The following is a 230,686-nucleotide window of genomic DNA, read 5'->3' as shown; positions in this document are numbered from 1 at the left end:
CTGGTATGCGTGGTTTGATGGCGAAGCCAGATGGTTCGATCATTGAGACCCCAATTAAAGCAAACTTCCGTGAAGGTTTGACAGTACTTCAGTACTTCATCTCGACACACGGTGCGCGTAAAGGTTTGGCCGATACTGCATTGAAAACTGCGAACTCTGGTTATTTAACGCGTCGTCTTGTAGACGTTGCACAAGATTTAGTAATTACTGAGCCTGACTGTGGTACAGCGGGTGGCTTAGTGATGACTCCATTCATTCAAGGTGGTGATGTCATCGAGCCATTACGTGATCGTGTATTAGGTCGTGTAACTGCTGAAGATGTACGTCGTGCATCTGATGATGAAGTGGTATTACCTCGTGGTACGTTGATTGACGAGAAAATTGCTGCTCAGCTTGAAGAAGCGGGTGTTGATGAAGTTAAAGTACGTTCAGTGATTGCGTGTGAATCTACATTTGGTGTATGTGCGAAATGTTATGGTCGTGACCTTGCACGTGGCCACTTGGTGAACCCAGGTGAGTCTGTCGGTGTTATGGCTGCACAGTCAATTGGTGAGCCAGGTACACAGTTAACGATGCGTACCTTCCACGTCGGTGGTGCTGCGAGCCGAACTTCGGCTGCAAACAGCGTTCAAGTCCGTAATAAAGGTACTGTACGTTTCCATAACGTGAAAACTGTACAACATGCCAAAGGCCATTTGGTGTCAGTTTCTCGTTCAGGTGAAATTGGTATTGCCGATGACTTAGGTCGTGAGCGTGAGCGTTATAAACTTCCTTACGGTGCAAGCATCTTAATTAAAGATGGTGAGACTGTAGAAGCGGGTGGTATCGTGGCGACTTGGGATCCACATACGCATCCACTCGTTACGGAAGTTGCAGGTAAAGCACGTTTCAGCCAGATTGCTGATGGTGTAACGGCGACATCGAAAACTGATGATGCAACAGGTATGACAACTGTTGAAATCTTGCCTGTAACAGCACGTCCTGCTTCTGGTAAAGATTTACGTCCTGCAATCGTGTTGGATACAACCGATGGCGGCGAACAGTTCTACTTCTTGCCACAAAACACAATTGTGACCGTTCGTGATGGTGAAACAATTGGTGTGGGTGATGTCATTGGTCGTGTACCACAAGAATCTTCACGTACTCGTGATATTACCGGTGGTCTTCCACGTGTAGCTGACTTGTTTGAAGCTCGTAAGCCTAAAGAACATGCGATCTTGGCAGAAGTGTCTGGTATCGTAAGCTTCGGTAAAGAGACTAAAGGTAAGAACCGTTTAGTGATTACTCCTGATGACGGTTCAGAGATCTACGAAGAATTGATTCCAAAATGGCGTCAAATCAACGTATTCGAAGGCGAGCATGTGAACCGTGGTGAAACCATTTCTGATGGTCCACAAAACCCACATGACATCTTGCGTTTGAAAGGCGAAGTAGCATTAACCAACTACATCGTGAACGAAGTTCAAGACGTTTACCGTCTCCAAGGTGTAAAAATCAACGATAAGCACATTGAAGTTGTTGTACGTCAAATGTTGCGTAAAGTTGATATCACTGATGGTGGTGATACAAGCTTCATCAAAGGTGAGCAAGTGGATTACATCCGTGTTGTTCAAGAGAACCAAGCTGTATTGGCTCAGAACAAGTTCCCTGCGAAGTTTGAGCGTCAATTGATGGGTATTACCAAAGCATCGCTTTCTACTGACTCGTTCATCTCTGCTGCATCGTTCCAGGAAACCACACGTGTGTTAACTGAAGCGGCTGTAACAGGTAAAGAAGATGACTTACGTGGTCTGAAAGAAAACGTTGTTGTGGGTCGTTTGATCCCAGCGGGTACAGGTCTTGCGTATCACTTAGAGCGTCGTCGTCAAGAAGCGGAAGCTGCTGAATTTGAACTTCACAATGACTTTAGTGAAGTTGACCAAGCATTTAGTCAAGCATTGAATTCAGACCAGTTCTAAATTCAAGTTGATTAAAAAAAGGCATCTTCGGGTGCCTTTTTTTAATGGAGAAAATACGAGCAAAATATTACAAAAACAAGGTATAGCACTCGCATTTGGTTACTTGATCTGATTAAAAACTTCATTAAAGCGTATTATTCTAGCGACATATGAGAGCGGAGTAATTCAAATGAAAAAAATGATGATGCTAATGGGTGCAGTATTGATGTCATCGACAATCTTGGCTGGTTGTCAACATGCAAGTCCAGAAAGTAAACGTATTGGTGCTGCTGCAATTGGTGGTGGTGCAGGTGGTGCTGTAGGTAAAAATCTTGGTGGTAATATAGGTGCTGGTCTTGGTGCTGCAGTGGGAGCTGGTGTAGCTGCAAATGCAAAAGGTGCGAACAGTAAAAATACACGCAATAGTGCGATTGGTGCTGGTGTAGGTGCGTGGCTGGGTGGTGCAGTATTAGGCGGTGAAGCTGGTGCGGCAACTGGTGGTGCACTTGGTGGTAGTGCTGGTGCGGCTTATGGCGAAAAGAAAGGCAAGTACTAAAATACGCGCAATATAGAAGAAAATGAAAAAAGCTCTTTAAATAAGAGCTTTTTTTTTATGCTTGTTAGTTGGAGAATAAGTATAAAGCTAGGGGTTACAAAATATCAATCGATTGGGACAGAGTGATAACACAATGTGATCAAATTCCTCATAAAAGAAGATTATGCTTTTTAGTAGAGCATAAAGGAGTGAGTACGATCATGAAAAGAGCAATTGGTTTAGTGTCTACTTTAGTGTTATCGGCGGTGATGTTTACAGGCTGTCAGAACATGAGTGCATCTGATCAGCGTATTGGTGCAGCTGCATTAGGCGGTGCTGTTGGTGGCGGTGTCGGTAATCATGTTGGTGGTGGGCTTGGTGCAGGTATTGGTGCCGCAGCTGGCGCAGGTGTTGGTGCTAATGCCAAAGGTGGTAGTAGCAGTACAACAACCAGTAGTGCAATTGGTGCAGGTATCGGTTCAGTAGTCGGAAAAGCAATTTTGGGTGGTGATTCGGGTGCCGCGATTGGTGGTGCAATCGGTGGCGGTGCTGGTGCTGCTATCCAAGAGAAGAAATAGCACGACACATTTTAACCTCTTTTCCAATATATCAAGAATGCCTGAAATTTATTTTGCAGGCATTCTAGTCTTTTGGCCGTATTATTTTAAACTGGCTTTGGATTTTTTACGTCGAATATAAAGTACTTTTTCTACTCCTGCGATTCGTGTTCCTGCATCATCAACGATATTTAAAGTGTAATGCCTATATACAGGTTCATGCTTTTCGGCCAAGTGTTTAATTTCCGCAATTTCATTCGCACTAAGTTGAATGTCTGCGTAGACTGTATTGCGGCCAGGGGAGAGGAAATTGATCGAAGCACTTTTGTCCCAGACAATATACTTGTGACCTAGATGGTGCATCAAAATAAGCATATAAAATGGGTCAACCATTGAATAGAGGCTGCCTCCGAAGTGAGTACCGACGATATTACGATTCTTTCGGGTGAGTGGCATTTTGACGCGAATAAAATAGTTCTCTAGATCAATGGTATCTATAGCGATACCTGCACCACGATACGGTGAGTAATGGTTGATGATAAATTTAGACACAACCGGAATGGTGCGAATTTTTTTGAAAAAGGCTTTCATGGTCAATTTTTTTTCTTGCAACTCTATTCATACTCCATAAGTATCATTTTTATTGCATTGCTGGCAATGGCTGTTTTATGACCAGGCCACTTAAAAACAAAATGGGAAAGAGTTATGCAAGTACAAGTAAAAACAGTGACCACATCTGACCAACAAACCTTGTGTGTGAAAACATGGGGAGATCAGAAAAAGACACCATTGGTTTTGGTGCATGGATATCCAGATAACCAAGAAGTTTGGGAACCAATTATTGAAAAATTAGTAAATGATTACTTTGTTGTAACTTATGATGTGCGTGGTGCGGGCTTATCATCGATTCCAAAACGCATTAAAGATTATCGTTTGCCGCGCTTATCTTTGGATCTACAGGAAGTAGTTGATCAAGTCTTACCGAATCGTAATTTCCATATGGCTGCACATGACTGGGGATCTTTACAGTCATGGGAATCAGCGACTGAGCCGAAACTTAAAGGTCGCTTGTTGTCTTATACAACGATTTCAGGGCCTTGTTTGGATCATGCATCTTTATATTTACGTGAAAAATTCAAATCTGCACCGAGCAATGTTTTGAAAATGTTAACGAAATCTTGGTATATCGGTGCATTCCATTTACCTTTGCTGGCTCCGACTGTATGGACATTCTTTAGCCCAGAAAGATGGGGCAAAATTTTGAGCGGTCTAGAGAAGAAGCAAGATTTACCATTAAATGCAAATATTGTTGCTGATGGTAAATATGGAATTAATTTGTATCGTGCTAACTTTATTCCATCTTTAACTCAACCACGTCAGCGCTATGCACAATGTCCTGTTCAGGCAATCGTATTACGTCGTGATGCCTTTGTAAGTCCAGAATACATTACTGAATCGATGCCAAAATGGGTTGAAAATTTTGAGTATGTAGAGTTGGATGCAAATCACTGGGCGGTACTCAGCCAACCTGAAAAAATTGCGGATTATATTCGTCAATTTATCGTGAAAAATGCATAAATAAAAACTATCAGATAGCAATCGCTCAATTTAAACTCTGCTAAAATGGCGCCCTCGTTTCATATAGTTCAGAGTTATGTTTGCAATTATTGCAGCGGTTGCTGTCATGTTCGGCCTCTCCTTAGGGCGTGTTCCCGTCGTATTTGCATTGGTCATTGGTGCTTTGACTGGTGGTTTATTGGCTGGTTTAGGGCTACAAGGCACTTTAGATGCATTCAACAACGGTTTAGGTGGTGGTGCAAAAATTGCACTGGCTTATGGTGTTTTGGGTGCGTTTGCCTTAGCTTTGGCACGTTCAGGTTTACCTGATCTTTTAGCCTATAAACTGGTTAAAAGTCTTAAAAATGATGCAGATATTCGTGCTCAAAAGCAGGTGAAATTTCTCATTTTTAGTACCATCGGACTCGCTGCTATTGCATCGCAGAATGTCATTCCTGTGCATATCGCTTTTATTCCTGTACTCATTCCGCCATTACTCATCGTGTTTAATCATTTACGTTTAGACCGTAGAGCGGTGGCTTGCGTGCTTACATTTGGTTTAGTCGCAACTTATATGTTCTTACCCATGGGGTTTGGCGCAATATTTTTGAATGATATTCTTGCACATAACATTAATCATTTTGGTCAGAGTTATGGTTTACAGATCAGTAATGATCAAATTCCTCGCGCTATGATTATTCCTGTGGGGGGAATGTTTCTTGGAATGCTGACAGCTTTATTTGTGAGTTATCGTAAGCCACGAATATATGAAGATAAGGCTTTGCATAATGTAACACGAAGTATCGTGGGGGAAATGGCCCAGGAGCAACAAGCACCACAAATTGCACGATTTACCTTATTTATGGCCGCTTTTGCTGTGATTGCGACCATTATTGTTCAGCTTTACTCTGACTCTATGATTGTTGCGGGATTAGTGGGGGTTGCGATTCTAAGTTGCGCTGGGATTTTTAAATGGAAAGAAGCTGACGATGTTATCGTGAGTGGAATGAGAATGATGGCATTGGTTGGCTTTACCATGATCGCAGCCCAAGGTTTTGCTGCGGTGATTGAGGCAACGCATCAAGTTCCTGAGTTGGTAAAAGCGACAGCAGGATGGATTGGGGACAGTAAAGCACTTGCCGCTTTTGTGATGTTATTGGTTGGATTATTGATTACTCTTGGGATAGGTTCTTCATTTTCCACGGTACCGATTTTAGCCATAATGTACGTACCATTGTGCTTGCAATTCGGTTTTAGTCCTATGGCAACAATTGCGCTTATTGGAACGGCTGCTGCTTTGGGAGATGCAGGCTCACCTGCATCCGATTCAACTTTAGGACCGACTTCAGGTTTAAATATCGACGGGCAACACGATCATATGCGAGATACGGTTGTACCGACGTTTTTACATTTTAATCTGCCGCTATTGATCTTTGGTTGGATTGCTGCGATGGTCCTATAGTATGAAATAAAAATGACTCTCTTAGAGTCATTTTTTATATTAAGAAATAATAAAGTATAAGCGTTAAATAAAATATATTTTATTAATAAGAATCTTCTCGAGAAGTTTTAATATTAAAAAAATGAATAGTATTTTTTTTTAAAGGTATTAAAGTGACGTTTTTTGACTATTTTTTTTATTTATATCTGATTGTTTTGTTAAATTAAACTGAAAAATATATTTTTGAGCTACTTTTGATCCTTATTTTTATCTGTTAAATCCTTACTAAAGTGCTTGGTTTTCATGTATTTAATGTTGACTCGTGTGCTGGGTTTTAGTCTTGTTACATATATTTACAATTATATATCTTTGTGAATCATACGCTTGAAAATATGATTAAAATGCTAGGAATTAATATGTATTGCATAATATAAAAACTCATGATTATTATAAGTACGTAGGTTTTAAATTTTATTAAAGAGGTTTTGAAAATGTTAAAAAAAATATTGGTTCTTGGTTTATTGGGGATGTCTTCAACTGTTTTTGCAGGAGGTTTGCAGGTTAAAGTTGGGGCCAGTGTTATTGCACCAACAGATAAAACAACAATCGCTGATGTTGGCACTTTAAAAGCTGATTATGAGTATGCATTTACACCATCAGTTGAGTACTTTTTTGGGGATACACCATTTTCAGCTGAGTTATTATTGGCTACACCAATAGCACATGATGTTTCTCTAGATGGAACTAAAGTGGTAAAGCTCAAACACTTACCACCAACCATTACTGCTAAATATAATTTTAAGAACTCAACAGCTTTCACACCTTATATTGGTGTAGGAGGAACTGCATTTATTGCATGGGATGAGAAAACAGTTGGTCCATTATCAGGTGAAAAAATTAAAGTGAAAGACGACTTTGGTTTTGCGGGGCAATTAGGTTTTACATTCCAGCCTGCTGATGCAAAAAATTGGGGCGTATTCTTTGATGCACGTTATGCGCAAATTAAACCTGAAGTAAGATTGAATGGTACAAAACTGACTGACCTCGATATCAATCCGATGGTGTATACATTAGGTTATAGTTATAAATTTTAAAATAAAAACAGATAAAGAAACCTCACATCTAGTGAGGTTTCTTTGCGATATCAGTATGAAATAAATACAGTTGAAAGATATTCGGTGTTATATGCTACATGAGTCACTTATACCAGCGTAGAAGTAGAGAGAAAGATGAAAAGGTTACTTATAGCTGTATTTTTGGGGATATCATTTACATTATTTTCCCAAACCCACGCAGCGAGTTTCTCCTGTAAGGCTGTTCAGTTAAAAGCCGAGCATCAAATCTGTGCTGATCGTGAACTCAATGATGCTGATGTAAAGTTAGCAACAACTTATCAGATCATTTTACATGCATTACCAATGGGGGGACGAGATGCGGAAAAAGGTCTGCAAGTTAAGTGGTTAAAGCAGCGTAATGCCTGTGGAGCAAACAAGGCTTGTATTAAACGGGCATATATGCAACGGCAACAACAGCTTGACCAGCTTTTACAAGAACGTGTACTGAGCCAAGTTCCATTCTAATTTCGATTTTGAATGGATTTGATATAAAAAATTAGAAAATAAGCATTGAAAAATTGGAGTTATCCACCATTCATAAATCATTCCAAATAGATAAGCCTCACAAATAAGGAGTGATGTATGAGTGAACAAGCCTCACAGAATTATAGTTTCCAAGCTGAAGTTGCTCAGTTATTGCATTTAGTGACGCATTCTCTCTATTCCAACCCTGAAATTTTCTTACGCGAACTCATTTCGAATGCTTCTGATGCCTGCGATAAATTACGCTTCGAAGGAATCAATCATCCTGAATATTATGAAAATGATCCAGATTTGCGTGTACGTGTTAGCTTAGACAAAGATAATAAGACGTTGACAATTTCTGATAATGGTATTGGTTTAAGCCAACAAGAAGCGATTGATAATTTAGGGACGATTGCAAAATCAGGTACCAAAGATTTTATGTCTAGACTTACAGGTGATCAAAAAGCAGATGCGCAGTTGATTGGTCAGTTTGGTGTAGGCTTTTATTCAGGTTTTATTGTTGCTGATAAAATTACCGTTGAATCTCGTCGTGCGGGTTTAGATGTAGCAGAAGGTGTACGCTGGATCAGTGCTGGAACAGGTGAGTTTGAAGTTCAAAGCATCGATAAAGAAACCCGTGGTACCGATATTATTTTACATTTACGTGATGATGCACTTGAATACTTAGAATCTTGGAAAGTTAAGCAAATCGTCAACAAGTATTCAGACCACATTAGCTTGCCGATTGAAATGCAAAAAGAAGTTTGGCAAGAGGAGGAGGTCGCTGAAGGTGAAGAACCAAAAGGCGGTCAAATGGTCAAAACTGATGAATGGGAAGCAATTAACTCTGCAAGTGCTTTGTGGACCCGTAGTAAAAATGAAATCACTGAAGAACAGTATATCGAATTCTATAAAAACCTCAGTCATGATTTTGCTGAACCACTCGCTTGGGCACATAATCGAGTAGAAGGAAGTACTGAATATACGCAATTGCTATACATCCCAAGTCAGGCAAAACAGGATTTATTTACTCGTGAAGCCAAAGCCGGCATTAAGTTGTATGTAAAACGTGTATTCATCATGGATGAAGCAGACAACTTGATTCCAAACTATTTACGCTTTGTGCAGGGGATAGTCGATAGTGCTGATTTACCATTGAATGTCAGCCGTGAATTACTACAAGAAAGTCGTGATGTGAAAACCATTCGTGAAGGGAATGCACGTCGTGTATTAACCTTGTTAGATGGTTTAGCAAAATCTGAAGATGAAAAAGACCAAGAGAAATTTAAAAAATTCTATTCAGAATTTGGCTCTGTTTTGAAAGAAGGTTTAGGTGAAGATTTTGGTAATCGTGAACGTATTTTGAAACTATTGTGTTATGCAACTTCAACCAATGATGAGATTTCGACTTCTTTTGCTGACTATAAAGCACGTATGAAAGAAGGGCAGAAAGCGATTTATTACGTGACTGCCGATAGCTTAACTGCTGCAAAAAATTCACCGCAGCTTGAGTTGTTTAAGAAAAAAGGCATTGAAGTATTGTTAATGGCGGATCGCGTTGACGACTGGGCAATGAATTTTGTGCATGAGTTCGATGGTACACCATTACAGAATGTCTCTAAAGGTGCTGTGGACCTAGGTGATCTACAAGATGCTGAAGAGAAAAAAGCACTCGAAGAAGCTGCTGAGCAATTTAAACCAGTCGTTGAGCGTTTAAGTAGCTCATTAAAAGACAAAACAAAAGAGGTTCGTGTCACTACACGTTTAGTTGATTCCCCTGCATGTTTAGTCACCAGTGAGGGTGAACTTTCTCCACAATTGATTCGTATGCTGAAACAAGCAGGGCAAGCTGTACCTGAGGTCAAACCGACTTTGGAAATTAATCCAGAGCATCCACTGGTGAAGAAACTTGAGAGCTCAGCGCAGTTTGATGATCTTGCGAATGTAATCTTTGATCAAGCGGTGATTGCAGAAGGTGGTTTACCTGAAGATCCTGCTGCTTATGTGAAGCGTATTAATGAGTTGTTGTTGAAATAAAAGAAATCATATAAAAAACCTCTGCTTTGGCAGAGGTTTTTTTATATGTATGGATAAGTCTAAAGTTATCCACAGTAATGTTTAAAAATTCATCTTATTTAAAATAAGGTTTCAAGACGTAGGAAGGTACTCACATAATGATTACGATCTTCACGATGATCATTAAAATAGTTAAGATCACCTTGTACGTAGAACCATTCACGCCATAGCGGTTGCCGCCATGATACAAATGGACCCCAGCTATTTAAACGCAGATCATTATCGTTGTAGTAACCCCCCGTATAGATGCCATAATTAAATCGGTTATGTGCAAAGAATTGATGTTCACGGAAAGTCCGGTTGTCCCATCTTAAGTCATCATCTTGCTTATCCGCATATGTGAGACTGAATTGATTAGAAATGAATGGTTGATTGGGGCGAGCGTGGATAAGTTCTAAATTGGTACGAAGATAGTTTTCACTTTTACTGCCATAACGATAAATTTGTTCAGCATTAAAGCTAAAATCCTGTTCCAATTCCCAATTCTTTTTTGCTCTTAAGCGAAGATAAATGTCACTGCCTGAACGGAGACCAATATCAGCATTGGTTTCAAAAGGAAGTCTTTTTGACAAATCAGAAAAGCGCAAAGCAACAGAGCCATTACTATCACGGGTTTGTTTTGAGCTAAATCTTTTATCGGGATCTTGATTAGGTTGCTGATTGATATTGCCTATATGATTATCGAACTCATCATCTAAGGAATCATCACCAAAAACTAAACTTAGTCGTTTTTCCAGTGTTGGTAATTTGATCTTACCGCGAATACGAGGTTTAACTTCATAGTTGTCATATTCATTCCAGTAATTATCGAGCATGACGCGAATCGTTGCTGAAGCGGGTTTATCTGGATCAATTTCACCAAACCAATCATCAATTTTAACTGAAGTGCGATCAGCCCATTCGCGTATATGGCGTTGTTGTTTATCTACCCAAGTCTTATCTTCAGTTTCCTTGACGGGGGGTACGACGGGTTGACTCGATTGCTCAGGGAATACGGTTGGTGTTGCATCTACCCACTTGGGAATATAGCCTAGCCAGCTTTCTGTAAGTGTTGTTTTCGGTGCAGATGTTAGTGGTTGTTGCTGAACAACTGTATCTAGATCTGTTTCTGCATAACAGTAGGTATTGATCGCAGCAAAAGAAAGTGTTGCGAAGCAATAAAATAAAGGTGTTGATACCGTTTTGATAGAAATCGTCATGATGCATGCTTTATATATTGTTCTTACTTTCACTTTTGATGATTCGTCTTCCAAAAGCAAGTTAAAGACACAAAAAACAGCAATTTAATTATATAAAACAAGAGTAAAGAGAAGCATTATCGCATTTCTCTTCCTCATTAAAGATGATGATCTTGAGATTTCAAATGTTCTGCTGAAATAGCTGAATGAGTATTCCTTATTATGAGGATTCGGAGACAGCACTATTTTCCAAAGCTTGATATAAATCATGTACAGAGATCGGTTGTGGCAAACGACTGATTGCTTGGCGGATTAATTGCCACGTATAACCATCGGTTCGATCCAATAACAAATAAGGATATGCTTGATCTTCGCTTGAAAGTTTCACACGTTCAGAACCATGAATAACACGAATTTTATTACGCTCTCTTAATAAGATTACGGGTGTAAAAAAAGTTGCTGCAGTTTCCTCAAATGGAATAAATTTTTGTGTATTAATAAATGATGCTGGAATATAGGGATAGGCTCGTTGATCACGTTGCCAAATTAAAGTTCCATTCATGATACATTCATTAAATAAGTTTTCATGTTGATGGTAATGCTGTTTGAAATTATTCCAGCTAGTTTGATGGATTGAACTAGTGTGCGTATGCTGCTGACTGGTATAGGATTGTAAAACGGAGGTTGCATATTCAGTGTTATGTGTCCCCACCAACACGACATAATGTGAAAATTGTCCTTGAGCATATAGTTGTTCAGCAATGAATATCTGCGCAGACTCCCAAACTGGTTGGGCTTCATTTTCTGCTTTGAGGTATAACCAATCAATTTTGATGTTTTGATCAATCTCATTGTGCATGTCAACACGATATAATGATGGAAAATGGCGAGCATTGACACGCTCTAGACGACAGAGAAAACCGTCTAGATTAAAATCATTTAATGCAACAGGTTTAGCCTTATTTAGATTGTTCAAGCTTCTGCTAGCTGATTTGGTTTCTTGTTGCGAGGTATTCTTTTTTACTGGAATTGGTTGAATCTTTTCCTGAATAATTGCATCAAGCTGTGATTGGAATTGTGCAGTTTCATTCCGAATTACTGATAATACATCGCTGTGAGGATGTTGACTTAAACTTGGTGATGCCGAGGTTTGAATGGGTTCTAAAACAGGGATCAGTGCTTCAAGTTCGCGATCTGTTTTAATATATTCACCCGCATGATTTTTTAGCCATAATAATGCATCTTGGGATGAATTCATCCATGGGCTTTTTAAAAATGATAATGTTGGGCGAATCACCCATACTTGCCAAAGTTGGGCCTGGCGTAAGGCAGCCCAACCCATATCACCAGATGCAAATAACGCATTCTCAACGCGTCCCATAAAATTATAAGTACCACGATAGGTCATGGCATAGCCATGATCGCTTAGCTCCTGAGTGGAAAACTCTTCATTTTGAATAAATGCTTTAAATGGTATCAATTGATCCTGAAAACTAGGATCATCGCATGATGCACAAATATCTTTAATTCGTTGTTTTGCTTTTGCAATTTGAAACAGCGATGCCTTATCATCATTGAGCCCCTCAATGAGACTTTTGAGCTCATCGACCAAAAGTGCTTTCTCTAATACGTCCATCTATTGTTTCCTTAGAGATAGGCTTGAGCCTGTTTAAATAATAAAATTAACTGTATTACTCACAATGGATATACATTTTTTAAGTCAAGTTGGTTCTTTTTCCATGTGAAAAGTAATTCACGATACAGAGACATTATCCAGTTCTAACTCTTTAAGAGATTGTATAAACTTGTATTTTCATCACAAAAGATGTCACTTTATGACAATTATAGAAGAAAAAAAGGCAAAATCTATAGTGCTATAGTTAGTAAATGCTCTCATTTATGCAGTATAAATCGAGATGCTGTTCATGCTTTATTATTGAAAATAAAAACATTTTAAAAGAATAGATCGGAGAAATAGATGATGAAGTAAAAATATATCTGTAAATTTATAGTTGAGTTGTGAATAATCTCACATATCTATGCTAAAAAATTAGCAATATGAATGAATTGATACGTCAAAAGGATAGGATAAGTATTTAAAATATAGGCATAAAAATAATTCAGGTTTGTATGAGTACAAGCAGCAATTTTAAAATCACTGCTTGTCTATCAAGATTGAATGGCTATGGCTTTATTTCACATTGATCATCTTGGCACTGGGCAGTATTGTCTGAATCTACTTTCTGTGGTGTAGAGGATAGAGCTTGCTGTAAGACCTGTAAGAAGATTTCACGTGGTTGTGCGCCAGAAAGTGCGAGTTTCTGATCAAATACGAAAAAAGGTACACCTGTGACATTTAATTGTTCACTTGCGATTTTTTCATCATGACGAACGAAATCAGCCAGTTCATCAGAATCGAGTACGTATTCGACTTCTGCATTGTCTAGACCAATGCGTGATGCGATTTCTTCGACTACTTCTCGCTCACCAATTGCCAAACCTTCAGTCATATAGGCATGGAAAAAGGCTTCTTTTGCTTCACTACCCAAACCCTTGCTTTGGGCCAAGTGAATAATACGATGTGCATTAAAGCTATTGCCAGAATTGGCTTTTTGCCATTGGAAATCGATACCTTCGGCTGCTGCCATCGTCGCTATATTACGTTCCATTTCTTTTATTTCAGCATGGCTACGATCATACTTCTTGGCTAAACGTTCCGTGTTCGACGTATCGTGTTTTGCTGGAGCATCTGGATCAAGCTCAAAGCTATGCCAATGAATATCTAGTTCAATTCCTGCTTCTTCTGCAACATGTTCAAGACGTTTTTTCCCAATATAGCAAAAAGGGCAAACTACATCTGACCAGATATCTACGCGCATAGTGTTATCTCAAAAATGATTATTACATCTGATAATAAGGGTGATCATGTTGAATTTAAAGCGAACATTATGTAATGCTGCATTACAAGGATTGAAATAAAAACATCTAAAGAGAAGTTGTTAATAAGATTAACATTGGCTTTAGAACAAAAAATATAATTAGATTTGGAGATGATATGCGTCGTTTTTTGATATTTTTATTCATCATTACTGTTTGTATTGGTTCATTTTTTTTCTATCAGGATTATATAAAACAACGACAACTGAATAATCAAAAAATGTTCGATGTTGTGATGACTGAGAAAATGCGTGAACTATATGATCAAGCCCAAGATTGGTCAACGCCTGTAGAGTTTGATGTGCATGACGATCGTCTATCGGGTGATTATCAAAAAATGTCTGTGTTTTTACTCGACTATTGGATGCAAAATGTTGAAGCTCGTAACCATTATTTACGTGAGTTAAAAGCAGCGAAATGGGATACCTTCCTAGATGTTGAACGGTTAGATCGGGATCGTACCGTGGATTATAAAGAAACGACACAGATGTTTGTCGATGTACGGCAAGCCTCTGCACAATATGAACAGCAACGCCTACAAATTCATTTGAACGCGCTAGAACAAGTCAAAAAAATGTCAATTCAACAGGATTTACGTCAATCATTACAAGCTAAACTCGAAGCCAACCTAGAGATTAATCCTGATGAAGATATTTTCGCAATTGAGCAAGAAATTATAGAAAGGGCACAAGCGATGTTTGATTTATTGAAGGCACATACATGGCAAAGAAAGAATAGGATGATTCTTTTTCATGAAAATGCACCTGTGAAAAAATTTAATGTGCTTTATCAAGAGGTACTTAAATTGAACAGTCAGATGAATAAAATTAAGAAAAATAATGTAGAAGTATTGGAAGAGGAACTATGAGCCATAGCTGGGCAATTATTGGAATTGGCAATAATTGCCCTTAGTAGCAAAATACTTGGCTAATCAAAAATCTTTTCAGCAGCTTGGAACGGCAGGCTGACCACATCAATTGCAACAGCAAAAGGCAATAACACTAATTTCTCTAATGGGTTCAGACTAGATCGAGATTTATAACTTTCTTGTTTTTGCGTATAAATGGTGACTTGATAAGGCTTGCTTAATGCTTTTAATGAACTGAGGTTATTTGCGGTAGGATAGACGACACCAGCAAGTTTTATATCAAAACAAAAACGTTGTGCTTGCATACGTGTATCACTTGAAGATGAACACTCTTTTGCACCATTTTCAATAAAAAATTCTAAGTCTTTTTTACTTAAATCCTCTTTGAGTTTGACATAAGAAATGGGCAATGTTCCTGAAAAATGACCGTCATTTTTTTCAGAAAAGAAATTTAGATCACGAGTGATTTGAATATTTTTAGGGTCCAGCTTATTGATAATGGTCACAAATTGATTACCACCTTGGGTCAAAATATAACTATTTTTTTGACCTGCAATTACAATACTATCTCTTGGTAAATTGGCAGTTGCTTGTGCTGGTCGTCCAAACGCCACTACATTGTCTTCAACCAAAGTAACTTTTGCTGTCCGTGTATAAGTTTTACTGTCTTTAGTGATGAGGGTTTTGGTGGCGCAGCCTGATAATAGTATTCCTGTGGTAGCGAGTACCAGCATTGTTTTAGTGTGTATTGGGAACATCCATCTCTCCTAGCAATATAAAAAATAATTTACACAAGTGATCATCAGTATAGTAAGAATGAACGCGTTATATGTTGCTATTTCCATACTTCATTTGTTAGCCCTATTGCTTGAAACGGTAACATAACCACATCGAATGCAATGGCAAGAGGGAGTATCGGTAACTGCTGCAATATCTCTTTCTTGGATCGTTTCACAGTTTCACTTTTATAGTAAAGGTACTGAATCTTGACATGGTAGGGTTTGGATAAGGGAGTTAATGTATCAATATTTTTTGCAACTGGGTAAACCTTACCTCTTAGTTTGAGATCAAAGGTGGCAGGCCGTATTTTTTCTATACAACTACAAGGTTGGACACCGTATTTTTTAAATAATGTTGCTTCTTTTTCGTTTAATTTTCCATTTGGGGGAGTATAAGAAAATCTAAAATTTCCATAAAAATGTGGGCTATTTTGTTCGGGAGCATTGAAATTTAAGTCACGGTCAATTTGAATATGCTTTGGATCAAGTTGGCTGATCAGTTGGATAAGTTCAGTGCCACCTTGAGTAATCACATAACTATACTGCTTTCCTGCAATGACAATACTATCAGCGGGTTCATTCGGTAATGCAATAGAAGGCTTACCAAAAGCGACTACATCATCTTCAAGAATCGTGATCCATTCATGTCCAGATTCATATTTTGTAAAGAAGTCTCTTGTTGAGTCACCCACTCTATTTGATGCACAAGCTGTAAGAAAGAGGGTTGAGCATAGGGTACAAGTTAAAATATTTTGATTTAAGGATTTTAAATTCATTCTTATTTTACGCTTCTGATCATTATAAAAAAGAATAAATAAAAAAATGCATGAAAGCCAGCAATTGTTTTATATGCATTAATCAACTGAATTAGTTTTATGGAAAATTCTGATCCGAGTTGTTATTTATCGATAAGTGATTTCTTTCTAAAGAAACACAATACCCCTCAAACTAGACTTAATGTATTTAATTTAAGGGGAAATTCGTTTCTTCGATATAGATTTATTTGCTTGCCACTTCAAATAAAGGATTTAAAATAGCTTTAGCTTCAATGGAGTGATTCTTCCTAGAGTACGGTTTACCCATGAGCATTCCACCTTTTGTCCACATGATCGTCTTACTATTTAAGTCGACAATGTGCACAACATATTGTTGACCTTCCTGTGGGATATAAGCGGTTACGAAACCACTACCAGCGCCGACTGTAGCTAGGCTCACACCGACACTTAATGCCCCAGCAGCAAACTTTTTACCAAATGAAGCATCTGTACCTGTAACAGATGCTATAAATACATAATCAGATTGAGTTAGATTTTTAAGTGCAGTTATATCCTGATCACTTAGTTCAAGTAGATTGCTTACAGGCTTTTTTTCTTTTGCATTTTTAAGTGCTAGGACCGCTTGTTTATTAAAGCTTTGTGTAAGATTTAATAATGCTTGCTGTTGTTGTTCTGACAACGTTTTGTTTTCTAGAGAAACGAGTGGATAGTTTTTAATTTCAGCACGTTTAGCTTCATTATCTAATCTATAGTCATATTTTTTAACTTGCTCTTCGGGCATGAAACCACATACAAAAGGCATGATTTTATGTCCGACCTTTACACCTTGTTCATTCAGTTGACTGGAGAGCAATTCGGCAAATTTCTGTGCAGTTAAACGAGATTGTTCACCTTCAATTAGACTAGTTCCTAACTCACTTCGAATTAAACATCCATCTGAGATGACAGCAACTGGATTAGTTTTAAGCAATGCTTGAGTTTGGTTCAACTTATTGCGTTCTTCTGTAGAGATTTTTGTGGTTGCACAGCCCGTGATAGAAAGCCCAAGTGTTAAACATAGTAGGAAATTTTTCATGCGTACTTTAGTTGAGTAAATTTTTGTAAAATTATGGATAAATAATGTATTTAAGTAAATAGCTATCATTAATTTTTACTACATTTTGTTGGGTTATTAACTTGATATTTACCGTTTATCTGAGCCTTACTGAATCAAGTCGAACTTTGTTGTAGCCTATTATTAGGTGCTTTCATTTAACTCATTATCTTTCTATTGAGTGACTGATTTTGGAGTGAGCCATGAACTTTCTAAAACGATCAGCTTGTATCGCCGTATTGATTGCTATGGGCTTATCAACGGTTCAAGCAAATGACGTTGTGACATTACCAACCATTAAAATTATGGCTGAATCTGAGCTACGTGAAGAAGTGGGCTTTATTCCGTTTCAAGAAGATGAAAAAGTACGTGAAGCATTGCAGCATCATATTTATAAAGTACATAGTGATATGCAGAATGCTGGTGTAAATGAGGGGATAACTACAGTTAATTATCAGCCTAAAACGGCTGAACCAGATTTATCTCAGCTATCACCGATATTACAGCAATATATTTTAGCTGTGGCGAGAGGATTTCAATCGTCTGATCCAACCACAGGTGTATTCAAAATGTTGGAACCTTTGAATATTGATCGTAATAATATCATGGGTATCCGAGATGGAACGATTAAGATCAATATGGATGATATCTTGAAATTGCAAAAGCAAATTGAAGATGGATTGAGAGGACAACAAAACCAGTTTTTCACACCCTAAGATTTGAAATTAGCTTTAAAAAAGAAACCCCGCATTAAGCGGGGTTCTTTTTCTCACGTATTTAAGAATTAAACACGTTCGATAATCGTCGCGATACCTTGACCAAGACCGATACACATGGTCGCAAGACCGATTTGTGTATCTTGTTGTTCCATCACGTTCAACAATGTAGTTGTGATACGAGCACCAGAACAGCCCAATGGGTGACCCAATGCAATCGCACCACCATTCAAGTTGATGATGTCTTGTTTTTCATAGATACCTAAACCTTTCATGACTGATAAGCCTTGAGCAGCAAACGCTTCGTTTAACTCGATAGTTTGGATATCCGCCATCGTCAAACCAGCACGTTTAAGCGCTTTTTGAGTTGCTGGAACTGGACCGTAACCCATGATCGCAGCATCACAACCTGCAATCGCCATAGAGCGAATCACAGCACGTGGTTTCAAACCAAGCGCTTGAGCACGTTCAGCAGACATCAACAACATTGCAGATGCGCCGTCAGAAAGAGCAGATGAAGTTGCTGCTGTGACTGAACCACCTTTAGGATCGAAAACTGGTTTCAATGCTTGGAACGCTTCAAGGTTTGCATCTGGACGAATTACTTCATCGATGTCGCAAAGGATTTTGAAACCATTTGCATCATGACCTTCAACACCAACGATTTCGTTTTTAAAACGACCTTCTTGTGTTGCAGCCCAAGCACGACGGTGAGATTCAACACCGAAAGCATCTTGCTCTTCACGAGAGATGCCGTTCATGCGACCTAACATCTCAGCCGTTAAGCCCATCATGTTCGATGCTTTAGCATAGTGTTTAGATGCTTCTGGGTTTAGGTCGATGCCGTGCATCATACCTACATGGCCCATGTGCTCAACACCACCGATGATGAATACATCACCTTGGTTCGTTGCAATCTGAGCTGCCGCAGTATGGATTGCTTGCATTGAAGAACCGCAAAGACGGTTAACAGTTTGACCTCCAGCAGTTTTAGGAATATCAGCCAATAAACCAATATTACGAGCAATGTTCATACCTTGCTCTAAAGTCTGGTTTACACAACCCCAGATTACATCTTCAACTTCGTTGGTATCAAACTGGTTACGAGCAACAAGTGCACGTACTAACTCAGCAGATAAACTATCGGCACGTACATTGCGGAACATACCGTTACGTGATTTGCCCATAGCAGAACGAACGCCATCAACAATCACAACGTCACGTGGATTTAAAGTAGCCATTCACGTCGCTCCTTAACCGTAGAATTTTGTGTTATTAGCAGCCATGTCACGCAACATCTGTGGCGCTTCATAAGCCTTACCTAAGTGTGCATATTTGTCGCAAAGCGCAACGTATTCAGCAACACCTGTTTGGTCGATATAACGGCATGGACCACCACGGAATGGAGGGAAACCTACACCCATGATCATCGCCATATCTGCTTCAGAAGCAGTTGCAACGATGTTGTCTTCTAAGCAACGAACTGTTTCGTTACAGAAAGCAAGCATCATACGGTCAATGATTTCTTGTGGATCAAATTCGCGTTTTTCGCTAGTCACGAAAGGCGCAATGATTTCGTAAGCTGTTGGATCAACAGTTTTCGCTTTTTTACCTTTCTTGTCTAACACATATTTGTAGAAACCAACATCGTTCTTTTGACCAAGACGTTTTGCTTCGTACATCGCTTGGATAGAACCTTTGTAATCTGGCTTCATACGGTCAGGGAAACCTTCAGCCATCACTTCTGCGCCATGTACACCTGTATCGATACCAACAACGTCGATCAAGTATGCAGGACCCATTGGCCAGCCAAATTTCGCCATCACATTATCAACTTGCTGGAAGTCAGCACCGTCTTTAACGAGTAAGTCGAATGCACCGAAGTAAGGGAACAATACGCGGTTTACCAAGAAACCTGGGCAGTCGTTTACCACGATTGGTGTTTTACCCATTTTCTGAGCAAGAACAACAGTTGTCGCGATTGCTTCATCAGAAGTTTTCTCACCACGAATCACTTCAACCAGTGGCATCATATGTACTGGGTTGAAGAAGTGCATACCAACGAAATTTTCAGGGCGTTGTAATGCTTTTGCTAAACGCGTAATCGAGATCGTAGATGTATTCGATGCGATGATCGTGTTTTCACGAACATTCTTTTCAGTGTCTGCAAGTACGATTTCTTTTACTTTAGGATTTTCAGTTACCGCTTCGATCACGATATCTACTTCTTTAAACTCATCGTAGCTTAAAGTAGGACGGATACGAGCAAGAGTTTCACCCATTTGCGCAGGTTTCATTTTCTTGCGTTCAACTTGCTTTGTTAGCAAGCCATTCGCTTCTTTCATACCTAATGCAAGTTGTGGGTTACCAATATCTTTCATGATGATTGGAGTGCCTTTGCTTGCCGCTTGGTAAGCAATACCACCACCCATAATACCAGCACCTAATACAGCTGCTTGGTTTACAGGATGAGCACCTTTTTCATATTTTTTCGCAGTTTTCTTCACAACTTGATCGTTGATGAATAAACCGATAAGTGCGCCAGCTTGTGGTGTGATCGCCGCTTTAGCGAAACCTTGAGCTTCTGCTTTTAATGCGTCATCACGAGTTGAGCTTGCACCTGCTTGTAATGAATCAAGCAATAATTTAGGAGCAGGGTATTGTGCAGGGTTTGCTTTAGCAAGGACCGCACCTTTCGCTGTATTGAACGCCATCATTTGTTCAAGCGGGTTCAATTTAATTGCGTCTAATTTTTCTTGACGCTTTGCTTTCCAGTTTAAACGACCAGCAATGGCTTGTTTAACTAAATCAACAGCAGCTTCTTGAAGCTTGTCAGCAGCAACAACTGCATCTACAGCACCATCTTTAAGTGCAGCAGCTGGCTTCTTCGGATTCGCCATTGCCATCCATTCAACGGCATTGTCGATACCGATCAAACGGCTTAAACGAACGCTACCACCAAAACCAGGATAGATACCGAGTTTGATTTCTGGTAAGCCAACTTGTGCTTGCTCAGACATGACACGATAGTCACATACTAAGCACATTTCAAAACCACCACCAAGCGCCATGCCATTGATAGCAGCAACTTTAGGGATGTCTAAATCTTCAAAGCTATTGAAGATCTCATGTACAGGCATAAGCCAGTCAACAATTGCTTGTTCACCAGCAGCGAAGTTTTCGCCAAATTCAGTAATATCTGCACCAACGATAAATGTTGATTTTCCAGAAGTAACAACTAAGCCTTTAATATCGTTATTGGCTTTAACCGCAGCAATTGCTGCTTGGAAGTCTTCAATGGTCGCACGGTTAAATTTATTAACCGACTCACCTTGTAAGTCAAAGCGGAATTCTGCAATTCCGTCCGCAAGCATTTGGACGGTAATGGCATTGCCAGCGTGGATCATGCCTGATCTCCTTGTTGTGGAGGATTCTAAGTTGATGTCATAAAGCTTATGCGCCTGTTAGGTCGCAAAAACGCTTCGGTAATCTTACGATAACTATATCTAAAAAGGGCATAACAAAGTTGTATCAAGCCGTGACGCAGTGGTCATCAAATTTTTATGTGGAAATATAAGTTATATTTGTAGATTCCAAATTTTAATTTTATGTTTTTGAAAAAATTATTAAAAATATAGAGATACGATATTTTTGCTATGTATTGTAGTCATGATGTGATGTGGCTTATTTACTTTAAAAACGGTGAGTTTTTTGGATCAAGATAAAGGTAATCTAAGTGATTAAGTATTTTTGAACTCGTAATAAAAAAACAAGAATTTTTTATGTGTTGTTGGACAGAAGGTATTGTCTATATTTTTATCTATAGGTAGTATTTGTGTTATAAAAATGTTTAAGAAAGTAGTCTTATGTTAAAAAATAAATTTGTTGTTTTGGCAATGCTTCCATTCATGCTAAGCGCGTGTGGAGGAGGTGGTGGTGATAGTTCAAGTAATAACAAATCAGGTGGAGATGGGACACAGGACCTCACTTCCAATGGTACACGTTATTATTTTATGGATCATGAAATTTCCATATATGAAGATGATGATATAAGTATTGAAGTAGGGGATTCTTTATCTTTTGGCGCATTCGAAATTTTTAATAAGCAAGTTAAGGACCCAGAATCAAATCAACCATTAAACTCATATTTATTAACTGAGAAAAAGCTTTATTTACCGACTGATATCGCAACTAAAGTGATGAATATTCATTCAATGACCGATTGGACATATAATGTCATTGGTGATGTCAAAGAAGATTGGAAACTTGAGCGTGTTGATCTCACAAACAAAAATATGTTCGATACTGTATTGCCTAATTACCGAACTTTGGGCTTTGATGAGTTTGCTTTGGGAAATGCTGAGATATTCTTAAATGTTCATGGGAATAAGGTATTTCCTGCTGGAAGCGCGTGCTATCGTTTGGTATCGAGAAAATCGAATCAAGATACGTTTGCTTTCAGTCAAAAAACGATGATTGAACAGAGTTTTGAGGATTTTAATCTAGAGAATGAATGGTATTTATTTGATCTGATTGAAAAAAACCCATTTGTTTTTACGTATAGAGCAGCTAATGGGGGATGGCAAGGCGTATCTTGGACAACCATTTACAATACAAGTTTAGGCTTTGCAGCTAATAATAGTGTGGCTGTTGAATATCAAGGTCAAACTTATGGAGCTGATTATACCAGTAGCATTGAATGGACTGCGAAGAAAGAAATTGGACATTGGGAAACTTATTTAAAAAATGTGAATGAACCAGAGCAGATCCGTAAAGCAAAATTGAAAATTGCTCAATTAAAATCAGGTTGTTATGTGTATAATGAAAAAGCAGCTGAAGCTCTCTACGCTTTATCGTCTTTAGATTGGCAGCCTTATAAAAACTAAAACATATTCAGTATATGGATATCTTAAAATTAATGTTTTGAGATATCCATGGTTGTTATATTAACTTGATCTGATTTTTTTTTTTGAATTTGCTAATATCACCTCACTTCTAAAGTTTAAAATTCTATTGCGATATTTTAATTAATATCCAAAAGTGAGTAACTATATGATTAAGTGGATCATATTAGCGATTTTTATCATTTCTGCGTTGTATATTCAGCGCCGTGGTAAAGTAAAGCATTCGTTTTATCGTCAGTTTTTTGACCATTCTACGATTCTCGCGCCAATCAATTTTTTAATGTACATGTTTTCCAAAGTGCCGAATCAGCCGTATATCGACACGCAGCATTTCAAGGACTTAAAAGTTCTTGATGAAAACTGGGAAATGATTCGTGATGAAGCAAAAGCATTGTATGACAAAGGCGGTATTAAAGCGTCCAGTACCTATGATGACTTGGGTTTTAACTCCTTCTTTAAAACAGGTTGGAAACGTTTCTACTTGAAATGGTATGATTCGGCGCATCCATCGGCAGCAGAACTTTGCCCGAAAACAACTGCATTATTAAAGACTTTACCAACCATCAAAGCCGCAATGTTTACTGAGCTTGCGCCTGATAGTCGTTTGGTACGACATCGTGATCCTTATGCGGGTTCGTTGCGTTATCATTTAGGTTTAATTACACCAAATGATGATCGTTGTTTTATTGATGTGGATGGTGAGCGTTACTCATGGCGAGATGGTGAAAGTGTAGTATTTGATGAAACTTATATTCACTACGCTGAAAATACCACAGACCAAAACCGTATTATCTTTTTCGCAGATGTTGAACGTCCGCTCAAAACACGTTTTATGGAAAAGTTTAATCATTGGTTTGGCAAAAAAGTCATGACTGCGGCAAGTTCTCCAAATGAAGCTGGAGATCAAACCGGTGGTTTAAATAAAGCTTTTGGTTATGTTTACCAAATTCGTATTAAAGCCAAAGCTTTGAAGAAGTCCAATCGTCAGTTGTACTACTTTTTGAAGTGGTTCATCATGTTGGGCTTGTTCTTCCTTATCTTTATTCGCCCCTATGTGTTTTAAGACGTAGTCGAATCATTCATCGCTAATTTTTTCATATTTAGCCCTGAGACCTTATCGGTTTTCAGGGCTTTTTTATTGTTTAAGTTACAGTTCATCGGGACTTGAAATTCATCGATACAAACGACATCATCAAAAGCATTACTGATCATGAAAGTCTGCCGTGAATCCAAACGCACATGAACACATTGAAAAAATACTTGCTCATATGACCCAATTGCCGGGCGTTTATAAAATGTTGGGCAAAGATGGAGAGTTGCTTTACGTCGGTAAAGCGAAGAATCTTAAAAATCGTGTATCGAGTTATTTTGTCAAAACCATTGAGCATCCAAAAACTCAAGCACTGGTTGCGCGTATATATGACATCGAAACTTTAGTGGTCCGCTCCGAAACCGAAGCACTATTACTCGAACAGAACCTGATTAAATTGCATCGCCCACCGTATAACATCATGCTGCGGGATGATAAGTCGTATGTATATATCTTTGTTTCAGCAGATAAACCTTATCCACGTATTGCGAGTGGACGGGGAAAAGGCAAACATCAAATCGGTAAATTTTTTGGGCCCTATCCAAGTGCTTATAGTGCTCGCGATACTTTATTAACACTACAAAAATTGTTTAATGTCCGTCAGTGTGAAAATAGCTATTTTTCCCAACGTAAGCGCCCTTGTTTGCAATATCAAATCAAGCGTTGTACTGCACCCTGTGTTGGTTTGATTAGCCCAGAAGACTATAAGGAAGATGTAAATAATTCGATTCGTTTTCTACAAGGCGATACCAAAGAGCTGAATCAGGAACTGATTGGCAAAATGGAACAAGCGGCTGAAGCCTTAGAGTTTGAGAAAGCAGTTTTTTACAGAGATCGTTTGTCCTTATTGCGCGAAGTTCAAGCCCAGCAAGCCGTTTTTAAAATTAAAGGTGAAGCCGATATTTTAGCGATCGCACACCAAGCGGGTGTTACGTGTGTTCAGATCATGTATGTGCGTAATGGTCAGATGTTGGGTGGAAAAAGCTATTTTCCAGATATGCTTGGGGATGACCTCGGTCAAATGTTGAGTGATTTTATCGCGAATTTTTACTTTCAAGTCGCGGATGAAATTCCAGTTGAGCTGATCGTAAATTTAGAGGTTCCTGATAAAAAGCAATTGGAAGAAGCCTTGCAACAGACCTTTAATAAAAAAATCCAGATCAAACATAAGGTGCGTGAAACACGGGCTGAATGGCAGGAACTTGCACAAATGAATGTGCAACATGCCATAAAAGGGAAACTCAGCAATCATCTCGAATTAAATGAGCGTTTTCATCAATTAGAGCAGGTGGTTGGTCGCCCAATTGATCGTATTGAATGTTTTGATATTAGCCATACCATGGGGGAGGCACCGATTGCTTCATGTGTGGTCTTTGATCAGGGTGGCGCAAGAAAACGCGATTATCGACAATTCGCAATTCAGGATATTACGGGCGGGGATGACTATGCGGCAATGCGGCAAGCCCTGATTCGACGGTATAAGAAGAATATGTTGCCTGATTTACTCCTGATTGATGGGGGCAAAGGGCAGCTACATATGGCAATGGAGGTCATGCAAGAGCTTGAGTTGGATGCTTTTATGATTGGTGTATCTAAAGGTGAGGGACGTAAGCCTGGGCTAGAAACCTTGCATTTTACCGATGGAACCAAGATTCAACTTGCTGAAGACCATAAGGCTTTGCATTTAATCCAACAAGTGCGGGATGAGGCGCATCGTTTTGCCATTACTCGACATCGTGCAAAGCGTGATAAACGCCGTAGTAGTTCAGTTTTAGAAGCCATTCCCGGATTGGGACCAAAACGCCGTCGAGATTTGTTAACCCATTTTGGCGGTATTCAAGGTGTGCTGAGTGCCTCTGAAAAAGAGCTGACCTTAGTCCCTGGTTTGGGTGAGGTTATGGCAAGGACCATTTATAAAATTTTGCATGAGTGATTTGACCAATTGACCAAATCTTTCAATGATTGATTGATCAATGACCATTCACAAATTGCTAAAAACATTCAAAGATAGAATGTATTGAAGATAAAAGGAAAAATGATGTCATTGCTTCCACTGTATCAACAAGTTAAGCAACAAGAAACGATTGATATTCCATCAGGATGGTTACAAGGTCGCACCGTATTTGGCGGACTCATTGCAGGACTGATGATCCAAAAAGCAATCGGAGTGGTCAACGATCCTGCAAAGCAGCTTCTCAGCTGTAATGTGACCTTCATTGGTCCCGTACAACATGGAGTTGCAAAGCTCACGGCTGAAATACTCCGTGAAGGTAAGTCTGTAACGAGCTTAGAGGTTCGTTTGTGGCAAGATGATGCGGTGCAAAGCATTTTGGTTGCGAGCTTTGGATCGCAACGTGAGTCCCGAATTCATGTCAATCATCTACCACATGAGCCAGATTATCCATTGCCAGAAACCTTGGATAAAACGTTGTATATCGAAGGTTTAATGCCAGAATGTATGCAGCAATTTGAATTATGTTGGGCTGAAGGTCATTATCCGATGGCAGGAAGTAAAGCGCCTGATTTTGGTGGTTGGAGTCGTTTTGCACCAAATCTACATGCTGATCGGGAAATGCAGCTTGCAGATTTATTTGCATTGATGGATGTGTGGCCGCCAGGCGTGTTACCCATGTTTAAGACACCTGCACCAGCCAGTTCATTAACTTGGCAAATTACATATGTGCATCCGATTGCTCATCATATTCATGATTGGTTTAAATATAAGGTAACAACAGAGTATGCTGAACATGGTTATTCTACTGAATATGCCTATGTTTGGGACCGTGATCATCGGCTGATTGCGATCTTAAGGCAGACGGTTGCTGTGTTTGCCTAATCGACATTAGGCGGTATTTCGTATAAAGTTGCTTACAGATAGATACAATCTCGGTACATCCTTTGCGCAATATGCAAATTTGATGCGAACAACATGGCGGTGTTTATGAGTACAGGGCGAATCCTGAACATTCCAAATATTCTAACTTTGGCGCGTATTGCTCTCATACCTGTTTTTTTGGTGATCGCATATTGGCCACCAGCGATTGGTGCTGAACATCACGGGGGCATGCTGCGTCATATTGTCCTGACAGCCATCTTTGTGCTTGCTGCACTGACGGATTGGTTTGATGGCTATTTGGCACGAACTTTAAACCAAACGTCTGCTTTTGGGCGTTTCTTAGATCCTGTTGCAGATAAGTTAATGGTTGCGGCGGCTCTGATTGTACTTGTGCAATGGCAACCTACGATTTCGATGGCATTCGCAGCGATCGTGATTATTTCTCGTGAGATTACAGTTTCTGCTTTACGTGAGTGGATGGCAGAGCTTGGGGCGCGAACCAGTGTTGCGGTTTCCACTGTTGGTAAATATAAAACAGCATTTCAGATGATTGCGATTAGCGTATTTTTATTGAATTGGCAACCATTGGAAATGTGGGCTTATGCATTGTTATATGCGGCAGTGATCTTGACGTTATGGTCAATGTTTATTTATCTGAAAGCTGCATGGCCATATTTAAAACAACCTTAAAACTAAGGATTGAGTAGACAATTCTAGATAATTAAAGCATTCACTTTTAGAGGATATAAGATGGTGAATGCTAAAAATGATAAGTTAGGAATATAGTTAAATGTCATCTTTATTATATTTATCAAATCAAGAACTGTATCAATTACAAGATCAGAAAACACAAACAATAGATTGCCATGCTGTAAGTCAATATAAGAAAAATGTGCAAGAAATTAAGCAGCGTAAACAATGGAAAACGATGGGAGCAGGTGCTCAATTTATGGGGGCAGTAACCCATGATGACCCATATGAATTGGCACATGTTTTTCCTGTAGATGCTGTATTGACCGAAGATCAACAAATGATTTATGCCGCTAGACTACAAGATGGTTGTGCGATTTATATCAAATCATTGTTGGATCTGCAGCAACCAGAAACTCTTGTTCTTAGAAACAATGAGTTTATTGCTCATCATTTTGATTATGATGCTCAGAAGAAACGACTCATTATATCTGCAAGCCAGGGTCATGGTCTTGAACGACATCTTTGTATTCTAGGATTAGATTCTAGTCGTATTCAATATGTTACAGAGGGTGAGTGTCAAGATGAGCATGCATGCTTTGATCCTCAGAATTCTGATATTGTTTATTATGATAGTTGTGGATTTGCGAGTGATCATCAAGGAAATGTCACGATTGGACCTAAAGAGATTTGTCGCTTAAATCTAAAAACTGGTGAGCTTGAAACAATCATAAGTGATCCCCGTTATGATTATTATAAGCCAAGGGTGAATAAGTCTGGTCAGCTTTATTTCTTAAAACGTCCTTATAAAAGTCAGTATCAACGTAGTAATCCAATCAAAGATATTGTATTGGCCCCATTTAGAATTATTCGTGCAGTGATCAGTTGGTTAGATTTTTTTACTCAGCGTTATACAGGAGAATCTCTAAAGTCAACTTCAGGTACTAATCCTGCCAAAGCGAGACGGAAATCGGAAGAAGAATTATTTGTTGAAGGTAATTTGATTAAAGTAGAGAAAGCATTAAAGCAAAATCAAAGTGCTGGTGAAAAATTTGCAGGCGTTATTCCTCGTAACTGGGAGTTGATCCAATATTCGACTAGTGGCGAGCAGAAAGTTCTAAAACGCGGTGTATTGGGGTATGCCTTGGATAAGCAAGGAGTGGTTTATTATTCAAATGGTAAATATCTGTTGGCTGTCATGTCTGATCATACTGAACAGATGTTGGTGGAAGCAAAATTAATTCATAAAATTATTTGTTAATCTAAATTTATTGTTGTTCGACTTTTTGATGTATAGACGTTTGGGGATATCAAGAAAATCTAAGCAAGAAAAAAGCCCATGACAGGATGAGCTTAGTTCTCTGAGGAAACATGCTCTTTGGGAGAGTATGCTGAAGAACAATAATCATAATATGAGAATTCTTTTGGTTTTTCAATCTTAGGAAATGTAAAAATTTTTTAAATTCTCACCAATAATTTCATGGGTTTTCAGAAAGTAAGGCAAACTTATGTTCAATCTGTGTCGCATTACTTTGCAAAATCTCAATTAATTTTTGAATATTTAAAAAATCAAAACGATTTTTGGAAGCAACTAAAGTAAGTGCAATGGGAGCTTCCTTGCTGGAAAAGCGAATAGGTACTGATAGCCCGCAAACAAGTGGGTCAATTTCACCCTGTGATAAATAAAACCCTTGTTTCTTAATTTTTCGCATGTGTTGAGCAAATTCATCTAAATTCTGTGCAAAACCCACTTGAGCAAGTTCTTGATTGAACTGTTGGTAATAGGCTTGGATACGTTGTTTGCTTAAATGCGCAATCACAATTTTGGGAGATGCGCCAATATAAACAGGTCGAGGACAACCCCGCCCAAAAGAGAGAAGCTCCGCATCTTTAAAGGTTTCATGATGTAAATCAATACAATAATCATGATTTAAATAAGTGAGTAAACAACATAGCTCAGTTTTATCAACAATATCGCGCATAAATGGAATACTGATCTGAACCAATGGGTCGGTGCTATGCGAAATATAATCTAAAACAGCGATTTTGGAGCCTAAAGTATAATCTCCTGAAGTTCCGCTAATGCGTTTAAGCATATCGGCAGAAACCAATTCTTTAAGATAACGGTAGGCAGTCGGCTTGGACAATCCAAGTTCATCACAAATGATATCGACATTGATGATTGGGCGTGTAACCGAAAATAAATCCAGCACAGTGAGAATCTTACCAAAACTCGAACTTGCCATGATGATGTGCCTACTCCTTAAAAAGAACGTGAAAATCAAACTTTTATTGTTTTATAACAGAAAAGCGTTGAGTCTGATATGGGCCTTAGAATTTGTTGGGCTCACCTGAATAAATCTAAAGCTGTCTGAGAAAGTTTAGTGAATTCAATAAAAATACGGTTATTAATCACATTAAATTATCAAATTATGATAATTATGTTGACTAATTTATCATTTTTTGGAAAAATTATCCATGCAATGTCTTCATTGGATAATTATTGTGCTAAGCAGTGATTTCCATAACGCTGTCCACATTGTGCCTCATTTCAAATTAATCAGCTTAGTGTTCATCGGCTGTTTTGGGTTAATCCTAAAATAGGCTGGATGTGTTGTCTCTTGATTTATATAGACCGCAATATGATGAGCAAAAACTGACCTAGCATTGAGATATATACATGTTACTTAAACAGTTGTTGGCTTTTAGACCAAGCCGACTAGACATCATTTTTGCCTGCAAAACCTTTGTGGCAGGTATGTTGGCACTGTTTGTTTCATTTGAACTGGATTTGATTAATCCGATGTGGTCGATTGGAACCGTTTTGATTATTGCTAATCCATACTCAGGAATGGTGTCATCAAAATGTGTTTATCGACTGGTGGGTACTGTTGTCGGAGCAATTATTGCTTTGATGTTAACCCCTCATTTTATTAATACACCGTGGTTATTCACGATTATTTTGTCACTTTGGGTTGGCTTTGCTTTGTACGTTTCTTTATTGGATCGTACACCTCGTAGCTATGTCTTTATGTTGGCAGGGTATTCAACTGCGATGATTGTATATAACGCCATTACTTATATTGATAGCTACAATATTTTTGATATTGCTTTAGCGCGAGTATTAGAGATTTCGATCGGTGTCATTGCAACTGCTGTTGTCTCTGCAACGTTCTTTCCAGTACATGTTGGGGCGATGATTAAACAAAGAGTAAACAAGGCATTGCATGATCTAGAAAGCACATTTGAGAATTTGGTGACCGTTCAGGAGACGCCTCAAGATTATACTCAGATTTTATCAGTGATTACCCGAGATGCCTCAGATATTCATGCGCTTGCTGTGCATTTAAATTATGAAAAAGGTGAGCTTAAAGGGATGACGAAACCGTTGCAGGAAATGTTGCATCAGGTTTCCCTCGTGGTGGCCAATCTAGTAGCGCTTTCTCAACGTGTGAAACAGCTTGAACAGATGCAAATGGCTGAGCTTGCACCACATCTAGATCGAATTAGACAGCGTACTTTACTATTTTTAAAGCAAGAAAAAGCATTGCTCCCATTGGATTTACAAACGTTGCCGACAGGGTTTGAACAAGATTTTTCCGAATTAATTGCAATGGCAACATCCGAGCAGCAAGTTGTTTTGGGTGCTCTAAAAATGGATATCCGCCATTTTATTGCCAATATTTTGGCTGTGAAACTCATTTGGCAACACATTCAGCAAGGGAAAAAAGATATTCCAGCGGAAATTACCGCTATTAGTACCACCTATCCGAGTTTACATCGTGACCATGGTATTGCAGTTCGTGGTGGGATCAGTGCTGTATTAATTACTTTTATCGTCACTGGTGCGTGGATTATTTCAGGTTGGAAAGCTGGGTTTATGATGGCGCAGATGGGGGCAGTAACGGCATGTATTCTGACTGCCTTGGATAATCCAGTGCCTGTGTTGCGAATTTTTATTTGGGGCAGCTTGTTTTCAGCAGTCTTGGTCTTTTTGTATGCATTTGGAATTTTTCCACATGTGACACATTTTTGGCAATTGGCTTTGGTTCTTTTTCCTGTGTTTTTGGTTGCTGTGAGTATGATGGCAAATCAAATGTTGATGCCCGTTGGAATGGTGCTCGGTATCAACACAATGATGGGTTTGAATCTACATAATCAATACACCATGGATGCTGTGTCTTATTTAGACAGCTCCTTTGCGATGGTATTGGGTGTTTTGGTTTCATTGATTGTCATCGATCTGGTGAGAGCTGTTTCTCCAGATACCAGTGCAACACGTATTTTGGCTTTACATTATCAAGCCATGCGTCAAGCAATTCATATGGCTTACGGAAGTGACTTCAAGATCCACCTGCGCAGTATGCTAGATCGAGTGGGCGTATTGAATACCAAGATGGTACAAGATCTTGAGATAAAAACTTCGATTCAACATGCTTTGGTTGAGAGTAGTTCAATTGTTGATTTGGTTCGTTTGCAAGAAATTAGTCAGAAACTCCCTCAGTTTGAAACTTTGCAGAACCAAGTGAAGAGATTACAGCAACAATTGACTGATTATTTCAAAACCCAAGAAAAACGGTTGTCAGTGAATCACTTTCCAACAGAAATTGTTCAGCAAATAGAGCAATTGCAATTCATTTCCTCCGAAATTGAGGACGAGCAATTACGTCAACGTATGCGGATTTCATTGAACAATATTCGTGTCAGCATTGGACATATGCCTGCTGAAGAGATGTTCTCAACAATAAATGCTGTAGGTGTATCGCATGGGTGAAATAAATCTATATGGAATTTATATTCCGATTTTGTTGGTACAAGCCAGTATTGCCTATTTGTTATTTAAGTTCTCTAGTCCGCTCACAGATCGTTTAATTGCAAAAGGTTGGATTGTATTACCTAGCATTTTTAATCTGTGTTTTTACTTGGGATTATTGTTATTCGTACATGGATTGTTTGTTTGGTTGTGGGTTTAGTGGCTTTCACAAGTGCTCATTTTTGAAAATTGAATCAGTTAAGAATATGTACGAAAGGTGATGAACATGAATGCATTTGATGTGCGAAAAGTTATACGTCCCGTGGTTTTACTTCTCGCGATTTTGATCGCTGTCTATACGGTTGTGCATTTATGGAATTATTACAATGCATCGCCATGGACACGTGATGGACGTGTCCGTGGTGATGTGATTCAGGTCGCTTCGGATGTGAATGGTTTGGTTACTGAGGTTTTAGTTCAAGATAACCAAACGGTGAAGAAGGGGCAGGTGCTTTTCACCATCGATGTGGCACGCCAAGCTTTGGATGTTGAGCAAGCAAAATCTGATTTGGCCAAAGCCAATGCAGGATTGGCACAAGCGCAGGCGAATCTAGCTGGTGCAAAGGCAAGCTTGGTCAAAACTGAGGCCAATATGAAATTGGCTGAAAAGAATGCGGCACGTTATGCGAGTTTGATGGATGGTGCTATCTCAAAGCAAGAGCAAGATCAAGTTTTTGCCGCGCGTGATCAGGCACTTGCAGAACGTGAGCAATTGACTGCAACGATCGAGCAGGCGAATGCTGCGATTCAACAACAACATGCGTTGATTGAAGTTGCTCAGAGTAATTTACATTTAGCACAATTGAATTTGCAGCGCTCAGAAGTGGTTGCACCTGCGGATGGGACTTTGTCTAACTTTGACTTGAAAGTTGGTAATTACGTGAAGGTTGGGCAGCCTGTTGCGGCACTGTTGGATCGTCACCAGCTGTACGTGGTCGGATATTTTGAAGAAACCAAACTTAATCGGATTCATGTTGGAGACCAAGCGACTGTACAGTTAATGGGGGATAAACAGAAGATCCAAGGGCATGTACAGGGGATCGCTACAGGGATTGAAGATCGCGAACGTTCAGGAAGCTCTAATTTATTAGCAAACGTAAATCCAACTTTTAGTTGGGTGCGTTTAGCGCAACGTGTGCCTGTGAAAATTGTTTTGGATGAGCAACCGCATAATCCATTGGCTTTTGTCTCAGGACGTACTGCGACGGTCAGAATTATTGAGAAATAAGCTAAGGTGTAATTCCAACAGGATTGCGATACCAACTTTGAATAAGCAGTGCAGCGGCAAAGCTGTCTGCTGATAAACGTTTTGCTTGTCCTTTGCTTTGATAAAACTCGAGTTCTTCTCGCGCTTCTCGTGTGGTTAGACGCTCATCCACCATCCAAGTGCTAATATTGGTTTGATGGCGTAGGCGTCTTGCAAACTTTCGAGCTCGGGCTGACAGTTCAGACTCACTGTCATCCATATTTAGGGGTAAGCCAACAATAAATAGATTGGGCTGCCATTCTTTGACGATTTTTAACAGTTGATTCCAGTCGGGAATACCATCTTTCATGCTGAACAGTGGGAGTGGATTGGCACTTTCAATACTTGATTGGCCAATTGCCATTCCCATTTTTTGTGTTCCAAAATCAAAAGCCATAATAGATTGAGGGGGATTTAACTCAGGCATGACCAATCTCTGAGGCAAGCCAAGTACGATCTACGCCGATTTTTTTATATGCCGCATCCCAACGATCGCCATAGGGTAGATTGAAAATCAAATCCATATCAGAATCACAAATCAACCAGTCGCCACGTGCCATTTCTTCTTCAAGTTGATTTTTTGCCCAACTCGCATAACCTAGCGCGATCTGATAACGGCCAACACCTTCATTGTGTGCAATCGCATCTAAAATATCTTTGCTGGTGGTAATACATACATTTTCACCAACGGCAATCGATGAATGCCATGTCGGCTGTCCAGTATGTAATACAAAGCCAGCTTCTGGACGCAATGGTCCACCTTGCAAAACTGCATGGGGTTGTACATTATCCGCATCAATTTCTAAATCATTCAGTAGCTCTTTGATCTGTAATTCAGATGGGCGATTGATAATGATGCCTTGTGCACCGTCTTCATCATGGCGTGCAACATAGATGACCGTATTTGCAAAGAATTCATCAGCCATGTCTGGTGGGGCAATGAGACAACGATGCGTTAAATATTGTTTCGTCACCTAGGCGGTTCTCCATCAAAAGATTGAGTTAATCTATGTATATAGGTTCTTTTTATCAACATACAAGAGTTAATCGGATTTCGCCAATCATTTTCTGATAATTTGTTGCAAAGTTCAGGTTGATTGGAATTTAAGTTGGCGTAATTGCTTGGCGTGTTGCAGGGTTGTTTCGCTAATTTCTACTCCACCAGACATACGCGCGAGCTCTAAAATACGATGCTCTTCATCCAACTCAATGATGGTGCTACTCGCAGGATCTGTTTGTTGTTTTTTCACCAATAAATGCTGATCAGATTGTGCTGCCACTTGGGCTTGATGCGTAATACAAAGTAATTGGACGTGTTGAGCCAAATCAGCCAATAACCGGCCAACAACTTCAGCTGTTCCACCACTAATCCCCACATCGATTTCATCAAAAACTAACACCTCGGCTTCGGTTTTCTCTGCATTCATCACTTGCATGACTAAGGCGATACGGGATAATTCTCCACCCGATGCAACGCGTGCCAGTGGTTGCGGTGGAATCCCTTTATTCGCAGTAAAGAGCAGTTGAATTGTGCTCAGTCCCTCGGCATTGGCTTGTTCCATCGGTTCAAATTTGAACTCAAAATGTGCTTCTGGTAGCGCAAGAGGTTTCACTTGTTCAGTCAGTTGTTTAGCTAAAGGAATGGCAGCTTCACGACGAATTTGATCTAGATGTTCGGCTTTTTGTATAAATGCTTGATGAGATAATTCAACCTGTTCTGCCAAAGTTTCAGGATCTTCAAGTTGATGTAGTTGTTCTAGTTCTTGTTGCCACGTTTCATATTCTTGTTTTAATAATTCAGGTTGGGTGCGGTATTTTCGTGCTAAACGATGAAAGACTTCTAAAGTGGTATTTAGTTGTTCCATACGTTCAGGATCAAAACTTTGGCGGTCAATAAACTGACGTAGACTTGCAGTCGCATCGTCAATTTCACTTTGAGCATTTAATAATGAATTATAAATATTAGAAAGATGCTCACTACGTCCAGCATGAGATTCTAAACGGCGGATAATCGATGCAATTTCTTGGGTAATATTTTGCTCGGCTTCATCTAAGACATTTAAGCTATAGCCACAGTCTTGCATGATATGTTCGTGATGGCTTAGGCGATCAAACTCTTGTTCTGTTTCTCGATAATCCGTTTGAATGACTTCTTCGAGTTCTTCAATTTGTAATTCCAAACTTTGAATTTTTTGGATGCGTGTGGCTTGAGCATCTAAAGCTGCTTGATGTTGGCGAATATTATTTTGCCATGTTACATAGGCATCACGCACTGCTTGGGCAGGTTCTGCAAAGTTATTGTAGCGATCTAACCAATGTTTAGGATAGGGTGGTTCGAGCAACTGTTGTTGACTATGCTGACTATAAAGCTGAACCAGTAAACGTCCGATTTCTTTAAGTTCGGCTAAACTGCTAGGTCGACCATTGATCCACGCTTTACTGCGTCCAGTAGCAAAAATAACTCGTCTTAAATGAATTTCCCCAGTGTCATCTTCAAGTTCATGTTCAGTCAACCAATGAGCTTCAGCACTGTCTGGTTGATAACTGAACACGGCGGTGACATCTGCCTTGTCAGCACCATAGCGAACATAGTTGGTATCGGTGCGTTCACCCAAACATGCAGACAAAGCATCTAACAATAATGACTTGCCGGCACCTGTTTCACCTGTTAAGACATTGAAGCCTTGTTCAATGTCTAAAGCCAAATGGTCAGCTAGTGCAAAATTAATTAAAGTTAAATGGGTCAGCATGAATGCATCCAATGCATGAAATCTTTTGCTTAAAGATAGAGAAATTTTCCCGAGGCGACAAGAGTATCTTGTGTACCCTGAAGAAAAGATGTCTGAATTTATTCGAATTGATGATTAGTGGAATATTGTTGTAAATAAATAACTTGACTATTTGAAAACCATCTTCTGATTTTATTTATTGATTGAGGAGGTTGTGTGGTCCGTTTATTTTAGCTCAGCGCTGAGAAAATTGCGGAGAAAGCATGATAAAAATGGATTGATTCGTGGCGCTGGCACAATTAAACTACCCCCATCATAACCTAATATAAATGCTGCATTATTTGGAGAGTAGGCATGAGTTCAGTGCAGTTTGATCATGTTACGGTCATTAAAAAATCAAATGTGTATTTTGGCGGAGCATGTATCAGTCATACCGTACAGTTTGAAGATGGAACGAAAAAGACGTTAGGTGTGATTTTACCCACTGAACAACCTTTAACTTTCGAAACACATGTACCTGAACGTATGGAAATTATTTCAGGTGAGTGTCGCGTGAAAATTGCTGATAGCGCTGAAAGCGAATTATTTCGTGCGGGGCAGTCTTTCTATGTGCCTGGAAATAGCATGTTTCATATCGAAGCAGATGAAGTCCTTGATTATGTTTGCCATTTAGAAGGCTAACCTATTTGGACCTAAATCGAGTACACTATATCTAAAGAGAATCCTGTAAAGTTACTTTGCAGGATTTTTTATTTTTCTAAATTCCCCCTTAAGTTAAAAGAGGTTGTTCATGGCAAAACCTGAATATTATTATGGCGTTCATTCGGTTGAGACGTTGTTAGAGTTAGAGCCTGAACGTGTTTTGACCTTATTTACCTTAAAAGGGCGTGATGATCAGCGTTTACAAAAGATTTTGCAGTTGGCTGAGCCATTTGGTATCAGTGTGCAAAAGGCGAGTCGCGACAGTCTAGAAAAATTGGCAGGTCAGCCCTTCCATCAGGGCGTTGTTGCAGCCGTGCGTCCACATCCGACCTTGAACGAAAAAGATCTTGATCAACTGATGCAACATTCACCGAATGCTTTGCTATTAGCATTAGATCAGGTGACGGATCCACATAATTTAGGTGCTTGTATTCGTACGGCAGCTGCAATGGGAGCCCAGGCTGTGATTGTGCCTCGAGATCGTGCTGCCAGTTTGACACCGACGGCACGCAAAGTTGCTGCAGGTGGTGCTGAGAAAGTTAAATTTATCCAAGTGACTAATTTAGCGCGCACTTTGGCACATTTGAAAGACTCCACACATACACGTGTGATTGGTACGATGTTGGATGAAAAGGCTATGCCAATTCACCAATGTGACTTTACTGGGCCTGTGGTGATTGTTATGGGGGCTGAAGACACAGGTTTAAGACCAATTACACAGTCGCAATGTGATCAAACGGTTTATATACCAATGTCAGGTGACTTGCAGAGCTTAAATGTGAGTGTTGCGACAGGAATGGCACTCTATGAGGCGTGTCGTCAGCGTAATCAATAAACATGATTGATTACTTCGCCGTTGTTTCAGTGAACTTAATATGACTTCGCGTACCCAAGGCTATATATTTATCTTGATCACGATGTGTATTTGGGGCGGGTTTACTATTTTTTCTCGTCTCAATGCGCATTGGCATATAAATGCTTGGGATTTGGTTGCCATGCGCTTTGCGATTGCATCGATGATCTTAATGCCAATCTTAATTTATAAAAAAGATTTGGCTTTTTTATGGCAACCTCGTGCCGTGATTTTGGCATTGATTGGTGGGTTGGCGTATTGTTTTACGGTCTATATTGCTTTTTTACATGCACCAGCAGCACATGCTGCCATTTTTCTTAATGGTTGTATCCCTCTGTGTACCGCCGTGGCGGCCTATCTCATCTTTAAGCAACCTTTTGATAAACATACTTGGGTGAGTTTAGTCATCATGTTGAGTGCATTAGCGCTGATGAGTTATTTGATGTTGCATGAACAAACCACTGTATTTGGGGTGGGGGATGTACTTTTGTTCATGAGTGCAGTCTGGTGGGGTATTTTTACCGTACTTCTCAAACAATGGAAAATGTCGGCGTGGCATTCTACGGCGAGTGTAGTGATTTGGTCGGCATTGATTTATCTACCAATTTATTGGTTATTTATTCCGAAGCATTTCCACGAGGCAGAACCCTTACATTTAGTTATACAAGGACTGTTCCATGGCGTATTAGTCGTCATTATTGCAACCTTAACCTATGTTGCTGCAATTGAACGTTTAGGCGCATTTAAAACTGGAAGTATTGTCACTTTAGCGCCATTTATTGCCGCCGTGATTGCAGTTCCGTTGTTAAATGAGCCTTTAAGTATTGCTGTTGCGTGTGGCTTAGTCGGGATGGCAATTGGTGCATTACAGCCTTGGAGATGGCGGAGACAAGATAGCTTAAGCCGGCAACTTTCCCAGCAAAATAAAAATTAGCTGTGTTTTTCAGCACGTTGCAAATAAGTAAGATGCAAGGGTCTCAGTTGTTCATGTAAATGTTCTAATAAACCATCATTCAGCACAATATCATTTGCTAGTTGCTGTTTTTGATTTCTTGGCATTTGTGCTGCGATAATTTTTCTAATTTGTTCTTGGTTTTGTCCATCTCGCTGGCTAGCACGTTGCAATTGCGTTTGTTCATCTGCATCAACCAATAGCGTATGATGAACCAACTCATGTTGATTTGTTTCAAATAAGAGCGGTGAAACCAAAATGACATAAGGGCTTTCAGCATGCTGTAGTTGTTGGATAATAGACTGACGAATCGCTGGATGGGTAATCTGCTCTAAAGTTTGACGGGCTTCAGGAGATTTGAAAATATGCTCTCTAAGCGCACGTCGATTGAGATGACCATCTTCAAGTAAGACCCAGTCACCGAAAGCTTGATGGATGTCTTGCAACGCCTTTTGACCTGGCTCGACGACTTCTCTCGCTACAACATCTGCATCAACGACTGTAATACCTTGGGACTCAAACCATTGAGTCGCAGCTGATTTACCGCTGCCAATACCACCTGTAATCCCCAAGATAAATTGCATGTTAGCCACCTAAATAAACTTTCATAATTTGATCACCCCATAAAAATGCGATCCAGCCTGCAATTGCAATATAGGGGCCAAAAGCAAAGGGCTGATTTTCACCCCGCATTTTCAATAAGATGATACCAATAATTGCACCAACAACAGAAGAAAGTAAAACAATTAAAGGTAAGAGCATTGGACCCATCCAAGCCCCTAATGCGGCCAGTAATTTAAAATCGCCATAGCCCATACCTTCTTTGCCAGTAAAGATTTTAAAAAGATAATAAACAATCCAAAGGCAAAGGAAACCAATCACATAACCCCAAATTGCTGCGTCAGCCGTGGTGTAGATTGCAAAACTATTAATGACTAAACCGAGTGCTGCCAGTGGCAGTGTAAAGCGGTCTGGAAGCAGTTGTGTATCAAAATCAATAAAAGTAAGGGTAATTAACACCCAAGTCAGAACTAAACCGAATAGCATTTGTAGAGTAGGCCCAAAAACAGCAACGACCACTAGAGAGCATCCCATGGTCAATAACTCGATCAATGGGTAACGAATACTAATCGGATTTTGACAGGCACCGCATTTACCACGGAGTACTAACCAACTGATCACTGGGATATTTTGATACCAGCAGATAGGGGTGTGGCACTTTGGGCAAGTTGATGCGGGTTGACTTAAAGTCAGCTTTTCTTCTTCAATGATAGGTTGTTTTGGATGGAGTAGCATTTGGCATTCTTGTTGCCATTCCTGTTCCATCATTCTTGGCGTTCGGAAAATAACAACATTCAGAAAGCTACCAATACATAAACTAAAAAGCCCAACAGCAAGATAAAGTGCTACTGGGTTTTCGATAAAATAAGTCAAGAATTGTTGCATTAGACCACAGAACCCATTTGGAAGATTGGAAGATACATTGCGATAACCAAACCACCCACAAGTACCCCTAGAATCGCCATAATTAAAGGCTCCATCATAGCCGTTAAGCCATCAACGGCATTATCAACTTCACTTTCATAATGGGTTGCCACTTTATCGAGCATACTATCTAAGGCTCCTGATTCTTCGCCAATAGCAACCATTTGAATTGCCATTGATGGGAAGCGGTTGGAAACGCGCATAGCAAACTGTAATTGTTGTCCTGTTGCAACATCTTCACGGATTTTCATCACAGCCTCTTCATAAACAACATTGTTGGTTGCGCCAGCTGTTGACTCGAGTGCATCAATTAAAGGTACACCTGCTGCAAACGTTGTTGCAAGCGTACGACTATAACGTGCAATAATTGCTTTATAAACTAAATCACCAAAAATCGGCAGCTTCAATGCAAGTTTATCAAGAGTATCTCGGAATTTTTTACTGCGTTTTTTTGCTTCAAGAAAACAGGCAATAATCGCACCGATAACAATAATTAAGATAAACCAATACTCTTGCATCCAAACTGACATATTCACCACCATTTTGGTGAAAGCAGGTAAATCCGCACCAAATGAGCTAAACAAATCTTGGAAAACAGGAACCACTTTCACCATCAAAATAATCGTAACGATTACTGCAACCACGATGACTGTCGCTGGATATTTCATGGCTTTTTTGATTTTTTGTTTGAGTATCTCACTTTTCTCTTTATAGATTGCGACACGATCAAGCATGGTTTCTAGTGCACCCGATTGCTCACCAGACTCGACTAAAGAGCAGAATAAATTATCAAAGTATTGTGGATATTTTCTTAATGCACCTGCAAAGGTGTTCCCCCCTTCAACTTCACCCTTGAGTCCCAATACAACTTCGCGCATGGATGGATTTTCTAATCCTTCAGCAACAATCTCAAAGCCTTGAACCAACGGAACACCAGCTTTCATCATGGTTGCCAATTGGCGTGTAAACACCGTTATATCAAGGGTAGTAACCTTCTTTTTCATTAAACCTTCAAGAATATTTTTCCGTTTTTCACGGATATTCTTGATAGTGACCCCTTGTTTACGTAGTGTGACTTTGGCTAAAGCCATATTACGTGCTGGTAATTCCCCTTTAATTCTTGCCCCTTTGCGGTCGACCCCTTCGTAAGCAAAAGTAGGCATCATTTGCGCTTTTTTAGCTGCCATGACTGATAATCCTTTTTATTAATTTTATTCACTTGTGACGCGGTTAATTTCTTGCAATGAGGTGATGCCTTGCATGACCTTTTTTAAACCTGATCGTCTTAAATTATTAAATCCTGCTTTTTCTGATGCTGCTGCGATTTGTAAAGCATTGCCATCCTCCATAATAATCTTAGAGATCTCAGGCGTGACTTTCATCACTTCATAAATACCCACACGGCCTTTATAACCTTCACGACACTCTGAACATCCTACAGGTTGGAATATCTGTAATTCAGGATTTGCTAAATCCTGTTCAGTAAAGCCGAGTTCTAACAGACTTTGTTTGGGAATTTCTATTGGGGTTTTACAGTGTGAGCATAAACGACGGGCTAAGCGTTGTGCAATCACAAGATTGACTGACGTTGCAATATTGAATGAGGGAACGCCCATATTACGTAAACGCGTGAGTGTTTCAGGTGCACTGTTGGTATGCAATGTGGACATTACCATGTGACCCGTTTGAGCTGCTTTGATCGCAATCTCGGCCGTTTCTAAGTCACGAATCTCACCGACCATGATAATGTCTGGATCTTGACGTAAGAATGCTTTCAGCGCGGCAGAGAAGGTGAGGCCTGTCTTAGTATTGACGTTAACCTGATTGATGCCTTCTAAGTTAATCTCCACTGGATCTTCAGCAGTAGAAATATTGGTGTCTTCGGTATTCAGAATGTTGAGACCAGTATATAACGATACTGTTTTACCTGAACCTGTTGGACCTGTGATTAAGAGCATGCCTTGAGGTTTTTCAAGTGCTTCAAGGAAGAGAGCCTTTTGCTCATCTTCGTAACCGAGTGCCTCAATTCCCAGCATGGCGCTGGAAGGATCAAGAATACGTAAAACAAGTTTCTCACCAAAAAGTGTTGGGAGAGAGTTAACACGAAAATCAATTGCTTTAGTTTTAGAAAGTTTTAACTTAATACGACCATCTTGTGGCATTCGTTTTTCAGAGATGTCCATTTGAGACATTACTTTTAAGCGTGAAGCAAGGCGTGTCGCAAGCTGTAAAGGCGGATTGGCGATTTGACGTAATACACCATCGACGCGATAACGAACCCGATACATTTTTTCATAGGGTTCGAAATGTAAATCAGAAGCACCCATGCGAATCGCGTCAATGAGCAGCTTATTGATATATTTTACAATTGGAGCCTCTTCGCCTTGAGGTGTGTCATCCTCATCTTTTTGAGACTCAGGGGTGACATCAAGGTCAATATCAAAATCTTCATTTTCACCGAAGTCAAAACTATCAGTATCTCCAAACTGTTGCTCAATCAGTTTTTCAAGTTTACTGTGCTCTACAATAACAGGCTCGATATTGAGCTTGGTGTTAAATCGAATGGCATCCAGTGCATCAATGTTGGTGGGATTACTTGTTGCAACATAAAGTATTTGCCCTCGTTGAATGAGAGGGGCAACACGATGCTTTTGAATTAATTTGCTATCTGCAAGTTCACGTGGCAGTAGTGCCGTATCAAACACAGATAAATCAAAAATAGGCTCACCAAACTCGACCGCAATTGATTCAGCAATTGTGAGCTGTGAGAGGCGATGATGTTCAATTAAATAGGCAACAATATCTTGTTGTGTTTTTTTTGCCGTATCGATTGCAGTTTGCATTGTCGATGCAGACATAAGACCATCTTCGACTAACCGTCGAATAAACCCCGAAAATTTTGGAGACGTATGTAATCCTGACATCTGTCCGCCTTATATCAAAATGTTTATAATATGTATCCTAAAAATTATACGTTTGTTATGCAAAAATACTACTACAGAAAGTGTCGTTTTTGACTTGATTCATGGATAAAACTTTGAACTAATCGAGTTTTTTGTCAATTAATTTTCGTTATATTGTTGAATGGTTCAGAACAAGATCAAAAGGGTCAAACTTAAAAGGAAGTATTTAATTTTGAATCCGGTGTTATAAATCAGGCCGATGAATTGTATGACTGTTTGGGTATACAGAAAAGGAATTTCGGTCTGATTTGGATTTAAACAATATAAAAAAACTGAATTTTATAAAAATCCGTGTAAAATATGCAGCATTTTTGAGAAATTAACATTAAGGTAGGCGAAGTATGTCGAATTCGACTATTACCCCATGGGTTGTCGGTAATTGGAAAATGAATCCAATGCATGCGAATGCTGTCCAATTAATACAAGAATTTAAGCAGTTATTACAACAGGAAGACATTGATGTTGCAAAATGTCACATTGGTGTTGCACCTATTTCAATTGCATTAACTCAGATTCAAACTCAGTTAAAAGATGCTTCTAGATCGATTTATACAGTAGCACAAGACGTTTCACGTGTTGCTGGAACAGGCGCTTATACAGGGGAAGTGAGTGCTGAACTTTTAAAGGATAGTGCGATTGAATTTGTGTTAGTTGGTCACTCCGAGCGTCGTGAATTGTTCGGTGATGATGTTGCAATTTTAAAAGCAAAGTTACAAAACGCCTTGAATGCGGGTTTAACCGTGATTTATTGTGTGGGTGAAAGTTTAGAGCAGCGTGAGCAAGGGCTTGCTGAGCAAGTTGTGTTACAACAAATCTGTGATATCGCGCCTGTTGTACAATCAGAACAGTGGAAAAATGTTGTGATTGCTTATGAGCCGATTTGGGCGATTGGTACAGGTAAGACTGCTTCACCAGCAGATGCGCAGGCCATGCATGCTAAAATTCGTGAAGGTTTGAAGCAAATCACATCGTCAGGCGCAAATATTGCAATCCTATATGGTGGTAGTGTAAAAGCTGAAAATGCGGTTGAGCTTGCTGCCTGCCCTGATATTGATGGTGCCTTGGTCGGTGGTGCGTCTTTGAATGCACAGTCTTTTTACCAAATTGCAAAAGCATTTGCACAAAGCAAATAACGAGGAATAGAGATGTATAGTTTTATACTCGTTGTACATATCATTTTAGCAATTTTGATTATTGCTTTGGTCTTAGTACAACAAGGTAAAGGTGCTGAAGCAGGAGCATCATTTGGTGGTGGCGGTGCGGCAACTGTATTTGGAGCTTCTGGTGCTGGAAACTTCTTGACGCGTTTGACTGCAATTTTTACGGCTATATTCTTTGTGACGAGTCTTTCTTTAGCGGTAATGGCGAAAAAAAGCACGACAGAGGCTTATAGCCTAAAAACTGTTCAAAGTTCTAGTTCAGTTCCAGCAACATCGCCTGAAACTTCATCAAATGCACCAAAAACGACTGAATAAGTCGAATTAGCACTTTCCTTTTTTGAATTAAAGGAATAGAATGCGTCCCACAAAGAAAGCTGCGGTGGTGGTGGAATTGGTAGACACGCTACCTTGAGGTGGTAGTGCTTTCGGGCGTGGGGGTTCAAGTCCCCCCTTCCGCACCAAACTTAATAACCAGTTAGTTTGGTGTAAGCAGTGATTTGTTGATGCGGGATGGAGCAGTCTGGTAGCTCGTCGGGCTCATAACCCGAAGGTCGTTGGTTCAAATCCAGCTCCCGCTACCATTTGATTAAGGTGCAACTTAATCAAGCAATAGTGAAGAAAACTCAAATTGACTTTTTTTCATAATTGTATATAATTTTGCACGTTGATGCGGGATGGAGCAGTCTGGTAGCTCGTCGGGCTCATAACCCGAAGGTCGTTGGTTCAAATCCAGCTCCCGCTACCAAGTTTCTAAAAAGAGGCTCACAATAAGGTGGGCCTTTTTGCACAGTGGACTTCAGTTTTCTGTGTAACATAGGGGCGGTTACGCCCTTTTTTATTGGTTGTTTAGCTATCGTGTAGTGTCGATATGAGCCGTGTACGGCGCAAGATCAAATTATCGTGTTCACTATACGGTTATTGATTGGCTCGCATGAGAGCAACGAGAGTAAATGAAACTATCAAATAAATCTCAAGCACTATTTGATCTAATCGCACCAGCGGTTGCTGCCTGTGATGTAGATTTGTGGGGGATTGAATTCCTGCCACAAGGTAAGCGCTCTTTACTACGCATTTATATCGATAAAGCAGTCGATGAGAATGCGGAACCTGTTCTCAATGAGGATGGTGAAGTTGAACAAGGTCGAGGTATTGGCGTTCAGGATTGTGTACTTGTAACTCAACAAGTCGGTGCAATGCTGGATGTTCATGACCCGATTTCGGGTGAATATGCTTTAGAGGTCTCTTCACCAGGTTGGGATCGTCCATTCTTTCAGTTGTCACAAATGTCTGGGTATATTGGGCAACAAGTTGCTTTACGATTAATTACTGCTGTCGAAAACCGTCGTAAATTCCAAGCAAAATTACTTTCTGTTGATCTGGAAAATGAAATGATTCAGGTCGAAGTAGAAGGTGGTCAAGTGCTTGAAATTGATAGTCATAATATTGATAAAGCAAATTTAATCTATCAAGACTAATATTAACTTAATTTTATAAGAAATCGGTAGGTGACTTATGGGCCGTGAAATTCTTACCGTTGCAGAGACGGTTAGTAATGAAAAAGGTGTTAGTCGTGAGGCGATCTTCCAAGCATTAGAGCAAGCCCTAGTTGCAGCGACGAAGAAAAAGTTTTACGAAGGCACACATTCTGAAGAAGCTCAACTTCGTGTTGAGATTGATCGTAAAACAGGCGATTATCGTACATTCCGTCAATGGACTGTTGTGGCAGATGAAGACCATGAAATGCCAGCATGTCAAGATGCGATTTCTGATGTAGACCCATCGAAGTGGTCAATTGGTGATGTTCGTGAGCTAGAAGTTGAATCGATTGAGTTCGGTCGTATTGCTGCACAGATTGCAAAACAGGTTATCGTACAAAAAATTCGTGAAGCAGAACGCGCATTAGTCGCTGATGCCTACGAGTCAAAAGTTGGTGAGCTGATTTACGGTGAAGTGAAAAAGCAAACTAAAGATGGCTTCATTATTGACTTGGGTGATAATGCTGAAGCTTATTTGGCTCGTGAAGAAACGATTCATAAAGAAATTTTACGTCCAAAGCAACGTATTAATGCCATTTTGTATAGTGTGAATCGTGAAGGTCGTGGTGCGCAGTTGTTATTGTCGCGTTCACGCCCTGAAATGCTGATTGCGTTGATGAAAAAAGAAATTCCTGAAATTTCTGAAGAAATTATTGAAATCAAAGCGGCAGCACGTCAACCGGGTGTACGCGCTAAAATTGCAGTAAAAACCAATGATCATCGTATTGATCCTGTAGGTGCATGTATTGGGATGCGTGGTACTCGTATTCAAGCTGTACAGCAAGAATTGAACGGTGAGCGCATTGATGTAGTGGTATGGTCGGATGATCCAGCACAATATATTGCAAGTGCTTTAGAGCCAGCAGATGTATCTGGTATCGTATTGGATGAAGATGCACGTAGTGCAGACATCATCTTCGCGACCAATGATCAATTAGCACGTGCAATTGGTTCGCAAGGACAAAATGTTCGTTTAGCATCTGAGTTGACGGGTTATAAACTCGACATGATGTTAGAAGAAGAGTATCGTGCTCGTCAGCAAAATGAAGCACAGCAATATTTAGATATGTTTGTATCACGTCTAGATATTGAAGAAGATTTAGCAATGGCATTGGTTGAAATGGGCTTTACTTCATTAGAAGAGATTGCTTATGTGCCAGCCGAAACATTTGATGAAATTGAGCTTGATGCCGATTTGGTTGAATTGTTGCAGAGTCGTGCGAAAGAAGCCGCTTTAACGGATGCGTTAAAACAGCAAGAAAATATTCAAGAGCCAAGTGCAGAACTTCTCGGTATGGATGGTATGACCACTGAGATTGCATATGCATTGGCGGCACGTGGTGTGATTACAGTTGATGACTTGGCTGACCAAGCAACTGACGATATTTCTGATATCGAAGGTTTAGGGCATGACAAAGCGGGTCAATTGATTATGAAAGCACGTGAATCATGGTTTAACTAGGAGATTATAGATGACGGACAAGTCGATTCAAGAGTTAGCACTCAGTGTAGAACGTCCTGTAGAGAAACTCCTAGAGCAGGTTCGCGAAGCAGGTCTACCACAGCGTAAAGCAGATGACATTATTACCACTGAACAGCAAGATACTTTGATCAACTATTTGAAAAAAGTTCATGGTCAAGAAAGTGGTAACACAGGAAAGATTGCGTTGAAACGTAAAACAACGAGTACTGCTAAAGTAACCAGTACATCGGGTAAGGCCAAAAGCATTAATGTTGAAGTTCGTAAGAAACAAGTTTTTGCTAAACCAAACCCAGAACTACTTGCTGCTGAAGCAAAAGCACGTGCTGAAGCTGAAGCAAAAGCACGTGTAGAACAAAAAGCGCGTGAAGAAGCTGAGCAAAAAGCACGTAATCAAGCTGAGCAGAAAGCCAATGCAACTTTAGAGGCAATGCGTGCGGCGCATACTTCTGATAGTGCTGGTCAAGCACCTGCTAAAACAGCAGTTGTCGTGAAAAAGCGTAACAGCGATAAAGTGATCAAAGCGCCTGTTGTAAAACCAACAGAAACTGCTGAGCAGAAGAAAGCACGTGAAGCACAAGCAGCTCAGTTAAAAGCGACTGAAGAAGCAGTGCGTCGTAAAGCTGCTGAAGAAGCGCAACAGCGTACACTTGAGCAGATGCGTAAAATGGCATCAAAATATTCAAGCGATGATTCGACTACGACTATTCGTGTGATTGATGATTCTCCATTGGCAGCAGGTCTTGTTGGTCAAGCTTATGAAGATTCATTTAATCAAGAAGACCGTGAAATCAAACGTGGTGGCGCGAGCAACACACGTGGTCAGAAGAAAGGTGGTCGTAATAACCAAGAAGAGCAAAGCTTCAACCGTACCCATCACAAACGTGGCTTGAAAACAAGTCAATCAAATAAACACGGTTTTGAAAAACCTGTTAAGAAGCAAGTTTATGATGTGGAAATTGGTTCAACGATTGTTGTAGCTGATTTAGCTCAAAAAATGGCAGTTAAAGTTCGCGAAGTTATCAAGATGCTCATGAAAATGGGTGAACTTGTTACTCAGAACCAGTCGATTGATCAAGATACTGCAGTATTAGTAGTGGAAGAGTTAGGTCATAATCCGATTCTTGTGTCTGATACTCAAGCTGAAGATAACTTACTTGAAGCAGCTGAAGAAGCTCGTGGTGAGCAAACAACTCGTCCACCTGTTGTTACGATCATGGGACACGTTGACCATGGTAAAACATCATTATTAGATCGTATTCGTCGTTCTAAAGTGGCTGCAGGTGAAGCTGGTGGTATCACTCAGCATATCGGTGCTTATCATGTTGAAACAGAGAAAGGGATTATTACTTTCTTAGATACTCCAGGACACGCAGCGTTTACGTCAATGCGTTCACGTGGTGCCAAAGCGACAGATATCGTTGTACTTGTTGTTGCTGCAGATGATGGTGTAATGCCACAAACTGCGGAAGCGATTGATCATGCGCGTGCTGCGGGTACGCCGATCATTGTTGCGATCAACAAGATGGATAAAGAGTCAGCTGATCCAGATCGCGTGTTAAATGAATTAACAACTAAAGAAATCGTACCTGAAGAGTGGGGCGGTGATGTGCCAGTTGCTAAGGTATCAGCGCATTCAGGCCAAGGTATTGATGAGTTACTGGACTTGATCTTAATCCAATCTGAATTGATGGAGCTTAAGGCTTCTGCAGAAGGTGCAGCTCAAGGTGTTGTCATCGAAGCACGTGTTGATAAAGGTCGCGGTGCAGTGACTTCTATTCTTGTACAAAACGGTACATTGAACATTGGTGATCTTGTCTTGGCTGGCTCATCTTATGGTCGTGTACGTGCGATGTCTGATGAAAATGGTCAACGTATCACTTCAGCTGGCCCATCTATTCCTGTTGAAATCTTAGGTTTACCTGAAGCGCCGATGGCGGGTGATGAAGTTCTTGTCGTGAATGATGAGAAGAAAGCACGTGAAGTTGCTGATGCGCGTGCAGATCGTGAACGTCAAAAACGTCTTGAGCGTGCAAGCGCAATGCGTTTAGAAAACATCATGGCATCGATGGGCAAAAAAGATGTTCCGACCGTGAATGTTGTGCTTAAAACTGATGTACGTGGTACTTTAGAAGCATTGCATGTTGCGCTTGATGAACTTTCTACTGATGAAGTGAAAGTACGTGTAATCGGTTCTGGTGTTGGTGCAATTACCGAGTCTGATGTGACACTTGCTGAGTCATCTGAAGCGGTATTATTGGGCTTTAACGTACGTGCAGATAACACAGCACGTCAAAAGTCGGATCAAGATGGTATAGATATTCGTTACTACAGCATCATCTATCAATTGATTGATGACGTAAAAGCAGCAATGAGCGGTAAACTTGCACCTGAACATCGTGAAACGATCTTGGGTGTTGCGCAAGTACGTGAAGTATTCCGTTCTAGTAAATTTGGTGCAGCAGCCGGCTGTATGGTGATGGAAGGTGTAATTCACCGTAATAAGCCAATCCGTGTCTTACGTGATGATGTGGTTATTTTCCAAGGTGAGCTTGAGTCATTACGTCGCTATAAAGATGTGGTTGAAGAAGTTCGTGCTGGTATGGAATGTGGTCTTGCTGTAAAAGGTTATAACGACATTAAAGAACTCGATAAGATCGAAGTTTATGATGTCCAATTGGTTAAACGGAGTCTTTAATGGCGGGTAGCCAACGCTTAAAGCGCATGGCGGATTCGGTACAGCGTGAGCTGTCTGACCTGATTCGTCAAGAGCTTAAAGATCCTCGTCTGGGTGGTCTTGTGACCATCTCAGCCGTGAAAGTTAGTGCTGATATGGGATATGCTGAAGTTTATGTTACTGTAATGGGACGTGAACTTGGTGATGAACAAAGTGAAGCTGCAAATAAAGAAACTTTAGATGTGTTGAATAAAGCATCTGGTTTCTTGCGTCATGAATTGAGTCGTCGTATTAAGACCCGTGTCACACCTCGCTTGCGTTTTCACTATGACAAAACCAATGCTTATGGCAACTATATGTTTGGTTTGATTGCTGAAGCTGTCAAGGATTTGCCGGAACAAGAGCAAGATAAAGAATAAGTTTAAAAAGCCACCTTCGGGTGGCTTTTTTATTATTTGTTTTTCGTAATAAAAAAGACCAACTAAAGTTGGTCTTTTTTGACTTAGATTCGTTTATAAAAGATTAATCTTTTTTGCGACGATAACGCTGCCAAGGAAGAGGGCGATCTAGGGCTTCTGGTACATCTCCACTATTTGAACGTAAACGTAGATGGATTGCTGCTTGTGCCATCAAATTTGCAGATACAGGTGCTGTGATAAATGCAAAGAAGGTAATCAGCAATTCAGCGGCACCAAAACGACCGTGAGCAGCACCGAATACCATTGCGGCAATCAAAAAGCTACCTAAGCCCAATGTACTTGCTTTAGTTGGCGCATGAAGACGCATAAATAAGTCGGGTAAACGGATCATACCAATTGATCCGACTAACATAAAAAATGCGCCAAATACCACAAAAAAAGAAATAATGATTTCTACGGTAAGTTGCATGATTTATCTCCTTAATCAATCACATGCCCAGTTGTGAAATAACGAGCAAGTGCAGCGGTAGAAACAAAACCAAGCATTGCGACCAAAAGAGCGCCTTCAAAGAAATTGGTACTGGCCCAGTAAATTCCCAATAATACAATAAGACATGTCGCATTGAGGAATAATGTGTCCAGTGCAAGCAAACGATCAATCACTGAAGGGCCTGCAATAAGGCGAATCAAACACATGAACATGGAAATGGTGATTGTAATCAAACCAATACCCAGTGCATACGGTAAAATAGTCATTTGCTCGCTCCCTCTGGTATCTTCGCGCTGAAGATTTCAATTAAAGGCATTTCATAGCGCTTTTTAATTTCTTGAACATCAACCTCTGTATCATCACAATTGAGTGCGTGAACAAGAATATCACCACGTTCTTGATCGATTCCTGCAGAAACCGTACCTGGTGTCGTGGTAATAATCATCGCAAGCAAAGTGTTGACTTGTTCATGTTCAGTGTCTAAAGGAACACGATACCATTTGGGCTGCAATTTTTTCATTGGACCCAACACCATTCTTGCGACACGGAAATTTGAAATAACAATATCCCATAGCACCACAAAGAACAGTTTGGTTGCTGCCCCAAACTGAATACGTGGGGTGTGGGCGATAAAAGGTCGCACCAATAATGGAATGATTACCGCTAATATGAATGCAAATGTAAGGCTTGATATATGCACGCTATTTGCCAGCATTAACCAACTGACAAAAACCAAGCACGAGACAAATGGATGTGGAAAACAACGATGAAGCAAATTAAGTTTTTGCATTAGTGTTCCTCCATTGGCTTGAGCTGGGCTTCATTTGGAATCGTAGGTGCTTCTAAAATCTGTTCAGCAATTTGACGTTGCTTATACTCAGAAATATGGCCACCTTGTAAGCTGGCTTTTGAAATCACATCTGGGATTAATACCGCGTTATGATCTTCAACTTCGCCGCCATATTTTGTTTCAGGAATATAGCTGGGATCAAAAGGTTGTACACTGATCGGACGTCCTTGTGAATCCTTTTTCAAAATGGCTTCATTATAGAGTGCGTGGTCCTGAATCTGTTGTGCTGTCGAAACGACATATTGCTGAATTGGCGAGGCAAATACCACATATGCCATTAACCCAGCGAGTAACAGATAAATGGCTTTATCATTACGGTTTGGTGCAACTTCTGGTAGTGCTAAATATTCAGCATGTGCTGGCTCTTTGGGATTCTCTTCAGGTGCGCTCGCACGCCAAAAAAGAATGAAACCAACACGGGTGAAGGCGATAATACTCAGTAAACTCACAATCAATACGATGGCAATAATCCACGCTTGATAAGGACTTCCTGCTGTTGCTTGTAATATAAAAACTTTACCTAAGAAGCCGCTAAATGGCGGTAGACCTGCCATCATCAGTGCAATTGTAAAGTATGTAAATGCAGCCGCTTTTTCCTGTTTCATTTTTGGTGCGACTTTTAAGTGATCTTTGAATGCACCACGTTGGGAGGTAATCCAACCACAAAACAGGTAGAATGCCGCAGCAATCAAGGTACTATGCACGATGTAGTACAATGCAGCTGACCATGCTTGCGTATTAAACATCGCAATTGCAATCAGAAGTGTACCAATTGATGACAGGACCATAAAGCCAACAAAGCGACGCAAACGATCTACCCCGAGCGCACCAATTACGCCATAAATTGAAGTAACAAGGCCGATTACGATTAAGCAATTCTTGAAAATATGCTGTGCTGTTGCATCATCAAAGACCGTACCATTTACACGTAAAATGGCATAAATTCCGACTTTGGTCATGATGGTAAAGATGGCTGCAACAGGCGTGCTGGCAACAGCATAGGTCTTAGGCAACCAAAAACCAACTGGTAGCATTGCGGCTTTAATCCCGAATACGACGAACAGAATCAAACTACCTGCGATCGCCAACTTGTGTTGATCGCTATCCAATGTTGACATGAGACGGCCAACGTCAGCCATGTTGAGACTACCTACGCTGCCGTAAATCATCCCCAGACCAATAAGGAAGAGGGCAGAGGCAAGTAAGTTAATGGTAACGTAATGAACACCAAGCTGGAAACGTTGACGACCTTGACCATGTAGCAGGAGTACATACGATGCCATCAATAAAATTTCAAAGAAGACAAATAGGTTAAACAAGTCGCCTGTTAAGAAAGCACCTGAAATCCCCATAAGCAAGAAATGGAACATGGCATGGAAATAACGGCCACGTGTATCCCAGTTCGCGCTAGCATACCACAGCACAGGCACAGCAAGTGCATAGGTCAATACCAGCATAAATGCGGATAAACGATCAAGAACCATGACAATACCAAATGGAGCAGACCATTCACCCATTTGATAAACGGTGATCTGCCCAGTATTGGCAATCATTAAATAACTGATTGCTGTGATCAATCCTAAAATAACGGAAATTAGGCTGATACCACGTCGCCAAGGTTGTCGCCAATCTTGTTTTAAAGATCCTGAACCGGGATTACCCAATATTAATAATAAAAAGCTCGTAAAAGCAGGAATTAAAATACTAAGAATTGGAGTATGAGTCTGCCAAAAGTGGTAGAAATCAAACATTATGGCTCATCCTCACGTGGTTCATAAGTCAAGGTAGTTTCTTCTTTGGAGTCAACATGATCAGATCCAGATTCATAGCGACTACGTAAAGCAAGCTGCACGATAAAAGCTGTTGTTGCAAAGCCAATTACGATTGCTGTAAGTACGAGTGCTTGTGGTAAAGGATCAGAAACTTTCGCTGTTTCGGTTAGTACGGCAGGCGCATTGACTTGAGTCCGTCCCATTGCGAATAGAAATAAGTTAACAGCATAGCCAATCATGACTAAACCAAGGACAACAGGAAATGTTCTTGCACGTAGAATCAAATAGATTCCAGTTGCAGTAAGTAAACCAATTCCAGAGGCGAGTAAAAATTCAATACTGAGCATATTATTTATCTCCACTTGGGATTGGTCCAGACATACTGGAGTGGCGCGAGTCACCTAAGACCGAAATCAACAGCATAGTAGCGCCCACGACTGTGATATAAACCCCTAAATCAAATGGTAATGCTGAAGCAAGGTGCATTTTTCCAATTAAAGGCGGTTCTACATAAAAATGTGCGCTGGTAAGGAATGGACGTGCCCAGAACCAAGCTCCAATACCTGTTAAGCCCGCAATCATTAAGCCAGAACCAATACAAATCTCGTATAAACGACCAGATTTGGCTTTAATCATGCGTTCCGTTTGATCTTGGCCTAAGGCAATATACTGAATGATGATTGCCATTGAGGTAACAAGACCTGCAATAAAGCCACCGCCTGGATAGTTATGCCCACGAAGGAAGATGTAAACACTGATGACCAATGCAAGCGGCAAGATCCATGATGCGGCGATACGCAACATAAGTGGAGATGGGTTAAAACGGTAGGTAAGACCTTGGGTCATGGTTGTACCATGCGCACGCATACCATCCATTAAACATAAGGCGCCAATCGCAGCAATACCGAGAACTGCAATTTCCCCAAAGGTATCGAAACCACGGAAATCGACGAGAATCACGTTGACGACGTTAGAACCGCCTCCTAGTGGGATGGATTGCTGTAAGAAGAACCATGAGATTGAATTATGTTCACGGGTAAGTAACAGCCATGTGATCCAACCAATGCCTAAACCACCAGCAATTGCTAGACTTGCATCTCTCCAACGACGTGGTCGAGTGGATTCATACGGCGTTAGTTGTGGTAATAAAGACAAACTCATTAATAATAAAATGGTGGTTACCACATCTACAGTAATTTGCGTTAAAGCAAGGTCAGGAGCGGAAAGGCCAATAAATGCCATGGTAACAACAAGGCCTACCGCACCACTAATGAGAATGGCTTTAATACGCTCATGGTGGAACCACAACATCATCCAACAAGCTGTAAATAATATGAGCCAAAGGATAATTGCTGGCCATGACGCATAATTAAGTTCACGGGTTCCAGTGGTTAAGCCCTGATTAAACAGTGGAATTGAAACCATAACGATGCTGAATAGCACAATTAGCAGCAGATAGAGCTGTAATGAACCAGTTTCAGTTTTCTGTTTGATTTTACGGCTAGTAAGCAGTAAGTGTTTTAAGAATAATTCAAATAAAACTTTTCCTTGCCACTTTCCTAGATGAGGATCTAAATCAATCTTGCGGATACGGCCATCTTTTGCAAGTGCAAAATAGAAGATCGTACCACCGACTAGAGCAATTAAACTCATAATTAACGGCGCATTCACACCATGCCAAATCGCCAGATGTGTGCCAGCAAACTCCGGTTGAGCTAAGCTTGCACGAGTAACGCTATTGACAAAGGTTTCTGCCAGCAATGCAGGGAAGATACCCACCAAAATACAAAGTACAGCAAGAATAATGGCAGGTAAACGCATACCAATATGAGGCTCGTGAGCATCTTTATGTGGAACTTGCTTACCAACCTCACCATCGAAAAATACGCCATGAACTAAACGGATGGAGTAACTGACCGCAAAAATACCCGCGAGTGTCGCAATGGCAGCAGATACCAACATGACTGGACCTGACAAGTTAGCCAACAACTCCGTAAAGAACATTTCTTTAGAAAGAAAGCCATTGGTCAGTGGAACGCCTGCCATAGATGCAGCCGTAATCATAGTCAGGGTTGCGGTAAATGGGAGTAGTTGCCAGATTCCACTGAGTTTACGTAAATCACGTGTTCCTGTTTCATGGTCAATGATGCCCGCAATCATGAACAATGCAGCCTTAAAGGTCGCATGGTTGATGATATGGAAAATGGCAGCCGCAACTGCAAGGGGCGAACCGATACCGAGTAGACACACGATCAGACCTAAATGACTGATGGTGGAGTATGCCAAGAGACCTTTTAAATCTTCTTTGAAAATGGCAAAACCAGCAGCCATACACAGGGTAAACAGACCGACAAAAGTTACGATATTGTGGTACAACGCTGCACCAATAAAAATAGGTGCTAAACGAGCGAGTAAGAAAATACCTGCTTTAACCATCGTGGCAGAGTGAAGATAGGCTGAAACAGGTGTTGGTGCAGCCATCGCATTAGGTAACCAAAAATGAAATGGGAACTGCGCGCTTTTGGTAAATGCACCAAGTAAAATCAGTAATAAGGTTGGTACGAAGAGTTCATGCTGTTGAATGACATCTTTCATCAATACCAATTGATCGATTTGATAAGTCCCTGTGATTTGTCCTAACAGAACAAAGCCGCCTAGCATCGCTAGACCACCCATACCTGTAATGGTAAGAGCCATACGTGCGCCACGCTGAGCTGCATCGTATTGACTCCAATAACCAACCAATAGGAAGGAAGATATACTGGTGAGTTCCCAGAAAACTAACAATAAAATTAGGTTATTGGAAAAGGATATTCCCAGCATTGCCGCCATAAACAGCATCAATAGTTGATAAAGTTTACTCAGGGAGTTTTTAGGGCTGAGATAATAATAAGCATAGATAAAAATTAGGGTGCCGATACCGCTAATCAGCAGACCAAACAATAAACCTAGAGCATCTAGGCGAAAACTTAAATTAATACCCAGCTGTGGTAGCCAATCCCAGCTTTGTAGTAAGGCGTTGCCTTGAAGAACGGTTGATGCCTGAGTTAACAGTAAGATAAAACAACTCAGACTGATGCCAATCGCCCCAAGCGCCGCTATGCCACGTGAAATACGGTGCAATTGTGGGATTAGGGTGGTGCCGAGTATGAGCGGTAATAAGATAATAATCGGTAGCACACTGGTATCCATGTCGATGATATAGGTCAAAACCTAAGGTGAAATTTATTCAAGATTTACAGGCGTTCAAAGAGAATGCCAAAGCTTTAAATCTTGAAGCCCAATCAAGTTAATAGAGCGGTAAGTTGTATTGCGCAACTTAGTAATAAAAAGCGCTTTATTTTACTATAAAACGAACAAAAAAGATTGGGTTATTACATGAAAACACAGATCAATAGGTCAAAAAAGTAGAGTGGTTTTTGTTTTAATTTTTAAGCTTAAGAGGAGCTTTGTTGGGGGGTGTCGTCAATTCTTAATAAATTGAGCAACTCGCTTCTTTCTTGGGGTTCTAATTCTTGAATTTGTGTAAATAATGCATCTACTTTGCTAGAGGATGCATCTGTTTCTAATAAATCTGAATTGAGGGGTTCAGTTGGTTCAATAGGTTGATACAACTCATTATAGAGTTGAGAGAATTGTTGTTGGGATTGTTCTAGATCAATGGTGAAGATTTCTTTCATGTCGAGCTGTAAACATTGGTAGTGTAAAGCGTGTTCGAGCAATTCATCACGATTACCTGTTGCAATAATCTGTAGACGAGGGAATGCTTGATGTAGTCGCTCCAAAATTTCAGCGCATAGGTTTTGATCGAGTTGCGTATCAATTTGATCAATCAACAAAATACCCTCACCTTCCAAACATGGTTCGAAACAGTTTTGGTTGAGTAAACAGAGACGGCGACTAATATCCCCGACAAGTGCGATCCATGTTTTTTGTGAGGCCGAAAGCTGCTGAAATGGCAGCACTTGATCATGATAACGAACCATCAGTTGTAACTTAGGAACATATTGAATATAAATATCTTTGAGTTCAGGGAAAACGGTGGTTAGGCTTTTTTTGAGCGCATATAAATTGGGAGCAGACAATTGTTTAGGATGATTGGCAAGCTCTTGTTGTAATTGTTCTAACATTTCAGATTGATTTTTTTGATTAAAATCATTGCCCATTAAACGTCTAACAATATGAGCTGAATGAGCATTTTCAACATCACTAATTTCCCTAAACCATTCGAAAAAACGTGAGAAGGTTGTGTAGGGAATTGCAGTCAAATCGTAGGCTGACATCTTTTGTAAGATGCCGGGTACATTTTTACTCTGCAAATTGACTTCTTGTACAAAACGTTCGGCGGGATAGTATGCAATCAAGGGTAAACCAAAGAGTGGGTCTTGTTGATTGGTCTTTTGGTATAGGCTGACCATTTGATCAAGTTGTTGTGTTTCAACCTGGCTAATACCAACACCTTGATTATTATATGTTTTAAAAAGTTTCCAAGTGCAACTCTGAGTGTTAATCAATTGTGCAGAGCTGCTCTCTGCTAAGCTACTGTTAAGTTCACTGCTGAGCCTAACTTGAACTTGAACTTTGGCTTGCAGACAAGTCAGCATAATATCTTGATCAGCGATGACGACCCCAGCAGTCCGAATGTCTTTATAGCGTGCAGAGAACCAAGAAAGTGCTTGATAGATATTTTTTAAAACGGTGGTTTTGCCCGTAGCTTGGTCACCCAAAATTAACGTTATGGGGTATTGTTCGGGGTGAAATTCGAGCTTTAAATCCCGAAACATACCAACATGTTTAAATTGAACCGATTCAAGTTGCATATGCCCACCTTAGGGTTGTTGCGATTTTAACCATGCATTACGTTATCGGCTAAAACAACATAATCAAGGCATGAAACGCAGATAATGGCAACAAACCTGAATCTAGTGCGCTTTAACCTGCGGACTTACGGAGAGTTGAAGGAGCGCATTGTTTTAGCTTTAATTGTTGTATTAAGTCATAAAGATGATGAATATTTAAACTTACTTTAGCACGAGTACAGGCCACGTAAAGTAATCTTAATTCTTCATCTGTAATTTTATGTTCTAGCCCATTTATTTTAAATTGATAGTCATCTTCGATATGGACGCGATTCCATTCCAATCCTTTGGCTTTATGTGCGGTTGAAATGACATAATCTGCTTGTTCAATCGGAGTGATTTTTGCCAAAGCTTTCTTGAGTGGTTCAGTCCCATGATCATCGACAAGTTTAACCAAAGGTTTGATATCACTGCCGTCATTGGTTTCACAGTATTCATGTACATCATGCCATGAGTTAAACCAAGCCAGTTCAGGGACATCCGTGATGCGTTTCCCTTGTTTAAGCAAACTGGCAGCATCAACAAAACGACTCAGCTTTTGATGATCTGCTTGTAGACTGACTTTATCACCATGTACTAAACCTGATAGCAATAATTCCATTGCCCGTGCATTGGTGCGACATAAAATCGCATCACGCATTTTGGTATGTGGCTTATTGACCACACTGGATTTCATGTTTGGATTGCCAAGCAATGGAACTGTTTCATTTAATGCGCCTAATAGGCAGTTTGCCACATCTGCAATCGCCTCACCAAAACGGAATGAAGTAGTCAAACGACTTTCATGTAAAGGCATTTGTTGCATTGCATTGATGGCACCACGCCATGCGTAGATTTGTTGATGTGCATCACCAACATAAATGACTTGCGTACTTTTTTGGCGTAATAAAATCCCCAGCATCAGTGGGTCAGCATCTTGAGCCTCGTCAAACAAGACATAGTCCGCAGGGATATTGGGTTCTGATAAAGCCCAAAGCTTTAGATAAATATCATGTCCAATGCCAGCTTGATGATTCTGATCAATTGACTCTAACCAACGACGTTCTACTGCAGGGTAAAGGTGTTGTTGTAATGTTTCAATATCATCTTGGTGTAACCAACTTGGTGCTTGGATATGCCGAGGTGCAGGATATTGAGAACTAGTTGAGCAAAAATAGCTGACGGCATTTGCGACAAGACTCGCAAGACGACTTGGCATCAACACGTATTTTTCATAACGTCCGCCCATAAGACGACGAAGAGTAATCGGCTCTAGGCGATATTCTTTGGCGATAAAACTTGGGCTTAGGCGTGGTAAACGTAATTTATCGGTTACGCCACGCGGTACACTGCGAAAAGCAAGTGAATGAAAGGTTCTACAGTTCACATTGCCATGAAATTTATTTTGTGCTTCGGTGGCAATAGCCTTGTTAAATGCCAAATACATACCACGCCGTTCAGGCATGGCTTCACTGATCATTTGTAAGGTAGTAGTTTTACCTGTGCCAGCATACGCAATCACTTTAAAGGATTGTCCTAGGCGGGCATTGTCTATGGCAATCGCTTGCTCATAGGTGGCTTTGGGTTTCTCGATAGTCGACACAGGTTCTCGTTACGCTTCTTTGCTACGGTTGGCTTTTTCAACAAGGCCTGATAGTCCCTGACGGCGAGCCAGTTCATCCAATACTTCTTGTGGTTCAAGGTCGAAATAACCAAGCATGACAATACTATGGAACCATAAGTCTGCAACCTCATAAATCAGGTCATGTTTATTTTCCAATGAGGCTTGGATGGCATAGTCTTTGGCTGCAATAATGCTTTCGACGCTTTCTTCACCGACTTTTTCTAATATTTTATTGATGCCTTTTTTATACAGGCTGGCGATATAGGAATTATCTGCTTCGGCTGTTTTACGCTGTTGCATCAAACGACCCAAATAAGCAAGTACATCGACTTGTTCATTTTGATTGTGCGTATGGGTTTCTGTTTTAGCAGATGCACCGTAAATAGCAGTTGGATCTTTCAGTTGAGTATCAACAACTTCCCAGCCTTGTGGCGTGAGCTTACGATAGAAACAAGACTCACGACCTGTGTGGCAGGCGATTCCACCATGTTGTTCAATCTGTAAAATGATCACATCCGCATCGCAATCCAAACGGATCTCATGCACGGTTTGAAAGTGTCCTGACTCTTCGCCTTTGTGCCAGAGCTTTTGACGTGAGCGTGAGTAATATACCGCCTGATTTTTTTCAGCAGTCAGTTGTAAAGCCTCACGATTCATCCATGCAACCATTAACACTCGACCAGTTTGATGATGTTGTGCAATGGCAGGAACAAGACCATTGGAATCAAATTTAACTTCATCTAACCAGTTTGACATGAGTGAAAAATCCATTTGGTGGAAAGCCGTTAGTGTAGCGTTTGTGGCTAGGGTTGGCTATGCTTATAGGGTAAAAAGTCGAAGATAGAACGTTAAAGATAGTTTGAGATTTCAATCAAATTTTGATCTGGGTCACGTAGGTAAATGGATAAAATTTTTCCCATTGCTCCAGTTCGTTCGATTGGACCTTCAATGATTTCAATATTCAGCTGTTGCAGATGTTCAATCACTTTTTCTAGTGGTGTTTCAGCAATAAAACATAAATCTGCAGAACCCGCAGTTGGTTGAAATGCCTTAGGTTCAAACGCTTTGCCCACTTGATGCAGATTGATTTTTTGACTACCAAATTGCAGCGCTTTACGGTTTTCGCCGAAAGTAATCACGTCAAAATTCAGTGCAGACTGATAAAACTGACAGGTGATTTCAATGTCAGCAACGGTCAAAACTAAGTGGTCTAAATGGCTAATTTTCATATTTAATTCAACTCTCTTTATTTCTTTATTCACATTCAGGTAAGGATTGATTGTTTGTAATCAAACGGTTTTCATGGCGTTGATACTCAGCGATTTGCTGATAACTCATTTGTTGAAGAGGTCCTTTTTTTAAGCCTGAAATAGTGATTGCCATTTCTTTACGAAAATAGGGGATTTGATACATCCACGGGAAAATCAAGTCACGTAAACCACCCGCCCACCAGTGATCTGACTGATATAGTGGTGTCAGTAAACGGCTGAGAAATTGATAGAACTGGGTCGATGAGCTGCGTTGTAGATGATAGTGTTGCCACAATATCGACCAGTCAATTTGCTGATTTTTCTTGGCAGTTTGCAGTGATTGCGAAAAAGCCCATGCATCTAACAGCGCCATATTGGCACCCTGTCCGAGTTGTGGACTCATGGCATGGGCTGCATCCCCAATCACACCAATTCGACCTTGTCCAAATTGTGACATCACTACATCACGATATTGAGCGGATAGCCATTGCGGTTGATTTTGTTCCTTCGATACAAGCTGCTTGAGCCATTCTGCGACTTCAGGCCAGCGTTCCTCAACTTGTCTTAACCATTGTTGCTCTGCTGCTTCATCATTTAAAAATGAGTGCAATTGTGAGGTTGATAGGCTCCAAAACACACTGGAAAGTCGTTGTTGTGGTGCTGATGGGATCGCACCAGTAGGAAGAATCCCCATCATAATTTTAGCGCGATCATAAAACTGATGTAGGATTTCAGGATTTAAGCTTAAACATTCAGGTACGATTGTCCATGCGGCACCCCACGGATAAGGCTGATCGATTTTAACCCATGCTTTGGGGCGAAGTTGGCTGCGTGCACCGTTGGCAATCAATACAGCGTCAAAACAATCATCAAAACGGTGCTGTTTGAATAAACCCAATACTCGAACCTCGTTTTGTTGCTCTTGGATTTTTTCAATACAATGGCTCATTCGCCAAGTCACTTGACTGGAATATTCAGCTAACTTTTCAGTTAAGACATGACATAAAGTGGCACGATGAATGCCGAGACCAAAACGGTGAGCTTCGGCTTGATGCTAATGGCTATTTACCAATAGACGCTTATCGGCAAGTTGTCCTTCTAAACCTGTGACTTTTGCACCGAGCTTTAAAGCTTGATCAAGGATGCCAAGATGTTCAAATACGGCTAAACCCGCAGGTTGTAGCAGTAAACCTGCGCCGACAGGAGAGAGTTGATCCACCTGTTCAAAAATGGTGACTCGATGACCTTCACGAGCCAGTAAAATGGCTGTCGCTAGTCCCGCAGTACCAGCACCAATAATGGCAAAATGAGCTGTGTGCATGTGTGTTTAAATCAACGTGTTGCGTCGTTATCTCTGTATTTCAATAATAATTTTGTCTTATGGTTGGTTAGGATGTCGTATTTGAATAGTACTGGTTTTAATAGAGAAGTCAAAGTTTCGCAATAGATAGATACAGCGCGCATTACAAAAAAGCCTGCATGGCACGTCTCATAAAGACGCATCATACAGGCATATCTAAATCAGTAGATACTAAGCGTCAGCATGTTTATGCTTATGATGTAAGAAAGCAAGTACTTCACCTCGATAATGATTGAATTGCGCATCTTCAGCTAATGCGAGACGATCACGTGGTCGGGGCAGATCAACTGTTAAAATACCACCGATGGTTGCCGCAGGACCATTGGTCATCATCACAATTCGATCAGATAGAAGCACTGCTTCATCCACATCATGTGTAATCATGATCATGGTGTTATTCAGCTCTGCCTGAATTTGCATGAGTGCATCTTGTAGGTTACTGCGCGTGAGAGAGTCCAATGCACCGAACGGCTCATCGAGCAATAACACCTTGGGTTTCATGGCGAGGGCACGCCCAATCCCGATACGTTGCTTCATGCCGCCTGAAATTTCATTAGGTAATTTATCTTTAGCATGCAACATATTGACTTGATTAAGATTGTGAATAATCCAGTCATGGCGTTCGGCTTTGGTCATCGTGGTTTTGAATACCGAATTCACTGCAAGCTCAATATTTTCATAGCAGCTTAACCAAGGCAGTAACGAGTGATTTTGAAAGACCACAGCGCGATCACTGCTTGGAGAGTTGACTTCTTTACCATCGAGTAGAACCACTCCTTGAGTGGCTTGGTATAATCCCGCAACGATATTTAAAACGGTTGATTTACCGCAACCTGAATGTCCAATTAATGAAACAAACTCGCCTTGATGAATGTCTAGGTGAATATCCTGTAAAGCGGTGAAGGTTCCACCACTGTCTTTTTCGAACACCATATCGAGATGTTGTAAAGAAAGATATGCTGTACTCATGAATGAACTCCTTAGCGCGTGGCAAGTGATTTGTCCCAGCTAAAACGGCGTTGTAGCATGAGCATAATGCGATCGAGGGCGAAGCCAATAAGACCAATGGTAATGACCGCGACAAAAATTCGTGAGGTAGAGAGACTGCTGCCATTTTGGAACTCATCCCAAACAAATTTACCTAAGCCTGGGTTTTGAGCGAGCATTTCCGCTGCAATCAGCACCATCCAACCAACACCGACAGATAAACGCAAGCCTGTAAACACCATCGGAATAATGGCTGGCAATACAATTTTGGTGAGATGGGTATACCACGATAAATTCAGCACTTTACTGACATTCATAAAATCTTGGCTAATTTGCCCCACGCCCACCATAGTGTTAATGAGGGTAGGCCAAATGGTGCACATGGCAACAGTGATGGCAGAAATGACAAATGATTTTGATAACCCTTCGATTGGGTGGACATATAAAGAGGCCACCAATAGGCTCACGATGGGTAGCCAAGCGAGTGGGCTAATGGGTTTAAAAATTTGAATCAGTGGATTTAAAGCGCGATAAAAATTAGGACTGAGCCCACAAAGTAAACCGATTGGGATCGCAATCATCGAAGAAATGAGACATGCAGTGAGAACTGTCTTTAAGCTCGTCAGAATTTGATCAATAAAGGTTGGTGGCGCGCTAAAGATCGCGGTTGATCCTTCTGGTAAATTGGCATAAAAAGTTTTAGCAGCTTCGCGCTGATTAGAAAACTCGGACATTAGCCCTTTAAAGGCATTCAACACTTCGACGGGACCGGGTAGATTACCGATATTGGTTTGGATTTGTTGAGATGCACCTTGCCACACCCCGAGAAATGCAAGAATTGCAATAATGGGAAGGACGATACTGAGAATAGAGTGACGTGCCTTTACTGATAATTTTTTCATGAAAATTCCCCCTATAACATCAATTTAGATTTGGCTAGATAAGTGCGCCTTCATGGCGACACTTATCTCGTGTTGGTAGAGAATTATTTCAGGCCAATTTTAAAGGATGCCAAGAATGCATTTGGCTGGTTGGCATCAAAGCTTACGCCATCCAGTGCACTGGTTTCAGGTGCTTTGATATAGCTCGCAGTGCTAAAGTCAGGGAAATCTTCAGCCTTCATTTTTCCTTCTGCAATGAGTTCTTTTGCTGCTTGTGCATAGATTTCTGGTTGATAGGCTTTCTTCGCCATATCTAAATACCATTGGTCAGGCTTGGTTTCTGGGATATGTCCCCAACGACGCATTTGGGTCAACCACCAGACAGCATCTGAATAATATGGAATGCCGTATTGACCTTTATAAAAGGTATTAAAATTGGGTACAGGGCGTTTATCACCTGCTTCAAATTCAAATGTTCCTGTCATACTGTTGGCAATCACCGCCTCATCCGCACCCACATAGTTGGGTCTTGAAATAATTTTGACGGCTTCGGAACGATTGGCATTGTTGTCTTGATCTAACCAATACGATGCACGGATTAATGCTTTGACAACTTTAACTGTGGTGGTTGGATTTTTCTCTGCAAAGTCTTTGGTCATACCAAATACTTTGTCTGCACCATCTTTCCACATTTGATCTGAGGTGGCGACAGGGACTCCAATTTTTCTAAACACGGCTTGCTGGTTCCACGGTTCACCCACGCAATAGCCCATAGTTGTACCCGCCTCCATCGTAGCAACCATTTGTGGTGGGGGAACCACTGAAAGCATGACATCTGCACCTTTATTGCCCGAGGTGTCGTTAGCATCATAAACACCAGGATTGACACCTCCAGCAGCTAACCAATAGCGCATCATGTAGTTATGTGTACCTACAGGAAAGGTCATCCCTAAATTAAATGGCTTCCCAGATGCTTTGGATTGGTCGGCCGCACCTTTTAGGGATGCAGCACTAATCGGGTGCTTAGGTTTGCCATTCTCCATACTCAATTGTGGTTTCATTTGTTGCCAAACAGTGTTGGAAACAGTGATTGCTGCGCCATTATAAGAAAGGGTAAATGGGGCAATGATTTCTTTATTACCTGTGATGCCTGTCATTGCACCAAGAGGCATCGCCGCGAGCATATGCGCACCATCTAACTCACCGCCTGCAACACGGTCATACAAGACTTTCCAGTTAGATTGTGCTTCAAGCTGTACATTTAATCCTTCATCTTGGAAATAGCCTTTTTCATGGGCAATTGCTAATGGCACCATATCTGTCAGCTTAATAAATCCAAGTTTAAGATTGGTTTTTTCAGCGCCAGTTGCTGTGTTTGAAACGGCATCCTTTGCTGTTTCTGGTTTTTTCCCACATCCGCTGAGCGATAAGACGGCAGCAGTCATACACATCATTAGACATGTTGATTTGACGAAATGTGACATAATCGTTAGACCCCTATTTTTGATATCTCTTGGTCATCAGCTTGGTGATCTATGCTGATTGATATTTTATTTTTGCTTGTGAGCAGTGAGATAGGGGCGTGCAAAAAAAAGACAATACAAAATCATGATGACGCCCTCACAGCTCAATCCATATGTATGGACAAGCAGTTCTACGGGCATCATTGGCCGTGAATTAAAAAATCACCTTTGATTTTTTATAATTATGAAGTAGCAACTTGTATGCCAAATCATCAAAGGTCTATCCATTATTGTTTTATAATTTAAGTATGAAATATCAAAACTACTATTTAGTCATACGCCAAAGCGCTAGTAGACTGCTTAAAACGATCAATACAATTGAGATAAACCAAGGGCTTATAATTGCAATCGTCAACATAATCAACATGATGCTACCAAACATCCAGCTGCGACGTTGTTGCTGTTGCATTTGTAGACGCATTTGTTGAATTTCTTTGAGCTGTTTGTCATGCCATGCAGATTGATTTTTTAAACCATTGAGACTATCAATCAGCAGACTCGGTAGATCCTGAGCGCCCAATAATAGATCAGGAATTTGTTGTCCAATCTCTTTGACATTTTTTACTGGGTTCATATTGGCTTTGACCCACTCAGTCAAAATAGGTTTTGCCAATTTCCAGATATCAAGCTGAGGGTAAAGGTCTGTGCCTAAGCCTTCAACATGAACCAACGTCTTTAACAACAACATCAGTTGTGGTGGAATTTCCAAATGGAATCGACGTGCAATATCCATCACCTGAATCAAAATGCCTGCGAAATCCAATTGATCCATTGGTTTTGACACCATTGGGCCGACAGTACGACGCATTTCTCTTGATAATGCATCTTGATCAGTGCCCGGTGGAATCCAGCCTGCTTGATGCACGATCTGAATCAACTGCATGAAGTTACTGTTCATGACGGCAAGTAGCATCCGCGCAACCGTCATTTGATCAGATTTGGATAATTCGCCCATGATGGCGCAATCTAGTGCAATAAAACGCGGATTGCTTGGGTTAATGGTTTCAACAAAGACATTACCTGGATGCATGTCTGCGTGGAAAAAGTTGTCACGGAACACCTGAGTAAAGAAAATGGTCAAGCCTTTTTCTGCCAAATCAGCGCGATCCATCCCAAGACGATCAAAGGTTGCAGTATCTGAAATTGGAACACCTGTGATACGTTCAGCCACCATCACATCTTTACTGTCCATATAGACTTCAGGCACATACATCATGCTTGAACCAGTAAAGTAGTGTCGCATACGACGGGTATTGTCTGCTTCTAAGCTTAGATCCAGTTCATTTAAGATAATTTGGCGATAATCTTGAATGATTTCAGATAAATGTAAGGCACGAGCAGCCTCTAAACGATTTTCTAGCCAATCACCAAGCCATGCTAAAATTTCAAAATCTTGTAGGATTTGACGACGAATATCGGGACGAGTAACTTTAACAATGACTTCACGCCCATCATGTAAAGCAGCCGTATGGACTTGAGCAATAGATGCTGCTGCGAGCGGCTGCTCATCAAAACGTAAGAATAGCGTGGAAATATCCGCTTTCAACGATTCTTGGATGCGTTGTTTTGCTAACTGTACATCATAGGGTTTTACGCGGTCTTGTAATAACACCAATTGAGATAAAATCTCAGGTGGAATCAAATCACGACGAGTCGAAAGAAGTTGCCCTAATTTAATGGCCAAAGGCCCCATCTCTTCTAGGGCTTCTTTAAGTTTAAGCGGATTCTTTTTCTCACGACTTGACCACGCAGCAGGGTGCATTTTGATGACATTTAATGCATGACGTGCCTTAACTGGTAATTCTTCCGCAGGGAACAAGGTATCAAGGCGGTAATGTGCTGCAATACGCCAGAGTTCAAGTAACCGTGTAATATGCGGAATCATATGAAATTTTACCTAGTCTTGTGTGGGATTAAACTGAGATTGTAACTGCTGAAATTTTGCTTCTAAGCGATCTAGCTCTTGATTGAGTTGGCGAGTCTCTCGATGAAGGTCGTCCATTTGCCAACGTGGAGCAAATAAACCACTATCTTCTTTGAGTGTATCTTCGACAAAGAATAAATGACTTTGCAACGAGCGTTTTATATGTTGAGGCGCAAGCTGAATTTTTCCTAACTCATGTGCAAGCTGTGGTCCAATCCAAGGGGATAAATGTGCTGCCAGATCTGGTTCGGCTTGTTGCATGATCCGTTGAATATCTTGCAATAAGTGATAATCACCTTCCAGCGGAATATTGCCAATTTGATCCATGTCGCTGAGTAGCAATTTGACTAAAGCCACCACGTTTTCAACATGTAAAGTTGCGGTCGCATCGACTATTTTATGTTGAGGATCAAAAGGACGTTGTTCAAAAATAGAAGCGGTTTGACTCTGTCCTGTGACAGTGGGTTCGAGACGAACTTTATTTTCATCAAAAAACACATCAACAGAAAGTTGCGGACTGTCGATCACAACTCTCAATAGTTGACCTTGTAGCTGATTGAGTTGAATACGTGTAATCGCATCCAAATCAATCATTTGATGAATGATACGTTCGACTGCACCAAGTGCTAAAATCGACCACATATCTTAAGCCTTACAATTTGAATCCGCGGTGAACTGCAACAATACCACCTGTTAAGTTGTGGTAGTCACAGCTTTGGAAGCCTGCATTTTCCATCATGCCTTTGAGGGTACGTTGGTCTGGGTGCATACGAATTGATTCTGCAAGATATTTATAGCTTTCAGAATCATTTGCCACTAATTTACCCATGATCGGAAGTGCGGTGAATGAGTAAAGATCATAGAGCTTCGAAAATGGTTCAAATACAGGTTTAGAAAACTCGAGAATGAGTAAACGACCACCTGGCTTAAGTACGCGGTACATCGCTTGTAAAGCCGCATCTTTGTCCGTCACGTTACGTAAACCAAAACTGATTGTCACTAAATCAAAACTATTGTCCGCAAATGGTTCTAAAGTTTCTGCATTGGCCAGTACGAAATCAACATTGGTACAACCTGCATCAATTAGACGATCACGACCGACATTCAGCATTGATTCATTGATATCTGAAAGTACGACATGCCCTTGAGGACCTACTTCACGACTAAATACTTTGGCTAAGTCACCCGTACCGCCAGCGATATCTAGCACGTGCTGACCACGGCGAACGCCTGACATATTGATCGCAAAGCGTTTCCATAAACGGTGAATACCAAATGACATCAAGTCATTCATGATGTCGTATTTGCTCGCCACGGAATGGAAGACTTCTGCAACTTTTTGTGCTTTTTCATCACTGCTTACGGTTTGGTAACCGAAGTGTGTGGTTTCACCGACATTGCCAGTATTGGCACCACGCGGTAAGTTGTACTTTGGTACAGAGCCACCTGTTGGAGTAGATGCAAGACCTTGTTGTAATGATTGTTGTTGACCTTGTGGTGTGCCTTGAGGCAGTGGCGAGCTTAGGAATGGACTGACTTTGTCTGAACTTGGTTTTTGCTCAACTTCTGGGGTAGGCTGTTGGTTTTCGTTAGACATTGTTTTCTCCTAAACTTTCGTTCTAGCGGCACGAATCAGCATGCATAATGACAGATTTTGTATTTTTTTACAGGCTTTGCTGCGTAATTGTTATGAATAATATACAGAAACTCATTTTCTCAAAAGGTTTTTCAATTTGAAGCGACTATAGACTAATCTCCCTCTACGTTGAGAGGGAGAAACATGTCACATTATGCTTGGAATGGAGTGGGATGCCCAGCATGAACTTTATCAATAATTTCACGTTCTTTTTCAGTAAAAGTTTTGATGAAGTTTGCCGCAGACTTCATTGGCTTCATTGCTGCAAAACCTTCTTGAATAAAAGCATACATGCGTTCAAATTGATATTTATTGGCGATCCCTTTACACATTTTAAACGCAGCATACATCATGGTCGAGCGCATATATTTGTCTAATGTTACGCCTAGCTCATCTAGTAACTGTAATTGTTCATATCGAGCTTCACCTTGATCCAATTTGATTAAGGTCTGACGCATGATTTCATCTGTGAGCGGTGTGTCCAAAGGATAATCTTGTAAGAGCTGAATCGCGACTTGTTCATCCAGTTGTGTTGCGAGGACTGCAAGACTGACCGATTTGGTTCCTGTCTTGATTGCATTTTCAGGCAATAAACTTTCTGCTTTATGCGCATATTTCAAGAGACGTTCGATTTGCTGAGCCATGGCATCAAAATCAGGCCCACCATATAAACGGTTCATAAAGTATTGTGCCATGAGTTGATTTTCAGATTGGGCAAAGAAGTCTCGATGCGTTTCAGCAATACGAGCTTTCATCCATGCTTGGACTTCATGCAAGCGTTGTGCAATCGCTGGATCTTGGTGGTAATTTAAATTTTGATATTTTAATAAAAGATCATCAAATGCAGCGAGTTTTGACATATTCGAACTCTATGAAAATAAAACCATGAAATCATAGGCTGCATCATACCCAAGAACTATGACAGCATAAACGCTAAATGTTTAACAATTGGTCACTGTAACCATGCACTGATGGTCTCTACAGAAATTGTACATTTGTGTTTTTAAACACCAAAGCAGTTATGACTATACTCGATGTTATTAAATCATGCACTTAGGGTGAAAAATGAATGCTCAACCCCCTGTATTTGAATTGCGAGATGAAGATGAACTGTCTTTAGATTTGATCGAAGCACAATATGCTTTAAGAGAGAGTCAGGACCAGAAGAATGCAAAAAGTGTTTTGGTCTTGGTGAGTGGGATTGAGTTGGCCGGAAAAGGTGAAGCCGTTAAACAATTACGAGAATGGCTGGACCCTCGTTATTTGCGAGTAAAAGCGGATGCTCCTCAGCGCTTATCAAGCGATCAGGCATTTTGGCAATCTTATACTCGATTCATCCCCGCAGAAGGACAAATTGTGGTGATGTTTGGCAATTGGTATAGCGATTTACTTGCAACCGCGATGCAGGATCCCAAAGCATTCAAAGATAGTGCCTTTGATCAATATGTTCAGAAGATGCGTGATTTTGAAAATGATTTGCGACAAAATCATGTCCATGTGATCAAAGTTTGGTTTGATCTCTCATGGAAATCCTTACAAAAGCGTCTAGATCAGGTTGATCCATCTGAACAGCATTGGCATAAATTGCATGGATTAGATTGGCGTAATAAAAAACAATACGATACTTTACAAAGCTATAGTCAGCGATTTACGGATGATTGGTTCATCATTGATGGTGAGGACGAAAAGCGCCGTGATCAATGTTTTGCTCAATATATATTACAAACCTTACAGGCCTTACCCGAGCATCCAACACAGGTCGAGCAGACATGGCAACAGACCAGTATTCCTCAAGAGTTATTAGTACCAGATCAGAACGTATTGGAAAAAGAGCAATATAAAGATCAGTTAAATGAACTCACCCGTAAAGTTGCTGAGGCGATGCGTTGTGATAAGCGGAATGTCATTATTGCCTTTGAAGGCATGGATGCTGCAGGTAAGGGCGGGGCTATTAAACGTATCGTCAAAAAACTTGATCCACGCGAATATGAAATTCATACCATTGCAGCACCAGAGCGTTATGAGTTACGTCGTCCATATTTATGGCGGTTTTGGAATAGATTGAATGATAGTGGCAAAATCACCATTTTTGACCGAACTTGGTATGGGCGTGTCTTGGTGGAGCGTATTGAAGGTTTTGCATCCACAGTGGCGTGGCAACGTGCCTATGATGAAATCAATCGGTTTGAACAGAATCTAACGGATTGTCAGACGGTGATTGTCAAAATCTGGTTAGCAATCAGTAAGGATGAGCAAGCGCGTCGTTTTAAAGAACGCGAACAGACCTTGCATAAGCGCTTTAAAATTACGGAAGAAGATTGGCGTAACCGAGATAAATGGGATCAATATTTAGAAGCCGCCGCAGATATGTTCGAACGAACGGATACTGCAAATGCACCTTGGCATGTGATTGCGACAGATGATAAATACACTGCAAGAATTGAGGTTTTGAAAGCGATATTAAAACAGCTGAACGTTGATTAATCGTTCAGCTGTAAAAGGTGCATACGCTTTTATTTATCAGAAATAAGTGCAGCGTGTTGATCAATTGAATGTTGATTGGTTGAGACGTTGCCACGAATCATTTGCTGTTGGCGGAAAATAATTAAGGTGGCAATCAAGCTAATGATTGCAGCAAGCATCAACCAAAAGGCTGGCATACTTTTGCTACCAGAACTTTGTACTAGATAGGTCGCAATCATTGGCGTTAGCCCACCAAATACCGAGGTTGCTAAACTATAAGCAATCGAGAAACCTGCGATTCGAACTGAGCTTGGCATGATTTCGGTGAGAGAAACCACCAATGCACCATTATAAAAACTATAAAGTAGTGATAACCACAGCAATGCGAGCAGCATATGAGCCAAACTGATGTCATGGGCTAACCAGTTCAATAAGGGATAAGCACTCAGAAAAATCAGTACCGAGGTGATAATCAGTAATGGTTTTCGACCAAATTTATCAGAAAGATGACCACCAATAGGGAGGAGCAAGAAGTTACTTGCGCCAACCATGACGGTTGCAATTAAACTTTCAGTGCTGCTGAGGTTGAGGACTTCTTTACCATAGGTCGGTGTGTAAACAGTAATGAAATAAAACATGGTGGTGGTGGTTGCAACCATGCACATTCCAAGCAACACAATTTTCCAGTTTGCTGCCAGCGTGCTCATGATTTGTCGCGTGGTTGGATGTTCCTTACGAGCACTAAATGCTTCGGTCTCTTGCAATGATTTTCGTAACCAAAAAATGAAAGGAATAATTGCACAACCGACGAAGAACGGAATGCGCCACGCCCACGCATCGACTTGTGCCTTGGTGAAAATGAGACTGACAATATAGCCCAAAGTGGCGGCAAAAATGACAGCGACTTGTTGGCTAGCGGATTGCCAACTGGTAATAAAACCACGATTATGAGGCGCTGCGATTTCTGATAAATATACTGAAACACCGCCAAGTTCTACGCCTGCTGAAAATCCTTGAGCGAGTCGACCGATGAAAATGAGAACGGTGGCTGCAAACCCAATGCTGGCATAACCAGGCGTCAGTGCAATCAATAATGAACCGGCTGCCATAATGCTTAAGGTGACCATTAAGCCTTTACGTCTTCCGATGCGATCAACGTATGGACCAAGGACCAAAGCACCAATTGGACGCATTAAAAAACTCACCGCAAAGATCAAAAAAGTTTTCATCAGTGCGGCATAGCTACTATCAGCGTGGAAAAAGGTTTCTCCTATGGCTTTTGCGTACAGCCCAAATAGAAAGAAATCATATTGTTCGAGGAAGTTCCCACTTGTGACATTAAAAATGGCACGTATTTTTGACGTTGTTTGTCCGTGTTGCACAACGACTCTCCATCATTTATTTGTCATCGTGGGATGGAGAATAAAAATACAATCTTGATCTAAACTTAAAAAATTAAGTGAATATTAACGTTTCTGTAGTTTTTGTGTATGCGGTCGCCTTCCTTTGAATCTGTCGTTTTAAAGGAAGGCATAGATGAATATTTTTATTAGGTCGAAGCAAAGTTAGTTCAGTGCAAGACTTTTCTGTTGGATTCTTTTCGCAAGGTTATAACAGTCTTGAATGTGTAATTCGGTAATTTTTTTCATCATAAAATAACCTAAACTTGCAGCAACGATTTGCCCGCCTAAAGGAATAAATTTGGTGACTTGCTTGGTTGCGATTTTTGCAAAAAAGCCGTTAAAGGATTTTTTCATGGCAGTACGTGCGACCAATAAGCCTGAAAACTCAAATCCACGCTTACGAAGTTCATTCCAATGAATTTTTTTAGTTTCAGGGTCATATACACTGATGTGTTCGGGCGCAAGGCCAAAACGAGCATTAATTTCTGGAATAATGTGAGTGAGCATGCTGAGATCGACCACCACATCAAAGAAAGGAATCGGAACAATCGCTGCTCCTGCTGAGTAGTAAGCCGTTTTTTTGGTACGTTCTAAGCATTCTTGGCGAATGTGTTCCAAATTTAAATTTGGGTCAATAAAGTCAGGCGCTTTTTCAATTTTCATAAAGTAATACCTAAGTTTGTCCCTTGAATATTGGATTTTGACGTGTATATATAACGAGTAAGTGATCCATTATTCAATCGTAATTAAAATAAATTTTATATTTCCATGTTGCCTAACGTGACATAGTTCGACAAGCTTGTATAGTAATGATTGTGTACGAATTTGTGCATAAATACAGTGGTCTTTATGAATGGGGTTCAGTTAAGCATGGGTATTCATGTTATTCAAAGTCAAAGCCTTGAGGTGCTATTAAAAGGCGTGATGACAGCAATTACCCAACCTTGTATTTCTCCATTCCATGTATTCAAAACGCAGCATTTTATTGTGCCAAGTCCTGCTCAAGAACAGTGGCTGACCCAGAAGATTGCTGAACAGCAGGGAATGACGGCAAACTATCAGTTTCATCATCGTATTCGCGGATTTCAATGGTTTGCCTATCAACAGGTCCTTGATAATAAAGAAAAAGTACGTAAAGCCAATATTCCACGTCTGATTTTAAAATGGCGTATTCATCAAGCTTTGCAACCTTTTATTCAGGCTGAACAGATCACTCTTGAGCCTGAACATCCTCTCTATTCGATTGTGCAACGAATTTATGATAGTGCGGATCAGTTGCAACAACGCACTGAAAAACAACTCAAAAAACAAAGTATGTTGTATTGGGTCGCTGAGCAAGTTTCGCATTTATTTAATAACTATATGATCTACAGAGGGCATTGCCAAAGAGGCTGTGGTGATGCTTGTACGTGCTCGACCAATTGGCTTTCGACTTGGGGGCAAAATAAAGCACTCGATATCGAAAATTTGATCTCAAAAACGGATCAGCAGATCTCAGCATTTAGCTTACAACAAACGCAACAATTAGAAGCATGGCAGCGTTGGTTATGGCAAAACCATTTTCATGATGACTATGTGGAAATGCAAACGATCGATGCGGAGTTTTGGCAGCTTTTAGACAACCAACAGAGCCGTGCACAAGCATTGGCGCAATTACCAGCACAAGTGATTGTGTTTACCTTATTAGATTTGCCTCCCAGTCAATTGCAGTTTTTACGTCGTTTGGGGCAATATCTGGATGTGGTGATTTTGCACTATAACCCTTCACAAGAGTATTGGGCGGATAGTGTTGACCCACTTTGGAAGCAGCGTTATGACTTGGGCGTAAAAGAGCGTTTTATTCGTAAGAATCCTCAAGCCACTGACGCAGAAATCTCAGCATTTTTTGAAAGTTTTAGTTTAGGTTTTAATGCGTTAAATCGTGAATCGCGACATCCGCTTTTGACGCGTTTGGGTAAACAAGCACGAGATCATTTCTCTTTGTTGTCACAATTGGCAACGGGAGAAGAAGGGAAGTGGGTCGATGCTTTTATTGATCATTTTCCTGAAACCTTACTCGGAAAAATTCAGTCTGATATTTTTTATTTAGCCGAACCTAAAGCTGAACAATATGAATTGGCTGCTGAAGATCATTCGGTCCAAATTCATGTGTGTCACTCCAGTTTAAGGCAGCTGGAAGTCCTCAAAGAGCAATTAATTCACTGGTTATCACAAACGGATGCAGTACCACGCCGTCCGAGTGATGTCTTGATTTTAACGCCAAATTTGGCGGAATTAGAACCTCTGATTCGCAGTGTATTCCCTGCGATTCCAAATGAACACGATGTATTTTTACCCGTCAAAATTGCAGGCGTGGCGCAACTGGATGCTTTAAATGCTTGGCGCGCAGTAGTGGGCCGGTTGCAACTGACGCAAGGTCGCTTTACACAAGATGATTTTGCCGATTGGCTCAATCTTGCTGCGACCCAACAACGCTATGGTTTGGATTACACACAAACCCAGCGGGTTTTAGATTTACTCAATGATGCAGGCTTTAAACGTGGTTTAGATGAAGCACATCTCAAACAAACACTTAGTGCTGAGGATAGGGATTACCGCTATAGCTTTAAGTTTGCTCTAGATCGCTTGGCATTAGGTATTGCTGTACCTGCACATGTGATGGTGCAGCAAACCTTGAGTTATGCGTTGGTGCAGCCCAGTGATTTTGAATTGATTGGTATTCTGATTCAGATTTATCAGGATCTGTCTGCGCGCCGAGATTGGTTGGTGGTGCATGAACAGGGACAGCGTTTACCTGTAGAAATATGGTTAAAACGACTTAAAGAAGATATACAAGAATTTGAGCAAGCTGACATTGTGGCATTAAAAACCGTTCGTGAGATTATTCAAAAACAAGAACGTATGCTGACTTTGGCAAGCTATTACGATGATGCTGAAACACAGCTTCGCCAAATATCTTTACCGTTGCCTTATATCCTCGAGGAAATCCAACGCACTTTAGAGAGTCAATCTGCGCAAGTGGAACCCACAGGACAAATCACGTTTAGCCAAATTGGACAGATCCGCCCGATTCCTTATCGCTTAATTGTGTTGTTAAATTTAGATACAGGTAAATTTCCAAATCGCGACAGCCATATTCCTTTTGATTTGATGGATGCACTGCGTCAGCAACTAGGGGATCGTTCTCGTTTAGAAGATGATCAGGGGGCTTTTCTGGATGCGGTGCTATTGGCTCAAGAGCAATTATGGTTGTTCTATAATGGCTTTGATATTAATGACGGTGAGGTTCGAGAACCTTCAAGTATTTTGCAAGGTTTCCGTGATCACTTGGCATTGGTTGTGAAAGCCCCTCTTTCTAAATCTCTCCCAGAGGGAGAGACTTCCTTTAATTCTTTTGGGGAAGACTATGAGAAACTCCAGATTCCACCACAGCTCTACCCACTTTATCATCTGCATCGCTTGCAACCTTTTGATCCACTCGGTTTTTTAGCAGAGCAAAGTTATACGCGTTTTCAAGATCATTGGTTTAAAGTGGCATCACAAATTCAGCAAGTCAAAGGTGAGCGCCAAGCTTGGGTCAATAGTACTTATCCAATTGAGCTGAATGAAATGGTGGTCTTGGACAGCCAGCAATGGATTCAAGATATCACCTTTCCAGCAAGACTATATCTAAAAACATTAGGGGTAGAGAATCTAAGTGCCACTGACTTGGTTGATCAAAACGAGCCTTTGCTATTAGATGGTTTAGGTAAATATGCAATTCGCCATTTTTTACAGCAACAGGATAATCAAGCGACGCCAGCAGTTTTGCAAGATCAGTTGCCTGTAGGGAAAGTGCAGCAAAGTGCTTGGCAACAAAGTTGTCTAGAGCAACAGCGTTTGTTGGAGCGACTACAACAATATGCAGTCGCACCGACTGAAACAACGCAGCGAGTTTGGCGCATTTCCAAACAACTTCAGATGAGTTGTGTAGTCCCAAAACAAAATACACAAGACTGGGTGAGCCTAGATGCATCGAGTGCACGTGCTAAACGCTTCGCTAAAGTGTGGCTGGAATATTTACTGTGGTTGGCGATATTGAATCATGATTCAGCAGTCTCGAAACGCCGTATCGTAGTGTTTAGCGATCAGACTGTGATTTGCGAAGGTTTAAGTGCTCAGCAAGCGCAGCAGTATTTACAAGCATGGTTACAACTTTGGCAAACTGGGCAACAACAACCAGTGGTGTTGCCAGCAGCTTTACTGCTTAAGCCGCTGGAAAAAGGCAAACACTATGATTGGGTTGAACAGGATAGCCAGCAGGTTTTAGTCGAAGACAGCCAAAAGCAGGTGTTGAAAGATTGGAATGATACCGGTGATTTTTCAGGTTTTGATATGACACAAAACGAAGCGTGTAAACTGCATCGAGATTGGCAATTTATTCTACAAGAACAAGATGCGAGCGCATTATTGCAATACGCCTGTGATCATTATAGCTATGCGCTGTATCAACCCATTTTTGAATTTTTACGCGTGGAGTAAGGCATGAGTTCAAAATTTCCTGTGTCTTATCAACCCATCTGTGATATTCAATTTGAAGGTTTGCATCTGATTGAAGCATCGGCTGGAACTGGTAAAACGTATACTTTATCGAGTTTGATGGTTCGCATTTTCTTGGAAAAATATTTACCTAATCAAGTGATTGCCACGACCTTTACCCGCGCTGCCGCCGCGGAGTTAAAGAGCCGTATCCGTGCTCGATTGATTGAAGTACAACAATATTTAGAACCATTACATACGGTATTGGAAAGTGATATTTACACTCGTGCAGCGCAAGAATCTGATCCGTTAAAGCAGCATTTACTTAAAACTTTTGCTCCGCGTATTGCCTATGCCTGTGAACGTTTAAAACTGGTGATCGACCAGTTAGATGAGCTGTTCGTGGGAACACTGGATAGCTTTAGCCAAAAGTTATTACGTGAGTTTGCGTTTGAAAGTGGCAAGATCGAACGTGCTCAAATCACTGAAGATGCGAAAGCTTATACACGTCAATTGATCCATGATGTATTACGAGAATGGATTCAATCACAACCCCAACATGTGATTGATGCACTTTATAGTGTGGGGGCACTTAAAAGTGTGGATCATTTTGTCGGGATGGTTGAGAGCTCTTTAAATTTTAGCTCTGCACACTTTAAATTACCTGACATGCCTGAAATTGAACTGGCTCAATTACAACAGTGGCAACAACAAGCACAGCAAATAGACCTCAGTGCTTTGGCTGAATATTTTAATTTAGATGGCGCATATTATTCTCATATTAATGGCACCTCTTTTCGTAACAATGCTTTTAATAAACTCTTTTGTGAGTCTTTACCGCAGCTATTAAAAGCGCTCGCAGATCCGCAAAATATACAGGTTTTTGATAGTTATTTTTCAGATGCACGAGAGACTGTTTTTAAATTTTTAGACAAGCTCGACAGTCAGAAGATTTTTAAAAAATGTCCCGCTGAAGTCTCGGATGGTTTTTATCAGCACCCTACGATTCTACACATTCAAAAACTTTGCCATTCTTTAAAAGAAACACAACAACAATTTGAACAACTTCAGGTGTATCTAAAAGCGTATTTGTGTATTGAAGTCAAACAACGTTTACCGCGAGTGTTACAGCAAAAGGGTGAAACCACATTTGCCCAACAAATCAAAACTTTGTCAGAAGCATTAAAAGGTGAGCAAGGTCAACGTTTTGCGGTATTTGTACAGACACGTTATCCTTTGATTTTGGTGGATGAGTTTCAAGATACCAACCAAGATCAGGATGATATGTTGGCGACCATTTGGCGACATCCACAACGTTACCAAAAAGGCTGCATGATCATGGTGGGCGACCGTAAGCAGGCAATTTATGGTTTCCGCGGTGGTGATATGCTGACCTTTTTAAATGCTTATCAAGACATTATGTCGAAGCAGGGTCGTGAATATAAGCTGATTCATAACCATCGTTCAGTCAAAGAGTTGGTTGAAGTTGTGGATGTGTTATTTCAACGGCAAATGGATTTTGGTGAGCAGGTACTTTATGACCCAATTCAAGCGGGTTCACGTCCGCATCCTGCATTGATTGAAAATGGGCAACTCAACCCTGCACCATTGCGTTGGTTACAACTACAAGATGGCAATGAACAAGCAACCCAAGTGGCTTGGAAGATTCAATGCTTACTCAATCAAGCCCATTTGCAACAGTTATATCTAGATGGAGACAATCACCAAGTCATCAGTGAAGATGACATTGCGGTTCTTTCACGTAGTCATCGTCAATTAGATGAAGTTCAATATGCTTTAGAGCGATTAGGCATTCGCGTCAATCGTCCATCAAAGCGCAGTGTGTTTGATTCAAAGATCGCGCAAGATGTTGGCGCATTACTCACCGCATTGTTGCATCCTTATGATGAAGCGAAGTTGAAGCGTGCTTTACTCAGCCGTTTATTTGGTTTTGATCTGTCACAACTAGTCGCACTTGAGCAAAGTGCAGAAGGGCTGAGTCATTATATTCAGCAGTTCGATGACATCCGCGAAATGTGGCGCAATCAAGGCTTCTTGGTGGCATGGCAACGTTGTTTAAATCAATTTGAAATTTGGCAGCAATTGGTCGCAACCCAAAGTAAAGATAATGAACGGGCAGTGGTCAACTTACGCCATCTCACTGATATTTTGAGTCAGCACAGTGAGCATGTACAAGGTATTCAAAACCTCTATCATTGGTATTTAAAACAACTCCATTCCCCAAGTGACCGAGAATGGGAGTTGGAGCATAAGCTATCCAGTGAAGCGGGTGTGCAGCTGATGACTATTCATCAATCCAAAGGACTAGAATTTAAAATTGTATTTTTACTTGGCGCGAACAAAGCATTTTCTGAAATGCAGAAGACCTTAAATTTCTCCACCACTGAAATTCAAATCCCTGAGACTGGACAGACTCGAACCCAGCGTGTTGTGGCAATCGCAGATAAAAACTTTCTACAACAAACTGAGTTGGATCAACATCAACAACGGGCACAAGCTGAACAAAACCGTTTATGGTATGTGGCGTTGACGCGGGCGAGTCATCGAGTCTACGCTGTATTTGAGCCTGAAAAAGGCGATAAAAATAAACGATCAGGTTTGGCATTTTGGAAAAACCAAGGGGATGTTTTTCAACATATTCACAGTATTGAAGACAGCTTAGTACTTGAACGACCACAGGCCTTACAGACAAAACAAGGGGCTGAACAACGATTATTAACCGCCCAACCCTTACCTGAGCAGCGCTTTTACGCGCGTGGAAAAACCAGCTTTAGTTATTTGGCACAGCATCTTAAGCATAAAGCCAATCGCCTTGATCGCTTAGCGAATGCGGATCAACAGTTTGATCAGGCTGAAGATGAGTTTGATCTTTTAACAGTTGAAAGTGTTGCGGTATCACAACCGATTGCTTGGATTAAACAATATTTTCCAAAAGGGACGTTGGCAGGAAATTTCCTGCATGAGATTTTTGAGCAGATTGACTTTCAGCATCCTGAAACATGGATTGAGGAAATTCGCCGCCGTTTTAAAAATACTTATCAAGGTTTATGGGTCGCATTATTAGAACAATATCAGCAACATTTTCCTGAGCAAGAGAATGCTGAACAGCAGCTATATCAATGGATTGCGTTGTGGTTAGCAGATGTACTGCAAACACCACTCAACCAAGGTTTTCAATTACAACAATTAGTCGTAGGACAGTATTTATCAGAGTGTCCGTTTTACTTGGCGTTATCCGATCGTGTGTTAGCGATGCAGCGCGTACAACAGTTATTTGAAGAATATGACATTCAAATGCCTGAGTTTATTGATGCGAAATCAGCACGTTATTTGAATGGTTCAATTGACTTAGTTTACTTTGATGGACAGCGATATCATATTGCTGATTATAAGAGTAATTATTTGGGTGAGAATCAAGCAGATTATCAATCTACACAAATTGCTGAAAGCATGTCTTTATCCAGTTATTGGCTTCAAGCCGCTTTATATTTGGTGGCATTGCACCGTTATTTAAGCGTGAAATTACAAAATTATCGTATTGATCAGCATTTAGGTGGCGCATCTTATTTGTATTTGCGAGGCATGAATGGGCAAGCGGATCAAGGTTATTTCTATTGGAAACCTGAGGATGAATTTATCTTGCGTTTAGACGCAATATTGGGATATTTCTCTGAGGATAAATTAGGGAAAATGGTGTAGATAAAGTGGCTGAATTTAAATTAAACAAAAGCTTATCATGTGGATAAGTGTGTTTATAACCTTGTGGACAAGCGTGTGGGTAAGTTTGAGGATAACTCTGTGGAAAAGCTAAGTAATGGTCAGGCAGAACAAATGACTTGGTTGAATATGTGGAGCAATTACCTCGCACAGCCTCCATTTTCTCAATCTGCTCAAACAGTTAGCGCAGCGCAAGTATTACAACAACTCATTGAAGCCAGTTTACAGGGCGATAGTTGTATTGATATCGATCTGCTTCAGCTCGATGCTCTAGGCGATTTAGTTGTTTCTAGCGAAATCGCAAATACCCAAGTTGCCCCATGCGTCTATGATCAGCAGGGCTTGGCATTATACCGATATTGGCAGCTAGAACAACGTCTCGCACAGCAGATTTGTCGATTAAAGCGACAAATGGCACAAGCAATCGATGTTTCTGAATATCAAAGCTTATTAGATGATGAGTTTCAGCAAGCAGCGATGAACATGGTACTTGAGCAGTGGTTCAGTATTATCACTGGAGGACCAGGGACTGGTAAAACTTATACCTTGGCACGGATCATTGCTGCACTAAACCAAATCATTCCCGATATTCGAATTGCTATGGCTGCACCCACAGGGAAAGCTGCACAGCGTATGCAAGAAGCACTGCAAAACTCATTTAACGATTCTAAATTAATTGCATCAGGTTTAGTGACCGATGAGTTACGTAATCAAACGACACAGACCTTGCATCGTTTATTGGGGATGGGAAATCGGCAAATTCCACGATTCAATACAAAACAGCCGCTACCGTATGATGTCATTGTGGTTGATGAAGCATCCATGCTGGATTTAAGTCTTGCCACTGCATTGTTTGAAGCTGTACCTGATTCTTGTCGAATCATATTGTTGGGGGATGCCAATCAGTTGGCGTCCGTCGATGTTGGGTCTGTTTTAGCAGACTTACAACAAGTCAGGGGGTTGGCAGAGAATCGAGTACAACTGAAAAATAGTCGTCGCTTTTCAGATGAAGCAAAAATTGGTCAATTGGCGCGCTTTATTCAGTCACAACAAGCTTTATCTGAATCGGTCTTAACTCAGCTTGAGCAGGAGATTGTAAAGCCTGCTCCTTTGCAAGAAATGAGCTTGAGTAAAGAAATGTCTGATGCGATCCAGTTGGAATATTTACCTGAGCAATTGGATATAGAGACTGAACAATATCAGCAGAGATTAATGTATGGATTTAAAGATTATGTTGAAATATTAAAAGCTTATTTACATGCAGAGCAACCAGAGCAATATATTCAAGATGTGATTCGAGTGTTTGATGATTATCGAATTTTGGCGGCTGTGAAACACGGAGCCTTTGGTATTGAACAACTTAATCACTATGCTGAGCGATGGTTGAATCAACAGCTCAAACAAATTGCCGTTGCAGAATGGTATGTCGGTCGTCCCGTGATGATGACGTATAACGACTATCAGCTTGGGATCTCAAATGGTGATATTGGGATTTGTTTTAAACATCGGACTCAACCACAGCAATTCGAAGTGTTTTTCCCTAGTTTAAATAAATGGATTGCAGCACATCGTTTACCAAGAAGTATGCAAACTGCATTTGCTTTAACCATTCATAAATCTCAAGGTTCTGAGTTTACGCATACTGCGATTGTTTTAGATGCAACTGCGGAAAAATTATTGAGTCAGGAACTGATTTATACAGCAGTTACACGTGCTAAAAAAGTGGTCACGTTGTTGGCAGATCGGAAAGCATTGTTACAAGCGCTTACAGTACATACAGTCCGTCGTAGTGGTTTAGTGCAAAAGATCAATTTTCAAGGATTGTAAACTTATTCTTCAGAATTCACATTTTTGTAAGAAAAAGCTTACAAGGATTCGAGATATTGTCGCTAGAGCAATTGGCTGGATTTTGAGATTATGAACACACAAAGAACCTAGCATGGAAAGTTAGGTAAATCGCAAAAAGAATAATAATAATGTCGTGATGACAGCGGGCTTACAGTGAGGTAAGTGATAAAAGAGGAAATTTACAGCCGCTAAGCCTTGTAGTTTTGGGAGAGACTACAGGGCTTTTTTATTTCTATCATTTTTTAATGCATTTATCTAACAAAATATCTTTTATCAAACTTCATAAAGAGTACAGATGATATGGTGTGTGGTTTTTGTACAAATAATTTTTTATGAGATTGCAATGCTTAAAAACAACAATTTAGGTGGTAATCCATTGTTAGACAGTTTTTTTTAATTATTAAGTTAATTGTTATACAGAATCGTACGTTTTTGCTTACACGTAGATAAGAAAAATGCTATTTTTCTCCACAATTGATTGTGACAGAATAGTCGGTATAAAGAGAAGAGTTTTTTGGTTAAATAAGAAAAATGATGTGTAAGTTGCATGCAGAGGGTATAAGGGCACGCGAATACAAAAAAGATAAATAATAAAAAGAAATTAAAATGAGAATAATAAAACTTCAGCGCAAAAGCCCGAGTATAACTTGGGCTTTTTTGTATGTGTGAATATTATAGCCTACACCAAATCATTTTCCGTACGATCAGTTGCAAACAATGAGCGACGTTGATCCTTTGGAATCTTTGGACAGTTGGTTGAGATTTGATAGAGCGTTTTGGCTAAGGCGGGTAAATGTGTCCCTACTACAGATTTTCCTGTCGTGAGTAATGACACACTGATGTCACGCTCAGGATCAGCCCAACATAAAATGTTAGAAAAACCAATATGACCGAATGCTTGTCCCGTCATTGGACCAAATAAGCCAATCGGGTTACTGCCTAACATTGGTCCAAGTGCATAACGCATCGGCGCGAGTAAACTGCGATCAATGCTAATTCCTGATGTCGGTAGCGTAGAACGGAAAACGGTCTTGGCACTCATAATTTGCTTACCTTGATACTCTCCACCACTCAGTAACATTTCAAAAAAGCGTCCTGCTTGCTCTGCACTGGTGTAAATATTTCCAGCAGGGCAAATGGTGTCCATGAAACGGCTATCATTGGTAATATCGACTGCCATCTGTAGTCCAGCGCCGAGTACGTGCTCCAAATAACGATCTGTGCCTAAACTTGGATGAATTCCTGTTGCATAGTTCATTGCAACATCAGCACGATATTCTGGTTTTAAACCATAGTTGAAATAGTCCAACCCCATTGGTTTTTCGATCTGTTCAGCTAAAAATTCACGTACAGTTTGCCCTGTCACACGATGAATGATTTCACCCAAAATATAACCAGCAGTAACTGCGTGATAGGCAAGGTGAGTACCCGAAGGAGAAACGGGTTTGGCTGCACATAGGCGTTTTAAAATTTCTTCTTGATCGAACAATAGTTCTGGTGTGACTTCACCTTCAACGCGAGGAATACCACCGCGGTGTGAAAGCAAATGAAATAGTGTCGCGCGGCGTTTGCCATTCACTCCATATTCAGGAATATAGTAACTAATCGGATCAAGTAAATTGAGATCACCACGCTCATCCAGCATATGGATCAGCATAGCAGTGACCATCTTTGAGGCTGAAAATAGGCAGATCGGGGTATCAGGCGTACCAATTTTGGCATCAGCAGCTAGGCCGTCAGGTGAGTTTCCTTGTGCATAGCCTATACTGCGATTAATTAAAATTTCCCCTTTGCGACGCAAACACAATGTAATTAGTGGATAGTTGCCTGTTCGATATAATGATTCGACACTGGTCCAAATTTTATCAACTTGAGCATGACTCATCCCTCCAAGTTCTGCCGAAACTTCATCCTTAGAGTGAGTGACTTGACTGAGATCATGTGGAACATAACAGGTATTAGCGGATAAAAGCTTCACGATTCCCTCGCATTTTTTCGTTTTCTTTCTTCTCTGTCATAAATTGAAAACAGAATTCGGCTAGTGTGCATCTTTTAATCTGGGTTGTCAGCTGCCGAATTGCCAGTGTGATTAAAACATTTTTGCAATATAACGATAGATCACTTAAAATAGGCGACTTGCTGTAGTGATGCACGGCAGTCAGTTCTTGTAACTGATCAATATCGTTTATTTTTTTAAGCATCTCGGAGAAATCGAATGGCTTTAACTAACGCAGATCGCGCAGAGATCATTGCTAAATTTGCTCGTGCTGAAAATGACACTGGTTCACCAGAAGTACAAGTTGCTTTATTGACTGCACAAATCAATGATTTGCAAGGTCACTTTAAAGAACACAAACACGACCACCATAGCCGTCGTGGTTTGATTCGTATGGTTAACCAACGTCGTAAATTACTTGACTACTTAAATGGTAAAGATCACGGTCGTTATGTTGCTTTGATCGGCGCATTAGGTTTACGTCGTTAATTCGATTTGGCTTTGTTTTCGGTATTTCGCATGTTGCAATGCTTTATCGCTGAAAAGAAAGTTTCATCTAATTTACATTAGATGATTTTTAGAAGGGGCGCTTGTTCGCTCCTTCTTTGCGTTTAACTTTTTTAAATTTTGGTCTAGTGTGATGGCTTCTAAGCTTTGTCATTTATCTATAATCGTTGTAGTCTGAATGCCAAACCTTAGGGGTCTCACTAGAATTAAAACTAGGAAAATACAATACATGTCAATGTTTAATATCGTTCGTAAAGAATTTCAATTTGGTCAACATCAAGTTGTTTTAGAAACGGGTCGTGTTGCACGTCAAGCGAATACAGTTTTAATCACAATGGGTGGTGTCACTGTTTTGGTGGCTGTTGTTGCTCAACCTACGGCTAAAGCTGGTCAAGACTTTTTCCCGTTGACTGTTAACTATCAAGAAAAACAATATGCGGCTGGTCGTATCCCTGGTGGTTATGGTAAGCGTGAAGGACGTGCATCTGAAGCGGAAACCTTAATTTCACGTTTAATTGATCGTCCGATTCGTCCATTGTTCCCAGAAGGATATGTGAACGAAGTCCAAGTAACAGCAACAGTTGTTTCTTCTGATAAAACAATGGAAGCTGATATTGCTGCGATGCTTGGTACCTCTGCTGCACTTGCAATTGCGGGTACACCTTTCCGTGGTCCAATTGGTGCTGCGCGTGTCGGTTTAATTAATGGTGAATATGTCTTAAACCCAAATTATGAGCAAATGGCTCAGTCTGATTTGGATTTAGTTGTTGCAGGTACAGATTCAGCTGTTCTCATGGTTGAGTCAGAAGCAAAAGAACTTTCTGAAGATCAAATGCTAGGTGCTGTGCTATTTGGCCATGATGAAATGCAGATCGCAGTACAAGCAATTAAAGAGTTTGCTTCTGCTGTAGGTGCAAAAGAGTCAGATTGGGTTGCTCCAACACACAACGAAGAATTACGTACTAAACTAAAAGAAGCATTTGAAGCGAAAATTTCAGAAGCTTATACCATTGCAGTAAAACAAGATCGTTATGCAGCATTAGATGCGCTTTATGCTGAAGCTGTTGCTCAATTTGTTCCTGAAGAAGATGTAGACGGTATTGCTGATGAAGTAGACTTCTTATTTGAAGATCTTAAATACCGTACTGTTCGTGACAACATTTTATCTGGTAAGCCACGTATTGATGGTCGTGACACCAAAACTGTTCGTGCGTTAGACGTACAAGTGGGCGTACTTGAACGTGCACACGGTTCTGCATTATTTACACGTGGTGAAACTCAAGCGTTGGTAACAACGACTTTGGGTAATACACGTGATGCGTTGATGGTTGATACTCTTGCTGGTACTAAAACTGATAACTTCATGTTGCATTACAACTTCCCTGCATATTCAGTAGGTGAAACTGGTCGTGAATCAGGTCCTAAGCGTCGTGAAATCGGTCACGGTCGTTTAGCGCGTCGTGGCGTTCAAGCAGTTCTTCCTGCGGCTGACCGCTTCCCGTATGTGATTCGTATCGTATCTGACATTACTGAATCAAACGGTTCATCTTCAATGGCTTCTGTATGTGGTGCATCATTATCACTTATGGATGCTGGTGTTCCATTAAAAGCACCAGTTGCAGGTATCGCAATGGGCTTAGTGAAAGAAGGTGAGCGTTTCGCAGTTCTTTCTGACATCTTAGGTGATGAAGATCACTTGGGTGATATGGACTTTAAAGTAGCAGGTTCTGCAAACGGTATTACTGCGCTTCAAATGGATATCAAGATCGAAGGGATCACTGAAGAGATTATGGAAGTTGCGTTAAACCAAGCATTTGCTGGTCGTATGCACATTCTTAATGAAATGAACAAAGTGATTTCACGTGCACGTGCAGAAATCAGCGCAAATGCGCCGACTTTTGAAGTGATTAATATTAATCCAGACAAGATTCGTGATGTGATTGGTAAAGGTGGTGCTACCATTCGTCAAATCACTGAAGAAACTAAAGCTGCGATTGATATTGAAGATAATGGTACCGTTCGTGTATTTGGTGAAACTAAAGCTGCTGCTCGTGCTGCGATTGCAAAAATCCAAGCACTTACTGCTGAAGTTGAACCAGGTAAGATCTATGACGGTAAAGTGATTCGTATCGTTGAGTTTGGTGCGTTTGTAAACATCATGCCAGGTACTGATGGTCTACTTCACATTTCGCAAATCTCGAATGAGCGTATTGCAAACGTGACTGACGTTTTGAAAGAAGGTCAGGAAGTGAAAGTACAAGTTGCAGATGTTGATAACCGTGGTCGTATCAAGTTGACAATGAAAGACATCGAACAAGTTTAATCACTGTTTGAAATACAAAAAGCCCGCTTCGTGCGGGCTTTTTTATGGCATGATATTTTTAATTCCAACCTAAATATGAGCGCTATGCAGCTTTATTACTTTTATCGCCACAATAGTGAAAATATAATTTTTATGAGCGTACAAGAACAACAAGAACATACGCTTGAATTTCTATGGGTGGATAGCTTAAGACAAGATTTAGTGAATCATTCAGAGTCTTGGCAGAACAATATTTACGAGCATACTGGACTTGTATTGAATGAATTTCATATGCGAGATTTGTTGAATATTGAGCATCCATGTGCTTTTGATACCGTCGAAGAATATGATTTATTGGTCTTTCGTAAGCTGATTAGTGAGGATGATCAGATTTATGAAAATGATCCTGGGTTAGATGTACATGAGAGTGTATTTGGTCTCGCCACAACGCCAATGAGTTTTATCTTGACGCCACGAGTGTTGGTGAGTGTTCGTGAACAGGGGAATATGGCAGTTGAAAACTATGTCCAACGTTTACAAATGGTCATGGAACGGGCAATTTTAGAACAAAACAAGCCTCGTAAATTACCGACTACCCCAGCAGATTTGTGTTTGCGATTGCTCAATAGCATGATTGATGGTTATTTGAATTTACGTACTCCTTTAACTCGTCGTGTGGAATATTGGCAGCAACAGTTATTACAGGGGAATCGCCGTTTTAAACAATGGCATCAATTGTTTCATGAAGATATGGCATTTCAGCAAATCGAAAATTTATGTGAAGAACAAATCGAAACTTTGCAGGAGTTTCGTGATGAGTTGATTGATAACTACCATCATGTTGTGGGTGAACGAAAATATAAAACACAAGATATTCTTTTGGTTCGTCTAAATGATTTGATGAGTCATATAGAACGAGTGCAAAAGCACACACTGCGGTTGCGAAATGCAGTTCAGTCAGCAATTGATTTGCATTTTTCTGCAACAGCAAATCAGACCAATGAAAATATGCGTATTTTGGCGATTATCACAGCTGTATTCGCACCATTAACCCTATTAACAGGGATTTATGGAATGAACTTTGAGTTTATTCCTGGATTAAAATCACCTGTTGGATTTTGGATTATGCTGGGCGTGATGCTGATGACCACCATATTGCTGTTGTACTATTTCTATCAACAGCATTTAGTTGGACGAGGCGAGCGTAGTGTGATTGATTTGCTGACGCAGCAGCACAAACAACGTAACATTAATTTATTGTGGTTCTTGGATTATGAACCTATTAAACAAACACTCAAAGAAGTGGAGAAAATGACTAAGCTGAAATAGCTTATCTAAGCTCAGTCATTTTCTTTTGTTCAATGAAAATGTTTGAGCTGTTTACGCAATTGTTGTACTTCATCAATCAAATCCAGCATGACAGCAACTGCTGATAAGCTCGCATCGAAATCACGTTGTAAGCGGTATGCTCGACGGGCACGGGCAACATCTTCACCGATGAATTGATAATTTTGCGGCTCAACTGTGATTTGCAAAATATCGTAATCAATCAATTTGAGTACCCATTCAGTACTTTGACCGCATGCTTCTGCGAAATGTTCAAGATCAAGTGCCAATTGTTCATCAACGATTTCAACTTGGCAATGACCGTCATATTGAATTTCTTTGTATTGAATAGTTGTCATGATCTTGCTCCTTATGAGGTACGAGCTTTGAATGAAGAGAACGCTTCAGCGAATTGTTGATAAGCCTGTTGTTCTTGTTCACTCTGTGCAGCTGGTAAAACAATATTAATGATCAAATAAAGGTTACCTGCGGTTTTGCTAGGAATTCCTTTGTCTTTTAGACGAAGTTGTTGACCATTTTTTGCATTTTTCGGTAAATTGACTTTGAGCTGACCCGCAGGGGTACTGACTTCAATGCTTTGACCTAAGCCCGCTTCCCAAGGTGCAACATCAATGGTTTGATAAACATCAGCTCCTTCGACGCGGATTCGGTCCGTATCTTTGTATTGAATCTCAATATATAAGTCGCCATTTTCACCGCCATTGATTCCACTTTGTCCTTGACCTGTGAGGCGAATTTGTTGACCTTCTTTCATCCCTTTAGGAATTTTGACTTCTAATGTCTTGCGCTGAATTTCAGGTTCGCCATAAACATTATAGGTTGGAATCTGTAAGGTAATTTGCTGTGTAGAACCTTGATAGGCGATACTTATATCCACTTGAATTGAGGCGTGTTGATCTTCACCCCGATAACTGCGTTGCTGACGTTGTGAACGTTGTTGACCGCCACCAAATCCAGCACCGAAGCGACCAAATAGATCTTCAAAACCGCTAAAGTCGGCACCATCGCCTGAGCTTTGACGATAAAATTGAGAGCCATCAAATCCACTGGCACCTTGGTTGAATCCACCTGTTCCTTGCCCAAAACCAGAAAAACCCTGTGGATGGTCAAGCATCTGGTCATATTCAGCTTTTTTATCAGCATTGCTTAGGGTGTCATAGGCGACATTGATTGCTTGCATCTTCTCTTCGGCATCTGCTTCTTTGCTGATGTCGGGATGATATTTGCGTGCGAGTTTGCGATAGGCTTTTTTGATTTCATCTGCTGAGGCATCGCGGGTCACGCCTAGTTCTTCGTAGTAATTCTTTGTCATTGCTTATCGTCATAATTTATTACTTTTCATTCTATTATTTGACGATTAAGGAGGAAAAAACAGAGGGGATGTGTGTTGATATTGTTTCAGCAAGAACCTTTATACTTCACAGCATAAAGGTTCTTCGAGCGATGTTAACTCAAATGCTCACCGAATAAGCCTAAAGCTTCTTCAGCAGTAAATTCATAACGTGTGTTACAGAATTGACAGTCCATTTGAATTGGGTTTTGTGCTTCAAGAGTTTCATGTACTGCATCAACCCCAATTTGAATCAATGCATTGGCACAACGTTCTTTTGAACAAGTACATCCAAACTTCAGAACTTCGGCTTCAGGTAAACGAACTTCCTCTTCATTGTACAAACGATAAAGAATTTCATTGGCTGACAGGTCGGTTAGCTCTTCAGGCTTTAAAGTCTCTGTGAGCATGGTTAAGCGAGGCCATAGATCTTCATCAACGAATTCTTGCTCTTCTTCATCATTGCGCGGAAGGAGTTGAATCAATAATCCACCTGAGCGTTTGCCGTTGGTTGCCAATACTAGATGAGTCGGAATTTGAGCTGACAAATCATAATATTGGGTCAAACAACCCGCCAAAGTTGGTTGGTCTAGAGGGACAATCCCTTGATAGCGTTCACCGTGTTCAGGCTCAATATTGATAAATAAAACAGGATTTGTTAATGCAGCGAGTACGGTACGGCTGTCTTGACCTTCTACAAATCGAGGATCATTTTCGTAATCTGCAAGTGCACGAACTTCGCCTAAATGGTTGCATTCAGCCATTGCCCATTTGAAAGTACCTGTTGCTTGAATTTGTAGACTGATACGCCCACGGATTTTCAAAGTACTCGCAAGTAATGCTGTTGCACTAAGCATTTCACCCAATAAGCTTTGTACAGCTGGCATATAGTTACGCTGGGCTAAAATGGTTTGAAGCGTTTCTTCTAAATGAACCACTTCACCACGAACAGGGCAGTCTTCGATATAAAAGCGTTGGCGTAAATCAGACATTTTTTTCTCCAGCTCCTCAAACGAGGAAAACAAAGCGATGCTTTGCTTTGAAAGCTTATAAGATGGTGAACGGTTATGCATTCAATAATGGTGTCATTTTATGAAAACTCAAGTTGTTCCATGCGATGAATTTGCATCACTTTGTTGATTTTGTTCATTGCTCATTCGATCAGTATTTAAAGTTTTTGTATTTTCAAATAAATATTCCAACTCTGCGATTACACTCGGATAAGCCTCAATTGAGTCAAAATCATCATCTGACTGATAGCGTAAATTAAATAATTGCTGATCTTGGTTTTGAAATTGCTCGATTTGGGCTTGAGCTTCTTCACTTGAAAGACCTGTCTCCGTCAAAGCCAGTTGCGCCATACTCAAGGATGATGCATAAGTTTCACGCCAAATATGTTGAATTCCCATGCCTTTTAATAAATGCGCATGATGACGGTCACGTGCCCGAACCAATAAGACTAAATCAGGATAGTTTAGACGGAGGTGACGTGCCAGATTCATGCTGTCTTCGACATCATCAATTGCAAGGATCAGCAATTTACAATATTCGATCCCTGCTGCTCGTAGGTTTTCGACCTGAGTGACATCTGCATCAAAAAAGCGATGTCCATATTGTTCAATAAAATCAGCATCGGGTTGATTGCTATCAATCACACTCAACTGTTGACCTTGTGCATGTAAGGCACGTGCAACCACTTGGCCAAAACGACCAAATCCAACAATCAAAATTGGATGCTGGGGAATATCTAGTGTCTGTGCTGCCATTTTCTTATGCAATATTGGTAGTCGTTTGTTATTCACCAACCAGAAAACTAGAGGCGTCAGAAGCATCGAACCCAAGATCACCCATAGCGCAGATTCAAAAATGGGTTGAGCAAGAATTTGTTCTGCAACAGCAATATTCAACAGGATAAAACTCAACTCGCCACTCTGAGCAAGGACGGTAGCAGAAAGGAGGCTAAGTTGTTGGCGACGATGTTGATAATAGCTGATTGCTGCGATGACCACAGTTTTGATCAACACCAAAACAAAGATTGATCCCAAAATCAAAAGTGGTGTTTCGAATAGGGGCTGTAATGAGAGATTTAAACCAATTGCAAGAAACAAGAGACCAAGCGCGGTATCTCGATACGGATAAACAATACGTTCAACTTCAGTGTTGAATTCAGTGTCTGCGAGTAATAATCCTGCTAAAAATACACCAATTAAGATATGAATATTTAAAATATCCATGATGACAATAATAGAAAGGATTGTTGTAAGCCCGAGTACAGGAATAAGTTCAATACTGTTGCGCTTGGCTAAATAGCGGAATGCAGGTCGTATCAGAAAACGGCTGGCTAAGAATAGCCCTGAAACTGTCGCAATGATGGCTGCAAAATATGCGATACCATGTCGTGTGGTCGCCGTATCGTCCCATAGAGGGAACAAGACAATAAATTGTATCGCTACAAATACTTGCATCTGTATAGCACTTAAAATGGATTGTCCAAGTGTGCTATTTGATTTTTGTTGGTAATGCAGTAATTGTTGAACCAAGGTTACAGCGGAAAGTGCTAGTGCTACACCAAGAACGATACTGCTGGCAAAATCATTAAAGAGGAAAAAACAAATACTGGTTAAAATCAAACTGATGGTCAGTAAACTTAAGCCACTGTTTTTTAAAATGGTATAGCGTTGTATCCACAGCTGGATTGGACGAAATGCTAAACCGAGAAAGAACATCAGCAATAGCATGCCTAATTCGGTAATTTGAGTAATAAATTGGGTATCTGTGATCAGTGCAAAGCCACTTGAGCCGAGTAAAAGCCCAGCAATTAGATAACCCAAAACAGTATTTGAGGTATATCGTTTTGTGAGTGGGACAATAATTAAAGCCGCAGTTAGTAAAAAAATGATGGATAGCAGTAAGGACATCTATTGCCTCAAATTTTTCTGTTTTGCATATGGAATTAGACTAACTAAACTCTTGTGGATCAACATCGATGGATAGCCTGAGTTGGTGCTGACGAGGTAAATGTACCACTTGTTGCCACCATTGGCGCAAATAAAAATGCAGTTTGGCGCGATCGGCCGACAAAATCACCATGTGGGCACGATAACGTCCAGCTTTACGTTCCATCGGTGCGGGAATTGGCCCCCAAATATCAACTAAATCGCCAGCCATTGTTCTCAGTTGTTGCGCAATATCCGCCAAAAAGTTCTGGCTATATTCTCGATCTTTCGATTCAACACGTACCAATACTGTATAACGATATGGAGGGAGCATTGCAAGTTTACGCTCAGCCAGCATTTGTTTAGCAACCGTACGATAGTCATGTTCAATTAATGTGGTGAGCATAGGATGATCAGGGCGAAGACTTTGTAAATAGACATTCCCTTTATGTTCGCCTCGTCCAGCGCGTCCGGCCACTTGTACTATTAATTGTGCGGTACGTTCAGGGGCGCGGATATCCACGCTCAGTAAACCAGCGTCAATATCTAAAATAGCCACCAAAGTTACATGTGGGAAATGATGTCCTTTAGCAAGCATTTGTGTGCCCAATAAAATACTCGGTTTATTTTGTTGGATACGGTCATAAATTTTCTGCCAACTTCCGACACGGCTGGTACTGTCACGATCAACTCGAATCACTTCATTGTGAGGAAATAACTCTTGTAAATGCTCTTCAAGCTTTGCCGTTCCAGCACCAATCGTTTTTAAACTTTGTTTTTGGCATGCCGGACAATGATCGGGGAGGCGATTGATGGTGCCGCAATGATGACAATGTAAATAGTGATAAGGCTGAGAATGAAGGGTGAAATGTGCATCACAATGGGGGCAATTGGCTTGCCAACCGCAACTTTCACACATCAGAATCGGTGCATAACCTCGACGGTTGAGAAAGATCAACACCTGTTCTTTGCGCTCTAAGGTGAGTTTGATCTGCTCAATTAAATTTTGGCTGATGCCATGCTTTTTCTTGGCAATTTTTAAATCAATCACATGCATTTTTGGCAGTACAGCAGCGCCTGCACGTTGATTGAGTTCCAGTAGATGTAGTTTGCCTGACTCGACCAGATGATAGCTATCGATACTCGGTGTTGCAGATCCAAGAATCACAGGACAATGTTGTAAGTATCCTCTGTAGAGTGCTACATCACGGGTATGATAACGAAAGCCTTCTTGCTGTTTATAAGAAAGATCATGTTCTTCATCGAGGATAATCAGTCCGAGATGAGGAAGCGGCGTGTAGATCGCAGAACGAGTCCCGATCACAATCGAAGCTTTTCCTGTTTGTGCGTGTTGCCATGCTTGTAAGCGCTTCGAGTCATTTAAACCTGAATGTAATAAAGCAATATCACAATGAAACCGTGATTTAAAGCGAGCGACAGTTTGAGGGGTAAGACCGATTTCCGGAACCAGTACCAACACCTGCTTACCCTGCTTTAATACTTCATGCATGACTTGCAGATAAACTTCAGTTTTGCCACTGCCTGTTAAGCCATCTAGTAAAAATGCTTGGTAATGATGTTGTGCCTTGAGAATTTGTTGAATCGCTGTTTTTTGATCCTCGTTGGCTGTGAGTGGTACCTGCGCCAATTGTACAGGCGAGGGGCTAAAATCATGCGGTTCAAGACAACATTCAACCAACCCTTTCTTTTCTAAAGCTTTGAGTGTTGCAGTTTCAACACCACTGAGGTTCAAGACATTTTCAGTTGTGCCATGAGGATGTATTTTTAAGATTTGATACGCATCATATTGTTTTTGAGAGCGCTTCAATAATGCATTCGGATCATCATTTGGCACGATTTTCCACAGATGAAATAAAATGTCTAATGCACGTCCTTGCCTGAGTAGTGTGGGGAGGGCACTTTGCATCACTTCGCCAATTGGGAATTGATAGTACTGGGCAGACCATGTCATCAAAGTTAAAACGTGTTGATCTAATATTGCTTCTTTATCAAGTAATTCAGTAATTGCTTTCAGTTTAAATTGACCTGTGAAAACTTGATTGGGATCAATTTTTTCAACAATGATGCCTACGAGATTTTGTCGTCCGAACGACACTGCAACACGCGCTCCAATCTGTGCTTGTTGATACTGTTCGGCACTGACCGTATAGTCAAACGTGTCATACACATATACAGGTATGGCAACTCGAATACGGTACAAAATGGCGTTAGAATTTTCGCTAGGCATATGGGTTTCATTCACGTGTAAAATGGCATGACTGTATGTCATATAATTATGCTAAAGTGCTGAGCGTTATGTATAAATGAATATGAATGATTCCAGCATATGGATGCAACAGTAACGACAACTATTTTGGGACAATTAGAACAGAACCATGCCAGCTTATCAATTTACTGCTATTGATGCTTCTGGAAAGCAACATAAAGGTGTGCTTGAAGGAGATTCTGCACGTCAAATTCGTCAACAGTTACGAGATAAAGCATGGACGCCAATCGCGGTCGATGCTGTTGAACAAAAAGACAAACAACAACAGCGCTCATGGTTTAGAAAAGGTTTTAGTGCTTATGATCTGGCTTTGATGACACGGCAACTTTCTGTTTTAGTGGCGGCGGGTATTCCATTAGAAGAGGCATTGCGTGCGGTTAGCAAACAGAGTGAAAAATCACATGTCCAAAATCTATTGATCTCAGTGCGCTCAAAGGTGTTAGAAGGGCATTCGCTGGCACAAGGGATGCAGCAATCAGGTCGTTTTCCTGAGCTGTATATTGCCACGGTCGCCGCTGGTGAGCGATCAGGGCATTTGGATCTGATTTTAGATCAGCTTTCAGATTACACTGAAAATCGTTTTGCCATGCAAAAGAAAATTCAGGGTGCAATGATTTACCCAATTATCTTGATGCTGATGTCCTTTGCAATTGTTATGGGACTGATGACCTATGTTGTACCCGAAATTGTGAAAACATTTGAGCAAAGTAAAGAAGCCTTGCCGTGGATTACCGTTGCCCTGATGAAAGCCAGTGCTTTTATTAAACAGACATGGGTGGCAATGTTGATCATTGGGTTTATTGCTGTGGTTCTATTTACCCGTTTCTTAAGAACGACAGCAGGTCATTATGCATTTGACCGATTAACGCTCAGATTGCCACTATTTGGTAAACTTTCACGTGGTATAAATGCAGCACGTTTTGCCAGTACTCTGTCTATTTTGACGCGTTCTGGTGTTCCTCTGGTTGAGGCTTTACGTATTGGCGCAGAGGTGAGTAATAACTGGGTAATTCGTGATGCAATTACTGTGGCGATGGAACGTGTCACCGAAGGGGGGAATCTAGCAACACAACTGGAGCGTTGCGGCTATTTCCCACCAATGATGGTACAAATGATTCGCAGTGGCGAAGCTTCTGGTGAATTAGACCGGATGTTAGATCGAGCATCGACCATGCAAGATCGAGAGGTCACCACATTTATCTCCACCTTGTTGGCATTACTTGAACCTTTAATGTTGATTTTTATGGCAGCAATTGTGTTGGTGATTGTGATCGCGGTAATGTTGCCAATTATTAATATGAACAATATGATCTAATGAGTGACATGAAAGAGATGAATATGAATAATTCAATGAATAAGCACAATGTTGAACAAAGCTTGAATACTTGCACTCAAAGCATAGAGGCGCGGTCGAGCGTTGTTCGAATGAAGCGTGCCCACTCCGAGCATAGCTCTCCATCTTGCACTCGGACAAAGTTGCACTTTGTTAACCCTCGTTCAGGATTTACGCTCATCGAAGTGATGGTTGTTATTGTCATTCTTGGTGTACTTGCTGCGTTGATCGTTCCGAATGTGATGGGGCGTGGTGAAAAAGCAAAAGTGGATACCACACAAATTACTTTAAAAGGCGTGGCTGGAGCATTAGATCAATATAAACTGGACAATGGTCGTTACCCATCAATGCAAGATGGTGGTTTAGATGCTTTAGTGAATCAGCCTGCATCTGCAAAAAATTGGTTGCCTGGTGGTTATGTGAAAGGTGGTTATCCAAAAGACAGTTGGGAAAATGATTTACAGTACGTCATTCCAGGTCGTGATGGTCGACCATTTGATTTATATTCATTTGGTGCAGATGGTAAAGAAGGTGGGGAAGGCAACGATGCCGATATTTATTATCAACCATAATTTTTGATTAAAAATATCACTTCATTCTTAATTTAAATTAATAAAGAGTGAAGTGATAATGTTTCTTAATAATAAAATTAACTTTAAGTTTTTGAAATAAAAAGAGTTGATAAAATATTTTAGATTTGAGATTTATAATAAGAATTGTTCCCATATTTAATGGTTACAAGAAAAAAGAAATAAGCATAAAAATAGACTTTTTCTTTAGATCAAAGCTTTGCATAATAAATTTAGATCATTGAATTGACGTGTGGAGATAACAGATGAAAGCATTTTTTGTGTTGGATGAACTGAATCAGTTTCATTGGGCAATGCTGAAATCTGTATTGCTTATTTTAACTTTATTACCGATTAGTCAAGGGGCTTTGACTTTATGGCAAACAACTGAAGGCAGTAGCCAAATTATGATTGGCTTTTTTGCACTGAGTATGTTGAGTGCATGGTTTGTCTTATGTTTTTTAAGTGCTTTGAAAACCAGTGTTTGGCATCATGCAGATTTGATTTCTAAATACGAGCAATTTTTATTTAAAACATATCGCTATGTTCCCATGCTATTTTTGTCTAGTTTAGTCGCGTATTTATCTTTGCAATTGTCGTTGGTACTTTAACTCTCATTCGAGCTTTTACATCGTCTATTTTTTCTGAGGCAAATACAAAAGCTATTCGTAATGATGTAAATATTTTTGGGTCAAAAAAAGAGCGTTTTATTGTAAAACGCTCTTTTTCATATTATCGACGTGATTTGAAAGAAACATCGACCTTACGTGGACGATACATCCAGCCTACAATTAATAAAAGTAATGAGAAGATAAGGATTGGATAATCACTTAAACGACTATATAAGGTTTGCCCTTGCATAGCAGGTAATTCCCCACGTAATACTGCCTCTTCATCGATAGGTGCTTGTTTAACAATATGTCCATGATGATCGATAAATGCAGTCACACCAGTATTGGTTGCACGAATAAACCAACGTCCATTTTCTTTGGCACGCATTTGAACCATTTGTAAATGCTGCCAAGGGCCTGCTGTACCTGTAAACCATGCATCATTCGAAACCGTAATGAGAAAGTCACTATTGAGTGCATTCCGACGGGTTAGATTTGGATAGGCAACTTCATAGCAAATCGCTGCTGCTAAAGCATGACCTTTAACCATCAATGGTTTTTGATTGGCTTCGCCACGAGAAAATCCTGCCATACTGACATCATTTTGCATGGCTGGCAGCACCCACTTCAACATTCCTGATAGTGGAATGTATTCGCCAAAAGGAACTAAACGTTGTTTCTTGTATAAACCAGAAGAGTCACTGCCAGAAGCCATAATACTGTTATAGTACAGTGGTTCACCAACTTGTTGTGATCTCTGAATATCCCAGTATGGTATGCCTGTAACCCAAGCCGTGTCGGTCTTTTTGGCTTGGACAGCCATCGCCTTTAGAAAATCAGGAATATCAGTTTGAAACAAAGGAATCGAGGATTCAGGCCAAACGATGAGGTCTTGTCCCCATTCTTTGCGTGATAAGTTTGCATAAATTTCGAGGGTTTTAATCTGATATTCAGTCAACCACTTGAGATCTTGGGGAATATTCCCTTGAAGTAAAGAAACCTTGAGTGGTTTTTCGTCTTTAGGTTGAACAAATTGAATAAGCCCTGCACCCCATGCACCGATCAATAAGAGTGCAGACGGAATCGCCCAAAACCAGCGTCGATTCAGAATTTCCACCAGCGCGCAAGCAAGTACAATCACCACAAATGAGACGGCATAGATACCAAATAATGGGGCATAGCCATCTAGGAAGCGTTCAGTGAAGGCATAACCAGTAAATAACCACGGAAAACCAGTGAACACCCAAGTTTTGGTCCATTCAAACAAAACCCAAAGTGGGGCAAAGGTCAGAGGTGTTTCTGGGAAAAAGCGACGATATAGCCATGTTTGCAGGGCAGTAAATAGCCCCATTAACAATGCCATGATGCTGATCATTAAGACACTGAGAACTGCATTGGTATCGCCGTAGACATGAATGGACGTATAGAGCCAAAAAGCGCCTACAAACCATAGCCCAAAACCATAGGCCCAGCCTAATATGAAGGCTTGTTTAGGGTTTCGTTGTCTCAAAGTCGCATATAACAATGCAGGCGATAGAATCGCAAGCCACCAAAAATAATAGGGTGCTAGTGCCAAACTAAAGATCGCACCTGAAATGAGAGCAATCAATAAAGGAATAATAAAAGGCAACTGTTTTTGATTGTTGGCAGGGCTTAACAGCTTGTCAAAAAAGTTTCTCATTGACGGACTGCTCGAATCAGGTGAATTGTACGTGCATCTGCTTCAATAATGGTAAATTGCCATGTTCCAAGCTCGATGGTTTGACCTTGTAAATCACTGACAAGACCAATTTCTTGGAGTAATAGTCCACCCATAGTTTCAACTTCATCATCAGAAAAGTCTGCATTGAGCACCGTATTGAAATGTTCAATTGGGGTTAATGCTTGCACAATCCATGTATTTGAAGTCGTAGGATCATTATCTGGAACGATAAATAATGCTTCTTCATCAGCAATATCATGCTCGTCTTCAATTTCACCCACAATTTCTTCGAGAATGTCTTCAAGCGTGACTAAACCAGAAGTTGATCCATACTCATCAATTACAATAGCGATATGCGTTTGTGTATTTTTAAGCATCCGCAAAACTTGATCGGAACGTGCACTCTCAGGAACAAATAAAGGTTGTCGCATTAAAGCACGAATATCTACTTTAGCATTACGATCTGTTAAGAACGGTAAAAGATCTTTAGCTAACAGAATTCCAACTACATTATCCCCTTGTTCCGATGAAAAAACTGGAAAGCGAGAATGCGCTGAGTCGATAAGAACATCTAAGATATCGAGTAACTGGTCATCTTCCTGCAAGCTAATAATCGCTGTACGAGGGGTCATGACTTCTCGAATCTTTGTTGCTGGCAGATCGAGAACACCCTCAAGCATAGCAACAGTATCTGGCTCTAAAAAGCGACGGGAGTCTTGAACTAACTTGAGTAATTCATCGCGGGTTTCGGGTGCGGTTCCTAACCATTTTCTTAAGCCACGCATACCCCACGACGGACTGGATTCCTCGATCATGATCTTTCCTAAAGACTCTCTATATCAATTAGATGATTTTCATCATACCGAAGATAAAGCCGATATGCATCAATAAAACGATGCAAGAAATGTACAGTTTTTCAAAATGCTGTTGATGATTTTTAGAAGTTCACTTTATGGTAAAATGTGAATATGAAAATATTTGAGCTTTATCATGTCTGAACAATCAAAACTTGCTACTGTTCAACTCAATACTAGAGGGTTACGTTGCCCTGAGCCTGTGATGATGTTGCATCAAGCGATCCGTAGAGCAAAGTCAGGTGATATTGTTGAGGTGTTTGCAACCGATCCTTCAACCTCATGGGATATTCCAAAGTTTTGTATGCATCTTGGACATGAATTATTACTCAAAGAAGAAAGTTTGGATGAAAATAGCAATACTGAATATCGTTATTTGGTGCAAAAGGGCTAATTCGCTTTTCAAGGATATCGAACGCCCTTGTTATGGGAGTTCGATGCGCAATAAGATTGGCAACAGAACTTATTGTTTACGATAAATTTTTTGTATCAGGTGATTCAACCAATAATCTAGACTGACATAGCGACCACCACCTAGAACGAGTAACGCAAGTAACATCACAAAATAGGTCACTGCAAACTCAATTCCGTTATTTAAAATCACAAATGAACCACTCGATGTGAGCCAGTCATAGTTGCCATAGGCACTTAAAATCTCTCTTGCTTTCTCTAATTTTTCTGCGGAATCCATCACTTGCATATTTGCAAAAGGAGCATTGGGATCAGCAATCGCTTGCCAGCCATTAGGTAAATGCACGGTAAATATCGCGACGAGCATAGTGATCATCAGTGGAATACTAATCAGCCGAGTTGCCAATCCAAGTGCTAATAAAATTGCACCACCCAGCTCAGCAGAGGTTGCTAGTGTCGCCATCAGTGTTGGAAAGGGTAATCCTAAGCCCCAGTCAGGATTGCCAAACCATTCAACGGTATCTGCAAAATGAGCAAGTTTATTTGAACCTGCCATCCAAAACACTGGAATCAGAAACAGTCTTAAGGAAAGTGCTGCAATTCCATCGAAATGTTTTAGATATGAACAAAAATTCTGATAGCGTAATAATAAAGGATAAATAAGTTTATTCATGAGGATTTCACACCGACTCGTATTGAATAATGTTTAGTCGTTTGAATTTTTGATTTCTTACACAAAAAAAACCTAAATTTGACTGTAATAATTTGATTGTTCGTACGTCTAATTTTATGTACCTAGTACAAAAGCAATATTTACTTAAAAGGAACTTCACAATGAATAAATTAAACTCAATGACTTCGGTTGCCGCTTTAGTTGCATTATCTATGGTTGGTGCAGCAACTCAAGTTTCGGCAGCATCGACGACGACTGAAACACATGTGACTAAAACTGCAGATGCAAAATGTGGTGAAGCGAAATGTGGTTCAGATAAAGCGAAAAAACAACACAAAACGACCGATGCAAAATGCGGTGCAGATAAAAAAGCTGCGGATGCTAAATGCGGTGCAGACAAAAAAATGGCAGATGCAAAATGTGGTGCAGACAAAAAAGTGGCTGATGGGAAGTGTGGCGCTCACTAAGCCTTATGCAGACGGTTGATGACAGCATCTAAAAAGATGGCTGTCATTCACCAAAAGGATTCTTTATGGATGCAATCACAAGTGTTGGTCTTGGTCTAAGACGAGATTTTATCGAGGCTTTTTTAGGTGCGACTCACCATCCTGATTTTATTGAAGTTGCTCCAGAAAATTGGATGGGCTTTGGTGGTCGACATGCCAAAATTCTAGCTCAGTGTGTAGAAAAATCTCCATTGATTTGTCACGGACTCTCTTTGTCCGTTGGTGGTCCTCATCCCTTAAATATTGATTTTATTCACCAAATCAAGAAATTCTTAGATGCTTATCAAGTCGAGATTTATTCGGAACATCTGAGTTATACCAATGATGGTGGTTATCTATACGATCTCTTGCCTATCCCAATGACTGAAGCTGCTGTGAAGTATGTAGTGGAACGGATTTCTCAAGTTCAAGATATTTTAGGGCGCAGATTAGTATTGGAAAATGTTTCTACTTATCTTATGCCGAATGCTGAAATGTCCGAGGCAGACTTTGTTCGTGAAGTAATCACCCAAGCAGATTGCGAATTGCTGTTGGACGTGAATAACGTTTATGTAAATAGTATCAACCACCAAGCAGATGCTTATGCTTTCATTGAAGCGATGCCGAAACAACGTATTCGTTATTTGCATATTGCAGGGCATGAACAGGTGAGTACAGATTTACTCATTGATACTCATGGTGCGGAAGTCTGTGATCCTGTTTGGGCATTGTTGGAATACACTTATCAAGTTTGTGGTGTGAAACCAACGTTATTAGAGCGCGATTTTAATATCCCTACATGGCAGCAACTTCAGAATGAATTGAATAAGATTCGGCAGTTACAGCATCAATATTCAAATCAACGCACACGAATCCCAATGAGCCCGAATTTGGTCGATGGGGTGAAAGTATGAATATGAATGAGCATAGTTTTCAGCAGACCCAACATGATTTTTGTGACTGGCTGCGTGATCCTAATTCAGCAAAATCAGTGCCTTTTGCTTTGGATCGTATGCAAGTTTATCGAGAACTGTTGTTCAACAATGTTTGCTCGTTCATCAATTTGGTTTATCCGGTGGCTCGATCTTTATTACCTGAGCAGCAATGGCAACAGTTACTGACGGTTTTTTTTAGAGAATCTCAGAATCAATCACCGTTCTATAATGATATTTCGCTGCAATTCAGAGAGTTTCTCACAGAAAAGCAGCATCCTATTTTAGTTGAATATCCGTGGCTTGCTGAGCTGTTGCAATACGAATGGCTTGAACTGTATTTAGATACACTTGAAATTGATGACGTCACTTTGAATGCTGAATTGAATTGGCAGCTGACTACACAAGTTTGGGTGTTAGTGTATCAATATCCTGTTTATCAATGGTCAATCAATCAAATAAACAAAGATCCTGCTCCAAGTGCCATTATGGTTTGGCGAAACAAACAGGATCGGGTTTGTGTTGAAATACTTACACCATTATCCGCTTATCTAATTGAGCAATTAGCACAACAACCATTGCCTCGAATAGCACTTGCTGAATTTATCCAGCAAATAATTCCAGATCTATCGGTCAGTGAAGTGAATACTCAACTGGATGAACTTGCAGAAGATTTGATCCGTTTAGAATTGTTATACAAACCAGACTAGCACAGTGAGAAACGCGATGCCTGAAATGACAACATCGAATGCTAATGCATCTCAGCAACTGTATAACGATGATTTTTTGTCGGAATTACGGCAACAAATGATGAAATTTGCAGTAGTGCAACTCTCTTCATTTCATCAAGCTGAGGATGTTGTGCAAGAAGCTTTAGTCAGTGCTTTACAACATTCAGGCTCTTTTTCTGGTCGATCAGCATTTAAAACATGGGTATTCGCTATTTTAAAAAATAAAATTGTTGATCTGATTCGTCAGAAGCAACGTTTAGTCAGTATGTCTGAATTGTTTGATACGGAAGAAAACGAGCGAAGCGTGGATGAGTTGTTTGATGCTTCAGGGCATTGGCAAAAATCAGAAAGACCAAAAGCATGGTTAAATCCTGAGGAAATGATGGAGCAGCAAGATTTTTGGATGATTTTTGACGCCTGTTTGAATCATCTACCAGCGAAGTATGCACAGGTGTTTATGTTGCGGGAAATGATTGAACTGAGTTCTGATGAAATCTGCGAAAAATTAGAATTAAGCATCTCAAACTTGAATGTTTTAATGTATCGCAGTCGAGTAAGACTACGTGAATGCTTAGAAAATAAATGGTTACTACAGGGGGATTGTTCATGTTGACGTGCCGACAAGCGACCCAATTGCTTTCAGAAAAACAAGATCGAACTCTGAACTTCAAAGAACTGAGTGCTTTACAGTTTCATGTGATGATGTGTAGTTCGTGTCGGCGTTTCGGTAAGCAAATGAACAACTTAAGTTTGTTATCGAAACAATATAAAAAGTTTGATGAAGGGCAGAAAGATTAAATTAAAAAAGCCTCATATTTTATGAGGCTTTCTTGGCTTAGTTTGCGCTAAAAACTCAATTTCAGCGCAAATTAAAAATTACATATTCGGGTAGTTTGGACCACCGCCACCTTCAGGTGTTACCCAAGTGATGTTTTGTGAAGGGTCTTTGATATCACAAGTCTTACAGTGAACACAGTTCGCTGCATTGATTTGGAAACGCTTCGAGCCGTCATCATTTTCCATGACTTCATAAACACCTGCAGGGCAGTAACGTTGAGCAGGTTCGTCCCACTTCGGTAAGTTAACCTGAATTGGCGTTTCAGGATTAGTTAACTTTAAGTGAGCAGGTTGGTTTTCTTCGTGTACTGTATTTGATACGAATACTGAAGATAAACGGTCAAACGTTAACTTACCATCTGGTTTTGGATAGTTTGGTTTGAACGTCGATGCATCAACAGTCTTCAGTGCAGCAAAGTCCTGTTTTAAATCATGCAATGTGAATGGTACTTTAAAGATATTTTGATCGATAAAGTTAAACGCACCGCCAATCCACGTACCAAATTTATGCATTGCAGGACCGAAGTTACGCGCTTTATATAACTCTTCTTTTAACCAAGAATTGTTATATTTTTCAGTATAAGCAACCAATTCTTTTTCGAAGTGGTCTTCACCCTCAGTAACGCGTGCAATCGCAAGGTCACCACCTTTTGCAACACCCGCAGCGATTGCTTCAAATACTGCTTCACCGCACAACATACCTGATTTCATTGCGGTATGTGAGCCTTTGATTTTTGAGAAATTCAAGAACCCAGCATCATCACCGATCAAGCAGCCGCCTGGGAAAGTGAGTTTAGGTAAAGAGTTGAAACCACCTTTTACAACCGCACGCGCGCCGTAAGAGATACGTTTACCACCTTCAAGGAATTGTTTAATCGTTGGGTGTGTTTTCCAACGTTGCATTTCCATGAATGGATACATATGTGGGTTTTCGTAAGATAAGTCTACGATCATACCCAAAGTCACTTGGTTGTTTTCAGCGTGATATAACCACCAACCACCTGCAGAACCTGTCTCAGACAATGGCCAACCTGCACCGTGCATCACAAGACCAGGTTTGTGTTTCGCTGGATCGATTTCCCAAAGCTCTTTGATCCCGATACCGTAATGTTGTGGATCAGCATCACGATCAAGTGCAAAGCCAGCAATCAAGCGTTTACCTAGATGTCCACGGCAACCTTCTGCAAATAAAGTATATTTAGCATGCAATTCGTAGCCTGGTGCAAAGTTATGCGTTGGTTGACCATCTTTACCAATACCCATATCACCAGTTTGAATCCCTTTTACAGTACCATCTTCATGGTAAAGGATTTCTGATGCGGCGAAGCCAGGGAAGATTGATACTTCTAATTCTTCTGCTTTTTGACCTAACCAACGAACCACGTTACCTAAAGAGATAACATAGTTGCCTTCGTTATGCATTGATTTTGGTACCATCCAATACGGCATTTTTTGTGCTTTCGTATCAGACAATAAGAAATAAGTTTCGTCTTCAGTAACAGGTACATTGAGCGGTGCACCTTCTTCTTTCCAATTCGGAAAGAGTTCATTCATGGCACGTGGTTCAAGTACAGCACCAGATAGGATATGCGCACCTACTTCAGAGCCTTTTTCAACAACACACACAGAAAGGTCAGGTAGGTTGTTTTCAATCGCTAGTTGACGAATTTTAATCGCAGCAGATAAACCCGCAGGGCCCGCGCCTACGATCACTACGTCAAACTCCATCGCTTCACGTTCGATGTGTTCCATGTAGGACTCCTCATATTTTATAGGGTGGCAACCGTAATGATGTAATTCGGTGCTGCCATGAGTATTCTCAATTACCAAACACAAATGCGACTAGTGTGCTTGCAAGTATTTGGGATAGTATAGTTTTAAACCTTGATCCCGCCAATTGGCTGAGCGGTCATATTTTTTCGTCAGCAAGGCATAAACTATGATAAATGAAAATGATTCTTCACAGAATACAGGAAAAATCGTGTTTTCTGATGATAAAAACTTAATGAACATTGCACAATACTTAAAAGATGTACAGCAAAGTCACAAAAGGTCAATTCCTCCGTTAGAGCAGTGGCATCCAAAGCATTGTGGCAAAATGGATTTGAAGATAAAAGCCAACGGTGAGTGGTGGCACGAAGGTCAATTGATCAAGCGACAGTCGCTACTTGACCTATTCAGTAGAGTACTCTGGAAAGAGGATGGAAAATTTTATTTAAAAACCCCTGTTGAGCAGATTGAAATTGAAGTTGAAGATGAGCCACTTTTGATTAACCAAGCTGATCAGGTCGAGATTGAAGGGAAGACCTATTTACAGCTTACAACAACCAATCAAGATGTGGTGATTGTGGATGAACAGCATCCTATTTTTATGCGTGAGTTTGCGGGTGAATTACGCCCTTATGTTCATGTGCGATTTGGAATGAATGCATTAATTCAACGGCAAAGTTTTTATCATCTCGTTAACTATGGCAACTTGTCTGAAAATCAGCAAGGCGACACAGTTTTGACATTAAAAAGTGGTGATTTGGTCTTGCATTTAAGCACCTGAGGTTTAAGCTTGAAAGAGCAAATAAACCAATGTTCGTGTGTATGACAGCAGTGCAATTCTTAACCCAATTACTTGACCCAATGCCGCAAGCATCTCCAGATGCACCGATTGGTATTTTTGATTCAGGGATCGGTGGTTTATCGATTGCACAAGAAATTGCTCTGCATCTACCCAATGAGCGTATTCTTTATTATGCAGATACAGCACATGTACCGTATGGGGCGCGTTCAGATCAAGAGATACGGAATTTAACCGCACAAGCAATCGAATGGCTTTATCGGCAGGGATGTAAAGTTGCTGTGGTCGCATGTAATACGGCATCTGCTTTTAGTTTGGATTATTTGCGTGATTATTATGGCGAACGCTTTCCTATTGTTGGGTTGGTTCCAGCATTAAAACCTGCCGTACTTCAGACGCAAACCAAGGTTGTTGCTGTATTGGCAACACCTGCGACTTTTCGTGGGCAGTTGATTAAAGATGTTATGTTGAAATTTGCTGAACCTGCGGGGGTGAAAGTACTCACGGTGACCAATTTGGCATTGGTGCCTTTTGTTGAAGCGGGTGAGCAAATGAGTGAGGCATGTAAAGCAGTCTTGCAAGAAATTTTACAACCTGTGATAGAGCAAGGCGCTGATTTTCTAGTCCTTGGATGTACTCATTATCCATTCCTTAAACCCGCAATTCGTCAGGTTTTTGATGAAAAGTTAAAATTAATTGATTCTGGACAAGCAGTTGCGAGACAAACAGCATATATTTTAATTAAAAATGGGTTATTATCTGACAAAATACGTCATGATGTTTCACGTATTGAATGTTTTGTTAGTGGTAACAATGCTGCACTACTAAAACCTGTACTTCAGCAACTTATACCTACACAATTAACATGGACGATTCATAATTTGGGCGATGAAATACGTGCATAAACGTAATTAATCGAACCCTCTTTCATAGTTTATCGGGGTTGTCTTTTAAATAAAAATCAAGATTAGAACTTGATACTATTTGATAAATAAATTGGGGCTTCGCCTATGCAAGATACTCGTTATCAGGTTTTTATTTCTACCTCTGGCAATGAAATGCAACCAGAGCGAGCGGTTTTAGCGCAAACTTTGGTTGGTATGGGCTTTTTCTCTTGGGGATTGGAACAGCGCACGCCTTTAAGTACATCGATTGCTCGCCGTCAGATTGATGATTGTGATTATGTGGTCATTTTATTAGGCAGTCAGTATGGTGAACAGTCTGTTTCAGGTGTCGGCTATATGCATCTGGAATATATTTATGCAATGACTAAACAAAAACCTGTGATTGTATTTATGCATGAAGATCCAGAATCTCGTGATGATAAATTACACGATCATAAACCAGAGCTTAAAGAAAAATTTAAAGAATTTAGAAAGCAGTTACAACACGAGGTGGATCAAGTTTTCTGTTATCGTACCTTGAGAGATTTAGAACTTGCAGTTCGTTCAAGTATGCCGCAGATGTTAGAACGGTATCCTGTGGTGGGTTGGGTGCGTCCCCAAAATACACAAGTGTTACGTGATGAGATAGATAACTTACGTGCCAAAGTTAAACAGCTTGAAGCAGAATTAGGGAGTCGAGAAGCTGACCCTCTGACCAGTACAGCTAAAGTTTCAATGTATGAACTTTATTCTTTTGAATATCGTATGCATGCTTATCAAGATGGCAACTTTAAAGAAGTTAAACCGCACCGCAAGATGACTTGGGCTCAGTTACTGCATGTACTTGGTTCGACTTTCGTGATACCTACACCAGAAGAATATTTTTCGAAGCGTATGAATGAATATTTGAATGAGACGGGTTTGGATGATGCACGCATAGAAATGCCAAGAGCTCATGCGGTATCTCGTGCACAAGTGAATATTCGTGCTTTACATGAAATCAAATTACAAATGCGTCAGAATGAATGGATCGTGCCTACAGGTCGTGATGATCGTCAACGTATGCTTTGGCAGCTGACAGCTAAAGGGCAGAAGCTTTTAGAAAGTAATGTTTTAGATAATCATCGGGTTTTTCAGTTTAAGACGATGCATTAATTCAATTTAAAAAAAGATACGAAAACTGCTAAAGTAATTGAATAAATTCAGTTAGAGCGGATGCGATCTATGTCAGTGACACCAAAACCAAAAGTGACTGTGGTTCTGGCAAATTTAGGTACGCCAGATCAAGCAACTGTGCCTGCGGTTCGTCGTTTTCTTAAGCAATTTTTATCTGATACACGTGTTATTGAAATTCCAAAATTGCTTTGGTGGGTGATTCTGAATTTATTTGTGTTGCCCTTCCGCCCGAAACGTGTTGCAGAAGCTTATGCTTCGGTTTGGTCAAATGACTCTCCAATGCGTGAAATCGTACTTGAACAAACGCGCTTGATCAAACAACGTTTAGAAGATGAAAATCATCATTTTGATCTGACCGTTGTTCCTGCGATGACTTATGGGCAACCCAGCATATATGGGGTTTTGTCCCAACTTGAAAAATCACCACAAGAACATGTGATTCTGTTACCTCTGTTTCCGCAATATTCCGCAACTTCTACGGCACCGCTTTATGATGCCTTTGCTAAATGGATTCCAACACAACGTCATTTACCTGGTATTACCATCATAAAGGACTATTACCAACATCCGATGTTCATTCAGGCGCTGGCAGATAGCGTTTTGAACTATCAATCACAGCACGGTAAGGCTGAGAAGTTGTTGATGTCTTTTCATGGGATTCCGCAACCTTACGCAGATAAAGGTGATCCTTATGCAGATCGTTGTCGGGTGACTGCACGTTTAGTCGCTGAGGCATTGCATTTAAATGAAGATGAATGGGCAATTAGTTTCCAATCCCGCTTTGGCAAGCAAGAATGGGTGAAACCATATACCGATGTACTGCTTGAGCAATGGGGGAAAGCTGGTGTGAAATCGGTGCAGGTATTAAGTCCTGCATTTTCAGCAGATTGCTTGGAAACGTTGGAAGAATTAGCGATACAAAACAAAGAAATCTTTCAACATGCGGGTGGGGGCGATTATGCTTACATACCTGCATTGAACACTGATCAAGCGCATATAGATTTGCTTGCGAGTTTGGTTCAGGCTAATCTTGATGGCTTAACTCATACCTTAGCCCACCGTTAACTGCGTTTTAGCCAGAGGTTTTTATGCTGCAAGTCAAAATTGTTCCTGTTACAGCCTTCGCCCAGAATTGTTCCATCTTATGGGATAGTGAGACCAAAGAAGCGATTTTGATTGATGCGGGCGGCGATGCGGCTGTACTTAAAAAAGAAGTCGAGGATCTAGGCTTAAAGGTAAAAGCTTTATGGCTTACGCATGGCCACCTTGATCATGCTGGTGCGGTGGGTGAGCTTGCTGAAACGTGGAAAATTCCAGTGATTGGCCCACACAAAGAAGATCAGTTCTGGTTAGACATGATTCAAGAAGTCTCAGCACGTTATGGTTTTCCAATTCCTCAGCCTGTCAAAGTCGATCAATGGTTAGAGGGGGGAGAGGTGTTGACGCTAGGTGACGATGAGTTTGAAGTCCGTTTTGCGCCAGGGCATACACCCGGTCATGTGATGTTCTATAACAAGAAACATGGTTTGCTTTGGACTGGAGATGTTCTGTTTAAAGGTTCAATCGGACGTACTGATTTTCCAAGAGGAAATCATCAACAACTCTTAGATTCGATTCAAGGTGAGTGCTTTAGCTTACCTGATGAGACTCAATTTATTTCAGGTCATGGTCCAATCAGTACCATTGGATATGAAAAACAATTCAACCCTTTTGTGGCGAGTAAAGCAGGTTAATGGGTTGAAATATGCTTCTGTACTGCTTGTATACAGAAGCACGTTGAGCCAATCAAATTGTTTCCAGCCATTTTTGGTTGGCGAGACTTAGATCGAAATTCAAACTATTACAAATGCTTTGTAAATCAAAAGAGGCTTTGTCTTCTGGAATTTGAATCACTATTGGTAAACGTGTAATGCCATTGTCACCTGTTGGGAAAGCATAGTGGCGCTCTTTATGATTGATTGAAATTAGTGATTCGAATTCTAGATAAACGATGAGTGATGGAAAACGTCGTTGCATCCGAATAATTTCTTGATGAGCATTTTTTTTAATCTGAACCGTTTTTTCTTTTAACTTGATAATATTATCTTTAATTTTCTGTGGCTTATTTAGGAGTTTGTTGAAAAATGAAACGCTTTGTTTTAACTGGCGTTGGTTTTCTTTAAGTTCAGAAAATGTCTCTTTGTATTCTTGAAGGGAATTAAGACTAAGATCCTTTAAAATATTGGTTGGTTCTAACGCTTCAGCATGATGTTGTTTCCAATCCTCATAAGAAAATACCGTGAAAATATCAGCATGTCTCTTTTGTAATAGCGCAGCATAAGATTTTAGTCTTGCGATGAATAAATGGACTTGTTTATTGAAGATAATGGAAGGTTGAGATTGAAATTCAATGAAATGTCGAATTAAATCATCCAGTATTTGTTTAATATTGATATATAAATAATGACACTCATCAGTGTGATGCACAGAATGTTTTAATGCATCTGCAATGGGTTCAAGTACATGATTAGATAGTTTTTGCTCAAAATCGATGAGTCTTTGTTCTACTAACTTTTCAATAAAAATGCCTCGTGGATTGAGCGGCGCCATAAGAAAAGGAATCAGTTCTTTGTGACAATATAATTCGATATTACTCACGATATCAGATACATATTGGTTCACTTGTGTATCAATAGTAATGATGTGATTGATCTGCCATTCAAATTGTTGCTGATGGATAGGATCATCTATTTGTTCAAGTACTAGGATTGCTGCATTGATATAGATATTTTCACAGGCTTCCAATTTTTCTTCTTGTAAGAATCGTCGAATTGAAAACGTATTTACCATCCCTTCTGAGCTTGGAGCAAGTGCAAAAATATATTTGGATGTTTTTACAATATCGAGCTGTCTAGTTTTCTGTTGTTTATAAAGGAAATATTTAAGGAGATGGTTCTTTTCTTCTCTGAGTTGTTGCGAACGTAGGATATTAAAACTGTATTTCAAAAGTTGTTGTTTTAAGAATACTTCAGTAATAAAAGTTTTGATTACATCATTATTAATGTGACGGTGATTATTCGGTAAGGCAATATGATCCTTTTCAAGAATGATTTGTGCTGCTGCATAAATAAACTCTTTTAGAATCTGTTGTTTTTGTGCTTGCAGCTCAAGATCATCCTCAGCATCAATTTGATTGATTTGGCTCAAAATATTTTCTAAATAATCAGATATTTGATAGATCTCATTATAGGTTTTCAATTTATCTAATGAGTCCGCAATTTGTTTGATTAAAATTTTGGTATAGGGAGAGAGCGTTTTTTCAATCAGTGAGTGAAAGTCATGTTGAGCAAGGTAGCAGAACGTATTCTCTTTTCTATTCCAGTGAATTTTTTTTTGCTGCAGAATATGTTGGCAAATTGTCTCACGCTGATGGGGCTGGATGCCTGCAAATAAGTGTTGCAAAGTGATTTGCCAATTTTGATCCAAATTTGGATCAACCTGAGTCACCAATAATTTGAGAGGGTATGGAATATCATTATTCATTTTAACATCCTGTTGAATTGAAATACTTTTTATTAAGGCTGATCGAAAATAATGATGATTGAATCAGCTAAGCCTTTTTTGGTTGTTATGCTTGATCTAAAGCGTACTTACAAAAATGATTGTTCGATTAAGGTTTGCACAACATCAAGGAAAAGTAAATTAGCGTGATGTAAGTCACATATTTTAAATGTGTAAATCTTTATTAAAATTGAGCTGTAATTGGTTTTTTTTGATGAATGCTAAAAGAGTGCTCTACGAAATACTAAAATTTAGACAAAAATCACAATTATCGAACAATATCTTCAGTGGATACGGTCTACAAAGCTGAGTTTTTTATTTAGAATGAATTTTTGAATGCTTTATTTAAGTTGAATCAGGCGTTTTATCTCAGAAGATAAATGCTGATTGGAGACGATTTTATGCAATGGACTAAACCCGCTTTTACTGATGTTCGGATTGGTTTTGAAGTGACAATGTACTTTGAAGCACGTTAATTCTTCATATCCTCATTTCGCATAAGCCCTAGTTATTTCTAGGGCTTATCTCTTTCTAATAAGAACTTCATTTTTATGCATATTTATATTTTAGGTTCAGCTGCTGGGGGAGGATTTCCTCAGTGGAATTGTAATTGTCCTAACTGTCATGGTGTACGTACAGGCACGATGAATGCCAAAGCTCGCACACAATCTTCGATTGCGATTTCTGAAAATGGAATGGATTGGGTTTTACTCAATGCTTCCCCAGATATTCGCCAGCAATTGTTTGATTTCAAGGCTGCACAACCTGCTCGACAGTTAAGAGATACAGGGATTCGCAGTGTTATCTTAATGGATAGCCAACTTGACCATACCACAGGGCTGTTGACTCTACGTGAAGGTTGCCCAATGGATGTCTGGTGTACTGACATGGTCTATCAAGATCTCACCACAGGTTTTCCAGTATTCAATATGCTGAAACACTGGAATGGTGGTCTTCAGTATCATCCTATTGATCCTAAAAAAGCGTTTAAAATTGATGGCTTTGGTCGTTTGGAGTTTATCCCTTTTATTATCCAAAGTGCTGCACCGCCATATTCACCTCATCGCCACGATCCGCATGAAGGTGACAACATTGCCTTAATCATCAAAGATCATAAAACACAGAAACAGTTGTTCTATGCACCAGGGCTTGGAAAGATTGATGATCACGTTATGCAGATTATGCAAAATTCTGACTGTGTCATGATTGATGGCACACTCTGGACAGATGATGAAATGCAGCAAACCGGTGTAGGTAAAAAAACTGGTCGTGAAATGGGGCATTTACATATTAGTGGTGAAGGTGGTTCGCTGTCTTATTTAAACCAACTCAGTACACTGAAGAAAGTACTGATTCATATTAACAACACCAATCCGATTTTAAATGAAGACTCTGCTCAATTTGCTGAACTAAAAGCAAATGGTATAGAGGTTGCCTATGATGGCATGCAGATTGAACTCTAAGGTGAAACATGACTCAAACACCTGAAGCTTTAACAACTGAGCAATTCAAACAGGCTATTATTGATAAAGGTCAGTACTATCATATCTATCATCCATTTCACGTGATGATGTATGAAGGGAAGGCCACTCAAAAACAAATTCAGGCTTGGGTTGCGAACCGCTACTATTATCAGATCAATATTCCGTTAAAAGATGCTGCGATCATGGCAAATTGTCCTGATCAGCGTGTGCGTCAGGAATGGATTCAACGCATGATTGATCAGGATGGTGAGTATCCTGATGGCGGTGGCCGAGAAGCATGGTTACGCTTGGCAGAAGCGGTTGGGCTTAGCCGTGAACAGGTTATCTCTGAAGAATTAGTTTTGCCGGGTGTGCGATTTGCCGTAGATGCTTATGTCAATTTTGCACGCCGTGCCTCATGGCGTGAAGCAGCAAGTAGTTCTCTAACCGAACTATTTGCACCTCAAATTCATCAGTCCCGTCTTGAATCATGGCCACAGCATTATCCTTGGATTGATGACAAAGGCTATGAATATTTCCGTTCTCGTTTAAGTCAGGCACGCCGAGATGTTGAACATGGTTTAACAATTACCCTTGATTCATTTACCACACATGAACAACAACAAAGAATGCTGGAAATATTACAGTTTAAACTGGATATTTTATGGAGCATTTTAGATGCGTTAACACTGGCATATGTACACAATCAAGCACCATATCACAGCGTGACCCAAGAACGTGTATGGCACAAAGGACTATTCAAATGAATAAAGAACAATTTGATGTAAATCTTGTGCCGACATGGCGACAAGGTTATCGCTTTCAATTTGAACCTGCTCAAAATGGTTTTGTGATTTTATATCCTGAAGGCATGATTACTTTGAATGAAAGTGCAGGAGCCATTGGACAGTATATTGATGGAAAAAATAATGTTTCCGACATTATTACCCAGCTGAAACAGCAATTTGGCGATATAGCTGAAATTGACAATGATGTCATTGATTACATGTTAGTTGCCCAGCAACAACATTGGATTGATTTTAGATGACCCATGGTGTTGGTTTGCCTCTATGGCTATTAGCGGAGCTAACGTATCGGTGTCCGCTACAATGTCCATATTGCTCAAATCCTTTAGACTACGCACAACACAAAAATGAACTGACCACGCAAGAGTGGTTTGAGGTTTTTGATCAGGCACGTCAAATGGGGGCTGTCCAACTAGGGTTCTCTGGCGGTGAACCTTTGGTGCGTCAGGATTTGGAACAACTGGTTGCACATGCACACCAACTTGGATTCTACACTAACTTGATTACCTCTGGCATGGGACTTACCGAGCAGCGTATTTCTCATTTAAAACACGTTGGTCTAGATCATATTCAAATTAGCTTTCAAGCGAGTGATCCAGTCGTCAATGATGCTTTGGCAGGTTCAAAGCATGCTTTTGAACAAAAGTATGAAATGTGCCAACTGGTTAAGAAATATGATTATCCAATGGTCCTTAATTTTGTGATTCATCGGCATAATATTGACCAGATTGATAAAATTATCGAACTTTGCCTTGAACTTAATGCAGATACAGTCGAGTTAGCAATTTGTCAGTTTTATGGATGGGCTTTTTTAAACCGCCAAGGTTTATTACCGACACAAGAGCAATTGATCCGTGCTGAACGTATTACCAATGAATATCGGGAAAAGTTAAAAGCGCAAAATCATCCTTGTAAACTTATTTTTGTGGTGCCTGATTATTACGAGGAAAGACCAAAAGCCTGTATGAATGGCTGGGGCAAAATCTTCTTTACAGTCGCTCCAGATGGTATGGCGCTGCCTTGTCATGCAGCAAGACAATTACCGATTTCTTTCCCAAATGTTCGTGAGCAGAGCCTTTCCAATATTTGGTATGAATCGACCGGTTTTAACCACTTCCGTGGCGATGCATGGATGCCAGAAGGTTGTCGTAATTGCCCTGATAAAGATCGTGATTTTGGTGGCTGTCGTTGCCAAGCCTATATGTTAACCGGCGATGCAAACAATGCAGACCCTGTCTGTGGCAAATCGCCGTATCATCAAGTGATTGAACAGGCACGTGCCGAGAGTGAACTCGATTCAACGCTAGAAAAACTGATGTTTCGTAATAGCCGGAATTCAAAACAATTTACGGTTCAACAAAACATTCCTGTTCAAAATATTGCAGATGAATAGCGGTGAGAACGTAAATATGAACCATGGCACGTTTCCTGTTTTTGATGGCCATAACGATGTACTCACGCGTTTGTGGTTAAGCGATCATAGCAATCCTGCTCAAGCTTTTATCCACGATCGTTTAGCAGGACATCTCGATTTAACACGTTGCCAACAAGCCGGTTTTGTTGGTGGCATGTTTGCTATTTTCTTACCTCCATACAGCTATGTTCAGCAGTACCATCCCAACAAACTTTTTGATCCAACTGCATCTGACTTTACACAACAACAAATTGAACAAATTTGTTTAGAACAACTCGATTTAGCAAAACAACTTGCTCAGTATTCTAACAATATCCAAATTTGCACAACGGTTCAGGATATTCAGCACTGCTTAACACAACAAAAGTTAGCGATTGTATTACACATGGAAGGTGCTGAAGCACTCCAGCTCAATCCAGATTTACTCGATGTATTTTATGAGGCTGGGCTTCGTAGTATCGGTCCACTTTGGAATAGGCCCAGTCGTTTTGGACATGGTTTAAATGCCAAGTTCCCTCATTCACCGGATACAGGAGCAGGTCTTACTCACGAGGGCAAAGCATTTATAAAACGCTGTGCTGATAAAAAAATGGTGGTTGATGTTTCTCACATGAACGAACGTGCTTTTGGGGATACAGTTGACATTCTCCAACAACCAATCGTCGCGACCCATTCGAATGTCCATGCTTTATGTCCACAAGCGAGAAACTTAACAGACGCTCAGCTCAGTGCAATTCGAGATTCTAAAGGCATCGTCGGTGTAAATTTTGACGTCGCATTTTTGCGTAAAGATGGGCAGCGTGAAGCGAACACGCCCATTGATGTACTTTTAGAGCATCTCGAATATTTAATAGATCGAATGGGTGAAGATCATGTTGGCTTCGGCTCTGATTTTGATGGCGCACTGATTAGCACTGAAATTGAAGATGTTACTGGTCTACACGGACTTATCGAGCGAATGCAGGAACGTCATTATTCAACAGAATTGATTACCAAAATTTGTTGGCATAACTGGTTGAATGTGTTGAATCGAATTTGGATGTAATCAAATGAGGACATTTAGTCCTCATAATCATCTTCACCACGCTTTAAATCCGCTTGAGGTGCATCTTGGGTTGGCAGTTTATATTCATCACTGGCCCAAGCACCTAGATCAATTAATTTGCAGCGTTCTGAGCAAAAAGGGCGAAATTCATTGCCTTCCCAAGTGCTGTTTTCGCCACAACGTGGGCAGGGGAATGTACGAGGCATAGAAAATTCCTAAAACATAAAACAAATAGATTAGGCAAAAGTAAGGTGAGTTGTTAGACTTATGCCGATTTAGAGATAGTTTGATGTGAATATGTCGATTCGTCAATTTCAAGCCCACCGAATGCAGGCACCTCGAGATTTTGCTGTGATTCCCAATACGCCGATTTGCGTTGAAATCGGTGCTGGAAAAGGTAAACATGCATTGTTGTTTACAGGGCAGAATCCACAAACAACACTATATGCAATTGAACGAACCAAAGAAAAATTTTTAGCGATGCAAAAACAGCATCAGCTCGAAGTACGTGAACACCTATATCCGATTCATGCGGATGCTTTACCTTGGATCGTACACGCATTATTCCCTGCTCAAGTAGAACAGTTTTTCATTCTTTATCCAAATCCAGAGCCGCATAACCCCGCACAGCGTTGGTTGAATATGCCTTTTTTTGAGTTTTTACTTTCGCGTCTTCGACCGAATGGTACGATTACCTTAGCGAGTAATATTCCTTCATATATTGATGAGGCGGAACAGCAGTTAATTCATGTATGGAAATTACCCTATGAGAAACAAAAAATTGCAGCGGATTCTGCAAGAACACATTTTGAAATTAAATATTTGGAACGGGGTGAGCTTTGCCAACAGTTAGTCATCACAAAACCTGTTGCCTACTCAACCCGATTTGATGATTTTGCACCCTTACAAGGGCAAAATGAGCAAGAGCAACATGAAGTCTAAGCGTATTGCCATTATTGGAGCTGGACCTGCAGGTTTAATGGCTGCGGAAGTTCTTAGTCAATATGGTTATGACGTTGATGTGTTTGAACAAAAACCTTCAGCTGCTCGAAAATTTTTAATGGCGGGTAAAACAGGACTTAATATTTCTCATGCTGAGCCTATACAGGCATTCATCCAACGTTATGACCGTGCTGAATGGTTAAGCCCTTGGATAACGCAATGGGATGCAAAGTGGATTCAAGACTGGATGAAAGGTTTGGGAATTGAATCTTATATCGGTAGTTCTGGGCGGGTATTTCCAATAGAGATGAAAGCAGCGCCGTTACTTCGCGCATGGTTAAAACGATTAGCTGCAGATGGGGTTAAATTTTATTACCGGCATTGCTGTGTGGGTTTATCTCAGAATCAATTGACCATCGAAAACCAAAGCCAACGCTTTACTGCAACTTATGATGCGATTGTACTGGCTTGTGGTGCTGTGTCGTGGTCGCAATTGGGGAGTGATGGAGCGTGGCAGCAATGGCTGTCGAAAGATGAGATTACCCCCTTCCAAGCAAGTAATGTTGGTGTATTGAAAACATGGTCGCCATTTATGCAGGATTGTTTGGGGCAAGCGCTTAAACGTGTTGATGCTTGGGTTGTACCTGAACGTAAGACACATGGCGATATTGTGATTACTCACTATGGTTTTGAAAGTGGCGTGATTTATAAATTAGGGCGTGATCTAAGATCACAGCTTGCTCAAGATCAAAACTTGCAGCTTCATTTAGACTTGTTACCTGATATCAGCCTTGATCAATTAACTAAAAAGTTACAAGGCAATAAGAAGCAGTCACTTACCAATCTTTGGCGCAAAGCAGGTTTGGATCATGTGAAAATTAATTTAATTCGCGAAGTGGTTGAGAAAAATTTATGGTCAGATGCGCATCAAATGGCTGAGCACATCAAAGGACTTATAATTCCTCTCAGTGGGTTTCGTCCAATCGAGGAGGCCATTAGTTGCGCTGGTGGAATTCAGCAAGCGGCATTGTCACCACGGTTACAATTGCAGTCAAATCCTTATGTGTTCTGTTGTGGTGAAATGTTGGACTGGGATGCACCAACTGGGGGGTATTTGTTGACCGCTTGTTTTGCAACAGGACGTGCCGTGGGTGAAGGGATACATCATCTATTGGCTTAGTTTTATTTAAGATGATGTTTTCTAAAGTATTGCTTATTTTTTATTTATTTTTCATGTTCTAAATATCCTTTATTTTTATTTGTTGGCGAGTTTTTTGCACTGTTGAGATTTATCTATTTATTGATGAATTTACAATGTGGCAAAAACTCAAATCCAGTTTATTTCTTCAGGTCGTTCTTGCATTAGTCCTTGGTATTATTATCGGGATTAGCTTTCATGATTTTTCTTTAGCATTGAAACCATTGGGTGATGGTTTTATTTCACTGATCAAGATGTTGATCGCACCGATTGTTTTCTGCGTGGTGGTACTTGGGCTGTATGGTGCCAATGACATCAAGAAAATGGGAAAGGTGGGGGCAAAAACAATTTTATACTTTGAGATAGTGACTAGTGTTGCGCTGATCTTGGGAATAATTGTTGCCTATGTATTCAAGCCTGGTGTGGGCATGAATATTGATATCACGAAACTAGACGGAAAGGATTTAAATGTCTATACGGAACGTGCCAACACAATGGGTTCAGGCTCAGATTTTCTTCTACATATTATTCCGAAAACTTTTGTAGATGCATTTGCTAGTGGGGACATTTTACAAGTTTTACTGATTGCAATCCTATTTGGCATTGCTTTATTGCTGATCCCAAAACATATGGGAGATTTGGTTTGTCAGGCACTTGAAGCATTTTCTGAAGTATTCTTTAAAATGATGGGATTAATCATACGGCTAGCACCGATTGGTGTCTTGGGGTCTGTTGCCTATACCACCGCAAAATTTGGTTTGGACTCATTGATTCAATTGGGTTACTTAGTTTTGCTGTTTTATGTGACTTGTATCTTATTTGTGTTGATTATTTTAGGTGGGATTCTTCAAATCTCCGGCTTAAACATTTTTAAATTCTTAAATTATTTTAAAGCAGAACTGTCCATTGTGTTGGGTACAGCATCTTCTGATTCTGTGTTACCTCAAATTATGAAAAAGCTTAAAAATTTAGGTATCAAAGATTCCACCGTTGGCTTAGTCATTCCCACAGGCTACTCGTTTAATTTAGATGGGTTTTCTATTTACTTAACACTCGGCGTTATTTTTATTGCTCAGGCCTGCAATATTGATTTATCGATGCATGATCTTCTCGCAATTTTATTGGTGTCATTAATCACCTCAAAAGGTGCTCATGGTATTCCAGGCTCTGCATTGGTCATCTTGGCGGCGACATTATCAGTTATCCCAAGCCTTCCAATGATTGGGCTGGTTTTACTATTGTCTGTCGATTGGTTTATTGGAATTGTACGTGCCTGTACCAATCTAATCGGAAACTGCGTGGCAACAGTTGCAATCGCACATTGGGAAAAAGATATTGATCATGAACGCGCACGTGCCGTATTGGATCAGCGGATTTAGAACGTTATTCTTCGTCGTGAAGGATTATTTTTGTAAATTGAGATGCATTATCTAAATGATATTCATCATTTGCAAGTTGTACTGATCTAGCCTATATTTTTATGTGAAAATTCATCAAAGGAAATAACAATGTCTCAGACTTCACCTGTATATCATGGTAGTTGTTTATGTGATGGAATTCATTATGAGATTCATGGTGAAATAGGCGAGATCATTCAATGTCATTGTCAACGCTGCCGTAAAGCAAATGGGAGCGCTTTTGCCACGAATGCGCCGATAAAAATAGCTGATTTTAAAATTACCAAAGGCGAGCATTTACTGAAAAAATTTCAGTCTACCGATACCACACAACGTTGTTTTTGTATGGAATGTGGCTCCCCAATTATGAGTATAAAAACCGATACGCCTGAGTATTATCGTTTGAGAATTGGAACTTTAGATACACAGTTACAGCAAAAACCAAGTCTGCACATTTTTACGGCGTCTAAAGCGGAATGGGACAGCATCACTGATGATTTACCACAATATGCAGAACGTCCTTAATATAGTGTTTGATTATGATTTTTGAGACAGCAAATTTAGAAGCAAATGAAATCTATCGTTTGTTAAATGGCGGGGTTACGCCTCGCCCGATTGCTTGGATTAGTACCTTATCTGTGGATGGTGTAGCGAATCTGGCACCTTATTCCTTTTTCAATGTGGCAAGCTGTAACCCGCCGATCCTTTGGTATTCACAAGTGAATCCGAGAACAGGGCAGGACAAAGACACTTTGCGGAATTTAATTGAAACCAAAGAGTGTGTAGTGCATATCGTGAATACTCAGTTACTTGAGAAAATGAACTTGTCATGCGCGGCACTGCCATCCGAACAAAGTGAATTTGATTTTGCTGAAATCGAATCTTGTCCAAGTCATGGCGTAAAACCTTTATCGGTTAAAGGTTCTATGATTCGGTATGAATGTCATTTGCGAGAGGTGATTCAACTCAGCTCCTTGCCATCTGGTGGAACGGTTGTCTTGTTAGATGTGAAATCTATTTATGTCGATGATCGATTGTGGCAAGCCGATACAGGCATGATTGATCAACAGCAATTGGATAGTGTGGGAAGAATGGGGGGAGAGTTTTATAGCTTCACCACGGAATTACAAGCCCTCAAGCGACCATAAAATCAGATAGAAACAATAGGAGGTAAAATACCTCCTATTTTGTGATGGGTAGTTCATCCTTAAGCTGTGTTTCATCCCAGTGATGGTTGATAAATTCGTGAATTGTATTTGATTGTTCGGGTGGACTAATACGTGAAATGATAATGGATTGACAGCGATTAAAGTGTACAAATCGGTGTAGTGTTTTTAGAAATGGTGCTAGCCATGAGCTGAGATCAATTTCTGTATTTTCAATATGTAGGTGCACTAATTCAAATACACCACTTTTACGATGAGCTTTGCAATCAACTCTACCAACAAAAACATCACCAAACAAAATGGGTAAACAGAAGTATCCATATTTTCTTTTTAGTTCAGGGGTGTAACATTCAAGACGGAAGTCAAACTCGAAACAGGCTTTTACGCGTTCTCGATGGATGATTGAATTATCAAAAGGAGAGAGTAAGTGAAGGTTGCTATGATTTGTGTTATACGTTTTTTCAAGTAAATCGATGCGCACATAGATTGTTTGTATTTCATTTCCTTCAAACTTTTGGATGATTTTATCCTCAAGCATTTGACTTAGAATTTTTTCAACATTTTGACGTAATATTTGTCCCTTTTTTAAATGTGTGATTTGCTTGATGGTGGTAAAACCGTACGCTCTAAGATAAGTCTTGACGAGATATTCTGCGTATTCTAATACGGTTGGTAGTGTTGTATTGATCGTGCTGGGCAGCACCCTTTCACTAAGATCATAAACTTTTTCTATACCATTTCGAGCGCTAATCATGAGATCCCCTTGCATAAAAAGCTGCTCAAGCGCGATTTTTGTTGGTTTCCAATTCCACCAACTACTATTACTTTTACTTAAGCTTTCAAAATCTCTAGCTTTTTGTGGTCCCTCAATACGGATTTTGTCGTACACATTGTGCATGATTTGAGAATCAGCTTTAAAATAACGAGATTCACCATTTTTAATGCTCAGCATTTGCGGTAAAGCATAACGAAAATCTTGCATGGGCAAATACGACGCAGCATGAAACCAATATTCAAATATTTGACGTTCTGCGACTAATTGATCAAGAAGTTTGGGCTGATAATCAGGGATTCGTGTCCAAAAAGTATGGTGATGTGCCCGAGAAACCACTGATAAAGTATCAATTTGTACATAGCCCAGCTGTTGTATGGCCGCAAGAACAGCCGCTTTTCCTGAGCCAAAAGGTTTTTTGTGATTCAGACCTTGCGCTTCTAATGTAATTAGTCGTAGTTTTTTTAATAGATCAGCTTGGTTAATCGTCATGATTTCCCTCAAGTATTTTTATTCAAACATTTGTTATTTCGCTGAATATTACATTTCTAAATTTCACACCTTCAGAAATCATTCAGGCGAAACTAAAAAAGTATTTCACGACGAGATGTGCGGTTGGTAAAGGCGTGCATTATTTTATCAAGTGATAAAATGAAACTTCTTTTTCTACGCGTCATTGGCTATTATTAGAACATAAAATATTTTAAATCAAATTATTAAGAGTATTTATGAGTACTGAATTATCTTTAGAGAAACAAGAGCAAAAAGAAATTTTACCATTTTCGCCCAAAAACTTATGGATGCTGTTCTTCCAACCGAAGACATTTTTTTCTTTGCCAGCAATCTATCATCATCGCAGTATTATGATAGCTGCCTATTTAATAGGTGTGTTTTCTGTCATGGATCGAGTCGATCAAAAGTTGCTTCAAGCAGAATTTGGAAATCGCACCTCGTTAATGCTTGATATTACAGATGCTTGGTGGAGTTATTGGTTACTCGTTTTAGGGCTGGGGACGATTTCTGCTGTAATTGTTTGGTTGATACACGGTTGGTGGTATAAAAAGCGTTTACAGTTTTCAGGCGCCAAAGACGCAGACCCACAACTGGCCCGACATATTTGGGCTTTACAATCTTTAGTTGCAGCTTTGCCTGTTATGATTGTCGTAATATTACAGACATTGATGTATAGTAGTTATCTTGATGCCTATCAAAACTCATCAATTTTGAACTTGGTGGTAATTCCTTTTATATTTTGGTCATGTTGGGTGAGTTATCGAGCAGCAACCTCAGTGTTTAATACCAACGGATGGGCGAAATTTTGGTTTCTGGCATTTCCGATCACGTTTTATGTGCTAGCAATGGGGCTTTTGACCGCTTTAATGGCAAATGCATGATCGGTATAGGATAGCAAGCAGGAAGGGAAACCTTCCTGTCTTTTCAATATCAACGGGCAGTTAGTGCCTCACCTTCAAATTTCACACCATCCCAACCATTTTGCATAAATTGACGAATGTTTTGGTGGTCCGTTCCTTCTGGTGTTGCAAGCACAGAAGCGTAATGCTCAGCAAATAAACTTAAGGTATCTTCAGCATTTAAGCCTTCAATTTTAGCAAAAGAAAAAACTTTGGCACTGCCTTGATTTTCCGTTGCAGCATTAAATTGTGCGCCATTTTGAAAAGCAGTTGGAGTGTGTTGATAGCGTGCTTCAATAAATGCCAACACATCTGCAAATTTTGCTGAGCCATCTTTTAATTGTGCGAGTAAGCTTTGTGCCATGAGGACTTTCCCTTGTTATTTCGTCAGCGGACAATAATAACATGATGTATCTGTGGATAACTTTGCCTTTATACACAGATTAAAAGATTCATTGAGTTGTTTAAAAATTATGTTATTTTAGGGCAAAGGAGATGGCATTCCTCCTGTAACAAACCGCCATTGTGGCTAATGATGCCTACGTTACCCTGAACAGGGGCGTAGGATCGTGCGTGCTCTGTTCTTTATTTAGAGGGCTCGCAGATGCATACTATCGATAAAAAAATTGATCACACCATGTCTTATCTTTGTTGTACTCCACATTTGGTTTTGGAGTAATTATGTATTATTCCTTGATTTCAATTGCATTAGGTTCTGTGCTCGGCGCATGGTTACGTTGGTTTATTGGCTTAAAACTCAATCCAATTTTTCCACATATTCCACTCGGGACCGTAAGTGTTAATTTGGTTGGTGGCTTTATTATTGGCTTTGCGATTTCATATTTTTCGCAAAGTGCTTTAAGTCCAAATTATAAACTATTTGTGATTACTGGATTTTGTGGGGCACTCACCACCTTCTCAACCTTTTCCGCTGAGATTATTACGCTGTTGCAAAGTGGTAAATTGGAATACGCAGCACTGACTATTTTGATCCATGTATTGGGATCATTGTTGTTTACGATTTTGGGTATGAGTCTACATCAATGGTTGAGTGCTGCTTAGTTTGGGAGTGTTAGATCGATGAATGGATTTTTAATTAGCTTTTATACTGCGCAAAGTCGTCAGTATGAAGGACAATCAATCGTTGATTGGTTGCTAGCGATCGCAAAGCAAATGGATTTACGTGGTGCGACAGTGATGAATGCCAGTCAAGGGTTGGATCATCGAGGGCAGTTTCATTCAGCGGGTTTCTTTGAGTTGGCAGATCAGCCCGTACAGATCCAGTTTGCAGTCACTGAACAACAGGCCACAGCCTTACTTGACTATCTAAAGACTCAAGATATTTCATTATTCTATGTCAAAAGCCCTATTGAATTTGGCTTTATTGGCACTGCTTCTGCTTCGGATTAAACAATAATAAGTTTCAGACATAAAAAAAGAAGTCTAAGAGGAGGAGATTAGAGCCTTAGACTTCGAATTTTTTTACTTTAATTGCTCAACCTTAAAATAAGATTAAGCCTTACGATTAAAACGCCCAAAGCGTTTATTAAAGCTTGCAACACGACCTTCATTGCTCGCCTGACGTTGCTCACCTGTATAAAACGGATGTGAAGCACTTGAAATATCAAGCGTCACATAAGGGTAAACTTGACCTTGATATTCTTTGGTCTGTTTGGTTTGAATGGTGCTACCAATCAAGAAATATGTATCTGCATTGGTGTCATGAAAAAGTACTTTTTGATAAGCAGGGTGGATATCTTTACGCATATTGAATACTCCTATGAATTATAGAAATGTTATAACATAACTATAATCGCGTCAATCAGAGTACATTATGTGTAGAGTTGTCAGGGCCTTTTCACGGCATGGGTACTAACTCTTCAAATAGATCATTTAGATTGTCATGCACCTTGAGATGGATAAGATTCCAGTAGTGACCAGAAATGGTACGGTTGACCATTAGGGTATCTGGCGATGGTTTAAAGACATCCCAGTATTTCAATGACTTTTTAACCAGACGCATCCCATCATGATGTGAGGAGTTTTCTTCAAAGTCATAGTGCGTACTTAAAGGACGGAGTAGAATTTCGATCCATTGTAGGTACAACTCACTTGGGAATTTCTGTTTTTCTGCAATTGAATGGAGTTCGACCAATAAATCTTCAACTTGATCAATGTCTTCTTGGCGAGCAGCATTCACCAGTGCTTTAAAGTGTTGAATAATTTCAGGTGAAAGGGTTTTGACGCTACCATAATCGTAGATGATGACACTTCCATCTTCACGGAAGGCAAAATTTCCAGGATGCGGATCGCAGTGGAAACGTTTTAGGAAGAACATTTCCTGCCCTAAAGCACGAATTAAGCGACGACCGATCTGATTGCGGATATCAACTGACCACGTACTTGCCGTTTCAATCGATTCACCTTGTTCAAGACTTAAGGTCAATACGCGCCGTGAAGAATATTCTTTATATACTGTTGGGATAATGATTTGGTCATCCAATTTTTCATGGAAGGTTTTAAAAACTTCGAGATTCTGTGCCTCGATTTCATAGTTTAATTCTGCTGATAAACTGTCTTGAATCTCTTGGAATAATTGGTCTTGTAGTTTTTTATCAATTTTGAGGACACCCATGAGGCGTAAGGCAAGACGGACTTGTTTAAGATCACTCTCACATGCGTCATCCACTCCAGGGTACTGAACTTTGACTACCACTGCTTGACCATTTGGAAGTACTGCACGGTGAACCTGTCCAATTGAGGCTGCTGCAAAAGGTTCTGCTTCAAATGAGCTAAAAATTTGATTTAAAGGCTTGCCGAGTTCTTTTTCAACTTGTTGTTGAATGGCTGAGAAAGGCATAGCGGGTGCTTGGCGTTGTAACTTGGCAATCGCTTTTGCAACTTCAGGCGGGAAAATGTCTTTGTATTGTGAGGCGATTTGCCCAACTTTCATGACTGCGCCTTTCATTTCTCCTAGTGTGTCAGCGATTTGCAAGCCAATGTCTTGGAACAGTTGGCTACGTGCTGCATTTTTTTGCTCTTCGTCAGCAGTGAAGTTGCGAATGGAGTTTGCTACACTTTTACTGGCAATGCTTGCGGTCATGCCAGCCAGTTTTAAAAAACGTTTACTGGGTGAGCTTGCATGTTTTGCCATTTTGCTTGACCTCGGGTGATCCGCTGTTATCGTGATACTTTGATCATAGGCGACAAAGCTTAAATTGCCTATAACAAAATGTTAAGTCCTGTAAGTATTAAACCTTACTGCCTTCATGATCATCATGAAACGTAATTTATGTGATCTCTGCTAAACGTTTATTATTTAAGTATAAGCGCCCAATTAAGAGTACACAGGCAATGCTTAAACCAATAATCAAACCGAGCCAAACGCCTGCGACGCCCCAAATGGTATAACGTGCTAAATATAAGCCAATCGGGAACGCAATGACCCAATAAGCCATGAGGGTAATCCACATCGGTGCTTGGGTGTCTTGCATGCCACGTAGACAACCTGCCGCACCGACTTGCCAAGCATCCATGAGCTGATAAGCCATCGCAAACCAGAGTAAATACATGGCTACAGGAATGACATGAGGGTCTGTTGTATAGATAGCAACGATATATGGGCGTGCAATTGCAATTAACAGCATGGTACAGATTGCAAAGAAAGTCGCACTCATTAGTCCGATTTTCTGAACTTGACGCATGGCATGCCAGTTTTTCTCACCATAGTACATTCCAACACGAATCGTGAGTGCAATCGCGAGAGATAACGGAATCATAAATAAGACAGAGGTTACAGAGATTGCAATTTGATGTGCGGCAATCGCATTTTCCCCTAATGGACTTAATACCAATGCACCTGTGCTGAAGATACTCACCTCAAAGAAAATCGCCAAACCAATCGGCAGACCTAGCATCAAGATGCGTTTTGCCCACATTGGATCAAGTTTTTCCCATGTCGTGAAGACCGGAGTTTTTTGATAGGCTTTGGCTTTAGAAATATAAATAGCTAAAGTGATAAACATCAACCATTGCAGAATTGCCGTTGCGAAACCACAGCCTGCACTCCCTAAAGCAGGAATCGGCCCCAAACCATACATGAAAATCAGGTTCAGTGGGATCAGTACTACAAGCGCGGCTAAACTAATGACGGTGACTGGACGAGGATGCCCCAATGCCTCTGAGTAACTGCGTAATGCGGCATACATCATCACTGCAGGCATCCCAAAACCAATTGCATGCAAGAATAAGCTTGCCTTGGGCAATAAGCTTTCAGGTACGCCAAACAATGGCAATAATAGTGGCATCGCTTGCAAAATGAGCATTGCGATTACACCGAGAATGGCGGCAACCCACAATGATTGGCGTGCAATGGTGGGAATTTTCTCAGGTGTCTTGGCGCCTCGTGCTTCGGCGACGAGTGGTGTTGTTGCAATCATAATCCCCGCAAAAAGCAGCATAATGGGCATCCACAATCCAACGCCAACAGCAATCGCTGCAAGATCACCTGCGGATAGATGCCCCGCCATAATGGTATCTATCAAGCCAAAACCAGCTTGAGCAAATTGGGTGATCAAAATAGGGAGCATTAAATGAGACAGTTGTTTGAGTTCAAACCGTGTGTTGGTAACGTGAGCCACTAAATATACTCTTCAAAATTAACGCTGTAGTGTGAGTAAAACACCAATAAAAATGACAATACTGCCGAGTAGGCGTTGCCAATTCACGGGGATTTTTTCTGTGCCTAACCAACCAAAATGATCTAATAAAATTGAGATGGTGAGCTGACCAAAAATTACAAGACCCGAAAAAGTCAGAAATCCGAGTTTAGGCGCAGTATAGATACTCATACTGATGGCATAAACCCCAAGAAAGCCGCCAATCCATAGAAACCATGGAATTTGTGAAAGTTCACCTAAAGTAGGTTTGGCTGTGCTTTGAAAGTAAACCAATAACGCCAAGATAATTGTACCAACTAAAAAAGATAAAAAGGCTGCTTGTAAGGGGGAATGAAGATGCTCTCTGAGTTGAGCGTTAATTGCAGTTTGAAATGCCATTGCCACGCCAACGCCGAGCGCTAGGGGAAGCATCAGAAGCAATTGGCTTGAAATTTTCATCATATGATTTGGTCTAATTGTTCTTTATTTTTACAGTCTAACTGAATCCAAGCATGATGATAAGCAATAGCATTGTTGCAACATGCAACCGACTTAAAGGGAGTCATGATAAAATAGAGGGGTTCTTTTATTGAGCCGCTATTTTGAGTCCGTTAAATCCAGCAAATATTCCTTTATCCCTATATATTCACATGCCTTGGTGTGTGCGTAAATGTCCTTACTGTGATTTTAATTCACATGCTGTTCCTGATGGGCATTTGTCTATGGATTTGGAACAGCAATATCTTGCAGCCTTAGTGGCTGATTTTGAGACGCAAATTGAAATGGCACAAGGGCGATCAATTCATAGCGTATTTATTGGTGGGGGAACACCATCGCTGATTTCGGCTCAAGGTTATCAGTGGTTATTTGAACAACTCAAAGCACGGTTAAGTTTTGAAGCTGATTGTGAAATTACCCTAGAAGCCAATCCCGGTACGGTTGAGCATGATCCATTTGCAGATTATCTTGCGGTTGGTATTAATCGGTTATCGCTTGGTGTGCAAAGTTTCGATACTGAGCATTTGCAGCGTTTGGGACGTATTCATACTGCCAGCAATGCACTGGATGCGATTCAACAAGCACGACAAGCCGGTTTTGAGCGTGTGAATGTCGATTTGATGCATGGTTTACCTCAGCAAACAGAGCAACAGGCATTAACTGATCTAAAATTGGCTGTAGGGCATGGTGCGACGCATATTAGCTGGTATCAATTGACCATTGAGCCGAATACGGTTTTTTTTAGAACTCAGCCTGTGTTGCCGCAAGATGAAGTCTTAGAAAACATCCAAGCGGAGGGTGAGGCATACTTAAAAGCCAATGGCTATGTAAATTATGAAGTTTCCGCATGGCGAAAGGAAAAGCCATCAGCACATAATTTGAATTATTGGCAATTTGGCGATTACCTCGCGATTGGAGCCGGCGCACATGGAAAGGTGACACGTCCTGAAGGCGTCTATCGGTTTCAAAAAACTCGCTTACCGAAAGATTATTTAGCTAAAGTTCCTGCTGAACATGTGCAAATGAAACGTATTGAAGCAGATGAGTTACCATTTGAATTTATGATGAATGCTCTACGTCTCAATCATGGCATTGATGCTGCATTGTATGCGCAGCGTACTGGATTGAATTTGGCGGAGTTAGCGCCTATTTTGAATACTTTGCGAGAGAAGAAGCTCTTGATAGCTGATGTAAATCGTATTGCATGTACTGAGCAGGGGCATATCTTTTTAAACTCAGTATTAGAGGCATTTTTATAACTTGATCATCATTTACGTTGAGCAAGGATGCTTAAAGTAAGTTAAAGATTATAGCTGTCATCTTTTGGAAAGATATTCCATACAAAATAAAAAACCTCATCATAAATGATGAGGTTTTTAGAATCTGGTGGGTCGTCCGCGACTCGAACGCGGGACCAACGGATTAAAAGTCCGCTGCTCTACCAACTGAGCTAACGACCCTGAAATAATTTTAGAGTAACACTCTAAAATTGTTGCAAGACAAGCGAAGCGCGTAGTCTTACAAATCTTGATAACTTTCGGTTATCAATCCTTTTCAGGAGTATCAAAACTTAAAGTGGTGGGTCGTCCGCGACTCGAACGCGGGACCAACGGATTAAAAGTCCGCTGCTCTACCAACTGAGCTAACGACCCATCTCGTTTTGATGTTGCGTATTCTAGCAACTTATTCAGCTAACACAAGAGGAAATTTAAAAACATGTGCATGATTGTTTATAAAAAGCACGATTTCCTCTTATTTAGCTAAAAAATAAACTAGAAACGGTATTGATAACTTTGAATATTATCAAATATCTCAGTGTTTACATCACAATAGCTTGATGCACCAGGTAATAAAACCAGTAAACGCTCAGAAGTTTTGCTTGGATCAAACGAATCTTCTTTCAGCTTGTTTTTCTGGTATTTGAACGTACCTGTAGTTTCAACTTTCTCTTGTACACGTAAGAACACTGGAATTGCATAGGACGGTAGGCATTTTTTAAATACATTGACCATTTCACTGAGGTCAGTCTTATCTAACGTCTGCCCATCAGCTAAGGTGATTGCCGCCATGCCTGCACGACCATTGGTATTTGGGATTTCAACACCATAAACAACTGCTTCTGCGATTTTTTCGTATTCAGAAACCATGTTTTCAACTTCAGTGGTTGATACGTTCTCACCTTTCCAACGGAAAGTGTCGCCTAAGCGATCGACAAACTGTGCATGACGGAAACCGATATCACGAACTAAATCACCTGTATTGAAGTATGAGTCGCCTTTTGTGAAGACATCTTTCAATATAACCGACTTGTTTTTTTCAGGATCAGTATAGCCATCAAAAGGAGAGCGGCTGGTAATCTTACCTACAAGTAGGCCAACTTCACCTGTTTTGACTTTCTTGCAATAGCCTTTACTATCACGTACCAGTTCATTTTTCTCTTTGTCATATTCAACGATTGCATATGGTGTTGGAGAAAAGCCAACGGTGTTGTCAAAGTTAAAGATATTACTAAAACCAACGTTACCTTCACTTGATGCATAAAGCTCGAGGACTTCTTGTACACCAAAGCGTTCTTTAAACTTGCCCCAAATATTTGGGCGCATACCGTTACCAATCATTTTGGTGACGCGGTGCGCGCGATCTAGTTCAGTTACTGGTGCATCCATGAGATAGCGGCACAACTCGCCAACATAACCGATTGCTGATGCATTGAACTTTTGTACATCTTTCCAGAACGCACTGGTTGAATATTTGCGACGTACTGCAAGTGTTGCACTACCTGCAATTACACCACACCAGCACACCACTACACCTGTAGCATGGTAAAGCGGTAAAGTCACATACATGACATCATCTTTACCTAGATTAAGGATGTGGCCATAGGTACCGTAAGCCAGCGTCCAGCGGCTATGTGTGAAGATCACAGCCTTTGGTAGACCAGTTGTACCCGATGTATAAATGTAGAATAAACCATCTTTGCCCGTTACTGTACGGGTGGTTGATGGATTAAATTTTGGAAATTGATCAATTTGTTGGGCTAGATTGACGTAGTCTTGAGGAGCAGTACCTGGATCTTTGCGTGTCTCTTGATCAGCAAACCAATGAAAACGGTCTGGCGCAACAGTTAAGTCTTGACGAATTTCATCAATTGCAGCACGAACTTCCTCACCTGCAATCACTGCAATTGGATTAACCAGATTAATACTGTGCGCAAGTACTTTACCAATTTGTGAGGTATTGACGAGCGCAATAGTTACCCCAATTTTTGCCAAAGCAACAATCGTAGCAATAAGCTCAGGGCGATTTTCTACCATTACGGCAATCACATCGCCCTTTTTCGCACCGATTGAAAGATAGTAATGGGCAATCTGGTTTGCCCATTCGTTGAGTGCTTGATAGCTGTAACTTTGATCTTCAAATAACAGGGCAATACCTTGTGGGTTGCGTTTTACTGCTTTTTCGAATGCAATGCCAAGACCCGCAGGGGATGAAGGCGTCCGCAAATATGCTTGTTTAAGCCCATTGAGGATATGAGGTACTTTGGTGATAAAGTTCGGTAGTCGAGTTGCGACATCACCAAGGGTAATAATATCGGTTTGTGTAGTTTGGCTCATATCAATCCTATTTATTTTTTGATCAATCCAAAATGGCTATCTATTGGAACACAACCATTTACATCACTGTTGTTGATGCTGTTTTTAATGGTAAGTTCCTAGAGCAATCAACCTAATTTTGACAAAATAACAAAAAAGCCCAGTCATCGAAATGACTAGGCTTTTGTTTATTGTGTGCAATTTAGCAAATTATTCATTGCTAGGCGTGGTTTTCTTTGGTGGTCGTCCACGTGGACGGCGAGGGCGACTTGATTTTTCTTTCTCGATTTTCGCTGCTTCATCCTCTTCTGAATCGGCAGTTTCAGTTTTCTCTGCTGATTCAGGTTTTTCCACAACTTTCTCAACTTTTGTAGTTTTCTCTACGGTCTCTACTACAGTTGTTGACTCTTCTGTTGTAGGTTGTTGAGGTTCTGGTTGAGTTTCCTCTGCAACAGGAACTATTTCTGCTTCAGATGCTACTTTTGCTTCTGCTGCTGCAAGTTCTAAAGGTTGCTGCTCTGGAGCAGGGGAAACCTCTGATGTCGGTGCTTCAACGGCTATAACTTCTTTTGTTTTAGTTTCAGAAGCTATTTCCGCATTTTCGACAACGGCTGGTGCAGCATTTGAAGCAAGATGTGCTTCTTTGGCTTGTTCTGCAGCAAGTTTAGCCAAACGACGTCGTTCACGAGGATCATTTGCGACACGTGCTGCCGGTGCTTTAGGTGGCGTTAAGTCTAGCACTGGCGCTGGCTCTGCTTCTGCAGCGATTTTCTGCGTTGGGAGTTCAGCATCGCGTGTTACAGGACGCTTTTCTTCAACAACAGTTTCTTCTGTCATTAAAGATGCAGCATGTTGTTCAGTGAACTTCTGTAACGCACGGTTGAATGTGGTAATTAAACCAAATTGCTCAATTAAGATCGTACAATCTTCACCGTACACATGACGGATTAAGCTGCCAAGCGTGTATTGTCCCAATGTTGGGATTTGCGATGGCGCAATTTTAGGTACAGCTGCTTTCTGAGCTGTTTGCGCACCACGTTGGCGACGACGTGAACGTGGATCATTGCTAGCACGTTTTACTGGCGCTTGTGCTGCTTCGATTGCTGGTGCCTCTTCAGCCACAACAGCTTCTGTTTCAGCAACTGGAGTCGTCTCTTTTTGTTCGACGACAGGAGTGGCTTCAACCTTTTTCGCAGGCGCTTGCTGTTGGTTGAGTGCAACAATTTCACTTTGTCCTTGATCAATATTCACAATCAAAGCAGTACTCATAGGCTCTGCACGAGGTGTATCGATCACATCCACTTTCACCTGTTGAGGGTTAACCACTGTTTCTGCTGGTGTTTCATTTAAAACACTTTGGTCACGATGGCGATTTGGGCGATTTGGACGTTGTTGATTATTGCGGTCACGACGTGGAACAGGCGCTGATTCATTTCCATTTGTAGCATCATGATGCTGTTGTTGATTTTGAGGTTCTTGTGACTGCTGACGTTTTTGTTGACGTTTTAGCTCACGTTGCTCATGGCGTTGTTCTTGACGTGATAATTGTACAACTTCTTCATGCACTTGGTTTTGTTGCTCATGAGCATGTGCATGTTGTTCACGCTGTTCTTTATGTTTGCGTTTCTTTTGATTTTGATTCGGACGATGTGGTTTTTCATCTTTATCAAATGATTCACGCGTTTCTTGTTTCACAGGGTTTTGTGAAATATATACATTGTTTGCAGCTGGTACCGTAGTCTCAGTGATGACTGGAGCATTTACTTGACCAAATTGACCGCGGCTCACCGCGCCATTGTTGATCATTTGCTCAATCGCTGCTGCCGCATTTTGTGCAGAACGAGATTGATCAATCGTTTGTGCTTGTTTTTGAACAAATAGGTTTTCTAACCAAGCACAAGGACTTGCTGATTTCTGCGCAGGCACTTGTGCTTGCTTCGGTTGAGCAGCAGACTGTGGTTGAGCATTTTTTTTCTGCGGAGCAGTAGTTTGAACTTGTGCAGGAGCAGCATGAACGTGTTCAGCATCTTCTAGATGCCATTCTGATGACTCATAGCCAAGTTCTTTTTCACTTGAACGGGTTGCTTCGGTACGTTCATAGCTAGAAGGGGCAAAGCCTGCTGGATTGTATTGGATTTGGTAATGTGGTGTTTCTAAATGCGGGTGAGGCAATACAGTGACACGTACATTTGAAGTTTGTTCAAGATAAACAAGGCTATGACGTTTTTCATTCAATAAGAAGGCTGCGATTTCTACAGGAACTTCAACTTGAACTTCACCTTGGCGCTCACGTAATGCAATTTCCTCGACCTTACGCATGATCGATAGTGAAAGTGAACGTAAGTCACGTACCATACCTGTACCATGGCAACGAGGGCAAACATAGCCAGTCGCTTCTTCTAACGAAGGACGTAAGCGTTGACGGCTCATTTCCATGAGACCAAAGCGTGACAGTTGACCGAACTGGATACGTGCGCGATCACTTTGTGTTGCTTCACGAAGTTTCGCTTCCACCATACGTTGATTGCGGTCTTTGGTCATGTCGATGAAATCGATCACAACCAAGCCACCAATATCACGTAAACGAAGTTGACGTGCAATTTCTTCAGCTGCTTCTAAGTTGGTATTTAAAGCTGTTTCTTCAACATCATGACCACGTGTTGATTTCGCTGAGTTGATATCGATTGAAACCAACGCTTCAGTTTGGTCAATCACGATAGAACCACCAGACGGAAGTTTTACTTCACGTTCATAAGCGGTCTGGATTTGGCTTTCAATACCAAAATGAGCGAATAGCGGCTCATTTAAAGTATAGGTTTTTAATTTGTCGAGTTGACGCGGCATTACTGCTTTAACAAAGTTATACGCTTCGTTATAAGCTTGTTCGCTATCAATCAAAATCTCGCCCACATCATCGCGTAAATAGTCACGAATCGCGCGCGTAACAACACCAGCTTCTTGATGAACGAGCATTGGTGAAGGACCAGTGCTTGCAGAGCTTTGGATTTGTGCCCAAAGGTCAAGCAAGTGTTGTAGATCGAGTTGTAATTCTTCTTGAGTGCGTCCGATACCTGCGGTACGAACGATGACGCTCATGCCACGAGGGATATTTAAGGTCGCTAAAATTTCTTTGAGTTCTTCACGAACTGAACCCGAAATTTGACGACTAATACCGCCACCTTTCGGATTGTTTGGCATGAGAACTAAATAACGACCAGCAAGTGAAATAAATGTCGAAAGCGCAGCACCTTTGTTGCCACGCTCTTCTTTTTCAACTTGGACCAATAATTCCGTGCCTTCAGTAATGAGTTCACGAATATTTGAGGTTTGACGAGGATCAGCCTTGAAATACGAGTTTGCAATTTCTCGCATAGACAAAAAGCCTTGACGCTGTGCGCCATACTCAACGAAAACCGCTTCTAAAGATGGCTCAACGCGAGTGACATGGCCTTTATAGATATTTGATTTTTTTTGTTCACGAGTACGATTTTCTAAATCGAAATCGTAAAGACGATTACCAGTGATAAGTGCAACGCGGACTTCTTCTGCGTGGGTTGCATTAATCAACATACGTTTCATGGGTGTGACACCTAATAGTGATGCACACAAACAACTGGCCCAATATTTTGAGCAAACATCAAATTGGCGCGATCAAGACTCAGAAGCAACAGTATTTTGGATGCTCTGAAACCACTGACTGTAAATCCAGCTTGGGCTTTGATACGGTTATTTCGATGTCAGCAATACTGCTTTAATCTTCGATCTATTGACATTTCATTCATGTCTTACATCTGTGAAATATCACTAGATCCGACATAATCAAAGTTTCCTGTACGCTTCACTGGCGGGTGAGCGGTGCATTGGATGGTGACTTTCACTGTCATTAAGCATTGAAGTCGATCCATCTGGAAGTTCTTGATACGGAATGATCATCGTATCTCTGCTTAGCAGTTCCAATGCATCAACGCTTTAGCCTGAATGCGACATCAGGGAGCAAATTGTCTGATGTGGATCAGTTTACGTTTAATAACCAACAAGAGTTGGCGACATATTTTTTCTGAACAAACTGTATGTGCAGATGCACAATTAAACGCAACAGTTTGTCATTTTGCCGATATAATAAGCCTTCGGCGTCGGCATAATTCTTTAGGACCTATCCGAGCTGTTGGTGAATATCTCATCGATTTAAAATTTTATCTAAATAAAATTTCTGATTTGATGCTCACTTACGGTGGTATCCGTGCGCTGAATATATCAAACCTTGCGGCATCTGCCTATGGGCTAAGTTTAGGTTTCTTGTGAAATAACTTAGCTAAATGATCATTTTTTAATCATATTTAGCAAATCTTGGATAAATCGAGCGTATGAATTCTACACAACAATGGCAAAGTGTCACTTGGTTTGACGTGGATGAGCATCAAGACGGGCAGCGAATAGACAACTTTTTATTTACCCGATTAAAAGGTGTTCCAAAAAGTCGAATCTATCGTTTGATTCGTGAAGGACAAGTACGTGTCAATAAAAAAAGAATAAAAGCAGAGACACGGTTGCAGATTGGTGATCAGATTCGTGTTGCACCGATTCGTTATGAGCAAAAAGATGAAACGGCTGCTCCTGTGAGTGATAGCGTTGCTCAAAGCTTATTGAGCCGTGTCGTCTATGAAGATGAAGGTTTATTGGTGGTTAATAAGCCTTCCGGCATTGCAGTACATGGCGGTAGTGGTGTCGCATATGGCTTGATTGAGGCTTTGCGTGCGGCGACAGGGAAAAAATATTTAGAATTGATTCATCGTATTGACCGAGATACTTCTGGCTTGGTGATGATCAGCAAAAAGCGTAGCACCTTAAAATTGTTACAAGACCTACTGCGTGAGCATAAAATTCAAAAAACCTATGCGGCGATTGTCAAAGGACAGGTCAGCTTGGATAAGCAGTTGATTGATGCACCTTTATTACGTTATGAACTGGCTAATGGTGAACGTCGTGTGCGTGTCACCAAAGAAGGTAAGCCTAGTAAAACAGAATGGAAGGTGGCTGAGCGTTTTAAAACAGCAACTCTGGTGCATGCTTCGCCTTTATCAGGTCGTACCCATCAAATTCGTGTACATGGTTTAAGTATTGGTCATCCACTGATTGGTGATGATAAATATGGACACAATACAGCGTATTCAGGACCTGAGGCGCGACGTTTGTGTTTACATGCCATGCGTTTAGAGATTCCAAACTATCCAACCATTGAAGCACCTATGCCTGAAGATATGCAGCAGTTAATTGATGAGTTGAGAAAGCAATCATGAATCAAATTGAGAACATCATCATGCGTCAAAATGTGGAATTGGTGATTTTTGATTGGGATGGAACCTTGTTTGATTCTGTTGGGCAAATTGTGGCAAGTTTGCAGCATGCTGCACAACAATTTGAACAGCCGCTGAGCAGTGACGCTGCGAAAAGTATTATTGGTTTGGGCTTGCCTGAGGTTATGCAAATCTTATTTCCACAGGTACCCCATTTACAGCAGGATATTTTGCAATGTTATGCGGATCATTATGTGGCGAACTCGAAGGGTGATGTCTGGTTTAATGGCGTTGCTGAACTGCTCACTGATTTAAAGCAACAAGGTTTGAAACTTGCTGTTGCCACTGGTAAAAGCCGTAAAGGCTTGGATCGAGTGCTTGGACAAACCAATAGCCATGACATTTTTGATATTACCCGTGCGGCGAGCGAAACCAGATCGAAACCAGATCCATTGATGTTACAAGAAATCATTTCAGAGATGGATGTGGCTGTGGATCGTGCCATTATGGTGGGAGATACTAGTTATGATCTTGAGATGGCACAAAATCTGAATATGCCAAGAATCGGCGTCAGTTATGGCGTGCATAGTGTTGAAACGTTACAACGTTATCAACCGCTTACGATTGCGGATAATGTGCAACAATTGCATGGTTATTTGCAAGGGATGATACAATCGACGGCACTCTCAGAGAGTTAAGTGGTTTAAGCATTACACCAAGGTGGGGGAGCATGCTCTCCCATCAAAAAAATAATAACAAAACAATAGGAAAGCCATGAGTCGTTCAATTCGTTTGCTCAATCTTTTGCAATTATTAAGAGAATATCGTTATCCAGTAACGGCAAAGGTGCTGGCGGAGCGTTTACGAATCAGTCAGCGTAGTGTTTATCGTGATATTGAGAGTTTGCGAGAGCAAGGTGTCAGTATTGATGCTGCTGCGGGTCTAGGTTTTCAACTTAAAGAAAACTTCTTACTTCCACCGATGACATTAAATGAAACCGAAATTGAAGCTATTTTCTTGGCATTAAACTGGTTAAGTGAGATTCCTGATCAAGCCCTAAAATCAGCATCAACTTCTGTATTGGCAAAACTGAATGCGGTACTACCTACGCATTGTCAGCATCTACTACAACAAACCACGCTAAGATCAATTCAAACATGGTTGCCTGTAGATGAGCAGTTAGTTGAGCAGGTTCGAATCGCGATTCGTCAACAAGTCAAAATCATGGTTGATTATGCCGATGAGCAGCAACGAGTCAGTTCAAGAGTATTGTGGCCATTTGCATTAGGATATTTTAATGATCGTATCGTTTTAGCAGCATGGTGTGAACTGCGTAATGGATTTCGACATTTCAGAATAGATCGAATACAGCAATTGAGTTTAAGCCAAGAGTTATATCCTCATTTTAAACAACAACTTTTCCAACAATGGTGGAGACAAGAAGTTTGCCACTCCACTACTGACAAAAACTGACAATCAAAAGTATTAAATTTAAATAAGACCAAATAAACAAGGAAATATCAAAATGGCTCTAAAACTATATACAAATTCTTTTTCACGTGGTGTTGTTGTCGATTGGTTGTTAATCGAACTGGGTATTGAATGTGAACGCATTGAAGTTGCTTTTGATACGGAAATGAAAACACCTGAATATTTAAAAATTAATCCTTTTGGGAAAGTACCTGTTCTAGTTGATGATGATGTGGTGATCTATGAGTTGGGGGCTATTTGCGCTTATTTGACCGATAAGTTTGCAGAGAAAGGCTTAGCGCCAGCGTTAAATGATCCGCAACGTGGTGTGTATTATCGTTGGTTATTCTTCATTTCTGGACCATGGGAAGCTGCTGCAACCGACCGTATGCTTGGTGTAGGGGTGAATCCTGAACAAAAGTCTTCAGTTGGCTATGGCGACTATGATGATGCTTATAATGCCTTTGTGATTGGCGTGGGTGAGGCTGCACCTTATTTATGTGGTGAGCAGTTTACAACGGCGGATGTGTTGGTGGCAGCTATGTTATTTTGGCAACTGAAAATGGAAGAAATACAACCTCATCCAGCAATAGCGCGTTATTTGGATCATGTGAGTAAGCGCCCTAGTTATGAGAAATTTGCTGAATTTTTTAGTCATGCTGGTTAAGGATATAGAATTGTTAGAAACAGTCGCTTGATGCGGCTGTTTTTTTATGTGGTGCGGAAACTAGAGGAAAAGCCAGTGCATATCATTTGGAATAAAATCAACCACCAATCCGTATGATAACGACGTGAAAATGGTATTGACTCGGTCAAAGAAAATCAGCATAACTAACAGCTTATGTTAGGATCAGGGCGTCATTAAATTTTCTAAGATTGATACATTTTGTATATGAGAAAAACTTGGATTGACTTGATACTTAAAGCCTAAAGATCGAAATATTCCTATCATCCCATGCGATTGGATTTCACCATAGAAGACGTACATGAAAGATAAGCCGACATTAACCTATCAATTGCCGACACAATCTTGCTTGAGCCATACATGGATGAAACCTCCATTTCCGCATGAGGCATCTGAGCATAGTGGTCTTGATCGTTTCTACAATCTAGAGCGTCCTTTGTCACCACTAGGCCGTAAAGGCTTGGTGAAATGGCTAGCCACACGGAAGTCCTTTACATGGCAGGTTGATCGGGCACATGAGTTGAATTTGCGTAATCAAATTTTGGAATTTCCCCAAAACCGTCCTCATGCGGATTTGAATGATTGGCAAATATGGTTTGTGGGGCATGCGACTGTTTTGATCCAAATAGGTCCGTATAACTTTTTAACAGATCCTGTTTGGAGTGAATATGCAAGTCCACGGCAAGGACGTGGTCCACAGCGTGCGTGTACAGCTGGAATTGCTTTAGAGCATCTGCCTTATATTCATGGTGTGCTATTGAGCCATAATCATTATGATCATCTTGATTTGGCGACTTTAGAATGGCTTCATCAGAAGTTTGAAATGCCGATCTATACGGGTTTAGGCAATGGTTATTATATGCCTGAACATTTGCATGTGATTGAAATGGATTGGTGGCAAGAAATTCCATTTCATGATGAATTGAAAATTGCTTATACGCCAGCACAGCATGCCTCTGGACGTGGATTTAGGGATCAAAATCGCGCGTTGTGGGGGGGATTTTCATTGCTTGCAAAAACAGGACATTGTTTTTTTGCAGGTGATACAGGCTATGCAGGACATTTTAAGCAGATCCATGAGCGTTATGGTGATGCGAGAGTAGCATTGCTACCTATAGGTGCTTATGAGCCGCGTCATTTGATGCGCCATGTGCATATGAATCCACAAGATGCGTTCCATGCACATCTAGATTTGCATGCACACCGATCGCTAGCGATACATTATCGGACTTTTCAGCTGACGGATGAAGATCGTGATGCGCCAGAACAAGAGCTGATGCATGAGATGAAAGCATCCTCAAAATTAGTGAGTCCATTTTATTGTATTCGTGAAGGGCATTTTATTCGAGCTTGATCTCTTGGAGGGTATCAATACACCACAAGGCAATAATTGAAAGGCTAATCAATCCGAGATTCATGACCACAGGATTAAATGCTTGATAGATTTTATTGGGGTAAATCAATAAAACGAAAATAAATAACCCAATCAGACTGATAATATTTAACTTATGTAAATATCGATGTGTAAATAATAAAAACATAAAACCGAAGCTAATTTCAGCGATCCCAGAAAGTGAAATCATCCAGAAGATATACTCTGAAGCTAAGCCCATGTATTGCCAAAAGTATTGTTCATCTTCTACTTTAAAAATTAATTTTGGAAATAAACCCTGATAAATCCATAGCGAGCCAATCATGACCTGACTTAACTTCAAAATACGTTGATAGGTTTGGATTAAGGTATTCATGAAACCATATCATCAGTTAAAAAATGAGCCGCGATTTCAGGTGTCATTCTGTAGCATTGTTCAGTCTTACCAAAAAGACGATAGCGGTTGAGGGCAACACGTCGGTATCCAAAATCTCGGATCACTTTGGGAATAAATTGGGTGTACTTAAGTGTTGAATATGGAAATGATAAATGCTTAATGATTCTGATAAATGCAGTTGATTCTGTATAGAGTTTTCCATGCTCTACTAATACCATTGTTTCAAAATGATCAGTAGGAAATTGATACATTGTTAAAATACGTTGACCTATTGGTGACTGAACTGATGCTAACTTGAACTGAAGTTGAGGATCATTTTTCACCATGAAATCCGCCCATGCAGAGCATAGTACACAATGAGCATCAAACAAGATGATGTTATTGTCCTGGATTATACGATCGAGTGAAGTCGTCATTGTTATTATTTTCCAGATTCATTGTTGTGATCATAGTTCAAAATCCAGCATAAAAAAATGAAGAACCATAAAAGGTTCTTCATTTCTCCACTTTAAGAGGATTTAAGCAAGATCAAAACGATCTGCATTCATCACTTTGACCCAAGCTTTCACAAAGTCTTTGACGAATTTCTCTTTGTTATCATCTTGAGCATATACTTCTGCATAAGCACGTAAAATTGAATTTGAACCAAAAACCAAATCCACACGGCTTGCTGTCCATTTAACTACACCGCTGTCACGTTCGACGATGTCATAACTATTGCGGCCTGTTGGCTTCCAGTTATATTTCATGTCAGTGAGATTCACAAAGAAATCGTTACTAAGTACGCCAACGCGATCCGTCAAGACACCTTGCGGGTTGTTACCATAGTTTGCACCGAGTACACGCAGGCCACCAACCAATACTGTCATTTCAGGTGCAGTAAGTCCCATGAGCTGTGCTCGATCCAATAGTAATTCCTCTGGCGTATTTACATAGTGTTGTTTCTGCCAGTTACGGAAACCATCATGTAATGGCTCTAGTGGTTCAAATGAGTATTCATCGGTTTGTTCAGCAGTTGCATCACCACGACCTGGTGCAAATGGTACAGTGATCTGTACACCTGCTTTATGAGCAGCTTGTTCAACGGCAGCTGTGCCACCGAGTACAATTAAATCAGCAATACTAACTTTTTTGCTTAGACTCGCTTGAATTGATTCCAATACGCTTAATACACGTTGTAAACGCTCAGGTTCATTGCCAATCCAGTCTTTTTGAGGTGCTAAACGGATACGGGCACCATTCGCTCCACCGCGAAAATCTGAACCACGATAAGTACGTGCACTGTCCCAAGCAGTTGTAATTAAATCTGAGCTAGATAAACCACTTGTAAGTAACTTCGCTTTAAGCTCTGCAATTTCGCTATCTGTCAAAGTATAGTCAACAGTTGGAATTGGATCTTGCCAAATTAAATCTTCTTGAGGAACATCTGGACCTAAATAGCGGCTCTTTGGTCCCATGTCACGATGAGTTAACTTAAACCATGCACGAGAGAACACTTCCGCTAAATAAGCTGGATCACGATAAAAACGTTCTGCAATTTTACGATATTCAGGATCGACTTTGAGTGCCATGTCGGCATCGGTCATGATCGGATTACGACGAACATTAGGATTGTGGGCATCTACAGGCTTGTCTTCTTCCTTAATGTTAATGGGTTCCCACTGATGAGCACCTGCAGGGCTCTTGCGCAGTTCCCAATCATAAGTGAAAAGTAGGTAGAAAAACTCATTATCCCATCGAGTTGGGTGAGTGGTCCAAGCACCTTCGATACCACTGACCATGGTGTTCCCAGCATTACCAGTCCCTTCAGAGTTATGCCAACCTAAACCTTGGAATTCAACATCGGCACCTTCAACGTCAGCACCTAAATTCTCTGCTTTACCATTTCCGTGAGCCTTACCTACGGTATGACCACCTGCGGTTAATGCGACAGTTTCTTCATCATCCATCCCCATGCGATCAAATGTGGTACGCATATCTTGAGCTGTGCGTAAAGGATCAGGTACACCATCAACGCCTTCAGGATTGACATAAATGAGACCCATTTGAACTGCTGCAAGTGGATTTTCTAATGAATTACGATCTTGATCATTTTCGTAGCGATTTTTGGTTGCATCTAACCATTTTTTCTCACTGCCCCAGTACACATCTTTTTCTGGCGCCCAAATATCGATGCGACCGCCAGCGAAACCGTAAGTTTTTAATCCTGCAACTTCATATGCAACTGTGCCAGCGAGAACAATTAAATCGCCCCATGAAATTTTATTGCCATATTTTTTCTTGATTGGCCAAAGCAAACGACGACCTTTATCTGTATTTACGTTATCAGGCCAACTGTTTAATGGCGCAAAACGTTGGTTACCCGTGTTGGCACCACCACGCCCGTCTTGCTTTCGGTAACTTCCTGCAAGGTGCCATGCCGTACGTACCATCATACCGACATAACTGCCCCAATCGGCTGGCCACCAGTCTTGGCTCGTATTGATGAGTTCACGTAAATCCTGTTTCACTGCTTCTAGGTCAAGTTCCGAAAATGCTTTAGCGTAATCAAAATCAGGGTCCATTGGATCCGTTTTCTTATCATGCTGATGTAAAATATCGAGATTTAAAGCATTGGGCCACCAAGCCATTGGACTTTCGCCAACTTCGGTATTACCGCCGTGAAGGACAGGACATTGTCCTGATGAAGTGGTATGTGTTTGTGATTTATCGTTCTGGCTCATGATTCTTCTCCATCGAAATGACTGCAGTGAAGTCATTTCGACTATTAGACCGTTCAAAGATATGAATGTGTAACCATCGCATTGACAAAATCGGTATCAAAATTTCAGATGCCTAAATCGATGTCCAATAACTAGGTCTGCATTCTTTGTATTTTTACTTTAGGTTGATGACGCTTTTTTTTCCAATGGATTAAAGTTGATGTCTTAAATGCTTTATTCGATTGAAACTGTTTAAAGCTTAAACATGAACATAAAGTTTGTGGATGTGAAAATTGTTAAAAAAATAAAAGGTGTTGAAAAATAAAAGCTTAATTTATTTTTTATTTTGAGCTGGAGAGGTATTGTGGCTGTTGATCATCCCACTAAAAATTGATGAGATCGACAAAAAAGCATGAAGTTAACCTGTTGCAGTTATGTAAAAATAGGGGAGTTCTAGCCAAAGAAAGGCAGCCCTTGAAATTAGATTGATTCGTTTGAGGAGGCGAGTTTAGGCGCTGACTAAACGATTCGATTTAACCATATCTGCTAAACCATGGGTTCTGAAATAGTGTTCTAACCAACTTTTAATGACCAAAGGATTATTCATTTGCAGAACGTCATCAAGTAGGCGTTTAGCATCACTCATTGGGACATGACAAATTGCTTTACGTACTCGAAGAATGTTACTTGAACTCATCGATAGTGTGTCAAAGCCCATCGCAATTAATAGAATAGCGGTTAGTGGGTCACCCGCCATTTCTCCACACACACTGACAGGTTTTTGATGTGCCTGACAATCGAGCGCTAAGCGTTTTAATGCTCTGAGTATCGAAGGGTGATAATGTGAATAGACATTGGCAACATGCGGATTGTTACGATCAACAGCGAGTAGGTATTGGGTTAAGTCATTTGAACCTACCGAGAAAAAATCAACTAGCTCTGCAAACTCATCAATTTGAAAGAGTACACTTGGGACTTCAACCATAATCCCAATTTTAGGTTTATTGATTTTGACTTGTTCTTCTTCTTGAACCGCAATCCAGTCACGCTCGAGTAAATAAAGAACTTCCTCAACCTCACTAACACTGGTCACCATTGGCAATAGAATGTGCAGATTATTTAAACCAATACTTGCCTTTAGCATCGCCCGAATTTGAGCTGAGAAAATCTCTGGATGGTCTAGTGTAAAACGCAAGCCACGCCAACCTAAAGCTGAGTTTTCTTCTTCAATACTAAAGTATGGCAGGTCTTTATCTGCACCGATGTCGAGAGTTCGCATGGTGACGGGTTTATTGGCAAAATGGCTGAGCTGTTGACGATATATTGCTCGTTGCTCTTCTTCACCAGGAAAGCGATCACGGAGCATGAACGGGATTTCGCTACGATATAAACCAACGCCCTTTGCACCACGTTGCACGCCACGAACCACATCAATCATTAAACCCGTATTTACAAATAATGGAATTGCTACGCCATCAGGGGTAATCGCATCTTTGGTTTCGTATTGTTTTAAATCTTTCGCAATCTGTTCTTCTTCTTTTTGGACTTCCTTATAACGTTGACGTAAACGTCGTGGTGGATTAACAAAGATACGTCCTTGATAAGCATCGACGATCATTTCAATGTCATCAAGTGTGGTAATCGGTAATTCTGTGACCCCGACCACAGTTGGAATACCCAGCGCACGTGCAACAATCACCATATGTGAATTGGCAGCACCTTCAGAGGTCACAATCGCTGCGATATTATCAACAGGAAGTTCAACCAGTGCAGCTGTACTAATTTCCTCACCGATTAGAATGCTATCTGGGCTGAGTTCTCGATGACTTGAATCGTTCTCTTGTAAACAAGCGAGAATACGACGTCCTAAATCTTTTAAGTCAGAGACACGTTCACGTAAATAGTCATCTTCCATTTGTGCAAACAAAGCAGTGTGCTTATCAATGACTTTGCGTACAGCACCTTGTGCCCAACTACCATCACGAATATGATCTTTGATCTCACTTGGAAGTGCATTTTCATCTAGCATTCGTAAGAAAACGCTAAATAGTGCACGTTCTTCTGACATTAATGAGTCTTGCATTTTCTCATCAAGTGATTGGATCTCGGCACGAACTGAGGCAATCGCTTGGTCTAAAATTTCTAGCTCTTCACTAATATCTTCAGCTTCGCGGTCTGGGATCGCAGTCAGATCCGCCGGTGGATATAGTACGATAGCTCGTCCTAAGGCAATCCCGCCTGCGCCAGATACGCCTTGAAAGGTTTTGTAGCTAGGTCCATTACTTGGTTTACGAAATACATCAATATTTCCCACCGCATGGGCATGGGCAATGACACCAGAGAGTTGTGCGCAAAGTGTAACGAGAAAAGATTCAGCAGCTTCACTAAAGTCTTGGGGTTCTTTCTTTTGTACAACGAGAACGCCCATTACTTTACGACGATACATAACAGGAACGCCGAGGAAGGAATTAAATAATTCCTCACCTGTTTCGGGTAAATAAGCAAAACGGTCATGCTTCGGCGCGTTGTCAAGGTTGACGATTTCTTCACGTTGACCGACCAAACCAACTAAGCCTTCGCCAATGTTTAAGGCAACTTGTCCAACGGATTCTGGGTTTAAACCTTTGGACGCCATGAGCACATAACGTTTATTGCGCTCATCTAGCAGATAAATCGAACAAACATCCACATCCATTGCTTCAGCAACATGATTGACCATAATGTCCAAAGAGTCATGCAAACTGACGGACGCATTAATTTCTTGGACAATGCGTCTGAGTGTCTCGAGTTGCATGTTTGACATGGATGTTTACTCCAATTTATAAATCGTTATTGCCTAGTTATAACAGCTCTCTTGTCAAAAATCATTGCTTAAAGTGATGATTTATTAACGTTTAACGCTGAGGTAATTGTAAACACAACTCCATCATGGCTTTACGGTAAACATCACGTTTGAAGTTGACCACTTGGCCCAAAGGATACCAATAACTCACCCATTGCCATTCATCGAATTCGGGTGGGTCAGAGAGGTTTAACTGAATATGATGTGGCGATGCCGTCAGTTTCAGTAAAAACCACTTTTGTTTTTGTCCAATACATACCGGATCTGAATCTGACCGAATGTACCGATGTGGCAAACGATAACGCAGCCAACCTTTTGTTTGCGCTATAATTTGGACGTGTTCGGGCAATAAGCCGACTTCTTCTCTCAGTTCACGATAAAGTGCCTGTTCAGGGGTTTCTCCAAACTGGATCCCTCCTTGTGGAAATTGCCAAGCATTGTGACCAATGCGCTTTGCCCATAAGACGTGTCCGTCATCGTTTGCCAAAATGATCCCGACGTTGGGTCGGAAACCTTCTGAGTCGATCATTTGGCTACCTAAATTTTGTCTATATCGTTGACTTTGATCTCGGGGACAGTCACGCTTGCACGTCCAACTCGTAAAAGATCAAAGTAAAATGTTTAAAATTGCTATGATCTTAACGAATTTTTAGTGACTTACGGAAATAGATTTACGTTTTTTTTCTTTAATTTGCATTTAAATGAGCATTTATATGAAATTGGCTTTGTTTGATTTAGATCACACCCTGTTAAATACCGATTCTGACCATTCGTGGGGTGAATTTTTGGTCAATGAAGGTTTAGTTGATCCAGTTCATCATCGTCAAATGAACAATAAATTTTATGAAGATTACAAAGCAGGACAACTGGATTCGATTGCTTATAATGAGTTTGTTTTTGAGTTTTTAACCAAGCACGACAATGACTACTTAACTGATCTTCACCAGTTGTTTATGCAAAAAGTTATTCGCCCTAAAATGCGTCCCAAAGGTTTTGATGCGATTAAAAAACATCAAGATCTGGGACATGCCATTGTGGGAATTACCGCGACTAGTGATTTTATTACAGCACCAATTTTCCGTGAATTTGGCATTACTGAAATTATTGCGACCAATGCAGAAATATCCGATGGCAAATACACCGGCAAGGTGACAGGGATTCCATGCTATCAAAAAGGCAAGCTTGCACGTTTAGATCAATGGTTAGCAGGGCGCACGGTGAGTGAGTCTTGGGCCTATTCCGATTCAATCAACGATCGGTTCTTACTTGAATATGCGACCCATGCCATTGCTGTAAATCCAGATGATCGTTTGGAAAAACTTGCACAAGAACAACAATGGGACATTCAAGACTGGTCAATTTAGGTCATCATTTGGATTAGTTCTTCAGCCGCTTTGGATTGGATTCGTGCTGGATGCCAGACCATGCCTAGCTGGCGATTCATGTTGAGGTTCAAATCTAAGCGGGTGAGTTCATGATTGAGTAAGGTTTTTGGCAAGACTGACCAGCCTAAACCGATCGAAACGAGCATTCTGATGGACTCTAAAGGATTATTACTCATGGTAATTCTGGGTTTTAATCCTTTTTTCTCAAATTCAGCCAAAGTGATTTGGCTGGTATAAGTGTGTGCCGCAGGTAATAGGCTCGAATAGGCAATCAAATCCTCAAGTTGAAGATTGTGTTGTTGGGCCAGTGGATGAAATGGTGCGGAGACGAAAACCAAAGGATCTTCCCAGATCGTGACATAATTAAGGCGATCATCACCGACAGGTGGTAAGGTCAGAAATGCCAGCTCTAATTCTCCAGCCAGTACTTGTTCATGAGCTTGTTCAGAATCCACGAAATGAACATCCAACGTAACTTTGGGAAAGTGTTGGACAAACTTTTTCAATGGCTCGGCGAGATGATGCAGGCCAATATGATGGCTGGTACCGATCTTGAGGCGACCTTGAACTTGGGCTTGTTCATGGCTCAATGTATGATGAATCTCACCGAGTTCATTTAACCATGTTTTGACTTTGGGTAATAATGAGTAGGCAGCATGGGTCGGTTGAATTCCTCGACCCGCTGATTCAAACAATTTGACGCCAAAATAATCTTCTAAATTATGAATCCGTTTGGTGACAGCAGGTTGAGTAATGAAAAGCTGTTCAGCAGCAATCGAAATTGAACTTGTTTCCATAACTTTAACAAACGCTTCAAAGGCGGCAAGATTCATAACTTAGGCTCGAAAATCATTAAGACTTAGATATTTGTTGTGATGGTAAAGCATATTCAGCTGACTATTTTAGGTAAAAGCGGTGAGCGAGGATAGTTTAAGCTGTATATGTATAATCAAAAGTTAGGCTTTTTGTTCTGTTTTATTCCAAATTTTTTCATGGAAGAAGTATGCAAATGCTTGTACGGTTGGTTCAAGCAAGCTCAAAGTTACTGCCATGAAGATATTTCCTGTGACTACATAAGCAACCAGCATCGCCACTGTAATATGCATGAAGTAATAACTTAGGGTCTTTTTCAAGGTTCGCTGATTTTTAATCACAAACTGTTGGATATTTGCCATGCTGTCACCGTCTTATCAAATTAGATTTACATAAATAATAATCATTATCATTAAAAATGTAAAAAAGAAATTTTGATTGCTAATGATTGGTTTTATGAATGATGAGTAAAATGAAGATCATCTTTGAAATAAATCATTCCAAAAAGTTTGTTAATTTATAAAAATGATAAATTAGATTTATGTGAAAGCATTGCTATAATCATTTTAAGATTTAGATACCCAGTCCTATGACAAGCACGATGGAGAGCGACGACATGGCAGGCAAGACATTGTATGACAAATTATGGGATGACCATTTAGTAACGCAACGTGATGATGGCTCATGTTTGATTTATATTGATCGTCATTTATTACATGAAGTGACTAGCCCACAAGCCTTTGAAGGTTTACAGCTTGCTGGACGTCAACCATGGCGCTTAAGTGCTAATGTCGCAACACCTGACCACAATGTACCGACTTCTAAGAAAGAGCGTGAACAAGGGATTGCTGGGATTGAAGATGATACGTCACGTATCCAAGTGCAAACCTTAGACGATAACTGTAAGACGTTTAACATTGTTGAATTTGGGATTAACGATATCCGTCAAGGGATCGCGCATGTGGTTGGACCAGAACAAGGTTTAACATTACCTGGGATGACGGTGGTATGTGGTGATTCGCATACGGCAACGCATGGTGCTTTTGGTTGTTTAGCGCATGGTATTGGGACATCTGAAGTTGAGCATGTATTGGCGACACAATGCTTGGTACAGAAGAAGTCGAAGAATATGCTTGTTCGTGTTGATGGTGTCTTAGGCAAAGGTGTCACACCAAAAGATGTGGTTTTAGCCATCATTGGTAAAATTGGTACAGCGGGTGGTACTGGCTATGCAATTGAGTTTGGCGGACAAGTGTTCCGTGATATGTCGATTGAAGGTCGTATGACGGTTTGTAATATGGCAATCGAAGCAGGCGCGCGCGTGGGTATGGTGGCTGTTGATGACAAAACCATTGCTTATGTGAAAGATCGTAATTATGCACCTAAAGGTGAACATTGGGATCAAGCTGTAGAATATTGGAATACTTTACATTCGGATGATGATGCTGAGTTTGATGCAGTTGTGGTGTTAAATGGTGCTGAGATTGAACCACAAGTATCATGGGGAACTTCTCCAGAAATGGTGATTCCTGTTTCACAGGCTGTTCCGACATTAGAACAAGCCAAAGATGATGTACAACGCAATGACTGGACACGCGCATACCAATATATGGGATTAAATGCAGGTCAAGCTTTGGCAGATATCCAATTAGATCGAGTGTTTATTGGTTCTTGTACAAACTCACGTATCGAAGATATTCGTGCGGCTGCTGAAGTTGTCAAAGGTCGTAAAGTTGCTGCTAGCATTAAACAGGCGATGATTGTTCCTGGATCCGGCTTAGTCAAACAACAAGCAGAACAAGAAGGTTTAGATCAGATTTTCTTGGAAGCAGGTTTTGAATGGCGTGAACCAGGTTGCTCAATGTGCTTAGCGATGAATGCTGATAAATTGCAACCAGGTGAGCATTGTGCATCGACTTCAAATCGTAATTTTGAAGGTCGTCAAGGTAATGGTGGTCGTACGCATTTGGTTAGTCCAGCAATGGCAGCAGCGGCAGCAATTGCAGGGCATTTTGTTGATGTTCGTTCATTCTAAAGGAGCTAAACCATGGAAAAATACACTGTAGAACAAGGTATTGTTGCACCTTTAGATCGTGCCAATGTCGATACAGACTTAATTATCCCAAAACAGTTTTTGAAATCAATTAAGCGTACTGGCTTTGGCGACAACTTATTTGATGAATTGCGTTATTTGGATGAAGGTTATTTAGGGCAGGATATTAGTAAGCGTCCGAAAAATCCAGATTTCGTTTTAAATAAACCACGTTATCAAGGTTCAACGATTTTATTGGCACGTACCAACTTCGGTTGTGGTTCAAGTCGGGAACATGCACCTTGGGCGTTAAACGAGTATGGTTTCCGTACTGTGATTGCGCCAAGCTTTGCAGATATTTTCTTTAACAACTGTTTTAAAAACGGTATGTTACCTGTGATCTTGTCTGAAGAGATTGTTGATCAATTATTTAAAGAATGTGCTGAAGTTGAAGGCTATCAACTCACCATTGATTTGGAAGCACAAGAAGTGCGTACGCCAAAAGGTGATGCATTCAAATTTGAAGTTGATCCATTCCGTAAACATTGTTTATTGAATGGTTTGGACGATATTGGTTTAACTTTGCAAGCTGCTGACGAGATTCATGCTTATGAAGCTAAGGCTAAACAGGCACGTCCTTGGGTATTTGCCGAAATCAAAGCCTAATTGTTTGAATACATTTTGAACATAGACATAGCATAGCGATACAACTCTTGCTAACATGCAAACAAAGATTATTTTGCTTGCATGTTGCTATGACATGAGGACTGGGCCTGAACAATGAGAAGGATATTGGCACGCAATATTTTGTTGTGTTTATCTGTTGGAACAATTTTAGCTGGATGTCAAAACACAACTAATGTGGTTGATCAAGTTCGTATTGCTCAAAATACACTAGAGCAAAAAGCGAATAATGCAACCTTACATTGTTCAGGCGTAGAGAATTGTGAGTTTGCTCGAATTAATGATGTTGAGGTCATTAATGCAACGTCACATCGTATAAGTCGACAGGCGATGGAACGTGGAATTGTCAGATTACAGGGTTCTGTATTCAGCCGAAAACAGCAAGTTTATCTCAGTGTTCCCGCGAAAGAATATGAGATCGTGATCCGCTTTTATCCGATTTCACCTGATCGTGCTGAAACTTTTCATGTTATTCATGAGTTTAAACCTTATCTACGCTATACCTTTAAAATGTATCGAGATCGCTCTTCTCGCTCAGGTAGTTTACTAACCGTTTCTGCACCTGATCCATTGTGTGTCGATTTACAGCAAGAGCAACAAACAATTCGCCGTTTTTGCCGATCTTATGATGTCAGCAAAGGCTTAGGTGAATTTATTGAAAAGAAGATTTAATTCGCTTGCAGTGAAAACTGCGTATATCAAACTGGAAAAATAGATGTCTAAACATATTTTAATTTTAGCGGGTGATGGCATTGGTCCTGAGATTGTTGGCGCTGCTGAAAAAGTACTAACCAAGGTCAATGATAAATTTAATTTAGGTTTGACATGGGAGCATGGTTTACTCGGTGGTTCTGCGATTGATGCACACGGTGAACCTTATCCAGCAGTCACAAGTGAGCAAGCAAAGAAAGCAGATGCAATTTTGTTAGGTGCAGTGGGTGGACCGAAGTGGGATAGCATTGAACGTTCTATTCGACCTGAGCGTGGGCTATTAAAAATTCGTAGTGAACTCAATCTATTTGCAAATCTACGCCCAGCAATTTTATATCCGCAATTGGCTGATGCTTCGAGTCTAAAACCAGAAATTGTTGCAGGTTTAGATATTCTGATTGTTCGTGAATTAACTGGTGGGATCTATTTTGGTCAACCACGTGGTATTCGTGAACTCGAAAATGGTGAGAAACAAGGCTATAACACCGACGTTTATTCAGAAAGTGAAATCAAGCGTATCGCAAAAGTAGCATTTGAACTTGCAGGATTGCGTGGCGGAAAAGTTTGCTCAGTGGATAAAGCCAATGTGCTCGAAGTGACTGAGTTGTGGAAGCAAACCGTTACTGATTTACAGCAAGCACAATATCCAAATATTCAGTTATCACACATGTATGTTGATAATGCAGCAATGCAATTGGTACGTGCGCCTAAACAGTTTGATGTGATTGTGACGGGTAATTTATTCGGTGATATTTTATCGGATGAGGCTGCAATGTTAACGGGTTCAATTGGCATGTTACCTTCTGCATCATTGGATGAGAATGGCAAGGGAATGTATGAACCTTGTCATGGTTCTGCGCCAGATATCGCAGGTCAAAATGTCGCAAACCCGCTTGCAACCATTCTCTCTGTAGCGATGATGTTGCGTTATACCTTCCGCGAAGAGACTGCTGCCAAAGCAATTGAAGATGCTGTTGGTCAAGTATTGGATCAAGGTTTCCGTACAGCTGACATTATGTCTGAAGGTATGAGCAAAGTAGGTACCGATGCGATGGGTGAGGCGGTAGTTTCTGCACTCAACTAAATGCTTATAAATAAAAAAACGCAGCTAAGGCTGCGTTTTTTTATTTGGGATATAGCTTTAGCAAGCTTTGCCCTCATAGCGAATTGAGCGTGCAATTTGTTGCTGATCGAGCTCAAAAATAATATGGCAATAAAAATTCACATCGTAGGATTGGTTGTAGGTGACTTTTGTAGATAAGCGTGAACCATCAAGAGAAGTTCCCATATCCGCTGGTATCGGAATATTAATTGGCCGCAAAACCGTATATGTCAAAGTGTTTGTCGACATTTGAGGATGTTTAAGCGTTTGAAAGCCTAAATCATTCAAGCTGAGATTTTGTTGAATGTTCTTGGCTGATTGTCCGATATAAGGTTGGAGATAGTCTTGTAATTGAATGGACCGCCATTTGGGGGTTGCACAGGCTTGCATGATTAATACAAAGCAAAGAATAAGAAACTTATAATGCATATGATTGTATCCAAAGCTTATGATTAATTATTAACTTATATTAATTATTTAGCTTTAAAAATAGTTGTCCGTTCCTCTTATTCAAGAGGATAAGAGAGAATATTTAAGTTTATAAAAAAAGCCACAACTCATGTGGCTTTTTTGCATTCACGAATTCTTAGCGGGCACGATAAGTAATACGACCTTTTGTTAAGTCATAAGGAGTCATTTCAACTTTTACGCTGTCGCCTGTCAAAATACGGATATAGTGTTTACGCATTTTGCCAGAAATGTGAGCAATAACTTCGTGACCGTTTTCTAAACGTACACGGAACATAGTATTAGGAAGCGTTTCGGTGACAACGCCTTCGAACTCGATGAGTTCCTCTTTATTGGCCATGGCCTACCTGATGATCAAATTGGAAAGGCGCAAATTATAGACAATTTATTTAAAATTTACAAGATGAAGTCGTGATAAGGCAGCCAGATATTAGCCGAAAGAAATTGTCTGACAATTTATAAATTTTTTTTACAAAAGAAGCAGAATAATGTTGTCAGTTTGGTCAATCAACGTTAATCTAAATTTATTGTTCATTGTCACAATAACGTATTTACAGGGAAGGGCACTGCGTGGGTCAGCTAACAGATGCATCAGTTGTATTACGCTTTGGTTATCAGGCAATTCGTAAAGCAGGATTACCGACGGAAGAAATTTTAACTAAGGCTGGAGTGGCTCTCAATCAAGTTGATACCAATGCGCGAACGCCATTAAGTGCACAAAATGCATTTTGGATCGCTGCACAAGAAGTAAGTAATGATCCAGATATTGGATTACATCTTGGTGAGCACTTACCTCTTTATCGCGGACAAGTGATTGAGCATTTGTTTATTAGTAGTGAAACTTTTGGTGAAGGTTTAAAACGTGCTTTGGCTTACCAACGTTTAATCAGTGATGCTTTTGATGCGAAATTGATTATTGAAGATGGTCGTTGTTATCTCAGCAATGGTGAGCAATACTGGCCTGATAACTTGGTGAATCGCCATTTTTCTGAATGTGCGATGTCGGGCATTCTGCGATTTTTTAAGTTTATTACCGAAGGTCAATTTCAGCCAATTTATATTGACTTCAATTTTAATGAAGGTGCTGATGACGATGAATATTTTAGAGTGTTTGGATGTCCTGTGAGCTTGGGTCAAAAAGAGACACGACTTTATTTTGATGCAACTGTACTAGATTATCCATTATGGCAAGCTGAACCTGAGTTATTACAGTTGCATGAACAATTAGCGATTGAAAAATTACAAGAGTTAGCTCGCTATGATTTAGTGGGTGAGGTACGTCGTGCCATTGGTTCAACTTTGGAAAGTGGTGAGACAACTTTAGAGACTGTTGCTGCGCAATTGAACATCACACCTCGCCGTTTAAGAACTCAATTGAGTGAGGCAAATACCAGTTTTCAGCAAATTCTCTCGGATTATCGCTGCCGTTTAGCCAAAAAGTTATTGGCAAATACCAGTGAAAGTGTAGAGCGTATTGTGTATTTAACGGGATTCTCTGAACCAAGTACTTTTTATCGTGCGTTTAAGCGCTGGACTAATGAAACCCCTGTTGAATATCGTAAAAGAAAACAACGTTAACGGTTTCCAAAAAACCTTATCGATCAGATAAGGTTTTTTTTATTCAGGAAGATTCAACCAATGTGGTCCCAATGGTGGTTGGGGGAGATCAAACTGTTCAGGGTATTCGGCTTGAATGAAGTACAGTCCATCAGCAGGTGCCGTAATACCAGCGGCTTTGCGGTCTTGTGCAGCGAACATGTGATCAATATGGTCGATCTCATACATCCCTTGTCCAATCTCAAGTAAGCAGCCCATGATATTTCGCACCATATGATGCAAAAAACCATCCGCTTGAATGTCTAGAACCAGATAGCGACCATGTTCAAACAAACGGCAATGTTTGACGTGACGTACAGGTTGATTGGATTGGCATGCTGCAGCGCGGAAGGTCTCAAAATTATGTGTGCCTTCAAACTTTGATGCTGCTGCAATCATTTTCTGTACATCAAGGGTTTGATAGAGATGAGTGACTTGCTTATACAATAACGCGGGACGAGTTGGGGCGTTATAAACAATATAGCGGTAGCGTCTTGCGCAAGCTTTAAAACGGGCATGGAAGCTTTCATCCATACGCTTGATCCACTGAAGTGAGATATCCTTCGGAAGTTGGCTGTTTGTCCCCATGAGCCAGCCACGATCTGGGCGGATTGCAGTTGTATCAAAATGTGCAACCATATTGGTTGCATGTACTCCTGCATCCGTACGCCCAGCACCATGCAAAATAATAGGATGATCGGCAATCGTGCTTAAGACTTTTTCAATGGTTTCTTGAACACTTGCAACGCCTGCTTGTTGTGTTTGCCAACCACGGTATTGAGTACCGCAAAATTCAATACCAATTGCATAACGTTGCATGTTTTAACCTCAGAATTAGTGTTGCTGCCAATGTTCGAACCATTGTTCGTGGGTTGGGTATTTTAAATACATTTGCAGGGCTTTTGCATATAAATCGGCATGACTATGGCAATCATTGACCAAAACTTTGGCAGAATGAATCCAAGAACTGACTGCATAACGTTGATCTAGTTGTCCGAAAGTGACTTGTGTACTAATAACGGTGAGGCACTGGCGCTGATAGAGTGCTTCAAATAACGATATTATTTCATCATTAACAGCAATATTGCCTGTCCCAAATCCTTGTAAGATTAAGAAGTGGGGTGGGTTTGCAAGAATATTCTTCAGTTGTAGGGTAAGTTGCTCTTGCGCTATAGGTTGTAGCATTAAGTTAAGCACGCTGAGTTGCATGGCTTGCTCAAGATGCTCATCTTGGATGATAAAATAATCAGCAACGGTATGACATTCTTGGGTTGCTGCAATACCAGCAAAGGCATCTAATTCAGTTGTGTGAACTTTTAATGCAGTCTGAGCATGGAATATTTGGTGATGAAAGGCAAGATATACACCTGCAGGGCGTTGGAGTACTTGTTCGCATGCAAGGGTTAAATTGCTCAATGCATCTGTAAATTCTCGAGTATCATTCCCTTCAATATTAAGGAGTGGATATTGGCTGCCGGTTATTACAACATGACAGGAATGACCTAGAAAACGGGCTAGTGTTGCTGCAGCATAGCTTAGGGTATCTGTACCATGAATAATGACAAAATGTTGAAAACCGTTAAGCTGTAGTTGTTGAACTTGTTGTGCAAGTTTGAGCCAGTCTATTGCAGTACAAGCGCTACTGTCTTTGATGCTTGGTGCAGCAAAACATTCTACCGATAAATGTGTTGGGATCACCTTTTTTAGTGTTGGCAAAAAGCTGTGTTCGGGCATTGGCATCAAAGGATCACCAACGCAGCCAAAGGTTCCACCCATATAAATTAAAGCGATTGTTTTCATAATAGAAATTTTTTCATCATAAAAAAAGCAGTCCTGAAGACTGCTTATTTTAGACCGATCTGCTTTATGACGCTATTTGATTCAGTAATTTTTGTGAACGTTGTTGTTGTTCAGCATTAAATTGAGACTGACTGTTTTGTAGCAATGCTTGGGCAGACTCGTAAGCACCAAGTTCAATGTATTGCTCAGCTAGATCTAAGTTAAGTTGAGCCTCATCGAGCTGTTGTAAATCTGGGAAAGACTGTATCAATGGATCAGTAAGAGTAACTGTTTCAGATACAGGTTCGGAGGGAGTGTTTGCTTCTAAATCTGCAATTTTTTCTGTTTTTTCAAAATTAAGTTCAGCTTTCTCTAGTGCAATTGAGCTGTCTTGGAGAGTTGTTTGTTCAGTTGATAGAGCTTCATTTTGAAGTGTTTCTGTGTGATTTTCACTAACTTCATTTTCTGGCTGATTGGGTGCTAGCTCTAAATTTCCGAAGTTAAAATCTAAGGAGGATTTTTCTTTAGCTTGTTGAGTTTCTTCAACCGCAGGTGTGGCATCTAAATTTGATGTAAATGTTAGGGGTTGCTTATCTCCAACTTCTGGTGAAGTTTTTGCTGGCTCAGGTGTTTCTTTTTGTTCAAATGAAAAATTAAAATCCAAAGGTTCGACAGTTGATTTTGAATCAGCAGCTTTTTCTGGCTCTGCTGGAGCAATATACTCAGATTGCAAATCATCAAAAGTTGGTGTCGCAGAAGCTTGTGTTAGTAAATCAAATTCAGATTGTTGTTCTTGTCTCGTGTGAGTTGCTGTAGACATAGCACGTTGATGGTCAAACTCAATGCTTTCAAATGAAGCTGCATTACTTAAGTTTTCTTTCTTTTTTAGTTCCGCTGCTTGAGCAATATCAACGAGTTTTAAAGCATGTAAATGTTTAATGAGTTGATCGATTGCAAACTCATCTTTTTGTGCCAAATGGATATCGAGTAAAAATAGATATAACTCATGCTGAGCATTATCTTGTTTTAAAGCTTGATTGATCTGTGCTTCCGCAGTTAGGTAATTACCATGTTGAATCTCATTGTTAAGTTTTTGGCGTAAACTTTCAGATATTGGTGTTGTAACTGCTGGGCTAGACTCTAATTCTTCCTGAACCAGTGTTGTACGTGAAGGAGCTTTTTTTACAGTCTTGCTTGCAGTTTTTTTCGCTGCGGACTGTTTTTGTTGCCCTTCACGTTTTTTAAGAATGATTGCAACGATCAGTACAATGACGAGCAATACAATTATTATAGTTGACATGATCTATACCCCTTAAAGACAGAACCGCTTTATACAAATCTATGAAGTCTTTGGTAACTCTAATGTGTTGAATTCCTTGCTTCCTGTTGCGCTTTCAACTGATCTTGTAATGCGGCGAGACGCGCATTGAGCAGTTGAATTCGCTGTTCCTTTTGACGTAAAGCGAGTTCTAATTGCGTTACGTTTTTTTGTAATGTAACGGTTTTTTCTCGTGCTGTCATAACTTTTAATGACAAGTCTGCATTGCTTTTCTGTTGTAATGTGTCTTTTTTGGCACTTCCCGTACTCGAATCCTGATTACTTTCAGCCACTAATGTCATTTCTGCTTGTTGTAAGCGATATTTGACTTTTTCAGCTGGTAGAGACGATTGTACAGTTAAGGCATTTGTTGCAGGTGCTGTTCGTGTAGGAATCGAATTAAGATTGAAATTCAAGTGTGAGCCTTGTCTTAGTCGATTGGCATTTCCACCGATAAACGCATGTTCATTTTGTTGTTTAATCTGTTTCATTACCTGATGTAGTGGCTGTTGAGTGTGCGTTGAAATACGTTGCGCAATACTCCATAGCGATTCATTTCGTTGCACAACATGTTGTTGAAATGCAGTTGATTGTTGCGTTTGTATTTTAGGCTTGGCTGTTGGTATTGTATCTTTGACTTGTGACTCTTGAATCTTTTCGGAGGTCTGTGTTGTTCTTGCTTCCGCTTGGGTGTTATCTAATTTATTTTCATTTGCTGTGGTATTAATCTGTGTAAGTGCGTCATCTACAGCAGTTTTAGTTGTTAACGTAGTGGTAGAGGCTATTGAATCTTTCGCTGTAGAATTGATTTGCTCTGGAACCTGAGCTTGCTCAACAGTTGCAGTTGCAGGGTGACGTGACTCTGAAATATTTAATACTGGCGGTAGAACAAAAGGTGCATTTAAGAGTTTTTCTTGTTTTAAGTTAGGTTGAGCTGTGGCGTTAAATTGAGTGCTTTCTGGTAAATTTAAAGCAATATCTTTCTCACTGACAATAAATTTAGGCGTAAGTGTTTTTTCATTGCTAGTTTTAGCGTGACTAGCAGTTTGGTTTTTTTGACGGACTGGTTGTCGAATATGTTTTAAATGTGAGGCATTGCCTTCTTGTATTTTTAGAATGATGTTCAATTCTGGATCAATCATTGGTCGTGATGAGGTGATCACGATGACCCCCTCTCCACGGTCATTACGGCGTGTAAAAAAATTAAGATGGGCAGGTGGCTGATGTGCTGTACCTAACATACGCAAATCTTCTGGGGTCGCTAACGAAACATCTAATCTCGAATTCGAATCTGCTTGATGGAAGCTCATTTCAGCATAAAGTAATTCACCTGGCGCAGATTGAATTTGCAGGGGATCAAAGGTAATCGCATAAAGAGGCTGCGAAGATAAAATGGCTAAAATGGCAATTTTTAATTTGTTATTAACAGTCATCTCGATCCATGAATAATAGTGTTGTTGTCAGGTCTAGGGCCCGTTGATATTTCAGCCATGGTGAAATGCCAACACAAGCTGAGTATACATTACCGTGATGTAAATGGATTGTAAATTCCTTATCTGCGACAATAAAAAAAGCCGATCAAATGTGATCGGCTTTTGTTTTTTATCAATTTTTGCTTACGCGTTCTTGAATTCTACAAGAATGCGTAACATACGGCGTAAAGGCTCAGCAGCACCCCAGAGTAGTTGATCACCTACAGTAAATGCACCTAAGTATTCTTTACCCATATTGAGCTTACGTAAGCGGCCAACTGGTACTGTCAATGTACCTGTAACTGCAACAGGGGTAAGGTCAGTCATCGATGCTTCACGAGTGTTCGGAACAACTTTGGCCCATTGACTTGAATTGCGGATCATGTCTTCGATTTCATCAAGCGCAACATCTTTTTTCAATTTCAAAGTGATAGCTTGAGAGTGACAACGCATCGCACCGATACGAACACAGTGACCATCAATTGGAACAATCTGTTGATTGCCTAAGATTTTATTGGTTTCAACTTGACCTTTCCATTCCTCTTTTGACTGGCCACTCTCGAGTTGTTTATCGATATATGGAATCAAAGAACCAGCGAGTGGTACGCCAAAGTTAGCTTTAGGGAAGCCTTCACCGCGTTGTAAATCTGCAATTTGACGATCAATATCAAGAATTGCAGACTTAGGGTCATCTAGTAATTCTTTGGTATTGTTGTACAAATAACCCATACCTGTGATCAGTTCACGCATGTTTTGTGCACCCGCACCAGACGCTGCTTGATAAGTCATTGAAGTTGCCCATTCCACTAAATTGTTTTGGAATAGTGAACCTAAGCCCATCAACATCAATGAAACGGTACAGTTACCGCCAACGAAGGTTTTAGTCCCATTGACCAAACCATCTTTGATCACATTTAAGTTTACCGGATCAAGCACAATGATTGCGTCATCTGCCATACGTAATGTAGATGCAGCATCAATCCAATAACCATTCCAACCTTCAGCTTTAAGTTTTGGGAACACTTCGGAAGTGTAGTCACCACCTTGACAGGTCAAAATAACATCCATTTGCTTCAGACTATTAATGTCTGTCGCATCCATAAGTGCTGGGGCAGTCTTACCACCAAATGAAGGTGCTTCGCCACCTGCATTACTGGTAGAGAAATAAAATGGCTCAATGTGAGCAAAATCATTCTCTTCAACCATACGTTGCATTAGGACGGAACCCACCATCCCACGCCAACCGACCAGACCTACTTTCATGTCATTTTGCCTCGGTATCTAAAAAACTTTAAGGGGCTTGAGTGTATCAAAAGTGAACACAACTGCAAGCGTTACATGAATAAAACAGTTGATTTATTGTGTGGAATTATTTGTTTGTGTTAGATGGAAAACTGATAAAGCCTCAACTTTATTAAAATTTATTACCTCCCAAGAGAAAATGAACATGATATGGATTCAGGTTGGTGCGGTACTGGTTATATGGCTTACATTTTGGTCACTCATCCCAAGAGATGAGTGGTGGTTTCGGGGAACGGATTTCCCTCGATTGCAAATCTTAGTCGTGGGGCTTTTTATTTTCTGTGCGATGTTGTTTGTGGTCGCAGATTGGACGATCTGGAGTGAGATGCTATTTGTTGCATTAGCTGCTGCAATTGCTTATCAATTAAAAATGGTTTTGCCATATACGCCATTGTGGAAAAAGCAAGTGCTTAAGGTGAAGACAGCCCAACTAAAGCCTGAACAGCAAATTTCATTATTGGTAGCCAACGTTCTAACACCCAATGATCAATATCATTTACTGTTAAAACAGATTGAAAAATTAAAACCTGATGTTGTATTGACACTTGAGTCGGATGCTGTATGGCAGCAAGCATTGAGTTCAATTGAAAAAGATTATCCCTATCGGGTTCCTGTACCTTTGGACAATTTGTATGGCATGCATTTATATAGTCGTTTGCCGCTTAGCTATACCGAAGTAAAGTTTATTTTAAGTGATGAAATTCCATCGATTCATACGGCTTTAACATTGCCTTCAGGTTTGCCTGTACAGCTATATTGTTTACATCCAAAACCGCCGAGTCCAACTGAAGCCAAAGATTCAACACTTCGAGATGCTGAATTACTTATTGTTGGTGATCAGATTAAAGATTTAGATCAATCTTGTATTGTGATGGGGGACTTGAATGATGTTGCATGGTCTAGAACAACACGATTGTTTCAAAGGATTAGTGGTTTACTTGACCCCCGCGTAGGTCGTTATTTTATGAATACTTTTCATGCTGATTATCCTTTACTCCGCTGGTCTCTCGATCATATTTTCCATAGTACTGATTTTGGTTTAGTCAAAATGAAAAGACTTCCTCATATTGGTTCAGATCATTTTCCAGTTTATGTGGTTCTACAAACGGATCGTATCTTTGAGCAACAGCATCAAGAATTAGAACAAACTGTGGAAGATGAACAAGATGCTAAACAAGCTATTCAGGATGGTATAGAAAAGGCTGAAAAAGAAGAGAAAATTGTTGTAGATGAGTTGGCTCAAACGCACAAACGCGAGATGGAGCGTGGAAATAGATAAGGCATGTTGTAAGCATTATCGTACAGTGATTTAGGTCTACAGCGAATAGTCCTACAAGATTAAAAGGTTTATTCTAAATACATCAGCACAAGGACGCAGGAATGGATTTCCGTTTAAGGATAGCGACGCTGAGATGGAAAAAGCATTATGGATATGATGCATGCGATGGACGCAAGAGAATAAAAAAAGATGTGAAAGCACAACCTCATTTGCCCGAGTTTTGCAGGATGCGAAACTCGGGTTTTAATTTTTTAGATGAATATCCTATGTGTTAATTAAAAAAGTATTTTTTCTGAAGACGTTTTTGGCTGAGTAGGCTGCTGTTGCTGGTTTTCTTCATTCATAAGTATTTGTAATTTTCTCTTCCGAATCGGGAAAGTAATTTCTAATGGTGTGCATTTGTCCCATTGGGCTTTAGGCGATGGCAGTTCCTTACCATATGAAACGAGATAACTCACCTCCCATTGCTGGGCTGCATTAATAAAATCAAGATTGAATGTATATATTTTCGTTTCGTAAGGCTGAAAAACCTGCACACTATGTTGATCTATACCACAGGTAGGAAAGGGTGATCTTGTGAAAGTGACATTATTTTTTTGAATTTTAAATGGTTTGCATTGATCTGCGCGCTCAAAAATGTAATTCGAAGTCGTATTTTTAACTTCAAATTGTAATCCAATGGAAGGAACATCTAGGATTACACCAACAGGTGCAGCTTGTTTACTGTCATTAAAAATAAAATGCACGTTACGTTGTATGCCTTCGCATTCATTGCTTTCCATTTTAGGGATTACAACTGTATAAATTTCATCTTTTTCATCATGAGATGGAATACTGTCACCACCGGTTGGATTTGGTGGTTTTTGATGCCCAGAACCGCTACCACCAAGACTTACATTTGATGCTGAAAAATTTTCGCCGCATGCAACCAAAAGCATTGCAAGAGAGCAAAAAAGTAAAGATAACATGGGTGTTTTCATTTTTATTTTTCCTTATAGGTATAAGGTACCTGTAGATTTATTTCTTTATCGTATTGATAAACCCCAAAACGGAACTGGAATTTTGCATTTTCTTGGTTTTGATCTTTTTCACAATGTTCGATTGCAGTGTGTAAAAGCTGCTTGGCCATTTCTTCCCAAAGCTCAAGGCTTTTTTGTTTAAGTGCTTCGACGGATTCAGCAGTTAACTGCTCAACGTGTAAGGCTTGTTCTAGATGGGTAAATGGCTTATCACTAATGAAATTATCAATTCCCGCAGCTAAATGATCACTTAGATTGGCAGAAAATAAAGCCTTGCTTTCTTGCATTTGGTTATCAGGAGTAAAGCTATTCTGTTGCAGAAGCACCTCTTGTCCATTTTGTTGAACGACGCCTAATCGTTGCAGTTCGAGCAAAATAGATTTTGGGTGTTTTTCAGTTGAGATATGTTTGACTAATGCTTCGAAGCTATTTTCACTGCCTGAAATTGGAATTTGATGTGGAAGATCAAGTGCGATCCAACGCGCAATAACACGGGCTGGAACACTAATCGCAAAATTAGGTACCTCGGTGAGTTGATTGGCTTGCTGTTTGAATGAGTTGACGTCTTTACGGTGTAAACCTGACAAGAGGCTGACCGCTGAGTCGGTTTTATTTTGTTTAATGCGTTCTAATTCTTTGATCGCTTGTTCGTAGAAAATAGGTTTGAGGGCTGCTGCAAAATCAGTATAACCAACACCTGAATGAATTAACCAACGTGCAATATGCTGCATCATTGGAAAAATACTTTCCAATGTTGTTTCTGCATTTTTGGTCATGGTGCTGCTGTTTAGCTTCACTTGATCCATATCATTGCAATCTCGCGGTGCTCTTTGCTTGGTCATTTTATCCTCAATAGGGTTTCGCCCTGAATAAAGTATATTCGTTTTATGTGTGAAATCTTAACAGAATAAGTGGAAAAATTAAAAAATCTTACAAATTGGCCTGTAATTCAATGGGCTCAAGTATGGAATCAACTTGAGGTTGATTCATTTTTGATCTATTATTATAAATGTTAAATTTTAACATTTATGGATAGGGTGACGAAAATGAATAAAATGAAAGGATTGCTAGTTATTGTGTTAGTAATGAGTCCAGTAGTAAGTTTTGCAGGATTTGCAGATACGCTTAGAGATCTTCGTAATACTTTGGGTCAAGTCAGTGAAACAACGAAGCAGGTTGCTGGTATTTCTCAAGATGTAAGGGGGGCTGCTGGGCAAAATCAACAAGCTGGAATGCAAACAAACTTAGCGGCAGGGCAGACATTGCGTCCAAAAGTGAATAATATCTCACTGTATCAATCACCAAACAAATCAAGTGCCGTTATACAAAAATTGTCAAAATCAACAGACTTGGTCTTTTCTGGCAATATGCAACAAGGACTCTATGAAGTTGCAACAGATCATGGTACAGGTTGGGTTGAAAGTCATTTGGTGCAATAAAATCTAAGTAACTATCGCAGATCATCGTGATTTGAATGAGATGTTTACTTTCAATTAGGGCGCTGACGGAAATGTTTCAGCGCCCCCATTATCAATATTGAAGTGCGTGAATGATACGCTGATCGAAATATCTAAACTTTCTACACAATGCCACCAACCCAGTGGAATAAACAGTGTTTCACCTTTTTCCAATATGCATTCTATCTTGCTGCATTGTTGAAATTGAGGAAATGATTCAACAGTATTTGGATCATTCGGGTCAACAATTTGGCTGAAAACAGCAATATCGTTATATAAATTTGGAACTTGGAGTGCTGGGATGAGAGTAACTTTTTTCTTTCCATAAATTTGAGCTAAAAAGTTATTGGTCAAATCATGGTGGAGTGGTGTAAACGCACCTTTAGGCCCGAACCAAATAAAGCTCCGTTTGGCCATTTGTGTATGGTCTGTATAACTATGAAAGTTTCCGATGTCTTCAAAAAGTTTTGTCAAACTGGATTGACTGGCTTTGGCATTGTTTGCAGTCATATAGAAATTATTAGAATGATGGGTTTGGGTGACTAATTTGACATAATCATCCATTTTCATTTTGGTCTTATGCTGGATCGAGTTTCGTTCAAATAAAGGATCTTGTTCTCGATTAAATTGGATCTCAATTTCTTGGTCTCCAACCATATCTTTAAAGTATTGAGGCGACCATTTCTCTAAAGCATCCCAATGTTCAATCGCATTCGTTAATACAACGGGAAGGTTTCGACTATAAAAATCTTGGACAAATTGTTCAAAATTTGGCGTAGGAATACGTTGAATCTCTCGATAGTTAGGATTTAAACGAGCAAAACGATCTAACGTTTTGAGTAACCAATCTCTTTTTCGGTTAAGAAAATGTTGTTGCTGTGCAATTTGGAAATACGGATGCTGTTTGAGTTGTGTGAGTTCGATTGCGATATCAATTTCATTGGCGCCTTGAGTTATCAACGTGTGGTAGATCTCTATTCTTGGTATTTGATCGAGTACAGCTTCAGCCAGCCATTTTTTTTGTGCATCATTTAAGGTCGTCGTAGATAGATTTTGTTTTTGCTGCACAATCTGTTCTAGCCAAGTGTAGTATTGTGGATGAATGTCCTGCTTTATCGTAGCTTCCTGTACCGAGGTGATGAGCCCTTCTTTAATGAGAATATGCATTAAATCAGTAGGAGCACAACCGCGTTCTAAATTCTCAACGATCCATATCTTCCATTCTTCTGATAAATTGTTGAATTGTCTAAATAAGTTTTCACTTTGGTTCATTTTTTTTGACCTTTTAATACAATATTTTTAACTTTTTGTTATTTATTTAAGCATAAATTTATTTGCATATGAAACCAATAGTGTTAAATTTTCACATATAAAATGTAGAAAAATTACACAGAGGGTAAATAGTAATGAAAAATACATGGACTCAATTGGCACTCAGCGTAGCGTGTATAGCATTGGTTGGATGTGGTGGAAGTTCATCTTCAGGCGGGCATAATTCTCCGACACCGACACCGACACCGACACCGACACCGACACCGACACCGACACCGACACCGACACCGACACCGACACCGACACCGACACCGACACCGACACCGACACCGACACCGACACCGACACCGACACCGACACCGACACCGACACCGACACCGACACCGACACCGACACCGACACCGACACCGACACCGACACCGACACCGACACCGACACCGACACCGACACCGACACCGACACCGACACCGACACCGACACCGACACCGACACCAACGCCGACCCCAACAGGATGTCAGCTAACTTATGAAAACTGGATAAAACTCAAACAGGGCAATAACCTACAGCAAGCAGAAACAACGCTAAATTGTCCAGGTGAAAAAATTAGTGAAACTCAAGTTGAACCAGGTGTGATTGAAACTGGATATAAATGGGGAGATATTACGAAAGGACCTTATGTTTCAATTAATTTCACTAATAATCAATTGAAAGGGAAGGCCTTTCAACCCATTAAACAACCAATACCAACTTGTTTCCCGACAGGTTCGGCATTGACAGCTTTAAAAGTTGGACAGACCAAAGCACAGGTTGAAACACAGATTGGCTGTGCTGGTGCGCATTTCCAGAGTCAAGCTGTGAGTGATACGGTTGTGACCTCAAGTTATACTTGGGGGGAAATTAAGACACAATTACTGATGTTGATTTTTGATAACAATATTTTAAAAGGATATAGCTTAGATTCACCTTTAGCAGCAGAGTCAAGTTGTACACCAACACAAGCTCAATGGTCCAATGTAAACATTGGGGATAATTATCAGACCATAAAAACTAAACTAGGCTGTGAAGGGCGTTTATCAAAAATGCTCAATGTAAGCGACGTAATGCAAATTACTTATGACTGGGGAGCTGTTGTTAATAAAGATTATTCTTTTGTTCAGTTTGAAAATGAAAAAGCAACGATGAAGGCATTTAAGCCGAAAGATGGAGCAGTGTCGAGTTGTAATGTCACCGCTGATAAATGGAAAACGATTGCCTTGAACAGTAGTTACCAACAAGTGAAAGCTGCGATTGGTTGTGATGGGGTTCCCTCTGGTCAAATCATTGTCACAGCTGACGGTGTGATTTCACCTGTAAAATACTCATGGGGGAGTGCGTTAACACAATTGAGTATCTTTGATTTTGACAATGTAGATAAACTGAAGTTGAAAGACTTTAATGACCTAATAGCAAAGTCGAGTTGTACACCTACACAGCAACAATTTGATCAAGTTCAAATTGGGCAGTCATTGAGTCAAGCATCTTCTTATTTCTCTTGTAGTGGTGCTTTATTTAATATGCGGGATATCGTTGGAGGAAGTTTGACAAAAGTTTATACATGGGGGCAAGCCGGATTAACCAATCACGTGCAGTTGCATTTGGATCATAATGATAAAGTAACAGCTCGTCATTTTAGCCCGAAACCATAGTGACTGAATTAAAAAAACAGACTTCAATTGTAAGTCTGTTTTTTTATGACGCTGAATATTAGTAAATCTTTTCATATCCTTCAGGGCGCGTTTTAAAACGACGGTGAAACCACATCCATTGTGTCGGTGCAATACGCAGTTGAGCTTCAATGATTTTATTCACACGAATCGCATCATCGACTTCATCTTCACTCGGCATATTTTCGACCATAGGTTCGATAAGGACTTTGTATTGAGGATTACGGATATCACCATAACGGTAGAAATACAGTGGAATCGCAATCGATTTAGAGATTTTTAATAAACGACGATGTGCTGTCACTGTGGCGGCTAGTACACCAAAGAAGGGTGCCATGACACCTTGTTTTAAACCAAAATCCTGATCTGGACTATACCAAATAGCACCACCATCTTTTAATCGTCTTACTAAGCCCCGCATATCATCATGATCAATTTGTTGTTGATAAATGGTTGCACGACAGCGATAGATCAACATATCGAGCATTGGATTGTTCTGTGGTCGATAGACCACATCAGGTTCGAAATATTGGGCACAAATATAACCGCCAGCATCAAGCAATGTACTGTGTGTGCCAAGTAGTAGGATCCCTTTACCTTGAGCCTTTGCGTTGGTGATATGTTCTAATCCTTCTACTGTATGGCGACCTTTGAACCAATTTGGACAGTACCATGCATTTAAGGTTTCAAACATGCCGATCATCATATCAATAAAGACTTGTTTGGCTTGAGCTTCAACTTCACTAGGAGACCATTCAGGAAAACAAAGTTCTAAATTTTTCAAGGTGGTTTTACGACGTGATCTCAATAGATGCCAACATAATGTGGCCAAGCCATGTGCCAAGCGCCATTGAACTGCCCAAGGCAAAATTGCTAATAGCATAAGAAAGGTTATGGCGATCCAAATTTTCCAATATCTTGGACGTAAAAATTCCCATCGAAACTCGCCAGGAATATAAGACTGTTGTTGGCTCATAGACTTAGATGCGTAAATGAATTGAATTTTTGTGAAGTGTAGCACGAAGTTGCTTTTGAAATAATTGTTCTAAGGGGTTTGTTATATTGCAAATAAAAAGCATAAACTGGTTTTTGAATTTTTGATCTATTTATATGCTAATGAAAGGAAATTATCTTAATTTGCCTATATTGTAGAAAGTTGAAAAACAAAAACTAAGGAAAAGAACAGATGAATATCCTAGAGCTGTTGCAAGGGAAGAAAATGGATTCTCAGGAGATGATAGATTTCTTTGATCATTTAGATGAGGTTGATTGCGAGTTTATGTATGGTCAATGGAAAGGTTTAGAAGTCTTTACTGAGCATCCAATGAATGGTGTACTGGATCAAGCGAACTGGTATGGAAAATTATTTGTAGACAATGAAACCGTCTTTCCTCTTGTTTTGTTTAATCTGAAAAGAACTGCATTATTTTCGATTGATCCGAAATGGTTGCCATTAAGCTTAGATTTTAATTTTCTAAAACGAAATAGCCAATACCTGGCTGGTGCTTTGCGACTGTTAAAAACTGATAAAAGTAGAGCAAGACTAAGAATAACAGAGTTTAGAGGTAAATCATCTGCAACCATGATTTATGATGAAAAACCGATTCATGATGTATTTAGACGTATTGACCAAGATACAGTGCTTGGTTGGATGGATTTAAAAGAACAATCTCAGCCATATTTTTTTATTCTTATACGAGATGATCAGTCTGCGTTGAGTCTTGAATAATGAAATCATCAACAGAGATTTACCTGCGGAGGGTTGGGTTTCAGATCAAGTTAAACGTACATTTTAAAAGCTACAAGAAAAAAACCATGCTTTTTTTCTATGAGAAAACATTATCTTGATTAGGAGGTCATGTTGAAAAATATAAGCATAATCAAAGGAGATATTACTCAGATAGCTGTCGATGCCATTGTGAATGCTGCTAATACGTCATTGCTTGGTGGCGGCGGTGTGGATGGTGCAATTCATCGAACAGGCGGTGCTGAAATTTTAGCTGAATGTCAAAAAATACGAGCAAAACAAGGCGGCTGTGCTATAGGTGAGGCGGTTGTTACGACTGCTGGAAAGCTCCCTGCTCAATATGTTATTCATACTGTTGGGCCCACGTGGATTGGTGGTCAAAACAATGAAGAAGAATTGTTGGCAAATGCTTACCGAAATAGTTTTAGACTCGCTGAAAATTTGAAACTCCAATCAATAGCATTCCCAAATATTTCTACTGGAATCTATCGTTTCCCAAAGATATTAGCAGCACAGATTGCTTTACAAAGTATTAGGGCAGAGTTAGATAAAAGTGAGAGTGTGCAAGAGGTAAGTTTTATTTGTTTTGATGATGAGAATTTTAATATTTATCAGGAGTTAAAAGATAATTTTACAATTTAATGGTCATTTTGATGTTTATAGAGCATCTATCATCAAACTGATAGATGCTCTATAAGATTTAATTACCTTTGCTGAGATTTTCCAATTCATCCCAACGTTCTAACTTTTCTAACAGCAACTCTTCAATTTCTGCCAAACGTTGACTGGCTAAGGTCGCAGCATTGGCATCGCTCACAAACCAAGAACCATCCGCTAGTTTGTCTGAAAGCTCTGTTTGTTCCGCTTCTAATTTTTCAATCTCAGCAGGAAGTTGCTCAAGCTCACGTTGATCTTTATAGCTTAACTTTACTTTTTTCGGCGCTGAGGCTAATGCAGTAGCTTCGGCTTTGGCCTGCGCTTTTTTTACATCGCTCTTTTGATCAACGACTTTTTGGTCTGGACGTTGTTCCAAGTAGTCTTGATAACCACCAATGTACTCATCAATATTGCCTTTGCCATCAAACACCCAGGTTGAAGTCACGACATTGTCCATAAATGCACGGTCATGTGAGATCAACAGGAGAGTACCTTTATACTCAGATAACATTTCTTCCAGCAACTCAAGTGTCACCATATCCAAGTCATTGGTTGGCTCATCCATCACAATTAAGTTCGATGGTTTGAGAAGAAGTTTTGCCAATAGAATTCGGTTACGCTCACCACCAGAAAGAGCTTTCACCGGTGTGCGTGCGCGTTCAGGTGAGAATAAAAAGTCCTGTAAATAACTATAGATATGACGACGATTACCATTCACATCGACAAAGTCTGAACCTTCTGACACGTTGGCCATGACGGTTTTCTCAAGATCCAGTGCATTGCGTAATTGATCAAAATAAGCAACTTCGAGTTGGGTCCCTGTTTTAACCGAACCGCCGTGTTGGATTTGACCTAAAATCGCTTTGATAAGTGTAGTTTTGCCGACGCCATTATCGCCGACTAAACCAATACGATCTCCACGTAACACGATTGCAGAGAAATCTTTAATCAGTGGTTTACTGTCATAGCTGACGCTTAAATTCTCAATCTCAAACACCAACTTACCTGAACGATTGGCCTCTTGGGTCGCCATGCTGACTTTGCCTTGTTGTGAGCGGCGTGCTTTGGACTCTTCACGTAATGCTTTTAAGGCACGAACCCGTCCTTCATTACGGGTACGACGTGCTTTAATACCTTGACGAATCCATGCTTCTTCTTCAGCAAGCTTTTTGTCAAATAAAGCATTTTGCTTTTCTTCGGCTTCCATTTGTTGTGCTTTGAGATCAAGGTAGCGTGAATAGTTACCTTCATAGCTGCGCAAAATGCCACGATCAAGTTCAACAATTCGTGTAGCGATGCTGTCTACAAATGAGCGGTCATGTGAGATAAATAAAAGCGTTAGATTATTTTGGTCCAGTAAGAATTTTTCTAGCCATTCAATACTTTCGACATCCAAGTGGTTGGTTGGTTCGTCGAGTAATAATACGTCTGGTTGGGTGAGCAGCGCGCGCGCGAGGAGCACACGACGTTTACGACCACCTGAAAGGTCAGCCAAATCTGCATTTGGGTCGAGTCCCATTTTGCCCAAAATAGTATTTACTTTGTTTTCTAAAGCCCAGCCATCTAGCTGATCTAGTTTGTGTTGTAGCATGCCCATACGATCACAGGCATCCATATCACCGAGTACACAGGCATCGCTTGCCTCATGGTATTCTTTTAATACACTGGCGGCTTCACCAGCACCATCGGCAACAATATCTGCCACTTTACCCGAATCCATAGGTACATCTTGGGCTAACATTGAAACAGTTAAACCATTTTGAATCGAAACTTCGCCACCATCAGGCAATAAGCTTCCCTCAATGAGTTTAAGTAAAGTAGACTTACCTTCACCATTACGACCGATTAGACACACTCGCTCACCTCGTTCAAGGTTAAAGTTCGCGCCGTCGAGTAGGGCTGGTCCGCCAAATGCGAGATGGACATCCCTTAAAGTAATATAGGCCATAATGTTTCCTAAAAGCTCAGATGAGGTCTGAAATGACTAAACAACAAAATTTCGATGATCACGCGTCATTGTCCGCACCCATTGAAGATTTGCAAGTGCGAATTGCATTTTTAGACGATTTAGTTGAACAACTCAATCAACAGCTCGCAATTCAGACACAAGAAATCGCAGTTTTAAAGAAACAGATGCAAATTTTGTATCAACGTGTTGAGGCTTCTGACTTGTCTGAAGGCATTGCACCTTTTGATCCGATGAGTAACAAACCACCGCATTATTAATTCATGGTAAGTGATCGACCTACCATGAAACGAATTTATATTTAGAAGCCATGTAAAACGATTTTACCTTTGGTTGAACCACTTTCAATTTGTTGATGTGCTGTTATTAAGTTTTCAGCATTTATTGGTGATAAAACTTGGCTAACCGTGGTTTTAATTCGCCCATCATCGACTAATTGAGAGACTTGATTTAAAAGTTCGCTTTGTTTGATCACATCTTCAGTTTGATACATTGAACGTGTAAACATAAACTCCCAATGAACTGAAACCGATTTTGATTTAAAGAGTTTAATATCAAGCTGTTCTGGGTCATCAATTAGACCAAAATGCCCTTGTGGCGCAATCAATTCAGCGATGTCGGCAAGATGTTGATCAGTTTGAGTGGTCGAGAATACATACTTTGGAGCAGTGAGATTTAACTGCTTGATTTGTTCTGCCAAAGATTGATGATGATCTAATACGTAATCCGCACCAAGTTGCTCAATCCATGATCGGGTTTCGGTGCGAGAAGCTGTGCCAATAACCGTCAAGTTAGTTAATTGTTTTAAAAGTTGAATCGTAATAGACCCAACACCACCTGCAGCACCAATAACTAAAATAGTTGTATTCTTTGATGCTGTGTGGGGAACTTGTAGTCGATCAAATAGCATTTCCCAAGCAGTAATTGCAGTTAGAGGTAAAGCTGCTGCTTCAATCATATTTAATGATTTGGGTTTATGTCCTACGATTCTTTCATCAACCAATTGCAATTCACTATTACTACCTTGTCGATTGAGTGCGCCTGCATACCACACTTCATCTCCAATCTTAAAATGAGACACTTTTTCTCCAACAGCCTCCACAATACCTACTGCATCCCAGCCTAAAATTTTCCATTGTCCTGATTCAGGACTGACATTTTTACGAATTTTGGTATCGACTGGATTAACCGAAATGGCTTGAACGCGAACAAGGAGGTCATGTCCTCTGGCGACAGGCGATTCTATTTCAATACTCACTAATGAGTCTGTAGATGCAATTGCACCTGCATGTTGATATGCCACAGCTTTCATGGTTGTGCTTCCTCTAGGTTGGATGGATTCTACTTGATAGGCTGTTCAGCATAACGTAAGCTTTAATTTTGTGACTACAGACAAATAACGCTCATAGTGTCAAAAAGGATACTGTAAAATGGCAAAAGTTCGACATTCGAGTTTTGATTGTTCCCCAGGTTGCTCAGTTGAAGCGGCAATCAGCTTAATTGATGGGAAGTGGAAGACCGTGATTTTATGGCATTTACTCAATGAGGGGACTTTACGTTTTAATGAAATCCGTAAACGTGTCCCGAGTATCACACAAAGGATGTTGACCAATCAGCTTCGAGAATTAGAACAAGATGGCATCATTCATCGTGAAGTGTATCCTCAAGTCCCCCCGAAAGTTGAATATAGTTTGACTGATTTAGGATACAGCCTTGAACAAATTCTGATTGCGCTAAAAAGCTGGGGAGATGCGCACCTTGATCAATTCGGTAAGTTATCTTTAACATCTTAAACGCTGTGTTAAAGGAAGGAGCTGTAGACGCAGCTTTTTAAATAAGCTGGGATTTGGTATTTAAAGTATAAAACTGGATTCCATATTATTTTTATGTTGTAACTTGCGTTTTTGATTCAACTTATGTAACGCTAATAAAAGGAAGTTTTGGGCACCTTAAATGAGTAATGTTGGAATTTGGATAACGGCCGCGATTGTACTATTTGTACTTGGCTCTATTTTCGGTTTACGTGTGAGTCCGCGAGAAAAAGCGCTTGGATCAATGCGTGATCAAGCTCGAAAAATGGGATTGCATCCTCGTATTATTGTTGCTCCAGAGTGGACCAAAGTTCCAATGGCAACCGAAAAACGTGCCAGTATGGTGGCCTATTATAGTGTATTGATTCCAGATGCACGTTTAGCACTTATGCGAGCAAGAGTTGTTGATGGAAAGCTTCAAGTCGTGCAAGGTGATCAGAAATTTAATGATTTAACCATTGCATTAAAAGGAGTTTATGCTATTGATATGCAGGCAAACTGTGTTGGGTTGTATTGGAATGAAGAAATTGATTTAAAAGCCACACAGCTTGATGAAATGAAAGCTTATTTATACCAATTAGCTCAACGCTAATTATCTGATTAATGACAGGAAAAACGATTTATTATGGCGAATACTCCACGCTCTGCTTCAGAAAGCACAGCAGCTTCCGCATCTGCTGCAAAGAAACGTGCCTTAGTGATTGTGGAGTCGCCTGCAAAAGCGAAAACAATTAATAAATATTTAGGCTCACAATATGTGGTGAAGTCTTCCGTAGGTCATGTGCGTGATTTACCGACAGGAGGTGGGGCAAAATCCACCGAAAAGAAGCCTGCAACGCGTGTTAAGTTAACAGAAGAACAAAAAGCTGAAAAAGCACAGTCCGCCTTAATTAACCGTATGGGCGTTGATCCAGAACATGATTGGGTTGCACATTATGAAGTGCTTCCAGGTAAAGAACATGTCGTAGCCGAGCTGAAAAAACTTGCCAAAGATGCTGATGCAATCTATCTCGCAACGGATTTGGATAGAGAAGGAGAGGCGATTGCTTGGCATTTAAGAGAAGTGATTGGTGGTGATGATAGCCGTTATCATCGTGTGGTCTTTAACGAGATTACTAAAAATGCCATTCAGGAAGCTTTTAAACAGCCAACACGTCTTGATTTAAATCGTGTCAATGCACAACAAGCACGTCGATTCCTTGACCGCGTCGTTGGCTTTATGGTTTCACCATTGCTATGGGAAAAGATCGCTCGTGGTTTATCGGCAGGTCGAGTGCAATCTGTTGCGGTAAAACTGGTGGTGGAACGCGAGCGTGAAATTCGTGCTTTTATCCCAGAAGAATATTGGCAAGTCTTTGCTGATACGCTATCTAAAAAAGATGACATTCGTTTAGAAGCAGTTAAACAAGCGGGTAAAACACTTAAACTCAAGAATAAGGCAGAAACAGACGCGCTATTAAGCATATTAAAAGATGCCGAATATAAAGTTGCGCTACGTGAAGATAAACCGACCAAGGTCAATCCAAGTGCGCCGTATATCACGTCAACCCTACAACAAGCAGCAAGTACACGTTTGGGATTCTCTGTAAAGAAAACTATGATGCTGGCGCAGCGTTTGTATGAGGGTGGTTTTATTACCTATATGCGTACAGATTCAACCTTTTTGAGCGATGATGCTGTGAATATGGTGCGTAATCATATTCAACAAAATTTCGGGGATAAATATTTACCTGCAAAGCCAAATCGTTATGGCAACAAAGCGGGGGCTCAAGAAGCTCACGAAGCCATTCGTCCATCTGATGTTGCATTGACAGGGGATAAGCTTGCAGGTGTTGAACGTGATGCACAGCGTTTATATGACTTGATTTGGCGTCAGTTTGTGGCTTGCCAAATGACACCAGCTGAGTATTTGTCTTCAACTCTAACGGTTCAAGCGGCTGATGTTGAGCTTAAAGCCAAAGGTCGTACCTTAGTTTTTGATGGATTTACCAAAGTTCGTGGTGCAAACAAGTCGGATGATGACGTGTTATTGCCAGCAGTAAAAGTCGGTGAAGTACTCAAGTTAGAAAAACTTGATCCGAGTCAGCATTTTACTAAGCCGCCTGCACGTTTTACCGAAGCATCGTTGGTTAAAGAATTAGAGAAAAAAGGCATTGGTCGTCCGTCAACCTATGCAGCGATTATTTCAACCATTCAAGATCGCGGTTATGTGAAGCTGGAAAATCGTCGTCTCTTTGCTGAGAAGATGGGGGAAATCGTCACGGATCGCCTCGATGAAAGCTTTAATAACCTGATGAACTATGCCTTTACTGCAGATTTGGAAGGGCAGCTAGACCGTGTTGCTGTGGGTGAGCGAAATTGGAAGGAGCTACTTGATACATTCTATGGTGACTTTAAAAAGCGCTTGACCAATGCACAAGGTGAAAACGGTATGCGCCGTAATCAGCCAGTTGAAGTCGCAGATGTCGCTTGTCCCGAATGTTCTCGTCCAATGCAAGTTCGTACAGGTACAACAGGAGTTTTCTTAGGATGTTCAGGTTATAACCTGCCACCGAAAGAGCGTTGTAAGGGAACATTGAATTTAACTCCAGTAGAGTCTTTAGCTGCGCTATCGGATGATGACGCAGCAGAAACTGCGGACTTAATGTCTAAGCATCGTTGTCCGAAATGTGGAACAGCGATGGACAGTTATGTGATTGATGGTGGACGTAAGCTTCATGTCTGCGGTAATAATCCAGACTGTGATGGTTATGAGCTTGAGGAAGGGCAATTTAAGATCAAGGGCTATGATGGTCCGACCATTCCTTGTGATAAGTGTGATGGTGAAATGCAGCTTAAGACAGGGCGTTTTGGTCCTTATTTCGCATGTACCAGCTGTGACAACACTCGTAAGGTCTTGAAGAGTGGCCAACCGGCACCACCGCGTGTTGATCCGATTAAAATGGAGCATTTACGCTCAACCAAGCATGATGACTTCTTTGTACTTCGTGATGGTGCAGCAGGTCTATTCTTAGCAGCAAGTAAATTCCCAAAAATCCGTGAAACGCGTGCGCCAAAAGTTGCAGAATTACGGAGTGTTGCAGATCAACTGGATGCTAAATATCAGTTCCTATTACAAGCACCAGATGTAGACCCTGAAGGGAATCCAACTGTTGTGAAGTTTAGCCGTAAGAACCAAGTACAATATGTTGGTTCTGAAACTTTGGAAGGGAAGCAGACCAAATGGAGTCTGGTGTTCCAAGACGGGAAATGGGTTGAAGCTTAAAAGCTGAGATCATCAAAATGCTAGCAATCGCTAGCATTTTTTATAACCAAAAATAAAAAATAGATAAGATTTAATTGAAGGGGGAATACATGTGGAAAAATATTCGAATTGCTTGTTTGCTCATGGTGTTATTGATTGTAGCAGTCAACGCATATCGTGATCAAAATCAAGATTGGAATCAGCCAATCATGCTGCTACATCCGATTAATGCGGACGGGATGGTAACGACACAACAGTATATTGAGCAATTACAATTGCGTGACTTTGCTGAGATTAAAGATTATTTGGAAAAAAATAGTCAGTTTTATCGTGGGCAAAGTAGTTACTTTATGCTTCAGATTGGTCGTCAATTGAGTCAAAAGCCGCCTCAGATGCCAACACAACCAAGCCTTCTCAATAATATCTTGTGGAGTTTAAAATTTCGTTTTTATGCATGGAAACAACATCAATCTGTTGATGGTTCACCGGCTTTAACCCTGTATTTAAATTTTCATGACCCGAAACAGCATAATGAGTTGAAACATTCAACTGCATTGGAACGAGGGCGGATTGGATCTGTAAACTTGTTTGCTTCAGACCAACAAGCCGCACAAAATAATGTGGTCATTGTACATGAGTTACTTCATGGATTCGGTGCAACTGATAAATACAATTTAGCGACTGGAGAGCCACTTTTCCCAATTGGATATGCACAACCAGAGCAGCAGCCGTTGTATCCACAGACACAAGCTGAAATTATGGGTGGGCGAATTCCTTTATCAGAGCATAAAAGTAAAATGCCGAATGGTCTGGAGCAAACCATAATGAGTGCACTTACTGCACAGGAAATTGGTTGGACCAAGTAAATTGTGGATAAGTTGAGACTTATCCATACTTACTACGTTTCACTTACCTAAAGAAAAATGATGCAATAAAAGCCGGTTTTTTCTGACATTCCGTCATTAATTATCAACATGCCTTATACAGAGTTTGATGGAAAATTTGCTCAATATAGAGATATAACATTGATGATAAAAGAGTAAATAAATATGAAAACAGTGGGTAATGATTTGGTTCGTAATCAGCTGCACGCTGATCGTAAATGGTATTTATTATTGGGTATTTTACTGATCTCTTTTGGCTTAATTCTTTTAGCAGCATTGCCATTTGCAACACTTTCAGCAGTACTTCTATTTGGTGTTCTGATGATGTTGAGTGGTGTCATGCATTTGGGTGCTGCATTTATTGTGTTTAAAGGTGGAACCCGATGGTTATGGGCAATATTTGGTGTATTGTATTTAATCGCAGGTTATTTTGCTTTTACTACGCCAGTTATTACGGCTGTTGTGTTAACGAATTTGTTAGCGATTGCCTTAATTATTGCGGGGATGATTCGTTCAATTAATGCATTTATCCTCAAACCGCTTTCAGGCTGGGGCTGGATTTTGTTTTCGGGTTTATTGACATTGTTGACTGGTATCTTGATTTTGTCGTTGCCAGGATCGCCTTTTTGGGTATTGGGTATGTTTCTTGCGATTGATATTTTATTCCAAGGAATTAATTACCTCACCTTTGCAAATGCGATTAAACAATTACCGCATAGTTCAACCGCTGTCTGAGTGAAGCGATCATTTTAAAATTAAGAGCATGCATTGACATGCTCTTTTTGTTTTGTCGTGGGGCGGATTGAAGCATTCTAGTCTGCTAAAATAGTAATTCATTTTTAATTGACGATTTCTATGACGCTTGCCAAGCTAATTGATGAATTAAATTCGCAACAGCAACAAGCTGCAACAACAGCCGCTCAAAACTGTTTGGTTTTAGCTGGTGCAGGTTGTGGCAAGACCAAAACTATTGTGGCGAGAGCAGCGTATTTAATTGATCAAGGTTTACCAGCTCAACAGATCCAGATTCTCACGTTTACGCGTCGTGCCGCGAGTGAAATCGTGACGCGTGTTGAACAACATATGGGTGTACAGGCGAAGGGCTTACGGGCTTCGACATTTCATACCTTTTGTATGTATTTATTACGTCGCAATCCACGCGCTTTTGGTCTTACACAATTCAGTATTATTGATCGAGATGATCAATTACTGATGTTTCGTTTGTTACGTGGTAAAGATAAAGGAAATGTGCTGCCTAAAGCGGCTGAGCTGTGTGATTTGTACTCGTATGCACGAAATACTAAGACCAAACTATCAGAAGCTTTGATGGCGCAGTTACCACAAGCCATCGAATATAAAGCACAAATTACTGAACTCATGAAAGCTTATGAGCAACGTAAGCGAGAGCGAAACTTTCTTGATTACGATGATATTTTGGCGATCGTGGCGGTACATTTGCAGAATTCACCTGAATTGGTGACGTGGGTAACAGGTTTCTGCTCAGCGCTCTTGGTCGATGAGATGCAAGATACCAACCCTTTACAATGGGCTTTGTTGCAGCCCTTGGTCGGTAAAGTGAAATTATTCTGCGTAGGGGATGATGCGCAATCTATTTATGGCTTTCGCGGTGCGGATTTTGAAAATATTCATCACTTTAAAGAACGTGTGCCTGATGCAGAAGTGCTGACCTTGCAAATGAATTATCGTTCGACACAAGGCATTTTAGATTTATCCAATTGGTTACTCGATCAAAGTCAGATTGAATATGATAAACATTTGAAAGCCTATCGTGGGCAGGGCTTAAAACCTCAACTTCATATTTTAAGTAATGAGTTTGAGGAAGCGAACTGGATCATTCAGGATTTAAATCAGCGTCATCTACAAGGCGCTGCGTGGTCTGAGCACATGGTGTTGCTGCGTTCTGGTTTTAGTGGGCGTTATTTGGAAGGGGCATTGATCGCAGCTAATATTCCTTACCGCTTCATTGGTGGGGTAAAACTACTTGAATCTGCACACGTCAAAGATGTATTGAGCCTGCTGCGGGTGAGTGTCAATCCACAGGATGATTTGGCTTGGATGCGCTTTTTGACTTTATGGGATGGGGTGGGTGATGTCGGTGCGAGTAAATTAGCGCAAGAGTTGATTCAGCTTCCTGATATTGAAGCTCGCTGTCAGCGTTTAGAACGCCACGGTAAAGTTCCACAACAAGCGATTTTGATCTTGATGCAGTTGGATGTGTTACAGCAACATGTGGAAGCCTGTATTGGTTTGGCGCTTGATGCGCTCAATGAACAATTAGAGAATAACTATAAAAACAAAGATTGGTCTCGCCGTACGAAAGATTTTGATTTGGTTAAACAATTGGCACGTAAGCACCGCTCTCTCGGGGAGTTTTTAGAGGAATATGTCCTTGATCCAATCTCTGTTTCAGAAATTGATAAAACGCCTGATCAAGATTTGGTGACTCTGATTACCATCCACTCGGCAAAAGGAACTGAGCAAAAGGTCTGTTACGTCCCACATGTGTCGCCAAATCAATATCCACATGCCAGAGCACAAGGTGATTTTGATGAGGTTGAAGAAGAGCGGCGTGTATTGTATGTGGCATTGACACGTGCGGAAAATGAATTGATTTTGACCAAACAGAATTTAAATCTGTGGTCACAAGATCAATATGATGAGTTAGGGCGGAAGATAGAAAGTTACTTTCTAAATGATTTACCTCAACATTTGGTGGATGTTCAGATTCATAGTCAGGTTCCATCGTCATTTAATAAAAGTAATTGGCAGCGTAACTCAGCAATAAGTTTAGGTTTTGGTATTGATCTCGATTAAACTAGAGCCATTCATTTCTCTTGATTCATTAAATTCACGATGAATCGTCTTTTAGGTTTTTGCATGAAAATTTTAGTACGTAATTTAGATCGTTCTGTAACGGATACAGAAGTCCTTGATTTATTCAAAGCTTATGGCAAAGTTGAATCTTGTGTTGTTGTCAAAGATGCTGAAACTGGAAAATCAAAAGGTTTTGGTTTTGTTGAAATGCCAAATCCGCGTGAAGCAATTAAAGCGATTAAAGGCTTAAATACCTTACGTGTCAAAGGTGTTGGTATCCGAGTGAAAGCAGCAGATGATCAAGCTTAAATCAAATGCCAAAGCAATATCATGCCCTATCGATTGTTGCGCCAAATGGTGAGCGTATTATGCAAGGGATAAAGACCCTTGAAGTTCGCTCGTGGCAGCCTGAAATATTGCCTCTCAAAGACCTAGTGATTGTGGAGAATCAAAACTTTTTACTAAAAGAAGGGGATGAGGAAATTGGTCATGCTATTGGATTAGTTGATATTGAGTCAGTTCATTCTTGGGGTGTTGAAGAAATTGATGCTGCATGTGCTTCCTACTGGGCGGAGGGATATTTCGCTTGGGTGATCAGCAATGTTCGTAGTTTTGAAAAGCCAATTGAAGTCCCTGCAAAGCGAAAACTATATGGTCTTTCTTTGATGTAATCTCGGCTATTTGTTTCTCACTTATTTCGTTTTACAATCGATCATGCTTTAAATTATTTGAAATAGGGATTTATCTATGTCTCGTGTTGCTCGTTATCATGCTGATCGGACCAATCAAAAACTGTATTTTGCTCGACTCGCATGTCAACAAGCAGAGCAAACTGAACATATTCAACAAGTGCAAGCGTATCGTGAAGCTGCCGTATTTCACTTACATGGTGCGATTTTAGCGTTCTTACAAGAGTTGGTGCGTTACTATCGTCTGAATGATCTGCAACCAACTTTTAAGTCAATTGAAGAGCATATGGCTGACAAAGGGCAAGTCTCTCCTGAAGTAACTGTATTACAGCAATTAGCAAAAGATGGTTTTATCGCTGAGTTAAAACGTGCGTATCGGATGTGCCAATATGCACCTGAGCCGACTGCACCTGAACCAGAGAGTGAAACATCATCAAATCTGATTATTAAAGTCACGCAAAGTCCGCAAGCATGGTTACCTGATGTGAAAATCTTGCGTGAATGGCATCGTGAGCTTAGTCATTTAATTGATGGTTTTCGCAACGAAATGGTTGAGTTCTAAGTCTTAGCAGTGAGATACTTGAAATCTATGCACACAGTACTTATATAAATAAGACGTGAGAGAGTAAAACACAGATGTGTTTTGCCACCATGGTTGAAGCATGGAGAACTTATATGTCAATGCAGCAGTTAAAAGAATTATTTGGTAATCAAGAAGCCGTTCTCGAATTAGTTCAACTCGAAGGTGGCGAACTTGCTTTGCGCAATGCGGGTTCTGAGAATGAACCTTTGGTAAAAATCCAATTTAGCGAAGAAGTGAAACAAATTCTCGGTGATCAAACTCCTACCGTCGCACAACATATGATTCAAGCGGCGTTATTTGGTCTGTTAGAAAAACAGATGAATCAATGGCAAGCTGAAGTCGTGGATGAACAACCACAGCATTTCAGCTGATCAAAATACAAAAAAGCGTACTTAAAGTACGCTTTTTTGTATTTTGGGGATTAATGTCCAACAGGATGGTGGGCAAGTTCGATTTGATTGAGAATATGGTGGCTCATATTCTTTGCCATTTCTTCTTTGGCATAGAATACTTCACCAATATTTTCTTCTCGAATCACAGCCGCCTCCTCTTTGCTTTCTGCGCAGATGAGCACTTGAATCTTTGGATTAAGCTTTTTAGAAATATCGACGATGCGATGAATATCTAAAATATCCATTGGTGAGATCACCAATAAACGCGCATGGTGTATGTGTGCTTGAATCAAAACATTTGGTTCGGTTGCTTCACCACTAACCGCAGCGATACCCTCAGCTCTTAACTTTTCCACAATTTCTCGGTTTTCTTCTGCAATAACAACCTTGATATCTTGTGCGATGAGATTTTCAGTAATGCGGCGACCAACACCACCATAGCCGATAATCACGACTTGATCACGTAAATACTCTTGATCTACTTCATCTGGAAGCATGGCAAGTGGATCACCACTACGCTCTAACAAGCGAGCTAAATGTGAGCGTTGGCGAATCCAACGTTGTGTCGGTTCAATTGCTGAGAACACAAAAGAGTTCAATGTGATCGAGAACAAAGCTCCGGCTAAAATAAGATTTTGCGCTTCTAGTGTGAGTAATCCTAGAGCAACCCCCATGGTTGCTAAAATAAATGAGAATTCGCCAATTTGAGCAAGACTCGCACCTACTGTTAATGCTGTGTTGATAGGATAACGGAAGAATAAAACTAGAGCGATCGCTGCTAATGTTTTACCAATCATAATGATCGCAACAACTGCGAGAATATGATGTGGTTCTTTGAGTAAAATACTTGGGTCGAATAACATTCCGACTGAAACAAAAAATAGAATAGCAAAGATTTCACGAAGTGGGAGAGTTTCCTCTTCAGCACGATGGCTAAAGTCAGATTCTTTCACGACCATGCCCGCAAAGAAGGCACCTAACGCCATTGAAACCCCGAAAATTGCATATGAACCATATGCAATCGAAACAGCGGCAGCCACAACCGTTAGGGTAAACAACTCACGTGAACCAAGACGAGCGACAAATTGCATGATCATTGGTACTACTCGTTTGCCTACGATCAGCATAAAAGCGATAAAGCCTGTTACTTTTAAAAGTGTTAAGCCAATTGTGACCCATATGCTTTGTTCAGAGTCAGTGCCATGCAATGCTTGTCCGCCGAGTAAAACAGCAACTGCTGGTAAGAGTACTAATGCTAAAACCATCACCAGATCTTCGACCAAGAGCCATCCCACAGCAATTTTTCCGTTAACTGAGTCAAGTAAGCCTCTATCGCCTAAGGCTTTTAGAAGGACAACGGTACTCGCACAGGATAAACTTAGACCGAAAATGAGTGCAGATCCAAAATCCCAGCCCCAATACATTGAAACCCCGATGCCAAGTAGGGTTGCAACAGTGATTTGTAGAATGGCACCTGGTAAGGCAATGCGACGAACTTGTAATAAGTCATTGATTGAAAAATGCATTCCTACGCCAAACATGAGAAACATGACCCCAAGCTCAGCAAGTTGATTTGCAAGTTTAATATCACCAACAAAGCCTGGTGTATTTGGGCTAATAATAATTCCGGCGATGAGATAACCAATTAAAGGAGGCAAGCGTAGACGTGCTGCGATAAAGCCAAAAACTAGGGCTAAGCCAAAACCAACAGCAAGTAATATAATTAAACCAACATCATGTGGCATTGTTTCTCCTTAATCATTGCGGTTAAGGTATAAATAAATGAGCATAAAACATGCCAAGAAAACTTCTAATAAATTGTAACAAGTAAAATAGAATTTGTTGATGTCAATTTTTTGAATTATCAAAAATAATGATGTAAATCTTCTCTAGTAATGAGATAAAAATGTTCGAAGTTTTATTGTCATTGAAATAGGGATTTAAAGGTAAAAAAAACGACCTCAATAGAGATCGTCTTTTTTAAAGAGCCAAAATTATTTAATTTTAGCTTCTTTGAAGATTACGTGTTGACGGATTTTTGGATCAAATTTTTTGATTTCCATTTTTTCCGGCATAGTACGTTTGTTCTTAGTTGTGGTATAGAAGTAACCAGTACCAGCTGTAGAAACGAGGCGAATCTTATCACGCATTGTTCAGACTCCTTAGATCTTTTGACCTTGAGCACGGAGATCAGCAACAACTTTCTCAATACCCAATTTATCAATAATACGCATACCTTTAGTGGTTAAACGAAGACGTACGAAACGCTTTTCGCTTTCTAACCAAAAACGGTGGTGGTGCAGGTTCGGCTCGAACCGGCGTTTGGTTTTGTTGTTTGCGTGCGATACGTTGTTACCAACGATAGGACGCTTGCCGGTAACTTGGCAAACCTTAGACATGGTGAACTCCATTGCTAGTTCATACAGCACCGATTTGTGCGACTAGCCATTCAAAGTAAACGGATGAAATCATTCAAGGGGCGTTTTATACCAAAAATACGATTAAAAGACAAGCGAATTCGGTAAAAACTCGGCATGATCTTGTGTGATAGATCATGCCTTGACCATCTTAACGGAAGAGGGTTTTTAAAAGTAGTTTGTGTGCTGCTTTATTGTACGGAGGTAAAATAAATTTCAGGCTATAGAGTTTCGGACTGACAGGATTTGACATCATTGAGCGTTCATGTGAGAAGCTAAAGAAGCCTTCCTTACCATGATATTTACCCATTCCTGATGCGCCGACACCACCAAATGGTAGATCATCTTGTGCTACGTGAGTTAAGACTTGATTGATCCCGAAATGCCCAGAATGGGTACGACCTGCAATATATTCGGCACGAGCACTATCAACATCAAAATAATAGAATGCGAGCGGACGAGGGCGACTATTGATAAATTGTAGTGCATCCTCAATTTGCTCATATTCTAGAATTGGAAGAATTGGACCAAAGATCTCATTCTTCATGATTTCCATTTCAGCTGTTACGCCTGTAACTAATGTTGGTGCAATTTTACGGGCTTCGGTTAGGGATTCATTATTGTTGTTTAGCTCAACAATGGTTGCACCTTGCTTGTGAGCATCTTCAAGATAGCCTTGGAGACGATTGTATTGTTTATCATTTACAATCGAGGTGAAGTCTTTGTTATCAGCCAGTGTTGGATACATGCTATTCACAAAGTCTTGGTAATGTTTCGTGAATTCCTGAGTTTTTCCTTTAGGAAGGAACATATAATCAGGTGCTACACAGGTTTGACCTGCATTCCACAATTTACCAACAGCAACACGTTGTGCCACATCACGAATATTCATCGATGAGTGTACGAGAGCAGGTGATTTTCCACCGAGTTCCAAGATCACAGGTACGAGGTTTTGGGAAGCAGCAGCCATCACTGTTTTACCTACAGAGGTGGAGCCAGTGAAAATCATTTTGTCGAATGGTAAATGACTGAATGCATCAGAGATTTTACCCCCACCATTTACAACAGTAACAAGCTCTTGTGGGAAAGCTTCTGAAAGTGCGTTTTCTAGTACATATCCAAAATTAGATGATGCGCTTGAGATTTTGATCATGGCATGGTTACCTGCGGCAAGTGCACAGATCAATGGTCCAACTGACAATAATAGTGGGTAGTTCCAAGGCGCAATAATCCCAATCACACCAAGTGGTTGGTATTGTACCCAACCTTTTGCAGGTTGATGTAACATGCTGATATGCCGTTTAGAGGGTTTCATCCACTCGGTTAAGTTCTTGCTATAGTATTTAATATGTTCTAAACAAGTTAGAACTTCACCAATTTTGGTTTCCATAATGGCGCGATTGCCATAATCTTGACTAATTGCATCAGCAAATTGATCTTGATATTTTACCAAGATGTTTTTTAATCGAGCCAAGCGTTCAATACGTTCTTTTGCGCTTGGTACAGGATGGCGTTGGTAAGCTACTTTTTGTTGCTCGAGCAAATCATGTAATCGTTGTACGTCAACATGAGGTGTCATTGCGGTTGTTTTTGTTTGACTGTTCATAGGAGTAGACCAAAGGAAATCTTATTACTTTTTAATTTTTAGAGTAAATACTCTAAAGTGTCAAGTCGCTTTTATGGGCTTGTTTTATAACCTATTGATAATGTTATAGATGGTTGAATTCAATGTCGCATGCTAAACCAAACAAAACGAAAGACAGAATTTTGCAAATCAGTTTGCAATTATTTAATGAACGTGGTGAACGTTCTGTCACAACCAATCACATCGCGGCTGAACTCGGCATTAGCCCTGGCAATTTGTATTACCATTTCCGCAATAAACAGGAAATTATTAAAGAATTAGCATTGCAATATCAGGCTGAGACTTTAGAAATGTTGGCATTGCCTGATGATCGCCCTCTTAATGCCAATGATAAAATTAGTTATTTTCAGGTGTTAAGTAACCAGCTTTGGGCTTATCGTTTTATTCATCGTGATGTTTATCATCTTGTTGAAAATAACGAAGACTTTAGAAAGATTTATCCTCGCTTTGCAGGACAAGTCATGCAGCAAGGGCAAAAAATTTATCGTGCTTTTGTGGATGCTGGGCTGATGAAAATGACTGACTCAGAAATTGAGGCACTCATTATTAACCTTTGGATCGTACTGACGAACTGGACTAACTTTTTATATATGTCGGGTCATATTAGTGATAATAATCGCTTGGAAGAAAAGTGGGTCTGGCAAGCATTAAGACAAATGGTATTTTTGGAAGGCCCTTATTTAATGGGCGAAAGTCGTCAGACTTATGAACAATTATTGCAATCATTGGGGCCATCAGAGTTATTTGCTAGCTTATCGAATCTTAAAAATGATGATGATCATCTCTGACTAGCTATTTAGTCGTACGCAAAAAAGCGTTAGAATGCTCGGCTTGATTTTTTTAATTTGATTCGAATAAGTGAATTAACAACATGAACACGACTACTGCCCATACAGCACGATTACTGATTACTTGTGAAGACAAGCCAGGGATTGTGCAAGCTGTATCGAGCTTTTTGTATCATCAGGGAGCAAACATCACCGCACTTGATCAGTACGCAACAGAAGCTCAAGGCGGACGTTATTTTATGCGTGTTGAGTTTGAGTTGGACCATTTACAATCACGTAAAGAAGCATTGATGCAAACTTTTGCAGCAAATGTTGCTGAGCGTTATGGTATGCAATGGAAACTTAATTTTGTTGGTGAATTAAAGAAAGTCGGCATTTTGGTTTCTAAAGTAGATCATGCGTTGTTAGAGCTATTATGGCGTCATGCACGTGGTTCATTGCCTTGTGAAATTACTCAGGTGATCTCAAACCATCCTGACTTACGTGAAGCAGTGGAAAATTTTGGGATTCCATTCCATGTTGTGCCAGTGAATAAAGACAATAAAGCTGAAGCTTATGCACAAATTAATGACATGATGCAGGGCAATGATTTATTGATCTTGGCGCGGTACATGCAAATTTTGAGTGAAGACTTTGTTTCACAATGGGAAATGAAGATTATCAATATTCATCATTCATTCTTACCTGCTTTCGTGGGTGCAAATCCTTATAAGCAAGCTTATGAGAAAGGGGTGAAGCTGATTGGTGCAACTGCGCATTACGTAACTGCTGATCTTGATCAAGGTCCGATTATTGAACAAGATGTTGAGCGTGTTAGCCATGACTATAATGTTGAACAGTTACGTGAGTTAGGTGAAGATGTTGAACGTAATGTGTTGGCACGTGCGGTAAAATGGCATCTTGAAGACCGTGTGATTGTTGATGGCAATAAAACGGTTGTGTTCCAATAAGCGATCAGAAGTTTAAAAAAGTATGCTTTTAAGCATACTTTTTTATGTTTATCTTTGGTTATATTATAACATTACTTTTTTGTGTGGCTTATCAGTGGTTTGAAGTACATTCACAAAAAAACAGTTGCAAATGAAAACACTTCTCATTTATTATTACGGCACTTTAATTGTTCTATCCGATGTGTGTAATCGTTTTTTAGATTAACACCATCTATATAGGTACTTAGATTCTTATGAGTCCATCTCCTGCATCATTTAACACACCAAACCCGATGAAAAAGAAAATCATCACTGCCCTCGCTGCAGTTGTGATTGGACATGTGGGAGTTTTGTGGGCTGTTAGCCACATTAAAACGATTGAGTTAAAACCTATCGAAAAAGAGCCGCTTAAAGTTAAATTTGTTAAAATTAAAGAGCCGCCAAAAGCAGAGCCTCCTAAACCTAAAGAAATGCCTAAACCAGAACCTAAAAAAGAGGTGAAAGAGGTTAAGGTTGTTGAAAAACCAGTAGCGCCTCCACCGAAAAAGATTGAAAAGGTTCAACAGGTAAAAGAAGCGCCAAAACCGGTGCTGCAAAAAACTGAACCAAAGGTTGAGCCTAAAGTTGAAACGACTGTCGTTAGTACGAAGGTATCAGAGAAAGTTACTGAGAAACCACAGCCTGTTCAGGAAGTTGAGAAACCTCAACCAGCAGCAGATCCATCACCTAAAACCGTATCAATCGGAGGGGCCGGGATTCAATGGAGCCGCTCACCAAAGATCTCATTTACACCTAAAGATCTAGAAAATCAGACGCGTTTGATTACAGTGTATATTGAAGCTGATGAGAAAGGTCGAGTAACAACAGCACGAATAACCCGTAGCAGTGGCTTACCGAATCTAGATGAAAAAGCATTACGTGCAGTTCGAAATGCTAAATTTAAACCGTATATGGAAAATGGTGTTGCTTACCCGATTAAAACAGAGCAACCGTTTGAGTTTAATCCTTAATCAATTTGAGTCCTTGTGACAGATTAAATCAGGAGTTCGTATATGAACTTTTCAGTTTATTGGCAACACGCAGATGCAGTAAGTAAAACACTGTATTTTGTTCTTCTCGCAATGTCGATTGCAACGTGGACGATTTTCATCCTACGTATTTTAGGAACACGCCAATTAAAACAACAAGCTTATGCTCAACTTGCTCAGGCTTTGGCTACACTGAAAGCAAAGTTACAACCACTCACCTTTGAACAGCGTAAAGCGGTTGCTGAACAAGCTTTACTACGTCAGATCTCTGCTGAAAAGTCACAAGCAGAAAAAGGTGTTTCGGTATTGGGTACGATTGCTTCACTTGCTCCGTTTGTGGGTTTGTTCGGTACGGTGTGGGGGATTTTCCATGCACTTGTCGCTGTTGGCAAAAGCGGTCAGGCTGGTTTAGCACAGGTTGCAATTCCTGTCGGTGAGGCATTGATCATGACGGGTCTTGGTCTTGCTGTTGCGATTCCTGCGGTATTGGCTTACAACATTTGTATGCGCTTTAATCGTGGTTTGGCACATGAACTTCAAGACCAAGCACATCTGTTGCTCATTGATACGATGTTACAACAAGAGACAACCGTGCAAACTGAAACTAAAGCAACACAACAAAGTTTAGTTGGAGGTCAAGCTTAAAATGGGCTTTCAATTGGGTGAAGACCACGACAGTGGTATGAATGAGATGAATCTCATTCCTCTGATCGATATTATGTTGGTATTGATGATTATCTTTTTAGTCACAGCAACGGTTGCAAACCCATCAATTCCATTAAGTTTACCAAAAACAACTGCTGAAATTATCGATCCACCACCACAAGCAATTACGATTAGTATTAATGCCAAAGGTGAGGTGGCTTGGGATACTCAGATCATTAGTTTGGATGAGTTAGAGACACGCTTTGCAGAAGCGGGGCAAGCGACAACAAAACCGACAGTGCAGCTACGTGCAGATAAAGAATCAAAATATGACACGGTTGCACAAGTTATGTCGCGTGCTAGTGAAGCTGGATTGAGTGATATTGCTTTCGTTAGTGAAAACTAGAGCTAACGCCTATCATTGAAAAAAAGCAACTCTTTCGAGTTGCTTTTTTTATTGCTATTCAGTTTTGAGTAAATCTAAAAACTTAGAGCGTAGTTTGGATAATTTAGGTGGAATACTAAAGTTGCAATAACCTTGGGACGGATTACGTGCATAGAAATTTTGATGATAATCTTCAGCAGGATAAAAGACAGGTTCAGGGCTCAGCTCAGTGACAATATTTAATCCTTCATCTTCTAGGCTTTGAATAATTTGCTCAGCTTGTTGTTTCTGTTCTTCATTAAAGTAATAGATCACAGAACGGTATTGTGTACCAATATCATTGCCTTGACGATTTAATGTCGTTGGGTCATGGGTGGTAAAAAAGACATTCAAAAGTTGTGTATAGCTGATTTGTTGTTCGTCAAAATCGATAAGAACAACTTCAGCGTGTTGAGTGTTGCCTTGGCAAACTTGTTCGTAGCTTGGGTCTTGTACAATACCGCCAGCATAACCACTGACTACTTTTTCAACGCCTTTAAGCTGTAAAAAAACTGCTTCTACACACCAGAAACATCCACCACCAAACAGTGCTTGTTGCATTTAAGTCCCCAATTTCTAGTTCTATGAATGTCTTTAAAGTAAACGAAGTCGACAAAAAGTAAAAGCCCGTGTTTGCAACGGGCTGTGACTTTAATTGAGAGGAATTACGGTAAAGGTTGAATGACCGTAACGAAACTTACAAGAACTTGCCCAGAAGCATCAAGGAAATTGAGTTCATGACCTTTTAGCTCATAGTTTGTGGTCGCTGCTAAAGCATTTGCGTATTGACGTGATAGATCACTGTTGTCTTTGCCGATGCATGCCATCATAGTAGATGCAACAGGCCCTAAACGTAAAATGGTGCCTTGGCTTTCGAAGCTTCCTTGAATATTGTTACAACCATCTGCGCCAAAGAAGCGTTTAGCTTGAGCATCGAACTGAATCGACGGTCTTTTATTTGAAAGCTCATTACTTTTAACTTCGATACCGTTAATATGTGTAGCAGTCCACATACGATTATATAAATTGATCGTTTCTTTCTGTGATGCATTTGGAGATGTGTTTAAAGATTCTGTGGTTGCACAACCAGTCATTGCAACAGCAACCGCTAAAGTACAAGAAGTTAAAAATGGCTTTAACATAAAATTTAAAAATCCGAGTCATTGTGTTTATGTGATTATTATTAAACTTTATAAAAGTGGATCTGAATAGAGTATTCAGTATCCTTTTGTAAAAATTAAGATAGGCTTTATTAAATTAGTGGAATATTCATTCAGTTTCAGGAAGTCCAGCACGTATGATTTCGGAAAAATATTCACTACTTTGATTTGGCTGTTTGGCATACTGCTCAGTACGTGGGTTGATATGAGCCAGTTGATACCATTCTTTCATGCTGTAATTCTGATTCAGTGCTTTTAGATCATGTAAATAATTCGGTAAATAACCAGAAGCCAGTAAGCGGTAATCTTTGGGTAATGCTTGCTGGCTAATTGCTTGTGCCATATCAAAGATTAGAGTAGTACAGTTACTGGTCAGGGTGTTATACCATTTTGCTTCAGCGCGTAGTTCATCTGCTTTTTTTAGATATTCGATAAATAATGCTTTACGTTCTGCAGCAGGAATTTTGATCGGGAATAAATAAACCTGTTCTTGACGAATATTGCTACGTGTATAGACGATATCTTTCTCGTCGGATGCAATTAGGCTTAACTCATATTTACGAAAGAATCCTCCGATCGCAGAGAAAGATTCGCCTTTTTCTTTCCGAATTTCGATCGAGAATACCAATGGTTTTTGATCTGAGAAGTCAAAGCTCACGAGAGTATGTGCGATTTGGGGGCCCATCCAGTAGGAGGCAATCACATTAATTCCTGTGATTTTGTTTAGATCAATTGTCCGATCCTCCCAGTGGATGTCATAACGTCCATCGGGGTACCAATTAAAGTTTCGTACCTTGTGCAAAGTTACAATATCGCCTTTTTTCTCATAGCTGAGTTGCTCCGATACCTCTGGATCCCAGACGCGGTCTTGACGTGCATCTAAAGAAAAATACCAGAACAAAGAACAAGCGAACGCGAAACAATAGAGCAGAATATCAGTGCGTCGACTAAAAATATGTCCGCTGACATAGAAACCAAGCAAACTGAGTGCGAATAGACCCCAAAGAATAATGATAAGGCGACTAAAGATCGGACCAAGGGGTTGCTGTATCCATAAGGCTAAACATAGCCAAATACTGGAAAGGATCACGAAAAGAGTAAAGGTACTATGTAAGAACCATATCCCTAATCCAATGAAGAACTCACGTGATCCAATCTCATGCATAACAATTCGCAGTCCATTTTATTTTTGGTAAGTCGCGAACTCGAAGGCGATATTTGATTTTTCATCAGTATGTAGTTCTGAGTTCACTTTTTGAAAATTCTCAGAGATTTTTGGGTAATGTGCATCGCCTTGAACATCTAAGTCTACATGGGTCAATTCTAGGCGGTCAGCAATGGCAAGTGTTTGATTAAAAATCTCTCCTCCACCAATAATAAATAAGGATGCTTTTTCAGAGTGTTGTACGTCTGTAAGTGCAGCATCTAAAGCTTCCTCAATACTATGCGCAATTTTTACACCATCAAATTGCCAAGATGGATCTCGCGTAATCACCCAATTTACGCGATTCGGTAATGCACGTCCCATTGACTCAAGGGTTTTACGACCCATGATAACCACACCACCTTGAGTGATGGCTTTAAAATGTTTGAGATCTGCAGAAATATGCCACGGCAGGGCATTTCCTTTTCCAATACAGTTATTTCTATCCATTGCCACTACGTGGACAACTTCTGTGCCTTGCCATGCCATAAGTGAGCTCTCTTATCGTTTTAAACTGCAACAGGTGCTTTAATTGCTGGGTGTGATTCATAACCCAAGATTTCGATATCTTCAAATTTAAAATCAAAAATATCAGTAATTTCTGGATTCAGTTTAAGCTGGCACAACGGTAGAGGATCACGGCTAAGTTGTAATTTCGCTTGTTCAAAATGATTGGCATAGAGATGCGTATCACCACCTGTCCAGACAAACTCTCCCACACCTAAGCCACACACTTGGGCGATCATGTGTGTCAGCAGCGCATAGCTAGCAATATTAAATGGCACACCTAAAAACACATCAGCACTGCGCTGATAAAGCTGACATGACAACTTATTATCTTGTACGAAAAATTGGAATAACGTATGACAAGGCGGTAAAGCAACTTTTCCAGCCTCGTTTGGATTCCATCCAGACACAATTAAGCGACGTGAATTAGGATTGGTTTTAATTTCATTAATCAGCCATTTGATTTGATCAAAACCATTTTGTTGATAACTGCCATCCTCATTTTGAGTTGCGCCAAAATTACGCCACTGATGTCCATACACTGGACCTAATTCACCTTCTGGACGACCAAAGCGAGCGGTTTGTTCTGCAGTTGCCCATTCATCCCAAATGGTAACTTTATTGTCTTTGAGATATTGAACATTGGTATCACCTTTGAGAAACCAGAGTAGCTCAATCACGATTGAACGAAAATGGACTTTCTTGGTGGTGAGTAAGGGGAAACCTTTAGAAAGATCAAAGCGCATTTGATGACCAAATACTGAACGTGTACCCGTACCTGTACGGTCACCTTTGTCGCCGCCATTGTCGAGAATATGTTGTAAAAGGTCTAAGTATGTGCGCATCGTAATTCCTAATCGCAAATTTTATCGGGCTAATCTTAGCAGAATTTATGTGATAAATAATGGTTCAATTCAGCACTTGATGCCATGATAGGGATGTGGTCCTGCTCTATTTAAGTTTACTTGTTTATTTTCTATTGCAAGTTTGGCTACTAAACAGCATTAATATAAATAGATAAAATTTATTGTTTTTTAAAATTTTGGTAGAGGTGCTTATCTTATGCTGAACGAACAAGAAGTAAAAAGAATGTCTGAAGAAGAATTTCTTATTATCTATTCTGAAATAGATAATAAGGGATCACGTCTTATATTTAATGCACTAGGTTTACTGTTGTTGGTCGCCGCTTTATTTATATTAGGGATCTTTTGGGGCAATATTTTGGTTTATTTTGCTTTTATCACTTTGGGGTTAAGTGTGATTTGCTATAAAAAAGGTATGGTTTGCAAAAAGAAAGCAGTTGCATTATGGTTAGCGAAATATCCTAAATAAAAGCGGATGAACTTTCATCCGCTTTTTAAGTATTGAATCTTATTCAGTCACGAAGGTTACTTTGCCATCGGTGAGGGATTTAACGCGTGCCAATGACTCTACACGATAGCCTTTTTCAATTAAGACATCACGACCTGGTTGGAAAGATTTTTCGATTACAATTCCAACACCGACCACTTCAGCATTTGCTTGATGGATTAGATCAATCAAGCCCAATGCCGCTTGGCCATTTGCCAAGAAGTCATCAATGACAAGTGCTTTATCACTTGAACTAATGTGTTTGTTCGAAATAGCAATCGTACTTTCGGTTTGTTTGGTAAATGAAAACACTTTAGAACGATAAAGATCATCTTTTAAGGTCAATGATTGATATTTACGAGCAAAAATCACAGGCACACCAAGCTCTAGACCCGCCATGATCGCAGGTGCAATACCTGACGCTTCAATGGTAATAATTTTGGTAATGCCAGCATCTTTAAAACGAGCGGCAAATTCTTTGCCGATCTGCTGCATGAGCACAGGGTCGATTTGGTGGTTTAAGAAAGCGTCAACTTTCAAGACTTGATCAGATAGAACGATACCTTCATTTAAGATTTTCTGTTCTAGAGCGTACACGGGAGAATCCTCTAAACGGATGCTTTTTCAAGCAAAGGCATATTTTAAAAAGCATCAAAAAAATTGCAAGCCATAAATCGCAGCTTTGTTGATATTTCACAGAACTTTACGATGTTTGGTATATGGCTGCAATTTTAGCGCTGATTAATTAGTTTTACCCGTATAGCCCGTTAATAAAAGCCCATACGAAGATTTTCCGTCATTATGTGTCACCTTGACAGGGAGATAATCAAGTTTTGGCGCGAGCCAAAATACCGTATTGCGTTCTGGTTTATCATGCTGAAGTACGACTTTAATCGTGTTAAAAGTCCCATAATTGGTTTTAATGGTTTCAGTGCCTTGGCGAATAAAACGGCGTTCATCCACGGCCTTACTATCTGCAATAAAGTAGCGTGTTTGTAAGGTGTTACCATTTTTAAGATCTTCACGAACTTGTAATTCGGCATTCAACTCATCTAAGACACCATCTTTCCATGGGAAAGAACGTTTTTTGTCATCTTTTTGGGTGTTGATTACTTTCGCACTAGGATTAAAGTTGATGTTCATGGTGTTGTTATGAACCAAGATCTTACTGGTACGACTAAATTTTTGCGATGTGATCTTATTGTTAGCAAAGCTAAATTGACTGGTTTCAGAGGCAGAGGCGATACCACCAGCACGCGCATTAAAAGAATATGTCCAGTTATTACCCTGTTGAGCGAGTGTACGTGTTGCAGAACCTAAGTTTTTGTTATTGTAACTAAATTGGTAGTTTGCTTGGAATGGGGTCATTGCCAATGCATGACTCGATAAACTGCCACATAAAATTGCTACAGATGTTGCTGTCGCAATGCCGAGCACTTTTGATAATTTCTGTGTCATAACGTAGTGTCCTTAGAGTGGATACGAGGTATTTGCACTCATTTATTAGGAGAATTTGGAGTTATTATGCCTGTAGATTGTGAAGAAAAGTTCAGCTTTTTTACTAAATGCTTGTTAATTTTCGTATAAATCATGAAGGGTTATGCTCAATGGGTTAAGGACAAAATGAAATGTTCACCCACTGAGCATACTATTTATTTTCTTTTCGTTTTCTTTTGTTGAATTGGAGTCACAGTGCTATCTTCCAATTCCTCTTCATCGAAATCTTCATCATTGGGTGGGGATAGAATCGCAGCAAGATTGACATTACCCCAAACAATGAGTTCCGCAGGGCGAACTCTTGCTCGGTTGACATGAACCTTGCTTAAGGTTTCGATAATACTTGGTTTTTTTCCGAACCACCGATTTAGATCGAGATAGAGTAAATCATCTTTAACTGTGACAATTTCAAAATGCGCTAAAATTTTGCCTAAAGGATCTTCTTCCTTAAATTTCTGATAATACCAAATAGCAATATAAAAGCCCCATTTCTGGAAAATGTTTTTAAATTTTGCTTCGATCACCTGTGTATTGCTAATTTGTTCAAATACCATTAATTGGACGTTGTGATTCATTTCCATTTGGATTAGCTTTAAATCAACAGATAATGTGGTGTGTAAACCTTTTACATCCAAAGTCGTGTATAGACGTAACCAACCATCATATAGATCTGCATGTAAGTCTTGCATGATCTCTACATTGTTGGTGACATAACGTTCCATTGTGGCATTTACAAACACTTGTGAAAGTGGAAACTCTCTTTCTTCTTCAATGAATTCTTCGGCTTTTTGGTAAACTTTACGTAGACGTTTAACAACAGATGAGAGTAGCGTTTGCATAAAAGTTGTTCCAGAAAGTGAATGGTATATTCGCCATCTTTGCTTAACTAAAAAATAAAAATTAAATTTGTCGCTTGCAGTGTAGCAAAATTAATTGCTACATTTTCATAAAATGATGCCATGGAAGCATTCTATCTATAAGTGGATCACATTTTTTTGAACTTTTGAATATTGGTTTGGTTTTTATGCGGTAGCTACCGTTGGGGATGAGGCATTTTTGTCGCTTATATACCATGTTGAATAAAATAAATTTTCGTACTCAACTGACTTCCATTTGGTGGCAAGATCCAATTTTTATTGGGGCGATTGTTGTTGCGATCTTGATACATGGTCTTGTACTGACAACGCAGTTTTCAAGGCCTGCACCAACTGATACTTCGACTAAAGAAATTGCTGTGTCTGTTAGGCCAAGTCAAGATAAGGTCAAACATGCGGACTTCCTAGCACAGACTGATCAACAAGGATCGGGTGAGTTTCATCAAGCACATCGTATGTCTACTGATATGCCTGCTCCAATGCAAACTGATGCAACGGCAGGGGAGCATGAGCTTGAAAGTCTCGAAGCGATACAACAAAAACGTGAGCTCCTCTTTGAGGAAAAGGTGCTAATGACGGTGTTGAGTTGGCAAAAACAAGCTGAGCAGAATGAACGTAAGAAAGCATTAGAAGAATTACAAAGTCAATTTCAAGCCAAAGCTGCGATGGTGGCAAGTTTAGAAGCGCAGTATTTACAGCGACAACAAAATTTTAGCCGTAAGCAACGTATTAAAACGGTTGATGGAATACAAGCGAAACAAGATGCATCGGCAGCTTATCTCGATAAATTTCGACAAAAAGTTGAGTTGTATGGCAATCGTTATTATCCCGATGCGGCAAAGCAACAACGCTTAGCAGGTGAAGTCCGTTTAATGGTGATCTTGAATGTGCAAGGTGGTATTCGTGCCATTCGTTTAATTGAGAGCTCAGGGCATCCACTTTTGGACGAGGCAGCTCGGGCTTCTGTTCGCCGTGGCGCACCATTTGGAGCTTTTGACAGCAATATGAAGGATATTTCTGAGCTAAGGATTATCCGAACATGGCGTTTTGATCCAGTCGATGCAGAATTTGAAGTGCATTAACTAAGACAGAACTTAATTTATTGTATGTGTTTAAATATCAATTAAAATTAATATCTTATATTTTATGCATCATCTTTTTTAAGTACAAACCTCATAGTCATAGCTGCTTTTGTCTTATAGTTCTTGAATTGATAATAAAAATGATTATCATTCGTTTTGTAATTTCTTTAATTCTCCTTTAGAGCATCAATACATCCTTCTTTAAAATTTCGGGGGAAAGTGGTGTGTGTCTCCAAATGCTCTAAACTTTGTGAAAAGGATATTTTTGCATGCAACACGATTCTGAATTGAGCTTATTTAAAGCACACCCACTTGTTCTGGCAATGGCAGCAATATTTTTACCCTCATTGGCTTCTGCTCAGTCAAATACAGAAAATGCACAGCTGCCAACGATTATTGTAAAAGCAGAGCGTGACAAAGCTTCTACCTCCTATACCGCTGAAACGGCATCGACAGCATTACCATTAAATTTAAAGCTAAAGGAACTCCCACAATCTGTTTCTGTTGTAACACAACAACGTATGCAAGATCAGGGACTCACAACTTTGGTTGATGTTGCTGAGAATGTCACAGGGTTAACGGTCAATCGTTATGAGACCAATCGAGGTGGCATATATTCACGAGGCTTTGTTGTGGATAATTATATTATTGATGGTATTCCAACAACTTATACATTGCCTTGGTCTTCTGGGGAAATCTTTGCAAGTACTGCAATCTATGATCATATTGATATTGTTCGGGGCGCAACAGGTTTGACCACAGGTACTGGTAATCCATCTGCCGCAATTAATATGGTGCGTAAACGTGCAACGAGTAAAGTTCCTACTGCGAATATTGAAGTGACTGGCGGTAGTTGGAACAATTACGGTGTCATGGGCGATATTGCAAATAGTTTAAATGACTCTGGAACATTGCGTGGGCGAGCTGTTGCGAAATACGAGGAGGGTGATAGTTTTACTAATTTATTAAGTAAAGAACGTTTAACGCTGTTACTGACAGGCGAAGCAGATTTAACAAACTCTACTTTATTATCTGTTGGGATAAGCTATCAAGATGATGATCCACGTGGGCCAATGTGGGGTGGTTTACCTGTTTATTTTAGTGATGGTACGCGAACAAACTTACCTAAAAAAACCACAACAAGTCAGGATTGGACACGTTGGCAGGTGAAGTATACCAATTGGTTTGCAGACCTTACTCAACAAATTAATGACAACTGGAATGTAAAGTTTTCTTATGCTCATGGTAAGAGAGAAGCTGATTCTAAACTGTTTTATGTCTCGGGTTATCCTAATAAGGAAACGGGCATGGGGTTATCTGGTTTTGCTGGTTCCTATGATGTAAATATTGATCAAGACAATCTTACACTGCAGGTTGATGGCCAATTTGATTTATTTGGTCGGGATCACAAAGTCGCCGTTGGCTATCAATATTCAAATCAAGATTTTACTGCACTTGGTCGTACGGGTACTATGACACAGCCTATAGAGAGCATCTATCGTTGGAATGCGTCTCTTGCTGAGCCAGTGTGGGGGGATTGGACATCTTCAGAAAAATACACCGTAAAGCAAAATGCAGTGTTTGCTGCAACGCAATTATCTTTACTTGATCCCCTTAAGCTCATTGTAGGAGGGCGTGTGACTGATTATGAAAAAGATTTAGGTGCCAAAGCAAAGAAAATTAAATATGAGCATGAGTTTATTCCTTATGCAGGGTTAGTTTATGACATTAATTCAAACTATTCTGCTTATGTGAGTTATACCAGTATCTTTCAACCGCAAAATCAAAAAGACATGAGTAATAACTACCTAGATCCAATTAAAGGCAATAGTACCGAAATTGGTTTGAAATCATCATGGTTTGATGATCGCTTAAATGGTACTTTGGCGATTTTTAATATTAAGCAAGATAATTTGGCACAGGCGGCGGGGCAGATAGAGCGAAATGGCGTACAGGAAACCTATTATCGTGCAGCAAAAGGTGCAGAGAGCAAAGGATTTGAACTGGAGGTGAGCGGACAGATCACTCCAAATTGGAATCTTACAGCAGGATATAGTCAGTATGAGGCGACAGATGCGAAAGGTGATGATATTAATACCGAACTGCCGCGTAAAATGATACAAACCTATACTACTTACCAATTTCCAAATCAATGGGATGCATTAAGTGTTGGTGCAGGTATTAATTGGCAAAGTGATACTTATATTTTTGCGAAAAATGTGCCTGCTGGTGCTGATCCTAAGGTTGTACAAGGTTCATATGCTTTGGTTAATTTAATGGCGAAATATAAAATTAACAAAGATTTGTCGGCCCAGTTAAATATTAACAATGTATTTGATAAAGATTATTACGGTGTATTCCCTGCATATGGGCAAATCACACATGGCGCACCACGAAATGCAACATTGACTTTCCGTTATCAATTCTAAAAGTTTAATAAATAAAAAACGGCTGAATTCAGCCGTTTTTTATTTGAGGATGTGGATAACTTAAATGTTATTCACAATTCATTTTGACTAGAGTAAGCACGCTCAACTTTGCAAATTTCCACGCTAAAGTGTTGGTACCATATTTCTTTACCTAGCCGCTGAGCAACTTGATGTTCAGCGTCTTGTTGCCAATGTCTGATATCTTCATGGTTGTGCCAATAAGACAACGCAATTTCAAAACCATTTTCACTACATGCTTCGAATTTGATACAGTTAAATTGGCTTAAAGCTTTATTTCTCAGCTTTTGTGCCATTTCAGAGTAAGTTGCATCGAGTGTATTGATTGTGGCTTTAAAAATGACAACATACATAAGCGTTTCAACTAGATTTCATCAGCTTGGTAAGGATTGGCAATGTTGAGTTTCTTCAAAATTGCTATTTCTAATGCTTCCATCTCTTCAGCATCAGATTCACTGGTTTCATGGTCATAACCGAGCAAATGCAAAATGCCATGTACCAATAAATGTGTGAAATGATCCATCGGTGTTTTTTGTTGCTCTTCCGCTTCTTGCAAAACCACAGGCATACAAATGACCAAATCACCCAAAGGTTCAGCATCTAGCAAACTTAGCATTTCCTCTGGAATGTCACTTGGAAAAGAAAGTACATTTGTTGGTTTATCTTTTTCCCGATATTGCAGATTTAGTTCATGGCTTTCTGCTAGATCAATACAAGCAATGCCAATTTCACAATCAGCATCGAAACCGACATGACGTAATGCGGTTTCGATGTGTTTTTTGATTTGACCACGTTTCAGTGGTAACTCAGCAGTTTGAAAGTCTTGTTGCAGACTTAAATTGATTTTCAAAATAAACCCTTAATCATCTTAATGCTGTGCATCCGCTTTTTCATCGTTCTCAGCAATTAGAGCTTCTTGCTTGGCTTTACGTTCGGCACGAGCTTCAGCTGACAAGCGCTGTTGTTCGCTGTCCCAACCTTCATAAGCTTCTACAATTTTTTGTACTAACTGATGACGAACCACATCTCGAGAGTGGAAGCGGGTAATATGAATTTCGTGTACATTTTCCAGTACACGGAGTGCTTGTGCTAAGCCTGATTGCTGTCCACGTGGTAAGTCAACCTGTGTCACATCACCTGTAATCACAGCACGAGAACCAAAACCTAAGCGTGTGAGGAACATTTTCATTTGTTCTGGCGTAGTGTTTTGCGCTTCGTCCAAAATTACAAAGGAATGATTAAGGGTTCGTCCGCGCATATAAGCAAGAGGCGCAACCTCAATCACTTGGCGTTCAATCAATTTGGCAACTTTCTCAAAACCGAGCATCTCATACAAAGCATCGTATAGTGGGCGCAAATATGGATCGATTTTTTGAGTAAGATCACCCGGCAAGAAACCTAGTTTTTCCCCAGCTTCGACAGCAGGGCGAACCAATAAAATACGTTGAATTTCATTGCGTTCTAACATGTCAACGGCAGCGGCAACCGCTAAGTACGTTTTACCTGTACCAGCGGGACCAATACCAAAAGAAATATCGCTTTGCAAAATGCGTTGCACATAGCGTTTTTGGTTGGCGCCACGAGGATTAATTCGTCCTTTGCGTGTTTGAAAATACACATCTATTGGCGCGTCATATTCATCCAACTCCTCACCCACCAACTCGAAATCACGCTCGGATTGTGAGGATTGAATCATGAGATGTAATAGATCAGCGCTGATTTGTTGTGATGTTTCAGACTCTTGATAGAGCCGTTGCAATAATGCTTCGGCTCTTTCGACCGTTTCTATATCACCATCGAGATAGAACGCATCTCCTCGGTGAGTAATTTTGACATCTAAACGTTGTTCGATTTGTTTTAAATGCCCGTTATATGCACCGAGCATGCTTTTTAGGCGTTCCATGGAAATCTCAGGGAACGTTACTGTACGTCGAATCGCTGCAGTCAAGAGAAACCCTTTTTATTGACTTGTAAGAATACCCCTACATTACGCCACGTCAGGTTCAAGATTCAAGAGCTCACCATAAACTAAATTTAAAGTTTTGATTTCAGTGATCTCAATCTCAGCAAAACGACCCACCCAAGTTGCATCACCTACAAATGTAACCAGACGAGTATTATCTGCTGTCCCAATTAAGATATTTGGATCTTTATCAGATACTTTTTCAATTAAGACACGTTCGATCTTACCGAGCATGGCATCAGTTTTATCAATACTTGAACGTTTAATAACTTCTTGGACTTGAGCCAAACGTTCTTTTTTCACGTGTTCAGGTGTGTCATCAGGAAGATCCGAAGCGGGAGTGCCTGGGCGTTTTGAATAAACAAAACTATAAGAGTGGTCAAAATCTAGATCTTTAATGAATTGTAGCGTTTCCGCAAAATGTGCGTCTGTTTCACCTGGGAAGCCAATAATGAAATCGCTAGATAAATGCATATCTGGGCGAATTTTGCGTAATTTAGCAATTTTATCAATATAAACGTCGATGGTGTGATTACGCTTCATCGCTTGTAGCACATCATTTGAACCGCTTTGTACGGGTAAATGTAAGTGTGAAACCATTTGCGGTAAATCACGGTAGCATTGAATAAGTTCGTCTGAAAACTCAAGTGGGTGAGAAGTGGTGTAACGTAAACGACCAATCCCTGGAATTTCTGCCACTAAGCGTAGTAATTCTGGGAATGTACAAATTCCGCCTTCAAAAGTTTCACCACGGTAACCATTAACGTTTTGACCGAGTAAGCTGATTTCACGAACGCCTTTTTCTGCTAACCCCGCGATTTCTGCTAGAACATCATCTAATGGACGAGAAACCTCTTCACCACGAGTATACGGCACCACACAGAAAGAGCAGTACTTAGAACAACCCTCCATGATGGATACGAATGCTTTAAAGCCTTCCACGCGAGGCTCTGGTAAAAAGTCGAATTTTTCAATATCTGGAAATGAAATATCAACCAGCTTGATTTTTTCTTTCTTTGGTTTTTCAACTTGCGCTTGATGTTGATCTAACATTTGCGGCAAACGGTGTAGTGTTTGTGGACCAAATACCATATCGACATAAGGTGCACGTTTTTGAATGTTGTCACCCTCTTGAGAGGCAACACAACCACCAACACCAATCACGAGATCAGGATTTTTCTCTTTAAGTTTGCGCCAACGACCAAGACCACTGAATACTTTTTCTTGCGCTTTTTCACGGATAGAGCAAGTATTCATTAATAGAATGTCGGCTTCATTTGGATTGTCAGTGAGTACATAACCATGTGAATCACCTAACAAATCTGCCATACGATGACTGTCATACTCATTCATCTGACACCCTTGAGTTTCAATATATAATTTCTTCATTGAAACATCAGCGGTGTGCATTGGCTGGGTAACAGTGTTTTCTGAGGCAGCGTGTGTCGCACTTGGAATGAATGTTTGAACCGTCATGCAGGCTCCTAAACAAGATGGATTTAAATAAACGGCGGATTATAGCAGTATTTTTGCTAGAGCGCAGAGAATAAAAAACTGACAAAAATGGACAGTTTGTGAATAAAATTGTATGCGTTTTAATGAATATGAATCAGTAAGTTACATAACACAACAATAGTAGAAAGCTAGACTTATTACACTATATCACTAGGGTGAACAGGGCATATTGATTGATGAAAATGAAAAAGCAAGGTGATTTGATAACAATGGAGGCTAAAAAAGTGAAGTATAAGAACAGTTTCCGTTATTTTTTCGCAATGAGTGGTATGTTTGCATGTTCATCATTATATGCTTTGGATATTCAGTTTAATGATGCTTTACGCGCTGCGAATGCGAGTAATATTGCTTTGCTCGATCAATTTCAAGAACAAATGCAAAATGATGTATTGGGATATTACCCTGAATATTGGAAGCTCAATACTAATTTAGCTTCACAACCAGCCTCTGCTATTATTAGTTTTGCTCAACGCTATCCACAATCGGCTATGGCTGAAAAGTTGGCCGCTGACTATGTTGAAGAAAAAGTCAAATATGCTAGCTTTGCAGAAGCTAAACCAGTACTCAGCTATGTCACAAATCCTGATCAAGCAGAAAGTTGTGCTGTTGCACAAGTTCGAGCACAAACGGGAGATAGTCTCGTATTTGCTGAATACAAAGATATTTGGTTAACCACCACGACACAACCTGAATCATGTAATGGTTTAGGGCGATTGATGCTGGCTAGCCCGTTGATGACCGCGCAAGATCGCCAACATCGATTATGGTCACAATTGCGTGCTGGGCAATCAGGTTTTGCGATTGCAACAGCACAATCAATGGGACTGAATTTGTCGCTTGCACAACTTAATCAAATTCAAGCCAATCCTTTGGGTTATCTATGGAGTGCAGCTAAAAACAATGATGCTGATTACGCATATTTGATATTTGCTTTGGGGAGAGTTGCAGATAGTGATTTAACCAATGCATTAGCAAATCTTCCTCGTGCGATTCAAGATACACCACAAGCAGTACAACAATATTTATATCGTACAGTTGGCTATGTGGGTGGTACAACTGTGATGAAAAATGGCTTTAATCGTGAAGTATTAACAGCATTTGATCAAAGTTATGGTTATCCATTTAGTCCAGAAGAAGCAGAAATTTATGCAAGACAATCCATTCGATTTGGTTCTTGGGAAAGTCTGATTCGTGCAATAGATGCGATGTCCGTAACGCAAAAACAAGAAGATCGTTGGCAATATTGGTTGGCGAGAGCATCTGAGCAACGTGCTGATGCAGCATCTAAACAAGTTGCACAACAGATCTATCGTAAATTAGCTCAAGCTGGTGATGATTATCATCATTTGTTGGCCAAAGATCGTTTGGGGCAGCGTTATCATCACCAACCTTATAATGAACAACCAAGCGCACAAGATACGCAACGGCTTAATCAGAATATTCACTTTAGACGAGCATTTACGCTTAGAGAAATTAACGCACCAGCCACTTATACCAATCGTGAGTGGAATTGGGCAGTACGCCAAGCTTATTTACAGCATGATGATGGTTTGATTCTTGCTGCAGCAAAACGCGCACATGATATGGGGTGGTATGATCGGGCAATTTATGCAGCTGATCGTACTACAACGCGTCACAATGATACTTATCGGTTTGCTACACCACATCGTACAAATGTTACGAGTCATAGCAATAATGCAGGTGTAGATCCCGCTTGGGCATATGGTCTTATGCGTCAAGAAAGTCGTTTTGTCACCACAGCACGGTCTCATGTCGGTGCTGGTGGTTTAATGCAGATCATGCCAAATACCGCAAAGTTAATTGCTCGACAAATGGGTGAAACCTACAATCCAGCTGCGCTGAGTGAAATGAATACCAATATTCGTTATGGTACTTTCTATCTTTCAATGATTCAGGGACAACTTAGCGGCAATGCGGTGCTGGCAACGGCAGGTTACAATGCGGGACCAAATCGTGCGCGACGTTGGCAGCCAGAAAATCAACCATTGGCAGCGGATCAATATACAGAATCGATTCCACTTTTGGAAACACGTGACTATGTCAAGCATGTCATGACCAATGCGACTCATTATGGTGTGGTGTTGGGGCAGGGGCCTCAATCCTTAGAAAAAAGGATGGGAATGATTCCTGTGCGAAATAGCCCTTGAAAAATAAGTGGATAGTTAATTTGAAGTCATGAAGTTCTGGTATTTGATGAAATCAATAGATTTTTTTAAACGACGGTTCGTAAGGTGGGGACAAATTTTTGTTAGTTGTCTCATGCTTTCGTTCGGCACATCATTATATGCTGCGAGTAGTCAAAATCTTGCAGGCTATATTTTGCATGTAGAAATGACACCTGCTGTTTGTGCTTTGGACTCATCAAGACAAAAACAAAGAAAGTGTTTGGAAGGGTATTCCTTAACAATTTCGAGTTTGTTACCAGAAGTTCCTGTCAATCGAAATTGTGAAACAAAATCATCAGCTACCTTATCCCCATTGCAGTCCACGGTGGTTGCTCGTGTAATGCCAAATGAAACTGAGCGAGTACAGTTGTGGCAAAATGTTGGTGGTTGTGTTCCGATGAATGCAAGCCAATACTTTAGGACTATTATTAATTTTGCTGAAAGATTAAAGATACCGACTGACTTGACCAGTCAAAACACGATTACTGTACAAAAAGAAAGTCTGCGACAACAATTCACGAAGTTAAATCCTTCTTTACCGGCAAATGGTATTCGTTTTAGTTGCCAATCTTCACGATCAGATTCAATCCTGACGGAGATCCGAGTGTGTTATCACAAAAACGGACAATATAAGCAATGCGCAAGTCATGTGGTAACAGGATGCCCGAGTGAATTCACAATAAAAGGCAGTTATTAACTTTTTTGATTTCACTTAATTTGTATTTTCCATCAGACTTTTGTTGAAATTCATTCTCTTTTATATGCATCTGCTGCTGCTTTAGAGTACAATCTTTGCCGTTTATGATGATTTGACTGGATGGAATCACTATCTAGTCCAATTAAGGACCCTCATTGGAGACAATTACATGAAGCAACCCGTTCGTGTTGCCGTTACAGGCGCTGCAGGTCAAATTGGTTATAGTTTATTATTCCGTATCGCAAGCGGTGAAATGCTTGGTAAAGATCAACCTGTAATTTTACAATTGCTTGAAGTTCCTTTTGAGAAAGCTCAACAAGCGCTTAAAGGCGTAATGATGGAACTTGATGACTGTGCTTTCCCATTATTGGCAGGCATGATCGGGACTGATGATCCAGAAGTTGCATTTAAAGATGCTGACTATGCATTATTAGTAGGTTCACGTCCACGTGGTCCTGGTATGGAACGTGCTGACTTATTGAAAGTAAATGGCGAGATCTTTATTGGTCAAGGTCAAGCTTTAAATAAAGTTGCTAGCCGTGACGTTAAGGTTCTAGTTGTTGGTAACCCAGCAAATACAAATGCTTACATCGCAATGAAATCTGCTCCAGATCTTCCAGCGAAAAACTTCACAGCGATGTTGCGTCTTGACCACAACCGTGCGTTGACTCAACTTGCTCAAAAAGCAGGTGTTGCAGTTTCAGACATCGAGAACATGACAGTTTGGGGTAACCACTCTCCAACAATGTATGCTGACTACCGTTTTGCGACTGCAAATGGCGTAAGCTTAAAAGACAAAATCAATGATGCTGAATGGAATAAAGATGTATTCCTTCCAACAGTTGGTAAACGTGGTGCTGCGATCATCGAAGCACGTGGCTTGTCTTCTGCTGCTTCTGCTGCAAACGCTGCAATCGACCATATGCGTGATTGGGCGTTAGGTACAAATGGCAAATGGGTAACAATGGGTATTCCTTCTGACGGTTCTTATGGAATTCCTGAAGGTGTAATGTTCGGTTTCCCTGTAACAACTGAAAACGGTGAATACAAAATCGTTCAAGGTTTAGAAATTGACGAGTTCAGCCGTGAACGTATCAACTTCACTCTTAATGAGTTAGAAGAAGAGCGTGCAGCGATTGCTGACATGGTTAAATAATTTATCATATTGATGAATTATCAAAAGCACTCTCTTGTAGAGTGCTTTTTTATTTTAAGAACACAAAACACAACAAGAAAATATAGAGATGTGTCTGCAAGTTAATGCAGTTTATTGTTAGATTATTCTTTAGATGGGTTTTATCTAAGGAGAAGAAAAATGTTTGAACAACAACCAACACTTGAACTTTTATTTGAACAATTGGGGCTTGATGCAGATGAAGTTTCGATGGAAAACTTTATTAAAACTCATCAATTAAGTGCTGGCCAGAAATTGCATGAAGCCGATTTTTGGAGCGCAGGGCAACAAGATTTTCTCAAGAGTCATTGGGATAAAGATGATGAATGGGCCATCGTAATAGATGAGCTGAATCAGCAACTACATGTTGATAGTACGACTTAAGAAAAAGCTCACATCAGTGAGCTTTTTTTCTTATAAGTGCTTTAAACCAGTCTTCTTTACGTATTAAGTCAAATGCTGGATGGGCGTGAAGTAATTCTAAATCATGATTGAAACATGACACATATTTTATTAGCCAATGGCGTGTGAGCGCTTGTTCTTGTTTTACAGCAGATGCATAAGCTAAAAAGAAATAAATGTCTAAATGATCATGATGTGCGAGAGGTTTTAATATTTGCTGTGTAATTAAAGCGAAACGTTGTTCTTTGGTCAATTCATAATAAATCATATACGCTTTGGCTAAATACAAAGACAAATTCAGATATATGCTTAGCGGCATCTCATCGTATTCGATTCGTGCTTGTTCAAGCAATACGATAGCTTCTTGTAGAAAATGTAGTTGCTCCTGACGAACGTGACTTAATATGACCAATTGTAAACGCAAGTCTGCTCGCTCTAAAGCGAGACTTGGAGTATTGTTTGTTAAATAGAGCTGGTCTGTTTCACCAATCCGAGTGATTACTTGCTTGGTTTCATTTGACATTCATTGATCTCAAAAATCGTCAGTTATGCGTGATATATAAGGTTGTTTTTAGTGATTTAAAGGGGTTAATTGTTCCAGATAGAATTTCCGCTTCTAAGCCAAGCTGTAATAGAGAGGCGTTGTTGCTTGGAAAGTAGAACCTCATGCAGTATATCACTCAAAAAAATAGCGAGGCGATTTGGTTGAGGTTGTATGGTATGCCATTTTCCGTTTTTATCTTGTAAATGTAATTGTCCTCCCCAGTCTTGTTGCCAATGTTCATGTAGATAAAAGACGGTTGAAATCATCCGATCATTTTTTTGCTGTGGGTTATCTCTGTGTAAAGCATAGAACTCGCCAGCGTTGTAACATGCAAAATGGGCTTCAACTTCTTTAATGCCAAGAAAAAAGGCTTGGTTTAATACTTGGGATAAGCTTTGCAATGTATTGATATGTCGTTGTGCAACAGGGAGTTGGTCGTCTATCCATAATATGTGATCACTTCGAATATGACTGACAACACCATTTTGTATGCCTGCTGCCCTAAATTCCTCTAGATGTAAGCCGCACTCTCGAACAAGATCATGTACATATTCAAGTGGGTATGCATTATCAACCAAGGCAAACCCTAATTTATTTAGATCATCTAAAATTTGATCAATATTCCAAGATGTCGGAAGAGCGGTGAGTTGCATACAGTTCCAGTTAATATTCATTCGATCACAATACAATTTTAGATGATCACATCAACACTAAAAAATGTCTACTGTCCCAAGTATGTGTGAAATGTCAACAGCCCTTATTTCATGCTAAACTATCCTTTGAATTGAGGAATAATTGTCAACATGAATTACCGTCACCATTTCCATGCAGGTAACTTTGCCGATGTTATGAAGCATGTGCTTTTGCTTCAACTGCTTAATCGTTTAAATGCTAAAGATAAGCCATATCGATATATCGATACCCATGGTGGGGCAGGTAAATATGATTTATCTCTAGCGCCAGCACAAAAATCTGGTGAGTTTTTAACTGGCATTCATCGCCTCATCCAGTTAAGTGAGATGGAGAAGCGTCAGGCACCTGAAGGTGTGCAAGACTATTTAAAGCTGGTTGAAACCTTGCGTGCTGAAGAGGGGAAGGGAAGTTATCCTGGTTCACCTTGGTTTGCGTTACAGGGAATGCGTGAGATTGATAAAGCGACTGTCTTTGAAATGCAACGTGATGTATTTCAAGAGTTAAGACATAACATTCGTGATAAACGTATGGGCCTGCATGAGCGAGATGCTTATGAAGGTTTATTAGGGGTTATCCCACCGAAAGAAAAACGTGGTTTGATAATGATCGACCCACCATATGAGTTAGAAAGAAAAGATTTTCCACAGCTGGTTGAATTACTTCAAGCTGCTCATAAAAAATGGCCAACAGGTGTATTTGCTGTATGGTATCCAATTAAAGATCGCGCCATGATTGAACGTTTTGAAAAGAAAATGTTTAAGACAGGGATTCGCCGTCAGTTGGTGTGTGAGATCTGTGTATGGCCTGATGACACACCAGTTGGTTTAAATGGTTGTGGACTTTTGGTGATTAACCCACCTTGGAAATTTTCGGAAGATGCGGATCAAGCATTACAATGGTTATTTCCACATTTGCGTATGCAAGAAACTGGTGGGCATGCTGCAGTGCGTTGGTTGGTGGGTGAATAACTCATCAACTTTAAAATATTGTTGAGGAATTGAAAATAATGACAAATTCTCTGAAACCTGATTCTGATTTAAATAAAGATGGTAGGTCATTTGATATCATTACATTTGAAGTGGAAGAAGAAGAGCATACGCACGAAGGGCAAAAAGTAAAACGTCGTGGGATTTATTTGTGGCCGAATTTAATTACAACGGCTGCACTTCTTTCTGGTTTTTATTCCATTATTGCCAGTATGAATGGTAATTTTAACCAAGCTATTTATGCGATTTTTTTAGCTGCATTATTGGATGGTTTGGATGGGCGTGTTGCTCGTGCCATCGGTGCACAAAGTGCTTTTGGTGAGCAATATGATTCATTGTCAGATTTGCTTGCTTTTGGTGTTGCACCTGCAATTTTGATGTATAGCTGGAGCCTCCATGATCTTGGTCGTATTGGGTTAGCATGCTGTTTTATTTATACTGCTTGCGCTGCTTTCAGATTGGCTCGTTTTAATGTTCAAATTGGTGTGGTAGATAAACGATACTTTATTGGTATTGCAAGTCCTCTCGCTGCTGTCACCGTGATTTCAATGGTTTGGGTTGGTCGTGACTTTCCATTTATTTTTGATTTGAAAGATATTGTGATTCAAGTTGTTAATGCAATAGTAATGGTGAGTATAGGTTTACTCATGATTTCGAATATCAAATATTATTCATTTAAACAAATGGATCGTAAGCGGGTACCTTTTGTTGTGATGTTACCTGTGGTCTTGATTTTTGCAGCAATCACGTACAACATTCCAGTAGGGATATTGACTGTTTGTATTATTTATATCCTATCTGGATTTATAACGACTTTGTTAGCGAAAAAGAATGATTCAAAAATAACAACCTAAAAATATGGAGGTTCAGTATGCCAATATTGATAAATAACAATCAATTAAAGCAGCTGAACCTCAATAAGTCAGATGCTCTAATCTTCTATCCACCTAAGGGTTTATTTAAAATCGTTTATCAGGCTTTGATCCTGCCAAATCTTCCAGCGCCTTTTCATTATCTAAATTTTATCAGTCTTATCGGACAACCACGCATTCCGGTTTGTTATAACGCGAGTGCTGTGATGACCACAGCAATTGATACCGCAACCGTCTTAGTAAGTAGTAGCGTAGCAACAGTTGGGCATCTCAAAAGTTATAGTGCAAAAGATCAGTGTCAATTTGATGTTGATCGTTATCAATTTTTAGATATTGATCATATTCAGGTTGATGCCCCCAATTATTATTTTAAACGTTTTGATGATGAGCTTAGTTGTGAATTAAAAGTAAATACATTTTCTGAAGTTGAGAATCACTCCGCATTACAATGGGGAGTTGCTGATTATTGGTATACACGATGTCAATGCGAAGGGGAGTTGGTATATAAAAAACAAAAATATCAAATTACAGCACAAGGAGTGTTAAAGCATGCCCGCGCTGTACATTTACCTTTTATTGCATTTCATTTTTTCACTTATCAAATTATTCAGGTCCATGCTGAATTGCAAATTATTCTTACAGAGCTAAGAAACCAGTGGAATCAGATCATTTTTACCCGAATAGAAATTCAACATGATCAACAACCAAGCATACTCTACAATCAAAATGTAGATTTTGATGTTATGCGAGTTTATCCAAAAGTACGAACGCCAAATGGACGTGATATGTATTTAGCTCGAGAGTTTATTTGGCAGTACCAACAGGGCGATCAGATTGTTTTCCAATTACATGGTCAAAGCCGTGGTGATTATAAGTTTGGATTAGCTGCGGGTTATGTGGGGAGCTTTAATTATCAACTTTTTGGAACAATGAGACATATCAAGGGTCAGGTTATTGTGAATACATTGATTGTCGACCTTTACATTGGCAAGAAAAAAACAAAACCGAGCAAATAATAGATAAGATTTCGAATTTTCAGCCTTATTTGTGTAAGAAGTAGACAAACGTTCTGGTAATTGAGAAAAAACACTTGCAACACATCTCTAATCCTCTATAATGCACATCCATCGGCGGTGATGCGGATAAAAACTTGTTGATAAACAAGGATTTGGCTTAAAGTGGTTAGATTCTTGGTGTGGTTGATAAGTTGATAAAATATCTAAATTACCAGTTGACTTTAAAGAAATTTAGAGTAATATAGCCGACCTAGCTTGATGATGACGAATCATCGAGAAGATCATTAAGAGAATAGAAGAACAACTTGTGTGGATTTTTACTGGTTGATCGATCGAATATATTTTCATTGATTAATTGGTTTAAATTTCTCGAAGTTTATTTGAGCGAATATTAAGTCAGTAATTGATGAGCCAGAATTGGCACCTTGTCTTAACTAAGGTGCAAATGATTTTAACTGAAGAGTTTGATCATGGCTCAGATTGAACGCTGGCGGCAGGCTTAACACATGCAAGTCGAGCGGGGGAAGGTGCTTCGGTACTGGACCTAGCGGCGGACGGGTGAGTAATGCTTAGGAATCTGCCTATTAGTGGGGGACAACATTCCGAAAGGAATGCTAATACCGCATACGTCCTACGGGAGAAAGCAGGGGATCTTCGGACCTTGCGCTAATAGATGAGCCTAAGTCGGATTAGCTAGTTGGTGGGGTAAAGGCCTACCAAGGCGACGATCTGTAGCGGGTCTGAGAGGATGATCCGCCACACTGGGACTGAGACACGGCCCAGACTCCTACGGGAGGCAGCAGTGGGGAATATTGGACAATGGGGGGAACCCTGATCCAGCCATGCCGCGTGTGTGAAGAAGGCCTTATGGTTGTAAAGCACTTTAAGCGAGGAGGAGGCTTACCAAGCTAATATCTTGGATAAGTGGACGTTACTCGCAGAATAAGCACCGGCTAACTCTGTGCCAGCAGCCGCGGTAATACAGAGGGTGCGAGCGTTAATCGGATTTACTGGGCGTAAAGCGTGCGTAGGCGGCCATTTAAGTCAAATGTGAAATCCCCGAGCTTAACTTGGGAATTGCATTCGATACTGGATGGCTAGAGTATGGGAGAGGATGGTAGAATTCCAGGTGTAGCGGTGAAATGCGTAGAGATCTGGAGGAATACCGATGGCGAAGGCAGCCATCTGGCCTAATACTGACGCTGAGGTACGAAAGCATGGGGAGCAAACAGGATTAGATACCCTGGTAGTCCATGCCGTAAACGATGTCTACTAGCCGTTGGGGCCTTTGAGGCTTTAGTGGCGCAGCTAACGCGATAAGTAGACCGCCTGGGGAGTACGGTCGCAAGACTAAAACTCAAATGAATTGACGGGGGCCCGCACAAGCGGTGGAGCATGTGGTTTAATTCGATGCAACGCGAAGAACCTTACCTGGCCTTGACATACTAGAAACTTTCCAGAGATGGATTGGTGCCTTCGGGAATCTAGATACAGGTGCTGCATGGCTGTCGTCAGCTCGTGTCGTGAGATGTTGGGTTAAGTCCCGCAACGAGCGCAACCCTTTTCCTTACTTGCCAGCATTTCGGATGGGAACTTTAAGGATACTGCCAGTGACAAACTGGAGGAAGGCGGGGACGACGTCAAGTCATCATGGCCCTTACGGCCAGGGCTACACACGTGCTACAATGGTCGGTACAAAGGGTTGCTACCTAGCGATAGGATGCTAATCTCAAAAAGCCGATCGTAGTCCGGATTGGAGTCTGCAACTCGACTCCATGAAGTCGGAATCGCTAGTAATCGCGGATCAGAATGCCGCGGTGAATACGTTCCCGGGCCTTGTACACACCGCCCGTCACACCATGGGAGTTTGTTGCACCAGAAGTAGCTAGCCTAACTGCAAAGAGGGCGGTTACCACGGTGTGGCCGATGACTGGGGTGAAGTCGTAACAAGGTAGCCGTAGGGGAACCTGCGGCTGGATCACCTCCTTAACGAAAGATTGGTGACTGGTAAGAATCCACAACAAGTTGTTCTTCGAAGATGTATCTGAGGGTCTGTAGCTCAGTTGGTTAGAGCACACGCTTGATAAGCGTGGGGTCACAAGTTCAAGTCTTGTCAGACCCACCACTACTGACGAAGTGATGAATAATCACAAGCTGCTAGATAAAAAGATATATCGTTCATGATGATTGTAAGCTGGGGACTTAGCTTAGTTGGTAGAGCGCCTGCTTTGCACGCAGGAGGTCAGGAGTTCGACTCTCCTAGTCTCCACCACGTACTTTACGAAGTACGAGCTAAAGATTACAGAACTTAGTAAGTTAAACGCTTATTAACTTCTGTGATTTATCACAGTTTACTGCAAGCTGACGAGGCTGTAGTTAATCATTAACAGATTAGTAGAATTGAGTCTGAAATAAATTGTTCACTCAATTCATTCGAAAGAATGAAATTGAGAACTAGCAAAAACACTGAATCAAGCGTTTTGGTATATGAATTTAGATTGAAGCTGTATGGTGATTAAGTTCACAGACAACAAACCAGTAGCAATTAAGTTTGCAACGATAACACTCACTTGTATGTGTTAACGACTGTTTGGGGTTGTATAGTCAAGTAATTAAGTGCATGTGGTGGATGCCTTGGCAGTCAGAGGCGATGAAAGACGTGATAGCCTGCGAAAAGCTCCGGGGAGGCGGCAAATATCCTTTGATCCGGAGATATCTGAATGGGGGAACCCACCCGCTAAAAGGCGGGTATCAATAACTGAATACATAGGTTATTGAAGCGAACGAGGGGAAGTGAAACATCTCAGTACCCTTAGGAAAAGAAATCAATTGAGATTCCCTTAGTAGCGGCGAGCGAACGGGGATCAGCCCATTAAGTTGTGTGTGTTCTAGTGGAACGCTCTGGGAAGTGCGAACGTAGAGGGTGATATTCCCGTACACGAAAGGGCACACACAATGATGACGAGTAGGGCGAGGCACGTGAAACCTTGTCTGAATATGGGGGGACCATCCTCCAAGGCTAAATACTCCTGACTGACCGATAGTGAACCAGTACCGTGAGGGAAAGGCGAAAAGAACCCCTGTGAGGGGAGTGAAATAGATCCTGAAACCGCATGCATACAAGCAGTGGGAGCACCTTCGTGGTGTGACTGCGTACCTTTTGTATAATGGGTCAGCGACTTATATTCAGTAGCGAGGTTAACCGCATAGGGGAGCCGTAGAGAAATCGAGTCTTAATAGGGCGTATAGTTGCTGGGTATAGACCCGAAACCAGGCGATCTATCCATGAGCAGGTTGAAGGTTGGGTAACACTAACTGGAGGACCGAACCCACTGTCGTTGAAAAGCCAGGGGATGACTTGTGGATAGGGGTGAAAGGCTAATCAAGCCTGGTGATAGCTGGTTCTCCCCGAAAGCTATTTAGGTAGCGCCTCGGACGAATACCATTGGGGGTAGAGCACTGTTTCGGCTAGGGGGTCATCCCGACTTACCAAACCGATGCAAACTCCGAATACCGATGAGTACTATCCGGGAGACAGACTGCGGGTGCTAACGTCCGTAGTCAAGAGGAAAACAATCCAGACCGCCAGCTAAGGCCCCAAAATCATAGTTAAGTGGGAAACGATGTGGGAAGGCATAGACAGCTAGGAGGTTGGCTTAGAAGCAGCCACCCTTTAAAGAAAGCGTAATAGCTCACTAGTCGAGTCGGCCTGCGCGGAAGATGTAACGGGGCTAAAACTATGTGCCGAAGCTGCGGATTTGACTTTTAGTCAAGTGGTAGGGGAGCGTTCTGTAAGCCGATGAAGGTGTATTGAGAAGTATGCTGGAGGTATCAGAAGTGCGAATGCTGACGTGAGTAACGACAAAACGGGTGAAAAACCCGTTCGCTGAAAGACCAAGGGTTCCAGTCCAACGTTAATCGGGGCTGGGTGAGTCGACCCCTAAGGCGAGGCCGAGAGGCGTAGTCGATGGGAAATTGGTTAATATTCCAATACTTCTGTGTAATGCGATGAGAGGACGGAGAAGGTTAAGTCAGCCTGGCGTTGGTTGTCCAGGTGGAAGGTTGTAGGCATGTATCTTAGGCAAATCCGGGGTACTCTATGCTGAGAACTGATAGCAAGCTGTACTTGTACAGTGAAGTGGCTGATACCATGCTTCCAGGAAAAGTCTCTAAGCTTCAGTTACACAGGAATCGTACCCGAAACCGACACAGGTGGTCAGGTCGAGTAGACCAAAGCGCTTGAGAGAACTCTGCTGAAGGAACTAGGCAAAATGGTACCGTAACTTCGGGAGAAGGTACGCTGCTGACGGTGATGGGACTTGCTCCCTGAGCTATTGGCAGCCACAGAAACCAGGCCGCTGCAACTGTTTATTAAAAACATAGCACTCTGCAAACACGAAAGTGGACGTATAGGGTGTGATGCCTGCCCGGTGCTGGAAGGTTAATTGATGGGGTTAGCGTAAGCGAAGCTCTTGATCGAAGCCCCAGTAAACGGCGGCCGTAACTATAACGGTCCTAAGGTAGCGAAATTCCTTGTCGGGTAAGTTCCGACCTGCACGAATGGCATAATGATGGCGGCGCTGTCTCCAGCAGAGGCTCAGTGAAATCGAAATCGCTGTGAAGATGCAGTGTACCCGCGGCTAGACGGAAAGACCCCGTGAACCTTTACTGCAGCTTGACATTGAACTTTGACCTTACTTGTGTAGGATAGGTGGGAGGCTTTGAAGTTGGAACGCTAGTTCCAATGGAGCCGTCCTTGAAATACCACCCTGGTAATGTTGAGGTTCTAACTCTGTCCCGTAATCCGGGACGAGGACCATGTCTGGTGGGTAGTTTGACTGGGGCGGTCTCCTCCTAAAGAGTAACGGAGGAGTACGAAGGTGCGCTCAGCGTGGTCGGAAATCACGCGTAGAGTATAAAGGCAAAAGCGCGCTTAACTGCGAGACCCACAAGTCGAGCAGGTACGAAAGTAGGTCTTAGTGATCCGGTGGTTCTGTATGGAAGGGCCATCGCTCAACGGATAAAAGGTACTCTGGGGATAACAGGCTGATACCGCCCAAGAGTTCATATCGACGGCGGTGTTTGGCACCTCGATGTCGGCTCATCTCATCCTGGGGCTGAAGCAGGTCCCAAGGGTATGGCTGTTCGCCATTTAAAGAGGTACGCGAGCTGGGTTTAGAACGTCGTGAGACAGTTCGGTCCCTATCTACCGTGGGCGCTGGAAATTTGAGAGGATCTGCTCCTAGTACGAGAGGACCAGAGTGGACGAACCTCTGGTGTACCGGTTGTGACGCCAGTCGCATCGCCGGGTAGCTATGTTCGGAAGGGATAACCGCTGAAAGCATCTAAGCGGGAAGCCTACCTCAAGATAAGATTTCCCTAGGAATTTATTCCTCTAAAGAGCCGTTCGAGACTAGGACGTTGATAGGTTGGGTGTGGAAGCACGGTGACGTGTGAAGCTGACCAATACTAATTGCTCGTGAGGCTTGACTATACAACACCCAAACAGTTGTTGTATTCAAGATAAATTCAATACATAACTTGATTTAGTGTTAAAACTAGTTACAATACAGACTCATGAGCGAGGATAAGCAAAGATTAATAATCTTTGCCCGAGCGCAAGACATAAAGCTATGCTTTATGTTCTACTAATCCGTTAATAACTCTTTCGGTACTAAGTGGCATGAACTTAATAATAAGTTTAAAAGTAAGACCACCCAAAGCCAAAACAGTTTGCTGGCGACAATAGCAAGAGTGAACCACCTGATCCCTTCCCGAACTCAGAAGTGAAACCTCTTCGCGCTGATGGTAGTGTGGCACTTGCCATGTGAGAGTAAGTCATCGCCAGCTTTTAAATTCAAACACCCCCAACCTAATGGCTGGGGGTGTTTTTTATTAGCGTATGAAAAATCATGTTTAAAAAGTTAAGGCCCAATTGCTGAGCCTTATCACTTCAATTTTATAAACTTAATATTGAAGGTTTGTTGGTTTAGTCAATGTTGTCTTTACAGTACCATTATGATTAATAGAGCTACCTTCAAAAGTAATATCATTAAAAATATGTTTAAATTTTAGCATGGTCCCATTTAATGATTTCTTAAACGTAAAGATATCAGAGCCTTCTAAATACACACTACCTGTAAAACTTTGTAAATTATTTGAAGGTCCTTCATTCGTAATGCGAGAGCCTGAAATCGCTGAAACACTTGGGATATTTAATACTTTATCCCCCGAAGACTTAATGCGATAAGTTGCAAGAGCCGTTGCATCACCAGGTATAGAATTTACAACAAAGGATACGGGTTCTAGATCTGGTGTACTTGGATTATCATTAATGAGAACATCGAAACTGGAATCATTTTGTAAAACGAATAAATCTCCATCTAAACTTTTTGGATCTTTATAAATGCTTAATGCACCATAAGTTTTACTTTCTTCATCTGGATGGGAAACAGTGACATTATATTGGCCTTCACCATTCATGGAGACAACACGTAATTGGTTAGATTGTGTCAAGCCCCAAGATTGTTGATAAGGATAACCAAATACACCCGCAATCCATATGTCATTCCAAGCCTTATCTGCATTTTGATTATCAAAAATCAAAATGAATGTATCACCTGTAAACTTTTTAATTTGTTCTGGTGTAATTTTAAGTGAATTGAGTTGCTCTTTCGTGATTTTAAAATCCCAATCATTATATCTATTGGGGGCGATTGTATTAAGTGCAGTCTTAATATTCTCCTCACCTTCTAGAGCATAGCAAGGTGTGTTTTCATAAATTTGATTGCCTTCACCGCCAAAACACGTTGCATGATAAGTGAAATAAGATTTATCTTGATCAAATAACTTTTTCGCATCAACTGTGAGTTGTAATGGACCTTGAGCAAAGGTATCCAGTGCATGGTCAATATAGCCTTTAGATATGCTGCTATCACTAGCATCGTAGTTGCCAAATAAGAATTTTCCTTCTTTTTTTAAAGATGCTAACGTAGTAGCTGCAGCTTCTAATTCTGGAGAGGTAACAGGTGGTTGTTCCGTGTTATTACCGCCGCTGTTACCATAGTAACCTTTACTTCCACCGCCGCCACAAGCTGTAATTATGCTGGTCAAAGCAACGGCAAGTGTCCCCTTAATAAACTTCATAGACTTCCCCAAATTAATTATGTGAAATGTAGAGTTATTAATATTTCATAATTACTTGCGATAGTGACAGGTGACCGATATTTTAATTCTGTCTCAAACTAAGTCCATTTTGGTGTTCATAATCACTAAAACATTGGAGGTATTTAAAGTTTAGATACCATTGTTTATTTAACTTTAGTGGCTCGCAAATAATAATTTGAATTTAATCGCTCTAAATTAACTATGCTAGCATACATTAAAAATAGTGCTGATTAAATCATCTAGATGAAATCTCAGCACTATTTAAATCACTTAAATGTATTGGCTATTTCTTTGATTTAACCAAGTTAATAGCGAAAACAAATTTAAAATGTGATGTGATTATAATTTTCATAAAAATTAATTAATCATCCAACAAATCCATTTGTTTGGCGAGTTGGTATAAATTGTTCGAGCGATTGCCAGTGCGGCAGAACATTAAGATTGGTTTTGGGAGTTCATTATAATGATTGGCGAAAGTACGGACGTCGAGTTCAGTAATCTGACCAGCAACGACAGGTTGATAGACATAATCTAATCCTGCATTGCGTGCTGATTCTTCGATCTGAGCACTGGTTGGTTGTTCAGGGCCACCTTCCATATCAGGACGGTTGTTAATAATAGATTTAAAGCCTTTTTCAACAACTTGTTCTACGTGTTCTGGGCCAATTTGACCTGCAAAACCTACATTCTCTGACATCTTGTCACTCCAAAAACAAACAAAACATTTTATGCTCTATCATAGCATTAAGCTTGATCTTGAGTTTAAATGTCTATAACAAATAAGTGATGTTCAGTAAAAAGATAATGAAATGGAGCGCGCATGCACACCTATACCGTTGAGCCGTTGTATGTTCCGAGTGGTGATGAAACAATCGCAGCAGATTTTTATCTTCCCAAATCTAACATTAAGCCAGCAGTTATTATCATGGCTCATGGGTTTGCTGGTTTGCGTCAATTTAAATTAGTTCAATATGCTCAGCGGTTTGCAAAAGCAGGATATGCGGTCATTTTATTTGATTATCGCTATTGGGGGGGGAGTACAGGAAAGCCTAGAGAGTTAGTCTCTTTAACTGCTCAGCTTGATGACTGGAAGACGATTGTTCAGTTTGCATCAAATTGTAAGTTGATTGATAACAGACGAATCATTCTTTGGGGAACCTCTTTAAGTGGTGGATATGCCCTGAGTTTGGCCACGGATCTAAAAAATATTCAAGCTGTCATGGTACAAGTGCCTTATGTTGATGGTGCTGAAACCGCTAAACTTTATCCACTCCAGCGTTATCCCGAAGCGTTAAAGCGTTCTAGCCAAGATTATATGGGATCAAAAATGGGGTTAGTACCAAAGACATTACCTGTTGTAGACCAATATAAATTATGTTTTCTACCAACCTCTGATAGTTATTATGGCTATCATTCCATTGTGAATCCTGATTATTATTGGAGTGGGGAAGTTCCTGCTCGTGTTTTTTTTAATTTAATGCGCTATCGTCCTATTCAGTATGTACGCAAGATAAATATTCCAGTTTTATTCATTGCAGCAAAACAAGATAGTTTGATTCCCATCGCATCTAGTCGTGAGGCCGCAACCAATATCGCCCCTTTTGTGAGCTATCATGAGTGGGAAATGAAGCATTTTGATATTTATCATGGTTCTTGGTTTGAAAAAGCGGTCACAACCCAATTAGAATTTTTACATCAACATATTGGAGTGATGTGATGATTATTGTCTGTACATCCTGTGGTGCAAAAAATCGTGTTCCTGAAGAAAAGCTAGCTGTTCATCCAAATTGTGGTCAATGTCATCAAGCTTTATTACCTTTAACGCCCATCGAGTTAAACGAACAAAATTTTAGTCATTTTATTAGCAATAATGATCTCCCTGTTTTGATTGATCTGTGGGCTGAATGGTGTGGTCCTTGTAAAATGATGGCACCGCATTTTGCTCAGGTTGCTAAGCAAAATCCTTATGTCATTTTTGCAAAAATTGATACTGAGGCAAATCCTCGTTTGAGTGCTGCATTTAATGTTCGTAGTATTCCAACACTGGTTTTAATGAATAAAACGACAGAGTTGGCAAGAGTTAGTGGTGCTTTACGGGCGACAGAGTTACAACAATGGTTAGACCAGCAATTACAACAACATCAAGGACATTAATATGACGACGGAGCGCCCAAACCAGCCAGAAGGAACTTTATCGTTACAGACAATTGCAATGCCAGCAGATACCAACTGGAGTGGAGATGTGTTTGGTGGGTGGATTGTTTCACAGATGGATTTAGCAGGTGCAATTCACGTTGAGCGGTTGAGTAAAGGGCGTTGTGCAACCATTGCAATTAATCAGATGAGTTTTCTTGTTCCTGTGAAGGTAGGGAATGTGATTAGTTGTTATACCAAAATTTTGAAAGTGGGTAACACTTCAGTACAAGTCCAAATTGAAGTGTGGAATAGCCATGATGACTCTCGTAAGCCTGTTCGTATTACGGAAGGTGTATTTACTTTTGTGGCAGTTGATGTAAATGGTAATAAGCGTGTGATTGCAGAAGAGATTAAACAGGGTTTTGCAACAACTGAATAAGTTACATTTTGTGATTAGTAATGCGCTAAAAATATTTTATTTGGAATAAAGAGAATGGCTGAAGAGTTAGTTTTACAGCAAGGTGATAAGGCTGAGCAATATCAAAGTATTATTCCGCAAATTCAGGCAATTGTTGAGGGTGAGTCTGATGTGATCGCCAATCTTGCGAATATTTGTGCTGCGTTAAAACAACAATTTGATTGGCTGTGGATTGGCTTTTATCTTGTTAAACAAAATGAATTAGTATTGGGACCATTTCAAGGGCCGATTGCATGTACTCGTATAGCCAAAGGCCGTGGCGTGTGTGGTACTGCGTGGCAACAACAGCAAGTAATGATTGTACCTGATGTAGATCAGTTTCCAGGACACATTGCATGTAGCTCTGCTTCAAGATCGGAAATTGTGTTACCTGTCATCAAAAATGGTGAGTGTGTTGCTGTTCTGGATATTGATAGTGAAGAACTGAATCAATTTGATGAGATAGATGCTGAATACCTACAGCAATTGATCATTATTATTGAGACCTTTATTTAACCTGCTATAAAAAAATAAAGCCCATTTCAGATGGGCTTTATTTTGATTTTGGGGCTTATTTCTTACGTTTTGGCAGCCAAGCCCAAAGCATTTGGCATTGGATGGGCTCATTGCCAGAATCATCAATAACGGTCACGGGAATCAATAACTCGCCTTTTTCATTGTCAGCGATAAACTTTTGTTGATCGGCTGATAATGTTGCTGTTGCAGTCAAACCACCTTGTGCCACTTTCAAATAATCTACATGTAACGATTTAATCAATAAAATACGATTATCGGGTACATGTAAGCCTGTTAAGAAGCCTGTTGCTGTTTCAGCCAATAACGCCATTGCAGCTGCATGAACACCTTTAATATGATTTTGCATATTACGTTGGTTTTCGATACGAACTGTGACATGGTCTTTATCCACTTCTAAATAGCGAATATTTGCAGTTCCAACCATTGGGACAACACGACCAAAGGCTTTACTCCATAGCGTGCTACGGATGCTTTTCGGAAATTTAGAAGTGGTTTTAACCAGCGTATAAAGGCGGTTATCTTTTGCCATAGCGAACCTATTGCTTAGTCTTTGAAATTATTAAATTGCAGTGGTAGACCAAATTGTTGTTCACGTAAAAAGTTCATCACTTGCTGTAAAGTATCGCGCTTTTTGTCCGTGACACGGATTTTGTCTCCTTGGATAGAAGATTGCGCTTTGATGCCACTTTCTTTAATGGCTTTATTAATTTTTTTTGCAGTATCTGAGTCAAGTCCATCCTTAAGCTTGATCACTTGAACAACATGTTTGCCCGAAGCCGTTGCTTTTTGAGGATCTAAAGCTTGTACATCTACTTTACGCTTGTAGAAGTGATTTTCAAGCATGGTATAAACTTGCTCACATTGGAAGTCACTTTCAGTTGAGATTTTAATTTCTTTATTTTTCTCATTTAACTCAATCGAAACGTCTTGTCCACGAAAGTCAAAACGAGTACCAATCTCTTTTTGTGTGTTTTGCACAGCATGATTGACTTCAAATAACTCTAATTCAGAAACAATATCAAAAGAAGGCATGGTTAGACCTTTACAAAGGGAAAGAATATCTGAGATGCTAAGGGGGTTTTCTTCATTTGCCAAGTGTTGTTTACATCAAAGGAGTGCACAATGATCCGTAAACAAGAAATTACAACATTTGAGTTCCCAGAAGGCGCTGTCATTTGGGATGTCCGAGATACCAAAGCGTATGCAGAGGCTCATGTAAAAGGGGCGATGAATCGTCCAATTGCTGAGTTAAATGCGGATAGTTTGACTCAAGTTGCAGCGGATCAGCCGATTTATATTCTATGTGGTGGTGGCAGTAAAGCCCCACGTGCGGCAGAGTTATTGGAAGGGATTGATAGTTCTCGTGAATATGTGGTTCTCATGGGCGGAACACGTGCAGCACGTGATGCCGGCTTGCCTTTGGAGCAAGGTGCTTAAAAGAACCCTAAAATTTGCCAAGATACATTATGTATTTTGGCAAATTTAAAAAAACAGATTTAAGTCATCGTTATAAATGAATAATAATTTAACCTGAATAATACGGTTTTTTTACTTTAGCTTTCTTTTGAAAGCGTTGAGGATCGAGTTTACTCAATAGGCTTTGCGGTACAGGGCAAAGTTCACCTAATACCAATGCTACCAAGATTTCACTGCATAATGGCGCAAATAAGAAACCTTTGGAACCTAAACCCGCAAACGTATAAATAGATGGATCGTTTTGTATCTTGCCTACCAACGGAAAGTAATCCAAAGTTTGTGCACGAACTGATGCTCGACCTTGCCAAGTATCTGTTGCGGGAAGTTGCTCTGCATATGTTGGAAAGATACTGTGGATAAGTTGGTAGTTATGCACATGATCTTCAAGCAAAACTTCAGTGTCATCACGATTCGGATAAAAGGATGCACCTAAGATCAATTGTGATGAATCCAATTGCATGCAATAGCCACCATAGCTATAGGCTTGTTCAAGAGATAATGCTTGATTGGTATTTTTAACCCAGCTCACTTGCCCACGAATCGGTTTTAAAACAGGATAATGGTCAAACAATGCTGCACTTTGTTTTGCGCAACAAACAATGACGTGATCGGCAGTGGCAAGATGGTGTTGATCTTGCCATAGCTCGGTTTGTGTTCCTATGCTATTTAAGCGTGAAACTTTGGCTTTTTTCACAGCAATGTTGGGATGTTGTAAGATTTCATCACGGAGCTGATGTGGTGCCACGGCACCTGCTTGTTGTAACGTCAAACTCGGAAATTCTGTTTGAGGCCTAATTTCAGCCGATGTATGAGTCGTTAATACTTGATCAGGATATTGTTCGGCTAGCTGCAACAGTTCATCTGGATTCTTTAAGGCCATTTGCTCAACTTGAATGGCTCGAAAAGCTTTGAAACGTGCATAAAAATTCAATGCATGTTGCCAGCTTAAGGTCATCAAATGTTCATGTGCCTGCTCGATTGGACATAATTTTGGATTGAGTAAGGCAAGAGGATTACCAGATGCGCCTGAGAGTGGCTCATTTTGCTCGTAGATCGTGATTTGATGACCACGCTGTGCAAATGCCCATGCTGTGCTTAAACCCGCAATTCCTGCGCCGATAATTGCGATTTTCTGTTGTTTGGTGAACTGGGGTATTTGATCATTCTGAGCATGAATGACTGTTTTTATTGAATCGATCGAATGCGTTTCCGAGGATGCTTGATCGAGCCAAATCGCTTTGAGCATTTCTCTTTTATGACCAAAACCACGTGGACGACTGATTTTAATACCATGTTGTTTCAGTCCTCGTTTGAGTACACCAGCTACACTAAAGGATGCAAAGGTCGTTCCAAAATCAGATAAACGTACGATATTATTCAGCACATTTTCTTGCCACATGTCTGGGTTACAAGAAGGTGCAAAACCATCGAGAAACCATGCATTAACAGTTTGTGTTTTAGGGATATTTGGGAAAATATCTTGTGCGTCACCTAACCACAAATCGATGCTAAATCTTTCCTCTGGAAAACTAAGACGATGACATCCTGCAATAGGCAGGGGATATTGTGCAATGAGTTTTTGTGCTAGAGGTGCTAACTCTGGCCAAGCATTCAGCGCTCGGATCAAATCAGTTCGGCGAAGCGGAAATTTTTCTACACTAATGACATGTAAATGGCTGTGGTTATTTGGACGAATCTGTTGCCAGAGTTGCCACAAGGTTAAAATATTTAAACCTGTACCAAAACCCGTTTCACCCACACAGAAATATTGATAGTCGTTGAGTTGTGATAGGCGCTCGTTTAAATCATTGCCATTTAAAAATACATGGCGAGTTTCGAGTAAACCATTATCTTTGGAAAAGTAGACATCGCCAAACTGTTTAGAAATGGGAAGGTCAATACCATCGACCATTTCCCAATCCAATTCAGCGGTTTGTATTTTTGATGAGTGAGACATAAATTACAGTATTGTGTTTACCATTGACGGCGACGTTTGGTGTAAACATAGCTAGCAATAAAAAAGCCGAGAATGACACCTACCGCGATCGTCATAGCACCATACAAGAACATCTGAGCACTACGTTCACTTTGTAGTACTTGGACTTGCACTGTTAAATTATCATTTTTTAACTGCAATTCCTGATTTTGTGCAAGGGCTTCAAGATTGGCGTGTTCAAGTTGCTTTAAGCGATTGGCTTGATCTTGAACCAGCGCTTTTACTTTTGCTTCTTGCTGTTGTTTCGCTTTGGCAATCTGTTCTGCTGTGAGTGGTCTCGTGGTACTTGATGCGCCAGCAGTAGGCGTTGTTGTCGATGTTGTTTCTACAGCCCAAACTGTAGTATTAAAGAGTAAACCTAGAGCGAATAAGCTTGGTAGTGCAATACGCATGATTTACCCTTTTGGAAAAGCTTTATTAAAAGGTTTTACGTCAATACTTTCGTAAATTCCTTCTTTTAAAAATGGTTCTTCTTCAATCCACACATCCAATGCTTCACGGCTATCAAATTCAACAATAATCGTGCTGCCCAGAAAACCAGCCTGTGGATTATTGGGGTCGATTGGGTGAGCACCAGCAGCAATCAAACGTCCTTCATCATCTAGTTTTTGTAGGCGTTCTATATGTTGTGGGCGTGTTGCTAAACGTTTTTCTAAAGTTCCTTCACGATCAGTACAACTGAGTACGAAATAGGGCATAGCATTGGCTCAATAACGGAAATTAGGTGGTGGTTTTAAAATACTTTCTTAAGCAAAATAGTATAACAGCAAGGTAAGTGAGAGAAACGATAATATCGCCAAAAGCAGTGAATTCGCCCCAGTATTTTCCATCTAAAAATAAAAAGCCGAAGAAATAATGCAAACTTGCGAGTAAGAAGAATTGACCACACCATGCCCAGTTTAGATTCATCCAGCCTTTTTTACTGAGCTCCAATACTGAGCCAAGCATTTTCTGGATAATCGGCATACGTTCTTTGTTGAATAATGGGGTAATCAAAAAACCGAGACCAATTCCGACATTGATAATGACCGCTTTTAATTTGATATAGGTTACATCACTGAATGCTAAGGTAATACCACCAAAAATGACGGACATGACCACAATAAACCACTGCATTTTTTCCAATTTAAATTTTTGGAATAAAAATAAGCAGCCATACACCACCAATGTGGAAATAAGTAAGGCACAGGTTGCGACAAGAATGTGATTTTGATCGGTATTGCCAGTACTGCCAACCAATTCCAACAATGGATGCTGACTATCTTTAGGGTCAGTGGTTTTATAAAAATAGAAGAAGATAATCAGAGGGAGATAGTCGAGCAACGCTTTCATGTTACAGTACAGTGATGAAATAGGTCAGATAGCATAATACAAACCATGTTCGGTGTCGATTTACATACACATACGCTCATTTCAGATGGAACCTACTCTCCTGAGCAATTGGTACAAGCCGCTGTGGATTTAAAAATTCATACTTTAGCGGTGACTGACCATGACACAATGGATGGTTTAACGCGGGCGCAGCGTTATCTTGATGAGCATGCTCAAGATCATGATATTCGGCTGATTTCAGGTGTAGAGGTATCAAGCCAATGGTCTAGACCAAATACCAAAAAGAGTTATGGGGTGCATATTGTCGCTTTGAATATGCAGGATGAAACCCCAATCAGGGAACTGCTGGAACAGCAGAAGAAAGTGCGTGCCGAACGTGCAAAAGTCATTTGTGATTTATTGGAAAAATGTATTGGTTTTGATATTTATCCTGAGGTGATTGCCAAAGTTGATGGACATGCGGATCGCGTAACACGAACACATATTGCCAAAACCTTGGTCGAAAAGAATATCGTGAGCCGCCCTCAACAAG

The 230,686-nt window shown here is 40.4% G+C and carries 214 protein-coding genes, 7 tRNA genes, 3 rRNA genes, 2 pseudogenes and 1 riboswitch (2 of these 227 cut by a window edge); of the genes and pseudogenes, 121 read left to right on the top strand and 105 right to left on the bottom strand.

All coding sequences use genetic code 11. The features are described from left to right. The 3 genes from rpoC to F2A31_RS14200 all read left to right on the top strand — a co-directional run. A protein-coding gene (gene rpoC, locus F2A31_RS14210) for a DNA-directed RNA polymerase subunit beta' (RefSeq protein WP_150027118.1) crosses the window boundary here: on the top strand, positions 1 to 1,958 show its final stretch. Its footprint begins 2,236 nt before the window's first position; only the last 1,958 of its 4,194 coding nucleotides appear in the window; its start codon lies beyond the left edge, outside the window; its stop codon occupies positions 1,956 to 1,958. Between the two features lie 169 nt (positions 1,959 to 2,127). Then, complete coding sequence (locus F2A31_RS14205) at positions 2,128 to 2,493, top strand: DNA transfer protein p32 (protein WP_150027116.1); 366 nt, start codon at positions 2,128 to 2,130, stop codon at positions 2,491 to 2,493. Positions 2,494 to 2,693: 200 nt separating this feature from the next. Further along, positions 2,694 to 3,050, top strand: a complete 357-nt coding sequence (locus F2A31_RS14200; RefSeq protein WP_150027114.1) for a DNA transfer protein p32 — start codon at positions 2,694 to 2,696, stop codon at positions 3,048 to 3,050. Between the two features lie 81 nt (positions 3,051 to 3,131). Here the strand turns inward: F2A31_RS14200 and F2A31_RS14195 are convergent, their stop codons facing one another. Beyond that, a complete protein-coding gene (locus F2A31_RS14195; protein WP_171490605.1) occupies positions 3,132 to 3,641 on the bottom strand; it encodes a DUF4442 domain-containing protein in 510 nt (169 codons plus the stop codon). Positions 3,642 to 3,734: 93 nt separating this feature from the next. Here F2A31_RS14195 and F2A31_RS14190 point away from each other — a divergent pair, with 93 nt between their 5' ends. The 5 genes from F2A31_RS14190 (at position 3,735) to htpG (ending at position 9,644) form a co-directional block, all read left to right on the top strand. Then, a complete protein-coding gene (locus F2A31_RS14190; protein ID WP_150027110.1) occupies positions 3,735 to 4,607 on the top strand; it encodes an alpha/beta fold hydrolase in 873 nt (290 codons plus the stop codon). A gap of 76 nt (positions 4,608 to 4,683) precedes the next feature. Next, entirely contained in the window at positions 4,684 to 6,048 is a 1,365-nt protein-coding gene (locus tag F2A31_RS14185; protein WP_150027108.1) for a Na+/H+ antiporter family protein, read from the top strand. A 470-nt stretch (positions 6,049 to 6,518) separates the two neighbouring features. Continuing rightward, entirely contained in the window at positions 6,519 to 7,121 is a 603-nt protein-coding gene (locus F2A31_RS14180) for an OmpW/AlkL family protein (RefSeq protein WP_150027106.1), read from the top strand. A 135-nt stretch (positions 7,122 to 7,256) separates the two neighbouring features. After that, entirely contained in the window at positions 7,257 to 7,607 is a 351-nt protein-coding gene (locus F2A31_RS14175; RefSeq protein WP_150027104.1) for a lysozyme inhibitor LprI family protein, read from the top strand. Between the two features lie 117 nt (positions 7,608 to 7,724). Next, positions 7,725 to 9,644, top strand: coding sequence for a molecular chaperone HtpG (htpG, locus tag F2A31_RS14170; RefSeq protein ID WP_150027102.1), 1,920 nt, complete (start codon positions 7,725 to 7,727; stop codon positions 9,642 to 9,644). A 98-nt stretch (positions 9,645 to 9,742) separates the two neighbouring features. Here htpG and F2A31_RS14165 read toward each other — a convergent pair whose 3' ends face one another. The 3 genes from F2A31_RS14165 to F2A31_RS14155 form a co-directional block, all read right to left on the bottom strand. Beyond that, on the bottom strand, positions 9,743 to 10,882 hold the full coding sequence (locus tag F2A31_RS14165; RefSeq protein ID WP_150027100.1) for a hypothetical protein: 1,140 nt from the start codon (positions 10,880 to 10,882) through the stop codon (positions 9,743 to 9,745). 199 nt (positions 10,883 to 11,081) lie between these two features. After that, positions 11,082 to 12,497 carry a hypothetical protein gene (locus tag F2A31_RS14160; protein ID WP_150027098.1) on the bottom strand — a complete coding sequence of 472 codons (1,416 nt, stop codon included), beginning with the start codon at positions 12,495 to 12,497 and terminating at the stop codon, positions 11,082 to 11,084. 547 nt (positions 12,498 to 13,044) lie between these two features. Next, the gene (locus tag F2A31_RS14155; protein ID WP_150027096.1) at positions 13,045 to 13,740 is read right to left on the bottom strand and encodes a DsbA family oxidoreductase; all 696 of its coding nucleotides are present in this window, start codon (positions 13,738 to 13,740) and stop codon (positions 13,045 to 13,047) included. A gap of 176 nt (positions 13,741 to 13,916) precedes the next feature. On the opposite strand from F2A31_RS14155, the gene F2A31_RS14150 reads away from it, so the two are divergent. Then, entirely contained in the window at positions 13,917 to 14,666 is a 750-nt protein-coding gene (locus F2A31_RS14150) for a hypothetical protein (RefSeq protein ID WP_150027094.1), read from the top strand. Positions 14,667 to 14,725: 59 nt separating this feature from the next. On the opposite strand, the gene F2A31_RS14145 is transcribed toward F2A31_RS14150, so the two are convergent. The 3 genes from F2A31_RS14145 to F2A31_RS14135 form a co-directional block, all read right to left on the bottom strand. Then, positions 14,726 to 15,424 carry a YidX family protein gene (locus F2A31_RS14145; protein WP_150027092.1) on the bottom strand — a complete coding sequence of 233 codons (699 nt, stop codon included), beginning with the start codon at positions 15,422 to 15,424 and terminating at the stop codon, positions 14,726 to 14,728. 77 nt (positions 15,425 to 15,501) lie between these two features. After that, complete coding sequence (locus tag F2A31_RS14140) at positions 15,502 to 16,221, bottom strand: YidX family protein (RefSeq protein WP_150027090.1); 720 nt, start codon at positions 16,219 to 16,221, stop codon at positions 15,502 to 15,504. Between the two features lie 223 nt (positions 16,222 to 16,444). Then, the gene (locus tag F2A31_RS14135; RefSeq protein WP_150027088.1) at positions 16,445 to 17,296 is read right to left on the bottom strand and encodes a hypothetical protein; all 852 of its coding nucleotides are present in this window, start codon (positions 17,294 to 17,296) and stop codon (positions 16,445 to 16,447) included. 221 nt (positions 17,297 to 17,517) lie between these two features. On the opposite strand from F2A31_RS14135, the gene F2A31_RS14130 reads away from it, so the two are divergent. After that, the gene (locus F2A31_RS14130) at positions 17,518 to 18,030 is read left to right on the top strand and encodes a hypothetical protein (RefSeq protein WP_150027086.1); all 513 of its coding nucleotides are present in this window, start codon (positions 17,518 to 17,520) and stop codon (positions 18,028 to 18,030) included. A 68-nt stretch (positions 18,031 to 18,098) separates the two neighbouring features. Here F2A31_RS14130 and fadA read toward each other — a convergent pair whose 3' ends face one another. Next, positions 18,099 to 19,271, bottom strand: a complete 1,173-nt coding sequence (fadA, locus tag F2A31_RS14125) for an acetyl-CoA C-acyltransferase FadA (RefSeq protein ID WP_150027084.1) — start codon at positions 19,269 to 19,271, stop codon at positions 18,099 to 18,101. 12 nt (positions 19,272 to 19,283) lie between these two features. Next, positions 19,284 to 21,437 carry a fatty acid oxidation complex subunit alpha FadB gene (gene fadB, locus F2A31_RS14120; RefSeq protein ID WP_150027082.1) on the bottom strand — a complete coding sequence of 718 codons (2,154 nt, stop codon included), beginning with the start codon at positions 21,435 to 21,437 and terminating at the stop codon, positions 19,284 to 19,286. A 459-nt stretch (positions 21,438 to 21,896) separates the two neighbouring features. Between fadB and F2A31_RS14115 the strand changes: the two genes are divergently transcribed. From F2A31_RS14115 to F2A31_RS14090, 6 genes are all read left to right on the top strand, one after another. Continuing rightward, on the top strand, positions 21,897 to 22,916 hold the full coding sequence (locus tag F2A31_RS14115; RefSeq protein ID WP_005083880.1) for a hypothetical protein: 1,020 nt from the start codon (positions 21,897 to 21,899) through the stop codon (positions 22,914 to 22,916). Positions 22,917 to 23,082: 166 nt separating this feature from the next. After that, positions 23,083 to 23,997 carry a lipid A hydroxylase LpxO gene (gene lpxO, locus F2A31_RS14110; protein WP_004637663.1) on the top strand — a complete coding sequence of 305 codons (915 nt, stop codon included), beginning with the start codon at positions 23,083 to 23,085 and terminating at the stop codon, positions 23,995 to 23,997. A 160-nt stretch (positions 23,998 to 24,157) separates the two neighbouring features. Continuing rightward, positions 24,158 to 25,957, top strand: coding sequence for an excinuclease ABC subunit UvrC (gene uvrC, locus F2A31_RS14105; RefSeq protein WP_150027080.1), 1,800 nt, complete (start codon positions 24,158 to 24,160; stop codon positions 25,955 to 25,957). Positions 25,958 to 26,062: 105 nt separating this feature from the next. Continuing rightward, complete coding sequence (locus F2A31_RS14100) at positions 26,063 to 26,860, top strand: acyl-CoA thioesterase (RefSeq protein WP_150027078.1); 798 nt, start codon at positions 26,063 to 26,065, stop codon at positions 26,858 to 26,860. Between the two features lie 105 nt (positions 26,861 to 26,965). After that, on the top strand, positions 26,966 to 27,550 hold the full coding sequence (gene pgsA / locus F2A31_RS14095; RefSeq protein WP_150027076.1) for a CDP-diacylglycerol--glycerol-3-phosphate 3-phosphatidyltransferase: 585 nt from the start codon (positions 26,966 to 26,968) through the stop codon (positions 27,548 to 27,550). A gap of 100 nt (positions 27,551 to 27,650) precedes the next feature. Next, positions 27,651 to 28,811 (top strand): hypothetical protein, encoded by a 1,161-nt coding sequence (locus F2A31_RS14090; protein WP_150027074.1) that lies wholly within the window; start codon positions 27,651 to 27,653, stop codon positions 28,809 to 28,811. 217 nt (positions 28,812 to 29,028) lie between these two features. Here F2A31_RS14090 and F2A31_RS14085 read toward each other — a convergent pair whose 3' ends face one another. After that, a complete protein-coding gene (locus tag F2A31_RS14085; RefSeq protein WP_150027072.1) occupies positions 29,029 to 29,796 on the bottom strand; it encodes an IclR family transcriptional regulator in 768 nt (255 codons plus the stop codon). Positions 29,797 to 30,230: 434 nt separating this feature from the next. Between F2A31_RS14085 and F2A31_RS14080 the strand changes: the two genes are divergently transcribed. From F2A31_RS14080 to F2A31_RS14070, 3 genes are all read left to right on the top strand, one after another. Continuing rightward, the gene (locus F2A31_RS14080; RefSeq protein ID WP_150027070.1) at positions 30,231 to 32,324 is read left to right on the top strand and encodes an FUSC family protein; all 2,094 of its coding nucleotides are present in this window, start codon (positions 30,231 to 30,233) and stop codon (positions 32,322 to 32,324) included. Then, positions 32,317 to 32,523 carry a DUF1656 domain-containing protein gene (locus F2A31_RS14075; protein WP_150027068.1) on the top strand — a complete coding sequence of 69 codons (207 nt, stop codon included), beginning with the start codon at positions 32,317 to 32,319 and terminating at the stop codon, positions 32,521 to 32,523. The genes F2A31_RS14080 and F2A31_RS14075 overlap by 8 nt, the downstream gene beginning before the upstream one ends. A 66-nt stretch (positions 32,524 to 32,589) precedes the next feature. Next, on the top strand, positions 32,590 to 33,591 hold the full coding sequence (locus F2A31_RS14070; RefSeq protein ID WP_150027066.1) for an HlyD family secretion protein: 1,002 nt from the start codon (positions 32,590 to 32,592) through the stop codon (positions 33,589 to 33,591). 1 nt (position 33,592) lies between these two features. On the opposite strand, the gene ruvX is transcribed toward F2A31_RS14070, so the two are convergent. From ruvX to recN, 3 genes are all read right to left on the bottom strand, one after another. Then, on the bottom strand, positions 33,593 to 34,036 hold the full coding sequence (ruvX, locus tag F2A31_RS14065; protein ID WP_017395821.1) for a Holliday junction resolvase RuvX: 444 nt from the start codon (positions 34,034 to 34,036) through the stop codon (positions 33,593 to 33,595). Further along, on the bottom strand, positions 34,029 to 34,583 hold the full coding sequence (locus tag F2A31_RS14060) for a YqgE/AlgH family protein (RefSeq protein ID WP_004637675.1): 555 nt from the start codon (positions 34,581 to 34,583) through the stop codon (positions 34,029 to 34,031). The genes ruvX and F2A31_RS14060 overlap by 8 nt, the downstream gene beginning before the upstream one ends. Positions 34,584 to 34,697: 114 nt before the next feature. Further along, positions 34,698 to 36,359, bottom strand: coding sequence for a DNA repair protein RecN (recN, locus tag F2A31_RS14055; protein ID WP_150027064.1), 1,662 nt, complete (start codon positions 36,357 to 36,359; stop codon positions 34,698 to 34,700). A gap of 333 nt (positions 36,360 to 36,692) precedes the next feature. Here recN and ppnP point away from each other — a divergent pair, with 333 nt between their 5' ends. The 3 genes from ppnP to F2A31_RS14035 all read left to right on the top strand — a co-directional run bounded on the left by ppnP (position 36,693) and on the right by F2A31_RS14035 (position 38,827). Then, positions 36,693 to 37,019, top strand: coding sequence for a pyrimidine/purine nucleoside phosphorylase (gene ppnP / locus F2A31_RS14050; RefSeq protein WP_004637677.1), 327 nt, complete (start codon positions 36,693 to 36,695; stop codon positions 37,017 to 37,019). A gap of 109 nt (positions 37,020 to 37,128) precedes the next feature. Next, a complete protein-coding gene (gene rlmB, locus F2A31_RS14045) occupies positions 37,129 to 37,875 on the top strand; it encodes a 23S rRNA (guanosine(2251)-2'-O)-methyltransferase RlmB (RefSeq protein WP_115736169.1) in 747 nt (248 codons plus the stop codon). Between the two features lie 40 nt (positions 37,876 to 37,915). Further along, a complete protein-coding gene (locus F2A31_RS14035; RefSeq protein ID WP_150027062.1) occupies positions 37,916 to 38,827 on the top strand; it encodes a DMT family transporter in 912 nt (303 codons plus the stop codon). On the opposite strand, the gene coaE is transcribed toward F2A31_RS14035, so the two are convergent. From coaE to pilB, 4 genes are read right to left on the bottom strand one after another with little or no spacing between them, the layout of a single operon-like run. After that, positions 38,824 to 39,429: a dephospho-CoA kinase gene (coaE, locus tag F2A31_RS14030; protein ID WP_005088002.1), complete on the bottom strand. Its 606-nt coding sequence runs from the start codon at positions 39,427 to 39,429 to the stop codon at positions 38,824 to 38,826. The two genes, F2A31_RS14035 and coaE, sit on opposite strands and share 4 nt — an antisense overlap. Position 39,430: 1 nt before the next feature. Beyond that, the gene (locus F2A31_RS14025) at positions 39,431 to 40,291 is read right to left on the bottom strand and encodes a prepilin peptidase (protein ID WP_150027060.1); all 861 of its coding nucleotides are present in this window, start codon (positions 40,289 to 40,291) and stop codon (positions 39,431 to 39,433) included. Further along, positions 40,291 to 41,517 (bottom strand): type II secretion system F family protein, encoded by a 1,227-nt coding sequence (locus F2A31_RS14020; RefSeq protein WP_150027058.1) that lies wholly within the window; start codon positions 41,515 to 41,517, stop codon positions 40,291 to 40,293. Before F2A31_RS14020 ends, F2A31_RS14025 begins: the two co-directional genes overlap by 1 nt. A 24-nt stretch (positions 41,518 to 41,541) precedes the next feature. Further along, positions 41,542 to 43,254: a type IV-A pilus assembly ATPase PilB gene (gene pilB, locus F2A31_RS14015; protein ID WP_150027055.1), complete on the bottom strand. Its 1,713-nt coding sequence runs from the start codon at positions 43,252 to 43,254 to the stop codon at positions 41,542 to 41,544. A 380-nt stretch (positions 43,255 to 43,634) separates the two neighbouring features. Here pilB and tpiA point away from each other — a divergent pair, with 380 nt between their 5' ends. From tpiA to F2A31_RS13970, 9 genes are all read left to right on the top strand, one after another. Further along, on the top strand, positions 43,635 to 44,426 hold the full coding sequence (gene tpiA, locus F2A31_RS14010; RefSeq protein ID WP_150027053.1) for a triose-phosphate isomerase: 792 nt from the start codon (positions 43,635 to 43,637) through the stop codon (positions 44,424 to 44,426). Between the two features lie 12 nt (positions 44,427 to 44,438). Further along, positions 44,439 to 44,768 carry a preprotein translocase subunit SecG gene (gene secG, locus F2A31_RS14005; protein ID WP_150027051.1) on the top strand — a complete coding sequence of 110 codons (330 nt, stop codon included), beginning with the start codon at positions 44,439 to 44,441 and terminating at the stop codon, positions 44,766 to 44,768. Between the two features lie 61 nt (positions 44,769 to 44,829). Continuing rightward, a tRNA-Leu gene (locus F2A31_RS14000) sits at positions 44,830 to 44,914 on the top strand. A gap of 43 nt (positions 44,915 to 44,957) precedes the next feature. Continuing rightward, positions 44,958 to 45,034 (top strand) — tRNA-Met (locus tag F2A31_RS13995). An 87-nt stretch (positions 45,035 to 45,121) separates the two neighbouring features. Further along, positions 45,122 to 45,198, top strand: a tRNA-Met gene (locus F2A31_RS13990). Positions 45,199 to 45,403: 205 nt separating this feature from the next. Continuing rightward, positions 45,404 to 45,928 carry a ribosome maturation factor RimP gene (rimP, locus tag F2A31_RS13985; RefSeq protein WP_150027049.1) on the top strand — a complete coding sequence of 175 codons (525 nt, stop codon included), beginning with the start codon at positions 45,404 to 45,406 and terminating at the stop codon, positions 45,926 to 45,928. Positions 45,929 to 45,965: 37 nt separating this feature from the next. Continuing rightward, positions 45,966 to 47,450, top strand: coding sequence for a transcription termination factor NusA (nusA, locus tag F2A31_RS13980; protein ID WP_150027047.1), 1,485 nt, complete (start codon positions 45,966 to 45,968; stop codon positions 47,448 to 47,450). 10 nt (positions 47,451 to 47,460) lie between these two features. After that, entirely contained in the window at positions 47,461 to 50,166 is a 2,706-nt protein-coding gene (gene infB / locus F2A31_RS13975) for a translation initiation factor IF-2 (RefSeq protein WP_150027045.1), read from the top strand. Beyond that, positions 50,166 to 50,564 carry a ribosome-binding factor A gene (locus tag F2A31_RS13970; RefSeq protein WP_150027043.1) on the top strand — a complete coding sequence of 133 codons (399 nt, stop codon included), beginning with the start codon at positions 50,166 to 50,168 and terminating at the stop codon, positions 50,562 to 50,564. The genes infB and F2A31_RS13970 overlap by 1 nt, the downstream gene beginning before the upstream one ends. A 103-nt stretch (positions 50,565 to 50,667) precedes the next feature. Here F2A31_RS13970 and F2A31_RS13965 read toward each other — a convergent pair whose 3' ends face one another. The 18 genes and pseudogenes from F2A31_RS13965 to F2A31_RS13880 all read right to left on the bottom strand — a co-directional run bounded on the left by F2A31_RS13965 (position 50,668) and on the right by F2A31_RS13880 (position 70,559). Next, positions 50,668 to 51,033 (bottom strand): Na+/H+ antiporter subunit G, encoded by a 366-nt coding sequence (locus F2A31_RS13965; protein ID WP_150027041.1) that lies wholly within the window; start codon positions 51,031 to 51,033, stop codon positions 50,668 to 50,670. An 11-nt stretch (positions 51,034 to 51,044) separates the two neighbouring features. Next, positions 51,045 to 51,320 (bottom strand): monovalent cation/H+ antiporter subunit F, encoded by a 276-nt coding sequence (locus F2A31_RS13960; protein WP_004637697.1) that lies wholly within the window; start codon positions 51,318 to 51,320, stop codon positions 51,045 to 51,047. After that, positions 51,317 to 51,844 (bottom strand): Na+/H+ antiporter subunit E, encoded by a 528-nt coding sequence (locus F2A31_RS13955; protein ID WP_150027039.1) that lies wholly within the window; start codon positions 51,842 to 51,844, stop codon positions 51,317 to 51,319. Before F2A31_RS13955 ends, F2A31_RS13960 begins: the two co-directional genes overlap by 4 nt. Then, complete coding sequence (locus F2A31_RS13950; protein WP_150027037.1) at positions 51,844 to 53,655, bottom strand: monovalent cation/H+ antiporter subunit D; 1,812 nt, start codon at positions 53,653 to 53,655, stop codon at positions 51,844 to 51,846. Before F2A31_RS13950 ends, F2A31_RS13955 begins: the two co-directional genes overlap by 1 nt. Continuing rightward, positions 53,655 to 54,023: a Na+/H+ antiporter subunit C gene (locus tag F2A31_RS13945; protein ID WP_150027035.1), complete on the bottom strand. Its 369-nt coding sequence runs from the start codon at positions 54,021 to 54,023 to the stop codon at positions 53,655 to 53,657. The genes F2A31_RS13950 and F2A31_RS13945 overlap by 1 nt, the downstream gene beginning before the upstream one ends. 1 nt (position 54,024) lies before the next feature. Then, a complete protein-coding gene (locus F2A31_RS13940; protein WP_150027033.1) occupies positions 54,025 to 56,868 on the bottom strand; it encodes a monovalent cation/H+ antiporter subunit A in 2,844 nt (947 codons plus the stop codon). 245 nt (positions 56,869 to 57,113) lie between these two features. After that, positions 57,114 to 58,496, bottom strand: a complete 1,383-nt coding sequence (locus F2A31_RS13935; RefSeq protein WP_150027031.1) for an AAA family ATPase — start codon at positions 58,494 to 58,496, stop codon at positions 57,114 to 57,116. A gap of 112 nt (positions 58,497 to 58,608) precedes the next feature. Beyond that, entirely contained in the window at positions 58,609 to 60,117 is a 1,509-nt protein-coding gene (locus F2A31_RS13930; RefSeq protein ID WP_150027029.1) for a UvrD-helicase domain-containing protein, read from the bottom strand. A gap of 9 nt (positions 60,118 to 60,126) precedes the next feature. Next, entirely contained in the window at positions 60,127 to 60,894 is a 768-nt protein-coding gene (hisIE, locus tag F2A31_RS13925; protein ID WP_150027027.1) for a bifunctional phosphoribosyl-AMP cyclohydrolase/phosphoribosyl-ATP diphosphatase HisIE, read from the bottom strand. Between the two features lie 92 nt (positions 60,895 to 60,986). Then, a complete protein-coding gene (locus F2A31_RS13920; protein ID WP_150027025.1) occupies positions 60,987 to 61,367 on the bottom strand; it encodes a VOC family protein in 381 nt (126 codons plus the stop codon). A 25-nt stretch (positions 61,368 to 61,392) separates the two neighbouring features. Continuing rightward, positions 61,393 to 62,709 (bottom strand): annotated as a pseudogene (locus F2A31_RS13915) (FAD-dependent oxidoreductase). Between the two features lie 210 nt (positions 62,710 to 62,919). Next, positions 62,920 to 63,717, bottom strand: coding sequence for an ABC transporter ATP-binding protein (locus tag F2A31_RS13910; RefSeq protein WP_150027023.1), 798 nt, complete (start codon positions 63,715 to 63,717; stop codon positions 62,920 to 62,922). Positions 63,718 to 63,728: 11 nt separating this feature from the next. After that, positions 63,729 to 64,637, bottom strand: a complete 909-nt coding sequence (locus F2A31_RS13905) for an ABC transporter permease (protein ID WP_150027021.1) — start codon at positions 64,635 to 64,637, stop codon at positions 63,729 to 63,731. Positions 64,638 to 64,720: 83 nt separating this feature from the next. Then, positions 64,721 to 66,100 carry a CmpA/NrtA family ABC transporter substrate-binding protein gene (locus F2A31_RS13900; RefSeq protein ID WP_150027019.1) on the bottom strand — a complete coding sequence of 460 codons (1,380 nt, stop codon included), beginning with the start codon at positions 66,098 to 66,100 and terminating at the stop codon, positions 64,721 to 64,723. 304 nt (positions 66,101 to 66,404) lie between these two features. Continuing rightward, positions 66,405 to 68,024 carry an ABC1 kinase family protein gene (locus tag F2A31_RS13895; RefSeq protein WP_150027017.1) on the bottom strand — a complete coding sequence of 540 codons (1,620 nt, stop codon included), beginning with the start codon at positions 68,022 to 68,024 and terminating at the stop codon, positions 66,405 to 66,407. A 12-nt stretch (positions 68,025 to 68,036) separates the two neighbouring features. Beyond that, positions 68,037 to 68,705, bottom strand: coding sequence for a ubiquinone biosynthesis accessory factor UbiJ (locus F2A31_RS13890; protein WP_150027015.1), 669 nt, complete (start codon positions 68,703 to 68,705; stop codon positions 68,037 to 68,039). A gap of 10 nt (positions 68,706 to 68,715) precedes the next feature. Beyond that, positions 68,716 to 69,660: a bifunctional demethylmenaquinone methyltransferase/2-methoxy-6-polyprenyl-1,4-benzoquinol methylase UbiE gene (ubiE, locus tag F2A31_RS13885; protein WP_150027013.1), complete on the bottom strand. Its 945-nt coding sequence runs from the start codon at positions 69,658 to 69,660 to the stop codon at positions 68,716 to 68,718. Between the two features lie 191 nt (positions 69,661 to 69,851). Then, positions 69,852 to 70,559 carry an FFLEELY motif protein gene (locus F2A31_RS13880; protein ID WP_150027011.1) on the bottom strand — a complete coding sequence of 236 codons (708 nt, stop codon included), beginning with the start codon at positions 70,557 to 70,559 and terminating at the stop codon, positions 69,852 to 69,854. 205 nt (positions 70,560 to 70,764) lie between these two features. Here F2A31_RS13880 and pap point away from each other — a divergent pair, with 205 nt between their 5' ends. Further along, on the top strand, positions 70,765 to 72,183 hold the full coding sequence (gene pap, locus F2A31_RS13875; RefSeq protein WP_150027009.1) for a polyphosphate:AMP phosphotransferase: 1,419 nt from the start codon (positions 70,765 to 70,767) through the stop codon (positions 72,181 to 72,183). A 29-nt stretch (positions 72,184 to 72,212) separates the two neighbouring features. Here the strand turns inward: pap and tcuC are convergent, their stop codons facing one another. Both tcuC and F2A31_RS13865 read right to left on the bottom strand, forming a co-directional pair. Then, a complete protein-coding gene (gene tcuC, locus F2A31_RS13870) occupies positions 72,213 to 73,544 on the bottom strand; it encodes an MFS transporter (protein WP_150027007.1) in 1,332 nt (443 codons plus the stop codon). Positions 73,545 to 73,727: 183 nt separating this feature from the next. Further along, complete coding sequence (locus F2A31_RS13865; protein WP_150027005.1) at positions 73,728 to 74,228, bottom strand: hypothetical protein; 501 nt, start codon at positions 74,226 to 74,228, stop codon at positions 73,728 to 73,730. 207 nt (positions 74,229 to 74,435) lie between these two features. Here F2A31_RS13865 and F2A31_RS13860 point away from each other — a divergent pair, with 207 nt between their 5' ends. The 3 genes from F2A31_RS13860 (at position 74,436) to recD (ending at position 83,648) form a co-directional block, all read left to right on the top strand. Then, complete coding sequence (locus tag F2A31_RS13860; protein WP_150027003.1) at positions 74,436 to 78,086, top strand: exodeoxyribonuclease V subunit gamma; 3,651 nt, start codon at positions 74,436 to 74,438, stop codon at positions 78,084 to 78,086. Positions 78,087 to 78,089: 3 nt separating this feature from the next. Beyond that, positions 78,090 to 81,803, top strand: coding sequence for a UvrD-helicase domain-containing protein (locus F2A31_RS13855; protein WP_150027001.1), 3,714 nt, complete (start codon positions 78,090 to 78,092; stop codon positions 81,801 to 81,803). Between the two features lie 132 nt (positions 81,804 to 81,935). After that, positions 81,936 to 83,648 (top strand): exodeoxyribonuclease V subunit alpha, encoded by a 1,713-nt coding sequence (recD, locus tag F2A31_RS13850; RefSeq protein WP_407643282.1) that lies wholly within the window; start codon positions 81,936 to 81,938, stop codon positions 83,646 to 83,648. 700 nt (positions 83,649 to 84,348) lie between these two features. Here recD and F2A31_RS13845 read toward each other — a convergent pair. After that, positions 84,349 to 85,647 carry a serine hydrolase domain-containing protein gene (locus tag F2A31_RS13845; RefSeq protein ID WP_150026997.1) on the bottom strand — a complete coding sequence of 433 codons (1,299 nt, stop codon included), beginning with the start codon at positions 85,645 to 85,647 and terminating at the stop codon, positions 84,349 to 84,351. Between the two features lie 237 nt (positions 85,648 to 85,884). On the opposite strand from F2A31_RS13845, the gene rpsO reads away from it, so the two are divergent. The 3 genes from rpsO (at position 85,885) to F2A31_RS13830 (ending at position 89,803) form a co-directional block, all read left to right on the top strand. After that, positions 85,885 to 86,154, top strand: coding sequence for a 30S ribosomal protein S15 (gene rpsO / locus F2A31_RS13840; RefSeq protein WP_004637724.1), 270 nt, complete (start codon positions 85,885 to 85,887; stop codon positions 86,152 to 86,154). Positions 86,155 to 86,407: 253 nt separating this feature from the next. Continuing rightward, the gene (gene pnp / locus F2A31_RS13835) at positions 86,408 to 88,495 is read left to right on the top strand and encodes a polyribonucleotide nucleotidyltransferase (RefSeq protein WP_171490684.1); all 2,088 of its coding nucleotides are present in this window, start codon (positions 86,408 to 86,410) and stop codon (positions 88,493 to 88,495) included. 84 nt (positions 88,496 to 88,579) lie between these two features. Beyond that, positions 88,580 to 89,803, top strand: a complete 1,224-nt coding sequence (locus F2A31_RS13830) for a magnesium transporter CorA family protein (protein WP_150026993.1) — start codon at positions 88,580 to 88,582, stop codon at positions 89,801 to 89,803. 29 nt (positions 89,804 to 89,832) lie between these two features. On the opposite strand, the gene F2A31_RS13825 is transcribed toward F2A31_RS13830, so the two are convergent. The 5 genes from F2A31_RS13825 to F2A31_RS13805 form a co-directional block, all read right to left on the bottom strand. Next, positions 89,833 to 90,159, bottom strand: a complete 327-nt coding sequence (locus F2A31_RS13825) for a chaperone modulator CbpM (RefSeq protein ID WP_004637727.1) — start codon at positions 90,157 to 90,159, stop codon at positions 89,833 to 89,835. A gap of 11 nt (positions 90,160 to 90,170) precedes the next feature. Next, positions 90,171 to 91,133 carry a DnaJ C-terminal domain-containing protein gene (locus tag F2A31_RS13820; protein WP_150026991.1) on the bottom strand — a complete coding sequence of 321 codons (963 nt, stop codon included), beginning with the start codon at positions 91,131 to 91,133 and terminating at the stop codon, positions 90,171 to 90,173. Between the two features lie 134 nt (positions 91,134 to 91,267). Continuing rightward, positions 91,268 to 92,143 carry an Hsp33 family molecular chaperone HslO gene (hslO, locus tag F2A31_RS13815; RefSeq protein ID WP_075316287.1) on the bottom strand — a complete coding sequence of 292 codons (876 nt, stop codon included), beginning with the start codon at positions 92,141 to 92,143 and terminating at the stop codon, positions 91,268 to 91,270. 108 nt (positions 92,144 to 92,251) lie between these two features. Further along, positions 92,252 to 94,069 carry a cation:proton antiporter domain-containing protein gene (locus F2A31_RS13810; RefSeq protein ID WP_150026990.1) on the bottom strand — a complete coding sequence of 606 codons (1,818 nt, stop codon included), beginning with the start codon at positions 94,067 to 94,069 and terminating at the stop codon, positions 92,252 to 92,254. 40 nt (positions 94,070 to 94,109) lie between these two features. Then, on the bottom strand, positions 94,110 to 96,335 hold the full coding sequence (locus F2A31_RS13805; RefSeq protein WP_150026988.1) for a primosomal protein N': 2,226 nt from the start codon (positions 96,333 to 96,335) through the stop codon (positions 94,110 to 94,112). A gap of 148 nt (positions 96,336 to 96,483) precedes the next feature. On the opposite strand from F2A31_RS13805, the gene gspF reads away from it, so the two are divergent. The 3 genes from gspF (at position 96,484) to F2A31_RS13790 (ending at position 98,887) form a co-directional block, all read left to right on the top strand. After that, positions 96,484 to 97,689, top strand: coding sequence for a type II secretion system inner membrane protein GspF (gspF, locus tag F2A31_RS13800; RefSeq protein ID WP_150026986.1), 1,206 nt, complete (start codon positions 96,484 to 96,486; stop codon positions 97,687 to 97,689). Continuing rightward, complete coding sequence (gene gspG / locus F2A31_RS13795; protein WP_150026984.1) at positions 97,689 to 98,279, top strand: type II secretion system major pseudopilin GspG; 591 nt, start codon at positions 97,689 to 97,691, stop codon at positions 98,277 to 98,279. Before gspF ends, gspG begins: the two co-directional genes overlap by 1 nt. Positions 98,280 to 98,542: 263 nt before the next feature. After that, positions 98,543 to 98,887 (top strand): hypothetical protein, encoded by a 345-nt coding sequence (locus F2A31_RS13790; RefSeq protein ID WP_150026982.1) that lies wholly within the window; start codon positions 98,543 to 98,545, stop codon positions 98,885 to 98,887. 121 nt (positions 98,888 to 99,008) lie between these two features. Here the strand turns inward: F2A31_RS13790 and lnt are convergent, their stop codons facing one another. Both lnt and F2A31_RS13780 read right to left on the bottom strand, forming a co-directional pair. After that, positions 99,009 to 100,568: an apolipoprotein N-acyltransferase gene (gene lnt / locus F2A31_RS13785; RefSeq protein ID WP_150026980.1), complete on the bottom strand. Its 1,560-nt coding sequence runs from the start codon at positions 100,566 to 100,568 to the stop codon at positions 99,009 to 99,011. Beyond that, complete coding sequence (locus F2A31_RS13780; RefSeq protein ID WP_150026977.1) at positions 100,565 to 101,404, bottom strand: HlyC/CorC family transporter; 840 nt, start codon at positions 101,402 to 101,404, stop codon at positions 100,565 to 100,567. Before F2A31_RS13780 ends, lnt begins: the two co-directional genes overlap by 4 nt. 175 nt (positions 101,405 to 101,579) lie before the next feature. On the opposite strand from F2A31_RS13780, the gene tusA reads away from it, so the two are divergent. Next, positions 101,580 to 101,837 carry a sulfurtransferase TusA gene (tusA, locus tag F2A31_RS13775; protein ID WP_004637738.1) on the top strand — a complete coding sequence of 86 codons (258 nt, stop codon included), beginning with the start codon at positions 101,580 to 101,582 and terminating at the stop codon, positions 101,835 to 101,837. A 69-nt stretch (positions 101,838 to 101,906) separates the two neighbouring features. On the opposite strand, the gene F2A31_RS13770 is transcribed toward tusA, so the two are convergent. Next, positions 101,907 to 102,527, bottom strand: a complete 621-nt coding sequence (locus F2A31_RS13770) for an HvfX family Cu-binding RiPP maturation protein (protein ID WP_017395246.1) — start codon at positions 102,525 to 102,527, stop codon at positions 101,907 to 101,909. 161 nt (positions 102,528 to 102,688) lie between these two features. Here F2A31_RS13770 and F2A31_RS13765 point away from each other — a divergent pair, with 161 nt between their 5' ends. The 5 genes from F2A31_RS13765 (at position 102,689) to F2A31_RS13745 (ending at position 105,473) form a co-directional block, all read left to right on the top strand. Further along, positions 102,689 to 102,994, top strand: a complete 306-nt coding sequence (locus tag F2A31_RS13765) for an HvfA family oxazolone/thioamide-modified RiPP metallophore (protein WP_004916729.1) — start codon at positions 102,689 to 102,691, stop codon at positions 102,992 to 102,994. A gap of 65 nt (positions 102,995 to 103,059) precedes the next feature. Continuing rightward, positions 103,060 to 103,926, top strand: a complete 867-nt coding sequence (locus F2A31_RS13760) for an HvfB family MNIO-type RiPP peptide maturase (protein WP_150026975.1) — start codon at positions 103,060 to 103,062, stop codon at positions 103,924 to 103,926. Beyond that, positions 103,923 to 104,654: an HvfC family RiPP maturation protein gene (locus F2A31_RS13755; protein ID WP_150026973.1), complete on the top strand. Its 732-nt coding sequence runs from the start codon at positions 103,923 to 103,925 to the stop codon at positions 104,652 to 104,654. Before F2A31_RS13760 ends, F2A31_RS13755 begins: the two co-directional genes overlap by 4 nt. A gap of 16 nt (positions 104,655 to 104,670) precedes the next feature. Further along, positions 104,671 to 105,288, top strand: coding sequence for an RNA polymerase factor sigma-70 (locus F2A31_RS13750; protein WP_005083760.1), 618 nt, complete (start codon positions 104,671 to 104,673; stop codon positions 105,286 to 105,288). Next, on the top strand, positions 105,282 to 105,473 hold the full coding sequence (locus tag F2A31_RS13745) for a zf-HC2 domain-containing protein (protein ID WP_150026971.1): 192 nt from the start codon (positions 105,282 to 105,284) through the stop codon (positions 105,471 to 105,473). Before F2A31_RS13750 ends, F2A31_RS13745 begins: the two co-directional genes overlap by 7 nt. A gap of 78 nt (positions 105,474 to 105,551) precedes the next feature. On the opposite strand, the gene F2A31_RS13740 is transcribed toward F2A31_RS13745, so the two are convergent. Further along, positions 105,552 to 107,264, bottom strand: coding sequence for an electron transfer flavoprotein-ubiquinone oxidoreductase (locus F2A31_RS13740; protein WP_004637739.1), 1,713 nt, complete (start codon positions 107,262 to 107,264; stop codon positions 105,552 to 105,554). A gap of 187 nt (positions 107,265 to 107,451) precedes the next feature. Between F2A31_RS13740 and F2A31_RS13735 the strand changes: the two genes are divergently transcribed. From F2A31_RS13735 to F2A31_RS13715, 5 genes are all read left to right on the top strand, one after another. Further along, entirely contained in the window at positions 107,452 to 108,063 is a 612-nt protein-coding gene (locus F2A31_RS13735) for a DUF1285 domain-containing protein (protein WP_150026969.1), read from the top strand. 41 nt (positions 108,064 to 108,104) lie between these two features. Beyond that, entirely contained in the window at positions 108,105 to 108,986 is an 882-nt protein-coding gene (murI, locus tag F2A31_RS13730; protein WP_150026967.1) for a glutamate racemase, read from the top strand. A 105-nt stretch (positions 108,987 to 109,091) separates the two neighbouring features. Beyond that, a complete protein-coding gene (locus F2A31_RS13725; RefSeq protein WP_150026965.1) occupies positions 109,092 to 110,120 on the top strand; it encodes a DUF4062 domain-containing protein in 1,029 nt (342 codons plus the stop codon). A gap of 69 nt (positions 110,121 to 110,189) precedes the next feature. Further along, a complete protein-coding gene (hemH, locus tag F2A31_RS13720) occupies positions 110,190 to 111,206 on the top strand; it encodes a ferrochelatase (RefSeq protein WP_150026963.1) in 1,017 nt (338 codons plus the stop codon). Positions 111,207 to 111,229: 23 nt separating this feature from the next. Then, positions 111,230 to 111,874 (top strand): MBL fold metallo-hydrolase, encoded by a 645-nt coding sequence (locus tag F2A31_RS13715; protein WP_150026962.1) that lies wholly within the window; start codon positions 111,230 to 111,232, stop codon positions 111,872 to 111,874. A gap of 52 nt (positions 111,875 to 111,926) precedes the next feature. Here the strand turns inward: F2A31_RS13715 and F2A31_RS13710 are convergent, their stop codons facing one another. After that, positions 111,927 to 113,663 carry a hypothetical protein gene (locus F2A31_RS13710; protein ID WP_150026959.1) on the bottom strand — a complete coding sequence of 579 codons (1,737 nt, stop codon included), beginning with the start codon at positions 113,661 to 113,663 and terminating at the stop codon, positions 111,927 to 111,929. Between the two features lie 419 nt (positions 113,664 to 114,082). On the opposite strand from F2A31_RS13710, the gene pqqA reads away from it, so the two are divergent. The 6 genes from pqqA to F2A31_RS13680 all read left to right on the top strand — a co-directional run bounded on the left by pqqA (position 114,083) and on the right by F2A31_RS13680 (position 118,409). Continuing rightward, the gene (gene pqqA / locus F2A31_RS13705) at positions 114,083 to 114,157 is read left to right on the top strand and encodes a pyrroloquinoline quinone precursor peptide PqqA (protein WP_075316535.1); all 75 of its coding nucleotides are present in this window, start codon (positions 114,083 to 114,085) and stop codon (positions 114,155 to 114,157) included. A 75-nt stretch (positions 114,158 to 114,232) separates the two neighbouring features. Next, positions 114,233 to 115,144 (top strand): pyrroloquinoline quinone biosynthesis protein PqqB, encoded by a 912-nt coding sequence (gene pqqB / locus F2A31_RS13700; RefSeq protein WP_150026957.1) that lies wholly within the window; start codon positions 114,233 to 114,235, stop codon positions 115,142 to 115,144. 8 nt (positions 115,145 to 115,152) lie between these two features. Then, complete coding sequence (pqqC, locus tag F2A31_RS13695) at positions 115,153 to 115,911, top strand: pyrroloquinoline-quinone synthase PqqC (RefSeq protein ID WP_150026955.1); 759 nt, start codon at positions 115,153 to 115,155, stop codon at positions 115,909 to 115,911. Next, complete coding sequence (pqqD, locus tag F2A31_RS13690; protein ID WP_005088082.1) at positions 115,908 to 116,192, top strand: pyrroloquinoline quinone biosynthesis peptide chaperone PqqD; 285 nt, start codon at positions 115,908 to 115,910, stop codon at positions 116,190 to 116,192. The genes pqqC and pqqD overlap by 4 nt, the downstream gene beginning before the upstream one ends. Further along, positions 116,189 to 117,343 (top strand): pyrroloquinoline quinone biosynthesis protein PqqE, encoded by a 1,155-nt coding sequence (gene pqqE / locus F2A31_RS13685; protein ID WP_150026953.1) that lies wholly within the window; start codon positions 116,189 to 116,191, stop codon positions 117,341 to 117,343. The genes pqqD and pqqE overlap by 4 nt, the downstream gene beginning before the upstream one ends. Before the next feature lie 16 nt (positions 117,344 to 117,359). Next, complete coding sequence (locus F2A31_RS13680; RefSeq protein WP_150026951.1) at positions 117,360 to 118,409, top strand: dipeptidase; 1,050 nt, start codon at positions 117,360 to 117,362, stop codon at positions 118,407 to 118,409. Positions 118,410 to 118,423: 14 nt separating this feature from the next. Here F2A31_RS13680 and F2A31_RS13675 read toward each other — a convergent pair whose 3' ends face one another. Then, positions 118,424 to 118,615 carry a DNA gyrase inhibitor YacG gene (locus tag F2A31_RS13675; protein WP_004637751.1) on the bottom strand — a complete coding sequence of 64 codons (192 nt, stop codon included), beginning with the start codon at positions 118,613 to 118,615 and terminating at the stop codon, positions 118,424 to 118,426. A gap of 85 nt (positions 118,616 to 118,700) precedes the next feature. Between F2A31_RS13675 and F2A31_RS13670 the strand changes: the two genes are divergently transcribed. The 5 genes from F2A31_RS13670 (at position 118,701) to F2A31_RS13650 (ending at position 123,094) form a co-directional block, all read left to right on the top strand. Then, entirely contained in the window at positions 118,701 to 119,351 is a 651-nt protein-coding gene (locus F2A31_RS13670; protein WP_171490604.1) for a class I SAM-dependent methyltransferase, read from the top strand. Continuing rightward, positions 119,341 to 120,531, top strand: coding sequence for a TIGR03862 family flavoprotein (locus F2A31_RS13665; protein WP_150026947.1), 1,191 nt, complete (start codon positions 119,341 to 119,343; stop codon positions 120,529 to 120,531). Before F2A31_RS13670 ends, F2A31_RS13665 begins: the two co-directional genes overlap by 11 nt. Positions 120,532 to 120,665: 134 nt before the next feature. Then, positions 120,666 to 121,928: a C4-dicarboxylate transporter DctA gene (dctA, locus tag F2A31_RS13660; RefSeq protein WP_004637754.1), complete on the top strand. Its 1,263-nt coding sequence runs from the start codon at positions 120,666 to 120,668 to the stop codon at positions 121,926 to 121,928. A 129-nt stretch (positions 121,929 to 122,057) separates the two neighbouring features. After that, positions 122,058 to 122,471, top strand: coding sequence for a GFA family protein (locus F2A31_RS13655; RefSeq protein WP_113997786.1), 414 nt, complete (start codon positions 122,058 to 122,060; stop codon positions 122,469 to 122,471). 14 nt (positions 122,472 to 122,485) lie between these two features. Then, positions 122,486 to 123,094 carry a flavin reductase family protein gene (locus F2A31_RS13650; protein ID WP_150026945.1) on the top strand — a complete coding sequence of 203 codons (609 nt, stop codon included), beginning with the start codon at positions 122,486 to 122,488 and terminating at the stop codon, positions 123,092 to 123,094. A 34-nt stretch (positions 123,095 to 123,128) separates the two neighbouring features. Here F2A31_RS13650 and F2A31_RS13645 read toward each other — a convergent pair whose 3' ends face one another. Further along, a complete protein-coding gene (locus tag F2A31_RS13645; RefSeq protein WP_150026943.1) occupies positions 123,129 to 124,376 on the bottom strand; it encodes a winged helix-turn-helix domain-containing protein in 1,248 nt (415 codons plus the stop codon). A 236-nt stretch (positions 124,377 to 124,612) separates the two neighbouring features. On the opposite strand from F2A31_RS13645, the gene F2A31_RS13640 reads away from it, so the two are divergent. Further along, positions 124,613 to 125,278, top strand: a complete 666-nt coding sequence (locus F2A31_RS13640) for a hypothetical protein (protein WP_150026941.1) — start codon at positions 124,613 to 124,615, stop codon at positions 125,276 to 125,278. A gap of 49 nt (positions 125,279 to 125,327) precedes the next feature. Here F2A31_RS13640 and F2A31_RS13635 read toward each other — a convergent pair whose 3' ends face one another. Further along, complete coding sequence (locus F2A31_RS13635; protein WP_113997782.1) at positions 125,328 to 125,660, bottom strand: HopJ type III effector protein; 333 nt, start codon at positions 125,658 to 125,660, stop codon at positions 125,328 to 125,330. A 118-nt stretch (positions 125,661 to 125,778) separates the two neighbouring features. Beyond that, positions 125,779 to 125,845, top strand: a riboswitch (Fluoride riboswitch). 132 nt (positions 125,846 to 125,977) lie between these two features. Here F2A31_RS13635 and crcB point away from each other — a divergent pair. Both crcB and F2A31_RS13625 read left to right on the top strand, forming a co-directional pair. After that, a complete protein-coding gene (gene crcB, locus F2A31_RS13630) occupies positions 125,978 to 126,358 on the top strand; it encodes a fluoride efflux transporter CrcB (RefSeq protein ID WP_017395226.1) in 381 nt (126 codons plus the stop codon). An 18-nt stretch (positions 126,359 to 126,376) separates the two neighbouring features. Then, positions 126,377 to 126,706: a DUF190 domain-containing protein gene (locus tag F2A31_RS13625; RefSeq protein ID WP_017395225.1), complete on the top strand. Its 330-nt coding sequence runs from the start codon at positions 126,377 to 126,379 to the stop codon at positions 126,704 to 126,706. 102 nt (positions 126,707 to 126,808) lie between these two features. Here F2A31_RS13625 and F2A31_RS13620 read toward each other — a convergent pair whose 3' ends face one another. The 4 genes from F2A31_RS13620 to F2A31_RS13605 all read right to left on the bottom strand — a co-directional run bounded on the left by F2A31_RS13620 (position 126,809) and on the right by F2A31_RS13605 (position 130,416). Beyond that, positions 126,809 to 127,063 (bottom strand): type B 50S ribosomal protein L31, encoded by a 255-nt coding sequence (locus tag F2A31_RS13620; protein ID WP_150026939.1) that lies wholly within the window; start codon positions 127,061 to 127,063, stop codon positions 126,809 to 126,811. Between the two features lie 91 nt (positions 127,064 to 127,154). Then, positions 127,155 to 128,450, bottom strand: a complete 1,296-nt coding sequence (locus F2A31_RS13615) for an ABC1 kinase family protein (protein WP_005083717.1) — start codon at positions 128,448 to 128,450, stop codon at positions 127,155 to 127,157. Between the two features lie 136 nt (positions 128,451 to 128,586). Beyond that, the gene (locus F2A31_RS13610) at positions 128,587 to 129,936 is read right to left on the bottom strand and encodes an MATE family efflux transporter (protein WP_150026937.1); all 1,350 of its coding nucleotides are present in this window, start codon (positions 129,934 to 129,936) and stop codon (positions 128,587 to 128,589) included. 18 nt (positions 129,937 to 129,954) lie between these two features. Beyond that, positions 129,955 to 130,416 carry a DMT family transporter gene (locus F2A31_RS13605; protein WP_150026935.1) on the bottom strand — a complete coding sequence of 154 codons (462 nt, stop codon included), beginning with the start codon at positions 130,414 to 130,416 and terminating at the stop codon, positions 129,955 to 129,957. Positions 130,417 to 130,556: 140 nt separating this feature from the next. Between F2A31_RS13605 and hemW the strand changes: the two genes are divergently transcribed. Continuing rightward, positions 130,557 to 131,711 carry a radical SAM family heme chaperone HemW gene (hemW, locus tag F2A31_RS13600; protein ID WP_150026933.1) on the top strand — a complete coding sequence of 385 codons (1,155 nt, stop codon included), beginning with the start codon at positions 130,557 to 130,559 and terminating at the stop codon, positions 131,709 to 131,711. 125 nt (positions 131,712 to 131,836) lie between these two features. Here hemW and F2A31_RS13595 read toward each other — a convergent pair. The 4 genes from F2A31_RS13595 to F2A31_RS13580 form a co-directional block, all read right to left on the bottom strand. Then, a tRNA-Lys gene (locus F2A31_RS13595) sits at positions 131,837 to 131,912 on the bottom strand. A 116-nt stretch (positions 131,913 to 132,028) separates the two neighbouring features. Beyond that, a tRNA-Lys gene (locus F2A31_RS13590) sits at positions 132,029 to 132,104 on the bottom strand. Between the two features lie 120 nt (positions 132,105 to 132,224). Continuing rightward, entirely contained in the window at positions 132,225 to 134,066 is a 1,842-nt protein-coding gene (locus tag F2A31_RS13585) for a long-chain-acyl-CoA synthetase (RefSeq protein ID WP_150026932.1), read from the bottom strand. A gap of 189 nt (positions 134,067 to 134,255) precedes the next feature. Beyond that, a complete protein-coding gene (locus F2A31_RS13580; RefSeq protein WP_150026930.1) occupies positions 134,256 to 137,624 on the bottom strand; it encodes an Rne/Rng family ribonuclease in 3,369 nt (1,122 codons plus the stop codon). Between the two features lie 426 nt (positions 137,625 to 138,050). On the opposite strand from F2A31_RS13580, the gene F2A31_RS13575 reads away from it, so the two are divergent. The 6 genes from F2A31_RS13575 (at position 138,051) to F2A31_RS13550 (ending at position 142,848) form a co-directional block, all read left to right on the top strand. Beyond that, the gene (locus F2A31_RS13575; protein ID WP_150026928.1) at positions 138,051 to 138,347 is read left to right on the top strand and encodes a hypothetical protein; all 297 of its coding nucleotides are present in this window, start codon (positions 138,051 to 138,053) and stop codon (positions 138,345 to 138,347) included. A gap of 62 nt (positions 138,348 to 138,409) precedes the next feature. After that, positions 138,410 to 139,342 (top strand): RluA family pseudouridine synthase, encoded by a 933-nt coding sequence (locus tag F2A31_RS13570; protein WP_004637773.1) that lies wholly within the window; start codon positions 138,410 to 138,412, stop codon positions 139,340 to 139,342. Between the two features lie 20 nt (positions 139,343 to 139,362). Then, on the top strand, positions 139,363 to 140,037 hold the full coding sequence (locus F2A31_RS13565) for an HAD-IA family hydrolase (protein ID WP_171490681.1): 675 nt from the start codon (positions 139,363 to 139,365) through the stop codon (positions 140,035 to 140,037). 76 nt (positions 140,038 to 140,113) lie between these two features. Continuing rightward, a complete protein-coding gene (locus F2A31_RS13560; RefSeq protein WP_150026924.1) occupies positions 140,114 to 140,812 on the top strand; it encodes a helix-turn-helix transcriptional regulator in 699 nt (232 codons plus the stop codon). A 52-nt stretch (positions 140,813 to 140,864) separates the two neighbouring features. Then, entirely contained in the window at positions 140,865 to 141,476 is a 612-nt protein-coding gene (locus F2A31_RS13555) for a glutathione S-transferase family protein (protein WP_005083699.1), read from the top strand. Between the two features lie 319 nt (positions 141,477 to 141,795). Next, entirely contained in the window at positions 141,796 to 142,848 is a 1,053-nt protein-coding gene (locus F2A31_RS13550; RefSeq protein WP_150026922.1) for an MBL fold metallo-hydrolase, read from the top strand. Here F2A31_RS13550 and F2A31_RS13545 read toward each other — a convergent pair. The 5 genes from F2A31_RS13545 to F2A31_RS13525 form a co-directional block, all read right to left on the bottom strand. Continuing rightward, positions 142,835 to 143,242, bottom strand: coding sequence for a DoxX-like family protein (locus F2A31_RS13545; RefSeq protein ID WP_150026920.1), 408 nt, complete (start codon positions 143,240 to 143,242; stop codon positions 142,835 to 142,837). The genes F2A31_RS13550 and F2A31_RS13545 overlap by 14 nt on opposite strands. Further along, positions 143,239 to 143,679, bottom strand: coding sequence for a thiol-disulfide oxidoreductase DCC family protein (locus tag F2A31_RS13540; RefSeq protein ID WP_150026918.1), 441 nt, complete (start codon positions 143,677 to 143,679; stop codon positions 143,239 to 143,241). The genes F2A31_RS13545 and F2A31_RS13540 overlap by 4 nt, the downstream gene beginning before the upstream one ends. Positions 143,680 to 143,781: 102 nt before the next feature. Then, positions 143,782 to 145,986: a catalase/peroxidase HPI gene (gene katG / locus F2A31_RS13535; RefSeq protein WP_150026916.1), complete on the bottom strand. Its 2,205-nt coding sequence runs from the start codon at positions 145,984 to 145,986 to the stop codon at positions 143,782 to 143,784. A gap of 487 nt (positions 145,987 to 146,473) precedes the next feature. After that, positions 146,474 to 148,768, bottom strand: a complete 2,295-nt coding sequence (ptsP, locus tag F2A31_RS13530; RefSeq protein ID WP_150026914.1) for a phosphoenolpyruvate--protein phosphotransferase — start codon at positions 148,766 to 148,768, stop codon at positions 146,474 to 146,476. A 91-nt stretch (positions 148,769 to 148,859) separates the two neighbouring features. Beyond that, positions 148,860 to 149,336: an RNA pyrophosphohydrolase gene (locus F2A31_RS13525; RefSeq protein ID WP_004637784.1), complete on the bottom strand. Its 477-nt coding sequence runs from the start codon at positions 149,334 to 149,336 to the stop codon at positions 148,860 to 148,862. A gap of 184 nt (positions 149,337 to 149,520) precedes the next feature. Here F2A31_RS13525 and F2A31_RS13520 point away from each other — a divergent pair, with 184 nt between their 5' ends. After that, a complete protein-coding gene (locus tag F2A31_RS13520) occupies positions 149,521 to 150,171 on the top strand; it encodes an HAD family hydrolase (protein ID WP_150026912.1) in 651 nt (216 codons plus the stop codon). Here F2A31_RS13520 and F2A31_RS13515 read toward each other — a convergent pair. Further along, positions 150,168 to 151,025, bottom strand: coding sequence for a LysR family transcriptional regulator (locus F2A31_RS13515; RefSeq protein ID WP_150026910.1), 858 nt, complete (start codon positions 151,023 to 151,025; stop codon positions 150,168 to 150,170). The genes F2A31_RS13520 and F2A31_RS13515 overlap by 4 nt on opposite strands. A gap of 123 nt (positions 151,026 to 151,148) precedes the next feature. After that, positions 151,149 to 151,367 (bottom strand): DUF2061 domain-containing protein, encoded by a 219-nt coding sequence (locus F2A31_RS13510; protein WP_004637788.1) that lies wholly within the window; start codon positions 151,365 to 151,367, stop codon positions 151,149 to 151,151. Positions 151,368 to 151,621: 254 nt separating this feature from the next. Here F2A31_RS13510 and leuC point away from each other — a divergent pair, with 254 nt between their 5' ends. The 4 genes from leuC (at position 151,622) to leuB (ending at position 155,516) form a co-directional block, all read left to right on the top strand. Beyond that, a complete protein-coding gene (gene leuC / locus F2A31_RS13505) occupies positions 151,622 to 153,040 on the top strand; it encodes a 3-isopropylmalate dehydratase large subunit (protein WP_150026908.1) in 1,419 nt (472 codons plus the stop codon). A gap of 12 nt (positions 153,041 to 153,052) precedes the next feature. Beyond that, positions 153,053 to 153,703: a 3-isopropylmalate dehydratase small subunit gene (leuD, locus tag F2A31_RS13500; protein WP_150026906.1), complete on the top strand. Its 651-nt coding sequence runs from the start codon at positions 153,053 to 153,055 to the stop codon at positions 153,701 to 153,703. Between the two features lie 114 nt (positions 153,704 to 153,817). Beyond that, positions 153,818 to 154,393 (top strand): hypothetical protein, encoded by a 576-nt coding sequence (locus F2A31_RS13495; protein ID WP_150026904.1) that lies wholly within the window; start codon positions 153,818 to 153,820, stop codon positions 154,391 to 154,393. A 43-nt stretch (positions 154,394 to 154,436) separates the two neighbouring features. Then, the gene (gene leuB / locus F2A31_RS13490; protein WP_150026902.1) at positions 154,437 to 155,516 is read left to right on the top strand and encodes a 3-isopropylmalate dehydrogenase; all 1,080 of its coding nucleotides are present in this window, start codon (positions 154,437 to 154,439) and stop codon (positions 155,514 to 155,516) included. 57 nt (positions 155,517 to 155,573) lie between these two features. Here leuB and F2A31_RS13485 read toward each other — a convergent pair whose 3' ends face one another. Both F2A31_RS13485 and infA read right to left on the bottom strand, forming a co-directional pair. After that, complete coding sequence (locus F2A31_RS13485; protein ID WP_150026900.1) at positions 155,574 to 155,963, bottom strand: hypothetical protein; 390 nt, start codon at positions 155,961 to 155,963, stop codon at positions 155,574 to 155,576. Positions 155,964 to 156,120: 157 nt separating this feature from the next. Continuing rightward, positions 156,121 to 156,342: a translation initiation factor IF-1 gene (gene infA / locus F2A31_RS13480; RefSeq protein WP_001284370.1), complete on the bottom strand. Its 222-nt coding sequence runs from the start codon at positions 156,340 to 156,342 to the stop codon at positions 156,121 to 156,123. Between the two features lie 230 nt (positions 156,343 to 156,572). On the opposite strand from infA, the gene F2A31_RS13475 reads away from it, so the two are divergent. After that, positions 156,573 to 157,580, top strand: a complete 1,008-nt coding sequence (locus F2A31_RS13475) for an AraC family transcriptional regulator (protein ID WP_150026898.1) — start codon at positions 156,573 to 156,575, stop codon at positions 157,578 to 157,580. A gap of 39 nt (positions 157,581 to 157,619) precedes the next feature. Here the strand turns inward: F2A31_RS13475 and truA are convergent, their stop codons facing one another. The 5 genes from truA to asd all read right to left on the bottom strand — a co-directional run bounded on the left by truA (position 157,620) and on the right by asd (position 163,430). Beyond that, positions 157,620 to 158,417: a tRNA pseudouridine(38-40) synthase TruA gene (truA, locus tag F2A31_RS13470; RefSeq protein ID WP_150026896.1), complete on the bottom strand. Its 798-nt coding sequence runs from the start codon at positions 158,415 to 158,417 to the stop codon at positions 157,620 to 157,622. A 15-nt stretch (positions 158,418 to 158,432) separates the two neighbouring features. Beyond that, positions 158,433 to 159,398 (bottom strand): asparaginase domain-containing protein, encoded by a 966-nt coding sequence (locus tag F2A31_RS13465; protein WP_150026894.1) that lies wholly within the window; start codon positions 159,396 to 159,398, stop codon positions 158,433 to 158,435. A gap of 64 nt (positions 159,399 to 159,462) precedes the next feature. Continuing rightward, positions 159,463 to 160,677 carry a FimV/HubP family polar landmark protein gene (locus F2A31_RS13460; protein ID WP_150026892.1) on the bottom strand — a complete coding sequence of 405 codons (1,215 nt, stop codon included), beginning with the start codon at positions 160,675 to 160,677 and terminating at the stop codon, positions 159,463 to 159,465. Between the two features lie 59 nt (positions 160,678 to 160,736). Continuing rightward, complete coding sequence (locus tag F2A31_RS13455; protein ID WP_150026890.1) at positions 160,737 to 162,128, bottom strand: FimV/HubP family polar landmark protein; 1,392 nt, start codon at positions 162,126 to 162,128, stop codon at positions 160,737 to 160,739. A 183-nt stretch (positions 162,129 to 162,311) separates the two neighbouring features. After that, positions 162,312 to 163,430, bottom strand: coding sequence for an aspartate-semialdehyde dehydrogenase (asd, locus tag F2A31_RS13450; protein ID WP_150026888.1), 1,119 nt, complete (start codon positions 163,428 to 163,430; stop codon positions 162,312 to 162,314). Positions 163,431 to 163,614: 184 nt separating this feature from the next. Between asd and F2A31_RS13445 the strand changes: the two genes are divergently transcribed. Further along, on the top strand, positions 163,615 to 164,748 hold the full coding sequence (locus F2A31_RS13445) for an endonuclease/exonuclease/phosphatase family protein (RefSeq protein WP_150026886.1): 1,134 nt from the start codon (positions 163,615 to 163,617) through the stop codon (positions 164,746 to 164,748). A 275-nt stretch (positions 164,749 to 165,023) separates the two neighbouring features. Here F2A31_RS13445 and F2A31_RS13440 read toward each other — a convergent pair whose 3' ends face one another. Continuing rightward, positions 165,024 to 165,728, bottom strand: a complete 705-nt coding sequence (locus tag F2A31_RS13440) for a hypothetical protein (protein WP_150026884.1) — start codon at positions 165,726 to 165,728, stop codon at positions 165,024 to 165,026. A 2-nt stretch (positions 165,729 to 165,730) separates the two neighbouring features. Next, the gene (locus tag F2A31_RS13435) at positions 165,731 to 166,573 is read right to left on the bottom strand and encodes a DUF6502 family protein (protein ID WP_150027823.1); all 843 of its coding nucleotides are present in this window, start codon (positions 166,571 to 166,573) and stop codon (positions 165,731 to 165,733) included. A 240-nt stretch (positions 166,574 to 166,813) separates the two neighbouring features. Here F2A31_RS13435 and F2A31_RS13430 point away from each other — a divergent pair, with 240 nt between their 5' ends. After that, complete coding sequence (locus F2A31_RS13430) at positions 166,814 to 167,206, top strand: hypothetical protein (protein ID WP_150026882.1); 393 nt, start codon at positions 166,814 to 166,816, stop codon at positions 167,204 to 167,206. Between the two features lie 54 nt (positions 167,207 to 167,260). Here the strand turns inward: F2A31_RS13430 and F2A31_RS13425 are convergent, their stop codons facing one another. After that, the gene (locus F2A31_RS13425; RefSeq protein WP_150026880.1) at positions 167,261 to 168,496 is read right to left on the bottom strand and encodes a cupin-like domain-containing protein; all 1,236 of its coding nucleotides are present in this window, start codon (positions 168,494 to 168,496) and stop codon (positions 167,261 to 167,263) included. 134 nt (positions 168,497 to 168,630) lie between these two features. On the opposite strand from F2A31_RS13425, the gene F2A31_RS15925 reads away from it, so the two are divergent. Continuing rightward, positions 168,631 to 170,181, top strand: a complete 1,551-nt coding sequence (locus tag F2A31_RS15925) for a hypothetical protein (protein ID WP_228715634.1) — start codon at positions 168,631 to 168,633, stop codon at positions 170,179 to 170,181. 58 nt (positions 170,182 to 170,239) lie between these two features. Here F2A31_RS15925 and F2A31_RS13415 read toward each other — a convergent pair whose 3' ends face one another. Beyond that, on the bottom strand, positions 170,240 to 171,175 hold the full coding sequence (locus F2A31_RS13415) for an LpxL/LpxP family acyltransferase (protein ID WP_150026878.1): 936 nt from the start codon (positions 171,173 to 171,175) through the stop codon (positions 170,240 to 170,242). A 210-nt stretch (positions 171,176 to 171,385) separates the two neighbouring features. Here F2A31_RS13415 and F2A31_RS13410 point away from each other — a divergent pair, with 210 nt between their 5' ends. Then, a complete protein-coding gene (locus F2A31_RS13410) occupies positions 171,386 to 171,928 on the top strand; it encodes a DUF4334 domain-containing protein (protein ID WP_150026876.1) in 543 nt (180 codons plus the stop codon). A 132-nt stretch (positions 171,929 to 172,060) separates the two neighbouring features. Continuing rightward, entirely contained in the window at positions 172,061 to 172,588 is a 528-nt protein-coding gene (locus tag F2A31_RS13405; protein ID WP_150027821.1) for an O-acetyl-ADP-ribose deacetylase, read from the top strand. A 58-nt stretch (positions 172,589 to 172,646) separates the two neighbouring features. Here F2A31_RS13405 and F2A31_RS13400 read toward each other — a convergent pair whose 3' ends face one another. After that, positions 172,647 to 174,551 (bottom strand): ATP-binding cassette domain-containing protein, encoded by a 1,905-nt coding sequence (locus tag F2A31_RS13400; protein WP_150026874.1) that lies wholly within the window; start codon positions 174,549 to 174,551, stop codon positions 172,647 to 172,649. A gap of 32 nt (positions 174,552 to 174,583) precedes the next feature. Here F2A31_RS13400 and F2A31_RS13395 point away from each other — a divergent pair, with 32 nt between their 5' ends. Further along, positions 174,584 to 174,829: a SlyX family protein gene (locus tag F2A31_RS13395; protein ID WP_005083653.1), complete on the top strand. Its 246-nt coding sequence runs from the start codon at positions 174,584 to 174,586 to the stop codon at positions 174,827 to 174,829. 41 nt (positions 174,830 to 174,870) lie between these two features. Here F2A31_RS13395 and F2A31_RS13390 read toward each other — a convergent pair whose 3' ends face one another. Beyond that, entirely contained in the window at positions 174,871 to 175,881 is a 1,011-nt protein-coding gene (locus F2A31_RS13390; RefSeq protein WP_150026872.1) for a zinc-binding alcohol dehydrogenase family protein, read from the bottom strand. Positions 175,882 to 175,999: 118 nt separating this feature from the next. Here F2A31_RS13390 and F2A31_RS13385 point away from each other — a divergent pair, with 118 nt between their 5' ends. The 10 genes from F2A31_RS13385 (at position 176,000) to F2A31_RS13340 (ending at position 184,986) form a co-directional block, all read left to right on the top strand. Then, the gene (locus F2A31_RS13385; RefSeq protein WP_004637806.1) at positions 176,000 to 176,362 is read left to right on the top strand and encodes a winged helix-turn-helix transcriptional regulator; all 363 of its coding nucleotides are present in this window, start codon (positions 176,000 to 176,002) and stop codon (positions 176,360 to 176,362) included. 160 nt (positions 176,363 to 176,522) lie between these two features. Next, a complete protein-coding gene (locus tag F2A31_RS13380) occupies positions 176,523 to 176,972 on the top strand; it encodes a hypothetical protein (protein WP_004637807.1) in 450 nt (149 codons plus the stop codon). A 33-nt stretch (positions 176,973 to 177,005) separates the two neighbouring features. Next, positions 177,006 to 179,645 (top strand): type I DNA topoisomerase, encoded by a 2,640-nt coding sequence (gene topA, locus F2A31_RS13375; RefSeq protein WP_150026870.1) that lies wholly within the window; start codon positions 177,006 to 177,008, stop codon positions 179,643 to 179,645. A gap of 89 nt (positions 179,646 to 179,734) precedes the next feature. Continuing rightward, positions 179,735 to 180,490 (top strand): hypothetical protein, encoded by a 756-nt coding sequence (locus F2A31_RS13370; protein WP_150026868.1) that lies wholly within the window; start codon positions 179,735 to 179,737, stop codon positions 180,488 to 180,490. Positions 180,491 to 180,673: 183 nt separating this feature from the next. After that, positions 180,674 to 181,243 carry an HdeD family acid-resistance protein gene (locus F2A31_RS13365; protein WP_150026866.1) on the top strand — a complete coding sequence of 190 codons (570 nt, stop codon included), beginning with the start codon at positions 180,674 to 180,676 and terminating at the stop codon, positions 181,241 to 181,243. Between the two features lie 120 nt (positions 181,244 to 181,363). After that, positions 181,364 to 183,343: an ATP-dependent helicase gene (locus F2A31_RS13360; RefSeq protein WP_150026864.1), complete on the top strand. Its 1,980-nt coding sequence runs from the start codon at positions 181,364 to 181,366 to the stop codon at positions 183,341 to 183,343. A gap of 63 nt (positions 183,344 to 183,406) precedes the next feature. Beyond that, a complete protein-coding gene (locus F2A31_RS13355; protein WP_150026862.1) occupies positions 183,407 to 183,652 on the top strand; it encodes an RNA recognition motif domain-containing protein in 246 nt (81 codons plus the stop codon). Positions 183,653 to 183,657: 5 nt separating this feature from the next. Continuing rightward, a complete protein-coding gene (locus F2A31_RS13350) occupies positions 183,658 to 184,014 on the top strand; it encodes an ASCH domain-containing protein (protein ID WP_150026860.1) in 357 nt (118 codons plus the stop codon). Positions 184,015 to 184,090: 76 nt separating this feature from the next. Further along, on the top strand, positions 184,091 to 184,594 hold the full coding sequence (locus tag F2A31_RS13345) for a DUF6586 family protein (RefSeq protein ID WP_150026858.1): 504 nt from the start codon (positions 184,091 to 184,093) through the stop codon (positions 184,592 to 184,594). A gap of 113 nt (positions 184,595 to 184,707) precedes the next feature. Further along, positions 184,708 to 184,986 (top strand): hypothetical protein, encoded by a 279-nt coding sequence (locus F2A31_RS13340; RefSeq protein ID WP_150026856.1) that lies wholly within the window; start codon positions 184,708 to 184,710, stop codon positions 184,984 to 184,986. Between the two features lie 50 nt (positions 184,987 to 185,036). On the opposite strand, the gene F2A31_RS13335 is transcribed toward F2A31_RS13340, so the two are convergent. From F2A31_RS13335 to F2A31_RS13320, 4 genes are all read right to left on the bottom strand, one after another. Then, positions 185,037 to 186,752, bottom strand: a complete 1,716-nt coding sequence (locus F2A31_RS13335; protein ID WP_150026854.1) for a cation:proton antiporter — start codon at positions 186,750 to 186,752, stop codon at positions 185,037 to 185,039. 249 nt (positions 186,753 to 187,001) lie between these two features. Further along, positions 187,002 to 187,157 carry a 50S ribosomal protein L33 gene (gene rpmG / locus F2A31_RS13330; RefSeq protein WP_003654787.1) on the bottom strand — a complete coding sequence of 52 codons (156 nt, stop codon included), beginning with the start codon at positions 187,155 to 187,157 and terminating at the stop codon, positions 187,002 to 187,004. A gap of 12 nt (positions 187,158 to 187,169) precedes the next feature. Further along, on the bottom strand, positions 187,170 to 187,406 hold the full coding sequence (rpmB, locus tag F2A31_RS13325) for a 50S ribosomal protein L28 (protein WP_004649871.1): 237 nt from the start codon (positions 187,404 to 187,406) through the stop codon (positions 187,170 to 187,172). A 169-nt stretch (positions 187,407 to 187,575) separates the two neighbouring features. Beyond that, a complete protein-coding gene (locus F2A31_RS13320; RefSeq protein WP_150026852.1) occupies positions 187,576 to 189,030 on the bottom strand; it encodes a coniferyl aldehyde dehydrogenase in 1,455 nt (484 codons plus the stop codon). Positions 189,031 to 189,152: 122 nt separating this feature from the next. Between F2A31_RS13320 and F2A31_RS13315 the strand changes: the two genes are divergently transcribed. The 5 genes from F2A31_RS13315 (at position 189,153) to F2A31_RS13295 (ending at position 192,865) form a co-directional block, all read left to right on the top strand. Beyond that, complete coding sequence (locus F2A31_RS13315; protein WP_004637819.1) at positions 189,153 to 189,857, top strand: TetR/AcrR family transcriptional regulator; 705 nt, start codon at positions 189,153 to 189,155, stop codon at positions 189,855 to 189,857. Between the two features lie 83 nt (positions 189,858 to 189,940). Next, on the top strand, positions 189,941 to 190,807 hold the full coding sequence (purU, locus tag F2A31_RS13310; protein ID WP_150026849.1) for a formyltetrahydrofolate deformylase: 867 nt from the start codon (positions 189,941 to 189,943) through the stop codon (positions 190,805 to 190,807). 233 nt (positions 190,808 to 191,040) lie between these two features. Further along, positions 191,041 to 191,796 carry an energy transducer TonB gene (locus F2A31_RS13305; protein ID WP_150026847.1) on the top strand — a complete coding sequence of 252 codons (756 nt, stop codon included), beginning with the start codon at positions 191,041 to 191,043 and terminating at the stop codon, positions 191,794 to 191,796. Positions 191,797 to 191,838: 42 nt separating this feature from the next. After that, on the top strand, positions 191,839 to 192,459 hold the full coding sequence (locus tag F2A31_RS13300) for a MotA/TolQ/ExbB proton channel family protein (protein ID WP_109439646.1): 621 nt from the start codon (positions 191,839 to 191,841) through the stop codon (positions 192,457 to 192,459). Between the two features lies 1 nt (position 192,460). Beyond that, positions 192,461 to 192,865, top strand: a complete 405-nt coding sequence (locus F2A31_RS13295) for an ExbD/TolR family protein (RefSeq protein WP_150026845.1) — start codon at positions 192,461 to 192,463, stop codon at positions 192,863 to 192,865. Between the two features lie 54 nt (positions 192,866 to 192,919). Here F2A31_RS13295 and msrA read toward each other — a convergent pair whose 3' ends face one another. The 5 genes from msrA to thyA all read right to left on the bottom strand — a co-directional run bounded on the left by msrA (position 192,920) and on the right by thyA (position 196,599). After that, positions 192,920 to 193,444, bottom strand: coding sequence for a peptide-methionine (S)-S-oxide reductase MsrA (gene msrA, locus F2A31_RS13290; protein ID WP_150026843.1), 525 nt, complete (start codon positions 193,442 to 193,444; stop codon positions 192,920 to 192,922). Between the two features lie 104 nt (positions 193,445 to 193,548). Beyond that, entirely contained in the window at positions 193,549 to 194,025 is a 477-nt protein-coding gene (locus tag F2A31_RS13285) for an META domain-containing protein (protein WP_150026841.1), read from the bottom strand. Positions 194,026 to 194,152: 127 nt separating this feature from the next. Next, a complete protein-coding gene (locus F2A31_RS13280) occupies positions 194,153 to 195,208 on the bottom strand; it encodes an Lnb N-terminal periplasmic domain-containing protein (protein ID WP_150026839.1) in 1,056 nt (351 codons plus the stop codon). 18 nt (positions 195,209 to 195,226) lie between these two features. After that, positions 195,227 to 195,736, bottom strand: coding sequence for a dihydrofolate reductase (locus F2A31_RS13275; protein ID WP_150026837.1), 510 nt, complete (start codon positions 195,734 to 195,736; stop codon positions 195,227 to 195,229). A gap of 20 nt (positions 195,737 to 195,756) precedes the next feature. Then, entirely contained in the window at positions 195,757 to 196,599 is an 843-nt protein-coding gene (thyA, locus tag F2A31_RS13270; protein ID WP_150026835.1) for a thymidylate synthase, read from the bottom strand. A 217-nt stretch (positions 196,600 to 196,816) separates the two neighbouring features. Between thyA and F2A31_RS13265 the strand changes: the two genes are divergently transcribed. Further along, positions 196,817 to 197,086, top strand: coding sequence for a hypothetical protein (locus tag F2A31_RS13265; RefSeq protein WP_150026833.1), 270 nt, complete (start codon positions 196,817 to 196,819; stop codon positions 197,084 to 197,086). 39 nt (positions 197,087 to 197,125) lie between these two features. On the opposite strand, the gene F2A31_RS13260 is transcribed toward F2A31_RS13265, so the two are convergent. From F2A31_RS13260 to F2A31_RS13250, 3 genes are all read right to left on the bottom strand, one after another. Next, the gene (locus tag F2A31_RS13260; protein WP_150026831.1) at positions 197,126 to 197,701 is read right to left on the bottom strand and encodes a xanthine phosphoribosyltransferase; all 576 of its coding nucleotides are present in this window, start codon (positions 197,699 to 197,701) and stop codon (positions 197,126 to 197,128) included. A gap of 144 nt (positions 197,702 to 197,845) precedes the next feature. After that, a complete protein-coding gene (locus F2A31_RS13255) occupies positions 197,846 to 198,562 on the bottom strand; it encodes a DUF3108 domain-containing protein (protein ID WP_150026829.1) in 717 nt (238 codons plus the stop codon). A gap of 194 nt (positions 198,563 to 198,756) precedes the next feature. Then, entirely contained in the window at positions 198,757 to 199,440 is a 684-nt protein-coding gene (locus F2A31_RS13250) for a hypothetical protein (RefSeq protein ID WP_150026827.1), read from the bottom strand. Between the two features lie 233 nt (positions 199,441 to 199,673). Here F2A31_RS13250 and F2A31_RS13245 point away from each other — a divergent pair, with 233 nt between their 5' ends. Continuing rightward, entirely contained in the window at positions 199,674 to 200,558 is an 885-nt protein-coding gene (locus F2A31_RS13245) for an energy transducer TonB (RefSeq protein ID WP_150026825.1), read from the top strand. 269 nt (positions 200,559 to 200,827) lie between these two features. Then, positions 200,828 to 202,987, top strand: coding sequence for a TonB-dependent siderophore receptor (locus tag F2A31_RS13240; protein ID WP_150026823.1), 2,160 nt, complete (start codon positions 200,828 to 200,830; stop codon positions 202,985 to 202,987). A 71-nt stretch (positions 202,988 to 203,058) separates the two neighbouring features. Here the strand turns inward: F2A31_RS13240 and F2A31_RS13235 are convergent, their stop codons facing one another. The 4 genes from F2A31_RS13235 to miaB are packed head-to-tail and all read right to left on the bottom strand — an operon-like array spanning position 203,059 to position 206,444. After that, positions 203,059 to 203,358 (bottom strand): antibiotic biosynthesis monooxygenase family protein, encoded by a 300-nt coding sequence (locus F2A31_RS13235; RefSeq protein WP_150026821.1) that lies wholly within the window; start codon positions 203,356 to 203,358, stop codon positions 203,059 to 203,061. A gap of 11 nt (positions 203,359 to 203,369) precedes the next feature. Then, positions 203,370 to 203,855, bottom strand: a complete 486-nt coding sequence (gene ybeY / locus F2A31_RS13230; RefSeq protein WP_150026819.1) for an rRNA maturation RNase YbeY — start codon at positions 203,853 to 203,855, stop codon at positions 203,370 to 203,372. A gap of 18 nt (positions 203,856 to 203,873) precedes the next feature. Continuing rightward, positions 203,874 to 204,953: a PhoH family protein gene (locus F2A31_RS13225; protein WP_150026817.1), complete on the bottom strand. Its 1,080-nt coding sequence runs from the start codon at positions 204,951 to 204,953 to the stop codon at positions 203,874 to 203,876. Positions 204,954 to 204,992: 39 nt separating this feature from the next. Next, complete coding sequence (gene miaB / locus F2A31_RS13220) at positions 204,993 to 206,444, bottom strand: tRNA (N6-isopentenyl adenosine(37)-C2)-methylthiotransferase MiaB (protein WP_150026815.1); 1,452 nt, start codon at positions 206,442 to 206,444, stop codon at positions 204,993 to 204,995. Positions 206,445 to 206,743: 299 nt separating this feature from the next. Between miaB and F2A31_RS13215 the strand changes: the two genes are divergently transcribed. The 4 genes from F2A31_RS13215 (at position 206,744) to F2A31_RS13200 (ending at position 210,924) form a co-directional block, all read left to right on the top strand. Then, positions 206,744 to 208,651, top strand: coding sequence for a lytic transglycosylase domain-containing protein (locus F2A31_RS13215; protein WP_171490679.1), 1,908 nt, complete (start codon positions 206,744 to 206,746; stop codon positions 208,649 to 208,651). A 28-nt stretch (positions 208,652 to 208,679) separates the two neighbouring features. Continuing rightward, complete coding sequence (locus tag F2A31_RS13210) at positions 208,680 to 209,366, top strand: ribonuclease T2 family protein (protein WP_171490602.1); 687 nt, start codon at positions 208,680 to 208,682, stop codon at positions 209,364 to 209,366. A 169-nt stretch (positions 209,367 to 209,535) separates the two neighbouring features. Continuing rightward, the gene (locus tag F2A31_RS13205) at positions 209,536 to 210,522 is read left to right on the top strand and encodes a malate dehydrogenase (RefSeq protein WP_150026809.1); all 987 of its coding nucleotides are present in this window, start codon (positions 209,536 to 209,538) and stop codon (positions 210,520 to 210,522) included. Positions 210,523 to 210,681: 159 nt separating this feature from the next. Further along, positions 210,682 to 210,924 carry a DUF2789 family protein gene (locus F2A31_RS13200; protein WP_150026807.1) on the top strand — a complete coding sequence of 81 codons (243 nt, stop codon included), beginning with the start codon at positions 210,682 to 210,684 and terminating at the stop codon, positions 210,922 to 210,924. A 13-nt stretch (positions 210,925 to 210,937) separates the two neighbouring features. Here the strand turns inward: F2A31_RS13200 and F2A31_RS13195 are convergent, their stop codons facing one another. Then, positions 210,938 to 211,465, bottom strand: coding sequence for a hypothetical protein (locus F2A31_RS13195; RefSeq protein WP_150026805.1), 528 nt, complete (start codon positions 211,463 to 211,465; stop codon positions 210,938 to 210,940). Positions 211,466 to 211,530: 65 nt separating this feature from the next. Then, positions 211,531 to 212,139 (bottom strand): 2OG-Fe(II) oxygenase, encoded by a 609-nt coding sequence (locus F2A31_RS13190; RefSeq protein WP_150027819.1) that lies wholly within the window; start codon positions 212,137 to 212,139, stop codon positions 211,531 to 211,533. 150 nt (positions 212,140 to 212,289) lie between these two features. Between F2A31_RS13190 and F2A31_RS13185 the strand changes: the two genes are divergently transcribed. From F2A31_RS13185 to rrf, 8 genes and pseudogenes are all read left to right on the top strand, one after another. Further along, positions 212,290 to 213,147: a 23S rRNA (adenine(2030)-N(6))-methyltransferase RlmJ gene (locus tag F2A31_RS13185; RefSeq protein WP_150026803.1), complete on the top strand. Its 858-nt coding sequence runs from the start codon at positions 212,290 to 212,292 to the stop codon at positions 213,145 to 213,147. Positions 213,148 to 213,185: 38 nt separating this feature from the next. Next, the gene (gene pssA / locus F2A31_RS13180; RefSeq protein WP_150026801.1) at positions 213,186 to 214,019 is read left to right on the top strand and encodes a CDP-diacylglycerol--serine O-phosphatidyltransferase; all 834 of its coding nucleotides are present in this window, start codon (positions 213,186 to 213,188) and stop codon (positions 214,017 to 214,019) included. 17 nt (positions 214,020 to 214,036) lie between these two features. After that, positions 214,037 to 215,097: pseudogene (locus F2A31_RS13175) on the top strand (DUF6670 family protein). 408 nt (positions 215,098 to 215,505) lie between these two features. Next, positions 215,506 to 217,042, top strand: a 16S ribosomal RNA gene (locus tag F2A31_RS13170). A gap of 59 nt (positions 217,043 to 217,101) precedes the next feature. Then, positions 217,102 to 217,178, top strand: a tRNA-Ile gene (locus F2A31_RS13165). A 71-nt stretch (positions 217,179 to 217,249) separates the two neighbouring features. Continuing rightward, positions 217,250 to 217,325: transfer RNA gene (locus F2A31_RS13160), tRNA-Ala, on the top strand. A gap of 330 nt (positions 217,326 to 217,655) precedes the next feature. After that, a 23S ribosomal RNA gene (locus tag F2A31_RS13155) occupies positions 217,656 to 220,547 on the top strand. A 241-nt stretch (positions 220,548 to 220,788) separates the two neighbouring features. After that, a 5S ribosomal RNA gene (gene rrf, locus F2A31_RS13150) occupies positions 220,789 to 220,903 on the top strand. Together the 16S, 23S and 5S rRNA genes with 2 tRNA genes alongside form the textbook arrangement of a ribosomal RNA operon. Before the next feature lie 117 nt (positions 220,904 to 221,020). Here rrf and F2A31_RS13145 read toward each other — a convergent pair. Together F2A31_RS13145 and F2A31_RS13140 are read right to left on the bottom strand one after the other, a co-directional pair. Then, positions 221,021 to 222,199 carry a hypothetical protein gene (locus F2A31_RS13145; RefSeq protein WP_150026799.1) on the bottom strand — a complete coding sequence of 393 codons (1,179 nt, stop codon included), beginning with the start codon at positions 222,197 to 222,199 and terminating at the stop codon, positions 221,021 to 221,023. 382 nt (positions 222,200 to 222,581) lie between these two features. Then, complete coding sequence (locus F2A31_RS13140) at positions 222,582 to 222,917, bottom strand: TIGR01244 family sulfur transferase (RefSeq protein WP_100833222.1); 336 nt, start codon at positions 222,915 to 222,917, stop codon at positions 222,582 to 222,584. 123 nt (positions 222,918 to 223,040) lie between these two features. Here F2A31_RS13140 and F2A31_RS13135 point away from each other — a divergent pair, with 123 nt between their 5' ends. Genes F2A31_RS13135 through F2A31_RS13120 form a run of 4 tightly spaced genes read left to right on the top strand, consistent with a single transcriptional unit; the run spans position 223,041 to position 225,329 of the window. After that, a complete protein-coding gene (locus F2A31_RS13135; RefSeq protein WP_005085492.1) occupies positions 223,041 to 223,937 on the top strand; it encodes an alpha/beta hydrolase in 897 nt (298 codons plus the stop codon). Further along, positions 223,937 to 224,374, top strand: coding sequence for a thioredoxin TrxC (gene trxC / locus F2A31_RS13130; RefSeq protein ID WP_150026797.1), 438 nt, complete (start codon positions 223,937 to 223,939; stop codon positions 224,372 to 224,374). The genes F2A31_RS13135 and trxC overlap by 1 nt, the downstream gene beginning before the upstream one ends. 1 nt (position 224,375) lies before the next feature. Then, positions 224,376 to 224,795: an acyl-CoA thioesterase gene (locus F2A31_RS13125; RefSeq protein WP_150026795.1), complete on the top strand. Its 420-nt coding sequence runs from the start codon at positions 224,376 to 224,378 to the stop codon at positions 224,793 to 224,795. Positions 224,796 to 224,849: 54 nt separating this feature from the next. Then, a complete protein-coding gene (locus tag F2A31_RS13120) occupies positions 224,850 to 225,329 on the top strand; it encodes a GAF domain-containing protein (protein ID WP_150026793.1) in 480 nt (159 codons plus the stop codon). A gap of 55 nt (positions 225,330 to 225,384) precedes the next feature. Here the strand turns inward: F2A31_RS13120 and F2A31_RS13115 are convergent, their stop codons facing one another. Both F2A31_RS13115 and F2A31_RS13110 read right to left on the bottom strand, forming a co-directional pair. Continuing rightward, positions 225,385 to 225,879: a DUF4442 domain-containing protein gene (locus F2A31_RS13115; protein WP_005085486.1), complete on the bottom strand. Its 495-nt coding sequence runs from the start codon at positions 225,877 to 225,879 to the stop codon at positions 225,385 to 225,387. Between the two features lie 14 nt (positions 225,880 to 225,893). After that, positions 225,894 to 226,382, bottom strand: coding sequence for a YajQ family cyclic di-GMP-binding protein (locus F2A31_RS13110; RefSeq protein ID WP_004637859.1), 489 nt, complete (start codon positions 226,380 to 226,382; stop codon positions 225,894 to 225,896). Between the two features lie 90 nt (positions 226,383 to 226,472). Here F2A31_RS13110 and F2A31_RS13105 point away from each other — a divergent pair, with 90 nt between their 5' ends. Continuing rightward, positions 226,473 to 226,787, top strand: coding sequence for a rhodanese-like domain-containing protein (locus F2A31_RS13105; RefSeq protein ID WP_150026791.1), 315 nt, complete (start codon positions 226,473 to 226,475; stop codon positions 226,785 to 226,787). 88 nt (positions 226,788 to 226,875) lie between these two features. Here F2A31_RS13105 and mnmC read toward each other — a convergent pair whose 3' ends face one another. From mnmC to F2A31_RS13085, 4 genes are read right to left on the bottom strand one after another with little or no spacing between them, the layout of a single operon-like run. Continuing rightward, entirely contained in the window at positions 226,876 to 228,783 is a 1,908-nt protein-coding gene (mnmC, locus tag F2A31_RS13100; protein WP_150026789.1) for an FAD-dependent 5-carboxymethylaminomethyl-2-thiouridine(34) oxidoreductase MnmC, read from the bottom strand. A gap of 17 nt (positions 228,784 to 228,800) precedes the next feature. Beyond that, the gene (locus F2A31_RS13095) at positions 228,801 to 229,214 is read right to left on the bottom strand and encodes a hypothetical protein (protein ID WP_150026787.1); all 414 of its coding nucleotides are present in this window, start codon (positions 229,212 to 229,214) and stop codon (positions 228,801 to 228,803) included. Positions 229,215 to 229,217: 3 nt separating this feature from the next. Then, positions 229,218 to 229,520 carry a YciI family protein gene (locus F2A31_RS13090; RefSeq protein WP_150026785.1) on the bottom strand — a complete coding sequence of 101 codons (303 nt, stop codon included), beginning with the start codon at positions 229,518 to 229,520 and terminating at the stop codon, positions 229,218 to 229,220. Positions 229,521 to 229,542: 22 nt separating this feature from the next. Beyond that, on the bottom strand, positions 229,543 to 230,154 hold the full coding sequence (locus tag F2A31_RS13085; RefSeq protein ID WP_100833228.1) for an inner membrane-spanning protein YciB: 612 nt from the start codon (positions 230,152 to 230,154) through the stop codon (positions 229,543 to 229,545). A 45-nt stretch (positions 230,155 to 230,199) separates the two neighbouring features. Between F2A31_RS13085 and F2A31_RS13080 the strand changes: the two genes are divergently transcribed. Further along, positions 230,200 to 230,686, top strand: the 5' portion of a protein-coding gene (locus F2A31_RS13080) for a PHP domain-containing protein (protein ID WP_004637865.1). The gene runs 389 nt beyond the window's last position; 487 of the gene's 876 nt are visible here — the first part of the coding sequence; the start codon lies at positions 230,200 to 230,202; the stop codon falls past the right edge of the window.

Source organism: Acinetobacter suaedae (assembly GCF_008630915.1).
GTDB classification, from domain to species: domain Bacteria; phylum Pseudomonadota; class Gammaproteobacteria; order Pseudomonadales; family Moraxellaceae; genus Acinetobacter; species Acinetobacter suaedae.
Note: the sequence above shows the minus strand (reverse complement) of the source record. Positions and strands in the feature narration are given on the sequence as shown.

What these genes read in the sequence shown, in the direction of transcription:
- F2A31_RS13620 (WP_150026939.1), bottom strand. Translation starts at nt 127,063, where the DNA reads ATGCGTAAAGATATCCACCCTGCTTATCAAAAAGTACTTTTTCATGAC.
- F2A31_RS13125 (WP_150026795.1), top strand. Translation starts at nt 224,376, where the DNA reads ATGACGACGGAGCGCCCAAACCAGCCAGAAGGAACTTTATCGTTACAG.
- F2A31_RS13560 (WP_150026924.1), top strand. Translation starts at nt 140,114, where the DNA reads ATGAGTCGTTCAATTCGTTTGCTCAATCTTTTGCAATTATTAAGAGAA.
- F2A31_RS13300 (WP_109439646.1), top strand. Translation starts at nt 191,839, where the DNA reads ATGAACTTTTCAGTTTATTGGCAACACGCAGATGCAGTAAGTAAAACA.
- F2A31_RS13650 (WP_150026945.1), top strand. Translation starts at nt 122,486, where the DNA reads ATGATTTTTGAGACAGCAAATTTAGAAGCAAATGAAATCTATCGTTTG.
- miaB (WP_150026815.1), bottom strand. Translation starts at nt 206,444, where the DNA reads ATGACGGTTCAAACATTCATTCCAAGTGCGACACACGCTGCCTCAGAA.
- F2A31_RS14150 (WP_150027094.1), top strand. Translation starts at nt 13,917, where the DNA reads ATGCGTCGTTTTTTGATATTTTTATTCATCATTACTGTTTGTATTGGT.
- F2A31_RS13200 (WP_150026807.1), top strand. Translation starts at nt 210,682, where the DNA reads ATGTTTGAACAACAACCAACACTTGAACTTTTATTTGAACAATTGGGG.
- F2A31_RS13540 (WP_150026918.1), bottom strand. Translation starts at nt 143,679, where the DNA reads ATGACGACTTCACTCGATCGTATAATCCAGGACAATAACATCATCTTG.
- tpiA (WP_150027053.1), top strand. Translation starts at nt 43,635, where the DNA reads ATGTCGAATTCGACTATTACCCCATGGGTTGTCGGTAATTGGAAAATG.
- F2A31_RS13360 (WP_150026864.1), top strand. Translation starts at nt 181,364, where the DNA reads ATGACGCTTGCCAAGCTAATTGATGAATTAAATTCGCAACAGCAACAA.
- F2A31_RS13430 (WP_150026882.1), top strand. Translation starts at nt 166,814, where the DNA reads ATGAATAAAATGAAAGGATTGCTAGTTATTGTGTTAGTAATGAGTCCA.
- F2A31_RS13460 (WP_150026892.1), bottom strand. Translation starts at nt 160,677, where the DNA reads ATGTCAACTATAATAATTGTATTGCTCGTCATTGTACTGATCGTTGCA.
- F2A31_RS13920 (WP_150027025.1), bottom strand. Translation starts at nt 61,367, where the DNA reads ATGAAAATTAGCCATTTAGACCACTTAGTTTTGACCGTTGCTGACATT.
- F2A31_RS13510 (WP_004637788.1), bottom strand. Translation starts at nt 151,367, where the DNA reads ATGGCAAATATCCAACAGTTTGTGATTAAAAATCAGCGAACCTTGAAA.
- F2A31_RS13765 (WP_004916729.1), top strand. Translation starts at nt 102,689, where the DNA reads ATGAATAAATTAAACTCAATGACTTCGGTTGCCGCTTTAGTTGCATTA.
- lpxO (WP_004637663.1), top strand. Translation starts at nt 23,083, where the DNA reads ATGATTAAGTGGATCATATTAGCGATTTTTATCATTTCTGCGTTGTAT.
- nusA (WP_150027047.1), top strand. Translation starts at nt 45,966, where the DNA reads ATGGGCCGTGAAATTCTTACCGTTGCAGAGACGGTTAGTAATGAAAAA.
- F2A31_RS13605 (WP_150026935.1), bottom strand. Translation starts at nt 130,416, where the DNA reads ATGATGAAAATTTCAAGCCAATTGCTTCTGATGCTTCCCCTAGCGCTC.
- F2A31_RS13485 (WP_150026900.1), bottom strand. Translation starts at nt 155,963, where the DNA reads ATGCATTATAAGTTTCTTATTCTTTGCTTTGTATTAATCATGCAAGCC.
- F2A31_RS13305 (WP_150026847.1), top strand. Translation starts at nt 191,041, where the DNA reads ATGAGTCCATCTCCTGCATCATTTAACACACCAAACCCGATGAAAAAG.
- F2A31_RS13545 (WP_150026920.1), bottom strand. Translation starts at nt 143,242, where the DNA reads ATGAATACCTTAATCCAAACCTATCAACGTATTTTGAAGTTAAGTCAG.
- ubiE (WP_150027013.1), bottom strand. Translation starts at nt 69,660, where the DNA reads ATGTCTAACGAAAACCAACAGCCTACCCCAGAAGTTGAGCAAAAACCA.
- F2A31_RS13935 (WP_150027031.1), bottom strand. Translation starts at nt 58,496, where the DNA reads ATGCAACTTGAATCGGTTCAATTTAAACATGTTGGTATGTTTCGGGAT.
- F2A31_RS13640 (WP_150026941.1), top strand. Translation starts at nt 124,613, where the DNA reads ATGAGTACTGAATTATCTTTAGAGAAACAAGAGCAAAAAGAAATTTTA.
- F2A31_RS13960 (WP_004637697.1), bottom strand. Translation starts at nt 51,320, where the DNA reads ATGACTATTTTACCGTATGCACTGGGTATTGGTTTGATTACAATCACC.
- pqqE (WP_150026953.1), top strand. Translation starts at nt 116,189, where the DNA reads ATGACCCATGGTGTTGGTTTGCCTCTATGGCTATTAGCGGAGCTAACG.
- F2A31_RS13295 (WP_150026845.1), top strand. Translation starts at nt 192,461, where the DNA reads ATGGGCTTTCAATTGGGTGAAGACCACGACAGTGGTATGAATGAGATG.
- asd (WP_150026888.1), bottom strand. Translation starts at nt 163,430, where the DNA reads ATGAAAGTAGGTCTGGTCGGTTGGCGTGGGATGGTGGGTTCCGTCCTA.
- F2A31_RS13965 (WP_150027041.1), bottom strand. Translation starts at nt 51,033, where the DNA reads ATGCAACTTACCGTAGAAATCATTATTTCTTTTTTTGTGGTATTTGGC.
- F2A31_RS13880 (WP_150027011.1), bottom strand. Translation starts at nt 70,559, where the DNA reads ATGTCAAAACTCGCTGCATTTGATGATCTTTTATTAAAATATCAAAAT.
- rpmB (WP_004649871.1), bottom strand. Translation starts at nt 187,406, where the DNA reads ATGTCTAAGGTTTGCCAAGTTACCGGCAAGCGTCCTATCGTTGGTAAC.
- F2A31_RS13525 (WP_004637784.1), bottom strand. Translation starts at nt 149,336, where the DNA reads ATGATCGACTCAGAAGGTTTCCGACCCAACGTCGGGATCATTTTGGCA.
- F2A31_RS13440 (WP_150026884.1), bottom strand. Translation starts at nt 165,728, where the DNA reads ATGAAAACACCCATGTTATCTTTACTTTTTTGCTCTCTTGCAATGCTT.
- F2A31_RS13770 (WP_017395246.1), bottom strand. Translation starts at nt 102,527, where the DNA reads ATGAATAAACTTATTTATCCTTTATTATTACGCTATCAGAATTTTTGT.
- F2A31_RS13570 (WP_004637773.1), top strand. Translation starts at nt 138,410, where the DNA reads ATGAATTCTACACAACAATGGCAAAGTGTCACTTGGTTTGACGTGGAT.
- F2A31_RS13550 (WP_150026922.1), top strand. Translation starts at nt 141,796, where the DNA reads ATGAAAGATAAGCCGACATTAACCTATCAATTGCCGACACAATCTTGC.
- F2A31_RS13355 (WP_150026862.1), top strand. Translation starts at nt 183,407, where the DNA reads ATGAAAATTTTAGTACGTAATTTAGATCGTTCTGTAACGGATACAGAA.
- F2A31_RS13645 (WP_150026943.1), bottom strand. Translation starts at nt 124,376, where the DNA reads ATGACGATTAACCAAGCTGATCTATTAAAAAAACTACGACTAATTACA.
- F2A31_RS13410 (WP_150026876.1), top strand. Translation starts at nt 171,386, where the DNA reads ATGAATATCCTAGAGCTGTTGCAAGGGAAGAAAATGGATTCTCAGGAG.
- F2A31_RS13735 (WP_150026969.1), top strand. Translation starts at nt 107,452, where the DNA reads ATGATAAATGAAAATGATTCTTCACAGAATACAGGAAAAATCGTGTTT.
- F2A31_RS15925 (WP_228715634.1), top strand. Translation starts at nt 168,631, where the DNA reads ATGAAAAATACATGGACTCAATTGGCACTCAGCGTAGCGTGTATAGCA.
- F2A31_RS14130 (WP_150027086.1), top strand. Translation starts at nt 17,518, where the DNA reads ATGAACTTTCTAAAACGATCAGCTTGTATCGCCGTATTGATTGCTATG.
- F2A31_RS14075 (WP_150027068.1), top strand. Translation starts at nt 32,317, where the DNA reads ATGGGTGAAATAAATCTATATGGAATTTATATTCCGATTTTGTTGGTA.
- F2A31_RS13825 (WP_004637727.1), bottom strand. Translation starts at nt 90,159, where the DNA reads ATGACAACTATTCAATACAAAGAAATTCAATATGACGGTCATTGCCAA.
- dctA (WP_004637754.1), top strand. Translation starts at nt 120,666, where the DNA reads ATGTGGCAAAAACTCAAATCCAGTTTATTTCTTCAGGTCGTTCTTGCA.
- F2A31_RS13940 (WP_150027033.1), bottom strand. Translation starts at nt 56,868, where the DNA reads ATGGATACCAGTGTGCTACCGATTATTATCTTATTACCGCTCATACTC.
- F2A31_RS14185 (WP_150027108.1), top strand. Translation starts at nt 4,684, where the DNA reads ATGTTTGCAATTATTGCAGCGGTTGCTGTCATGTTCGGCCTCTCCTTA.
- F2A31_RS13635 (WP_113997782.1), bottom strand. Translation starts at nt 125,660, where the DNA reads ATGGCACAAAGCTTACTCGCACAATTAAAAGATGGCTCAGCAAAATTT.
- F2A31_RS14155 (WP_150027096.1), bottom strand. Translation starts at nt 13,740, where the DNA reads ATGCGCGTAGATATCTGGTCAGATGTAGTTTGCCCTTTTTGCTATATT.
- F2A31_RS13745 (WP_150026971.1), top strand. Translation starts at nt 105,282, where the DNA reads ATGTTGACGTGCCGACAAGCGACCCAATTGCTTTCAGAAAAACAAGAT.
- F2A31_RS13320 (WP_150026852.1), bottom strand. Translation starts at nt 189,030, where the DNA reads ATGAACAGTCAAACAAAAACAACCGCAATGACACCTCATGTTGACGTA.
- F2A31_RS14175 (WP_150027104.1), top strand. Translation starts at nt 7,257, where the DNA reads ATGAAAAGGTTACTTATAGCTGTATTTTTGGGGATATCATTTACATTA.
- F2A31_RS13395 (WP_005083653.1), top strand. Translation starts at nt 174,584, where the DNA reads ATGACTAAACAACAAAATTTCGATGATCACGCGTCATTGTCCGCACCC.
- F2A31_RS14115 (WP_005083880.1), top strand. Translation starts at nt 21,897, where the DNA reads ATGTTAAAAAATAAATTTGTTGTTTTGGCAATGCTTCCATTCATGCTA.
- F2A31_RS13900 (WP_150027019.1), bottom strand. Translation starts at nt 66,100, where the DNA reads ATGTCACATTTCGTCAAATCAACATGTCTAATGATGTGTATGACTGCT.
- F2A31_RS13755 (WP_150026973.1), top strand. Translation starts at nt 103,923, where the DNA reads ATGAATATGAATGAGCATAGTTTTCAGCAGACCCAACATGATTTTTGT.
- F2A31_RS13240 (WP_150026823.1), top strand. Translation starts at nt 200,828, where the DNA reads ATGCAACACGATTCTGAATTGAGCTTATTTAAAGCACACCCACTTGTT.
- F2A31_RS13090 (WP_150026785.1), bottom strand. Translation starts at nt 229,520, where the DNA reads ATGCCCTATTTCGTACTCAGTTGTACTGATCGTGAAGGAACTTTAGAA.
- F2A31_RS13350 (WP_150026860.1), top strand. Translation starts at nt 183,658, where the DNA reads ATGCCAAAGCAATATCATGCCCTATCGATTGTTGCGCCAAATGGTGAG.
- F2A31_RS13710 (WP_150026959.1), bottom strand. Translation starts at nt 113,663, where the DNA reads ATGAATAATGATATTCCATACCCTCTCAAATTATTGGTGACTCAGGTT.
- lnt (WP_150026980.1), bottom strand. Translation starts at nt 100,568, where the DNA reads ATGAGAAACTTTTTTGACAAGCTGTTAAGCCCTGCCAACAATCAAAAA.
- F2A31_RS13615 (WP_005083717.1), bottom strand. Translation starts at nt 128,450, where the DNA reads ATGGCAAAACATGCAAGCTCACCCAGTAAACGTTTTTTAAAACTGGCT.
- F2A31_RS14090 (WP_150027074.1), top strand. Translation starts at nt 27,651, where the DNA reads ATGTCATCTTTATTATATTTATCAAATCAAGAACTGTATCAATTACAA.
- F2A31_RS13830 (WP_150026993.1), top strand. Translation starts at nt 88,580, where the DNA reads ATGCAGCTTTATTACTTTTATCGCCACAATAGTGAAAATATAATTTTT.
- trxC (WP_150026797.1), top strand. Translation starts at nt 223,937, where the DNA reads ATGATTATTGTCTGTACATCCTGTGGTGCAAAAAATCGTGTTCCTGAA.
- F2A31_RS13465 (WP_150026894.1), bottom strand. Translation starts at nt 159,398, where the DNA reads ATGAAAACAATCGCTTTAATTTATATGGGTGGAACCTTTGGCTGCGTT.
- F2A31_RS13860 (WP_150027003.1), top strand. Translation starts at nt 74,436, where the DNA reads ATGGGTATTCATGTTATTCAAAGTCAAAGCCTTGAGGTGCTATTAAAA.
- F2A31_RS13760 (WP_150026975.1), top strand. Translation starts at nt 103,060, where the DNA reads ATGGATGCAATCACAAGTGTTGGTCTTGGTCTAAGACGAGATTTTATC.
- F2A31_RS14025 (WP_150027060.1), bottom strand. Translation starts at nt 40,291, where the DNA reads ATGCAACAATTCTTGACTTATTTTATCGAAAACCCAGTAGCACTTTAT.
- F2A31_RS13750 (WP_005083760.1), top strand. Translation starts at nt 104,671, where the DNA reads ATGCCTGAAATGACAACATCGAATGCTAATGCATCTCAGCAACTGTAT.
- leuC (WP_150026908.1), top strand. Translation starts at nt 151,622, where the DNA reads ATGGCAGGCAAGACATTGTATGACAAATTATGGGATGACCATTTAGTA.
- F2A31_RS13495 (WP_150026904.1), top strand. Translation starts at nt 153,818, where the DNA reads ATGAGAAGGATATTGGCACGCAATATTTTGTTGTGTTTATCTGTTGGA.
- thyA (WP_150026835.1), bottom strand. Translation starts at nt 196,599, where the DNA reads ATGCGCACATACTTAGACCTTTTACAACATATTCTCGACAATGGCGGC.
- F2A31_RS13190 (WP_150027819.1), bottom strand. Translation starts at nt 212,139, where the DNA reads ATGCAACTCACCGCTCTTCCGACATCTTGGAATATTGATCAAATTTTA.
- F2A31_RS14180 (WP_150027106.1), top strand. Translation starts at nt 6,519, where the DNA reads ATGTTAAAAAAAATATTGGTTCTTGGTTTATTGGGGATGTCTTCAACT.
- rpsO (WP_004637724.1), top strand. Translation starts at nt 85,885, where the DNA reads ATGGCTTTAACTAACGCAGATCGCGCAGAGATCATTGCTAAATTTGCT.
- F2A31_RS13120 (WP_150026793.1), top strand. Translation starts at nt 224,850, where the DNA reads ATGGCTGAAGAGTTAGTTTTACAGCAAGGTGATAAGGCTGAGCAATAT.
- ptsP (WP_150026914.1), bottom strand. Translation starts at nt 148,768, where the DNA reads ATGTCAAACATGCAACTCGAGACACTCAGACGCATTGTCCAAGAAATT.
- F2A31_RS14020 (WP_150027058.1), bottom strand. Translation starts at nt 41,517, where the DNA reads ATGGCAGCTAAAAAAGCGCAAATGATGCCTACTTTTGCTTACGAAGGG.
- pqqD (WP_005088082.1), top strand. Translation starts at nt 115,908, where the DNA reads ATGAATAAAGAACAATTTGATGTAAATCTTGTGCCGACATGGCGACAA.
- F2A31_RS13390 (WP_150026872.1), bottom strand. Translation starts at nt 175,881, where the DNA reads ATGAAAGCTGTGGCATATCAACATGCAGGTGCAATTGCATCTACAGAC.
- F2A31_RS13865 (WP_150027005.1), bottom strand. Translation starts at nt 74,228, where the DNA reads ATGAAAATTGAAAAAGCGCCTGACTTTATTGACCCAAATTTAAATTTG.
- F2A31_RS13185 (WP_150026803.1), top strand. Translation starts at nt 212,290, where the DNA reads ATGAATTACCGTCACCATTTCCATGCAGGTAACTTTGCCGATGTTATG.
- F2A31_RS13665 (WP_150026947.1), top strand. Translation starts at nt 119,341, where the DNA reads ATGAAGTCTAAGCGTATTGCCATTATTGGAGCTGGACCTGCAGGTTTA.
- F2A31_RS13455 (WP_150026890.1), bottom strand. Translation starts at nt 162,128, where the DNA reads ATGACTGTTAATAACAAATTAAAAATTGCCATTTTAGCCATTTTATCT.
- F2A31_RS13725 (WP_150026965.1), top strand. Translation starts at nt 109,092, where the DNA reads ATGCAAGATACTCGTTATCAGGTTTTTATTTCTACCTCTGGCAATGAA.
- F2A31_RS13095 (WP_150026787.1), bottom strand. Translation starts at nt 229,214, where the DNA reads ATGCGTATTGCACTACCAAGCTTATTCGCTCTAGGTTTACTCTTTAAT.
- F2A31_RS13245 (WP_150026825.1), top strand. Translation starts at nt 199,674, where the DNA reads ATGTTGAATAAAATAAATTTTCGTACTCAACTGACTTCCATTTGGTGG.
- F2A31_RS14070 (WP_150027066.1), top strand. Translation starts at nt 32,590, where the DNA reads ATGAATGCATTTGATGTGCGAAAAGTTATACGTCCCGTGGTTTTACTT.
- F2A31_RS13195 (WP_150026805.1), bottom strand. Translation starts at nt 211,465, where the DNA reads ATGTCAAATGAAACCAAGCAAGTAATCACTCGGATTGGTGAAACAGAC.
- F2A31_RS14190 (WP_150027110.1), top strand. Translation starts at nt 3,735, where the DNA reads ATGCAAGTACAAGTAAAAACAGTGACCACATCTGACCAACAAACCTTG.
- pssA (WP_150026801.1), top strand. Translation starts at nt 213,186, where the DNA reads ATGACAAATTCTCTGAAACCTGATTCTGATTTAAATAAAGATGGTAGG.
- F2A31_RS13415 (WP_150026878.1), bottom strand. Translation starts at nt 171,175, where the DNA reads ATGAGCCAACAACAGTCTTATATTCCTGGCGAGTTTCGATGGGAATTT.
- F2A31_RS13205 (WP_150026809.1), top strand. Translation starts at nt 209,536, where the DNA reads ATGAAGCAACCCGTTCGTGTTGCCGTTACAGGCGCTGCAGGTCAAATT.
- F2A31_RS13855 (WP_150027001.1), top strand. Translation starts at nt 78,090, where the DNA reads ATGAGTTCAAAATTTCCTGTGTCTTATCAACCCATCTGTGATATTCAA.
- pqqC (WP_150026955.1), top strand. Translation starts at nt 115,153, where the DNA reads ATGACTCAAACACCTGAAGCTTTAACAACTGAGCAATTCAAACAGGCT.
- F2A31_RS13910 (WP_150027023.1), bottom strand. Translation starts at nt 63,717, where the DNA reads ATGAGTACAGCATATCTTTCTTTACAACATCTCGATATGGTGTTCGAA.
- F2A31_RS13250 (WP_150026827.1), bottom strand. Translation starts at nt 199,440, where the DNA reads ATGCAAACGCTACTCTCATCTGTTGTTAAACGTCTACGTAAAGTTTAC.
- F2A31_RS13675 (WP_004637751.1), bottom strand. Translation starts at nt 118,615, where the DNA reads ATGCCTCGTACATTCCCCTGCCCACGTTGTGGCGAAAACAGCACTTGG.
- F2A31_RS13135 (WP_005085492.1), top strand. Translation starts at nt 223,041, where the DNA reads ATGCACACCTATACCGTTGAGCCGTTGTATGTTCCGAGTGGTGATGAA.
- F2A31_RS13370 (WP_150026868.1), top strand. Translation starts at nt 179,735, where the DNA reads ATGTGGAAAAATATTCGAATTGCTTGTTTGCTCATGGTGTTATTGATT.
- coaE (WP_005088002.1), bottom strand. Translation starts at nt 39,429, where the DNA reads ATGCAATTTATCTTGGGGATTACAGGTGGTATTGGCAGCGGTAAATCA.
- hemH (WP_150026963.1), top strand. Translation starts at nt 110,190, where the DNA reads ATGTCAGTGACACCAAAACCAAAAGTGACTGTGGTTCTGGCAAATTTA.
- F2A31_RS13340 (WP_150026856.1), top strand. Translation starts at nt 184,708, where the DNA reads ATGTCAATGCAGCAGTTAAAAGAATTATTTGGTAATCAAGAAGCCGTT.
- F2A31_RS13255 (WP_150026829.1), bottom strand. Translation starts at nt 198,562, where the DNA reads ATGACACAGAAATTATCAAAAGTGCTCGGCATTGCGACAGCAACATCT.
- fadB (WP_150027082.1), bottom strand. Translation starts at nt 21,437, where the DNA reads ATGATCCACGCTGGCAATGCCATTACCGTCCAAATGCTTGCGGACGGA.
- F2A31_RS14100 (WP_150027078.1), top strand. Translation starts at nt 26,063, where the DNA reads ATGTCATTGCTTCCACTGTATCAACAAGTTAAGCAACAAGAAACGATT.
- infA (WP_001284370.1), bottom strand. Translation starts at nt 156,342, where the DNA reads ATGGCCAATAAAGAGGAACTCATCGAGTTCGAAGGCGTTGTCACCGAA.
- hisIE (WP_150027027.1), bottom strand. Translation starts at nt 60,894, where the DNA reads ATGTCAAACTGGTTAGATGAAGTTAAATTTGATTCCAATGGTCTTGTT.
- F2A31_RS13315 (WP_004637819.1), top strand. Translation starts at nt 189,153, where the DNA reads ATGTCGCATGCTAAACCAAACAAAACGAAAGACAGAATTTTGCAAATC.
- gspF (WP_150026986.1), top strand. Translation starts at nt 96,484, where the DNA reads ATGCCAGCTTATCAATTTACTGCTATTGATGCTTCTGGAAAGCAACAT.
- recN (WP_150027064.1), bottom strand. Translation starts at nt 36,359, where the DNA reads ATGCTGACCCATTTAACTTTAATTAATTTTGCACTAGCTGACCATTTG.
- F2A31_RS14200 (WP_150027114.1), top strand. Translation starts at nt 2,694, where the DNA reads ATGAAAAGAGCAATTGGTTTAGTGTCTACTTTAGTGTTATCGGCGGTG.
- F2A31_RS13435 (WP_150027823.1), bottom strand. Translation starts at nt 166,573, where the DNA reads ATGGATCAAGTGAAGCTAAACAGCAGCACCATGACCAAAAATGCAGAA.
- F2A31_RS13895 (WP_150027017.1), bottom strand. Translation starts at nt 68,024, where the DNA reads ATGATTCCGCATATTACACGGTTACTTGAACTCTGGCGTATTGCAGCA.
- rimP (WP_150027049.1), top strand. Translation starts at nt 45,404, where the DNA reads ATGAAACTATCAAATAAATCTCAAGCACTATTTGATCTAATCGCACCA.
- ppnP (WP_004637677.1), top strand. Translation starts at nt 36,693, where the DNA reads ATGAGTTCAGTGCAGTTTGATCATGTTACGGTCATTAAAAAATCAAAT.
- F2A31_RS14135 (WP_150027088.1), bottom strand. Translation starts at nt 17,296, where the DNA reads ATGAAAAATTTCCTACTATGTTTAACACTTGGGCTTTCTATCACGGGC.
- F2A31_RS13145 (WP_150026799.1), bottom strand. Translation starts at nt 222,199, where the DNA reads ATGAAGTTTATTAAGGGGACACTTGCCGTTGCTTTGACCAGCATAATT.
- F2A31_RS14165 (WP_150027100.1), bottom strand. Translation starts at nt 10,882, where the DNA reads ATGACGATTTCTATCAAAACGGTATCAACACCTTTATTTTATTGCTTC.
- F2A31_RS13950 (WP_150027037.1), bottom strand. Translation starts at nt 53,655, where the DNA reads ATGTTTGATTTCTACCACTTTTGGCAGACTCATACTCCAATTCTTAGT.
- recD (WP_407643282.1), top strand. Translation starts at nt 81,936, where the DNA reads ATGACTTGGTTGAATATGTGGAGCAATTACCTCGCACAGCCTCCATTT.
- F2A31_RS13345 (WP_150026858.1), top strand. Translation starts at nt 184,091, where the DNA reads ATGTCTCGTGTTGCTCGTTATCATGCTGATCGGACCAATCAAAAACTG.
- F2A31_RS13425 (WP_150026880.1), bottom strand. Translation starts at nt 168,496, where the DNA reads ATGAACCAAAGTGAAAACTTATTTAGACAATTCAACAATTTATCAGAA.
- F2A31_RS13335 (WP_150026854.1), bottom strand. Translation starts at nt 186,752, where the DNA reads ATGCCACATGATGTTGGTTTAATTATATTACTTGCTGTTGGTTTTGGC.
- rlmB (WP_115736169.1), top strand. Translation starts at nt 37,129, where the DNA reads ATGGCAAAACCTGAATATTATTATGGCGTTCATTCGGTTGAGACGTTG.
- F2A31_RS14085 (WP_150027072.1), bottom strand. Translation starts at nt 29,796, where the DNA reads ATGGCAAGTTCGAGTTTTGGTAAGATTCTCACTGTGCTGGATTTATTT.
- F2A31_RS13740 (WP_004637739.1), bottom strand. Translation starts at nt 107,264, where the DNA reads ATGGAACACATCGAACGTGAAGCGATGGAGTTTGACGTAGTGATCGTA.
- F2A31_RS13820 (WP_150026991.1), bottom strand. Translation starts at nt 91,133, where the DNA reads ATGACAAAGAATTACTACGAAGAACTAGGCGTGACCCGCGATGCCTCA.
- msrA (WP_150026843.1), bottom strand. Translation starts at nt 193,444, where the DNA reads ATGCAACAAGCACTGTTTGGTGGTGGATGTTTCTGGTGTGTAGAAGCA.
- F2A31_RS13970 (WP_150027043.1), top strand. Translation starts at nt 50,166, where the DNA reads ATGGCGGGTAGCCAACGCTTAAAGCGCATGGCGGATTCGGTACAGCGT.
- purU (WP_150026849.1), top strand. Translation starts at nt 189,941, where the DNA reads ATGAACACGACTACTGCCCATACAGCACGATTACTGATTACTTGTGAA.
- F2A31_RS13585 (WP_150026932.1), bottom strand. Translation starts at nt 134,066, where the DNA reads ATGAGCCAAACTACACAAACCGATATTATTACCCTTGGTGATGTCGCA.
- pnp (WP_171490684.1), top strand. Translation starts at nt 86,408, where the DNA reads ATGTTTAATATCGTTCGTAAAGAATTTCAATTTGGTCAACATCAAGTT.
- F2A31_RS13445 (WP_150026886.1), top strand. Translation starts at nt 163,615, where the DNA reads ATGATATGGATTCAGGTTGGTGCGGTACTGGTTATATGGCTTACATTT.
- F2A31_RS13265 (WP_150026833.1), top strand. Translation starts at nt 196,817, where the DNA reads ATGCTGAACGAACAAGAAGTAAAAAGAATGTCTGAAGAAGAATTTCTT.
- secG (WP_150027051.1), top strand. Translation starts at nt 44,439, where the DNA reads ATGTATAGTTTTATACTCGTTGTACATATCATTTTAGCAATTTTGATT.
- ruvX (WP_017395821.1), bottom strand. Translation starts at nt 34,036, where the DNA reads ATGCCTGAGTTAAATCCCCCTCAATCTATTATGGCTTTTGATTTTGGA.
- F2A31_RS13680 (WP_150026951.1), top strand. Translation starts at nt 117,360, where the DNA reads ATGAACCATGGCACGTTTCCTGTTTTTGATGGCCATAACGATGTACTC.
- F2A31_RS14145 (WP_150027092.1), bottom strand. Translation starts at nt 15,424, where the DNA reads ATGTTCCCAATACACACTAAAACAATGCTGGTACTCGCTACCACAGGA.
- F2A31_RS13790 (WP_150026982.1), top strand. Translation starts at nt 98,543, where the DNA reads ATGAAAGCATTTTTTGTGTTGGATGAACTGAATCAGTTTCATTGGGCA.
- F2A31_RS13110 (WP_004637859.1), bottom strand. Translation starts at nt 226,382, where the DNA reads ATGCCTTCTTTTGATATTGTTTCTGAATTAGAGTTATTTGAAGTCAAT.
- htpG (WP_150027102.1), top strand. Translation starts at nt 7,725, where the DNA reads ATGAGTGAACAAGCCTCACAGAATTATAGTTTCCAAGCTGAAGTTGCT.
- F2A31_RS13890 (WP_150027015.1), bottom strand. Translation starts at nt 68,705, where the DNA reads ATGTGGTCGATTTTAGCACTTGGTGCAGTCGAACGTATCATTCATCAA.
- F2A31_RS13235 (WP_150026821.1), bottom strand. Translation starts at nt 203,358, where the DNA reads ATGTATGTTGTCATTTTTAAAGCCACAATCAATACACTCGATGCAACT.
- F2A31_RS14035 (WP_150027062.1), top strand. Translation starts at nt 37,916, where the DNA reads ATGACTTCGCGTACCCAAGGCTATATATTTATCTTGATCACGATGTGT.
- F2A31_RS13115 (WP_005085486.1), bottom strand. Translation starts at nt 225,879, where the DNA reads ATGGCAAAAGATAACCGCCTTTATACGCTGGTTAAAACCACTTCTAAA.
- katG (WP_150026916.1), bottom strand. Translation starts at nt 145,986, where the DNA reads ATGAGCCAGAACGATAAATCACAAACACATACCACTTCATCAGGACAA.
- F2A31_RS13385 (WP_004637806.1), top strand. Translation starts at nt 176,000, where the DNA reads ATGGCAAAAGTTCGACATTCGAGTTTTGATTGTTCCCCAGGTTGCTCA.
- F2A31_RS13655 (WP_113997786.1), top strand. Translation starts at nt 122,058, where the DNA reads ATGTCTCAGACTTCACCTGTATATCATGGTAGTTGTTTATGTGATGGA.
- F2A31_RS13575 (WP_150026928.1), top strand. Translation starts at nt 138,051, where the DNA reads ATGTGGATCAGTTTACGTTTAATAACCAACAAGAGTTGGCGACATATT.
- F2A31_RS13085 (WP_100833228.1), bottom strand. Translation starts at nt 230,154, where the DNA reads ATGAAAGCGTTGCTCGACTATCTCCCTCTGATTATCTTCTTCTATTTT.
- F2A31_RS13580 (WP_150026930.1), bottom strand. Translation starts at nt 137,624, where the DNA reads ATGAAACGTATGTTGATTAATGCAACCCACGCAGAAGAAGTCCGCGTT.
- gspG (WP_150026984.1), top strand. Translation starts at nt 97,689, where the DNA reads ATGAGTGACATGAAAGAGATGAATATGAATAATTCAATGAATAAGCAC.
- fadA (WP_150027084.1), bottom strand. Translation starts at nt 19,271, where the DNA reads ATGGCTACTTTAAATCCACGTGACGTTGTGATTGTTGATGGCGTTCGT.
- F2A31_RS13955 (WP_150027039.1), bottom strand. Translation starts at nt 51,844, where the DNA reads ATGCAAAAACTTAATTTGCTTCATCGTTGTTTTCCACATCCATTTGTC.
- leuD (WP_150026906.1), top strand. Translation starts at nt 153,053, where the DNA reads ATGGAAAAATACACTGTAGAACAAGGTATTGTTGCACCTTTAGATCGT.
- F2A31_RS14160 (WP_150027098.1), bottom strand. Translation starts at nt 12,497, where the DNA reads ATGGACGTATTAGAGAAAGCACTTTTGGTCGATGAGCTCAAAAGTCTC.
- F2A31_RS13400 (WP_150026874.1), bottom strand. Translation starts at nt 174,551, where the DNA reads ATGGCCTATATTACTTTAAGGGATGTCCATCTCGCATTTGGCGGACCA.
- pap (WP_150027009.1), top strand. Translation starts at nt 70,765, where the DNA reads ATGAATGCTCAACCCCCTGTATTTGAATTGCGAGATGAAGATGAACTG.
- tusA (WP_004637738.1), top strand. Translation starts at nt 101,580, where the DNA reads ATGTCTGAACAATCAAAACTTGCTACTGTTCAACTCAATACTAGAGGG.
- truA (WP_150026896.1), bottom strand. Translation starts at nt 158,417, where the DNA reads ATGCAACGTTATGCAATTGGTATTGAATTTTGCGGTACTCAATACCGT.
- F2A31_RS13285 (WP_150026841.1), bottom strand. Translation starts at nt 194,025, where the DNA reads ATGTTAAAGCCATTTTTAACTTCTTGTACTTTAGCGGTTGCTGTTGCA.
- F2A31_RS13280 (WP_150026839.1), bottom strand. Translation starts at nt 195,208, where the DNA reads ATGCATGAGATTGGATCACGTGAGTTCTTCATTGGATTAGGGATATGG.
- F2A31_RS13555 (WP_005083699.1), top strand. Translation starts at nt 140,865, where the DNA reads ATGGCTCTAAAACTATATACAAATTCTTTTTCACGTGGTGTTGTTGTC.
- mnmC (WP_150026789.1), bottom strand. Translation starts at nt 228,783, where the DNA reads ATGTCTCACTCATCAAAAATACAAACCGCTGAATTGGATTGGGAAATG.
- pgsA (WP_150027076.1), top strand. Translation starts at nt 26,966, where the DNA reads ATGAGTACAGGGCGAATCCTGAACATTCCAAATATTCTAACTTTGGCG.
- F2A31_RS13625 (WP_017395225.1), top strand. Translation starts at nt 126,377, where the DNA reads ATGAATGGATTTTTAATTAGCTTTTATACTGCGCAAAGTCGTCAGTAT.
- F2A31_RS13520 (WP_150026912.1), top strand. Translation starts at nt 149,521, where the DNA reads ATGAAATTGGCTTTGTTTGATTTAGATCACACCCTGTTAAATACCGAT.
- rpmG (WP_003654787.1), bottom strand. Translation starts at nt 187,157, where the DNA reads ATGCGTGATAAGATTCGCCTCGTTTCTACAGCTGGTACTGGTTACTTC.
- F2A31_RS13715 (WP_150026962.1), top strand. Translation starts at nt 111,230, where the DNA reads ATGCTGCAAGTCAAAATTGTTCCTGTTACAGCCTTCGCCCAGAATTGT.
- F2A31_RS13275 (WP_150026837.1), bottom strand. Translation starts at nt 195,736, where the DNA reads ATGGCATGGCAAGGCACAGAAGTTGTCCACGTAGTGGCAATGGATAGA.
- F2A31_RS13210 (WP_171490602.1), top strand. Translation starts at nt 208,680, where the DNA reads ATGAAGTTCTGGTATTTGATGAAATCAATAGATTTTTTTAAACGACGG.
- pilB (WP_150027055.1), bottom strand. Translation starts at nt 43,254, where the DNA reads ATGTCAGGATTACATACGTCTCCAAAATTTTCGGGGTTTATTCGACGG.
- F2A31_RS13810 (WP_150026990.1), bottom strand. Translation starts at nt 94,069, where the DNA reads ATGTCCTTACTGCTATCCATCATTTTTTTACTAACTGCGGCTTTAATT.
- topA (WP_150026870.1), top strand. Translation starts at nt 177,006, where the DNA reads ATGGCGAATACTCCACGCTCTGCTTCAGAAAGCACAGCAGCTTCCGCA.
- F2A31_RS14205 (WP_150027116.1), top strand. Translation starts at nt 2,128, where the DNA reads ATGAAAAAAATGATGATGCTAATGGGTGCAGTATTGATGTCATCGACA.
- F2A31_RS13105 (WP_150026791.1), top strand. Translation starts at nt 226,473, where the DNA reads ATGATCCGTAAACAAGAAATTACAACATTTGAGTTCCCAGAAGGCGCT.
- F2A31_RS13515 (WP_150026910.1), bottom strand. Translation starts at nt 151,025, where the DNA reads ATGAATCTTGCCGCCTTTGAAGCGTTTGTTAAAGTTATGGAAACAAGT.
- F2A31_RS13945 (WP_150027035.1), bottom strand. Translation starts at nt 54,023, where the DNA reads ATGCTCAGTATTGAATTTTTACTCGCCTCTGGAATTGGTTTACTTACT.
- pqqB (WP_150026957.1), top strand. Translation starts at nt 114,233, where the DNA reads ATGCATATTTATATTTTAGGTTCAGCTGCTGGGGGAGGATTTCCTCAG.
- F2A31_RS13805 (WP_150026988.1), bottom strand. Translation starts at nt 96,335, where the DNA reads ATGCCTAGCGAAAATTCTAACGCCATTTTGTACCGTATTCGAGTTGCC.
- F2A31_RS13380 (WP_004637807.1), top strand. Translation starts at nt 176,523, where the DNA reads ATGAGTAATGTTGGAATTTGGATAACGGCCGCGATTGTACTATTTGTA.
- leuB (WP_150026902.1), top strand. Translation starts at nt 154,437, where the DNA reads ATGTCTAAACATATTTTAATTTTAGCGGGTGATGGCATTGGTCCTGAG.
- F2A31_RS13365 (WP_150026866.1), top strand. Translation starts at nt 180,674, where the DNA reads ATGAAAACAGTGGGTAATGATTTGGTTCGTAATCAGCTGCACGCTGAT.
- hslO (WP_075316287.1), bottom strand. Translation starts at nt 92,143, where the DNA reads ATGTCTGATTTACGCCAACGCTTTTATATCGAAGACTGCCCTGTTCGT.
- F2A31_RS13215 (WP_171490679.1), top strand. Translation starts at nt 206,744, where the DNA reads ATGAGTGGTATGTTTGCATGTTCATCATTATATGCTTTGGATATTCAG.
- F2A31_RS14140 (WP_150027090.1), bottom strand. Translation starts at nt 16,221, where the DNA reads ATGAATTTAAAATCCTTAAATCAAAATATTTTAACTTGTACCCTATGC.
- F2A31_RS13140 (WP_100833222.1), bottom strand. Translation starts at nt 222,917, where the DNA reads ATGTCAGAGAATGTAGGTTTTGCAGGTCAAATTGGCCCAGAACACGTA.
- F2A31_RS13565 (WP_171490681.1), top strand. Translation starts at nt 139,363, where the DNA reads ATGCGTCAAAATGTGGAATTGGTGATTTTTGATTGGGATGGAACCTTG.
- F2A31_RS13780 (WP_150026977.1), bottom strand. Translation starts at nt 101,404, where the DNA reads ATGATCGAGGAATCCAGTCCGTCGTGGGGTATGCGTGGCTTAAGAAAA.
- F2A31_RS13905 (WP_150027021.1), bottom strand. Translation starts at nt 64,637, where the DNA reads ATGAAAAAATTATCAGTAAAGGCACGTCACTCTATTCTCAGTATCGTC.
- murI (WP_150026967.1), top strand. Translation starts at nt 108,105, where the DNA reads ATGACAGCAGTGCAATTCTTAACCCAATTACTTGACCCAATGCCGCAA.
- F2A31_RS14080 (WP_150027070.1), top strand. Translation starts at nt 30,231, where the DNA reads ATGTTACTTAAACAGTTGTTGGCTTTTAGACCAAGCCGACTAGACATC.
- infB (WP_150027045.1), top strand. Translation starts at nt 47,461, where the DNA reads ATGACGGACAAGTCGATTCAAGAGTTAGCACTCAGTGTAGAACGTCCT.
- crcB (WP_017395226.1), top strand. Translation starts at nt 125,978, where the DNA reads ATGTATTATTCCTTGATTTCAATTGCATTAGGTTCTGTGCTCGGCGCA.